Source organism: Cohnella sp. AR92, from assembly GCF_003990975.1.
Classification (GTDB): domain Bacteria; phylum Bacillota; class Bacilli; order Paenibacillales; family Paenibacillaceae; genus Cohnella.
Genome location: NZ_RZJR01000009.1, coordinates 57,672 through 286,597, shown reverse-complemented (window position 1 = coordinate 286,597; position 228,926 = coordinate 57,672). Strand labels below are relative to the sequence as shown.

At 55.7% G+C, this 228,926-nt stretch carries 223 protein-coding genes, 4 pseudogenes and 2 riboswitches (2 of these 229 cut by a window edge); of the genes and pseudogenes, 160 read left to right on the top strand and 67 right to left on the bottom strand.

Features of this window, described 5'->3' with window-relative positions:
* Window positions 1-219, top strand: the 3' end of a protein-coding gene (locus tag ELR57_RS16975) for an ABC transporter ATP-binding protein (RefSeq protein WP_126960278.1). The gene continues 1,218 nt to the left of window position 1, outside the view; the window shows 219 of its 1,437 coding nt (coding positions 1,219-1,437); its start codon lies beyond the left edge, outside the window; it ends in the stop codon at window positions 217-219.
* Window positions 197-991, top strand: coding sequence for an energy-coupling factor transporter transmembrane component T family protein (locus tag ELR57_RS16970; RefSeq protein ID WP_126960277.1), 795 nt, complete (start codon window positions 197-199; stop codon window positions 989-991). The genes ELR57_RS16975 and ELR57_RS16970 overlap by 23 nt, the downstream gene beginning before the upstream one ends.
* A 187-nt stretch (window positions 992-1,178) precedes the next feature.
* Here the strand turns inward: ELR57_RS16970 and nspC are convergent, their stop codons facing one another.
* Window positions 1,179-2,306, bottom strand: a complete 1,128-nt coding sequence (nspC, locus tag ELR57_RS16965) for a carboxynorspermidine decarboxylase (protein WP_126960276.1) — start codon at window positions 2,304-2,306, stop codon at window positions 1,179-1,181.
* Window position 2,307: 1 nt separating this feature from the next.
* Window positions 2,308-3,549 (bottom strand): saccharopine dehydrogenase family protein, encoded by a 1,242-nt coding sequence (locus ELR57_RS16960; RefSeq protein ID WP_126960275.1) that lies wholly within the window; start codon window positions 3,547-3,549, stop codon window positions 2,308-2,310.
* Window positions 3,550-4,210: 661 nt separating this feature from the next.
* Here ELR57_RS16960 and pnuC point away from each other — a divergent pair.
* The 11 genes from pnuC to ELR57_RS16905 all read left to right on the top strand — a co-directional run bounded on the left by pnuC (window position 4,211) and on the right by ELR57_RS16905 (window position 15,365).
* Entirely contained in the window at window positions 4,211-4,888 is a 678-nt protein-coding gene (pnuC, locus tag ELR57_RS16955) for a nicotinamide riboside transporter PnuC (RefSeq protein ID WP_126960274.1), read from the top strand.
* Window positions 4,885-5,898 carry an AAA family ATPase gene (locus ELR57_RS16950; protein WP_126960273.1) on the top strand — a complete coding sequence of 338 codons (1,014 nt, stop codon included), beginning with the start codon at window positions 4,885-4,887 and terminating at the stop codon, window positions 5,896-5,898. The genes pnuC and ELR57_RS16950 overlap by 4 nt, the downstream gene beginning before the upstream one ends.
* 32 nt (window positions 5,899-5,930) lie before the next feature.
* Window positions 5,931-6,818, top strand: coding sequence for an NUDIX hydrolase (locus ELR57_RS16945; protein ID WP_126960272.1), 888 nt, complete (start codon window positions 5,931-5,933; stop codon window positions 6,816-6,818).
* A gap of 3 nt (window positions 6,819-6,821) precedes the next feature.
* Window positions 6,822-7,373, top strand: coding sequence for a riboflavin biosynthesis intermediates N-glycosidase (locus ELR57_RS16940; protein ID WP_126960271.1), 552 nt, complete (start codon window positions 6,822-6,824; stop codon window positions 7,371-7,373).
* A 50-nt stretch (window positions 7,374-7,423) separates the two neighbouring features.
* Entirely contained in the window at window positions 7,424-8,251 is an 828-nt protein-coding gene (locus ELR57_RS16935) for a TIGR02452 family protein (RefSeq protein WP_126960270.1), read from the top strand.
* Window positions 8,252-8,371: 120 nt separating this feature from the next.
* Window positions 8,372-8,998 carry a YhbD family protein gene (locus ELR57_RS16930; protein ID WP_126960269.1) on the top strand — a complete coding sequence of 209 codons (627 nt, stop codon included), beginning with the start codon at window positions 8,372-8,374 and terminating at the stop codon, window positions 8,996-8,998.
* 12 nt (window positions 8,999-9,010) lie between these two features.
* Entirely contained in the window at window positions 9,011-9,694 is a 684-nt protein-coding gene (locus tag ELR57_RS16925) for a hypothetical protein (protein WP_126960268.1), read from the top strand.
* A gap of 33 nt (window positions 9,695-9,727) precedes the next feature.
* Window positions 9,728-10,405 (top strand): hypothetical protein, encoded by a 678-nt coding sequence (locus ELR57_RS16920; protein ID WP_126960267.1) that lies wholly within the window; start codon window positions 9,728-9,730, stop codon window positions 10,403-10,405.
* 45 nt (window positions 10,406-10,450) lie between these two features.
* Complete coding sequence (locus tag ELR57_RS16915; RefSeq protein ID WP_126960330.1) at window positions 10,451-12,001, top strand: MDR family MFS transporter; 1,551 nt, start codon at window positions 10,451-10,453, stop codon at window positions 11,999-12,001.
* A gap of 125 nt (window positions 12,002-12,126) precedes the next feature.
* Window positions 12,127-13,659 (top strand): MDR family MFS transporter, encoded by a 1,533-nt coding sequence (locus tag ELR57_RS16910; RefSeq protein ID WP_126960266.1) that lies wholly within the window; start codon window positions 12,127-12,129, stop codon window positions 13,657-13,659.
* Window positions 13,660-13,778: 119 nt separating this feature from the next.
* Entirely contained in the window at window positions 13,779-15,365 is a 1,587-nt protein-coding gene (locus ELR57_RS16905; protein ID WP_126960265.1) for a peptide chain release factor 3, read from the top strand.
* Between the two features lie 46 nt (window positions 15,366-15,411).
* Here ELR57_RS16905 and ELR57_RS16900 read toward each other — a convergent pair whose 3' ends face one another.
* Entirely contained in the window at window positions 15,412-15,777 is a 366-nt protein-coding gene (locus ELR57_RS16900) for an NINE protein (RefSeq protein ID WP_238162570.1), read from the bottom strand.
* Between the two features lie 37 nt (window positions 15,778-15,814).
* Window positions 15,815-16,150 carry a TM2 domain-containing protein gene (locus ELR57_RS16895; protein ID WP_126960263.1) on the bottom strand — a complete coding sequence of 112 codons (336 nt, stop codon included), beginning with the start codon at window positions 16,148-16,150 and terminating at the stop codon, window positions 15,815-15,817.
* A gap of 148 nt (window positions 16,151-16,298) precedes the next feature.
* Here ELR57_RS16895 and ELR57_RS16890 point away from each other — a divergent pair, with 148 nt between their 5' ends.
* Window positions 16,299-17,456 carry an alpha-D-ribose 1-methylphosphonate 5-triphosphate diphosphatase gene (locus tag ELR57_RS16890; RefSeq protein WP_126960262.1) on the top strand — a complete coding sequence of 386 codons (1,158 nt, stop codon included), beginning with the start codon at window positions 16,299-16,301 and terminating at the stop codon, window positions 17,454-17,456.
* A gap of 130 nt (window positions 17,457-17,586) precedes the next feature.
* Here the strand turns inward: ELR57_RS16890 and ELR57_RS16885 are convergent, their stop codons facing one another.
* From ELR57_RS16885 to ELR57_RS16875, 3 genes are read right to left on the bottom strand one after another with little or no spacing between them, the layout of a single operon-like run.
* Entirely contained in the window at window positions 17,587-18,393 is an 807-nt protein-coding gene (locus ELR57_RS16885; protein ID WP_126960261.1) for a carbohydrate ABC transporter permease, read from the bottom strand.
* Window positions 18,390-19,262, bottom strand: coding sequence for a carbohydrate ABC transporter permease (locus ELR57_RS16880; RefSeq protein ID WP_126960260.1), 873 nt, complete (start codon window positions 19,260-19,262; stop codon window positions 18,390-18,392). Before ELR57_RS16880 ends, ELR57_RS16885 begins: the two co-directional genes overlap by 4 nt.
* A gap of 25 nt (window positions 19,263-19,287) precedes the next feature.
* Entirely contained in the window at window positions 19,288-20,610 is a 1,323-nt protein-coding gene (locus tag ELR57_RS16875) for an ABC transporter substrate-binding protein (protein WP_126960259.1), read from the bottom strand.
* A gap of 260 nt (window positions 20,611-20,870) precedes the next feature.
* Between ELR57_RS16875 and ELR57_RS16870 the strand changes: the two genes are divergently transcribed.
* Together ELR57_RS16870 and ELR57_RS16865 are read left to right on the top strand one after the other, a co-directional pair.
* Window positions 20,871-22,433 (top strand): response regulator transcription factor, encoded by a 1,563-nt coding sequence (locus ELR57_RS16870; RefSeq protein ID WP_126960258.1) that lies wholly within the window; start codon window positions 20,871-20,873, stop codon window positions 22,431-22,433.
* A gap of 17 nt (window positions 22,434-22,450) precedes the next feature.
* Entirely contained in the window at window positions 22,451-24,211 is a 1,761-nt protein-coding gene (locus ELR57_RS16865) for a sensor histidine kinase (protein ID WP_126960257.1), read from the top strand.
* A 22-nt stretch (window positions 24,212-24,233) separates the two neighbouring features.
* Here the strand turns inward: ELR57_RS16865 and sspI are convergent, their stop codons facing one another.
* Complete coding sequence (sspI, locus tag ELR57_RS16860; protein ID WP_238162569.1) at window positions 24,234-24,455, bottom strand: small acid-soluble spore protein SspI; 222 nt, start codon at window positions 24,453-24,455, stop codon at window positions 24,234-24,236.
* 253 nt (window positions 24,456-24,708) lie between these two features.
* Between sspI and ELR57_RS16855 the strand changes: the two genes are divergently transcribed.
* The 3 genes from ELR57_RS16855 (at window position 24,709) to ELR57_RS16845 (ending at window position 27,706) form a co-directional block, all read left to right on the top strand.
* The gene (locus tag ELR57_RS16855) at window positions 24,709-26,124 is read left to right on the top strand and encodes an MFS transporter (protein ID WP_126960256.1); all 1,416 of its coding nucleotides are present in this window, start codon (window positions 24,709-24,711) and stop codon (window positions 26,122-26,124) included.
* Window positions 26,125-26,232: 108 nt separating this feature from the next.
* Window positions 26,233-26,904, top strand: coding sequence for a potassium channel family protein (locus tag ELR57_RS16850; RefSeq protein ID WP_126960255.1), 672 nt, complete (start codon window positions 26,233-26,235; stop codon window positions 26,902-26,904).
* A complete protein-coding gene (locus ELR57_RS16845) occupies window positions 26,891-27,706 on the top strand; it encodes a TrmH family RNA methyltransferase (RefSeq protein WP_126960254.1) in 816 nt (271 codons plus the stop codon). Before ELR57_RS16850 ends, ELR57_RS16845 begins: the two co-directional genes overlap by 14 nt.
* Window positions 27,707-27,974: 268 nt before the next feature.
* Here ELR57_RS16845 and ELR57_RS16840 read toward each other — a convergent pair whose 3' ends face one another.
* The 3 genes from ELR57_RS16840 to ELR57_RS16830 form a co-directional block, all read right to left on the bottom strand.
* The gene (locus ELR57_RS16840; protein ID WP_126960253.1) at window positions 27,975-29,162 is read right to left on the bottom strand and encodes an MFS transporter; all 1,188 of its coding nucleotides are present in this window, start codon (window positions 29,160-29,162) and stop codon (window positions 27,975-27,977) included.
* A 174-nt stretch (window positions 29,163-29,336) separates the two neighbouring features.
* Window positions 29,337-29,618 (bottom strand): ArsR/SmtB family transcription factor, encoded by a 282-nt coding sequence (locus ELR57_RS16835; protein ID WP_126960252.1) that lies wholly within the window; start codon window positions 29,616-29,618, stop codon window positions 29,337-29,339.
* A 141-nt stretch (window positions 29,619-29,759) separates the two neighbouring features.
* Entirely contained in the window at window positions 29,760-30,122 is a 363-nt protein-coding gene (locus tag ELR57_RS16830) for a winged helix-turn-helix transcriptional regulator (protein WP_126960251.1), read from the bottom strand.
* Between the two features lie 133 nt (window positions 30,123-30,255).
* Here ELR57_RS16830 and ELR57_RS16825 point away from each other — a divergent pair, with 133 nt between their 5' ends.
* Window positions 30,256-30,891 carry an FMN-dependent NADH-azoreductase gene (locus ELR57_RS16825; protein WP_126960250.1) on the top strand — a complete coding sequence of 212 codons (636 nt, stop codon included), beginning with the start codon at window positions 30,256-30,258 and terminating at the stop codon, window positions 30,889-30,891.
* Between the two features lie 87 nt (window positions 30,892-30,978).
* Here ELR57_RS16825 and ELR57_RS16820 read toward each other — a convergent pair whose 3' ends face one another.
* The gene (locus tag ELR57_RS16820; RefSeq protein ID WP_126960249.1) at window positions 30,979-32,436 is read right to left on the bottom strand and encodes an alpha-L-fucosidase; all 1,458 of its coding nucleotides are present in this window, start codon (window positions 32,434-32,436) and stop codon (window positions 30,979-30,981) included.
* Between the two features lie 186 nt (window positions 32,437-32,622).
* Here ELR57_RS16820 and ELR57_RS16815 point away from each other — a divergent pair, with 186 nt between their 5' ends.
* The 8 genes from ELR57_RS16815 (at window position 32,623) to ELR57_RS16780 (ending at window position 38,629) form a co-directional block, all read left to right on the top strand.
* The gene (locus ELR57_RS16815) at window positions 32,623-32,952 is read left to right on the top strand and encodes a PadR family transcriptional regulator (protein ID WP_126960248.1); all 330 of its coding nucleotides are present in this window, start codon (window positions 32,623-32,625) and stop codon (window positions 32,950-32,952) included.
* Between the two features lie 13 nt (window positions 32,953-32,965).
* Window positions 32,966-33,835, top strand: a complete 870-nt coding sequence (locus ELR57_RS16810; protein WP_126960247.1) for a pentapeptide repeat-containing protein — start codon at window positions 32,966-32,968, stop codon at window positions 33,833-33,835.
* Window positions 33,836-33,848: 13 nt separating this feature from the next.
* Window positions 33,849-34,619 (top strand): ABC transporter ATP-binding protein, encoded by a 771-nt coding sequence (locus ELR57_RS16805; RefSeq protein WP_126960246.1) that lies wholly within the window; start codon window positions 33,849-33,851, stop codon window positions 34,617-34,619.
* A 1-nt stretch (window position 34,620) separates the two neighbouring features.
* On the top strand, window positions 34,621-35,388 hold the full coding sequence (locus ELR57_RS16800) for an ABC transporter permease (RefSeq protein ID WP_126960245.1): 768 nt from the start codon (window positions 34,621-34,623) through the stop codon (window positions 35,386-35,388).
* Between the two features lie 249 nt (window positions 35,389-35,637).
* On the top strand, window positions 35,638-36,207 hold the full coding sequence (locus ELR57_RS16795; protein ID WP_126960244.1) for a dihydrofolate reductase family protein: 570 nt from the start codon (window positions 35,638-35,640) through the stop codon (window positions 36,205-36,207).
* A 113-nt stretch (window positions 36,208-36,320) separates the two neighbouring features.
* Window positions 36,321-37,841, top strand: a complete 1,521-nt coding sequence (adh, locus tag ELR57_RS16790) for an aldehyde dehydrogenase (protein ID WP_126960243.1) — start codon at window positions 36,321-36,323, stop codon at window positions 37,839-37,841.
* Between the two features lie 12 nt (window positions 37,842-37,853).
* The gene (locus tag ELR57_RS16785) at window positions 37,854-38,219 is read left to right on the top strand and encodes a DUF779 domain-containing protein (RefSeq protein WP_126960242.1); all 366 of its coding nucleotides are present in this window, start codon (window positions 37,854-37,856) and stop codon (window positions 38,217-38,219) included.
* 200 nt (window positions 38,220-38,419) lie between these two features.
* Window positions 38,420-38,629, top strand: a complete 210-nt coding sequence (locus tag ELR57_RS16780) for a glycine zipper domain-containing protein (RefSeq protein ID WP_126960328.1) — start codon at window positions 38,420-38,422, stop codon at window positions 38,627-38,629.
* Between the two features lie 284 nt (window positions 38,630-38,913).
* Here the strand turns inward: ELR57_RS16780 and ELR57_RS16775 are convergent, their stop codons facing one another.
* Window positions 38,914-39,288, bottom strand: coding sequence for a VOC family protein (locus ELR57_RS16775; RefSeq protein ID WP_158630050.1), 375 nt, complete (start codon window positions 39,286-39,288; stop codon window positions 38,914-38,916).
* A gap of 5 nt (window positions 39,289-39,293) precedes the next feature.
* Entirely contained in the window at window positions 39,294-40,421 is a 1,128-nt protein-coding gene (locus tag ELR57_RS16770; protein ID WP_158630049.1) for a serine hydrolase domain-containing protein, read from the bottom strand.
* Window positions 40,422-40,559: 138 nt separating this feature from the next.
* Here ELR57_RS16770 and ELR57_RS16765 point away from each other — a divergent pair, with 138 nt between their 5' ends.
* Window positions 40,560-41,504, top strand: a complete 945-nt coding sequence (locus tag ELR57_RS16765) for an AraC family transcriptional regulator (RefSeq protein WP_126960239.1) — start codon at window positions 40,560-40,562, stop codon at window positions 41,502-41,504.
* 118 nt (window positions 41,505-41,622) lie between these two features.
* On the opposite strand, the pseudogene ELR57_RS28645 reads toward ELR57_RS16765, so the two are convergent.
* Together ELR57_RS28645 and ELR57_RS16760 are read right to left on the bottom strand one after the other, a co-directional pair.
* Window positions 41,623-41,721: pseudogene (locus tag ELR57_RS28645) on the bottom strand (HPr(Ser) kinase/phosphatase); the annotation flags it as partial.
* Between the two features lie 21 nt (window positions 41,722-41,742).
* On the bottom strand, window positions 41,743-42,759 hold the full coding sequence (locus ELR57_RS16760; protein WP_126960238.1) for an aminoglycoside phosphotransferase family protein: 1,017 nt from the start codon (window positions 42,757-42,759) through the stop codon (window positions 41,743-41,745).
* Between the two features lie 499 nt (window positions 42,760-43,258).
* Between ELR57_RS16760 and ELR57_RS16755 the strand changes: the two genes are divergently transcribed.
* The 8 genes from ELR57_RS16755 (at window position 43,259) to ELR57_RS16720 (ending at window position 52,675) form a co-directional block, all read left to right on the top strand.
* The gene (locus ELR57_RS16755) at window positions 43,259-43,966 is read left to right on the top strand and encodes a response regulator transcription factor (RefSeq protein WP_126960237.1); all 708 of its coding nucleotides are present in this window, start codon (window positions 43,259-43,261) and stop codon (window positions 43,964-43,966) included.
* On the top strand, window positions 43,963-44,964 hold the full coding sequence (locus ELR57_RS16750; RefSeq protein ID WP_126960236.1) for a sensor histidine kinase: 1,002 nt from the start codon (window positions 43,963-43,965) through the stop codon (window positions 44,962-44,964). The genes ELR57_RS16755 and ELR57_RS16750 overlap by 4 nt, the downstream gene beginning before the upstream one ends.
* A gap of 87 nt (window positions 44,965-45,051) precedes the next feature.
* Complete coding sequence (locus ELR57_RS16745) at window positions 45,052-45,822, top strand: ABC transporter ATP-binding protein (protein WP_126960235.1); 771 nt, start codon at window positions 45,052-45,054, stop codon at window positions 45,820-45,822.
* Window positions 45,797-47,686 (top strand): FtsX-like permease family protein, encoded by a 1,890-nt coding sequence (locus tag ELR57_RS16740; protein WP_126960234.1) that lies wholly within the window; start codon window positions 45,797-45,799, stop codon window positions 47,684-47,686. Before ELR57_RS16745 ends, ELR57_RS16740 begins: the two co-directional genes overlap by 26 nt.
* A gap of 207 nt (window positions 47,687-47,893) precedes the next feature.
* Window positions 47,894-48,505 carry a YdeI/OmpD-associated family protein gene (locus ELR57_RS16735; protein WP_238162568.1) on the top strand — a complete coding sequence of 204 codons (612 nt, stop codon included), beginning with the start codon at window positions 47,894-47,896 and terminating at the stop codon, window positions 48,503-48,505.
* A 203-nt stretch (window positions 48,506-48,708) separates the two neighbouring features.
* Window positions 48,709-51,306, top strand: a complete 2,598-nt coding sequence (gene ppsA, locus ELR57_RS16730; protein WP_126960326.1) for a phosphoenolpyruvate synthase — start codon at window positions 48,709-48,711, stop codon at window positions 51,304-51,306.
* Window positions 51,307-51,428: 122 nt separating this feature from the next.
* Window positions 51,429-52,121, top strand: coding sequence for an SAM-dependent methyltransferase (locus tag ELR57_RS16725; protein WP_126960233.1), 693 nt, complete (start codon window positions 51,429-51,431; stop codon window positions 52,119-52,121).
* Between the two features lie 110 nt (window positions 52,122-52,231).
* The gene (locus tag ELR57_RS16720) at window positions 52,232-52,675 is read left to right on the top strand and encodes a cell wall hydrolase (protein WP_126960232.1); all 444 of its coding nucleotides are present in this window, start codon (window positions 52,232-52,234) and stop codon (window positions 52,673-52,675) included.
* Between the two features lie 68 nt (window positions 52,676-52,743).
* Here the strand turns inward: ELR57_RS16720 and ELR57_RS16715 are convergent, their stop codons facing one another.
* Window positions 52,744-53,568, bottom strand: coding sequence for an AraC family transcriptional regulator (locus ELR57_RS16715; protein ID WP_126960231.1), 825 nt, complete (start codon window positions 53,566-53,568; stop codon window positions 52,744-52,746).
* 176 nt (window positions 53,569-53,744) lie between these two features.
* On the opposite strand from ELR57_RS16715, the gene ELR57_RS16710 reads away from it, so the two are divergent.
* Window positions 53,745-55,937: an alpha-galactosidase gene (locus tag ELR57_RS16710; RefSeq protein WP_126960230.1), complete on the top strand. Its 2,193-nt coding sequence runs from the start codon at window positions 53,745-53,747 to the stop codon at window positions 55,935-55,937.
* Window positions 55,938-56,315: 378 nt separating this feature from the next.
* On the opposite strand, the gene ELR57_RS16705 is transcribed toward ELR57_RS16710, so the two are convergent.
* Together ELR57_RS16705 and ELR57_RS16700 are read right to left on the bottom strand one after the other, a co-directional pair.
* On the bottom strand, window positions 56,316-57,638 hold the full coding sequence (locus ELR57_RS16705; protein ID WP_126960229.1) for a hypothetical protein: 1,323 nt from the start codon (window positions 57,636-57,638) through the stop codon (window positions 56,316-56,318).
* A gap of 119 nt (window positions 57,639-57,757) precedes the next feature.
* Window positions 57,758-59,452: a M3 family oligoendopeptidase gene (locus tag ELR57_RS16700; protein ID WP_126960228.1), complete on the bottom strand. Its 1,695-nt coding sequence runs from the start codon at window positions 59,450-59,452 to the stop codon at window positions 57,758-57,760.
* A gap of 153 nt (window positions 59,453-59,605) precedes the next feature.
* Between ELR57_RS16700 and ELR57_RS16695 the strand changes: the two genes are divergently transcribed.
* Window positions 59,606-60,031, top strand: coding sequence for a hypothetical protein (locus ELR57_RS16695; protein WP_126960227.1), 426 nt, complete (start codon window positions 59,606-59,608; stop codon window positions 60,029-60,031).
* Window positions 60,032-60,144: 113 nt separating this feature from the next.
* On the opposite strand, the gene ELR57_RS16690 is transcribed toward ELR57_RS16695, so the two are convergent.
* Complete coding sequence (locus ELR57_RS16690; RefSeq protein ID WP_370452289.1) at window positions 60,145-61,155, bottom strand: aminotransferase-like domain-containing protein; 1,011 nt, start codon at window positions 61,153-61,155, stop codon at window positions 60,145-60,147.
* Here ELR57_RS16690 and ELR57_RS28330 point away from each other — a divergent pair.
* Both ELR57_RS28330 and ELR57_RS16685 read left to right on the top strand, forming a co-directional pair.
* Entirely contained in the window at window positions 61,060-61,305 is a 246-nt protein-coding gene (locus tag ELR57_RS28330) for a hypothetical protein (RefSeq protein ID WP_238162567.1), read from the top strand. The genes ELR57_RS16690 and ELR57_RS28330 overlap by 96 nt on opposite strands.
* An 8-nt stretch (window positions 61,306-61,313) precedes the next feature.
* Window positions 61,314-61,436 carry a hypothetical protein gene (locus ELR57_RS16685; protein ID WP_238162566.1) on the top strand — a complete coding sequence of 41 codons (123 nt, stop codon included), beginning with the start codon at window positions 61,314-61,316 and terminating at the stop codon, window positions 61,434-61,436.
* A 42-nt stretch (window positions 61,437-61,478) separates the two neighbouring features.
* On the opposite strand, the gene ELR57_RS16680 is transcribed toward ELR57_RS16685, so the two are convergent.
* Window positions 61,479-63,017: a glycoside hydrolase family 31 protein gene (locus ELR57_RS16680; protein ID WP_126960224.1), complete on the bottom strand. Its 1,539-nt coding sequence runs from the start codon at window positions 63,015-63,017 to the stop codon at window positions 61,479-61,481.
* A 244-nt stretch (window positions 63,018-63,261) separates the two neighbouring features.
* Here ELR57_RS16680 and ELR57_RS28730 point away from each other — a divergent pair, with 244 nt between their 5' ends.
* The 7 genes from ELR57_RS28730 (at window position 63,262) to ELR57_RS16640 (ending at window position 67,877) form a co-directional block, all read left to right on the top strand.
* Complete coding sequence (locus ELR57_RS28730) at window positions 63,262-64,176, top strand: LacI family DNA-binding transcriptional regulator (protein WP_158630048.1); 915 nt, start codon at window positions 63,262-63,264, stop codon at window positions 64,174-64,176.
* Window positions 64,170-64,994, top strand: coding sequence for a PPK2 family polyphosphate kinase (locus ELR57_RS16660; RefSeq protein WP_126960221.1), 825 nt, complete (start codon window positions 64,170-64,172; stop codon window positions 64,992-64,994). Before ELR57_RS28730 ends, ELR57_RS16660 begins: the two co-directional genes overlap by 7 nt.
* A gap of 19 nt (window positions 64,995-65,013) precedes the next feature.
* Window positions 65,014-65,433, top strand: coding sequence for a DUF3237 family protein (locus ELR57_RS16655; RefSeq protein WP_126960220.1), 420 nt, complete (start codon window positions 65,014-65,016; stop codon window positions 65,431-65,433).
* Window positions 65,434-65,528: 95 nt separating this feature from the next.
* Window positions 65,529-65,978, top strand: coding sequence for a MarR family winged helix-turn-helix transcriptional regulator (locus tag ELR57_RS16650; RefSeq protein WP_126960219.1), 450 nt, complete (start codon window positions 65,529-65,531; stop codon window positions 65,976-65,978).
* A gap of 90 nt (window positions 65,979-66,068) precedes the next feature.
* On the top strand, window positions 66,069-66,272 hold the full coding sequence (locus ELR57_RS28325) for a hypothetical protein (RefSeq protein WP_238162565.1): 204 nt from the start codon (window positions 66,069-66,071) through the stop codon (window positions 66,270-66,272).
* Window positions 66,239-66,955, top strand: coding sequence for an aldo/keto reductase (locus tag ELR57_RS16645; protein WP_238162564.1), 717 nt, complete (start codon window positions 66,239-66,241; stop codon window positions 66,953-66,955). Before ELR57_RS28325 ends, ELR57_RS16645 begins: the two co-directional genes overlap by 34 nt.
* Before the next feature lie 46 nt (window positions 66,956-67,001).
* Complete coding sequence (locus ELR57_RS16640) at window positions 67,002-67,877, top strand: SDR family oxidoreductase (RefSeq protein WP_126960218.1); 876 nt, start codon at window positions 67,002-67,004, stop codon at window positions 67,875-67,877.
* Window positions 67,878-67,944: 67 nt separating this feature from the next.
* On the opposite strand, the gene ELR57_RS16635 is transcribed toward ELR57_RS16640, so the two are convergent.
* A complete protein-coding gene (locus tag ELR57_RS16635; RefSeq protein WP_202866417.1) occupies window positions 67,945-68,289 on the bottom strand; it encodes an NAD(P)-binding domain-containing protein in 345 nt (114 codons plus the stop codon).
* A gap of 357 nt (window positions 68,290-68,646) precedes the next feature.
* Between ELR57_RS16635 and lepB the strand changes: the two genes are divergently transcribed.
* Window positions 68,647-69,240 (top strand): signal peptidase I, encoded by a 594-nt coding sequence (gene lepB, locus ELR57_RS16630; RefSeq protein WP_126960217.1) that lies wholly within the window; start codon window positions 68,647-68,649, stop codon window positions 69,238-69,240.
* A gap of 579 nt (window positions 69,241-69,819) precedes the next feature.
* Here the strand turns inward: lepB and ELR57_RS16620 are convergent.
* On the bottom strand, window positions 69,820-70,527 hold the full coding sequence (locus ELR57_RS16620; RefSeq protein ID WP_238162563.1) for a TetR/AcrR family transcriptional regulator: 708 nt from the start codon (window positions 70,525-70,527) through the stop codon (window positions 69,820-69,822).
* An 87-nt stretch (window positions 70,528-70,614) separates the two neighbouring features.
* Here ELR57_RS16620 and ELR57_RS16615 point away from each other — a divergent pair, with 87 nt between their 5' ends.
* Window positions 70,615-71,478, top strand: a complete 864-nt coding sequence (locus tag ELR57_RS16615) for an SDR family oxidoreductase (RefSeq protein WP_126960216.1) — start codon at window positions 70,615-70,617, stop codon at window positions 71,476-71,478.
* A gap of 71 nt (window positions 71,479-71,549) precedes the next feature.
* Here ELR57_RS16615 and ELR57_RS16610 read toward each other — a convergent pair whose 3' ends face one another.
* Window positions 71,550-74,582 carry an efflux RND transporter permease subunit gene (locus tag ELR57_RS16610; RefSeq protein WP_126960215.1) on the bottom strand — a complete coding sequence of 1,011 codons (3,033 nt, stop codon included), beginning with the start codon at window positions 74,580-74,582 and terminating at the stop codon, window positions 71,550-71,552.
* Between the two features lie 231 nt (window positions 74,583-74,813).
* Here ELR57_RS16610 and ELR57_RS16605 point away from each other — a divergent pair, with 231 nt between their 5' ends.
* The gene (locus tag ELR57_RS16605) at window positions 74,814-75,614 is read left to right on the top strand and encodes a phosphotransferase (protein ID WP_370452285.1); all 801 of its coding nucleotides are present in this window, start codon (window positions 74,814-74,816) and stop codon (window positions 75,612-75,614) included.
* A gap of 143 nt (window positions 75,615-75,757) precedes the next feature.
* On the opposite strand, the gene ELR57_RS16600 is transcribed toward ELR57_RS16605, so the two are convergent.
* On the bottom strand, window positions 75,758-76,405 hold the full coding sequence (locus ELR57_RS16600; protein WP_126960213.1) for an NADPH-dependent F420 reductase: 648 nt from the start codon (window positions 76,403-76,405) through the stop codon (window positions 75,758-75,760).
* A 107-nt stretch (window positions 76,406-76,512) separates the two neighbouring features.
* Between ELR57_RS16600 and ELR57_RS16595 the strand changes: the two genes are divergently transcribed.
* Window positions 76,513-77,094: a TetR/AcrR family transcriptional regulator gene (locus ELR57_RS16595; RefSeq protein ID WP_158630047.1), complete on the top strand. Its 582-nt coding sequence runs from the start codon at window positions 76,513-76,515 to the stop codon at window positions 77,092-77,094.
* 45 nt (window positions 77,095-77,139) lie between these two features.
* On the opposite strand, the gene ELR57_RS16590 is transcribed toward ELR57_RS16595, so the two are convergent.
* Complete coding sequence (locus tag ELR57_RS16590) at window positions 77,140-77,517, bottom strand: MerR family transcriptional regulator (protein ID WP_126960211.1); 378 nt, start codon at window positions 77,515-77,517, stop codon at window positions 77,140-77,142.
* 122 nt (window positions 77,518-77,639) lie between these two features.
* Here ELR57_RS16590 and ELR57_RS16585 point away from each other — a divergent pair, with 122 nt between their 5' ends.
* Window positions 77,640-78,569, top strand: a complete 930-nt coding sequence (locus tag ELR57_RS16585) for a zinc-binding dehydrogenase (RefSeq protein ID WP_126960210.1) — start codon at window positions 77,640-77,642, stop codon at window positions 78,567-78,569.
* Between the two features lie 99 nt (window positions 78,570-78,668).
* On the opposite strand, the gene ELR57_RS16580 is transcribed toward ELR57_RS16585, so the two are convergent.
* Both ELR57_RS16580 and ELR57_RS16575 read right to left on the bottom strand, forming a co-directional pair.
* Entirely contained in the window at window positions 78,669-79,640 is a 972-nt protein-coding gene (locus ELR57_RS16580; protein WP_126960209.1) for a proline dehydrogenase family protein, read from the bottom strand.
* 77 nt (window positions 79,641-79,717) lie between these two features.
* Window positions 79,718-80,524 (bottom strand): AraC family transcriptional regulator, encoded by an 807-nt coding sequence (locus tag ELR57_RS16575; protein ID WP_126960208.1) that lies wholly within the window; start codon window positions 80,522-80,524, stop codon window positions 79,718-79,720.
* Window positions 80,525-80,644: 120 nt separating this feature from the next.
* Here ELR57_RS16575 and ELR57_RS16565 point away from each other — a divergent pair.
* Window positions 80,645-81,019, top strand: a pseudogene (locus ELR57_RS16565) (DinB family protein); the annotation flags it as partial.
* Between the two features lie 152 nt (window positions 81,020-81,171).
* Here ELR57_RS16565 and ELR57_RS16560 read toward each other — a convergent pair.
* Together ELR57_RS16560 and ELR57_RS16555 are read right to left on the bottom strand one after the other, a co-directional pair.
* Window positions 81,172-82,392 carry an NAD(P)/FAD-dependent oxidoreductase gene (locus tag ELR57_RS16560; protein WP_126960324.1) on the bottom strand — a complete coding sequence of 407 codons (1,221 nt, stop codon included), beginning with the start codon at window positions 82,390-82,392 and terminating at the stop codon, window positions 81,172-81,174.
* A gap of 125 nt (window positions 82,393-82,517) precedes the next feature.
* Entirely contained in the window at window positions 82,518-82,991 is a 474-nt protein-coding gene (locus tag ELR57_RS16555; RefSeq protein ID WP_126960205.1) for an SRPBCC family protein, read from the bottom strand.
* A gap of 256 nt (window positions 82,992-83,247) precedes the next feature.
* Between ELR57_RS16555 and ELR57_RS16550 the strand changes: the two genes are divergently transcribed.
* Both ELR57_RS16550 and ELR57_RS16545 read left to right on the top strand, forming a co-directional pair.
* Window positions 83,248-83,784, top strand: coding sequence for a 5' nucleotidase, NT5C type (locus ELR57_RS16550; protein WP_126960204.1), 537 nt, complete (start codon window positions 83,248-83,250; stop codon window positions 83,782-83,784).
* A gap of 76 nt (window positions 83,785-83,860) precedes the next feature.
* Window positions 83,861-84,757 carry an AraC family transcriptional regulator gene (locus ELR57_RS16545; protein ID WP_126960203.1) on the top strand — a complete coding sequence of 299 codons (897 nt, stop codon included), beginning with the start codon at window positions 83,861-83,863 and terminating at the stop codon, window positions 84,755-84,757.
* A 71-nt stretch (window positions 84,758-84,828) separates the two neighbouring features.
* Here the strand turns inward: ELR57_RS16545 and ELR57_RS16540 are convergent, their stop codons facing one another.
* The gene (locus ELR57_RS16540; RefSeq protein ID WP_126960202.1) at window positions 84,829-85,707 is read right to left on the bottom strand and encodes an AraC family transcriptional regulator; all 879 of its coding nucleotides are present in this window, start codon (window positions 85,705-85,707) and stop codon (window positions 84,829-84,831) included.
* Window positions 85,708-86,000: 293 nt separating this feature from the next.
* On the opposite strand from ELR57_RS16540, the gene ELR57_RS16535 reads away from it, so the two are divergent.
* From ELR57_RS16535 to ELR57_RS16505, 7 genes are all read left to right on the top strand, one after another.
* A complete protein-coding gene (locus ELR57_RS16535) occupies window positions 86,001-87,809 on the top strand; it encodes a sensor histidine kinase (RefSeq protein WP_238162562.1) in 1,809 nt (602 codons plus the stop codon).
* Entirely contained in the window at window positions 87,802-89,397 is a 1,596-nt protein-coding gene (locus ELR57_RS16530) for a response regulator transcription factor (RefSeq protein WP_126960201.1), read from the top strand. Before ELR57_RS16535 ends, ELR57_RS16530 begins: the two co-directional genes overlap by 8 nt.
* A 208-nt stretch (window positions 89,398-89,605) precedes the next feature.
* Window positions 89,606-90,916 carry an ABC transporter substrate-binding protein gene (locus ELR57_RS16525; RefSeq protein ID WP_126960200.1) on the top strand — a complete coding sequence of 437 codons (1,311 nt, stop codon included), beginning with the start codon at window positions 89,606-89,608 and terminating at the stop codon, window positions 90,914-90,916.
* Between the two features lie 86 nt (window positions 90,917-91,002).
* Entirely contained in the window at window positions 91,003-91,914 is a 912-nt protein-coding gene (locus ELR57_RS16520; RefSeq protein ID WP_126960199.1) for a carbohydrate ABC transporter permease, read from the top strand.
* Between the two features lie 14 nt (window positions 91,915-91,928).
* Window positions 91,929-92,759, top strand: a complete 831-nt coding sequence (locus tag ELR57_RS16515; RefSeq protein ID WP_126960198.1) for a carbohydrate ABC transporter permease — start codon at window positions 91,929-91,931, stop codon at window positions 92,757-92,759.
* Window positions 92,760-92,795: 36 nt separating this feature from the next.
* A complete protein-coding gene (locus ELR57_RS16510; protein ID WP_126960197.1) occupies window positions 92,796-95,003 on the top strand; it encodes an alpha-galactosidase in 2,208 nt (735 codons plus the stop codon).
* A 42-nt stretch (window positions 95,004-95,045) separates the two neighbouring features.
* Window positions 95,046-96,368, top strand: a complete 1,323-nt coding sequence (locus ELR57_RS16505; RefSeq protein WP_238162561.1) for an ABC transporter substrate-binding protein — start codon at window positions 95,046-95,048, stop codon at window positions 96,366-96,368.
* 92 nt (window positions 96,369-96,460) lie between these two features.
* Here ELR57_RS16505 and ELR57_RS28320 read toward each other — a convergent pair.
* Window positions 96,461-96,595: pseudogene (locus ELR57_RS28320) on the bottom strand (arabinan endo-1,5-alpha-L-arabinosidase); the annotation flags it as partial.
* A gap of 94 nt (window positions 96,596-96,689) precedes the next feature.
* Between ELR57_RS28320 and ELR57_RS16495 the strand changes: the two are divergent.
* The 4 genes from ELR57_RS16495 (at window position 96,690) to ELR57_RS16480 (ending at window position 100,130) form a co-directional block, all read left to right on the top strand.
* The gene (locus tag ELR57_RS16495; RefSeq protein WP_126960196.1) at window positions 96,690-97,556 is read left to right on the top strand and encodes an alpha/beta hydrolase; all 867 of its coding nucleotides are present in this window, start codon (window positions 96,690-96,692) and stop codon (window positions 97,554-97,556) included.
* 68 nt (window positions 97,557-97,624) lie between these two features.
* Window positions 97,625-98,794: a hypothetical protein gene (locus tag ELR57_RS16490; RefSeq protein WP_126960195.1), complete on the top strand. Its 1,170-nt coding sequence runs from the start codon at window positions 97,625-97,627 to the stop codon at window positions 98,792-98,794.
* A gap of 89 nt (window positions 98,795-98,883) precedes the next feature.
* Complete coding sequence (locus ELR57_RS16485; protein WP_126960194.1) at window positions 98,884-99,327, top strand: hypothetical protein; 444 nt, start codon at window positions 98,884-98,886, stop codon at window positions 99,325-99,327.
* A gap of 158 nt (window positions 99,328-99,485) precedes the next feature.
* The gene (locus ELR57_RS16480) at window positions 99,486-100,130 is read left to right on the top strand and encodes a TVP38/TMEM64 family protein (RefSeq protein WP_126960193.1); all 645 of its coding nucleotides are present in this window, start codon (window positions 99,486-99,488) and stop codon (window positions 100,128-100,130) included.
* Window positions 100,131-100,155: 25 nt separating this feature from the next.
* Here the strand turns inward: ELR57_RS16480 and ELR57_RS16475 are convergent, their stop codons facing one another.
* Entirely contained in the window at window positions 100,156-101,424 is a 1,269-nt protein-coding gene (locus ELR57_RS16475) for an MFS transporter (protein WP_238162560.1), read from the bottom strand.
* Between the two features lie 187 nt (window positions 101,425-101,611).
* Between ELR57_RS16475 and ELR57_RS16470 the strand changes: the two genes are divergently transcribed.
* The 6 genes from ELR57_RS16470 to ELR57_RS16445 all read left to right on the top strand — a co-directional run bounded on the left by ELR57_RS16470 (window position 101,612) and on the right by ELR57_RS16445 (window position 106,341).
* Window positions 101,612-102,403: an ATP-grasp domain-containing protein gene (locus ELR57_RS16470; protein ID WP_126960191.1), complete on the top strand. Its 792-nt coding sequence runs from the start codon at window positions 101,612-101,614 to the stop codon at window positions 102,401-102,403.
* 34 nt (window positions 102,404-102,437) lie between these two features.
* Window positions 102,438-103,103 carry a hypothetical protein gene (locus ELR57_RS16465; RefSeq protein ID WP_126960190.1) on the top strand — a complete coding sequence of 222 codons (666 nt, stop codon included), beginning with the start codon at window positions 102,438-102,440 and terminating at the stop codon, window positions 103,101-103,103.
* Window positions 103,104-104,252: a hypothetical protein gene (locus ELR57_RS16460; protein WP_126960189.1), complete on the top strand. Its 1,149-nt coding sequence runs from the start codon at window positions 103,104-103,106 to the stop codon at window positions 104,250-104,252.
* Complete coding sequence (gene purU / locus ELR57_RS16455; RefSeq protein WP_126960188.1) at window positions 104,239-105,099, top strand: formyltetrahydrofolate deformylase; 861 nt, start codon at window positions 104,239-104,241, stop codon at window positions 105,097-105,099. Before ELR57_RS16460 ends, purU begins: the two co-directional genes overlap by 14 nt.
* 93 nt (window positions 105,100-105,192) lie before the next feature.
* The gene (locus ELR57_RS16450) at window positions 105,193-105,474 is read left to right on the top strand and encodes a HesB/YadR/YfhF family protein (RefSeq protein ID WP_126960187.1); all 282 of its coding nucleotides are present in this window, start codon (window positions 105,193-105,195) and stop codon (window positions 105,472-105,474) included.
* Window positions 105,475-105,810: 336 nt separating this feature from the next.
* A complete protein-coding gene (locus ELR57_RS16445) occupies window positions 105,811-106,341 on the top strand; it encodes a YceI family protein (protein ID WP_126960186.1) in 531 nt (176 codons plus the stop codon).
* Window positions 106,342-106,451: 110 nt separating this feature from the next.
* Here ELR57_RS16445 and ELR57_RS16440 read toward each other — a convergent pair whose 3' ends face one another.
* On the bottom strand, window positions 106,452-106,943 hold the full coding sequence (locus tag ELR57_RS16440) for a C40 family peptidase (RefSeq protein ID WP_238162559.1): 492 nt from the start codon (window positions 106,941-106,943) through the stop codon (window positions 106,452-106,454).
* Between the two features lie 476 nt (window positions 106,944-107,419).
* On the opposite strand from ELR57_RS16440, the gene yunB reads away from it, so the two are divergent.
* The 7 genes from yunB to ELR57_RS16405 all read left to right on the top strand — a co-directional run bounded on the left by yunB (window position 107,420) and on the right by ELR57_RS16405 (window position 115,197).
* Entirely contained in the window at window positions 107,420-108,340 is a 921-nt protein-coding gene (yunB, locus tag ELR57_RS16435) for a sporulation protein YunB (RefSeq protein ID WP_126960185.1), read from the top strand.
* Between the two features lie 342 nt (window positions 108,341-108,682).
* Complete coding sequence (locus ELR57_RS16430) at window positions 108,683-109,372, top strand: GntR family transcriptional regulator (protein ID WP_126960184.1); 690 nt, start codon at window positions 108,683-108,685, stop codon at window positions 109,370-109,372.
* 106 nt (window positions 109,373-109,478) lie between these two features.
* The gene (locus ELR57_RS16425; RefSeq protein WP_126960183.1) at window positions 109,479-110,219 is read left to right on the top strand and encodes an ABC transporter ATP-binding protein; all 741 of its coding nucleotides are present in this window, start codon (window positions 109,479-109,481) and stop codon (window positions 110,217-110,219) included.
* A 62-nt stretch (window positions 110,220-110,281) separates the two neighbouring features.
* Window positions 110,282-111,106 (top strand): ABC transporter permease, encoded by an 825-nt coding sequence (locus ELR57_RS16420; RefSeq protein WP_126960320.1) that lies wholly within the window; start codon window positions 110,282-110,284, stop codon window positions 111,104-111,106.
* 54 nt (window positions 111,107-111,160) lie between these two features.
* Window positions 111,161-112,261 (top strand): ABC transporter substrate-binding protein, encoded by a 1,101-nt coding sequence (locus ELR57_RS16415; protein ID WP_238162557.1) that lies wholly within the window; start codon window positions 111,161-111,163, stop codon window positions 112,259-112,261.
* A gap of 80 nt (window positions 112,262-112,341) precedes the next feature.
* Window positions 112,342-114,012, top strand: coding sequence for an allantoinase AllB (gene allB / locus ELR57_RS16410; protein WP_238162556.1), 1,671 nt, complete (start codon window positions 112,342-112,344; stop codon window positions 114,010-114,012).
* 72 nt (window positions 114,013-114,084) lie between these two features.
* A complete protein-coding gene (locus ELR57_RS16405; RefSeq protein WP_238162576.1) occupies window positions 114,085-115,197 on the top strand; it encodes an amidohydrolase family protein in 1,113 nt (370 codons plus the stop codon).
* A 439-nt stretch (window positions 115,198-115,636) separates the two neighbouring features.
* Here ELR57_RS16405 and ELR57_RS16400 read toward each other — a convergent pair whose 3' ends face one another.
* Window positions 115,637-116,188 carry a GNAT family N-acetyltransferase gene (locus ELR57_RS16400; RefSeq protein ID WP_126960181.1) on the bottom strand — a complete coding sequence of 184 codons (552 nt, stop codon included), beginning with the start codon at window positions 116,186-116,188 and terminating at the stop codon, window positions 115,637-115,639.
* A gap of 172 nt (window positions 116,189-116,360) precedes the next feature.
* Between ELR57_RS16400 and ELR57_RS16395 the strand changes: the two genes are divergently transcribed.
* From ELR57_RS16395 to rbsK, 6 genes are all read left to right on the top strand, one after another.
* Window positions 116,361-116,846, top strand: coding sequence for a hypothetical protein (locus ELR57_RS16395; protein WP_126960180.1), 486 nt, complete (start codon window positions 116,361-116,363; stop codon window positions 116,844-116,846).
* Between the two features lie 94 nt (window positions 116,847-116,940).
* Window positions 116,941-117,771, top strand: coding sequence for a 5-dehydro-4-deoxy-D-glucuronate isomerase (gene kduI, locus ELR57_RS16390; RefSeq protein WP_126960179.1), 831 nt, complete (start codon window positions 116,941-116,943; stop codon window positions 117,769-117,771).
* Window positions 117,772-117,805: 34 nt separating this feature from the next.
* Complete coding sequence (locus ELR57_RS16385; protein WP_126960178.1) at window positions 117,806-118,564, top strand: DeoR/GlpR family DNA-binding transcription regulator; 759 nt, start codon at window positions 117,806-117,808, stop codon at window positions 118,562-118,564.
* The gene (gene kduD / locus ELR57_RS16380) at window positions 118,548-119,306 is read left to right on the top strand and encodes a 2-dehydro-3-deoxy-D-gluconate 5-dehydrogenase KduD (RefSeq protein ID WP_126960177.1); all 759 of its coding nucleotides are present in this window, start codon (window positions 118,548-118,550) and stop codon (window positions 119,304-119,306) included. The genes ELR57_RS16385 and kduD overlap by 17 nt, the downstream gene beginning before the upstream one ends.
* A gap of 169 nt (window positions 119,307-119,475) precedes the next feature.
* Window positions 119,476-120,069, top strand: a complete 594-nt coding sequence (locus ELR57_RS16375; RefSeq protein ID WP_126960176.1) for a hypothetical protein — start codon at window positions 119,476-119,478, stop codon at window positions 120,067-120,069.
* A 79-nt stretch (window positions 120,070-120,148) separates the two neighbouring features.
* Window positions 120,149-121,066, top strand: a complete 918-nt coding sequence (rbsK, locus tag ELR57_RS16370; RefSeq protein ID WP_126960175.1) for a ribokinase — start codon at window positions 120,149-120,151, stop codon at window positions 121,064-121,066.
* Window positions 121,067-121,087: 21 nt separating this feature from the next.
* Here rbsK and ELR57_RS16365 read toward each other — a convergent pair whose 3' ends face one another.
* Window positions 121,088-122,137 carry a M23 family metallopeptidase gene (locus ELR57_RS16365; protein WP_126960174.1) on the bottom strand — a complete coding sequence of 350 codons (1,050 nt, stop codon included), beginning with the start codon at window positions 122,135-122,137 and terminating at the stop codon, window positions 121,088-121,090.
* Between the two features lie 82 nt (window positions 122,138-122,219).
* On the opposite strand from ELR57_RS16365, the gene lipA reads away from it, so the two are divergent.
* Together lipA and ELR57_RS16355 are read left to right on the top strand one after the other, a co-directional pair.
* Window positions 122,220-123,134 (top strand): lipoyl synthase, encoded by a 915-nt coding sequence (gene lipA / locus ELR57_RS16360; RefSeq protein WP_370452283.1) that lies wholly within the window; start codon window positions 122,220-122,222, stop codon window positions 123,132-123,134.
* Between the two features lie 103 nt (window positions 123,135-123,237).
* Window positions 123,238-124,293, top strand: a complete 1,056-nt coding sequence (locus tag ELR57_RS16355; RefSeq protein ID WP_126960318.1) for a YutD family protein — start codon at window positions 123,238-123,240, stop codon at window positions 124,291-124,293.
* 81 nt (window positions 124,294-124,374) lie between these two features.
* Here the strand turns inward: ELR57_RS16355 and ELR57_RS16350 are convergent, their stop codons facing one another.
* Together ELR57_RS16350 and ELR57_RS16345 are read right to left on the bottom strand one after the other, a co-directional pair.
* The gene (locus ELR57_RS16350; RefSeq protein ID WP_126960317.1) at window positions 124,375-125,205 is read right to left on the bottom strand and encodes an NAD kinase; all 831 of its coding nucleotides are present in this window, start codon (window positions 125,203-125,205) and stop codon (window positions 124,375-124,377) included.
* 172 nt (window positions 125,206-125,377) lie between these two features.
* Complete coding sequence (locus tag ELR57_RS16345; protein ID WP_126960172.1) at window positions 125,378-126,535, bottom strand: nucleoside recognition domain-containing protein; 1,158 nt, start codon at window positions 126,533-126,535, stop codon at window positions 125,378-125,380.
* A gap of 419 nt (window positions 126,536-126,954) precedes the next feature.
* On the opposite strand from ELR57_RS16345, the gene ELR57_RS16340 reads away from it, so the two are divergent.
* The 3 genes from ELR57_RS16340 to ELR57_RS16330 are packed head-to-tail and all read left to right on the top strand — an operon-like array spanning window position 126,955 to window position 129,144.
* Window positions 126,955-127,326, top strand: a complete 372-nt coding sequence (locus ELR57_RS16340) for a globin domain-containing protein (RefSeq protein ID WP_126960171.1) — start codon at window positions 126,955-126,957, stop codon at window positions 127,324-127,326.
* Window positions 127,327-127,375: 49 nt separating this feature from the next.
* Window positions 127,376-128,077 (top strand): DUF2225 domain-containing protein, encoded by a 702-nt coding sequence (locus ELR57_RS16335; protein ID WP_126960170.1) that lies wholly within the window; start codon window positions 127,376-127,378, stop codon window positions 128,075-128,077.
* Window positions 128,078-128,103: 26 nt separating this feature from the next.
* Entirely contained in the window at window positions 128,104-129,144 is a 1,041-nt protein-coding gene (locus ELR57_RS16330) for a glycoside hydrolase family 130 protein (RefSeq protein WP_126960169.1), read from the top strand.
* A gap of 515 nt (window positions 129,145-129,659) precedes the next feature.
* On the opposite strand, the gene ELR57_RS16325 is transcribed toward ELR57_RS16330, so the two are convergent.
* Window positions 129,660-129,902 (bottom strand): hypothetical protein, encoded by a 243-nt coding sequence (locus ELR57_RS16325; protein WP_126960168.1) that lies wholly within the window; start codon window positions 129,900-129,902, stop codon window positions 129,660-129,662.
* A 122-nt stretch (window positions 129,903-130,024) separates the two neighbouring features.
* Here ELR57_RS16325 and ELR57_RS16320 point away from each other — a divergent pair, with 122 nt between their 5' ends.
* Together ELR57_RS16320 and ELR57_RS16315 are read left to right on the top strand one after the other, a co-directional pair.
* Window positions 130,025-131,830, top strand: a complete 1,806-nt coding sequence (locus tag ELR57_RS16320) for a M3 family oligoendopeptidase (RefSeq protein ID WP_126960167.1) — start codon at window positions 130,025-130,027, stop codon at window positions 131,828-131,830.
* Window positions 131,831-132,083: 253 nt separating this feature from the next.
* Entirely contained in the window at window positions 132,084-132,491 is a 408-nt protein-coding gene (locus ELR57_RS16315) for an O-methyltransferase (protein ID WP_192896587.1), read from the top strand.
* Window positions 132,492-132,579: 88 nt separating this feature from the next.
* On the opposite strand, the gene ELR57_RS16310 is transcribed toward ELR57_RS16315, so the two are convergent.
* Both ELR57_RS16310 and ELR57_RS16305 read right to left on the bottom strand, forming a co-directional pair.
* On the bottom strand, window positions 132,580-132,804 hold the full coding sequence (locus ELR57_RS16310; protein WP_126960166.1) for an alpha/beta-type small acid-soluble spore protein: 225 nt from the start codon (window positions 132,802-132,804) through the stop codon (window positions 132,580-132,582).
* Window positions 132,805-132,888: 84 nt separating this feature from the next.
* Window positions 132,889-133,956, bottom strand: coding sequence for a permease (locus ELR57_RS16305; RefSeq protein ID WP_126960165.1), 1,068 nt, complete (start codon window positions 133,954-133,956; stop codon window positions 132,889-132,891).
* A gap of 497 nt (window positions 133,957-134,453) precedes the next feature.
* Here ELR57_RS16305 and trpS point away from each other — a divergent pair, with 497 nt between their 5' ends.
* The gene (gene trpS, locus ELR57_RS16300) at window positions 134,454-135,458 is read left to right on the top strand and encodes a tryptophan--tRNA ligase (RefSeq protein ID WP_126960164.1); all 1,005 of its coding nucleotides are present in this window, start codon (window positions 134,454-134,456) and stop codon (window positions 135,456-135,458) included.
* A 16-nt stretch (window positions 135,459-135,474) separates the two neighbouring features.
* On the opposite strand, the gene ELR57_RS28115 is transcribed toward trpS, so the two are convergent.
* Complete coding sequence (locus ELR57_RS28115; RefSeq protein ID WP_192896586.1) at window positions 135,475-135,648, bottom strand: DUF5325 family protein; 174 nt, start codon at window positions 135,646-135,648, stop codon at window positions 135,475-135,477.
* Between the two features lie 97 nt (window positions 135,649-135,745).
* Here ELR57_RS28115 and ELR57_RS16295 point away from each other — a divergent pair, with 97 nt between their 5' ends.
* Window positions 135,746-135,970: an alpha/beta-type small acid-soluble spore protein gene (locus ELR57_RS16295; protein ID WP_126960163.1), complete on the top strand. Its 225-nt coding sequence runs from the start codon at window positions 135,746-135,748 to the stop codon at window positions 135,968-135,970.
* 106 nt (window positions 135,971-136,076) lie between these two features.
* On the opposite strand, the gene ELR57_RS16290 is transcribed toward ELR57_RS16295, so the two are convergent.
* Entirely contained in the window at window positions 136,077-137,060 is a 984-nt protein-coding gene (locus tag ELR57_RS16290) for a metal-dependent hydrolase (protein ID WP_126960162.1), read from the bottom strand.
* Window positions 137,061-137,151: 91 nt separating this feature from the next.
* Between ELR57_RS16290 and ELR57_RS16285 the strand changes: the two genes are divergently transcribed.
* Window positions 137,152-137,436, top strand: a complete 285-nt coding sequence (locus tag ELR57_RS16285) for a hypothetical protein (RefSeq protein WP_126960161.1) — start codon at window positions 137,152-137,154, stop codon at window positions 137,434-137,436.
* Here the strand turns inward: ELR57_RS16285 and gerQ are convergent.
* The gene (gerQ, locus tag ELR57_RS16280; protein WP_370452287.1) at window positions 137,423-137,914 is read right to left on the bottom strand and encodes a spore coat protein GerQ; all 492 of its coding nucleotides are present in this window, start codon (window positions 137,912-137,914) and stop codon (window positions 137,423-137,425) included. The two genes, ELR57_RS16285 and gerQ, sit on opposite strands and share 14 nt — an antisense overlap.
* 262 nt (window positions 137,915-138,176) lie before the next feature.
* Here gerQ and cyoE point away from each other — a divergent pair, with 262 nt between their 5' ends.
* Both cyoE and ELR57_RS16270 read left to right on the top strand, forming a co-directional pair.
* Window positions 138,177-139,034: a heme o synthase gene (gene cyoE / locus ELR57_RS16275; protein WP_126960160.1), complete on the top strand. Its 858-nt coding sequence runs from the start codon at window positions 138,177-138,179 to the stop codon at window positions 139,032-139,034.
* Between the two features lie 55 nt (window positions 139,035-139,089).
* Window positions 139,090-139,818, top strand: a complete 729-nt coding sequence (locus ELR57_RS16270) for an SCO family protein (protein ID WP_238162555.1) — start codon at window positions 139,090-139,092, stop codon at window positions 139,816-139,818.
* A 125-nt stretch (window positions 139,819-139,943) separates the two neighbouring features.
* Here the strand turns inward: ELR57_RS16270 and ELR57_RS16265 are convergent, their stop codons facing one another.
* The 3 genes from ELR57_RS16265 to ELR57_RS16255 all read right to left on the bottom strand — a co-directional run bounded on the left by ELR57_RS16265 (window position 139,944) and on the right by ELR57_RS16255 (window position 142,929).
* Window positions 139,944-140,309 carry a ribonuclease M5 gene (locus ELR57_RS16265; RefSeq protein WP_126960159.1) on the bottom strand — a complete coding sequence of 122 codons (366 nt, stop codon included), beginning with the start codon at window positions 140,307-140,309 and terminating at the stop codon, window positions 139,944-139,946.
* A gap of 1,181 nt (window positions 140,310-141,490) precedes the next feature.
* Window positions 141,491-141,589 carry a sporulation protein YjcZ gene (locus tag ELR57_RS16260; RefSeq protein WP_126960158.1) on the bottom strand — a complete coding sequence of 33 codons (99 nt, stop codon included), beginning with the start codon at window positions 141,587-141,589 and terminating at the stop codon, window positions 141,491-141,493.
* A 110-nt stretch (window positions 141,590-141,699) separates the two neighbouring features.
* Complete coding sequence (locus ELR57_RS16255; protein WP_126960157.1) at window positions 141,700-142,929, bottom strand: MFS transporter; 1,230 nt, start codon at window positions 142,927-142,929, stop codon at window positions 141,700-141,702.
* A gap of 195 nt (window positions 142,930-143,124) precedes the next feature.
* On the opposite strand from ELR57_RS16255, the gene ELR57_RS16250 reads away from it, so the two are divergent.
* The 15 genes from ELR57_RS16250 (at window position 143,125) to ELR57_RS16180 (ending at window position 160,991) form a co-directional block, all read left to right on the top strand.
* Window positions 143,125-143,508 (top strand): GntR family transcriptional regulator, encoded by a 384-nt coding sequence (locus tag ELR57_RS16250; protein ID WP_126960156.1) that lies wholly within the window; start codon window positions 143,125-143,127, stop codon window positions 143,506-143,508.
* Window positions 143,509-143,515: 7 nt separating this feature from the next.
* Window positions 143,516-144,250, top strand: a complete 735-nt coding sequence (locus ELR57_RS16245; protein ID WP_238162554.1) for an ABC transporter ATP-binding protein — start codon at window positions 143,516-143,518, stop codon at window positions 144,248-144,250.
* Window positions 144,247-145,839 (top strand): hypothetical protein, encoded by a 1,593-nt coding sequence (locus ELR57_RS16240; protein ID WP_126960155.1) that lies wholly within the window; start codon window positions 144,247-144,249, stop codon window positions 145,837-145,839. Before ELR57_RS16245 ends, ELR57_RS16240 begins: the two co-directional genes overlap by 4 nt.
* Before the next feature lie 84 nt (window positions 145,840-145,923).
* Window positions 145,924-146,379, top strand: coding sequence for a hypothetical protein (locus tag ELR57_RS16235; protein ID WP_126960154.1), 456 nt, complete (start codon window positions 145,924-145,926; stop codon window positions 146,377-146,379).
* A complete protein-coding gene (locus ELR57_RS16230; RefSeq protein ID WP_126960153.1) occupies window positions 146,376-147,497 on the top strand; it encodes a transglutaminase domain-containing protein in 1,122 nt (373 codons plus the stop codon). Before ELR57_RS16235 ends, ELR57_RS16230 begins: the two co-directional genes overlap by 4 nt.
* 50 nt (window positions 147,498-147,547) lie before the next feature.
* Entirely contained in the window at window positions 147,548-149,635 is a 2,088-nt protein-coding gene (locus ELR57_RS16225; RefSeq protein ID WP_126960152.1) for a peptidoglycan D,D-transpeptidase FtsI family protein, read from the top strand.
* 157 nt (window positions 149,636-149,792) lie between these two features.
* Window positions 149,793-151,790 (top strand): peptidoglycan D,D-transpeptidase FtsI family protein, encoded by a 1,998-nt coding sequence (locus tag ELR57_RS16220; protein WP_126960151.1) that lies wholly within the window; start codon window positions 149,793-149,795, stop codon window positions 151,788-151,790.
* Between the two features lie 317 nt (window positions 151,791-152,107).
* Window positions 152,108-153,811 (top strand): peptide ABC transporter substrate-binding protein, encoded by a 1,704-nt coding sequence (locus tag ELR57_RS16215; RefSeq protein ID WP_126960150.1) that lies wholly within the window; start codon window positions 152,108-152,110, stop codon window positions 153,809-153,811.
* 83 nt (window positions 153,812-153,894) lie between these two features.
* On the top strand, window positions 153,895-154,830 hold the full coding sequence (locus ELR57_RS16210; RefSeq protein ID WP_126960149.1) for an ABC transporter permease: 936 nt from the start codon (window positions 153,895-153,897) through the stop codon (window positions 154,828-154,830).
* A 2-nt stretch (window positions 154,831-154,832) separates the two neighbouring features.
* Window positions 154,833-155,762: an ABC transporter permease gene (locus ELR57_RS16205; RefSeq protein ID WP_126960148.1), complete on the top strand. Its 930-nt coding sequence runs from the start codon at window positions 154,833-154,835 to the stop codon at window positions 155,760-155,762.
* Between the two features lie 31 nt (window positions 155,763-155,793).
* Complete coding sequence (locus ELR57_RS16200; RefSeq protein WP_126960147.1) at window positions 155,794-156,801, top strand: ABC transporter ATP-binding protein; 1,008 nt, start codon at window positions 155,794-155,796, stop codon at window positions 156,799-156,801.
* Window positions 156,798-157,754, top strand: a complete 957-nt coding sequence (locus tag ELR57_RS16195; protein ID WP_126960146.1) for an ABC transporter ATP-binding protein — start codon at window positions 156,798-156,800, stop codon at window positions 157,752-157,754. The genes ELR57_RS16200 and ELR57_RS16195 overlap by 4 nt, the downstream gene beginning before the upstream one ends.
* Window positions 157,755-158,000: 246 nt before the next feature.
* Window positions 158,001-158,747: a Cof-type HAD-IIB family hydrolase gene (locus ELR57_RS16190; protein WP_126960145.1), complete on the top strand. Its 747-nt coding sequence runs from the start codon at window positions 158,001-158,003 to the stop codon at window positions 158,745-158,747.
* 6 nt (window positions 158,748-158,753) lie between these two features.
* Window positions 158,754-159,239: a DUF456 domain-containing protein gene (locus ELR57_RS16185; RefSeq protein ID WP_126960144.1), complete on the top strand. Its 486-nt coding sequence runs from the start codon at window positions 158,754-158,756 to the stop codon at window positions 159,237-159,239.
* A gap of 93 nt (window positions 159,240-159,332) precedes the next feature.
* Window positions 159,333-160,991, top strand: a complete 1,659-nt coding sequence (locus ELR57_RS16180; RefSeq protein WP_126960143.1) for a putative polysaccharide biosynthesis protein — start codon at window positions 159,333-159,335, stop codon at window positions 160,989-160,991.
* Here the strand turns inward: ELR57_RS16180 and ELR57_RS16175 are convergent.
* Window positions 160,977-162,179 (bottom strand): DUF2515 family protein, encoded by a 1,203-nt coding sequence (locus tag ELR57_RS16175; protein ID WP_126960142.1) that lies wholly within the window; start codon window positions 162,177-162,179, stop codon window positions 160,977-160,979. The genes ELR57_RS16180 and ELR57_RS16175 overlap by 15 nt on opposite strands.
* Before the next feature lie 112 nt (window positions 162,180-162,291).
* Here ELR57_RS16175 and ELR57_RS16170 point away from each other — a divergent pair, with 112 nt between their 5' ends.
* The 3 genes from ELR57_RS16170 to ELR57_RS16160 all read left to right on the top strand — a co-directional run bounded on the left by ELR57_RS16170 (window position 162,292) and on the right by ELR57_RS16160 (window position 165,477).
* Window positions 162,292-163,881 (top strand): stalk domain-containing protein, encoded by a 1,590-nt coding sequence (locus tag ELR57_RS16170; protein WP_126960141.1) that lies wholly within the window; start codon window positions 162,292-162,294, stop codon window positions 163,879-163,881.
* An 80-nt stretch (window positions 163,882-163,961) separates the two neighbouring features.
* Complete coding sequence (locus tag ELR57_RS16165) at window positions 163,962-164,306, top strand: thioredoxin family protein (RefSeq protein WP_126960140.1); 345 nt, start codon at window positions 163,962-163,964, stop codon at window positions 164,304-164,306.
* A 220-nt stretch (window positions 164,307-164,526) separates the two neighbouring features.
* Window positions 164,527-165,477 (top strand): COX15/CtaA family protein, encoded by a 951-nt coding sequence (locus ELR57_RS16160; RefSeq protein WP_126960139.1) that lies wholly within the window; start codon window positions 164,527-164,529, stop codon window positions 165,475-165,477.
* A gap of 61 nt (window positions 165,478-165,538) precedes the next feature.
* On the opposite strand, the gene ELR57_RS16155 is transcribed toward ELR57_RS16160, so the two are convergent.
* The gene (locus ELR57_RS16155; protein ID WP_126960138.1) at window positions 165,539-166,867 is read right to left on the bottom strand and encodes an ABC transporter substrate-binding protein; all 1,329 of its coding nucleotides are present in this window, start codon (window positions 166,865-166,867) and stop codon (window positions 165,539-165,541) included.
* Entirely contained in the window at window positions 166,867-167,886 is a 1,020-nt protein-coding gene (locus ELR57_RS16150) for an ABC transporter substrate-binding protein (protein WP_158630046.1), read from the bottom strand. The genes ELR57_RS16155 and ELR57_RS16150 overlap by 1 nt, the downstream gene beginning before the upstream one ends.
* A gap of 406 nt (window positions 167,887-168,292) precedes the next feature.
* Between ELR57_RS16150 and ELR57_RS16145 the strand changes: the two genes are divergently transcribed.
* Window positions 168,293-169,003 carry a Cthe_2314 family HEPN domain-containing protein gene (locus ELR57_RS16145; RefSeq protein WP_126960136.1) on the top strand — a complete coding sequence of 237 codons (711 nt, stop codon included), beginning with the start codon at window positions 168,293-168,295 and terminating at the stop codon, window positions 169,001-169,003.
* Window positions 169,004-169,036: 33 nt separating this feature from the next.
* The gene (locus ELR57_RS16140; RefSeq protein ID WP_126960135.1) at window positions 169,037-169,831 is read left to right on the top strand and encodes an SDR family oxidoreductase; all 795 of its coding nucleotides are present in this window, start codon (window positions 169,037-169,039) and stop codon (window positions 169,829-169,831) included.
* 96 nt (window positions 169,832-169,927) lie between these two features.
* Here ELR57_RS16140 and ELR57_RS16135 read toward each other — a convergent pair whose 3' ends face one another.
* On the bottom strand, window positions 169,928-170,173 hold the full coding sequence (locus ELR57_RS16135; RefSeq protein WP_126960134.1) for a NifU family protein: 246 nt from the start codon (window positions 170,171-170,173) through the stop codon (window positions 169,928-169,930).
* An 86-nt stretch (window positions 170,174-170,259) separates the two neighbouring features.
* Here ELR57_RS16135 and ELR57_RS16130 point away from each other — a divergent pair, with 86 nt between their 5' ends.
* Window positions 170,260-170,526: a YuzB family protein gene (locus ELR57_RS16130; RefSeq protein ID WP_126960133.1), complete on the top strand. Its 267-nt coding sequence runs from the start codon at window positions 170,260-170,262 to the stop codon at window positions 170,524-170,526.
* 25 nt (window positions 170,527-170,551) lie between these two features.
* Here the strand turns inward: ELR57_RS16130 and ELR57_RS16125 are convergent, their stop codons facing one another.
* Both ELR57_RS16125 and mqnE read right to left on the bottom strand, forming a co-directional pair.
* Window positions 170,552-171,607 carry an NAD(P)/FAD-dependent oxidoreductase gene (locus ELR57_RS16125; protein ID WP_126960132.1) on the bottom strand — a complete coding sequence of 352 codons (1,056 nt, stop codon included), beginning with the start codon at window positions 171,605-171,607 and terminating at the stop codon, window positions 170,552-170,554.
* 115 nt (window positions 171,608-171,722) lie between these two features.
* Window positions 171,723-172,826, bottom strand: a complete 1,104-nt coding sequence (gene mqnE, locus ELR57_RS16120) for an aminofutalosine synthase MqnE (RefSeq protein ID WP_370452282.1) — start codon at window positions 172,824-172,826, stop codon at window positions 171,723-171,725.
* Between the two features lie 257 nt (window positions 172,827-173,083).
* Here mqnE and ELR57_RS16115 point away from each other — a divergent pair, with 257 nt between their 5' ends.
* From ELR57_RS16115 to sda, 4 genes are all read left to right on the top strand, one after another.
* On the top strand, window positions 173,084-173,542 hold the full coding sequence (locus ELR57_RS16115) for a hypothetical protein (protein WP_126960130.1): 459 nt from the start codon (window positions 173,084-173,086) through the stop codon (window positions 173,540-173,542).
* Between the two features lie 106 nt (window positions 173,543-173,648).
* Entirely contained in the window at window positions 173,649-174,005 is a 357-nt protein-coding gene (locus tag ELR57_RS16110) for a HesB/IscA family protein (RefSeq protein WP_126960129.1), read from the top strand.
* Window positions 174,006-174,183: 178 nt separating this feature from the next.
* Complete coding sequence (locus ELR57_RS16105) at window positions 174,184-174,864, top strand: YheC/YheD family protein (RefSeq protein WP_126960128.1); 681 nt, start codon at window positions 174,184-174,186, stop codon at window positions 174,862-174,864.
* A gap of 270 nt (window positions 174,865-175,134) precedes the next feature.
* A complete protein-coding gene (sda, locus tag ELR57_RS16100) occupies window positions 175,135-175,278 on the top strand; it encodes a sporulation histidine kinase inhibitor Sda (protein WP_126960127.1) in 144 nt (47 codons plus the stop codon).
* Between the two features lie 9 nt (window positions 175,279-175,287).
* Here the strand turns inward: sda and ELR57_RS16095 are convergent, their stop codons facing one another.
* Window positions 175,288-175,542: a hypothetical protein gene (locus ELR57_RS16095; RefSeq protein ID WP_126960126.1), complete on the bottom strand. Its 255-nt coding sequence runs from the start codon at window positions 175,540-175,542 to the stop codon at window positions 175,288-175,290.
* Window positions 175,543-175,667: 125 nt separating this feature from the next.
* Window positions 175,668-176,669: an NAD(P)/FAD-dependent oxidoreductase gene (locus ELR57_RS16090; RefSeq protein WP_126960125.1), complete on the bottom strand. Its 1,002-nt coding sequence runs from the start codon at window positions 176,667-176,669 to the stop codon at window positions 175,668-175,670.
* A 323-nt stretch (window positions 176,670-176,992) separates the two neighbouring features.
* Between ELR57_RS16090 and ELR57_RS16085 the strand changes: the two genes are divergently transcribed.
* The 3 genes from ELR57_RS16085 (at window position 176,993) to ELR57_RS16075 (ending at window position 179,387) form a co-directional block, all read left to right on the top strand.
* Window positions 176,993-178,186 (top strand): NAD(P)/FAD-dependent oxidoreductase, encoded by a 1,194-nt coding sequence (locus tag ELR57_RS16085; protein ID WP_126960124.1) that lies wholly within the window; start codon window positions 176,993-176,995, stop codon window positions 178,184-178,186.
* The gene (locus tag ELR57_RS16080) at window positions 178,186-178,467 is read left to right on the top strand and encodes a hypothetical protein (RefSeq protein WP_126960123.1); all 282 of its coding nucleotides are present in this window, start codon (window positions 178,186-178,188) and stop codon (window positions 178,465-178,467) included. Before ELR57_RS16085 ends, ELR57_RS16080 begins: the two co-directional genes overlap by 1 nt.
* A 215-nt stretch (window positions 178,468-178,682) precedes the next feature.
* Window positions 178,683-179,387: a hypothetical protein gene (locus ELR57_RS16075; protein WP_126960122.1), complete on the top strand. Its 705-nt coding sequence runs from the start codon at window positions 178,683-178,685 to the stop codon at window positions 179,385-179,387.
* Between the two features lie 217 nt (window positions 179,388-179,604).
* Here the strand turns inward: ELR57_RS16075 and hemQ are convergent, their stop codons facing one another.
* Window positions 179,605-180,351, bottom strand: coding sequence for a hydrogen peroxide-dependent heme synthase (gene hemQ, locus ELR57_RS16070; RefSeq protein ID WP_126960121.1), 747 nt, complete (start codon window positions 180,349-180,351; stop codon window positions 179,605-179,607).
* Window positions 180,352-180,509: 158 nt separating this feature from the next.
* Between hemQ and ELR57_RS16065 the strand changes: the two genes are divergently transcribed.
* Genes ELR57_RS16065 through ELR57_RS16055 form a run of 3 tightly spaced genes read left to right on the top strand, consistent with a single transcriptional unit; the run spans window position 180,510 to window position 182,173 of the window.
* Window positions 180,510-180,794, top strand: coding sequence for a YuiB family protein (locus ELR57_RS16065; RefSeq protein ID WP_126960120.1), 285 nt, complete (start codon window positions 180,510-180,512; stop codon window positions 180,792-180,794).
* Window positions 180,794-181,222 carry a GtrA family protein gene (locus ELR57_RS16060; RefSeq protein WP_126960119.1) on the top strand — a complete coding sequence of 143 codons (429 nt, stop codon included), beginning with the start codon at window positions 180,794-180,796 and terminating at the stop codon, window positions 181,220-181,222. Before ELR57_RS16065 ends, ELR57_RS16060 begins: the two co-directional genes overlap by 1 nt.
* A gap of 57 nt (window positions 181,223-181,279) precedes the next feature.
* Window positions 181,280-182,173 carry an alpha/beta fold hydrolase gene (locus ELR57_RS16055; protein ID WP_126960118.1) on the top strand — a complete coding sequence of 298 codons (894 nt, stop codon included), beginning with the start codon at window positions 181,280-181,282 and terminating at the stop codon, window positions 182,171-182,173.
* Here ELR57_RS16055 and ELR57_RS16050 read toward each other — a convergent pair.
* Window positions 182,164-182,646, bottom strand: coding sequence for a GAF domain-containing protein (locus ELR57_RS16050; protein WP_126960117.1), 483 nt, complete (start codon window positions 182,644-182,646; stop codon window positions 182,164-182,166). The genes ELR57_RS16055 and ELR57_RS16050 overlap by 10 nt on opposite strands.
* Window positions 182,647-182,824: 178 nt before the next feature.
* Here ELR57_RS16050 and ELR57_RS16045 point away from each other — a divergent pair, with 178 nt between their 5' ends.
* Together ELR57_RS16045 and dnaI are read left to right on the top strand one after the other, a co-directional pair.
* Window positions 182,825-184,369 (top strand): DnaD domain protein, encoded by a 1,545-nt coding sequence (locus ELR57_RS16045; protein WP_126960116.1) that lies wholly within the window; start codon window positions 182,825-182,827, stop codon window positions 184,367-184,369.
* Window positions 184,370-184,408: 39 nt separating this feature from the next.
* The gene (gene dnaI / locus ELR57_RS16040; protein WP_126960115.1) at window positions 184,409-185,359 is read left to right on the top strand and encodes a primosomal protein DnaI; all 951 of its coding nucleotides are present in this window, start codon (window positions 184,409-184,411) and stop codon (window positions 185,357-185,359) included.
* A gap of 54 nt (window positions 185,360-185,413) precedes the next feature.
* Here the strand turns inward: dnaI and ELR57_RS16035 are convergent, their stop codons facing one another.
* Window positions 185,414-186,016 (bottom strand): hypothetical protein, encoded by a 603-nt coding sequence (locus ELR57_RS16035; RefSeq protein ID WP_126960114.1) that lies wholly within the window; start codon window positions 186,014-186,016, stop codon window positions 185,414-185,416.
* Between the two features lie 310 nt (window positions 186,017-186,326).
* On the opposite strand from ELR57_RS16035, the gene ELR57_RS16030 reads away from it, so the two are divergent.
* The 10 genes from ELR57_RS16030 (at window position 186,327) to ELR57_RS15985 (ending at window position 195,347) form a co-directional block, all read left to right on the top strand.
* Complete coding sequence (locus tag ELR57_RS16030; RefSeq protein ID WP_126960113.1) at window positions 186,327-187,454, top strand: sulfate ABC transporter substrate-binding protein; 1,128 nt, start codon at window positions 186,327-186,329, stop codon at window positions 187,452-187,454.
* A 26-nt stretch (window positions 187,455-187,480) separates the two neighbouring features.
* Window positions 187,481-188,314, top strand: coding sequence for a sulfate ABC transporter permease subunit CysT (cysT, locus tag ELR57_RS16025; RefSeq protein ID WP_126960112.1), 834 nt, complete (start codon window positions 187,481-187,483; stop codon window positions 188,312-188,314).
* A 12-nt stretch (window positions 188,315-188,326) separates the two neighbouring features.
* Window positions 188,327-189,202 carry a sulfate ABC transporter permease subunit CysW gene (gene cysW, locus ELR57_RS16020; protein ID WP_126960111.1) on the top strand — a complete coding sequence of 292 codons (876 nt, stop codon included), beginning with the start codon at window positions 188,327-188,329 and terminating at the stop codon, window positions 189,200-189,202.
* Window positions 189,203-189,217: 15 nt separating this feature from the next.
* Window positions 189,218-189,409 carry a YezD family protein gene (locus tag ELR57_RS16015; protein WP_126960110.1) on the top strand — a complete coding sequence of 64 codons (192 nt, stop codon included), beginning with the start codon at window positions 189,218-189,220 and terminating at the stop codon, window positions 189,407-189,409.
* 198 nt (window positions 189,410-189,607) lie between these two features.
* A complete protein-coding gene (locus ELR57_RS16010) occupies window positions 189,608-190,264 on the top strand; it encodes a response regulator transcription factor (protein WP_126960109.1) in 657 nt (218 codons plus the stop codon).
* Between the two features lie 4 nt (window positions 190,265-190,268).
* Window positions 190,269-191,714: a sensor histidine kinase gene (locus ELR57_RS16005; protein WP_126960108.1), complete on the top strand. Its 1,446-nt coding sequence runs from the start codon at window positions 190,269-190,271 to the stop codon at window positions 191,712-191,714.
* Complete coding sequence (locus tag ELR57_RS16000) at window positions 191,711-192,487, top strand: hypothetical protein (protein ID WP_126960107.1); 777 nt, start codon at window positions 191,711-191,713, stop codon at window positions 192,485-192,487. The genes ELR57_RS16005 and ELR57_RS16000 overlap by 4 nt, the downstream gene beginning before the upstream one ends.
* 127 nt (window positions 192,488-192,614) lie before the next feature.
* Window positions 192,615-193,397 (top strand): M15 family metallopeptidase, encoded by a 783-nt coding sequence (locus ELR57_RS15995; protein ID WP_238162553.1) that lies wholly within the window; start codon window positions 192,615-192,617, stop codon window positions 193,395-193,397.
* Entirely contained in the window at window positions 193,394-194,638 is a 1,245-nt protein-coding gene (locus ELR57_RS15990) for a CapA family protein (RefSeq protein ID WP_126960106.1), read from the top strand. Before ELR57_RS15995 ends, ELR57_RS15990 begins: the two co-directional genes overlap by 4 nt.
* A complete protein-coding gene (locus tag ELR57_RS15985) occupies window positions 194,628-195,347 on the top strand; it encodes an N-acetylmuramoyl-L-alanine amidase family protein (RefSeq protein ID WP_126960105.1) in 720 nt (239 codons plus the stop codon). The genes ELR57_RS15990 and ELR57_RS15985 overlap by 11 nt, the downstream gene beginning before the upstream one ends.
* Window positions 195,348-195,478: 131 nt before the next feature.
* Here ELR57_RS15985 and ELR57_RS15980 read toward each other — a convergent pair whose 3' ends face one another.
* Window positions 195,479-195,631, bottom strand: coding sequence for a YqzM family protein (locus ELR57_RS15980; RefSeq protein ID WP_126960104.1), 153 nt, complete (start codon window positions 195,629-195,631; stop codon window positions 195,479-195,481).
* 190 nt (window positions 195,632-195,821) lie between these two features.
* On the opposite strand from ELR57_RS15980, the gene uvrC reads away from it, so the two are divergent.
* Window positions 195,822-197,822: an excinuclease ABC subunit UvrC gene (gene uvrC / locus ELR57_RS15975; RefSeq protein ID WP_126960103.1), complete on the top strand. Its 2,001-nt coding sequence runs from the start codon at window positions 195,822-195,824 to the stop codon at window positions 197,820-197,822.
* Between the two features lie 503 nt (window positions 197,823-198,325).
* Here the strand turns inward: uvrC and ELR57_RS15970 are convergent.
* On the bottom strand, window positions 198,326-200,017 hold the full coding sequence (locus tag ELR57_RS15970) for a CPBP family intramembrane glutamic endopeptidase (RefSeq protein WP_126960102.1): 1,692 nt from the start codon (window positions 200,015-200,017) through the stop codon (window positions 198,326-198,328).
* Between the two features lie 297 nt (window positions 200,018-200,314).
* A riboswitch (cyclic di-AMP (ydaO/yuaA leader) is annotated at window positions 200,315-200,483 on the top strand.
* A gap of 74 nt (window positions 200,484-200,557) precedes the next feature.
* Between ELR57_RS15970 and ELR57_RS15965 the strand changes: the two genes are divergently transcribed.
* From ELR57_RS15965 to ELR57_RS15950, 4 genes are all read left to right on the top strand, one after another.
* Complete coding sequence (locus ELR57_RS15965; protein WP_238162552.1) at window positions 200,558-201,922, top strand: TrkH family potassium uptake protein; 1,365 nt, start codon at window positions 200,558-200,560, stop codon at window positions 201,920-201,922.
* 17 nt (window positions 201,923-201,939) lie between these two features.
* Entirely contained in the window at window positions 201,940-203,283 is a 1,344-nt protein-coding gene (locus ELR57_RS15960) for a TrkH family potassium uptake protein (protein ID WP_126960101.1), read from the top strand.
* 17 nt (window positions 203,284-203,300) lie between these two features.
* Window positions 203,301-203,963, top strand: a complete 663-nt coding sequence (locus tag ELR57_RS15955) for a potassium channel family protein (protein WP_126960100.1) — start codon at window positions 203,301-203,303, stop codon at window positions 203,961-203,963.
* Between the two features lie 106 nt (window positions 203,964-204,069).
* Window positions 204,070-204,930, top strand: a complete 861-nt coding sequence (locus tag ELR57_RS15950; RefSeq protein ID WP_238162551.1) for a polysaccharide deacetylase family protein — start codon at window positions 204,070-204,072, stop codon at window positions 204,928-204,930.
* 69 nt (window positions 204,931-204,999) lie between these two features.
* Here the strand turns inward: ELR57_RS15950 and ELR57_RS15945 are convergent, their stop codons facing one another.
* Together ELR57_RS15945 and ELR57_RS15940 are read right to left on the bottom strand one after the other, a co-directional pair.
* Complete coding sequence (locus ELR57_RS15945) at window positions 205,000-205,647, bottom strand: 3D domain-containing protein (protein ID WP_126960098.1); 648 nt, start codon at window positions 205,645-205,647, stop codon at window positions 205,000-205,002.
* Between the two features lie 7 nt (window positions 205,648-205,654).
* Window positions 205,655-205,820, bottom strand: a riboswitch (cyclic di-AMP (ydaO/yuaA leader).
* A gap of 95 nt (window positions 205,821-205,915) precedes the next feature.
* Window positions 205,916-206,827 (bottom strand): LysR family transcriptional regulator, encoded by a 912-nt coding sequence (locus tag ELR57_RS15940; protein ID WP_126960097.1) that lies wholly within the window; start codon window positions 206,825-206,827, stop codon window positions 205,916-205,918.
* A gap of 195 nt (window positions 206,828-207,022) precedes the next feature.
* On the opposite strand from ELR57_RS15940, the gene ELR57_RS15935 reads away from it, so the two are divergent.
* From ELR57_RS15935 to ELR57_RS15895, 9 genes are all read left to right on the top strand, one after another.
* Window positions 207,023-207,697: a succinate dehydrogenase cytochrome b558 subunit gene (locus ELR57_RS15935; protein WP_126960096.1), complete on the top strand. Its 675-nt coding sequence runs from the start codon at window positions 207,023-207,025 to the stop codon at window positions 207,695-207,697.
* A gap of 14 nt (window positions 207,698-207,711) precedes the next feature.
* Window positions 207,712-209,460, top strand: a complete 1,749-nt coding sequence (sdhA, locus tag ELR57_RS15930) for a succinate dehydrogenase flavoprotein subunit (protein ID WP_126960095.1) — start codon at window positions 207,712-207,714, stop codon at window positions 209,458-209,460.
* A 13-nt stretch (window positions 209,461-209,473) separates the two neighbouring features.
* Window positions 209,474-210,244: a succinate dehydrogenase iron-sulfur subunit gene (gene sdhB, locus ELR57_RS15925; protein WP_126960094.1), complete on the top strand. Its 771-nt coding sequence runs from the start codon at window positions 209,474-209,476 to the stop codon at window positions 210,242-210,244.
* A gap of 475 nt (window positions 210,245-210,719) precedes the next feature.
* Window positions 210,720-211,307 carry a thymidine kinase gene (locus ELR57_RS15920; protein ID WP_126960093.1) on the top strand — a complete coding sequence of 196 codons (588 nt, stop codon included), beginning with the start codon at window positions 210,720-210,722 and terminating at the stop codon, window positions 211,305-211,307.
* 202 nt (window positions 211,308-211,509) lie between these two features.
* Window positions 211,510-214,374, top strand: a complete 2,865-nt coding sequence (locus tag ELR57_RS15915) for a 2-oxoglutarate dehydrogenase E1 component (protein ID WP_126960092.1) — start codon at window positions 211,510-211,512, stop codon at window positions 214,372-214,374.
* Between the two features lie 5 nt (window positions 214,375-214,379).
* Entirely contained in the window at window positions 214,380-215,612 is a 1,233-nt protein-coding gene (gene odhB, locus ELR57_RS15910) for a 2-oxoglutarate dehydrogenase complex dihydrolipoyllysine-residue succinyltransferase (RefSeq protein ID WP_126960091.1), read from the top strand.
* A gap of 127 nt (window positions 215,613-215,739) precedes the next feature.
* Window positions 215,740-216,237 (top strand): P-loop nucleotide/nucleoside kinase family protein, encoded by a 498-nt coding sequence (locus ELR57_RS15905; protein ID WP_238162550.1) that lies wholly within the window; start codon window positions 215,740-215,742, stop codon window positions 216,235-216,237.
* Window positions 216,238-216,332: 95 nt separating this feature from the next.
* Window positions 216,333-216,854: a sigma-70 family RNA polymerase sigma factor gene (locus ELR57_RS15900; RefSeq protein WP_126960089.1), complete on the top strand. Its 522-nt coding sequence runs from the start codon at window positions 216,333-216,335 to the stop codon at window positions 216,852-216,854.
* Window positions 216,847-218,304, top strand: a complete 1,458-nt coding sequence (locus tag ELR57_RS15895) for a DUF4179 domain-containing protein (protein ID WP_126960088.1) — start codon at window positions 216,847-216,849, stop codon at window positions 218,302-218,304. Before ELR57_RS15900 ends, ELR57_RS15895 begins: the two co-directional genes overlap by 8 nt.
* A 412-nt stretch (window positions 218,305-218,716) precedes the next feature.
* Here the strand turns inward: ELR57_RS15895 and ELR57_RS15890 are convergent.
* Window positions 218,717-219,382 (bottom strand): annotated as a pseudogene (locus ELR57_RS15890) (M15 family metallopeptidase); the annotation flags it as partial.
* A 522-nt stretch (window positions 219,383-219,904) separates the two neighbouring features.
* On the opposite strand from ELR57_RS15890, the gene ELR57_RS15885 reads away from it, so the two are divergent.
* Window positions 219,905-221,881 carry a methyl-accepting chemotaxis protein gene (locus ELR57_RS15885; RefSeq protein ID WP_126960087.1) on the top strand — a complete coding sequence of 659 codons (1,977 nt, stop codon included), beginning with the start codon at window positions 219,905-219,907 and terminating at the stop codon, window positions 221,879-221,881.
* Window positions 221,882-222,214: 333 nt separating this feature from the next.
* On the opposite strand, the gene ELR57_RS15880 is transcribed toward ELR57_RS15885, so the two are convergent.
* From ELR57_RS15880 to ELR57_RS15865, 4 genes are all read right to left on the bottom strand, one after another.
* The gene (locus ELR57_RS15880; protein WP_126960086.1) at window positions 222,215-222,523 is read right to left on the bottom strand and encodes a winged helix-turn-helix transcriptional regulator; all 309 of its coding nucleotides are present in this window, start codon (window positions 222,521-222,523) and stop codon (window positions 222,215-222,217) included.
* Window positions 222,524-222,650: 127 nt separating this feature from the next.
* A complete protein-coding gene (locus ELR57_RS15875; protein ID WP_238162548.1) occupies window positions 222,651-223,565 on the bottom strand; it encodes an EamA family transporter in 915 nt (304 codons plus the stop codon).
* A gap of 225 nt (window positions 223,566-223,790) precedes the next feature.
* Window positions 223,791-224,606, bottom strand: a complete 816-nt coding sequence (locus ELR57_RS15870; protein WP_126960085.1) for a histidinol-phosphatase — start codon at window positions 224,604-224,606, stop codon at window positions 223,791-223,793.
* 158 nt (window positions 224,607-224,764) lie between these two features.
* Entirely contained in the window at window positions 224,765-225,667 is a 903-nt protein-coding gene (locus ELR57_RS15865; RefSeq protein ID WP_126960084.1) for a LysR family transcriptional regulator, read from the bottom strand.
* Between the two features lie 188 nt (window positions 225,668-225,855).
* Here ELR57_RS15865 and ELR57_RS15860 point away from each other — a divergent pair, with 188 nt between their 5' ends.
* The 4 genes from ELR57_RS15860 to ELR57_RS15845 all read left to right on the top strand — a co-directional run.
* Window positions 225,856-227,415, top strand: coding sequence for an MDR family MFS transporter (locus ELR57_RS15860; protein WP_126960083.1), 1,560 nt, complete (start codon window positions 225,856-225,858; stop codon window positions 227,413-227,415).
* Between the two features lie 5 nt (window positions 227,416-227,420).
* Window positions 227,421-228,011, top strand: a complete 591-nt coding sequence (locus ELR57_RS15855) for a PadR family transcriptional regulator (protein WP_126960082.1) — start codon at window positions 227,421-227,423, stop codon at window positions 228,009-228,011.
* Window positions 228,012-228,204: 193 nt separating this feature from the next.
* A complete protein-coding gene (locus ELR57_RS15850; RefSeq protein ID WP_126960081.1) occupies window positions 228,205-228,663 on the top strand; it encodes a chemotaxis protein CheX in 459 nt (152 codons plus the stop codon).
* 125 nt (window positions 228,664-228,788) lie between these two features.
* Window positions 228,789-228,926, top strand: the 5' portion of a protein-coding gene (locus ELR57_RS15845; RefSeq protein ID WP_192896585.1) for a metallophosphoesterase family protein. Its footprint extends 648 nt past the window's final position; 138 of the gene's 786 nt are visible here — the first part of the coding sequence; its start codon is at window positions 228,789-228,791; its stop codon lies beyond the right edge, outside the window.

Here is a 228,926-nt window from a genome sequence, read left to right as displayed (position 1 = left end):
GTCATCGGCGGCCAGAGGCTGCTGCTGCTCGACGAACCGACGTTCGGGCTCGACGCGAGCAGCACGTTCGCTTTGTTGGACAAGCTGGAGCAGTTGCGGGCAGGAGGGGCCGCGATTCTCATGATCACTCACGACGAGAAGATCGCGGAGCATTACTGTACGAAGCGATGGCGCATAGAGAGGGGGCGACTGCGCGATGAAGCTGTCTTTTCCCCATAAAGAGACTTGGCTGCACAGGGTAAATCCGACGTTGAAGCTGGTCGTTTTCTCCATCTGGTTCGTCGCCGTCATCCTGATCCATAACTTTAACGTTATGGTTAACGTTGCCGTTCTGTCGCTGTTGTTGCTCGTATGGTCAGGTCACCCGTGGCGAAGGCTGCTGCTCTACGCGTCGCCTTTCCTGCTCGTATTCGTATCCACTTCGACGGGCATGATGTTCTTCGGCAAAGGAGAGACCGAGTGGTGGGATTGGGGACTTGTCCATATCACGAAGGAAAGTTTCTTTCGGGGGCTTCATCTCGGCTTTCGGGCGCTGAGCGTGGCTTCGGCCGGTCTGCTGTTCGGTCTGACGACAAGACCGGTCATGCTGTTCTACTCGCTCATGCAGCAGGCGAAGCTGCCTCCGAAGTATGCATATAGCTTCATGGCCGCGATCCGGATGGTACCGATTCTGGTCGAGGAATTCCAGACGCGCAGGCATGCGCTTAAGATCAGAGGCACGGTCCGGAAGGGGTGGGGCGGCAAGTTGTATCGAAGCATTAGCCGATATGCCGTTCCTTTGCTGGCGCAAAGCATCAGGCGCGCTCATCGCGTCGCGGTCGCCATGGAGGCGAAGCGATTTGCCGGTAGAGGCGGGCGGACCTATTATTATGTCATCGGTTATTCGTACCGGGACTTCCTGTTCGCGGCCGTTACGGCGGCATTATTCGTCATCGCGGCAATGGCTGGCGAGCTTTTTCCGTACGTGGTGGCCATCACCGACGTCCGATAAGCTTGGCGCATCGCACATACTCTACACAAAGCCCCCGGGATCGCTTATAGGCAATCCCGAGGGCTTTGTCTTAACGCTATGATATTACGACGTTCGTCAAGGTTGGCGAACCGCCTGGTGCGGACCCGCATGCTGGGCGGTGCGAGAGGACCGTGGCTAGCTGCCCCTTCATACTCGAATGGCTATTCTACGCCAGCCTTACCTTAAAGTCTTCGTATCCGAATTGGCGGACGACTCGGCAGTCCCCGTCCTTGCCTTGAACGGCGATCGCCGGAAGCGGCATGCCGTTGAAGGTGTTGGTCTTCACCATGGAGTAAATCGCCATGTCCCCGAACACCAAGCGATCGCCGCACTTCAGCGGCTGATCGAACGAATAGTCACCGATCACGTCTCCCGTCAGGCAGGTTTGGCCGCCGAGACGGTAAGTGAAAGGCTTCTCTCCGGGCTCGCCGGAATGAGCGAGCGGAGGACGGTACGGCATCTCCAGCACGTCCGGCATATGGCACGTGGCGGAGGTATCCAGAATCGCGATGTCGATTCCGTTCTTATGAAGGTCCAGCACGGAAGTGATGAGGTAGCCCGCATTCAGGGCCACGGCTTCACCCGGCTCCAGATAGACCTCGAGGCCGTACTTCTCTTGCATTCTCTTGATGCAAGCTTCGAGCGTGGCGATATCGTAATCTTCTCTCGTGATATGATGGCCGCCGCCGAAGTTGATCCATTCCATCTTCGGCAGGAATTCGCCGAACTTGGCTTCGACCGCGTTAAGCGTCGTCTCCAGGTCGTCGGAGTTCTGCTGGCAGAGGGTATGGAAGTGCAGGCCGGATACGCCTTCCAGCAATTCCGGGCGGAAGTCGTCCCGCTTGACTCCGAATCGGGAGCCGACGGAGCACGGATCATAGATCTCATGGCCGACCTGGGTCGAGCATTCCGGGTTGATTCGGAGACCGATTTTCCTCCCGGCGCGCAGCGCCTTGTCTTTAAACTTCTCCAACTGCGAGAAGGAGTTGAAGATAATGTGATCGCAGATGGAGATGATCTCGTCGATCTCGTCTTCCCGGTAAGCGGGGGCAAAGACGTGGTTTTCTTTGCCCATCTCTTCATGGCCCAGACGCGCTTCGAACAAGCCGCTGGCGGTCGTGCCGCTCAGGTACTCGCCGATAAGCGGGTACAGGGTCGTCATGGAGAAGGCTTTCTGCGCCAAGACGATCTTGGCTCCCGTTCTCTTCATGACTCCGTTCAGGATCTTAAGGTTCTTCTCGATAAGGGCCTCGTCTACGACGTAGCAAGGCGTCGGCAATTCGTCAAACCGCATGTTATCGAACCAGCTCCGGTTGCTTATTAGGCGTTTCTTGGCCGTCATCGACCAGAACGGGGTTGAAGTCCTCTACCCACGGAAGACCCCACTTATTGAGCTCTTCCATGAACGGATCCGGATCGAACTCTTCGACGTTGTAGACGCCGGGCTTATTCCACTTGCCGGTCAGAACCATCGCCGCGCCGATCATGGCCGGAACGCCGGTCGTGTAGGAGATCGCTTGCGAGCCGACTTCCTTGTAGCACTCTTGGTGATCGCAGACGTTGTACACGTAATACTTGACCGGTTTGCCGTCCTTTTTGCCTTGGAAAATGCATCCGATGTTCGTCTTGCCCACCGTGCGAGGTCCGAGCGAAGCCGGATCCGGCAGGACAGCCTTCAGGAATTGGAGCGGAATGATCTGCTTGCCTTCGAATTCGATCGGCTCGATCGAAGTCATTCCGACGTTCTCCAGCGCCTTGAGGTGAGTCAGGTAGCTTTGGCCGAAAGTCATGAAGAAGCGGATGCGCTTCAGTCCGGGCATGTTCTGGGCAAGGGATTCCAGCTCTTCATGGTACAGCAAGTACATATCCTTCTGGCCGACTTCCGCGAAGTCGTAGACGCGCTTGATCTCCATCGGCTTGGTCTCGATCCATTCGCCGTTCTCCCAGTAGCGGCCGTTGGCGGATACTTCGCGGATGTTGATCTCCGGGTTGAAGTTCGTCGCGAACGGATAGCCGTGGTCGCCGCCGTTGCAGTCCAGGATGTCGATGTATTCGATCTCGTCGAAGTAGTGCTTGAGAGCGTAAGCCGAGAAGACGCCGGTTACGCCCGGGTCGAAGCCGCTGCCCAGAAGGGCGGTAATGCCCGCCTTCTCGAAGCGCTCGCGGTATTCCCATTGCCACTTGTATTCGAACTTAGCCGTATCTTCCGGCTCGTAATTGGCGGTATCCATGTAATGAGTCTTGGTGGCGAGGCAAGCGTCCATGATCGTCAGATCCTGGTACGGGAGAGCCAGGTTCATGACGATGTCCGGCTTGAACTCGTTGATCAGGGCGATAAGTTCGTCCACGTTGTCCGCATCCACCTGCGCGGTCGAGATCTTCGTCTTGCCGCCGTCCAGCTTCGCTTTCAGATCGTCGCATTTGGATTTCGTGCGGCTTGCGATGCAGATTTCCTCGAAGACCTCACTGTTTTGAACACATTTGTGGATGGCAACCGAAGCCACTCCACCGGCACCGATAATTAGCGCTTTTCCCATTTTTCTCGCTCTCCCTTGCTCCTGTTTTGTTTTGGGGTCAAGATGGTTGCCGCCGTCTTTTATCGCACAAAAAAAACAAGTGTAATAAACGCTTCATCGCGTATCACACTTGTTTAGATAATCAGGAATATTAAATGCCGCCGAAAACATACTTCGGGACATAGCTCACTAAGGGGGCCGCTTAATATTCAAAATATATCGGTGACGTATCAGAGTCTATATAGCAAATAATCGCCTTTAATACTCTTATTGATCGTTTCACAAGTTAGATGTGCGATGCTAGGCATCGGTCGAAGTGCAACCAAACTTATAAAATTTGAGCTTTTAACTCAATCAATAAGGCAACAAAAGTTGCCGATCGGCATTTGACCCGGCTGTCCGTATGGCCTTAACTTCCTTGCGGATGTGGTCAAAAATTATCTGCTTGGAAAGACTCCCGAATATTTTTGAATATCAGCTTTCCAAATCGCAAGTTTCATATTATCACAAACTCTAGATTTAGCAACTAGAAATTTTTTAACCTTATCAGTCAACTTGGGTAATCCGCAAAAGTCAGGGATAAGAAACGTCTTGCAGACCCGCTCGATTTCTGTTATTTTGATATTAACAAAACGTTATTATCAAATTGTTACTAAGAAGAGCAGATGCGGAGGGGATGACCATGCAACGAGTTTGGGGCGGCTGGAATCGGTTCGAGATCGCATGGATGGCCTTATTCAGCGCAGTAGCGGTGTGTTTCACGATCCTTTCTAAGGATACCTTCTTCGGATTCACCGTATTTATTACCGGAGTGCTGTGCGTGGTACTCGCGGCCAAGGGCAGCTTAAGCAGCTACGTCTTCGGAATGTACAACACGTTCGGTTATGCGTATTTGGCTTACGTGAACGGATTGTTCGGAGAAGTCATGCTGAATTTGCTCTTCTTCGTCCCCATGAATGTCATCGGGTTTATCCTGTGGAGAAACAATCGCCGCGATGGCAAATTAACGATGCTTAAGCTGGAAAATAGGGCGCTTCTGCTAGTGGGAGCGGTCTGCGCGGTCGGCAGCTTGCTGCTGGGATTCGGGCTCTCGTTCATTCCGGGACAGAACTCTCCTTATATTGATGCCGTAACGACTGTTTTATCCATCGTGGCGACCTTCCTGATGGTCCGAAGATTCAAGGAGCAGTGGCTGTTGTATATCGTTCTGAACATGTTCACGGTGCTGCTGTGGGTGATCCGGACGATGGAAGGCAGCGGCGAAGGCGCGCTGATGATCGTCATGTGGAGCGCCTATCTCGTTAACGCGGGATACGGCTACTACAATTGGAACAAAGGAACGAAGGAGGCCGCGGCATGAAGAAGCTTGGCTTGACGCTGGGAAAGTTCGCCCCGCTGCACAAAGGACATCAATTCATGATCGAGACGGCCCTGGGGGAGGTCGACGAGCTGATCGCGGTGATCTACGACACGACGGTGACCCCGATTCCGCTCCACGTCCGGGCGAACTGGATTCGCAAGCTGTATCCGACCGTCCGGGTCATCGAAGCATGGGACGGTCCGGACGGGTATTCGAACGACCGGGAGCATGAGGTCCGTGAAGAACAATATATTCTCGGGCTTCTGAAAGGTGAGCAAGTGACGCACTTCTACTCCAGCGAGTTTTACGGCGAGCATATGAGCATCGCTCTGGGCGCCGAGGATCGTCGGGTGGACGAAGCCCGCGAGCGAGTGCCGATCTCGGCCACCATGGTCCGTTCCGATCCGTACAAGTACCGCGAATTCGTCTGCGATCTTGTCTACCGGGATCTGATCACGAAGGTCGTCTTTGTGGGAGCGATGTCGACGGGCAAATCGACGATAGCCGAGGCGTTGGCGAAGCGTTACGGCACTGCCTTCGCAAGCGAATACGGACGCGATTATTGGACCGAGCATCAGGTGGATCGCCGAATCGGCTTCGAAGCCTTCGACGAGATCGCGGTTGGCCATCTGGAGCGGGAAGAGCGAGCCTTGCTGGAAGCGAACCGGTACCTCTTCGTGGACACGAATGCGATCACGACCTATATGTTCGCGCTCGACTACCATGGCAAGGCGCCGGAGAAGCTGACGCGCATCGCGTTGGAGAACGCGCAGCGGTACGATCTGTTCTTCCTGTGCGACGACGATATTCCTTACGACGACACCTGGGACCGGAGCGGGGATCAGAAGCGCCACGTGTTCCATAAGCAGATCATCGCGGACTTGAAGGAGCGCCGGATTCCCTATATTACGCTGAGGGGAAGCTTGGAAGAGCGAATGCGCAAGGTAGACGAGGTGCTGGCGAAGTTCGTGCCGTACGGGAACTACTTCGGAGAACGGGAAGTCGACTAAAGATCGGGGATTGCGGAAGGAGTCGAGGAGCATTGGATTTGTTGGATAAGGACGGCCTTACGGAGAAGGAATACCTGGAGAGATACCGGGCGGGGGATTACGAGCGGCCGTCGGTGACGGCGGACATGGTTATTTTCACCGTGACGAATACCGAAGCCGACAGCTACCGCAAGCTTCCGGAGAAAGAATTGCGCGTTCTGCTCATTCGTCGCGGGGCGCATCCGTACTTGGGCAGATGGGCGCTTCCGGGCGGCTTCGTCCGGCCGGGCGAGACGACGGAGCAGGCCGCCGCGAGGGAACTGCGCGAGGAAACCGGGGTCGATGACGTTTATCTGGAGCAGCTGTACACCTTCAGCGACAGCGGGCGGGATCCGCGCACCTGGGTCATCAGCTGCAGCTATCTCGCTTTGATCGATGGCGATCAGGTCGAGTTGAACGCGGGGGACGATGCGGAGGCCGCAGCCTGGTTCAAGGCGACCTACCGGCTGCTGCGGGAGCGGAAGGAGCATCTCGAGAACGGGTACGTGCGGACGCAGGAATACGAACTCAAGCTCAGCAGCGAAGAGAAGGAGCTCACGGCCGTCGTGGAGCGGACGGTGACGGCTAAGCCGACCTCGAAGTTGACCTCCTATTCCATCGTATCGAACAACGGGCTGGCTTTCGATCATGCGAAAATGATTGCCTGCGCCATCGAGCGTTTGCGGGGGAAAGTCGACGATACCGATATCGCGCTGAATTTGATGCCGCCTCTGTTTACTTTGACCGAGCTCCAGCAGGTTTATGAGGTCATTCTGGACAAAGAGCTGCTGAAAGCCGCCTTCCGGCGCAAAGTGGCCGAGCTTGTGGCGGAGACGGACCATTACACGGAGAACGCGGGGCATCGCCCTTCCCGCTTGTACAGGAGAAGGCTGGAGGAGTAGAGGATGACGTATACGATAGAGGAGTTAAGAAAGGCCCATAACGCGGGCGAGAGATTCAAGTTCCTATTCTTCTGGGGCCACACGCCGGCCAAGATCGGCAGCGTCGACAAGAGCTGCTTCAGTCAATGGTGGAGGAGCCCATTCGAAGTAGAGGGGACGGCTTACTCGTGCGCCGAACAGTTCATGATGGCCGAGAAGGCAAGGTTGTTCGGAGACGGAGAAATGCTGGAGTCGATCCTCAAAGCCAATCACCCCAAGGAGATGAAAGCTTACGGGCGAGCGGTCCGGAACTTCGACAACGACGTCTGGGAGCGGGAATGTTACGGGATCGTTCGAAGAGGCAGCTTGGCCAAGTTCTCGCAGAATTCGGAGCTTGGCGAGTTTCTCAAGTCGACCGGCAGCCGAATTCTTGTCGAAGCAAGTCCACTGGATCGAATCTGGGGGATCGGCATGGAACAGTCCCATCCGGATATCGAGAATCCAACGAAATGGAGAGGCAGGAACCTGCTCGGATTCGCGTTGACCGATGTTCGGGATGAACTCCTTAGAGGCTGACGGACTCCTAAGCATCGGTTCGAATAGTAGGAAGGAAGAAGGGGAGAACAATGAATCGCAAAGAGATTGCAGAGGAAACCGTGCGGATTCAGCGGCAGGGGTTCTATGAATGCGGAGGCCGCCGGGTCGAGATCGGCGCGGCCCAGAAGCATTCGGAGGAGAGCGCCGAGCTGATAACGCCGGAGCAAGGAAAGGCGCTGGCAAGGGAAGCTTCCGATTTGCCTAAGCTGCCGCGGAGAGCGGCGTATTCGGTCGCCAACGAGGCATCCGTGAAGGCAATCGCGGATCTGTCCAAGGCAGGCAAGGGACAAGTCGGCGTGCTCAACTTCGCCAGCGCCAAGAACCCCGGAGGGGGATTCCTCAACGGGGCGATGGCGCAGGAAGAGAGCTTGGCGGCCTCTAGCGGCTTGTATGAGACGCTGCTGCGGAACGAAAGCTACTACGCGGCGAATCGGGCTTGCCCGTCGATGATGTACACCGACCATGCCATCTATTCGCCGGACGTTGTGTTTTTCCGCGATCATCGCTTTAGCCTAGTGGAAGAGCCGATGACCGCTTCGGTGCTGACGCTGCCCGCCGTGAACCATGGGCAGGTCTTGCTTAAGGGAGAGGACGCCGGCAAGGCGGAGCGGGCGATGAAGGATCGGATGCGGCTTGCTCTGGCGATCTTCGCCTGCCGCGGCGACAAACGCCTCATCCTTGGCGCCTATGGCTGCGGAGTCTTTCGCAACGATCCATCGAAGGTCGCCGCATGGTGGAGGGAGCTTCTGGAGGAGGAGGGCTTCGGCTTCTTATTCGAAGAGATCCGCTTTGCCGTCTTGGATACTTCCCGCGACGGAAGAACCATTCAGGCCTTCGCCAAAGAGTTTAACGGCTGATTCTCATATAGTGAATATCTAAAGCGGCCCGATTCTGCGACTAAGTTGCAAATCGGGCTCATTGTTTTATTTACAACGTAACAGTGTTATGTTACATTAACTTCAAGGAGCGTGACGACGATGTCGGAGAGAGAACTGATCTCGAAGAAGGATTTGCTGGAGATGACGGGAATCTCATATGGACAGCTGTATCGCTGGAAGCGCAAGCAGCTTATTCCCGAAGATTGGTTTATTCGCAAGTCAACGTTTACGGGGCAAGAGACGTTTTTTCCCAAGGAGCTCATTCTTCCCCGAATCGATAAAATCGTGAACATGAAGGATGACCTGTCCCTCGATGAGCTGGCGGATAAGCTTTCTCCGTTCGTGTTCGACCATCCGATGCGCAAGGATGAGTTGATAAAACGAAACATTGTTTCGCGAGTGGTGCTCCAGCGCTTCGGAGAGAACGACCCGGATAACACGGTGTACTCATTCGAGCAGATTCTGGCGTTCTACACGGTCGACCGGCTGCTGCAATCGGGCTCCATGAGCCTGGACGAAGGGGAACTGCTGCTTCTTACGCTCAAGGAGCACGGAGAGAAGTTCGACGGCCGGGCGTGCGAGCTGATCTTCATTCGCAAGATGGGCGTACCGGTGTTCGCGCTGGCGGCATCTCCCGTGGAATTATACTTCGAGAGCGGAACGAAGGTCGTTTTCCAGGCGTCCATGACGGATTATATCCAGCAGCTCAAGCTGAAGCTGACTTAAGGAGGAATAACGATGGAACGAGTGATGACCTATCCGGACCTGACGATTAACGGAATCGGTCAGGCATCGGGCGGAACCTATCGCGAGGTTCGGATCGACGGAGTCAGCAAGCTGAAGGGCGACATCGAATGCGAGAGGCTTTGTTTGAACGGAATCGCAACGTCTCATGGGACGGTTCGCGCCAAGGTGCTGGAATGCGACGGCAAGTTGAATGCCGGAAGCCTGCTGGATGCCGGCAATGCCCGAATCAACGGCATGATAAAGGTAAAAGGCGTATTTCGCGGGGAAGAAGTCGAGCTTAACGGCTATCTTAACGTCGAAGGCGATCTGTCGGCGGAGAAATTGCAGCTTCGGGGCGCCCTGACGGTAAAAGGCTTGCTGAACGCAGGCGACGTGGAGATCACGGCGGAAGGGCGCTGCGTCGCACGCGAGATCGGAGGCGAGACCATTCGCACGAGAAGAGTCAAGACCGGCCCGTGGCGCGCGATGTGGAGCTGGGCGATTCCGAAGCTGGTCGCCGTTATCGAAGCGGATACCATCGAAGGGGATCTTATCGAGCTCGAGCATACGGTCGCTTCGGTCGTTAGAGGTTCCAGGGTGACGATCGGGAAGGGCTGCCGAATCGGCCGCGTCGAATATGCCGAAGAGCTGAAGGTGCATCCGGAAGCGAAGATAGAGAATCCGGTCAAAGTATAAGCAGAACGCTAAAGGAGGAAGGAGGAGATGGCCATGTCGATACCGTCTAAAGGAAATTTGAGGTTGGTCGGCGAAACAACGATGAACGGCGGCGTGTTCGGCCGAGTCTCGATCATAGGCGATAGCAGGCTGATCGGGCGCACGCAGTGCGACAGCTTCAGCTGCACCGGCAACTCGCAGGTGGAAGGGGAACTGGCGGCAGGGAGTATGAAAGTCATTGGCGAGCTAATCGTAGAAGGCGACTTGAAGGCTCATACCGCCAAGCTGACGGGCGAGATCCGAGTGCAAGGCAGCTCCCAAGGCGACCGCCTGAACGTCACGGGCGGCATGTTCCACGTCGAAGGGAACTGCGAATACGAGCAGATCCTCGTCAGGGGGATGATCGTGGCTAAGGGACTGTTAAGCGCGGACCGGATCGATCTGAGGCTGTTCGGAGGGTCGACGGCATCGGAGATCGGCGGAGGACATATTCTTGTTAAGCAGAGCAAAGCGATGTCGCTCAAGAAGCTGTTCGTTTCCCATGACTTCGGAACCCTCAGAGCGGGGACGATCGAAGGCGATGTCATCGAGCTGGAGCATACGATCGCGGATGTCGTGCGGGGCAACCGCGTCACGATCGGGCCGGGATGCGAGATCGGCCGGGTGGAATATCGGGACGATCTGAGGCTGAGCAAGAAGGCGAAGGCGGCCAAGCAAGTCCGGATCGATTAGGAAAAGAAAACGAAGAAACGAAACGGGAGTGGAGCGCAATTGGCTATGGTCAGAAGGAATCGGATCGGCCTCATCCTGGCGGGACTCATGCTGGGGATTTTTGTCGCCGCGATCGACAACACCGTGGTCGGAACGGCGATGGCGACCATCGTCTCCGATCTGGGCGATTATGACAAGATCGTATGGGTAACCTCGGCGTATCTGGTTACGGAGATGGCGGGGATGCCGATCTTCGGCAAACTGTCGGATATGTACGGGCGCAAGAGATTTTTTATATTCGGCATTGCCGTCTTCCTGCTGGGATCGATCCTGTGCGGAACGGCTAACGGCATCGTCGAACTAAGCATTTATCGGGCGATTCAAGGAATCGGGGGCGGCGCGCTCATGCCGATCGCCTTCACGATTCTGTTCGACGTCGTCCCGGTGGAGAAACGCGGCAGCATGTCGGGCATCTTCGGAGCGGTATTCGGCACCTCAAGCCTGATCGGTCCGCTGCTCGGCGCCTATATTACGGATCACATCGATTGGCGCTGGATTTTCTACATCAACCTTCCGATCGGCATCGTATCGCTCATCTTCATCATCTTCTTCTATCACGAGTCGCGTCATCACGAGAAGCAGCGGATCGACTGGTGGGGGGCCTCGACTCTGGTAGGCGCCGTCGTCTGCCTGATGTTCGCGCTTGAATTCGGCGGCCAGCAGTACGCTTGGGATTCGACGTTCATTACCGCGCTCTTCGCGGGAGCCGGGCTGCTTCTCGCTGCCTTCCTCTATGCGGAGACGAAGGCTTCGGATCCGATCATCTCCTACGATATGTTCAAGAAGAGACTCTTCGCATCGAGCACGCTGGCTGCGTTGTTCTACGGAGCCGCGTTCATCACGTTCGCGATGTACATTCCGATCTTCGTTCAAGGGGTGAACGGAGGTTCCGCGACGAATTCGGGCCTTGTTCTCCTGCCGTTAACGCTGGGCTCCGTCGTCTCGGCTCAGTTCGGAGCGGTCCTGTCGATGAAGACCTCGTACCGGAACGTCATGATCGTCTCGGCCGTCATCCTGACGACAGGCGCCTACCTCCTGTCTACCATTGAACCGGATACTTCCCGCGCTCTGCTCGTCACGTACCTCGTCATTACCGGCGTTGGCGTCGGCTTCTCCTTCTCCGTGCTCGGCATGTCGAGCATGCACGGGTTCAGCGAGAGGCAGCGCGGCTCCGCGAGCGCGACGATGTCGTTCATCCGTTCGCTGGGCATGACGGTCGGCTTGACCGTCTTCGGCATCCTTCAGCGGAACACGCTGGGGACGAAGATGTCGGACGCCTTTGCCGGCGGAGAGGGAGCGGGGGCAGTCGGCGGTTCGTTCAGCAACCTGAGAGAGTCCCTGACGCCGGAGAAGCGCGCTCAGCTTCCGCCGGACGTGCTGAATAAGATCATAGACGCCATGTCGTCCTCCATCACGCACATGTTCAAGTGGGCTATCGTTCCGGCCGCGCTGGCGCTGGTCGTCGTCTTCTTCATGGGCCGATCGAGGCTGGAACTGCCCGAGAGAGCCGCAGGCAAGAAGCCCGGAAGAGCGGTCGCGAGCGAGAAGACGAAGTAGGCATTGCCTTTATCTTCCGGTTCATATTCAGTTCATGTAAGGCGATTACGATGATCTCCGCAAAGGGGGAACTCCTTCAAGGCGATGAAGGGTTCTCGTAATCGATATAAGGCAGAGGTGTCAAAATGGTTCAAGCTAAAAGCAACAACAAAGCTCTCGTGCTCACGGGTCTGCTGATCGGACTCATCTTCGCGGAGCTTGACGAGACGGTTGTCTCGACCGCGATGCCGACGGTCATCCGCGATCTTCATGGCTTGTCGCTATATGGATGGGTAGCCGGCATTTATATGCTGGCAATGACGATGTTCATGCCGATTCTCGGCAAGCTGGCCGATTTGTTCGGGCGCAAGCGCGTCTACTTGATGAGCATCGCACTATTTATCGGCGGCTCTATCGTCGGCGGTCTCGCCGTCTCGATGCCGATGCTGCTCGTCGGTCGAGGGATTCAAGGGATCGGCGCCGGCGGCCTTATGCCGCTTGCCATGGTCATCCTAGGCGATACGTATCCGGTCGAGCAGAGAGCCAAGATTCAGGCGATGATCGGCCCGGTCATGTTCCTGCCGCAACTGTTAGGTCCGACCGTCGGCGGCTACATCGTCGACCATATCAACTGGCATTGGGTGTTCCTGATCAATATTCCGGTTGGTCTGCTAGCCGCGCTGATCATGAGCCTCGGCTTGAAGGAGACGAGAGGGGAAGAGAGACGGACGATCGACTGGGCAGGCGCCTTCACGATGATGCTGGGACTGCTGTCGCTGCTGCTCGCTCCCGTGCTGGTCGACAACCGCGGTCTTGCCTGGTCGTCTCCGTGGGTGATCGGATTGTTCGTTCTGTCGGCCCTGCTCTTCGCGCTGCTCGTGCGAATCGAGAAGAAAGCCAAGGAGCCGCTCGTGCCGCTGCATCTGTTCAAGAATCGCACGGTCGTCGTTCTATCGCTGTTCGTCTTCGTCTTGATGCTGGGCCTCATGGGCGGCTTCGCGTCGTTCCCGTTCTTCGCGCAGCACGTCATGGGACTGACGCCGACCGCTTCGGGATACCTGAACATGGCGTTAATGGCAGGCGCGATTCCCGTCAGCATCCTGATCGGATTCCTGATTACTCGCGTCCCTTATCGTAATATTTTTATCGTTGCGTTCATTCTTCCGATCATCGGCATGTACCTGATGACGCAGATCGGGGTCGGAACGACTGTCCTCTATATTATCGTTGCGTTCTTTATCTTGGGCCTTGGAATCGGGGCGTTGTTCGGCGGAGACAATCTGATCGTACAAGAATCGGTCGACAAGAAGGACAGCGGGATCGCGCTTTCGACCGTCCAGCTGTTCCAGTCCATCGGCACCACCATCGGCATGAGCGTGTTCGGCAGCCTGCTCGCGAAGAATATCAAGAGCGGCGTTATGGAACTGAGCGATCAGCTTCCGAATGGCGCGGCGGATTCAATCGCGAAGGGAGATATTCCGGCGGGGCTGTCTGCGGACGTGATCGGGAAGGTGAACGCGGCATTCTCGGATGCGTTCCAGAACATTTTCGCCATCGGCTTCGGCTTTGCGATTGCGGCATTCGTGATCGTCTGGTTCTTGAAGAAGGAGGTACTCTCCAAGAGGGACGAAGAAGGACCAGGGGGAGCTATCGGGGAAGCCAAGGCGCTCGAGGCGTAATCGCCGCATATAGCGTGCACCTGAACGAACCGCCCATTGGCGGTTCGTTTTTCCCTTTCCTGCGGGACATTGTGCTATAATGATAATTGCCATTTTTTTAGGGAAGGGAACTTCAGACAATGAGCCAAACGCTGCGCGAAGAATTGAAACAAGAGGTGGCCAAGCGCCGCACCTTCGCGATTATCTCTCACCCCGACGCGGGGAAAACAACCCTTACCGAGAAGCTGCTCCTGTTCGGAGGAGCCATTCATATCGCCGGTTCCGTCAAAGCGCGCAAAGCGGCCCGCCATGCGACGAGCGACTGGATGGAGATCGAGAAGCAGCGCGGAATCTCGGTTACTTCTTCGGTTATGCAATTCGAATATGCCGGCAAGCACGTCAACATTCTGGATACGCCGGGTCACCAGGACTTCAGCGAAGACACGTACCGCACGTTGACGGCCGCCGACAGCGCGGTCATGCTGATCGACGTCGCCAAGGGCGTCGAGGCGCAGACGATCAAGCTGTTCCAGGTGTGCGCGAAGCGCGGCATTCCGATCTTCACGTTCATCAACAAGCTGGACCGAGAAGGCCAGAATCCGTTCGAGCTGCTGGAAGAGATCGAGCGCGTGCTGGGCATCCGTTCGGTCCCGATGAACTGGCCGATCGGCATGGGCCGCGAGCTGAGCGGCGTCTACGACCGGATGAAGAACCAGGTCGAGCTGTTCCAAGGCACCGACCATTCCACGATCGAGGTTCGCCCGGTAGCGGACTACAACGATCCGCGCATCCGCGAGATGGCGGGCGATTATCTTGCCGACCAGCTGGCGCAAGACCTTGAGCTGCTCGACGTCGCCGGCGATCCGTTCGACTACGAGAAGGTGCTGGCCGGTCAATTGACTCCGGTCTTCTTCGGCAGCGCGGTCAACAACTTCGGCGTGCAGACGTTCCTCGAGAACTTCCTGCAGTTGGCTCCGGAACCGACCTCCCGCCAGAGCACCTCCGGACCGGTCGAGCCGGATCAGGAGAAGTTCTCCGGCTATATCTTCAAGATCCAAGCGAACATGAACCCGGCGCACCGCGACCGCTTGGCGTTCCTGCGGATCTGTTCCGGCAAGTTCCAACGCGGCATGAGCGTTCGCCACGTCCGCGCGGGCAAGGATATCAAGCTGGCGCAGCCGCAGCAATTCCTGGCGCAGGACCGCGAGATCATCGATACCGCGTATCCCGGCGACATTATCGGCTTGTTCGACCCGGGCATCTTCCGTATCGGCGACTCCTTGAGCGAAGGAAGCAGCATCGTGTTCGACGAGCTGCCGACGTTCTCCCCGGAGATATTCTCCAAGGTATCGGTTAAGAACGCGCTGAAGCAGAAGCAATACCTGAAGGGGCTGGACCAGCTGACGGAAGAAGGCATGGTTCAGGTGTTCACCTCCGTCGGCGTGTTCGAGGATACTTACCTCGGCGTCGTCGGCCAGCTCCAATTCGACGTGTTCGAGTATCGGATGAAGAACGAATACGGCGTCGACATTCAGCTCGCGCGCACGACGTTCCAATTCGCGCGCTGGATCGTCGCCGATAAGGTCGACCCGACCAAATTCCGCATCAACTCGACGCTCGTCAAGGACAAGAACGACAACTACGTCGCGCTGTTCGAGAACGAATACGCGATGCGCACGGCGATGGAGCGCATGCCGGAAGTGAAATTCCTGGAGACGGCACCGTAATTCACAAACAACAAGCCTCTTGCGGACCGACCGCAAGAGGCTTGTTTTACCTAAAGGATTGAAGATTTCTATATTCGAGCAGCTGTTTGACAATCTCCTGTTCTTTCTCCTCGTTCAGCCGCTTGACCATCTTGGGGATCAGGAATAGATCCACGATGACCCAGACGAAGACCGCGGCAGCGCAGAGAAGACACAAAACGAATGCCCACCATTCGCCATAATCTTCCGCTTCCGCCGTCGTCAAGGCGAAGATGAAGTAGAAGATCGTGGCCAGAACGGACAGCGCCAATTGGATAGATCCGGATAACGGCTTCTTCAGGTAGAAGCGGTGAATGCCCAGGTGACCGCCCAGAAGCAGGATGTAGACCAGAGCAATGGACTTCTCGCGCAGCCGCATCTCGGAATTAAGCAATAGCAGCTCGTTTATCGTGAGAGATTGCTTGTCCATGTCAGAAGGAATACGGAGCCGGGGGCTGCTTCGGCGCAGAAATCAATTGGTTGACGATCTTAGCCTCTACCTGGCGATTGTGCTCCTTTACCCAATTGTGAAGAAGGAAGGCATCGACGATCCACCAGATGAAAGTAGCGATCATGCCGATAAGGGTAATCGACAGAATCAACATGGCGATGGCGGAGCCCGTCTTCTTCATGTAGAAGCGATGGCCGCCGAAATAGCCGAGGAAATACCATAAAATATAAGCCACAACCATGTTCTTGCCTTGACTCTTCGTTTCGGATTCCAGAAGCAGCAGCTCCTTGGTATCCAACTGGGACTTCAGTCTCATTGTGTCCAGAGTGTACAACCACCTTTTATGGGAGATGTAGGAAATCATAAGTAATCTTATCATTTACGATATATTTCGACAATATTATTCTTGATAAAGCAGGGAAATAGGATGAGAGAAGCAAATCGGAGGGCAGGGTGAGCGATAGATGATTATTCAAGGAGGAAGCGTCGTCGTTCCGGGCGGCGTGATCCAGGCGGACTTATTGATTCGGAACGGGAGAGTGAAAGCGATCGAGGCGGGGGCCGCGGACCGGTGGATTCGAGAAGGCGATGAAGTGGTCGACGCCCAAGGCGCGTTCGTTCTCCCCGGCCTTATCGACTTGCATTGCGACGCCATCGAGAAGGAAGTCGAGCCTCGGCCGAATACGATTTTCCCATTCGGGATGGCCTTCGTTCAATATGAACGCAAGCTGGCGCTGCATGGGATCACGACGATGTATCACTCGCTGTCTCTGGGGGTAGGCTTAAGCCTGCGAGGGGAACACGTTACGGCAGGCCTGATCAAGCACATCCTAAAGAGTCGCGAGCAGAGAGCGATGATCCGTCACCGCATTCATCTGAGATACGAAGTGTCCTACCTTGCGGGACTGCCTATGGCGGCGCAGCTTCTTGCGGACGGCAGCGTGAATTACCTGAGCTTCATGGACCATGCGCCGGGGATTGGCCAATACCATCGGCCGGGGGCTTTCGAACGGTACGTGATGAAGAACCAGGGAGTCGATATTCATGAAGCGGACGCGATCGTGAGGGAGCTTCAGGAACGACGGCAGAGGATCGATTGGGAAGAGCTGCGGAGGCTGGCCAGGCAGGCGGGCGAAGCGGGCGTCGCGATCGCTTCGCACGACGACGATTCGATCGGGCAAGTGAACCATTCTCTCTCGTTCGGAGCGAATGTCGTGGAGTTCCCGCTGAACCTGGAGACCGCGCAATACGCGACCGAGCAAGGGCTTCACGTATGCGTGGGAGCGCCGAACATCGTCCGGGGCGGCTCGCACGACAAGAACCTGTCCGCCATCGACGCGATCAAGGCGGGAGCCGCGAATATCGTATGCTCGGACTACCATCCTGCCTCGTTGCTTGAGTCTATCTTCCATATGGCCAAGGAGGGCGTTCCGTTGGCGCAAGCGGTTGCGATGGCCTCGCTCCATCCGGCACGAGCCATGGGAATCGAGGCGGAGGTCGGTTCGATCGAGGTCGGCAAGCTTGCGGATCTTCTGATCGTCCGCAAGGTGCAGGATTGCGCGGTCGTAGGCGCGACTATCGTGGGAGGAACCGTCGTTCAGCAGACGAACGATTACAGGTGACCGCAGGTACGCGGCTGTAACCCGACATCATCGGGTTAGAAAGCTCCATGGCGCCTCCCCGGCGCCAAAGCAGCCGCAAAAAAAGAGCCGTAACCCGACCGAATCGGGTTACGGCTCTTCTCCTGCTCGCTTACTTCACCGAGCCGAGCATGCCTTGGACGAACTGCTTCTGCAGGATAAAGAAGATAAGCAGCGTCGGCAGCGTCGTCAGAACGATCGCGACCATGACGATCCCGTAGTCGGGATTGTAGGAGGACGCGAGGGAGGAGACGACAAGCGGCAGCGTCTTCTTGTCTTGCGTCTGCAGCGCGATGAGCGGCCACAGGTAGCTGTTCCAGTAGTTCATGAACGTGATGATGGCGGCCGCCGCGTACGTCGGCTTCATCGTCGGCATGTAGATGCGGGAGAACAGCTGCCATTCGTTCAAGCCGTCCACCCGGCCGGCTTGAAGCAGCTCGCGCGGGAACGACTTCGTATTCTGCAGGAAGAAGAAGATCATGAACGCGGTCGTGATCGACGGCAGAATGACGGCGAACGGCGAGTTGAGCAGGCCGAAGCTGCTGAACATCCGGAAGAGCGGGATCATGACGGCCGCGAACGGGATCATCATGGACAGCAGCAGCACGTTGAACAGCAGGTTCTTCCCCTTGGAACGGTACACCTCGAAGCCGTAACCGGCCATCGAACTTAACAGCAGGGTACCGACCGTGCCAAGGATGGCAATCAAGAAGGAGTTGTAGAAGGCCGCTCCCAGATCCGCCGAATCGAGCAGCTTGTTCCAGTTGGCCGACAGATGGCCGCCGAAGCTGAACTTCCCCTTCACGATGTCGGAGGATGTGTTCGTCATGCCGATGATCATCCAAGCGAACGGGAAGAGCGAGAGGAAGGAAGCGGCGATGAGGAACAGATGAACGAAGGACATTCTGATGTTCTTCATCGTTTCTCACCTCCGACTTTCATCTGGATCAGGGACAGCACGGCCACGATGATGACGATCGCGTAGGACACGGTAGCCGCATAGCCGAAGTTAGGCGTATAGACGAAGGACAAGTTATAGATGTATTGCGAGATGGTCATCGTCGAATTGCCCGGGCCGCCGTTCGTAATGTTGACGACTTCGTCGAACAGCTGCAAGGTGCCGTTGGTCGAGATGATGGCCGTGAACAGAAGAATCGGCTTCAGCAGCGGTACGGTAATCCGGAAGAACTGGCGAGTCTTCGAAGCGCCGTCGATGGAGGCGGCCTCATAGACGCTCGGATCGATGTTCTGCATGGCCGACAGGTAGAAAATCATGTTGTAGCCCGTCCAGCGCCAGGTGATGGCCAGAATGATGACGATTCGCGCCCACACCGGATCCATTAGCCAAGCGATCGGCTCGTCGATCAAATGCAGGTTGAGCAGCATTTGGTTCGCGATCCCGTCGATCGAGAAGATGCTCTTGAACAGGATGGCGTATGAGACGAGGGAGGTGACGCACGGCAGAAAGATCGCCGTGCGATAGAATCCCTTGAAGCGCAGCTTCGGAATGTTCAGGAAGTTCGCGATGACCAGCCCCAGCAAGAGCATGATCGGAACCTGGATAATCAGGTACAGCAAGGTGTTCAGCAGCGCTTGCCGGAACACCGGGTCCGAGAACAGGCGAGTGTAGTTGGCGAACCCAACATACTCATAGACCGTACCTTTGCCGGATTGGAACGATAACAGCAACGATTGAACCATCGGGTAGAAGCTGAAAAGCAAAATGATCGCTGAAGGCAATGCAACAAATTGCCACCCGATGAGAGACGATTTCGTCTTGCCTCCCACGATTTACCACCTGCTATCTGATGAATTATTGAACTTGTTGTTCGAACAGCTTCTGAATGCTGGACAGGCTCTTCGTCAGGTCCGCGCCGTTCAGGATGTTAGGAAGCTCGTTCTTCAGAGCGTCCTTCGCTTCTTGCGTGTACATGCCGAGGGAGATGCCCGGAACCTCGGTCGACCACTGCGTGAAGTCCTTGTAGATCGCTTGGCCGCCGAAGAATTCGGACGTCTGGCCGTAAGCATCGCTAGAGAAGGCCGGAATGTAGGAGCCGACGCCGCCGTTCTCGGTCAGGAAGCGCTCGTAGAACGTGCTGTTGCCGCCGATCGTCTTCGCCAGGAAGTCGATCGCGAGGTCTTTATTGTTGGAGTTATCCAAGACGAACCAGCTGGATCCGCCTTCGTTGGAAGCATTCTTGCCGCCGTCGATGTTCAGGCGAGGAATCGGAGCGACGGCCCACTTGCCGCTTTGATCCTTGGCGTCCATGATGGACGCGATTTGCCATACCCCGGAGACGACCGTAGCGACGTCGCCCGCGTTGAAGCTGCCGACGAACTCGCTCCAGCCCGTAACCGGCTTCGCGATGCCGGAATCGGCGATCGCCTTGTACACGCGGAGAGTCTCCGCCATGACCGGATTGTTCGTGAAGTTGCCCTTGTTCTCGGGGGTGATGTACCAGGAGCCTGCGGATTGCAGCAGAATCGAGGTGAGAGCCTCGTCGTTCGGGTTGATCGTGGACATGTACTTGCCCGTCTTCTCCTTCACGGCCTTGCCGATCTCGATATAGCGGTCCCAAGTAATGTTCTCGAGGTCCTGCGGGGCGAAGCCCACTTGCTCGAGGTAATCCTTGCGGTAGAACATGCCGGTGACGCCGATGTCGAACGGAACGCCGTATACTTTGCCGTCAACCGTAAGCGCATCCACTTTGTACGGCGAGAATTGCGAGAAGTCGACTTTGTCGGTGAAGTCGGCGAACGTGTTCGGATAAGCCGTTACGTATTTCTGAATGTTAGGGTCATTGACGAGAATGATGTCAGGCAGCCCCGACTTGACGCCGGCTGCTAGATTCGTGTTCAGCTTCTGCTCCAGGTCGGTCTTGGACATGTCCACGATCTCGAGCTCGAAGCCCGGGTGATCTTGTTGATACAACTCTTCGGCGATCTTCAGCGCGGCGCCGTTGAAGGACGGATCCCACGCCCAGGCGACAACCTTCTGCTTGGCGCCGGCGGAACCGCCGGAGGAAGCGGAAGCTTCCGCGCTCGAATTCGCGTTCGAGCCGGAGTTCGAGCCGCAGCCGGCCAGCAGTCCGGCGGACAACGCCGCAACCATGGATACGGAGAGCATTTTCTTCATCGAGTACAACCCCTTATCTGTTAACGTAGTGAGAATCGGTACATGTCTAATGCTAAGAAAATAGGCCTGCGCTGTATAACAATATTTCCCCTTTCGATAGCACGTATTTTGGCTCTTGCCGTCGGCGAGGCAAAACTATAGTAAAAATTATGGATCCTTGATAATCCTTTTGCATGTTTGGCTGAAATGCCGCCGAATCTATGCAGGGAGACTCCAAATGCATTATTGTAGGTAACGAGTATAGTTAAGGTGGTGCACCTATGTTACCGCATACAGGGACGTATCGCGTCATGATCGTCGACGATGAAGCCATCCTGCGTACGGGAATCGTCCATTTGTGCAATTGGTCCGAATACGGCATCGAGATCGTGGCGCAAGCCGCCAACGGCGAAGAAGCGCTTCAATATATGGAGTCCGCCCGTCCGCACGTGGTCGTGACCGACATCGTCATGCCCGTCATGGACGGCGTCGAGTTCACGAAGGAGATGCGGAAGCGTTATCCCGAGGTGAAGATCGTCGTGCTCAGCAGCTACAGCGAGTACGAGTACGTTCGGGAAGTATTCAAGTTCGGAGTGACCGATTACCTGCTGAAGCCGAAGGTATCGGCGCCCGAGCTTATCGAGCTCATTCGGACGCTTGGAGGGGAAGGCGGCCCGGACCGGCAGGATCGCGGGAAGCAGGAAGCCGATCCGTCCCTTCTGTTAGCTGAGTGGCTTGGAGGAGGGAAGGAGAAGGGGGATGAAAAAGAGTACGTGCGGCGGTTAAGCCCTTTTTTTCGTTCTTCCCACTATCGGATCGTCAAAGCCTCGACCGGCCCCGCCCTTTCGAGGAGCAAGCAGACGCAGAGCCAGTTGGAACAGCAATTGCTAGGCTTGGCCAAGAAGCATATGAACGGATTCGACTATGCGTGCGCGTTCCCGGAGAATGAGATCCTGCTGCTTCTGAATTACCACCCGGACGAAGTCGTCCGAGCGATCACCGTCCTGCGCCAGTTCACGCAGGAGGCGAAGGAAGCGCTGGGATCCATCGTGTTCGTCCTCTCGGGAGCGTTCGAGCCGTTGGAGCAGATCGCCGCGACGAATGACCGCCTGACCCAGTGCCTGGGCAAACTGTTCTATTTTCCGAAGCAGCATTGCGTCACGGAGACGAAGATTCGCCTGGAGTCGGAACCGATCCCGTTCGATCACGCGCAGTTCACCGCTTCCCTGCGGGTCGTCGCCCTCGATAAGGCGTTCGCTCAATTGAAAGCGCTATTCGTCCGGATGCAGTCTCTTCAGGCTTATGACGAATACAGCTTAAAGCGTTTCTCGCAAAATATCGTGTATACCGCGTTGAGCAACCTGGAGCATCTGAAGCTGCCGATCACGGAGACGAGCCAGGCCCGGCTGAAGCTGTTCAAGACGATCGATCTCGCCTTGGACCTCGCCGAGCTGGAAGAGATTCTGACGCAGTTCTTCGCCGAGCTGGAGTCGGAAGCATTCCGTAGCCAGGATCAGCAGCAATCGTTCCTCTTGAACAAGATTTACGAATACGTGAACGAGAATTACTCGAACGACATCTCGCTGGCAGATCTGGCGGAGCAGCTTCATATGAACTACAGCTATCTATCCACTTACTTCAAGCAGCGGACGAACGAGAATCTAACCGCCTATATCAACCGGGTTCGAATCGAGAAGGCGAAGGAGCTGCTGCCTGTTTCGAATCTGACGATCTCCCAGATCAGCCGATTGACCGGCTTCTCCGAGCACAATTACTTCTCGAAGGTATTCAAGAAGATGACGGGGATGACGCCGGTCGAATTCCGCAATCAAATTCTACAATAAAAGTCGGGGGGAAGCCCGTGTTCCGGAAGAACAGCATCTTCGTGCGGATCGTCCTGTTGATCCTGTCGGGGATGGTCCTTATCTCCTTCATACTCACGATGGCGGCGACAAGCCTCTCGGAACGTATCCTGCTGCGGCAGGTCGTGAAGAGCGCCTCGGCCAATCTGCGGCTGATGACGGAGGACCTGTTGAAATACAACGACCAAGTCACGAATACGATGCTTCAGGTGAACGGCAGCAACGCTTTCCGCAATTATATTACGAAACCGGCCACTACCCCATTGGAGCAGCTTAACCTGGTTATCGCGCTCGGTCGTTACATGGATCTCTATAAGGACTATTTAAGCCCGGAGCATTCGCATATTATCGTGTCTGCCCTGCCCGGCAAGGGGGGGAGGCACTATTCGAGCAATGCGCTGAAGTGGGACAAGATCCCTCAGGACATTGTCTCCAAATACATGACCGTCAACGGCCAAATTCCGAACCTCATTCGCTACAACAGCAGCCCGGACTTGTTCGCCGATTCGGTTCCTTACGACAACTTTATTTTTGCCACGAAGCCTCTGGTCGATGGTCGGACGAACCTTATTTACGGCTATGCCGCCGTCGTCATCGACGAGCAGAATATCTACCAGAAGTACAGTCCCTATCTCTCGAAGGGGATCGATATCTCTCTCGTATCCTCCGCCGGAATGGTCATGTCGAGCAGCAAGCGGGAGTGGACGAGCCGGAACAACCCGGAGATGCTCGCCGTCGCGAAGGCAGCGGCCGGGGAGAAAGACGGCGTGTTGATGTTGAAGTCGGATAAGATTACCTATCTCGGCTTCTACTTGCCGGAATACGACGCGTACTTGCTGGAGGAGATCGAGCAGAAAACGGCGTTCGCGCCTCTGTACTCGATATCGGAGGAGATCAGCAAGCAGGTTGCTATCGTGCTCATCGCCAGTATCGCGTTCGTCTATCTGCTCAGCCGGCGGATCACCCGGCCTCTCTATCAGCTGGTCAAGACGATGCAGACGTCCAAAGGGGACAGTCTGGTCTTCCATCCCTTGCAGGAGAGCGGCAGCTACGAGACGAATGTGGTGGCGAACGCGTATAATCGGTTGATTAAGGAGATCGAGCAATACACCGATAAGCTCGTCATCGAGCAGCAGGAGCGGAGGAAGGCGGATCTGAACGCCCTGCAGATGCAGATCAATCCGCACTTTCTGTATAATACGCTCAGCACGATCAAATACTTGGCCAAGATGCATCGGACGGAGCAAGTCGACCAGACGATCGACAGCCTCATCTCGATGCTCCAGAGCACGCTCGGCCGAACGGAAGACCGGGTAACGGTAGAGACGGAGATCGAGACGCTGAAGCACTACGTCTTCATCAATCAGATCCGGTACGGGGAGAGGATCGACGTGCATTACGAGGTCGCCGACGATTGCCGGAACCTGTACGTGCCCAAGCTCATTCTGCAGCCATTCGTGGAGAATGCGTTCTTCCATGCCTTCCCGGGGCATCAGAACGGCAACATTCACCTGTTCGCCCGCAGGCAAGGAGACCGGCTCGTGCTGGAAGTGATGGACGATGGGATCGGCATGTCTGCCGAAGCGAGCCAAGCAAACGCGCGAAAGAGACATCATCTATCCGGCATCGGAATCGATAATGTCCACAGTCGCCTTCAATTGCTGTATGGCCCGGGTTACGGAGTTCGCATCGAGAGCGAGCCGGGTTATGGAACGGCGGTCAAGATTACGCTGCCGATCTCGGAGTCCGGGCAAGATTAGCTTACGGCCGCAGCCGGTCGGTTCAAGAGGGGGACGACTGGAGCTGGCCGTGCAGGATATTCACCATCTTCTGCTGATCTTCGGGAGCGCTGTGCTGCCAGATCATCTCGAACAGCACGCCAAGACCGGGGAGCGTCATCTCCGCATTGCCGATCGAATCCTCGATCACATCGCGAAGCTCCTCCTGCTTCTTGTCTTTGACCCGGTGCACAATGGCTTCGCGCAAGCTCATGGTAAGCGTCACGGGCGATCCTCCTTTGGGTATGAAGAGCCGCGATCGCGGCTTTGTGTAGAATTCCCTCGTCCGGACGGAGATATGCCGCGAAGCGGATGCCTTTCCGTCAAAGAATCGATCCATTGCAGTCGTATTATACCGGTAAACCGGGTCCCCCGCTTCGGCTTTACGCCGAAGTTTTTTTATTGTCGATGTAGAAATCGAATCCTTCCGGCCGACTTCCTTACGATCTCATCAATCGTAGAAAAGGGAGTCGAATGCAATGAAAAAAGGGAACGGATCGATTTCGAGCGTATGGTTGTTGCTTCTCTTATCTTTAGCTGCCTTCATGGTCGTCTTGGATACATCGGTCGTATCCACTTCGCTCAGCACGATTCAGAAGGAGTTCGGCGCTTCGCTTGCGGCGTTGGAATGGATCGTCAACTCTTATATTTTGACCTTCGCCGTTCTCTTAATGACCGCTTCGGCGATGGGCGACCGGTTCGGAAGGCGGCGGATGTTCGCGGCGGGCATCGGAATTTTTACGGCGGCTTCCGTCGCGTGCGCATTGGCCCATCGTCTGGAATGGCTGATTGCTTTCCGGGCGATTCAAGGGGTGGGAGCGGCCTTGATCATGCCGCTTGCCGTCGCGATTCTCAGCGCGTCGTTCCCGCCGGAGACGCGAGCGAAGATCATGGGGATCTTCAGCGGTATCATCGGTCTGGCCGTCATTGCAGGCCCGGTCGTAGGTGGCGCGGTCACCGAGGGGCTGTCCTGGCCATGGATATTCTGGCTGAACGCTCCGATCGGGGGATTGCTTCTTGGGGCTTTATGGAACCGCATCGACGAGAGCTATGGACCGAATCGCGAGCTTGATCTGCCGGGTATTCTCTTCGCGGCTTGCGGCGTACTGAGCCTGGTGTGGGGATTGATTCGAACCGACAGCGCAGCTTGGCTCAGCCTGGAGATCTTGCTGCCTATCGCGGGGGGAATCTTCTTCCTGCTGCTGTTTGTCTTCTGGGGAAGCCGCTCCCGTCATCCGATGCTGCCGATGCGAATGTTTCGGAATCGCGCCTTCTCCATGGGCAATACGGCAAACTTCTTGCTCTATTCGTCATTGATCAGCGCCTTATTCTTTATCAGCCAATATCTGCAGATCGCACATGGCTACAGTCCGTTCGAAGCGGGACTTCGTATGCTGCCTTGGACCGCCTCCATCTTTCTTGTCGCGCCCGCCGCCGGCAGCGTCGTGAAGCGGATCGGCGAGAAGCCTCTAATCGTTGTCGGGCACTTCATGCACGCGGCTGGCATGCTGTGGATCGGACTGATCGCAGCTCCCGATACTTCTTATACGCATTTCGTTGCCCCGATGCTCATCAGCGGATGCGGATTGTCCATGGCGCAGCCGTCCACGATGAGCGCGGTAATGGGATCGGTAGCGCCGTACGAGATCGGCAAAGCCTCCGGCGTATTCAATACGCTGCGGCAGCTCGGGAGCGTATTCGGCATCGCGATTCTCGCAACCGTGTTCCATGCCTGCGGAGGTTACGACAGCGCTCAATCGTTCACGGACGGATTCTCTCCGGCGATTATCGCTTCCAGCATCCTATCCTTCGCGGGAGGGATGGCAGCGCTGCGCTTGCCTAGCCGCAACCGGCAATTGGAGGCGAAGCAGGATGTCCTCGTTCGCGAAGGTTGACTTCGTTTCGAATCCTGCCTTCGGTCTTGATTTCATAGGCGGCGAAAGTTAAGTTATAATAAATTGATAAAGGTTGGCTAACGGATTGGGAGGAGGCAGGCTGCGGTTATGGCAAAGAACAAGAAACAATACGCGATTATCGGCATGGGACGCTTCGGCTCCAGCGTCGCCAAATTCTTATGCGATATGGGCTACGAGGTGCTGGCTATCGACGACAATGCGGAACGTGTACAGGATGTCGTCAACATCGTTACCCATGCCGTATCGGCGGACTCGACCGACGAAGAAGCGATGCGGGCGCTCGGGATCCGTAATTTCGACGTCGTCGTCGTCGCGATCGGCGAGGACATTCAAGCCAGCATTCTGACGACGCTTATCCTGAAGGACCTGGGCGTACAAAAGATCATCGTTAAAGCGCAGAATGAATTGCATGGCAAGGTATTGAACAAGATCGGCGCCGACAAGGTCGTCTTCCCGGAACGGGACATGGGCCTGCGCGTCGCCCACAACCTGATCTCGCCGAATATCATGGAGCACATCGATCTCTCCCACGATTACAGCATCGTGGAGCTGGCGGCGCCGACCGCCATGCGCGGCAAGAACCTGAGGGAGCTCGATATTCGGGCCGAATACCAGTGCAACGTCATGGCGGTCAAGCGCAACGACCAGATGAATATCTCCTTCCCGTCGGACGAGCCTCTGCTCAAGGGCGATATTCTGGTCATCGTCGGCCGCAACGAGCAGTTGACCCGATTGGAGCAAGCTTATGCCGAACCTTGAACCTGCGCTCGCGTCGCTCTCGAACCCCCGGGTGAAGGGGTGGGCGAAGCTGTCGGAACGCAAAGCCCGCGAGAAGGAAGGGCGCTTCAAGCTGGAGGGTGTCCATCTTGTCGGGGAGGCTCTCGCTTCCGGGTGGCCGCTGGAATGCATTGTCTTCGAGGAAGGAATGGGTATACCGGACGAGCTGATTCCTTACTTCGAGTCGGGAGAGAGCGGCGGGACGTCGCCTTCCTGGATTCCGGTGTCGCCGGATATCATCGAGAAGTGCGTCGAGACGGAGACCCCTCAGCCGATCTTCGCGGTTGCTTATAAGAGGAAAATAGAGCGGGACGTTCTGTTCGCGGACGGAGCGGGACCGGTCGTCGTCTTGGACGGCGTGCAGGATCCCGGCAACGTCGGAACGATCGTCCGCAGCGCCGCCGCCAGCGGTGCCGCCGCCGTCGTGCTCGGCAAAGGGACGGCCGATCTGTATAACGCGAAGACCCTCCGGTCCACGATGGGCACTCTTTTCTACATACCGGTTATGGAAGCCGACCTGATGGAGCTGCTGCCCGAAGCCCGGGAGCAGGGGAAGGTCTTGTACGGGACGAGCCTGCAGGCGACGAAGTCCTGCTACGAGGTCGATCTCGGCCGCGATGCTTGGCTGCTCTTCGGGAATGAAGGTAGCGGGCTGTCTCCTGCGGCGGAGGCGTTGGTCGATCAGCCGATCATCATCCCGATGACCGGCAAGGCGGAGTCGCTGAACGTGGCCATGGCGGCCACGGTGCTTCTGTTCGAGGCTCAACGCCAGCGGTTGAAGTGACCTGTAATTATTCCCACCCTGTGTGGGTTGCTATTATGCACGAATGCATTTGTCCGGTGGAAAATAGGTTATAGCTCATGGTTTATGTTCGGAATATTTCTTCGCTGGACGAGACGGTTCCATAGATACTGCTAAGTGATACAAAACAAATTAAAAGCTTGTGATTAGAAGCCTGCAGCCTGCTTGTCAAAGCGGTAGCTGCGGGCTTCTTCTTGAGATGATGGGTCAGGCGCGTTCGGTGCTGCCCTGTTGGAGCAATTGCGGTTTATTACGAGCTGGACCTTCTTGCGCCTGCCCGGGAAGCCGCGACGACGCGGAAGTAACCGAAGGCCGCTGCCGACAGGAGCGCGGCGAGGGCGACGACGGCAGCGCCAATCCAGGTGACGTCGGTCAACGAAGCGCCTTCCACGATGCCACCGCCGATACCCGCGCCGGCAGCCATGGCCAACTGCAGGACGGAACTGTTTAGGCTAAGCATAATGCTGGTCGCATCGGGCGCGAGCGAGATCAGGTGATACTGTTGCGTTGGGCCAGACGACCAAGCGGAGAGGGACCAGAGCATGAGCAGCGGGAACATCAGCAAAGGCGAATGTGCGGCAAACGAAATCACGACTAGCCATGCTGAATGGAACAGCATTCCGGTCACGAGAGTACGCTTGAATCCCCAACGGTCGGTACTAAAGCCGCCCAGCTTGGAGCCGATCAGACTGGCGATTCCGAACGCAAGCAGTGCGATGCTTACGAATTTCTCGCTCATTCCAGTAATATCAAGCAGAAAGGGGGAAATATACGTATAGGTGATGGAGTAGCCGCCTAGCCAGAAAAATGTAATGCCGAGCGCAACGGCGATTTTCGGATTCTTGAGCAGCTTGAGTTGGTCGCGCAGCGGTACCGGCTGCTCACCATCCGTCCTCGGAATCGCAAAGGCGATGAGCAGCATCGCGAACAGTCCGAGAAATCCGATGCCGCCGAAAACCAGTTTCCAGTCATAAGCAGAAGCGACTAGCCTGCCGAGGGGTACCCCGACGATCAGCGCGGCACTGAAGCCCATGACGAGCGTGGCGATGGCACTGCCCTGCTTCTCCGCCGGTGCGAGCTTCGCAGCGACCGTGAGTGCCGTGACAACGAATACGCCGCTGCTGAGCGCTACAATAACGCGGGAAACAATGAGGGCGGCGAAGCCGGAGAAAAAGTAAGCCGCGACGTTACCAACGATAAATACCGAGAGCGCGTATAACATCAGCTTTTTGCGGTCGACTTTGGCGGCGGCTGCCATTAGGAATGGCGTCCCGAACCCATAAGCGAGGGAGAAGACGGTGATTAGCTGTCCGGCCGCAGCAACCGAGACACCAATATCGACGGATACTTTATCCAGAATGCCGGCAATGATGAATTCGGATGTGCCGACGAGAAAGCTGACTAAAGCCAGCATATATATTTTCAAATTGTAAGACAAACGCTCCATCTCCTTATTCGTATCTCTCTATATGATAGTTTTATATTTCTAAATATATAGAATTATAAAGCGAACGATAAACGCATATAGCAAAAGACTACGGATTCTTATCCGTACTTCTCTTTAATTGATTCCATACTTCTAAATACATAGAAATATTGAATAAAAAAACCACTACTTCAGGAGATACGGGGCATACTTCAGAGCGACTTCTTTATTGACACTGTAATAAATGTACGTGCCGTCTTTTCGCAGCGAGAGCAGGCCGCTTTCTGTGAGCTGCTTCAAGTGATGAGACAGCGTTGAATTTGGAACGGAATCAAGCTTATTACCGATGTCGGAACAACAGAGACTCGTTTCTTCCTTAAGAAGCATCGCTATTTTGATCCGGGTCGGCTCTCCGAGTGCTTTGTACACTTTCACTGCTTGTTTGACTTCCTCGTTGTCCTCGACCATGGATTCTCACCGCCTTTGCCAATATATTTCGAAAACTTTGGAAACAGGATAACATACCTCGGCAGCCATTGTAAATAGATGATACGAATCCTGCCAATCCATGCCTCGAAGGCCGAGTATCCACTGCTCACGGTTCATTTTTCAATCGGCTGAGTCGCTAGTTATGATTCGTTCCTTCGTGCGCTTCATTCGCTCAACATGGGCCGCTCCCCATTGGTGTAAGGTTTCCATCACCGGAGACAGGCTCATGCCGTATTCCGTGATGGAGTATTCCACTTTCGGCGGAACTTGCGGATAAACGACTCGTTTAACGATCTCATCCTCCTCCAATTCGCGCAGAGAGAGCGTAAGCATCCGTTGAGTGATATCGGGCAGCAGTCTTCTTAACTCATTGAACCGCAAGGGTTCGCCTTTGAGCAGAAGATAAATGATTAACGGCTTCCATTTGCCGACGATCGTTTCCAATGTTCCGACGAACTGACATTGGGGAGAATTCTTTTGCATGCGTTGGCCTCCCGTTACAGTACCTTTTTTTATGTTATACCACATCAATGTGCTTACTTACAATAATTAAGTTCATATTATATGATCAGTACAGGAAGCGAATCAATCCAATTACAGAAGGGAAGTTTGAATCATGGCAACTGTCCTGTACATCACCGCACATCCCCTTAGTCTCGAGGAATCTTATAGCCTCGCCGTGGGCCAAGAATTCGTTGAAGCGTACCGTGAAGCCCATCCGAGAGATGAAGTGGTTCATTTGGATCTGTACAAAGAGAATATTCCGCATATCGATGCGGACGTTCTAAGGGGGTGGGGAAAACTTCAGTCGGGTTCCTCTTTCGATCAACTGTCGGATGCCGAGAAATCGAAAGTAGCTCGTCTCGGAGAGCTTGTTGATCAATTCGTAGCTGCGGATAAGTACGTATTCGTGTCTCCGATGTGGAATTTTACGGTCCCGCCGGTTCTGAAAGCATACACGGATGCGACCTCCGTTCCGGGCAAGACTTTCCGAACGACCAAAGAGGGATATGTAGGTCTGTTGCCCGGCAAGAAAGCCTTGCACATTCAAGCTAGCGGTTCCGTTTATTCGGAAGGACCTTTAGCTCCGATTGAGATGGGACACAACTATATGAAAAAGATTTTGCAGTTTTATGGGATTCCGACTGTTGAGGCCATTTTTGTTGAAGGAACGGCAGCAAGATCAGAGCAAGCTCCGGTTATTAAAGCAAAAGCAATCGCACAAGCAAAAGAAGTCGCTAAACGTTTCTAATAGAGGCTGTTCAAAAAGCAACACAAAAGGAGGTCGACCATCTCGTTGGTCGGCCTCTCATTATTTTATTGCAACGGGGCGAGGGATTTATTCCAACTCGATCCGGAACACAACCGGCGTAGAGCTCTTGACTGCAGCCGTTCGGATCGTTAAAGCTTCCTTGTCCCGATCCCAAGCCGGTTGCTCGTCGAAGCCTAGCACGCGAATCTCTCGAACGACTCCGTGATAGTGGGGAGAATGCTCTCTGAGCGAGCGCACGCGCACGATGCCGTCTTCCGGATATGACAGAACCGTAGCATAAAGATAGCTTCCTTTGGCGGTGAATCGGATGTCCTCGCTTGTGAAGGAAGTGGCCGTTCCGTCCGTAAATTGGCCTTCTTGGATGGCCGTCGGGCCTTCGCCGGACGTTCTCCAATACTTCGTGCCGTATATCGCCTCCCCGTTGATCCGCAGCCATTCGCCGACGGCAAGCAGAATATCCCGGTCTTCGTCGGGAATCGTTCCGTCCGCTTTGGGGCCAATATTGAGCAGCAAGCTGCCGTTCTTGCTGACGATATCCACTAGGCTCTGAATGATCTCTACCGGCGATTTGTAATCATTATTAGGGGTATAACACCAGGAATTTCTCGCAACGGCTGTATCGGTCTGCCAGAAGTACGGCTTCAGCTCCGCGAACTGGCCTCTTTCCACGTCGGGAACGGCGGTGCCGAACAGGTAAGCGTCGTGTTTGTAATTGATGGCGACGGGGTACCCCCATTCTTCTCCCTTGTTGTAGTAATAAGCCGCGAATTTCTTCAGGTACGGCTTGAAAGCGGTCGTCTGAATCCACCAGTCGAAATAAAATACTTTGGGACGGTAACGGTCCACGAGCTCGCAGCAGCGGAGCAGCCAGTCCTCCAGAAACTCCCGGTTCGGAGGCGAACCCGCGAGATCCTGATGATCGGGCTCCGGCATCGAGGGCCAATAGAAGTCGCCGCATGCCAGCGGTTCATGGACATCCGAATCGAATTCCTTGCCGTGGGACAGGAAGAACCAGTGTTCCGCGCGGTGGGAGGATACGCACAGCTCCAGGCCCTTGCTCTCGAACGCGATTTTCATCTCGGCTAGAAGATCCCGGCGAGGTCCCATCTCGTAGGCATTAAACCGGGAGAGTTCGCTCTTGTACATTTGGAACCCGTCATGGTGCTCGGCAACCGGCATGATGTATTTGGCTCCGCTGCGGCTGAACAGATCCGCCCACTCTTCCGCATCGAACCGTTCGGCCTGGAACATCGGAATAAAATCTTTGTAGCCGAACTGTCTGTGATCCCCGTAAGCGCGAATGTGATGCTCGTATTCCTTGGAGCCTTGGATGTACATATTGCGCGGATACCATTCGTTTGAGTAAGCGGGTACGGAATAGACGCCCCAATGAACGAAGATGCCGAACTTGGCGTCTCTATACCATTCGGGAACTCGAAAAGAAGCGAGAGAGCCCCAATCGTCCTTGAATCGTCCTCGCGCAATCGTATCCTCGATGGCTTGCAGCCTTTCCGTTCTATCCATCAGCCCATGACCTCCTTATCGGTGTTCGCTCAGCTAATAGCATAAGACATGCCGAAGGAAATGGATACCAAATTATTGATTGACGGTTAGAGAGGCACCTTTTGTTCCAGACAGAGTATTATGTTTACAGAAGTACCTTGACAGTCACAGTAATATGATTTATCATGCAGTCATGGAGGTGATTGCATGAGCGAGAACAAAATCACATCCGACCTGCTGCGAGGACATACGGATACGATGATTTTACGGCTCTTGTCGGAAGCGGATCGTTACGGGTACGAGATCGTCAAGCTGATTGCCGAGCGTTCGGACGGCGAATATGAACTGAAGGAAGCGACGATGTACTCCAGCTTCCGGCGGCTAGAAGCGGACGGCGACATCGAGTGGTACTGGGGCGACGAATCGCAGGGCGGACGGCGCAAGTATTTTCGAATTACGGGGAAGGGCAAGGAGACTTACTCCCGCAACAAGAGCAATTGGGAGTATGCCAAGCGCGTGTTAGAAAATTTATTATAAGGAGATTGAGACTATGAATCAGAGAGTAACGGATTACTTGAACGGCGTCTTCACGCCATACGACGGGGTCAAGAGCGTTGCCGAATTAAAGGCCGATCTGCTCGCCGATTTGCAGGAGAGGTACGGCGAACTCCGGGCGGAGGGCAAGGACGACGAGATCGCCTTTAAGATGACGATCGAGAGCATCGGCGATATCGAGCAAACGATCCTGGAGGTCTCCAACCTCTCCCGTTCGCTGGAGCGGCAGGTGCGGATCAACCTTCGCGCGGTCGATCTTAAAGAGAGCGACTTCGCGGGCGTTACGCTGCACAAAGGAGAATTCAAAGCGGCCTCGTTGCGCGGAGCCGACTTTCGCGGCGCAGACCTGACCGGCAGCTCGTTCGCGTCCAGCGACGCGCGCGATGCCAACTTCGACGGAGCCAATCTGACCGACTGCAGCCTATCCGTCCTTGATCTTACGAATGCGAGCTTCAACAAAGCAACCCTCGTTCGCACCAGCTTTAACGCCTCCGGGATGGACGGGGCAACATTCGCCGATACGAAACTGACCGATGTCACGATCAACAAGACCGACCTTAGAAAAGCATCCTTCGAGAACTGCAGCTTTAACGGAGTCGACTTTAAATATTCCGATCTCCGGGGGCTTCGGTTTGACGGGCAGACCTTCATCGGCGTCAAGTTCGACAAATCCGCCATGAACGACGTTTCGTTCCGGGGAGCGACGCTCAAGAACGTCTCCTTCCGCCTGCCGTTCTCCGTGACGAACAAATCTTACCTTGCCTTCAAGACCGTCAGCTTCGACGGCGCGATGATGGATAAGGTGACTTATGCGGCGCTCAAAGGCCTTTGGGTCGTCGATCTGTCGAAAGTGACCGTTATCTAAGGGAGGGAACCCTATGCAATTCGTGCTAACTAAGCCCATTCAAGTCAGAGGCCTTCAGAAATCCTATAAGCAGCTGCAGGTGCTGAAGGGCGTCGATTTCGAAGTGGAGAAGGGCAGTATTTTCGCTCTTCTCGGTTCCAATGGAGCAGGCAAAACAACGGTTGTCAAAATCCTCACCACGCTGCTCCGACCGGACGGCGGATCCGCGGCCGTTAACGGATTCGATGTCTCGACGCAGTCCGATCACGTGCGGCAGACGATCAGCCTGACCGGGCAGTTCGCCGCCGTGGACGAAATCTTGACCGGACGGGAGAATCTGGTCATGATCGCCAAGCTGAGATACCTCAAGAATCCGCGCCAGGTGGCGGACGACATGCTAACGCGCTTCGGTCTGACGGAAGCCGCCGACCGCAGAGTGTCTACGTACTCCGGGGGGATGCGCCGCAGGCTCGACATCGCCTTGAGTCTCGTGGGCAAGCCGCCGATCATTTTCCTGGATGAACCGACCACGGGGCTTGATCCCGAAGCGCGGATCGAGGTCTGGAAGGTGGTCAAGGAGCTTGCCGACGGCGGGACGACGGTCCTTCTCACCACGCAGTATCTGGAGGAAGCCGAGCAGTTGGCCGACCGGATCGCCATTCTGCACGAAGGGCGGATTATCGCAAGCGGCACGCTCGCGGAGCTCAAAAGCATGTTCCCGACCGCCAAAGTGGAGTATGTCGAGAAACAACCGACGTTAGAGGAGATCTTCCTCGCCATCATCGGCAAGAAGGAGGGAAAGTAAGATGGAGACGGCAAAGAAACACTTTTTCATCGATGTCAGCGTGATGCTCGGACGTTCCATGAGACATATTTTCCGCAGCATGGATACCATCATCACGGTTACGATCATGCCGATCGCGATGATGCTGCTGTTCGTCTATGTATTCGGAGGCGCTATTCAGGCCGGAACGGATAACTACGTGAATTACCTGCTGCCCGGAATCCTTCTCATGGCCATTGCCAGCGGAATCTCCTACACGGCTTACCGGTTGTTCACCGATGTGCAGAAAGGAATCTTCGAACGGTTCCACACCATGCCGATCTCCCGTTCCGCCTTGCTCTGGGGACATGTGCTCACTTCGATCGTGTCCAACGCCCTGTCGGTGGTCGTCATTATTCTCGTCGCGTTGGCGATGGGGTTCCGTTCCTCCGCGGGAGTGCTGCCATGGCTTGCCGTTGCGGGAATCCTCGTACTGTTTACGCTTGCCTTAACCTGGGTCGCCGCTATAGCCGGATTGTCTGCCCGAACGATCGATGGCGCTAGTGCCTTTTCCTACCCGTTAATCTTCCTGCCATTTATCAGTTCGGCCTTCGTGCCGACCGACTCGATGCCGACCGTCGTTCGAGCCTTTGCCGAGAACCAGCCGGTAACCTCGATCGTCGAATCCATTCGCTCCTTGCTGTCCGGCGGAACGCCCGGCAACGACATCTGGATCGCTCTCGCTTGGTGCGTCGGAATTATGCTCGTGGCTTACTTCTTCGCGATGAGAGCATACAAAAAGAGGGTATAAAAGCATTAGCCGCCGTATGGCGGTTTTTTTGCGTTATTAGAACTCCTGAGCAAGACCGCATCCAATAACTGTATAATAGAGTGGGAGTGAGAATACACGCATGGAAGTCTGGGATACGGATCATTCTTTCCGATTCCCCCTTGAACCTTACGTAACGTAATGATTTATAGTGAACGTAACAGCAGGACAACCAAAGGACAACGGCTTAAATCGCACAGGATAAATTCCAAAACCGAAGGAGAACCGGACATGAGAAAACTCGTATTGTTCATGCATGTGTCGTTGGATGGGTATGCGTTAGATTCGAACGGAGGACTGGAATGGATTCCGTACAACGAGGAATTAGAGAAATACGCCGAGGAGGTCGTAGCCGAAGTCGGCTCTCCCGTATACGGACGTACGACGTATCAGATGATGGAGAGCTACTGGCCCACGGTGCTGGATGATCCGAATGCGACGAAGCACGAGTTGGAACATGCCGATTGGGTGCAGCATGTTAAGAAGATCGTCATTTCCGGCACGATGGACAAGGCGGAATGGAACAATACCGTGCTGATCAAGAACAATATCGCCGAGCAAATCAAGGCGCTCAAGGAACAGCCTGGCAAAAATCTCGTAATCTTCGGCAGCCCCGGGGCGGCGAAGACGCTGCTTGAGCTCGGCTTGATCGACGAATTCCTACTGACGATTTGTCCGGTCGTCCTAGGGAGCGGAAAATCGGTGTTCGACGGCGGCGTCGAGAAGATCAAGCTCAAGCTGCTGTCCAGCCGAACGTTCAAATCGGGCATTATCGCGACCCGCTATGAGTTGGAGAGATAGTCGCGCCGTATTTAGCTCTAGCATATATTCTGCGTTGTCCGCGTAGAAATCGTATTGATGAACAAATTCGCGTAAGCGCTTGCAATCCGTGCGAATACAAAGGAGGATAAAAAATGATCTACGCTCAGCCTGGTACTAGCGGATCGGTTATCAGCTTTAAGAAACGTTATGAGAACTACATAGGCGGAAGGTGGGTCGCACCCGTTAGAGGAGAGTATTTCGAGAACGTATCTCCCGTCGATGGAAAAGCATTCTGCGAGGTGCCGAGATCCACTGCCGAGGATATCGAGCTCGCGCTCGACGCGGCGCATGAAGCCAAAGAAGCGTGGGGACGTACCTCCGCAACCGAGAGGGCCCTGTTGCTCAATCGGATCGCGGACCGAATGGAAGCCAATCTGGAGATGCTCGCCGTCGCCGAATCCTGGGATAACGGGAAGCCCGTCAGGGAGACGCTTGCGGCCGACATGCCGCTGGCAATCGACCATTTCCGGTATTTCGCGGGTTGCCTGAGATCCCAAGAAGGCACGATGAGCGAGATCGATAACGATACAATCGCTTACCATTACCATGAACCGCTTGGCGTCGTCGGGCAAATTATTCCGTGGAATTTCCCTATTCTGATGGCGACGTGGAAGCTTGCTCCAGCACTAGCGGCAGGTAACTGCGTCGTCTTGAAGCCCGCGGAGCAGACGCCGGCGTCCATTCTCGTGCTGCTCGAATTGATCGAAGATTTGCTGATACCCGGAACGGTTAACGTCGTTAACGGTTTTGGACTGGAAGCCGGCAAACCGCTCGCCTCAAGCAGTCGCGTCGCCAAGATCGCTTTCACGGGGGAAACGACGACCGGCCGTTTGATCATGCAGTATGCTTCGCAGAATCTGATCCCGGTTACGCTCGAGCTAGGCGGCAAATCTCCCAATCTATTTTTCGAAGACGTATTCGCGCAGGATGATGAATTCGCCGACAAAGCAATCGAAGGATTCGTCATGTTCGCTCTCAATCAAGGCGAGGTATGCACTTGTCCATCGCGCGCGCTGATCCAAGAATCGATCTACGACCGGTTCATGGAGAAAGCGCTCGCTCGAGTCTCCGCGATCAAGCAAGGCAATCCGCTCGACACGAGCACGATGATCGGCGCGCAGGCTTCGATGGAGCAGGTGGAGAAGATCCTCTCTTATTTCGATATCGGCCGGCAAGAAGGCGCGGAATGCTTGATCGGCGGCAGCAGAGCTTCGCTGGAAGGCGACCTTTCGGATGGGTTCTACATTCAGCCGACCGTGTTCAATGGCCATAATAAGATGCGCATTTTCCAAGAAGAAATCTTCGGACCTGTCGTCTCCGTGACGACGTTCCAAAACCCCGCGGAGGCGCTGGAGCTCGCAAACGACACGTTGTACGGCCTCGGCGCCGGCGTTTGGACGCGGGACATGAATCTCTCTTACCGAATCGGAAGGGGCATTCAGGCCGGACGCGTCTGGACGAACTGCTACCACGCCTATCCCGCGCACGCCGCATTCGGAGGATATAAGGGATCGGGCATCGGCAGGGAAACGCACAAGATGATGCTCTCCCATTATCAACAGACGAAAAACCTGCTCGTCAGCTACAGCCCGCGCGCGCTCGGCTTCTTCTAAAGGAGCGGACGAATGGATGCCGTGCGGAAAGTGACGGCTACGGATGCGGCGCTGGCACTTATCGAGCAGCTTCAGGCGAGGCACGGTCCCGTCATGTTCCATCAGTCGGGAGGCTGCTGCGATGGAAGCTCTCCGATGTGCTTTCCGGAAGGCGAGCTAATCGTCGGGGATGCTGACATCCTGATGGGAGAGATTGGCGGGGCCAAGTTCTACATGACCAAAGCGCAGTACGATTACTGGAAGTACACGCAGCTGATCATTGACGTCGTCGAGGGGCGCGGCGGCATGTTCTCGCTCGAAGGCCCGACGGGGCGGCGATTTCTAACGCGATCGCGCATGTTCAGCGAGGAGGAGTTGTCGCAGCTGGGAATCAGTTGATATCGATAAAACGCCAACCGATCGTTAGAATCGGTTGGCGTTTTGTACGAATAGAAGGAGTCCGGTCCTATTTAAATAAAAGAAAATGGGCAAGATATGTTTCGGGACAAACGCTGGAAAGATGCGGCTTCCCTATAACAAACAAGGGAGTGATACAGTTGACGGAAAACAGCAAGCAAAATCAGAATGAAGAACACAACATGACCAACATAGCTGATGTGAACGCAGGCGAAGCTGTAGGAACCGTTGGCGGCGCTGCTGCAGGGGCTGCCTTGGGATCTATTTTTGGACCGCTCGGCACCATTGCAGGTGCCGTCGCTGGTGGCGCGTTAGGTAATAAGGTGGGAGATGGCGTTACGAATGCCGATAGTGGTAACGCTGGCGCCGAGGACCGTAGTCGAACCGAATAAATAGCGCCAAGGCCAGCCATTAGTAAAATCCATTAGAAGCCACGCTCAGCGTGGTTTTTTATTTTATGATGCAAGTTCTTCTCATAAGCACATGACAAGACTTTCAAGATTTCACCATAGAAGTTCCCAAGGGTTGCAAACTAGCCTTGTTTTTGTTTTTGGTGCGTGGTCGAAGTATTGCTGATTGGCTTCCAGAGCCAATTCTGCAATTGGAGTGATTGGATCTCTTATAGTGAGAATCCATTAGCGACCGGTGACGAAGAGAATTGAAAATAAGAATAGCGTTAACCCAGCGGGAATCCTCCCCATAGATGAAGACGATTTCCGTCCAAGTCGTATACTTTGAAGTTATATCCGCAATTGCCGTCATTCGTACACTCGCCAACCTCAACCCCGTGTTCCTTCATTTTGCTATGAAGAGCTTGAGCATCATCCACTTTAAAAGTCACAGCAAACATTTCATAGCCTTCCTTGTTGATAAAATTAAGTGTTCGCCTCTCATTCGTCTCGATAAACATGAGGCTTTGGCCTCTCGGGAGCACTAGTGCGGAATAGCTGCCTTCTCTTCTTTGTTGTAGTCCAAAATGCTTTGCATACCAGTGACCTGCCGCTTCTGCATCTGAAACGGGAATATAAAGGGTCTCTACATAATCTATCATTTCATTCATCCTTTCACTGCTTGGATAATTTCTCTCATAATCGGCTGCGGTAGTGTAGAGTCTTCCGGCGAATCGGAGCTGAAGACGACGACGAGATTCCGCCTCGGTACGACGTAGATATATTGACCGCCGTATCCCATCGCGTCGTACAGACGCTCTCCCGCTAATGAGCCGACCCACCAGTGGTACCCGTATTCGCCAAAGAGCGAGACGCCGTCGGCATGAACGCTTGTCGAACCGGTCACCCAATCCGCCGGCACGATCTGTTTGTCCTCCCACTTTCCGCCATGCAGGTAGAGAAAGCCGAAACGAGCTTGATCCCTGGAGCTCATTTTGAGCCCAAAGCCGCCCGTGTTAGAGCCGTCTGGACTGCCGTACCAGAACAAATCGCGGGTGATGCCAATAGGCTCGAACAGTTTGTTCTTGGCATACTCATATTCGCTAAGTCCGGTCGTTGTCTTCAGAATCGTCGCCAGCACCTGCGAGCCGCCGGTGTTGTAATTAAACGCATCTCCTGGCTTGCGTTCCATCGACCGTTGAAGCACGAACGCCGGCCAGTCCTTCGAATTTAGCATTGGCTCGACGAAGTAATTCCACTCCGTCCACTCCGGCCAGTCCAAGCCCGATGTCATCGACAGCAGGTGTGCAATTGTAATGGACTTTTTGTCCGCGTCCGTCTCTTCGGCGGCGAGCTTCGGAAAATAGTTCAGCACTGGATCGTCGATGTCGCCAATCTTTCCTTCCTCGATCGCGATGCCGACGAGCGCCGACGTGATACTCTTCGTAACGGAGTTGATCTCGTACTCCTTCTCTGGATTGCCTTCTTTGTAATATTCGCCGACAATGTAGCCGTCCTTGACAACGACCATCGATCGAATAGGCTTCAGCGGGAGCCCGTCTAGGATCTTTGTCAGCTTCTTCCCGTCCATGCCCCGCTCGTCCGGCTTCGCGGTGCGCCATGCCTCGGTCGGCCAGTAATCCGGCTCGGGCACAAGCTTCTCCTGCTGTTTCGCGGCTTCCGACCCGTCCGCCAGTACACTCGAACCCTCCGAGCATCCTGCCAATGCGAAGCTGATTATAGCAATCCATGCGACCGTAGCCGACTTCAGTATATTACTGCGTAACGCGAACATCCGATATCCCTCTTTTACCGACAAATATCCTTCGACTACGATTGTACCCAAAGCAGCATGGGATTTCTTTCCGTTTTCTGCCTTTCGTTTAACGTTTTTTGCTATGATGGACAAAAGAGTTTCTTCTCGGAGGGGAACATGCAGCCAACTCATACCCAGTCCGCTCAGGGCAAAGAATACGCACACCGCATCAACCGCGTCGTTCGTTATATAGAGAGCCATCTCGGCGACCCGCTCCCGATGGAGACGCTGGCCGACATTGCGGCGTTCTCCGTCCATCATTTTCATCGGATATTCAAACGGACGATGAATGAGAACGTGCACGCGTTCGTCAACCGGCTCCGCGTGGAAAAAGCGGCGAAGTTGCTGCTCTTCCAGCCGGAGCGTCCCTTGATAGATATCGCGCTGGCATGCGGGTTGCAGTCATCCGCCCATTTCGCCAGGGTATTCAAGCAACATACGGGTTTGTCGGCAACTGAATATCGCTCCCGCTTTCGGCTTGACGCCGTCTTGGCGAACTTCCTCCGGCATACCGGCGCGCAAACGGAAGCCGCCGATGAGCGGCGGCGGATGCTCGAAGAGAAATATGATCGGCTGGCTATAAAGGTGATGTCGCTGCCCGAACGGCAAGCGGTCTGCTGCACCTACTATGGACCGATTCTTACGGACGATGTTGGTCCCAGCACTGGCGCTGTGTTCGCTAAGGTGGAAGGGTGGATGAAGGCTCGGGATTTGCTCACTTGCGACAGTCAGTACATCGGTCTAATCCCGGACGACCCGTATATCACTCCGCCCGACAAACATCGCTACATGGCCTGCATTACGACCGATTTGCCGTTTGATCCAATTCACGACATCGAGCGCGTGACTATTCTGGGCGGCAAATACGCCGTGATCTATATGGAGGGTCAATCCGACGTCATCCGTGATTTAGCCCACCTCGTCAGCATCCAGTGGCTGCCGCTAAGCCCCTATCTCTGGGACACGTCGCGCAACCATATTCAAATCTTTCATAACAATCCTCAGCTCGATCCGGAACGCATCGTCCGCGTGGAATTCTGCATTCCGGTTATCGCCAAATAACTGGTCATTGGTTTGTTTCTTTTAGTGATTTATGTTCAAATCCTCTACTCCTGAATAGCGATACTTTGGGCAGAAGCGGAACCTGGTTCAGGACGTTTGTGTGCCGCTTTAAAAGCATCGCTGTTTCTCCAAGCCGCTTCAGATACCAATTGTTCGCTGCTGCTTCGATCAGTTCGGCGACATCGCGCCCAGGCTGCAGTTGAAGTGATCCGTCTGGTTCTGGATTTTCTTTTTAGAGTCATCCCTGCACAGAGTTGGTCTTCATTTCGTGGATTTTTTGAAGCGTCTGTACACACTTCATCTTCTCTCCATCGTCCTCCGTATGGAGGTACCGCTCTACAAGCCTGTACCCGAATACGAGAAGGATCATCTCGTAGACGCAAGTATCGGCAATAGGGGATATTTCCGCATACTCCGAGAAGCCTTTGTAATAGGCGGGAACGCATCGCTGGTAGTATTCGACCATGCGATCGATATCCGCTTCATCCGCAATCAGGCTTGCGAGGTCCTCGCCCAGGTAACCCCATCCGCTGGTATCCCAGTCGATGAGCACGATTTTCCCGTCCGTATAGATCAGGTTGGCAACCCAGAAGTCCCGGTGGCATAGTACGAGGGGCAAATTTGCGATGCGGGCGAATATCTCGTCTGCGTGCTCATCGATGTCGATGAGCATTTGCCCCGCGTGCTGAGGGAATTCGCAGTCCGCCGAGCGTATATAATCGTAGACGACCGGCCATGACCGGTAATGTAAATACGTATTCTTCATGAGCTCTGCATGGCTTAGATTGGTCAGTCTCCGCAGTACGGCGGGCTGCTCCGTATACAGTTTTCCTTGATAGCGCCCTAATTCCAACGCGGCTTGTTCATACATGTCGCCGGTCAAATTTAAACCAGTGACTCCCTCGATATACTCCAGCCACAGCTCGAATTCATTTTCTTCAGCATTGATCTCGGCGTGGTAACATGTCGGCCAGCGGAAGGCATCCGAGAACGTCGCTCCCAAGTCAGACGTATAGAGATCATATTCCCGGCGCCATGAACCCGGATCTCCGTAACGTTCCCATTTCTTCTGGATTTTTAGCACGATACGGTACGGCGATTTTTCGCCATCCGCGGATTCGGCGATTCCCGTTGCCAGGTACACATTTCCCACCGTTCCGCCCTGTAACGGCATGGTTTGGCAGTCGGCGGAGATGATATCCGTCTTGAATCGTTGGCTTAAAACATAGATCAGCGTTTCGTATTTCATATTCATTTCTTCCACCCTCGCTCCTGTAAAGTTGTTTTTGCACGCAAAAATGCCACGGACAAGCAGCCTCTAAGAAGCTGCTGTCGCGCGGCATTAGGACGCAAAATAATACGATCTTCATCGTACCCTGCAAACAGCAATATTCACGAAAGGTTACTTTGGATTGGCATAACAAATAATACGGGCGTTTTCCCGCTTTATTTGCATATGCCTGCTATTCAGTTTAAGACCGAACCACCCTATAAGTAGTTGCCATTCAAACACATCCCCTTTCGTGTCAGGAACTTGCTTATCGCTAAGCTGTCTATAAAATACTCTATTTTGGAAAAAAGATCAACGTATTACAGATGGAGCGGGCAGAGGACAAAGCTAAACCCGCAACCGTCCGGGTTGTGGGTTTTCTGATGCGGAAGCGGTATGGACGCGGGAAGGACCTTGGCTTAATCTAGTACGAGAGGCAAGCTAGCTTTCTAACTATTTGCTGCTGCCGAGGAGGAAGGCTGAATTGTATCGAATTCTAATCTGCGAAGACGACCCCAAGCTGGCCGAGCTAATGGGGAATCACATAGAGAAATACGGTTTTCAAGCGGTAACCGCGACCGATTTCGGTCAAATTCTGCAGCTGTTTAAGAAGACGAATCCCCATCTTGTGATCATGGACGTGAATCTGCCCCAATACGATGGGTTCTACTGGTGCCGGCAGATCCGGAGCGTGTCCACCTGTCCGATCCTCTTCATCTCGGCGAGAGCCGGGGAGATGGATCAAGTGATGGCGCTGGAATACGGGGCGGACGATTACATGACGAAGCCGCTTCAAGCCGAGGTTATGGTCGCCAAGATCCGCAGCCAGCTGCGCCGCGTTTACGGAGAATATGCCGCGCAGGCGGAGGAACGGGTCGTTCGCGAAGCGGGAATGACGCTTTACCCGGAGCGGATGGAGCTTCATTACGGCAACGCCTCCGTGGTCTTGACGAAGAAGGAAGCGCTGCTCGCGGAAGCGATGCTTGAACGCTATCCCCGGGTTGTCGCCCGGGAGGAATTGCTGGAGCTTCTATGGGATGACCAGACTTACGTAGACGAGAATACGCTCAACGTCAATGTGACCCGGCTGCGGAAGAAATTGCAGGAGGCCGGAGTTCTCGGGGGAATCGAAACGATTCGCGGAGCCGGATACCGGATCAAGCCGACGGAGGAGGGCGGGGAGCCGAGATGAAGCTGTTTCTGCGCGAGCATGCGTTGCTCATTGTCCTCCAATTTGCGCAATTGGTGCTCGTCTTATCCGTCTACTTCTTGGATGGATACCGCGACTGGCGAACAGGCTCTTACGCCGTCTTCATCGGAATGTTCGTACTCTTGGGATATCTCGTTTATCGTTATTTCCGCCATGCGAAAATGTACAAGCTGCTGTCCGCCACCGAGTTGTCGTTGGAGGAATCGATTACGCAGCTTGGCGAAGCCCCCGTCCCCGCCGCGCTTCATGAGCTGCTGCAGAGCCAATATCGGCAATACCAGAATCAAGCGAACGCATGGGAGCACCATAGAAGGGACCATTTGTCGTTCATGAACCAATGGGTACATCAGATGAAGACGCCGCTCTCCGTTATTCACCTGACCGTTCAGAACCGGGAGGAGCCATCCTTCGCCAGCATCGGCGAGGAGGCGGAACGTCTTGAGCAAGGGTTGGAAAAGGTGCTGTACGCCGCCCGATTGGAAGCCTTCGAGCAGGACTTTCAGGCGGAGCGGGTCAACTTGCGGGAGCTGGCGGCGGGGGCCATCAACGAGCATAAAAGGCTGTTTATCCGCAGCGAGGTGTATCCCGACAACCAGGTTGATCCGGAGCTTTGGGTCGAGACCGACGCCAAGTGGATGCGGTTTGCCCTGAACCAGATCGTGAGCAATGCCATTAAATATTCGGCCGGCAGCCGGTCGAAGGTGAGTTTTGAGTCGAAGGCAGATGGAGATAGCATTACGCTGGAGATCCGGGATCGGGGCGTCGGCATTCCGCTCTCCGACCGGAAGCGGGTGTTCCAGCCCTTCTTCACCGGTGAGAACGGACGGCAGTTCAGGGAATCCACGGGCATGGGACTTTATCTGGCGAAGAAGATTTGCGATCAGCTGCAGCATCCGATCGAGCTGGAATCGACCGTAGGCGAGGGAACCCTCCTGAAGATCGACTTCCGGCAAGTCCAACCTTACACGGATGTAAGATAACTGAAAGCCTAATCGATAGGACGGATCTCCCTTCTCCGGTAGACTGATATCAAGAGTTCTTCTTTCATGGAAAGGGAGTAAGACGCGATGGACATTCTTAATGTGGACCAAGTAAGCAAAATTTACGGCGAAGGCGTCCAATATCGGGCGCTGAACAATATTTCGTTCGCGATAGAGAAGGGAGAATTCGTCGGCGTCATGGGACCGTCCGGCAGCGGCAAAACGACGCTGCTGAACCTGGTGGCGACCATCGACCAGCCGTCCAGCGGGGAAATATCCATCAATGGGCAAGTTCCGCATCGGTTGAAGAAGAACAAGCTGGCGAAGTTCCGGCGCAAGGAGCTCGGATTCGTCTTTCAGGACTTCAATCTGCTGCATACGCTAACAGTCGAGGAGAACATCGTCCTGCCGCTCGTCCTGGAGGGCGAACGAGTATCGGTCATGGAGCAGAAGGCTCGCAGGCTCGCGGAGAGATTGGGGATCGAGCATATCCTCGGCAAGAGAACTTACGAGATCTCCGGAGGACAAGCGCAGCGGGCGGCGATCGCGCGGGCGATCATCCATACGCCCAGTCTGCTGCTTGCGGACGAGCCGACAGGGAACTTGGATTCCAAAGCGGCGAAGGACGTCATGCTGACCTTATCGGAGATCAACCAGACCGAAGGGACGACGACGCTTCTGGTCACCCACGATGCCTTGGCGGCCAGCTACTGCCACCGGGTGATCTTCATCAAGGACGGCCAGCTGTACAACGAGATTCATCGGGGCGATAATCGTCAGGCGTTCTTCCAGAAAATTATCGATATGCTGTCGTTGATGGGAGGGCATGCGCATGACCTTGCGTCGGTTCGCGTTTAACAACGTCCTCCGCAACAGCCGGATCTATGCCGCTTACTTCTTGAGCAGCGCCTTCTCGGTCATGGTCTTCTTCGTCTATTCCATGTTCGCGTTCCACCCCGGACTTAAGGGGGAGGCGATTCATTCGAACGTTTCCATGGCCATGCATTTCGCCGAGGCGATCATCTATGCGTTCTCGTTCTTCTTCGTGCTGTATTCGATGGGCGCGTTCCTGAAGACTCGCAAGAAAGAGTTCGGTATTCTCGTCATGCACGGCATGTCCAATATGCAGCTTCGCGGTCTGGTGTTCATGGAAAATATGATCATCGGCTTCGCGGCCACCGTGACCGGAATTGGGATCGGGCTTGTGTTCGCCAAGCTCATCTTGTTGGTTGCGCAGAACGCGCTGAGGTTGGATCAGACGTTGTCGTTCTACTTTCCTATTTCTGCGTTAGGGCTGACATTCGGAGCTTTTATGGTGTTGTTCTTCGCCATCTCGCTGTTTACCGTCGTGATTCTGCGGGGTCATAAGCTGATCGATTTGCTTAAGGGATCGACAAAGCCCAAGCCTGCGCCTTTTGCTTCCGCTTTCCTGTCTTTGTCGGCGGTATTCCTGCTTGCCGGGGGTTACGCGATCGCTTTGGTGGTGAAAGGGACGCTCGTCGTTTACGCCATGATTCCCGTGACGATTATCGTGATCGCCGGCACTTATTTGTTGTTCACTCAGCTAAGCGTCTATCTTATTAATCGAAGCAGGGGGAACCGATCGTTCTTCTGGCGTCGAACCAATCTGGTGCTCTTCTCGGACCTTGCTTACCGCATGAAAGACAACGCTCGTACATTCTTTATGGTGGCGATCCTGTCTACCGTCGCGTTCAGCGCGATCGGCTCGCTGATCGGTTTCAAGTCGATGTATACGTCCATCATGAAGGACGAGAATCCCTTCGCGATCGAGTACACGTCGCAGGCAAACAACCCTCAGGAACTCTCGGCCTCGCATCTTGATCTCATCGAGCGGACTCTAGCGGGATCAGGCGCGGATTATCGAAAGTATGAGGCGGACATAAAGTACGCGAAGCTTCAATCGGGGCAAGCGGTTGCCGTCGTGCGGGCGTCTTCCTTCAATTCGATTGCGGAGGCTGCCGGCGAGAAGCTTGCCGCGGTTCAGGGGAACGAAGCAGCGGTCGTGTACTACAACAATTCATTGTATAAGAAGAAATCGGATATGGCCGATGTTGCGCTCGCGGATTCGAAGCTGACGCTTCATCCGGTGCAAGCGATCCGGTCGGTGACGCTTCCGATCTTCGAGAACTATTACGTGGTTCCGGATCCGTTATACGATCGTCTAGGCGAAGGGGAGAAGGTCGACCGCTTCTATGCGTTCGACGCTCGGAAAGACTCGGCGGATCTGGTCGCGATAGGGAAAGAGCTTGAGGGACGGTTGGACCAAGACGGGGCGAACGGTCACTTCAAGTACTTCAGTTTGGATTACCAGCTTTATTTACTGGATCAGCAATACGGGACGGTCTTGTTCATCGGTTTGTTTATCGGCATTGTCTTCTTCGTGGGAGCGGGCAGCTTCCTTTACTTCAGACTGTACACGGATCTGGAGGAGGACAAGCGCAAGTTCAACGCGATTCGGAAGCTGGGGTTGAGCGACCGGGAGCTATCCGGGATTCTGACCAAGCAAATCCTGCTGCTGTTCTTCGTTCCCATTCTGGTAGCGGTCATTCACGGAGCCGTCGCCCTGACAGCCCTGCAGCATATGTTCGATTACGGGCTGTTTCGTCAATCCGCGTTGGTGCTCGGAATATTCGTCTTCATTCAGATCGTTTATTTCGCTCTGATCCGAACGAGATATATCGCTAAAGTGAAGCAAGCATGACGCATTCGATCATTTGCTATGGAAGAAGCGTTAATCGCCATGCTGACGTCAAGCCCAACACTTGCCGTTTGCGTCGTGTTTTTACAATACCGGTATTCGTGATTTTGCTAGGCTTAACTTAAGCCAATTCTTGTTCACAGGGAGAGGGAATTCGCTTTTGACGCGAATAATGGACTAGATTTGCATGATTAGGAGGCGATTCTGGTTTTGAAAAAAACGAGCGAGCTGCCGATTGTTTCCTTTGCCGATCCGTTGTCCTTTGAGAGCTGGATGGATAATAATTGCGATAGCTCACCCGGAATCCGATTACAGATTGCGAAAAAGAATTCCGGCATCCTAACGATTTCCTATAAAGAAGCGCTCGATGTTGCCTTATGTTACGGATGGGTTGACAGTCAGAAGGAAGCATTCGATGAGAAAACCTGGCTGCAGCGGTTCACTCCGCGCGGACCCAAGAGCATCTGGTCGAAAGTCAATAAAGACAAAGCGGAACAACTGATCGCGAACGGCCGAATGAAGAATTCCGGATATAAGTCCATTGAAGAAGCCCAAAAGAACGGAAACTGGGATAAGGCCTACGAATCACAGCGCATTGCCTCTCTGCCAGAGGATTTCGCAATTGAGTTGGAACGAAATTCGGAGGCTAAGGCATTCTACGATACGCTCGACAAACAAAATAAATACGCGATCGTGTTTCGAATTAATACGGCCAAGAAACAAGAAACTCGAGATAAGCGGATCCGTCAGTTCATCCAAATGCTGGAGGAAGGCAAGAAAATTTATCCTTCACCGAGAACCAGAACGATCACAGAGCGATAAACCAATCAAAAAAGAACCTCGGCAATCGCCGGGTTCTTTTGCTTTGCAAGGAAAAAGTCCTGGTGATATAATCAATAAAGGACTTTGTTTCATTTTAATAAGACATAATTATATCCATCTTACACTTTAATCGTAACATGCGGATAATCTTCTGTCAACTGTTTTTCTCAAACTAATGGTTAGGAGAGATGGGAATGACTTCTTTGAATTCTTTGGTGCTCGGTCTTGAGGAATTGGACAGCTCGAAGCTCTCGCTCGTTGGCGGTAAAGGGCTGAATTTAGGAGAACTCTCCCGAATGGATGGCCTTCAAGTGCCGGAAGGATTCTGCGTGACGACGGCGGGCTATCGGAAAGCCACGGAACAAAACGAAACGTACCATGCTTTATTGGACCGGCTAACGATGCTGAGAGCAGATGACCGCGAACAAATTGCGGCAATCAGCGGGAAGATCCGGCAGCTTCTTACGGAGACGGAGATTCCTGCCGATGTCGCGAAAGAAGTCGCTCGTTATCTCTCCCGTTATGGGAATGATCAGGCTTATGCCGTGCGTTCCAGCGCGACTGCGGAGGATTTGCCTCATGCCTCTTTTGCCGGCCAACAAGACACCTACCTGAATATCATCGGACAGGAAGCCATCCAACGGCATATCCGCCAATGCTGGGCGTCCCTCTTCACGGACCGCGCGGTCATCTACCGGATCCGGAACGGGTTCGACCACCGGCAGGTTTATCTATCCGTTATCGTTCAGAAGATGGTGTTCCCGCAAGCGTCGGGGATTCTATTCACCGCCGATCCGGTGACTTCCAACCGGAAGGTGCTGTCCATCGACGCGGGGTTCGGACTCGGGGAAGCGCTGGTCTCCGGCCTGGTCGCTCCGGATGGTTATCAAGTGCGGGAAGGACAGATCGTCGGCAAGAGGATAGCGGCCAAGAAGCTGGCGATCTATGGTCGTAAAGAAGGGGGAACGGAGACCAAGCCGATCGATCCCGGACAGCAGCTGGCTCAAACGCTTACGGATCGGCAAATTCTACGGTTGGCAGACATCGGGAGGCGGATTGAAGCCTATATGGGTCGCCCCCAGGACATCGAATGGTGCTTGGCGGACGATTCCTTCTATATTCTGCAGAGCCGCCCGATTACGACTTTGTTCCCGATTCCCGAAGCGGGCGACCAGGCCAATCGCGTTTACATCTCGGTCGGCCACCAACAGATGATGACGGACCCGATGAAGCCTCTGGGATTGTCCTTCTACCTGATGACGACTTCCGCCCCCATGCGCACAGCCGGAGGACGATTGTTCGTCGATGTCACGGCAAGACTGGCATCTCCCGCAGCTCGCTCTATTTTCTTAAATACCATGGGACAGTCCGATCCGCTCCTCAAAGACGCCCTTACGACCGTAATCGAACGTGATTTTATCCCGGTGCTGCCCGACCCTGCTAACGGCACGATGAAGTCGCCCGCGGGCCCCCAAGCTCCGGTCGAACCCGATCCGGCTATCGTCGCCGAGCTGATGAAGAACGGCGAGAACTCGATAGATGAGCTGAAGCAAGCGATCCGAACGAAATCCGGACAGGAATTGATGGCCTTTATTCAGGAAGACATCCAGGAGTTAAGGAGGAGTCTATTCGATCCGAGAACCCTGCCTGTCATTCTGGCTGCCATGGACGCTTCCGCTTGGATCAATGAGAAGATGTACGACTGGTTAGGCGAAAAGAACGCAGCGGATCCTCTATCCCAATCCGTGCCGAATAACATCACGTCTCAGATGGGGCTGGCATTATTGGACGTCGCGGACGCGATTCGTCCTTATCCGGAAGTCGTAGAATTTCTGCAGCAGATCAATGGCGATCTTGTGCTGGATGATCTGGCTAAGGTACATGGCGGGGAGGAAGCCAGGGCGGCTATCGAAGGCTTCCTCCGCAAGTACGGAATGCGATGCGCAGGGGAGATCGACATCAGCCGGACACGTTGGAGCGAGAAACCGTCGATGCTGATTCCCATGATCCTGAGCAATATCCGAAACTCGGAGCCGAATGCCGGAGAGCGGAAGTTCAAGCAGGGCCAGCAGGAAGCGCGGAAGAAAGAGCAAGAGCTGTTGGAGCGATTGAAGGCATTGCCGGATGGAGAACAAAAAGCTAAGGAGACCAAGCGGCGGATCGACCTTATACGGAATCTCAGCGGGTACCGGGAATACCCCAAATACGGCATGGTGAGCCGTTACTTCGTCTACAAGCTGGCGCTGCTTAAGGAGGCCGAACAGCTCGTGCAAGCCGGCGTGATTCAAGCCAAAGAAGACATCTTCTACCTCACCTTCGAGGAGCTTCGCGATGCCGTACGCACCCGTCAATTGGATAACGGGATCATCGACGAACGCAAGGACGAGTACCGCTTCTACGAGAAGCTGAGCCCGCCGCGCGTGATCACGTCCGATGGCGAGATCATCACGGGAGAGTATCGGCGGGATAATCTCCCGGCCGATGCGATTGCCGGTCTTGCGGTCTCTTCCGGAGTCATAGAAGGACGGGCGAGAGTCATCTTGAACATGGAAGAAGCGGAACTCGAAGAAGGAGATATCTTGGTCACCGCCTTTACGGACCCTAGCTGGACCCCGTTGTTCGTATCCGTTAAAGGCTTAGTCACAGAAGTAGGCGGTCTGATGACCCACGGTGCCGTGATCGCGCGCGAATATGGGCTTCCCGCCGTTGTCGGCGTCGAGAATGCTACCAAACGGATCGTGGACGGACAACGGATTCGCGTGAACGGAACGGAAGGGTATATCGAAGTGTTGTCTTCCTGACGCGAGGAGGAAAGCGGATCGGGCTAGCGAATACCTAAAGCATGCGGAAGGGAGGGGATCTTCTGAGCATCAGACCGGTACTCTATGAGAGTGATAGCAGAGCAGAGGAGAGGCGAGCCGAGATGAGCGAAGAGGTTAAATTGGATTTAAGCCGTATCGTTTTTATAGGCAGAACATTCGATGAGTATATGTCCATGTTCAAGCTAACGGAGACGGAATTGAGGGGACGGTCCATACTGGATTGCCCCGCCGGGGCATGCTCGTTCACGGCGCATGCGAACGAACTCGGCGCGGACGTAACGGCGGCGGATATTGCCTATTATCACGGCGCTGAGGATCTTCAGAGAAAAGGCCTCCAAGATCTGGATCACACCATGGCTCAAATGGGAAAGGTCCAAACAAACTACGTGTGGGAATATTTCCGATCGGTCGATGACTTGAAGAATCACCGTTACCAGGCTTTAACGGATTGTTCGAACGACAGGAGAAAGCATCCCGAACGCTATGTCGCCGCGACGCTGCCCGTCCTTCCTTTCGAGAACAAGCAGTTCGATCTGACCTTGTCCGCCCACTTCTTGTTCATGTATTCCGATAGGCTGGACTATGAGTTCCATAGGCGAACGATCCAAGAGCTGCTTCGGGTAACCAAGAAGGAAATTCGGATCTTCCCCTTAACGAATCTCTCGGCGGAGAAATATCACCTATTGGATAAGATAATCGCCTATCTGCACGAACAAGGATGCACGACTGAGGAAGTCATGGTGGATTACGAGTTCCAGAAGGGAGCAAACCGCATGCTGAAAATTACGATATAGCCAGCCATGAAGCCCAGGTCGCCGAATTCGGTTCGGGCGTTCCTCTGCCGAAGGAACATATCCGCTTCGCCTACAATATGATGAGTCTAGAAATCCTAAGAGGTGAGCCAATGGCAGTCGTAAAAGCCAGAAGTCAGGATATCAACATGTTGGCAAGGTTGCTTCGGGCGGAAGCGGAGACCGAAGGCGAGATGGGCATGCTCCTGGTCGGGAATGTCGGCATTAACCGAGTAAGGGCGAACTGCTCCGATTTTAAAGGAATTCGGACCATTCCCCAGATGATCGAGCAGCCGCATGCGTTCGAAGCGTTGCAGCATAGCTTGTATTATCAAGGCGCAAGAGATCGGGAACGCCGCCTGGCGCAGCGGGCCGTGAACGGAGAGCGCAATTGGCCGGCCGAATTCTCCTTATGGTATTTCCGTCCGGGGACGTTCGAGAATCCGGGGCCCTGTCCGGATACCTGGTACAATCAGCCGCTTGTCGGACGATGGAAGAAGCACTGTTTTTATCAACCGACCGTACAGGAATGCGAAAATATATTTAACACGTTTTAACTTTTGTCGGGAAGAGCGCCGCGTAAATCGCGGCTTTTTTTTGTGCCCAACCGAAAGGGGAATTTGAATTATCGTCCATCCCTTTCGGACCTGTAAGCTCTAGGAGATTGGCCCATGCTCTTCTTGAAGATCTTGGAGAAGAGCAGAGGGTCGCTGTAGCCGACCGAACGAGCGATGTCGCCTACGGACAGTTCCGGGTTCTCCAGCATCTCGCACGCTTTATTCATCCGGTAGCGGATCAGATAATCCTGAATGCTGACGTTCATCGTCCGTTTGAACAACGAGCACAAGTAGCTTCGGTTAAGTCCGATATAATGGGCGATGTCGGCAATGGTCACTTTCTGATCGTAATTCAGGTCGATAAAATCCTTCACTTTATCCACGTAAATCTCCGAGCGGCTTGCGATCGGAAGATCGGAGGAGGCCGGCCCCGATTCCGCGAACTCGGCCAGGAGCAGGGCAAGAAGCCCGTTCAATCGGGTCTCGCGGGCGTTGGAGTATTCCTTCGACTCGGACATCAGCTGCAAATACCGCATCATCCGATCGTCCCGATCGAAGTCGAGAATCGGAGACGATACCGTTAAATCCGCCTTCTTCAGGAGCCATTCGGCTAACGTTCCGTTAAAGCCAAACCAGCAATAGGACCAAGGGTTCGCGGAGTCAGCCCGGTAGTACGTCACGACTTCGGGGCAAATCAGGAAGCCTTGTCCTTTCCGCAGCCGGTACCTCGTTCCGCCCACTTCGAAAATTCCTTCTCCGCTCCATATGTAATGAAGCAAATAGTGGTTCCGTACGGCCGGCCCGAAGTCGTGGCCGGGTATGCATTCCTCCGTACCGAATTGAGTAAGATGCAGCTCCATGTGGTGTTTGCTTCTAGGCAAATACTCGATCATGACAAGCTCTCCTTGCGATAAATTTCTAGCATTATAACATAAACAGTTAGTTTCATGACATGTACTTTCTAGTCCCCATTCATATATCATTTCCGTATAATCAGCGGTTTTATAGCAATTGCATTCACTCGCATTATGCCATATGACCAATTTTTCCGAGGAAAAGGGGACAAGTGATGAGCGTCATCGTCGAATCGCAAGCCAAACTATTCCATCTGCAATCGTCCGGCATGAGCTACATGCTTCAGATCGTGGACGGCTATCCCGTCCATGTCTATTGGGGAAGCAAGCTGAAGCATCGGGAACCCATGGGCGATCTCTTGATCAATACCCCCGAGAAGGCCGGATTGGATCGGCTGCCCCAAGAATACCCTCAATACGGGAGCGGAGACTTCCGGAACCCGGCCTACCAAGTCGAACTCGAGGACGGGACGCGGATTACGGAGCTGCAATATGTCGGGTACCGGATCCAGGCGGGGAAGCCTCCCTTGGCTGGCCTTCCGGCCGTCTACACCGAGGACGATGCGGAAGCGGATACGTTGGAGCTGGAGCTGCTGGACGCCTATTCCGGGCTTAAAGTCTATCTCCTCTATACCGTCTTCGCGGAACGCAACGTCATCGTTCGTTCCGTCCGCTTCTGCAACGAGGGAGAGGCGAAGCTGCGGCTGCGCCGCGTCGCCAGCGCTTGCGTAGACTTCTCCAGCAATCGCGAGAGGGAGATCGTCTATCTATCCGGAGCTTGGGCGCGGGAAGGGAACGTGACGCGCAAGCCGCTGGCGCAGGGCGAGGTCCGAATCGACAGCAAACGCGGCATGAGCAGCCATCAGTTCAACCCTTTCGCGGCATTGGTCGATCCGGACACGACGGAGTCCCGGGGAGAAGCATACGGCTTCAGCCTCGTATACAGCGGCAGCTTCGAAGCGAGCGCGGAGGTGGATTCCTTCGGTTCCGCGCGGGTTAACATCGGGGTGAATTCCTTCGACTTCGCCTGGCTGCTGAACCCGGGGGAGAGCTTCCAATCGCCGGAGACCGTCATGGTCTACTCCGGTCAAGGGTTGGGCGAGATGTCGCGGACGTATCATCGCCTGTATCGGACGCGGCTGTGCCGGGGGAGATACCGGGACGAAGAACGGCCCATTCTGGTCAACAACTGGGAAGCGACTTATTTTAACTTCAATACGGATAAGCTGGCGGCGATCGCGGAGGAGGGGGCCAAGCTAGGCATCGAACTGTTTGTTCTGGACGACGGCTGGTTCGGGAAGCGGGATTCCGACAACTCCTCTCTCGGCGATTGGTTCGAGGACCGCCGGAAGCTGCCGGGAGGACTGAAGGAAGTCGCGGACCGGATCAACGGGTTCGGCTTGAAGTTCGGACTCTGGTTCGAGCCCGAGATGATCTCGCCGGACAGCGATCTGTACCGGAAACATCCCGACTGGTGCCTTCACGTGCCGGGACGGAGACGCAGCGAAGCCAGGTGGCAGCTCGTTCTGGATTATACCCGCAAGGAAGTGCGGGATTACGTCTACGATTCGCTGTCCGCCATTTTCTCCACGGTTCCCGTCTCTTACGTTAAGTGGGACATGAATCGCGGCTTGACGGAGATCGGGTCCGCCGATCTGCCTCCGGAACGCCAATCCGAGACTGCGCACCGCTATGTATTGGGATTGTACGAGCTGCTGGAGCGAATCACGGCCGATTATCCGCACATTCTGTTCGAGAGCTGCTCGAGCGGGGGAGGGCGCTTCGATCCGGGCATGCTCTACTATATGCCCCAAACCTGGACAAGCGATAATACCGACGCGGTAGAACGGCTCAAGATTCAGTACGGAACCAGCCTTGTTTATCCGGTCAGTTCGATCGGAGCCCATGTGTCGGCCGTGCCGAACCATCAGGTCGGAAGGATCACGCCGCTTGAATTCCGAGGGGACGTCGCCATGTCCGGCAACTTCGGCTACGAGCTTGATCTTACGAGATTGACCGAGGAGGAGAAGGCTACGGTCAAACGCCAAGTAGCGGCCTACAAGCAAATTCGCGGGTTGGTTCAGACGGGCGACCTGTACCGCTTGAAGAGTCCGTTCGAAGGCAACGAATCGTCTTGGATGTTCGTCTCGGAGAACAAAGAGGAAGCTCTCGTTTATCATTTCCAAGAGAAGGCCGTACCGCACCCGCCCCGGAGAAGCTTGCGGCTGGCAGGACTTGATCCTGAGCTCGAATACGAGGTTCATTCGGGAACAGATGGAACGGCAGCGGCTATCCATGGGGGCGACCGGCTGATGGGGCTGGGACTGCCTTTGATCTACGAGCAAAAAGATTATACGAGCGGATGGTTCAGGCTTCAGGCTGTCAAGTCGAGCAAGAACGAAGCATAAAGCTCTATGCCGATAACAAAAGGCCCCTTGAAGGGGCCTTTTGCCGTTGAGAAATTTCGATCATCAATTTAAAACGAGAATAAGCATAGGGTTGCGGTTCTTTTATGGAGCATCCGTCATCCGTCTACCCATGCCCTCTTTACCATAAATATGATTTTTCGTGTTTAATTGCCGCAGGATAACCAAAATCACGAATTGTATTCGAAAAATCATATATAAACAAGCTGCTTTTCCAAAAAGTCCGTAATTGTATATGGAATTTCATATACAATAGTCCAATTTGCTGATTTCCCATAGAATTGTATGCGAAAATTCGAATACATTAGGCGACGCAGCCGTCTTCGAACGGCGAGATCAAGCCAGCCGCGCTTACGAGCATTACTGGTTGTATTCGATGCCTTCGCTGGCGCCTGTGAGGGCGTTTATGTATACGTGAGAGACGCCTTCGATTCCCGTAACGGCAAATGCGTATACAAGATTGTCATCGTGGATTTCCAGCTTTGGTGCGCCTGAGGTGTTTACGTTCGGACCGAGTCTTGCAGAGGCCTGCGCTTCCGTCAGCTTCGGATGAAGCGGAAAGCTTTTATTGTAACAGTAGAAATAATTATACGCATCGAAGCTCTTCAGCGCACCGGTAAGGCGATCAAACTGCCATTCGACCTGCATCTGCGGAATCGAAACCTGCTCCCGAACCGGAATATAATCGAGGGTAATGGAGGTATCCGTTTGCTCTTTCGCTGCGAGGGTCAAGCGTTCGTCAGACCAGCGTGCCATCCAGGCGTCCGCATGCGCGATGGCCCGGTTTACGTCCATAGGCTTCTGCGCGGCTGATTCTTCAGAGATCGAACCGTGGCGCGTCACCCGGAGCACATGTCCGCTTTTACTCAACGTCGCAATGTAAGAACGAGCCTTTTTTCCATCGGTGTCCCATAACTTGAAATCCGTGAATTCTCCGAGTTGAGGGCTGCTCCCGCCGGAGATGCTGACGATCTTTATGCCTGCGTCTTTATTCCAGGCGTCACGCATAAAGGTTTGCGCTATAGTTGCAAGCTCCGTAGCCGTATAAGAGGGCTCGCCGGCGAACACGGTTCCCGGCTTAGTAGGTACATATGGATTCTGATTGTACAGGAACTCGTTAAAGGCTTTATTGCCGTACGTGGAGATCGAGTCGAGCTGAGACAAGGCCGCTTCCATCCCGGTCGAGATCCGCTGTATATCCTCTATAGATGCATCGTAACTATTCTCTCTCATCTGATCGAGATACGGCAGAGCCGTCCTCGCGAACTTTCGCATACGCTGAATTTGTTCCAATTGATCCGGGTTGAGCGATGGTCCCTTCTCGCTGGCGGGATAGGCCAAGTAGCGGCTGCCGTTCATGAGAAACGACTCGTACGCGGACCAAGATGGAAGGTTCGTCGTAGCTGATGCGCTCGTTTCTAATTGCAGGATGAGATTGGCAGTCTCCATCGCGGATTGTAGCGCCGCTTGCCGAATGGCAGATGTAGGTGCCGCAAGCGACTCCGCGAGTGCATGGTCGAAATCGCGTAAGTAGTACGATTGAATGTGCGACCAATATTGGGCGTTCCGCTGCTGTTGCTGCTCCCATTGCCGATTGTGCTGATGTTCCTTATAAGCGTAATATGCGCCTGCGATCGTAGTCGCGCAAAGCAGGCCGATGATGGATTTGGACAGAACGTTCATGTCTATTAAAGCTCCCGTCTTCGTCTTCGCGAGTCTTATCTACTTTAACAAAGACGGGTAAACAGTTTAATGCGTAAATGTTGTCAATGCCCGGAACACTCAATCGCGAACAGAGTGACTTACAGAGCTTTATCGTCCACGCCGTCCAACCAAGCCTCGATGGTGCCGATGACGGAGGCCACGCAGCCGTCTTCGAACGGCGAGATCAAGCCGGCCGCGCTTACGAGCTCCGTGAACGAGAGGCTTCCGCCGAGACGGCAGAGTCCGAGGTAATCGTTCCAGGCGGCTTCGCGGTCTTCGCGGGACTTCTTCCAGAATTGGAACGCGCAGAGCTGCGCCAGCGTGTAATCGATGTAATAGAACGGCGAGTTGAAAATATGCCCCTGCTTGTGCCAGAAGCCGCCGGCTTCCAAGTACGAATTGTCCGCGTAATCGCGATGAGGGAGGTACTTCTTCTCGATGTCGCGCCATGCTTGCTTCCGCTCGGCCGGAGTCGCGTCCGGATTCGCATACACGTAATGCTGGAATTCGTCCACGGCTACGCCGTACGGAATGAAGATCAGCGAGCCGGCCAGGTGATTAAACCGGTATTTGTCCACGTCCTCCTTGAAGAACAGCTCCATCCACGGCCAAGTGATGAACTCCATGCTCATGGAATGGATCTCGCAGGCCTCGTAGGTCGGGAACGCGTATTCCGGCACCGCGTAGCCGCGGCTCTCGAACACCTGGAACGCATGCCCGGCCTCGTGCGTCAGCACGTCGATATCGCCGGCGGTGCCGTTGAAGTTGGAGAAAATATAAGGCGCCTTGTGCTCGCTAATATACGTGCAGTAACCTCCGCCTTGCTTGCCCTTCTTGGCGACGAGGTCCATCAGCTCGTTCTCCTGCATGAATCGGAAGAACGCATCCGTCTCCGGCGACAGCTCCGCATACATCTTAGCGCCTCCGGCTACGATCCAATCCGGGTCGCCCTTCGGCGTCGCGTTGCCGGTCAGGAAGGCAAGGTTCTCGTCGTAATAGAGCAATCGGTCCACTTGGATGCGGCTCCGCTGACGTTCCTTAAGCTTCGTAGCGGCAGGCACGATATGGTCCAGAACTTGCTTGCGGAAGTTCGCGACCATTCCCGCGTCGTAGTCGGTCCGGCTCATGCGGGCGTAACCAAGCTCGACGAAGTCTTCGAAGCCGAGCTTCTTCGCGATCCGGGTGCGGACCTTGACCAGATCGTCATAGATGCGGTCGAGGGTCGCCTCGTTCTCGGCCATGAAGCCGGAGGATGCTTCGGCGGCGCGCCGGCGCATCTCCCGGTCGGTCGATTGCTGGAACGGACCGAGCTGAGCGAGAGTGCGCTCTTCGCCTTCGAACGGAATTTTCGCGGAAGCGATCAGCTTCGTGTATTCCGTCGTTAACTTGTTCTCTTGCTGGAGATCCTCGATCACCTCCGGGCTGAACGTCTTCAGCGACAGCTCGGCGAGCCGGAACAGCTGCCGTCCCCATTTGGCCTCCAGCTCGGGACGGAACTTCGAGCCGATAAGCGCCCGATAATAATCCGTCACGAATTCCTGGACGACCGGGCCGTTCTCGTCGAAGAAGTCCTGCTCGGCCTTGTAGAATTCGTCGTTCGTATCGATAGAGTGACGTATGCTTGCGATCGTCTGCATCGTGTCGAACTCGCTGCGGAGCTTGTTCATTCCCTCCATCGCCGCATCCTGCTTCCCGTAGCTGTCGGCGTCGACAAATAATTCAAGAAGCTCCTTGAAGCTCGCCTCGAACGTCTTTACGTCCGGCCTCTCGTATGTATATTCGCTAAATCTCATGGACCATGCACCCCTTCCGGTTTTTCAGACTGAGTCCTGATTCCATTATACCCCATTCCCCACAAGGTTGGAGGAATGGCGGGATTGCGCAACAAAAATCGGTAAAGCTCGTCTTTATAGACACCCGATTAAACGTTAGGGGCTGAGGCTGGGATGAGCAAAGACGATTTCGATAAACGGAAAGCACGCAGGCTTAAACGAAGGTTCGCCCTCCGAGAAAAGGGACTGCCTGTCGGTTACGGCTACGAAATGAACCCCGAAGATGCGCGACCCCTGTTGGACGCTTTGTTATCCTATATCAACGATCATCGGCACGAGCCGCGTATGAAGATATGTGCGGTCAGCCGGAATCAAGGGGAGACTTGGACAGAAGAGTTAATTAACGTAGCGATAACCGACCCTGATTTATCCGCTTTAAAGGTTGGAGATTGGGTTAGAAAGCCGGGAGAAGAAACGACCTTGGTCGTTGTCGCTAACGAAGGCGAGAATAAGATCATCGGTGCCTTTCAAGACGATCCCGACTCTCCTTTTTTCCTTCCGGAGGGGCACTTGTATTGGAGCGCTTTGCCTTTTGAATAAATTGGAACCGTTATGCGGGCGTTTCTTGCGAAGTCGATGTTCGTTCTGGAGGCCTATCATCGGGTAATACGGCAGCCGACTAATGATCGGCTGCCGTCTCCATCGAACATAAACTAAATCCATGTGATGGCGGAGCGGCCGGATGGGTTTGTTCTGCTGCGGCTCATTAGCTCGTCGGCCGTCTCTCTCAGCATCCGGATGCCGTCCCCGATCTCTTGCTCATTCGCGCGAATAATGCTAAGGCGCAGGCCGTTCGCGATCTCCACGCTAGGAAGGTAGCATGGCGCCGTAGGAAAAACATGCACATCCTTCTGGAACAAGGCGGCGGCCAGCTCTTCTGCCCCCAGATGATCGGGGAGCTCGAGCCGGGCGAATATGCCGCCGGCCGATCGGCTTAGACGGAAGCCCTCGTTTAAATATCGGCCGCAGGCTTCCTGCAGGGCCTTCATTCGAACTCCGTAGCGTTCCCTCATGATGGCGGCGTGGCGCTGAAACAATCCGCTGCCTAGGTGAATCTCTAGCGCGGCTTGCGAGAGAGCGGAGGTGCTTAAATCGCTGGACGATTTGTACATTCGGAACGAATGGATGAAGGCTTCGGGAAGGACGGCCGCTCCGAGCCGCAGGCCGGGCAGCATGATTTTGGAGAAGCTTCGGAGGTAGATGACGCGGCCGGAACGATCATAGCTGCAGATGGGATCGGATCTGCCGTCCGTCTCCAGGTCCGCGAGATAGTCGTCCTCCACGATATACACGTCATACTTCTCCGCCATGGCCGCGATCGCTTCCTTCTCCTGACGCGACAAGCTGGTTCCGAGCGGGTTGTGGAACCGGGGTACCGTATAGAAGAACTTAATGGAATTGTTGCGAAAATGCCGTTCCAGCTCGTCGAGATCGAGCCCGAATTCCGTTCGGGCGATTCCGATTGCGGTAATCCCGAGGAGATTGAGCAGCTTCAGCATTCCGGCATAACAGGGCTGCTCGACCAAGACCGCCGATTTGCCATTCGGGAACGGCATGGAAGCCAGCAAGTGAAGAGCTTGCTGGGCGCCGGATACCACGCCGATCCGTTGGGGACCCGCGAAAATTTGAGAGACCGCCAGGTGTTGAGAGATCGCTTCGCGCAGAGACGGAAGGCCGAGCGGGTCGCCGTATGCAAAAAGACGATCCCCGTAGAGCTGTACCGCCCGGCTGAGCCCGTGCTGGAGGTCTTCATAGGGGATAATGCCCGGGTCCGGATTCCGAACATCGCGGCAAAGGTCTCGGCAAATGGATGATGGCCGTTATGGTCGACCATCCTCGCATTCGCCATACGAATATCGGTCTCAATACGAGAGATGCGCATGGCCTTTATGAGCAGTATGGCTTCGTGCGGCAGGAGATGATGTTCCGCCGCGCGGCACGATAGTCCCGGACAAAGAGCCATCCCGTAAGGATGGCTCTACAGAACTCAATCGATCTTGCGGAACCACGGCAAGCGGGAAAGCGGCGCTTCTACGACCGCCTCGGCGGGGCCGACGGTGACGGTTCCGTCGTCTCCTTCCCAGCGCCCTTCGGGGAATCGCACGAGGCGAGAGGTTTGTCCCTTCTGCAATACCGGAGCGACCAGGATCCGTTCTCCCAGCAGGAATTGATCCTGAAGCTTCTCATAGCCTTGCTGCGGATAAGAGAACTCCAAGCTTCTCAGGATAGGCAAGCCGTCCTCCGCCGATTGACGGGCAAGAGCCAGAATCTCCGGTCCGAGCGCCGTGCGCAGGCGGACGGCATTCAGGCACCATTCGAGTTCGTCGCCGCGCAAGACTCGCCAAGGCGCCATGGAGAACTGCATGACGGGGAACAAGGCCGAGCATTGGACGTAGCGAACGAACAGCTCGCTGTCGAAGCGGAAGTCGGGCGAGTTGATATCCCCGTCCATTCCTCCGCCGACCATGTCCGGGCAATTGAAGGCGTAGCCGAGCAATCCCTGGGCAATGGCGTTCGGAATGAGGCCGGCTAATCCGTACCGGTCCCAGGAGTGGTGCTTGTCACGCTGACGCTGTATCAGCGGCTGACCGCCGAGCTTCCAGCACATTCTAAGCTCGCTTAGCGGATAGCCGATGCCGAGGCGAGCGTAAGCCTCGCAATCTTCCATCACGCTTAACGGACGGCACCAGGCGACCTGCCCCAGAACATCGTCCGCCCCGGGAAGGATCGGTTCGCCCGCATCCAGCTTGAAGCCGTCTACCCCGTATTGTTCGATAAGCCGATCCAACCGTCCCCTGAACCAAGAGGCTCCGGACTCCTTGGTATAATCCATGACCGCGCTATAGCCATTCCACCACCGTCGAAGGATCGGGCTGCCGTCCGCGTTTTTCATCAGAAGGTCATTCGCGAGCAGCTTCTTGTACTCGGTGCAATCGGCGCTCACATACGGACAAACCCAAAGCATGACTTTAAATCCCATCCCGTGGAGCTTCTCGACCATCGCCTTCGGGTCGGGGAATCGATGCTTATCGAAGTCCCACATGCCGTAATCGTTCATCCAGTTGTCGTCGATGATCAGGATTCCGGAAGGCATGCCGTTCGCTAGGATCGATTCGGCATAGCGCAGGATCTTCTCTTGCGTCGGTTCATAGAACATCTCGACCCAAGTGCAGTATTGCGGCGCTAGAAAAGCGAGAGGGTCGGGCATGAGGCCCGATGGAGGGAAGCAGGCGGCACCGGCATGGCGATAAGCGCCTTGAAGCGTGCCATGGCCTTCCACGACCTTGACTTCGCCGTCCGCCCGGAAGAACGTCAACTCGACCTCGTCTACGCGGAACGCGAAAGGTTCGTCGCTCCAGACGTAGCGTCCCCGGTTGGACAACAATAACGGCGAGGCTTGGTTGTCGTCCGTATGGCGAAGATCCCGAACGTATTCGGCATCCCCATAAGGCATGCGGACGCCTTCGTTAATGACGCCGCCCCACCAGTATTCACCCGGTAATCTCTTCAGTTGGATCGATTGCATGAGCGTACCTCTCCTTATGCGTGTTGAACCTTCCAAGAAGGAATTCGTACTGGTTACCATTATGCAGAGTCGTTCGGGCCTTGAGAATACGATCTTAAGTATGGGGCCGCTATCTTTAAAATGGGGCATGCTTATCGGCGTTGGCGTCATGGTTTGGCGTTGTCTGGGAAAACGTTTGACTCTTTTTTGCGCAAATTTTACAATTATAGCATGTAGGTTTGGCGCAGGAAGGGAGCAAACGCTCTTGAAATTAAAGGAAATCGCCGCCAAGGCGAACGTCTCGATCAGCACCGTCTCCCGGATTATCAACAACCAAGGGAATTTCAGCGAGGAGACGCGGCGCAAGGTGATGGAGATCGCCAAGGAATATTTGAAGCCGGGGGTTACTCCTTCCAAGATCGGCGGAGCCTTCTATACCATTGCCGTATTCGTGCCGGAGGTTCACGACTTCGTCGATAACGATCCTGCTTCCTCGGCGGATTTAAGCCATCTGAAGGAAGAGTTCGAAGCGTCCGGGCATCGCTTCCTGCTGGCGACCCATTCGCGCGGAGCTCAGACATCCGGTTCTTCCTATCGGATGCTGAGAGAAAATCAAGTGGACGCCGCGGTCGTGTTCGATTCCTTCGTCGACGATCGGCTGGTCGACGAGCTGATCGGCCAAGGGATCCCGTACTTGGTGACGAACGGCAGAAGGTACGATCGCGTTCAGAACTTTATCGATTACGATAACCGCAAGGGCGCTTACGAGGTTATTCGGTACTTGCACCGCCTCGGTCACCGCAAGATCGGCCTGATCGCGGGACCGGAGGATCACTTGGTCAGCCGGAACCGGCTTGTTCGCCTTCAACGACATGATGGCCTTCGGGGCGATGAAGGCCTTGTCCGAATCGAAGCTGAAGATTCCCAAGGACATCTCCCTGGTCGGGTTCGACGACCTGAAGCTGTCCGAATATATGACGCCGCCCCTGACGACCGTAAGGCGATTCCGTTACGACATCAGCGGACTCATCGTCAAGATGCTGACGGAGCTCATCACGAACAAGACGATAGCGGAAGTCCACATCAGCTTGAAGACGGAGCTGATCGAGCGCGAGTCTTGCGCTCCGGCGCATTCCAAAGGTTCTTGAGCGTACAAGGAGGAGGCATGTTCCCATGTTGAAGAACTATCGATTGGACAAAGCGGACAAGCGAGGGCTAAGCTCCTTCGATCCTAACGATACGGGCGGCTTCGCGAGCAAAGAAGAGATTCAGGATGAGTTCGAACGCATGGAACGGAAGCTTCGCAAGCTGCAGGACAAGCTGTTTGCCTCGAAGACGAACGGCGTGCTCGTCCTGTTCCAAGGGATGGATTGCAGCGGGAAGGACGGCGTCATCAAGAAGGTGCTGTCCAACCTGAATCCACAGGGCTTCCGAGCGGAGAGCTTTAAGCAGCCGACGCCCGAAGAGTCGGCTCACGACTTCTTGTGGAGGACGCATAAGGTTGTTCCTGCCAAGGGCTATATTACCGCTTTTAACCGCTCTTACTATGAGGATGTGCTCGTTACCCGGGTGCACGGCAGGATTCAGGACGAGGAAGCGGCGGCTCGGCTGAAGCATATCCGGCATTTCGAGAGGCTTCTAACGAACAATGGCGTGCTGTTGATCAAAATTTTCCTGCATATTTCGCCCGATTTTCAGCTCGAGAAAATTCGCGAACGGCTGAGCAACCCGGAGAAGCTCTGGAAGTTCGATCCGAGCGATCTCAAGGAACGGCAATATTGGGATTCCTACGTGGACGCCTACGAGGATGCCTTCCGGCACACGTCGACCCATCGCGCCCCATGGCATATCGTCCCGGCCAATAAGCGATGGTTCCGCGACTACTTGGCGCTCCGGATTATTCTAAGCTCCTTGGAGAAGCTGAACCTTGCTTACCCGGAACCGGACATCGAGACTCGTAAGCTTCTGGAACAGCTTGAGGGACAGAGGAACGCATAGTACGAATAGGGGGAGTACCATGCAATTCGAAGAAATACTCACGGTTCATGTGAAAATAGGCAAGACGACGGAGTTGCGCAATAGTGACGGGGATTCCGTCGTCATGATTTTATTCACGGGTCATGCGACCGGTAACTATTTCGAAGGCATTGTGCTCGATGGAGGGGTAGATACGCAAGTCATCGGAAAAGGCGGCGATAGGCATACCTTATCCGCAAGGTACATTCTTCAGGGAAGGGACCATACCGGTCAACCCTGCGAGATCTACGTCGAAAATAACGGCAACTTCAACAAGGACCTAAGAAACGCGCTGTTCCGAACCTCGCCCAAGATCATTACGAATAGCCAGGCATTGTCTTTCTTGCATCATGCGCTGCTAGTTGGGGAAGGACTGCCAACGGAATCCGGAGTAGACATTAAGATTTTCATGGCCGTTTGATTAAGGCGCAATTCGAGATGCTGGTTGCCCATCATTGACAAATCGAAAAACCGGACCTATAGTGTAGACATCTACATGATTTAAGGAGAAACCCTATGCCAAGCGTTTTCGACAAGTACCCCTATAGTCTATACATTAAAGTCATCGCGCAAAGGGTTCGGGAAATCATCGACCAACTTCTGAAGGAACATGGCTTAAATAGCTCGCAAGCGATTCTTCTGTCGCATATTCATCAATCCCTAGAAGAGCATATCGAGATTAACCGCAAGTATCTTGAACAAACAATGGCTCTAAGCGGTCCGTCCGTGACTAACTTGCTGAACGGTCTGGAGAAGTCCGGGTTTATCACGCGTAGCAGCAATCATGCCGACGGACGCAACCTCCGCATTGATATCACGGCCAAAGCCAAACAATTTTTTGATGGGAGGAGCGATGCATTCGCGAAATCGGAAGAATTGATCACTCAAGGGATGTCGGATGCCGAGAAAGCAATGTTCTCCTCTCTGCTGATCCGCGCATTTGAGAATGTTGAAAAGTCGCTTTAGAAGCAGTGAAATTGCCATTCTAATGGCCTATTTTTTTAATCAATTATGTAGACGGCTACATATTATGAGAAAAGAATTCAGGAGGTTGTCATGATCAATAGCGGACAAAACAAGCTGGAGCTATCTCGAATCGGACTTGGCTGCGGCCATATGTCGAATGCCAATGAGGCTGCCCAAGCGGCTGGCATTGCCGCTATTCACGCCGCATTCGAGGGTGGTATCAATCATCTCAACACGGCGGATATACGCTCGATGGCTCCTTGTACGGACTGGATGTCTCCCCCCATCATGTAAAGAACTATCTTGCTCATTCGCTCAAACGACTCAATCTCGACTATATCGACCTATATCAGCCCGCAAGAATCGATCTGGGTATTCCTGTTGAAGAAACGATCGGGGCCATCTCCGAATTGGTTCAGGCCGGTTATGTCAAGCAGATCGGAATCAGCCAGGTCGATGCGGAGACGTTGAGAAGGGCGCATGCCACGCATCCGATCAGCTTGGCGGAATTCGAATACTCGCTTTTTAACCGAAGCATTGAAACCGAGATTTTGCCGACTGCAAGGGAACTGGGGATCGGCGTCATTGCTTTCGGGGCGGTGGCTCATGGGCTTCTTGCCGGCAACTGGACAGAGGAGCGGATCCAAAAAAACAAAGGCGGCTACATCCCGTTATTTTCTGAAGGGAATATAGAGAAAAATGTGGCTCTGGCTAAGAAACTGGGTGAGATCGCCGCTAAAAAACAAATGACATTATCCCAACTGGCGTTTGCCTGGATCTTATCCAAAGGCGAAGACTTCATTCCGCTCATCGGTACCGTATCGCCGGCTCATCTTCAAGAAGCGATGAGGTCGCTTGATATTCATCTGACGGATGATGAAGTCAGGGAGATTGAAGAGGCGATACCGGAACAGGAGATCGCCGGCGCTTCCTTTCCCAATATGCAATTCAGAAACGGTAAGACTGTTCGCGGATAAAGAATACTGGCAATGGATTATCTCAAAATGAAGGGATGTTATTGTCATGATTATCGTAACCGGAGCCAACGGGAAATTAGGCCGGGCCGTGGTGAAGCAGTTGCTTAAGCGAGTACCCGCCGGGCAGATCGGTGTCAGCGTCCGCGATCCGCATCAGGCGCAAGAGCTTCAGGAGTGCGGGGTCCGTGTTCGTCGGGGCGATTACGACGAGGCCGAGAGTCTGCAACATGCCTTTGAGGGGGCCTCGCAGGTTCTTATCGTTTCGACCGGCATCATGGGCGAGGCCGGTATCCCGCATGGCATTCGGCAGCATCAAGCAGCGATTGACGCGGCCAAGAAGGCAGGGGCTAGCAGAGTGCTTTACACAAGTCATATGGGCTCGTCCTCAACGTCGCCCTTCGCCCCCATGATTCATCACGCGGCTACCGAAGAACGGTTGAAAGCTTCAGGTGTTTCTTTCACGTCGCTCCGTAATGGCTATTACGCCGCATCGGCACTCCTGTTGATAGGCGGAGCCATAAAAACGGGGGAATTGATCGCCCCCGAAGACGGCCCGATCGCCTGGACAGACCACTCCGACTTGGCCGAAGCCGCGGCGGCGATCATTAGCGAGCAGAAATTCGATGGCTTGACCCCCAGTCTTACGGGGTCCGAAGCCATTGATATGGAAGGGATTGCGACAATCGCTTCCGACATCTTGGGGAGGACCATCCGCCGAATCGTCGTGTCGGACGAAGAGTTTCGGGACCGCATGCTGTCTCAAGGCGTACCGGAGGCTAGCGTGAACATGCGTATGGGGATGTTTCTAGCCAGCCGTCGGGGCGATTTCGTGCAAATCGATCCCGCTCTAGCTCATTTAATCGGTCGGCCTCCGGTGAGTATTAGAGAGGTACTGAAGGAATCGATTTCTAACGGAATATAATAGATAAAGCGGCTTCTTAAACAGGAGCCGCTTTATCTTGTCAGCAGTAGGGTAAACGCCCTGCGACTCAGGCCATGATAATCCGACGCGCCTTGGCGAGATTAACTATCAGCTGAGCACGGGGTTGGTGCTCATGCGCAGCCCAAGCAGGCAGACCGGGACCGCTGCGCCATGACTCGCTCAGCGGATTGTTGTCGACTGTATCGAAACCAGCCGGTCTGCTAGAAAGGAAGAGGCGGGGGGCTTGGATGTGGGTGAAGGCCTTCGCCACCTTCGAGGCAGGAAGTTGCTTCTGCCGGAGCTCATGAACGGTCATCTCGCCAGAGTCGATCATGGGGAAATGGCCATCGCGCCAAGGCATGTAGTTATTCGTGTCGAGCACGATTTTGCCCGCGAGCTGCTCTACAGGCATGTCGTTGACCAGCTTGAGGGGGACACTATGATGACGAAGTCACCAGCCTAGTCAGCGCAGGCCGTAGTCGCGGCGCGCGCTGACGGGCCGAGCGATGTTATTTACTTTAAGTAACAGCGTTACGAATATATGTTCAGAAAACCCTTGTTAAATTGGCAAGGGTTATACGCTTTTTATTATTTTCAGGAAAAATCCCTGTTTAATGGTATGATTTGGATGTAAGTCTGTATCTGATATCCGCTACGCGGATGAATACTCGTGATACTTGAATGACTGTCATTATGGGAGGAAAGTTTAATTTTCTTTGCGAATACATTAGTTACGAAGCTCTGTGAAAAACGAAATAGGGGAAAACAAATGAATATTCGTATGTTTGTTATATTCTTTTTCCTAATCAGCATGATACTTATAAGCGGTTGTACGGATACCCTAAATGACACCACAACAGATAAGAAAATTATGGTGATTCCAACCCCCAACCCCTCATTGTCCAAAGTAAAAGTACAAACGGATGGAATGCTAGCGGAGCTCGGCTATGAAGGCAACCATCCATTTGGCTTGGGTCGTGAAGTGTTAGTTGATATGAGTTACTACGAAAAACATAATGTCTCTCGAGGAGATATTGTGTTATTTAAAATCAAAAAGACAACTGAATATCAAGACACAGATATCGCGAGAGTTGTTGGACTACCTGGAGAAACAGTACAGTTAAAAAAGGGGCAAGTCTACATTGACGGAAAAAAACTGGTTGCTTTTTACGGCGATGATCCCACATCTAAAGAAAACTATTTAATGAAAAAAACACTGACGTTGAATGAAAATGAATACGTTATCTTGGCTGATGTACGTTGGAGAGGCTTCAACGACAGCCAATCAGAAGGTGCATTTACTAAGGAAGAAATCTTAGGGAAAGTTGTCGGTTATGAAGAAAATGAGACAACTCATTCTTGAACGATTACTACGTTGCTAACGGGAACGACAGCTCGGACTACCGCTAGTTCAGTATTCTAAGGTGAATATAAAAGCGAAAGGGGTGGCAATAGCCACCCCTTTTTGTTATAGAAACTTGTCATATGAGTTGTCAATTCATATGTCATTTCAACCTTGTGCACCTCAATAAACTTGCCGTATCAAGTCAAATTTTTATAGTAGTCCGTTCAATCTGAGATTCTAATACATCATATAGAGCAAAGAACTCGGTCACCGCGGTGAAACCGACTTTCTAGGCGGTGCTGTACGCGACACTCCTGCTTACAATGATGCATTTGCCGCGATGGTGGCCCTTGGTCGAGTCGGCGTACCCGACGACATCGGTCCCGCAGTCGCCAGCTTGCTCGGTTCCGATAATCGCTGGGTTAATGCGCAGAGAATCGAGGTCTCGGGCGGTCAGAACATCTGATCTGTATTCCGAGACTGGAAACAACATATGGATTAGTTTAGTCAATGAGGATAAACAAAACTTGGAGGGATACTTTGATCAAGTGATTCTGAGCAGCCATGGCAATTGAAAAGTCGGATGATCTCTCGATCCTACAGGATAGCTTCCGATTCGGATGGCTCCCAAAAAGCGCTCAAATTAACGTTTACGACCCTGATAACCTCTTCCACCATCGGCTCCAGCGCGCGGTCTTGAACCTCCCTGCTCCACTGCATGGCCGATCCGAATAGGCCCCAACTGACCACAAGGGCCGTAGTTTCCAGCTTTTCTTGCGGGAATCTTTGCTTAGGCCCCGATTTAAGCCATTGGAGCAGGAGACGATACAGTTCCTTCTGCATGGCGTTCTCCAGCAACGGCTCAAACTGCTTGTCTCCCGGCGTGAGGTACTGTCGAAATCGTATTAGAAATTGAAAGATGGACTGAACAAGGACATGCAGATTGTCCGGGCTGAAGGCTGAATCCTCCGGCAGTCTTTTTCTGAGAATGAGCTGAAACTTCTCTGTCATCCAATAGGCGAGAAATGCGAACTTGTCTTCAAAATGCGCATAGAAGGTTGCGCGGTTGACGGCTGCTCGATTCGCAATGTCGTGAACGGAAATCGAATAAATGTTTTTCTTTTCGTCGAGCAGATCGTTAAAGGCTTGCATAAACAACTGACGAGTTCTCTTTACGCGGGGGTCGCTGGGATTTACCGGCATGCTAAAACCACGCTTTCTTCGGATCTCAAAAACAAACAAAACGGCGATTTTGTCGGGAACGCAACGAAACCGGCTTTTTGCTGATTGTTTGCCGGGCTCCAACCCTTTATCTTTTGCTTATGCGATATATGGTTACACAAAACCGTATTGTAAGCAAATTTTTTAAAGAGTGGAAAGGGTGAAAGCAACATGATTATCGTTACTGGAGCGAATGGGAAGTTAGGCAGAGGCGTGGTAGAGCAATTGCTTAAGCGAATCCCGGCTGAACAGATCGGAGTCAGCGTTCGGGAACCGAGTAAGGCGCAGGATTTAAAGGATCGCGGGATCCGAGTGCGACGTGGCGATTTCAATGAGTCGGAGAGCTTGCTTGATGCTTTTGAAGGCGCGTCGCAGGTTCTTCTTGTTTCGTCCGGTATTCTGGGAGAGGCGGGGATCCGCCAGCATCAAACCGCGATTGACGCGGCAAAGAAAGCCGGCGTCGAACGGGTGCTGTACACGAGTCATATGGGCTCCTCTTCGACGTCGTATTTTCCGCCAATGGTTCACCATGCGGAGACAGAGGATTTGCTTAAAGAGTCGGGCATGCGATACGCGTCTCTTCGCAACGGTTTCTACGCCTCCTCTTTGGTAGGTTTTATCGGCGATGCGATCCATTCGGGCGAATGGATTGTTCCCGAGGACGGTCCGGTTGCCTGGACAACGCATTCTGATTTGGCCGAAGCTGCTGCAGCGATTATTACCGGAAAAAATGGGGATGGCCCATCCCCGAATCTTACGGCTTCCGAAGCGATTGATACGAAGGGGGTTGCGGCAATGCTATCGGATATCGTCGGCCGGCCCATCAACCGCAAAGTCGTAACGGACGATGAGTATCGGACGTATCTGACCGCACAAGGAATTCCGGAGGGGCGCATCGCCATCACCTTGGGTTTGTTCCGTGCCAGCCGCAAAGGAGACTTCGCGCATACGAGCAACGTCTTGGCTGATTTAATCGGTAGACCCCCGAAGAGTATTAGGGAGGTACTGAAAGAATCGATTTCTTATCGGGGGTAAATAAGACAGCCCCTAATCCCGGAGTCCTCTCGGATTTGGAGATTAAGGGCCCTTTCAACGCAGGCGATACGTTACGCCGCCGCTTCCTTCGCCGATTGCGACACCAGTGCGGCGCGTTGTTTGCGGGAGCGTCGGAAGTAAAGCATCTCGTACATCACCGGCACGACGACGAGCGTCAGCAAGGTGGAGCTCGCAAGCCCGCCGATGACGACGACGGCCAATCCGCTGGAGATGATGCTTCCGCCGCCGACACCGATCGCAAGCGGAATGAGCGCGCAGATCGTCGCGATCGCCGTCATGAGAATCGGACGAAGCCTCGTGCCTCCCGCTTCGATAAGCGCTTCGCGGATCGTCTGGCCGTGTTCGATCTGCTGCTGCACCCGCTCGATCAAGACGATCGCGTTCGTGACGACGATGCCGATCAGCATCAGGAATCCGATCATGCTGGAGACGGACAGCGGGTCGCCCGATACGAGCGTTCCCGTCAAGCCCCCGATCAGCGCGAACGGAAGCGAGAACAATACCGCGAGCGGCGCGCGTCCCTCCCGGAATGCGACGACCATGACGATATATACCATGCCGACGGCTACCAGCATCGCCATGAGCATGTCGCTCATCATCTGGCTGACATCTTCCTCGCTTCCTCCGAACGAATAGGTAACCCCTTCCGGCAGCTTCAACCCTTTCAGCGTATCTACTAATTTCGCGTTCACCTTGCTCGCGTTTTTGTCCGTAATCTGACCGGTAACCGTCGCGAATTCGGCGCCGTTCTTATATTGCAGCGTGCTTGGAAGTTTGGTGAGTTTCACGTCCGCGATATCTTTGACCTGTACGGTCTTGCCGGCAGGCGTACTCAGCTTCAGTTTGCCGATCTCGTCTACCGAGGAGAGGGAGACGCCGTTCAACGACAAGTAAAGATCGCTTGCGCTTGCGCCGTCGTCGATTCTGCCCAGATTCGTCTCCGCCAGGAAAGGACGAAGCAGCTGGGCCGCTTGCAGCGCGGATAGTCCGACTTTTGTCGCGTCTTGCTGCCGCACCGCGATCTGAATGCCATTCGTACCGTCCTGCAGGTTATTGCCGACGTGTTCGACGCCCTGAAGACCCGCGACAACCGACGTGATTTGCTCCGTCGCCGCCCGAATGTCAGCCGAGGACGAACCGGTCACCGTCACTTCGATTTGACCTCCGCCGCTCATGTCGTCCTTCTGCAGCGAGAACTCCGAACCTTCCGGTACTTTCACTTGGGGCGAGATTTCGTCCATAAACCGGTCCAGGTCCGCCGACGAACGCAAGCCGATGAACCATTGCGCCCCGCTCGTGTCCCCGCCTCCGACCATGCTTCCGCCGATCGTCACGTTCGTATTCTCGACGTCGGGATTATTGCGAATGATCGCGTCCAGACGGTCCGCTTCTTTGCGAATCGTCTCGACGGTCGTTCCTTTCGGCATGGACAGGTCCGCGAACATATATTTGTAATCGGATTGCGGAAGCAGCACGACGCCGATTTTGCCCGCGAAGATCGGGACTAGGCTGCCCGCGAACAACAGCAGCGCGGCGATGATGACGATGGCCTTATGCCGAAGCGACCAGCGCAGCGCGCGCTTGTAGCCGCGGTTTATCGCGGAAGGCTTCGCTTCCTTCAGCTTCGCGTTTCTCATGAGCGCCCACGCCATGAGCGGAACGACGGTCAACGAGACTAGCAAGGACGAGACGAGCGCGAAGCCGACCGTCAAGGCGAATGGACGGAAGTAACCGCCGATCATGCCTTGCAGCATGCCGAGAGGCGCGAATACGGCAACCGTCGTCAACGTGGAAGAAGTAATCGCGCGGGCCACTTCCATCGTGCCGGACTGCACGAGCTCCTTGTCGGTCTTCTCCCCTCGCATTCTTCGGACGATGTTCTCGATGACGACGATGCTGTCGTCCACGACTCGGCCGGTCGCGACCGCCAAGCCGCCTAGCGTCATAATGTTAAGAGTGACGTCGGTGAACGTCTTCAAACAAATCATCGCGATCAGCATCGACAACGGAATGGAGACGATTGCGATGATCGTCGCGCGAATGTTGCGAAGGAAGAACAGGATCAATATCGAAGCGAACAACGCTCCCAACGCGCCTTCTCGAGCAAGCGAATTGACCGATTCCTTGACGTCCGTCGCGCGGTTATACATGACCAGCGCTTTGGCCAGCCCGTCTTTCTCCGCGTCTTCGTACGCCTTCAGCACTTCGTCGGAGATTTCGACCGTGTTGGCGTTGCTCGCCTTCACGATATTAAGCGAAATGCTCGGCTTGCCGTTCGTCAAACTGATGACGTTCAGCTCTTTGCCCTTCTCGATCTGCGCGATATCCCCCAGCTTCAAGCCCGGGGCGAGCTCCCAACCTCTCAGCTGATCGATCGTCGTCAAATCGCCTTGCACGAATACCGGAAGCTTCTGCTCGCCGAGCGTTGCTTCGCCTAGCGGCACGCTCAGGTTGTTCGCTTGCAGCAAACCGACGACTTGCTCGTAGGAGACGCCTTTGGCCGTCATCTTCGCGGCGTCGAGCCTCAGGTACACCCCGTCGTCCTTCAAGCCGAACGACTGCACCTCCGTCACGCCTTCGATCGCTTCCAGCTTCGGAATGAGCTTCGTCTTCACGATCTCGCCGAATTGCTCATCCGTCGCGCTTCCGATCGAGGAGACGGACGTGTACATGATCGGCTGGCTCGTCGTAGAGAAATATTGAACGTCCGGGTTCTTGACGCCTTCCGGCAGTTCCACGTCGCCGATCGCTTGCTTGACGAGCTCCTGCTTCTTCTTCATGTCGTCGCTATAGTTGAACTCGAGCTGAATCATCGACACGCTATTCGCGGATTGGGAAGTTACGTTCTTCACGCCCTCCACATTACGCAACACATTCTCGAGCGGCAACGTGATTTGGTTCATGACCTCGTTCGGGGCCGCCCCCGGGTACGTCGCCTGGACGAAGATGCCCGGGAACGCGATCTCCGGCTGCTGCTCCTGCTTGAACTGCGTAGCCGAGTAAACGCCTCCGACAGCCACCAACAAAACGAGCAGCACGATCGCCAATGGATTCCTTAAAGAAAAATTCGTGAAAAACTTCATTCGGATCTCTCCACTCCATTCGGAATTGCGGCCTCGCTTCTCGGCCGCTCTCTGCATCTGATCTTATACCAATTTCACCCAGCTCTTACACGGTCTCGGGCACGTTTTCCACCTAGACCTAAGTCTGAGTCCGTATAAGCCTTAGTTGATATCGGCATTCCTTACGGTACGAGGATTTGGTATATAATGTATAGAATTCGAATATCGCCGAAACGAGAAGGGTGAGGCATAGTGACTCAGGAAGAAGTTCTAACAGGCGGAAATGTTAATTACGTTGTCCGTAAGGAAAATACGGTTCGTCGCCCCGCTGGCTATTGGAGTCCGAGCGTTCATGAGCTGCTTAAACATCTAGAGAAGCAAGGCTTCGAGGGAGCGCCCCAATTTCTCGGAATCGATGACTCCGGCCGTGAAATATTGACGTTCATCCCAGGGGAAGTGCCGGGAAACGATTACCCTGAACTTGAACCTTACATGTGGTCGGATAAAACGCTTGCGGGTTTAGCGCGTCTTTTACGCCGTTTTCATGATGCGACGGAAGGATCTGCGCTTCTGACGAAGGGCAAATGGCAGCTTAGTTATGTGGATGATCGCGAGCACGAAGTGATCTGCCATAATGACGCTGCGTTGTACAATGTGGTCTTTCAAGAGGAGACTCCTGCTGCGCTTATTGATTTTGACATGGCGGGGCCCGGCCCGCGCATGTGGGACATTGCGTATTCTCTCTATACATCGGTTCCGCTCGCGAGCTTCTCTCCTGACCATACTTCGGGAAAAACGGTAGAGTACCGATCGAATTTACATGCTGCGGAGCGACGTCGGCGAACTCATTTGTTTTTTGAATCGTATGGAATTCCCGTCGCTAATGAACTGCGTCAGTGGATTATTCAACGGTTGACGACAATGTGCGATACGTTGAGAAACGGTGCTGCCGATGGAAATCCCGCTTTTCAAAAAATGGTGGATGAGGGCCACCTGGCTCATTATGAGAGCGAAATTCGATTTGTAACCGATCATTTCAACGATTGGATCTAAACGAAAGGCCATCCGTAAAAGGATGGCCCAAAACTATCTTTTGGAGGTTTCTTGTCTAGCTGACGGTCCTTGATTGCTTCGCAGAGCTGCCAGATGACGGACCGATGGGGAGGGCGAGTCTGTTCGATCCTTCATGTCAGGCCTTAATGGACGACCTTCAGATTGAAGTTCGAGTGACCGAAGGCGCCATATATTCTGGAAGACAGCAGCAGAAGGCCCTCCGTTGCCCGTGCCGACGAGATGTCGCCTAGATCGACAATATTTCTCCAGCCGAACCATTGCCGCAAGTACGCAGCGACCTCATTTTTGGCATCCGCATCATTGCCTCCGATGAACATATCATGCTGGCCCTCCGCTAGATGGAGCGGATTGACCATGAGAGCGGACGTTACGGTGTTTAGCGTTTTGACGACTTTCGTCTCCGGGAAGGCGTGCTGGATTTGCTCTCCGAGAGAGCCGTTGGGAGGGGAGGACAATCTCAGTTCTCCGTTCTCGAATGCAAGAGGCAGCGCAACGTCGATGAGAATCTTGCCGGCAAGCGCCTCCCGACCAACCGACTGCAGCACTTCAAGCGAGACGACTCCCGGCGTTGCGTTAATCACGAGCTCGCCATGTTCGGCTGCTTCCCGATACGTCCCAACGCTTGCAAGTTCGCTATTCCCGAGCGATTGCTTCCAATTCGTCAGCTTGGCCGGTTCCCTAGCGCCAAGTTTAACCTCATGACCCTTCTCGATCAGAACGCGTCCCAACGTTTGCCCCACATTGCCCGAACCGATGAATCCGATTTTCATGTCTCTTCTCCTCCTCGTTTGTATACATACAAGTCTGTATACTATTGGATTTCATTGACAGTATACATACCGATCTGTATACTGTCAACTATAGAGGTGAAATGAACATGAGCATGGCAAACGACCGGAAGTCTGCCGCCCGGGAGCAATTGTTGTTGACCGGAAGCCAGCTGTTTTTCGCTAATGGCTTCCATGCCATCGGTGTCGACCGCATCGCTGCCGAAGCTGGCGTTACCAAGATGACGCTATACAAACATTTTCCGTCCAAGGATCATTTGATCGTTGCCATTCTGGAGCGTTCTGGCGAGATGTATTGGGCATGGTTCGAGGAGACGGTCGAGGGGGAGGCCGAACCGAGGGGCCAGCTGATCGCGCTTTTTCAAGCGATCGCAAGCCAACATTCGAAGTCGCCGCAATCGAGCTTCTGTTTGTACCAAGCGGTCGCCGTGGAATATCCATTCCCCGACCATATGGTGAATCAGGCGGCAAGTCGCCACAAGCAATCCGTCGCGCGCCGGCTGGAAGACTTGTGCAGGCAAGCAGGCCTTCGGACTCCCGAAGCCCTGTCGCGGCAGCTCTTCGTGCTGATGGAAGGATTCTGCATGATCGCGCGGCTGATCGGCCCCGACGCTCCTCCGGCCGACATCGTGCAAGCCGCCATGACGCTGATCGATTCGCATGGCAAGTAAGACATTGAACTCATTGAAGGCTAGAAGGGACCCGTCCGATTTGGATCAGGTCCCTTTTTCCGTGGAGTCCAACAACGCCATCTTGTTTGCCAGCATCCGTGCCAGATGCTCTTGAGCTTGTTCCAGTTCCTCTTTTTTTCTTTCGATCTCCTGCATCTTTTGACTAAGAAGTTCAATTTTCTTTGAGAGGGGAAGATCGTTTACCTCGTTTGCCTGGGTCACTTCTTTGAGTTCCGCTAACGTAAAGCCTACGGCTTGAAGCTTTTTGATCATCAGAAGATGATCGACTGCTTCTTCGCCATAGTCCCGATAGTTGTTTTCTCCCCGTTGAACATGGCGGGCATCCAGAAGTTCTTCTTTCTCATAAAAGCGAATGGCAGATGGGGTTAACCCGGTCTTCTGTGCCAATACATGGATTTTCATTGAAATCTCCTCAAAATGGTCTTGACCTTCAAGTATGCTTTATAGTTTACACTCTATTCGTCGAGCGGCACACTGTCAAAGCATAAAGATCAAGACAAAAACTCGGAAAGAAGGAGAGCATGATGAGTACGATTCAAGCCATTGTTGTTGATCCCGCCGTAAGAGGACGTCTAAAGATCGATGCGGTAGAGGCTCCCCGTCCGGCCTCGTCGGAGGCATTGGTTCGCGTTCATGCGATCTCGCTTAATCTCGGCGAGGTGCGTACGACAACAAGAGCAAATGCAGGGTGGCGGCCAGGATGGGATCTATCCGGTGTGGTAGAACAGCCGGCTGCCGATGGGTCGGGGCGTCCGGCCGGGGCCAGAGTGTTCGGAATGGTTCATTCCGGTTCATGGGCGGAACTTGTCGCCGTTCCAACGAATTTCTTATCGGAAATTCCCGAGAAGGTCTCTTTCGCCCAGGCTGCGACGTTGCCTGTGGCAGGACTCACTGCTTTATTTGCATTGGAGAAAGGCGGATTCCTGCTTAATCGAAAGGTGCTGGTTACCGGAGCTTCCGGCGGCGTGGGCCATTTTGCCTGTCAGTTGGCCAAGCAAGCGGGCGCTATCGTTACTGCTCTTGTGCGACGGGAAGAGCGCGCGGCTTGTCTTCAAGGGACAGGGGTACACAGGGTAGTTGTGGGAGAAGAAGTTGCTGCAGCCCAACCATTCGGTCCCTATGACGTAATCGTCGACACGTTGGGCGGCAAATCGTTGAGCATCGTTTCGACATTTCTGGAAGACGGCGGCAGGTGCATTAACGTTGGAGCTGCAACAGAACCGGGGATGACTCTCCAGGCTAGACTTGAATCGGTACCGGATGGAGTGCTCGTTCTTGACGGAATGCCGCCGGGAGGGGTGTCAAAAGATCTTGGGCGATTAGCTCGGATGGTTGCCGAGGGATGCTTGCATCCGCAAATCGCTACGGAGGCATCATGGACAGAAATCGCGGAAGTTGCCCAGAGCCTCTTGAACCGAGGCATTGCCGGCAAAGCGGTGTTGTCCGTTTCCTGATGGAAGGGGGGGAGGAGCTGTTTCCGCCAGCTCCTTTCGCATTTTCGCCGATCCCTTAAGCTCCGCTTGCTCTTAATATACGGCGTTTTCTATAAGCATTTATTCGTAATCCATAACAGAGTCAACGGGTCTATCGGCTGCGATGTCGATAACCGCTTGATATAAATTCGGCGGATACTCGGCAATCCTGTGGCATAAATACAAATACCATTCATGGCCATAGGTGAGATAGATGCGGACGGGATAACCCGCTCTCTTCAGCTTGCTGCTCAAGTCGGGCCGAATCCCGTATAACATCTCGAATTCGACGCCCGGCTTCAGGGCCCATCCCCGAGCAATCGCTTCATCGACGATGCGCTCATCATGGGTGGCGATGGATACGCGATGCCCACGATCGAAAGCTTGCTCCAAGAGATGCAAGTAGCGTTGATTCAGAGCGTCCGAACGGGAGATCGCCAGCTGTTCCGGCTCTTGATAGGCTCCCTTCACAAGGCGCAATCTTCTAGAATCCGCCTGCAAGGCATTCAAATGCTGAGTCGTGCTGTGCAACTGCGCTTGCAAGGTGATGCCGATATTCGGATAGAGGGCTGCCGCACGCTCGTAGATCGCGAGAATCGCTTCGGTCTTGGCCGATTCCTCCATACTGATGAATAATTCGATCCCCGTCTGCCGGGTCTGTTCCGCCAGGGCCGCCAACTGCTTAAACGCGAAAGCGTCATCTATCGATAAACCGATGTGGGAAAGGTCGAACGACACACGAGCCGCTATCCCGAGTTCAATCAGAGCCTGAATGAGCTGCTCCATTTCCAGCGCCGCCGCTTCGCAAGATCGGATATCCTCCGTATTTTCCCCAATGTATTCCAAAGAAATCGCATACCCCTTATTAACCAGCATCCTTCCGGCTTCCAAGCCGGCTGCTCGATCGTCTCCCGTCACATACCTCGCCGCAGCGCGTTGCAGCAAATGGTAAAGGGAAGGCGTCCGCTCGACATAAGCCTTCAAGTCTGACCGCCGAGCAATGGATTTCATCGTTTCCGTCAATTGCTTCTCCAAATCGATTGTTGTCGCCATACAGCAGTCCTCCTCTTGTCTTCTCAGCTCAGTGTACTATCGAGACATAGAAGAGGATTGTATAAAATTGCTCTATTCTAGACGGATACCGCGTAAGTTTGGGGCGTCGCGCCTACTATCCTGGCAAAGGCTTTCGTAAAATGACTTTGATCGTAGTAACCGGCGTCGACGGCTATTTCGGCAATGGGCCGGCGTTTTCTCAGCTCTATCTTGGCGTGATTGATGCGCAGCAGATTCTGATAGGCATGGGGAGGCAAATGCGTGCTTTTCTTAAATGATCGGATCAGATGATAACGGGTTGCGCCGGTCTCCTGCTCCAATTGTTCGAGCGTGATCCGATCCTTGTAATGGGCATGAATGTATTCCTTAACCCGATTGACGTACTTCCGTTCCGACGCGCCATGCGGTTCATGCGCTTGGTCGGATTCATGCTTCATGATGAGCATGTGCACCAGTTCGATTAACGCCGTCTCAATCTCCAAGGAAGATTCATTACGCACAAGGGAGTCCATGGTTCGATTGAATCGTTTGCGGCAAGCTTCGTTCTTACCGTCCTCTAGCAAAAACGGAATTTGAAGCTTATTGAGACGAGGCAATTCCATTCGTTCCAACCATTCCGGCTTAATGAACAGCATTCGGTATTTCCAGTCGGCATTCTCGGCAGGCTGACAAGCATGGAGCATGTGCGGCGGAAAGTTGATCATTCTTCCCGACTCTACGCGCCATAACATCCCTTCGCACCACGCCTGCGTCTCGCCTTCATCTATTAATCCGAGAGAGTGTTCCTCGTGAAAATGTTTCTGATAAGCTAAGTCGCTCTTCGAGCATCGCTTCGCTTCCAAGAAGGGCAATGCCTCGTCTCGATAAAATGCGACGTCGGCCATAGTAAAGGTAACCCTCCAATCGTGAATGAACGTTGTACCTTTGCGGCTTGCCCCATAAACTTGTCCTTCCGGTACATGATGCAGATATCCTGACTAGGCGTAGGATGAAGCAGTCCGGACCAACCGGAAGGCTTCAACAACACGATCCGCTGGAATGCCGGTCACATGATCTATTGGATGGATAAATACGCCACCCTCTCTTTCGGGTCCAAGTCTGCCGTTCCTTCGCATTATGAGGCGTTGTTCAACTCGGGAACGAAGCCCTCGGATTGGACGATCGTTCCGCCATCCAAGGATGAGCTGATCCAACTGTCGGGAGCTCAGCTTTCCACTCTCTCCGAGCTTGCCCCCGACTGGCTAGACAGGACGCTGCAATCGCCGTATGCTATGGGTCCGTTTCAATTCGCGACCGCCGGCGAATTGTTTAACTTCGCTCTGATGCACGAAGCCATTCATCTTGGGGTCATATCGAGCCAGATGAAATTACTTCGCTAATACTTCGAAACCGGGAGAACTCCCTGCCAAGTTTAACACAATCCCTGCTTGGTAATTAAGAGGGGGAATCGAACAAGGCCGTACCCAGGCAAGGGGGACGGCCTTGTTTGCATGTTATCTTTCATTTAGCCAGCGAGAATGGTTAACCCTTTTTAATCCTTGTTTAGCAAAGGACGCTCTTGCAGATAGAGAGCTAAGTCCGGACTATTCCCTTCCGCGATCTCCTTCGCGATAAGCTTAGACAGCAACTGGCTGTAGACGGTCCCATTATCCCCGAAGGCAAATAGGAAATAGCAATGGGGATATTCCTCGTATCGGCCGACGAGAGGAAGCCCATCCACCGTACCGCCATAGAAGGCGGCTGAATAGTATTCGGCCTTTACGTGTATATCGGGGAATAAATGATTAAATTCCTCGATGAGTTTGTCCTTCTTGTGCACTAGCTTGCTATCCCTGTCATGGGGGTAATTCGTATTGTCATCAAGTCCGCCAATGATCACCCTGTTGTCTCTCGTCGTACGCAGGAATAAATAGGGGCGCGCGGTTTCCCAGAGGAGCGTCCGGTTATGCCATGCGGATAGATCCTCGACGGGGTTGGTCGTTACGGTATAGGTACTGACAAAGGACGCTTGTTTTTCCTTTCGGATCTCCATCCCTTCATACCCTGCCGCAAAAATAACGTAACGCGCTCGTATCGAACGGCCTTTCTTCGTGGACACGATCATCCTGCCTTCTTCGTGGCGGTGCCCATTCATCTCTGTATTTTCAAAGATGCGAATGCCTTTTTTGGCCGCGTTATCGAATAGGGCATGGGTCAATCGAAAGGGATTGACTTCCGCATCGTTGCAGGAGTATATCGCCGCCTCTCTGCTAAAAGGATACTTGGCTTCGATCTCCTCTTTGTCCCAAAAGGCAAGCTCGCACTGGTGCCTTTTTAGCCATTCATATTCTATTCTCAGCTTCTCCACGTCTTCCGCGCAGCTGGCGGAATACAAGGTGTCTCTTCTGTTGAACTCGCAATCGATGGAGACGCGGGTTGAAGCGACTTCAATCTCATCAATGGCTTCCTTAAGCAATTGCAGATGTCTTGTGATATAAGCTTCGCCGAAGGTGTGGACGAGATTGGTAAACATTTTCTCGCCGGAATATTGAAGGAGGGCTGTATTCGTGCTTGTACTGCCGCTTCCTATTCTTGCTTTCTCGATGACCATTACGTTCAATCGGGCATCGGCCAGGTAATAGGCGCATTGAGCTCCGGAGCTGCCTCCTCCAACGATGAGTACATCGCAGCTTAGGTCTTCATCCAGGGCCGGGTAAGCCGGAGCATCGGGAAACGTCGCGGGCCAGTAATAGGTTCCGGATTGTAAATTCATTGAAGATCCCCCAATGGCAAAAGAATAAGGGTATTCTTCCCGATTCCATTTTTTGTATTCTTTTATCGAGCTGCTTCCGAGGCCGGTCAGCGCCAAGAAGCGGCCGAACCAATAAAAGTAATTTCCTAAGAATTCTCTAAGCCGTGTTCGCTTACAATTCGTTCGCTCTGGTTGGGGTGACCCTTCCCCTCCGTAATCAAGCTGCGCAGGCTGCCGTTGATATAGGTGCCCCAGGAGTCCGAGCAGACGTCGTAGCATTCGTACGAGGGGACAAGGCCTACATGCGTAAAGCGAACCTCCGTTTGCTCGCCCTTCTTGGCGATTTCAAAGACAATGTCGGTATCCTTCCACTCGCTCTTGTCGTTTACGAAGTTGAAGTAGTTGTCCGTCACGTGCCAGACAACCTTCTCCCCCGGAACGAGCTCGGTGATTTGGATGGTGCAGCGATGAATGTCTTGGTAGCTATGCTTAAATTCGCCAAGCTGGTCGGTTCTGCCTACGAGATCTTCCGACCACCACCCGCGGGCATTATTGATGGCGGCGAAGACTTCTTCGGGACTTTGGTCTACGGTAAAAGAAGTGCTGTAGTTCGAACTCATTCAGGCAACACCTTCCCAATTTTTGTTAACTCCACTTGAGAGTATAGGCGATTTACTTTCAATATGCAAGTACAAGAATTGCAAAATGCAAGTACAGGTTGTGTAATCATACTCATGAAAAAGCGATATTACCTCAAAAACAACCGCATCGCATTTCCTGCGTTAGGCCCGGGCACTCCAGCGAGTGTCCTTGTTTTATTTGGCAAACTAAATTATGGTAAAACGTGAGGCTTTCAAAGAGAGAAGGAGTGGTAGAATGCAAAGAATCGCAATCGATATGGACGAGGTTATAGCGGATTTTGCCCCGAAGCATCTACGACTGTTTAATCGTGACTACAAGGAGAATCTCACTGCGAAAGACTTGATGGGAACGCGTCTTAGGGAATTGCGTCCCCAGCTCGAGAAAGAGATCGTCGCTTATTTAGAGGACCCCGCATTCTTCCGCGATTTAGAAGTCATGAAGGACAGTCAAAGGGTCATTCGGGAATTGAGCGAACAATATGAAATTTTCATTACCACGGCGGCGATGGAGTTCCCGACGTCTTTTAATGCGAAATACGAGTGGCTAAAGCAGCATTTCCCCTTTTTGAACGAGATGAATTTTGTTTTTTGCGGAGATAAGAGCATTATCCATGCGGATTATTTGATCGATGATAATGCACGGCATTTCCAACGCTTCAAAGGCCAAGGGATTTTGTTTACGGCGCCGCACAATATAAACGAAACAGGATACCATAGAGTCAACAATTGGTTAGAAATACGGGAGCATTTCCTAAGAGCTTCCGAGGAATAGCAACTTCTTCTGGCACGAAACGTTGCGCAGCCTTTTTTAGCCCCGCCTATACTAAAACTTGAAAGGAGGGATCGAGATGGAATGGCTTGAGAGAATGAATCGGGCGATCGATTATATTGAGACGAATTTGACCGAGGAGATCGAGCTGGAGGAAGCGGCCCGCATGGCTTGCTGTTCGTCCTATTCGTTCCAACGCATGTTCTCGTTCATTACGGACGTGACTTTAGCAGAGTACATCAGGCGGAGAAGGCTGACGCTGGCTGCGCTAGAGCTGCAGAATGGCGGTTCCGAGAAGGTTATCGATGTCGCGCTAAAGTACGGTTACGGGTCGCCGGTTTCGTTTGCAAGGGCCTTCCATGCGTTGCATGGGATCACGCCAGCCATGGCTCGTCAAGAGGGCGCCGCTCTCAAAGCCTATCCTCGTCTGTCCTTTCTTATCACGATCAAAGGGGCAGAGGCGATGAATTACCGCATCGAAACAAAAGAAAGCTTCGAAGTGTTCGGCATTGAAGGGGTATTCCGGGTCGACGGGAGCGGGGAGGCGCCGCAGACTCCGGCGAAGCTGTGGGAGCAGAGCCTTGCGAACGGCGAAGTGAAACGGCTTGAAGGGCATGCGGGTCATTTGCCATCGTTCGTCAGCCGGGATTTGCATTCCGTACATGCAGTATGCAGTTACCGCAACACAGGACCGGACACGTTCCCTTATATGCTGTTCGCCTTCAAAGAAGAAGACACTAATACGGACGGATATGCGACGATGACTATTCCGGCTCATACGTGGGCGATCTTCCCGTCCGAGCCGCATCCCTGGGATCGGTTCGACGAGACGATTGAGAAGCTGTACAAACGCTTTTACACCGAATGGCTGCCGACGGCCGGGTATGAGCAAGTGGAAGGTGTAGAATTCGAAATGTACGGCACGAAATCCGGCCTCAATTATATCGAACTCTGGTTCGCGGTTCGTAAACCTTGATCGTTCACGAGGAACGATCGGGGGATACTAGTAAAGCCATCCTGTAAGGGATGGCTTTACTGTTTTTTCTATTAAGCGGACTTCTTAACAATAGGAATCCAGACTTCCATCTCATACATGCCGTTGCCGCGATCGTAAGTCATCTCAAACTCGGGACCGTTCGCGAATTCGTAATTGGAGCTTGGAAACCACTCTCCCCAAATACGTCTCCACAATTCATGGATACCGCTCTGTCCGTCAGGATAGATGCCGGTTGAGAAGATCGCGTAGGTCTGAGGAGGGATTTGAAGTTTCTCAAAGCCTTCCGGCAAACCGCCTTGGGGCAGAAAGTAACCAATCATGTAGGCAAACTTATCGCCTTGATGGTTGTACAACACGGAATGAAGTTGGCCGTTCTCGCCCAAACCCGCGGCGGCGCGAATTCGGTCTACGGTCCCATCGGATACCGCCTTGGTCCAAAATGCCGGTATTTCAACAAAAGGTTGTTCCAATGGAACTCCCGCATCATTGATTACAGACGAAACGCCAAACATCTCGAAAGCTTGTTTTTCCTCGATTCTATAGTTCATTTCCGCATCTCCCCTTATCGAAATATGAAAGGTTAACCGAGGATAGGCTTTGAGTGAGACGCCTTTGTCGCGCGCTGACATGGGCATCACACCGTGCATTTTTTTGAACGCTCTGGAAAATGCCTCAGGCGATTCGTAACCGTACTTCAAAGCGATGTCGATGACTCTTGTCCCTTTTTGTTGTAGTTCGAATGCGGCTAGGGACAAACGTCTGCGCCTAATGTATTCTCCAAGCGGCACATTGGTTATGAACGAGAACATCCGCTGAAAATGGTACGTTGAACAGCAAGCAATTCTAGCTACTTGGTCGTAATCAATAGCGTCAGACAAGTGTGTTTCGACATATTCCATTGCGCTATTCATGCGGTCCAGCCAATCCATTCAGGCTCCTCCTTTCACTTTCGATTATAGGGGAAGGCGGTAATTCGAACCTTGCAATCCTTGCACAGAAATATCATGTTCGATGATACTATAAGATTAGAACTTTGCACATAAAAAGAGCCTGACGCTTGCAGTTGCTATGTACGATTTTTACTACATGCATTTCTTTTTTTACCTGTTGCCGCTTCCTTGGAGGAAGACAAGAAGATAACCAGAATTAACGAGTAGCCACTCTTTAACGATAGGGATTATCATAGAGACAAGGCATTCCATAGGCAGCGGAGGATCGTCCCTTGTTCCGAAAATTTCAATTCATCAGCATCAAGAACAAAATGGTTGTCCTATTCGTCTTATCCATCCTAATTCCCATCCTTATCATGTTCATTAATTCCTATATCTCCTCCCGGCAGATGCTGGAGAGCAAATACACCGATCTGTTGGAGGATATCACCCGGCAATCGAACATCCGAATCGAGGAGTTCCTCGACGATACGGAGCAGATCTCCCTCATCTCCAGCTATGGGATCAACAGCTATGTTTCCGCCGTCTCCCAGGAGAATTACCCGGTACAGAATTACTTGAGGAACGCCTCGCAGAGCAACGAGAACCAGGCGACGCAGCTGCTGATGAACTACATAACGATGAAGGAACGGGCGTTCTCGGTCTATATTTACAATTTGAACGGCGGACAGGATCTGCTGATCAGCACGAACAAGCCGGTCGATTACACCTATCATCCCCGGAATGAGAAGTGGTTCCGCGATTTCCTGGCTTCCGAGGACATTACCCGGGATCTGCCCACCCGTATCGATCTGCAGACGAAGCAGGACAACAATTGGGCGATTTATCACCTGAGGAAAATTTTCGATCTCGAGAATGGCAAGCTGCTAGGCGTTATGGTAATCAGCATCGATATCGACTTCATTAATAAGGTGAACAAGCGGCTTCAAGAGAACAGCCGTTCCGCTTTCACGATCGTAGACGAGAACGACCGGGTCATCTTCAATAGCGACTATTCGAGAATCGACCATCCGTTCGGCGAGGTATTCCCTCTAAAGGCGAAGATCGATAAGGATACGGCTAGGGAAGTCGTAAAGTCCGGCGGCAAAAGCTATATTCTCATTCACTCGGCTTTCGAAGCTCATCCTTGGATGACTTACATCTACATGCCCGTGGAAGAGCTGGCCGTGGAGGGCAACATCCTTCTGCGCAATCTATGGATGATCGTTACCGCGCTTGTGCTGTTCGCGATTATCAGCTCATTCTACTTGTCCAACCTGATCACTAGGCCGATCAAGCGGTTGATGAAGAATATGACGCTAGTCGAGCAAGGAAAATTCGATAACCTGCCCGCCGTCCGGTCCAATGACGAGATCGGATTGCTCGCCAAGCGCTTCGAGCAGATGTCGTCCGAGCTGAAGCAGCTTGTGGAACGGATCTATCACGAGCAGGAAGAGAAAGCGGAGGCGGAGATCCGGGCGCTTCAAGCGCAGATCAACCCTCACTTTCTCTATAACACGTTGAATTCGGTGAAGTGGATCGCTTCGATGCAGAGGGCGGACAAGATCGTAGAGATGACGGAGGCGCTCATCTCCATCCTGAGGTATTCCTCGAAGGTCGAGAACCGAATGGTACCGATTCGCGAAGAGTTGGACAACATTGCGCACTATTTAACGATTCAGAAGGTTCGGTACTTCAATCGAATCTCGGTCAGCTATGAAGTGGATGAGCGGCTTCTGGATGACGAAATTCTGAAACTGAGCATCCAGCCGATCGTCGAGAACGCGATCTTCCACGGAATCGCCGATCAGGAGGACGGTACCATGACGATATCGGTAACAGCCAGCGGAGAAGAGAGCATCGCGATTCAGGTGCGGGATAACGGAGCGGGGATGGATGAAGCCGCGGTATCGGCCTTAAGGGCAAGATTGAAGGAGTCGGACGGAATTCCGGGAAGCATCGGCGTCTTCAACGTGCACAGCCGCATACGCAGGGTGTTCGGCGAGAATTACGGAATTACTTTCGACAGCAGGAGGGGGAAGGGAACGACGTTCACGATCACGATTCCCAGAACCCGGAGAGGGGAGAACGGGCATGAATAAGGCGCTTATCGTCGATGACGAGCTGCTTATGCGAATCGGATTGAAATCGATGATCGACTGGGAGGAGCAGGGCTTCCGGATCGTCGGGGAAGCGGCGAACGGCAAGGAAGCGCTGGAGCTCGCGGAGATCCACAAGCCGGAACTCATCGTCACGGATATCAAGATGCCCGTCATGGACGGACTTGAGCTTATTAGAGAGAATTCTCGCAGGCAATCGGGCTGCCAATATATCATTCTCAGTTGCTTGGACGAATTCCAATATGCGCAAGAAGCGGTCAGGCTTGGGGCCGCGGACTACTTGATCAAGAGCGACATCAAGCCGCAGCAGCTCAAAGACGCGCTAGGAACGATCAAGAAGCGCATCGTCATGGATTCCATTCAAGAAGAGGCGGCCGCTCTCAAGGAACAGGTGAAGGAAGGGATCGGCTACCTGAAGGAGACCCTGTTCAAGGAATTGATCAGCGGGTTCCGCGATGAGCGGGAGATTCTGGAGAAGACCGAAGCGCTCGGCATCGCTCTGATTCAAGGCCCGATGATCCTGGCGAAGCTAAGAGTGGATCGCTTCGAACGAATTCGCAGGAAGTACGTGGAGCAGGACGAGAAGCTGCTGAGATACTCCGTCGTTAATATCATGGAAGAGGTCGTTTCGCGCAGAAGAAGACGCGAAGTCATCGTGGAGAATTCTTCGGAATATCTGCTTATCCTCAACACGGAGGGGGAGGCGATCCATGAGGAGGAGATCGCCTCTTACAATCGGCTGTTCGCCAAGATCCAAGCTTCGCTAAAGGACTTCCTTAACATTACCGTAGCGATAGGAGTCAGCTCGGTCGCTTCCGGCTTCAGGGGTCTAAAGAAAGCGTATTGGGAAGCCGACGCGGCGATAAAGAGCTTATTCTTCGAAGACCGCAGCCGAATGGCTTATTACGATAGCATTCCCCTAAAGACTCGAGACTCGGACGTTTACCCGATCGAGCCGGAGGACGAACGGAAATTCCGGCTGGAGGTGGAGACGTCCAGGGAGGGGGCTGCCCGCTTCATGCTTATGATGAGAGCGAAGCTTCGTCAGGAGGGGTATTCGGAACAAGCGGCCCGCAAGGCTTATATCTCCATCTTGTCGTTGATCTCCTCCTGCTTCCCCAGCCTGCCGGCCTCGGGCGGCGATGGCCGCACCATCTACGAGAAGCTCCTTCTAGAGGAGACCTTGGACGGAATGCACGGTCTGGCCCTTGACTACTTGGATGAATGCGAGGCGCACAACCGGAGCCGATCCGATCGGCCTCAGAGTTATGCGGAGCAGGCGAGCGCCATCCTCCTGTCGCAGTATGCGGATGATATCTCGCTGCAGTCCGTCGCGGATCAGATCAATGTGAATTCGTCCTATTTAAGCCGTGTTTTCAAACAAGAAACCGGAGAGAATTTCGTGAATTGCCTAACCCGGATAAGGATCGAGAAGGCTCAATCGCTTCTGAAGGACAAGGGCATTCGAATCTACGAGGTTGCGAGTCAGGTCGGATACCCGAACACGCCGTATTTCAGCAAGCTGTTCAAGAAGATGACGGGGCTTAGTCCGGAAGAATATCGGGGTTAGCGCCGAATGAAGCGCGAAAGTAAAAAATAGAATAGCTAATGTCAAAAAAGCGCATAGGGAGCTATGCGCTTTTTGTTATCCGCCGCGAGGAAGTAAAGAAAGGAAATACGACGGTAAAGAACCTTGATTTAGCTCCTGCCGGGCATCGACTAAGATGAAGCATGTACCACGGTTCTTTAATCATCTATCGATCTAGGGGGTTCTTTCGGTGAAGAAAAGTTTATCCGTAGCACTGACTCTTGGACTTGCCGCATCCGCTCTGGCGGCCTGCGGAAGCAACAACAATTCCGGCTCGTCCGCGAGCCCGTCGGCAGCGCCATCCGCCTCGCCTTCCTCTTCCGCGAGCCAAGCGGCAAGCGGGGATAAGGTCACGTTGACGTACGCGATCTGGGATTCCAATCAGGAGAAGGGGCTGCGCACGATCGCGGACGAGTTCGAAGCCGCGAATCCGAACATCAAGGTCAACATCGAGGTAACGGGCTGGACCGATTACTGGACGATGCTTGAAGCGGGAGCGACAGGAGGCTCGCTGCCGGACGTCTTCTGGATGCACTCCAACGAGATCTATCGCTACGCATCCAACGGAATGCTGCTCGACCTGAACGACAGAATCGCAAGCAGCCAGTCGGTCAAGCTGGAGAATTTCCCGGAAGGCTTGAATCAAATCTACAACTTCCAAGGCAAGCAGTTCGCGGTTCCGAAGGACTTCGACACGATCGGCCTATGGTACAACAAGACGATGTTCGACGCGGCGGGCGTGAAGTATCCGGACGAGTCCTGGACTTGGGACGACCTGTACAGCGCGGCGAAGGCGCTGACGAAGGACGGCGTCTACGGGTTCCTAGCGCCGATGCACAATCAAGAAGGCTATTATAACTTCGTTTATCAGAACGGCGGCACGATCATTACGGACGACAAGAAGTCCGGCTATGATGATCCGAAGACGATCGAGGCGCTGAAGTTCTACATCAACTTCGTCAAAGAAGGACTTTCTCCTGCCGTGTTCGACGACGCTGCACGCGCCGAGCTGATCAAGAACGGCAAGGTGGCGATGGGTTACTTCGGCTCGTGGAACCTGTCCGGCTTCACCGAGAACGAATACATGGCGAAGAACTTCGACGTCGCCGTTCTTCCTAAGAAGGAGAAGCAGGCTTCGATCTATAACGGATTGGGCAACGCGATCGCCTACAACACCAAGCATCCGGATGAAGCCTGGAAGTTCGTCGAGTATCTCAGCTCCAAGCAAGGCCAGGAACGCCAAGCCGAGCTCGGCGTCGCCATCTCCGCCTACAAGGGCGCGGCGGATCTGTGGGTATCCTCGAACAAGACGTTTAACATCAAGGCGTTCGTCGACATGGTCGACTACGGCGTCATCCGTCCATACTCGAACACGACGGCCGTATGGGAAGACAAGGCTTATGAAGCTCTCGGACCGGCCTTCACGGGCAAGGTTACGGTGGAAGAAGCAGCCAAGAACGCGGCTAAGGTCATGAACGAGAGCCTGGCCCAGGAGAAGTAAGACAAGCTCTATCCAACCGGCGATATGAAGCCACACCTCATTGCGGCAACCTTCCGGTTGCCGCAATTTGATAGGAGAGGGAGAACATGAACAAAGAGAGATCCAGAAAAATCTCCAAGCAAACATGGGGCGAGTGGTCCTGGGGCTGGTTCTTGATCGCTCCGACGATTATTGGACTTGTCGTGCTGAACATCATTCCTATAATTCAAACCGCTTACTTAAGCCTCTTCAAGAGCGGGGATTTCGGCCGCGGCAACATCTATGTCGGCTTGGAGAACTACCGCAAGATGTTCTCGGATGCGCAAGTCTGGCATGCGGTCGGCAACACGCTGCTCTACGCTTTGCTTGTCGTTCCGCTTAGCATCGCCATCTCGCTTGTTGTCGCCGTGTTCCTGAACGGGAACATTCGAGGCAAGACGATTTACCGGACCATCTACTTCATCCCGATGGTCGCGGCTCCGGCTGCGGTCACGATGGTGTGGAGATGGCTTTATAATGAGCATTTCGGTTTGATCAACTATGTTCTGTCGCGAATCGGCATCGATGCCGTCGATTGGGTCGGCAGTCCGAAGCTTTCCCTGATCTCGATCGCGATCATCGGAATCTGGAGCGTCATCGGCTACAACATGGTCTTGCTTCTCGCGGGCTTGCAGGAGATTCCCAAGGACTTCTATGAAGCGTCCGACATCGACGGTGCCAGCCGAATCCGGCAATTCTTCGTCATCACGCTCCCGCTGCTGTCGCCGACGCTATTCTTCGTTGTCGTAACTTCGATCATTCAGGCCATGCAGGTGTTCGACGTCATCTACATGATGATTGACGTGATGAGCCCGGCCTATGAACATACCGTCTCGCTCGTGTACCTCTTCTACAACAATTCCTTCAAGTATTCGAACAAAGGGTACGGATCCGCGATCGTCATGCTGCTGCTCGCCATTATCATGGTCATTACGTTCATCCAGATGAGAGCGCAGAAAAAATGGGTCAACTACATGTAAGGAGGCCGATTCCTATGGTCAGAACAAAACGAATGTCCCGTTACGTTGTTCATCTTCTGCTCTTCATTGGCGCCGGGCTCATGATTCTTCCTTTCTTCTGGATGCTGCTCACCTCGCTCAAGTCGGTCACGGAATCGACCTCCATGAATCCGTTCGTCTTCTTCCCTTCCGTGTGGAAGTGGGAGAATTATTCCGAGGTGCTGCGACAGAATAATTTTCCGAGGCTCTATTGGAATACGTTCGCCATGGTTGCTCTGCGGGTGATCTGCTCCATCGTGTTCAGCGCGATGGCCGCTTATGCGTTCGCTCGGCTGAGGTTCCCCGGACGCAACTTCTTCTTCGGGCTTGTCCTCTTCCAGATGATGGTTCCGACGCAGATCTTCATCATTCCGCAATACCTGATGGTCGACTCGCTCGGCATGCGCAATACGATCTTCGCGCTGCTGTTCCCCGGCCTCGTGAGCGCGTTCGGCACCTTCCTGCTCCGCCAGTTCTTCATGGGACTGCCGAAGGAGCTGGAAGAGGCGGCGAAGCTGGACGGCTGCAACATCGGACAGACGTTCGTCCGGATCATGCTTCCTCTCGTCCGTTCGGGAATGGTCGCGCTTGGCATTTTCACCGCGTTGTTCGCCTTTAAGGACCTCATGTGGCCGATGATCGTCAACACGAATTCGAAAGCGGCGACTCTGTCGTCCGCGCTGGCGAAGATCCAAGGAGCGTACTCGGTCGATTATCCCGAACTGATGGCGGCATCCGTGCTTGCGATTCTTCCGATGCTGATCCTGTACATGATCTTCCAGAAGCAATTCATCCAAGGGGTCGCGACATCCGGCGGCAAGCTGTAGGCAAGTCGACGTTCCCGGCTTAACAGGAGGCAAAAGATGACTATTCTATTCAAAGAAGATTGCAAGGAATTCCACCTCTATAACGACAGCGTCAGTTATGTCATTCAGATTCTGCGGAACGGACAGCTTGGCAATCTCTATTGCGGCAAGAAGCTGAAGGACCGGGAATCGTTCGGGCATCTCTATCAGGGAGAGCTGAGATCGCTTGCCGCCTATGTGTTCGAGAACGACTACGAGCTGTCCCTTCAGCATACGAGGCAGGAATATCCCTCCTATGGAACGACGGATTTCCGATATCCGGCCTTCGAGGTCAAGCAAGAGAACGGCAGCCGGATTACCCAATTCGAGTACCGTTCCCATGAGATCTTCTCCGGCAAAAGAAAGCTGGAGGGGCTGCCGGCGACTTACGCGGAGGAACCGGAGGAAGCGGAGACGCTCGAGATTACTCTATATGACGCCTTGATCGATGCGGAGCTCATCCTGAGCTATACGATCTTCCGGGACGGACCGATTCTCGCGCGGCATGCGAGATTCGTCAACCGCGGCAGCCAGAAGCTCGTCCTGACGAGGGCGCTTAGCCTATGCGTCGATCTCCCGGACGACGACTTCGAGATGGTGAATCTGGCCGGAGCCTGGAGCCGGGAACGGCATGTCGTCACCCGCAGCCTGAAGCAAGGGGTGCAAGGGATCTACAGCCTTCGGGGAGCGAGCAGCGCGGAGCACAATCCGTTCCTGGCGCTGAAGCGCCCTCATGCGGACGAGAATTCGGGCGAAGTATACGGCTTCAGCTTCGTCTATAGCGGCAACTTCCTTGCCCAGGCGGAAGCGGATACCCATCGTTCGACGCGGGTGCTGATGGGGATCCATCCCGACGGGTTCGAATGGCCGCTTGCTTCGGGAGAGGAATTCCAGACCCCCGAAGCGGTCATGGTCTACTCGGATTCCGGTCTGAACGGAATGAGCCAGACCTTCCATCGCTTGTACCGAACCAGACTGGCGAGAGGCCGTTGGAGAGACCGGGTGCGTCCCATTCTGATCAACAATTGGGAAGCGACCTCCTTCGACTTCGACGAGGCGAAGATTCTCGGCATTGCCCGTACGGCGAAGGAGCTTGGGATCGAGCTGTTCGTTCTCGATGACGGATGGTTCGGAGAACGCAATAACGATCGGGCGGGCCTTGGCGACTGGACCGTGAATCGGGCCAAGCTGCCGGATGGCCTTCAAGGACTGGCCGCCAAGATCGAAGCGATGGGAATGAGCTTCGGTCTCTGGTTCGAGCCGGAGATGGCGAACAAGGACAGCGACTTGTTCCGGGCGCATCCGGATTGGATCATTCAGACGCCGGGCCGCGCCGCTTCTCCTTCCCGCAATCAGCACGTTCTCGATTTCTCGCGCCGCGAAGTCGTGGACGAGATCCATCGGCAGATGTCCGGCGTACTGAGAGAAGCGTCGATCAGCTATGTGAAGTGGGACATGAACCGTTATATCACCGAATGCTATTCGGCAGCTATGCATGCGGCCGATCAAGGGACGGTCTTCCACAAATACATTCTTGGGGTGTATGATTTATACGAACGCTTAACGACGGAATTCCCGGACATCCTGTTTGAATCCTGCTCGAGCGGAGGAGCGCGCTTCGACCCGGGCATCCTCTATTACGCTCCTCAGACGTGGACGAGCGACGACACGGATGCCATCGAGCGGTTAAAGATTCAGTACGGCACTTCCTTCGTCTATCCATTGAGCAGCATGGGAGCCCACGTATCCGAGGTGCCCAATCAGCAATTGGGCCGGATAACCCCTCTTGAGACAAGGGCGAATGTGGCCTCCTTCGGAGCCTTCGGATACGAGCTGGACCTGAATCACCTCTCCGAAGAGGAGAGAGAAGTCGTCCGGAAGCAGATCGAGTTCGTCAAGCGGCACCGGATGCTCATTCAGCAAGGCACCTTCTACCGGATAAGGAGTCCGTTCGAGCACAATGAGACCGGCTGGATGGTCGTCTCCGAGGACCGAAGCGAGGCGCTCGTCGGCTATTATCAAGTGCTTAACGGCGTCAACGAAGGCTGGAAGAGACTGAAGCTGACCGGTCTCGCCGAAGAGTATCGTTATCGGATCAACGATAATTCCGAGCGAGTGCATTACGGCGACGAATTAATGAATGCGGGAATCGTCATTCGTAAGGAAGAACTGTGCGGCGGCGGGGGCGATTTCTCTTCTGCCCTCTATTATTTGAAGAAGCAGTAACGGGGATAGGAAGAGAAGAATGGCCAAAGGGGACTTCGCATCATGAACGCTAGAAGCTGGGGACGACTCGCAAGCATGGCCGCGATAACGATTGGTTTGGCTGGTTGCAGCAATACGGGCGGGAATATCGATACTTCGATGCTCGGAGCCGACCATGACGGATCGTCGGGCGAACAGGTCACTCTGCGCTATTCGAGCTACCTGCTGGATACGGCACAAGCCGGTAAAGTCTACTACGACGCGATCAAACAATTCGAAGAGCAGAATCCGAACATCAAGATCGAAGCCGACTTTATCCAGAACAACAATTACACGGCCGGCATCAAGATCCGCTTGCTCGGCGGCGAGCAGATAGACGTGTTCGATACCTGGTCCCCCAGCTTGTTCGAGGAATTCAGGGCGCTCCGCGGCGACTTGTATTTGGACCTTACGGGCTCCGCGTTCCTGGATGATTTCTTCCCCAACTCCTTGAAGCCCGTTACGATAGACGGCAAAGTCTACGGAGCCCCCGAAGTCATGCACAGCGACGGGCTGCTCTATAACAAGACCTTGTTCGATAGGCTGGGCCTTGAGATTCCGCGGACCTGGGACGAGTTCCTGCTTGTCTGCCAGAAGCTCAAGCAAGAGGGAATCATTCCGGTCGCCACGGACTCGGAATGGTCGACCGCCCAGTTCTTCTGGGGCTCCATCATGTCCAATAACGGCGCGGACGAGGAATGGACCCGGAAGCTGGAGAGCGGAGAGATTCCCGCCTCGGATCCGGTCTTCGTGAACGCTATCAAGATGCATAAGGACATCATCGACCGAGGCTACGTTCCCTCGGATTGGCAAAGCTTGAAGCACGAGCAGTCCAAGGATCTGATCGGCCAAGGGCAAGCGGCGATGATCATGACGGGAACCTGGGACATCCCGAGCATCCGGGATCGCAACCCCGGCAACGATATCCGCTTCATGATGGTTCCGGGACAGGAGAAGACCGTCCCCAATATAAACGTAGGCACCTATCGGGTCATCAACTCCAAGACGAAGCATCCCGAGGAAGCGAAGAAGTTCGTCGCCTTCATGACCGGAAGAGCCACCCAGGAGAAGCTGGCGGCGGGGGCTTCGGCCGTTCCCTCCGTTGCATCGGCGAAGATAGACAACCCGGTCGCGGCGCAGATTGCGGAGGCGGTTACCCGCGATGACGCCACCCTCTACTGGCCTCATACGGTTTCCACGGAGACGCTTCAGACGCAGATTCAAGAAGCCGTGAATCGATACTTGGCCGGACAAAGCCTCGAGGCGACGGTGCAGGAGATCCAACGAATCATCGACAGCGCAGCCAGCAAGCGTCTGGCTGCGTCGGACAGGCAAGCAAGCCGCTGAGCAGGTTGCTTGCCTGTCCCATATCCCATAGCAGCAAAGACCTTCTTTAAGCTTCCGCTTAGAGAAGGTCTTTGCTTCGTTGTAGATCCCGATCAAGTGTAGTACGGCCAGCCGGCGGAATCCCAATACAGATCGCTGATTAGCAGCTTAGGATTCCCGTTGTCGGCTACGCTGTAAGCATGCCTCACGATAAGGCCGGTGTTGGGAACATCCTGCCCGCCGGGTCCATTTTCGCCTTTCCCATTCCTCGGGTTCCTATTCTGTTATTTTCTGCTAATATTTAAATTGCATAGTGGAAAAAAAGGCGAGGCAGGTGCAAGCATGAAGAAGGAGACTCGAGTCTACAAGGTCACCGATCAGCTCTCGTTAGAGGCGGATGTCTATTATCGAGGAAGCCGTTCCCCGGTTCTTCTCTATATTCACAGCGGGGCGCTGATCTTCGGATCGCGAAGGTGGTTTCCCGCGGAACAGATCGAATATTACTTCCGGGCCGGGTTCAGCATCGTGAATATCGATTACCGGCTGGCGCCGGAAACAGGCTTCGAACACGTCGTAGAGGACGTCAGAGACGCATTGGAATGGGTGCGAACGGCAGCAATCGAGCGGTACGACTTCGATACGGGCCGTATTGCGGTCATGGGCAGCTCCGCAGGCGGCTATCTTAGCTTGCTATTAGGAACGATGGATTGGAAGCCGAGGGCGATCGTTTCTTTCTACGGCTACGGAGACATTCTGGGAGAGTGGTACGCGGCGCCGAGCGAGCATTACCGGAAGAGAAACATCGTGAGCAAGGAAGAGGCTTATCGCAGCGTCGGGGATAGAGAGTTGACGGACGGCCAAATGGGACGGCTCCCCTTCTATATCTACTGTCGGCAGCATGGCGTCTGGGTGAGGGAAGTAACCGGCTGCGAGCCAGTCGTCGATCGGCAGCGGCTGCTGCCTTACAACCCTATCGACCAAGTTACCTCGGCTTTCCCGCCAACGTTGTTCCTGCACGGGGACCGGGATACGGATGTTCCCTTCGAGCAGTCGGTTCTCATGCATGATCGGCTCAAGGCACATGGGGTGCCAACGGAGCTGATTCGAATGGAAGGCGCGGATCATGTGTTCGATGAGCGCTTTGACGATCCTGCGGTTCAGGAGGCGCTTCATTCCGTCGTTCGATTTCTACAGGTTTATTTGCGGTAGAATCATAATTTCATCTGATCGCTTGGAGCGAATGCGGAACGAATTCACTAAAGCGGGTGAATAATCGAATGATCAGGCATGTAGGCTTCGTCCTTCTAGCGGCGGTCGCGGTTCTCTCAGGCTGCAGGGACCATTCGTCCAATCAGGCTGCGGTCGCCGTTTCCCCCGTTCCATCCCTAACGGACCATTCGGCGGCCGTTACGGTGGCGCCGGAGAGCCGTCCTTCTCCTTCGCCCGTCCAAGCTCTGCCCGATTCGGCCGTCGTAGGAGCTTGGCAAGTAGGCGGGACGGTGGTGGCATCGGGTTACAATGACGTTTATATTCTGCGCGAGGATCATTCCTTCGACTTCCTGTACAATTCGATGGATTGCTCCAAGGAAGTATTAGGGGTATCGGGGACGTGGGATATCTCCGGAGCAAGCGTCACTTTGACTCCCAAATGGAAGGCCATCCTGGTCGGAGGGACCAAGGAGATCGCGATGGGCTCTTGCGCTTCCGATTACGAGATTCAGAATGCCAAGGCGGAGGTTGTAGACGATCACGGCGCTCCGGCCATCGTTCTGAACGCGGTAACGGCCCAAGGTTCCGATGGCCATGCCCAAGACGTATTGGAATCGGGCACCGGAGTCAAATACTGGAAGATAGGCGACTCCTTTGACTCCTCTGAAACTCTGAAGGAGATGGTTGCGGCGCATAATGCCGCCCCGGGCGATGAGGAGGAAGAATCAAGCATCGAGTATTACGATGTCCGCACGATGTTTCCGCAGGAGCAGCTTCTCGATTATGCCGACTACGACTTCAATGGAGACGGAGGGATGGACCGCGTCGCTCTCTTGAAGAGCCATAAGCTTATCTTCATTTCTTCGGTCTCCGAACAAGACGGTTACGTGATGGACGGCGACCTGGATTTCGATGAGGACTTCGACAACCCGGAGACGCTTAAGGTTATCCATCCGGATGACAAGACGATTCTGCTATACGTGGATCGCACTTTTTTCCCGGGAGTGACGGTCGGAACGTTTTATAAGTGGGGGGAGGGCTTCCAGCCTATTCAGGACGAATTGATGGGAGACTTGGGTTTGCAGATCGAGGACGATAAGGCGATAACCGCGAATAACAAAGTCTATCGCAGCGAAGGAGGCTGGGATATCCAGTCCGATACGTATACATGGGATAGCGCGTCCGGCACCTATGCGATCGATCCGGGCAAGAGCAGGTTCGTTAAACGCAAGGATTGATCTGGATCGCGATCGGAATGAATCCCCGCCAGTCGGGCGATTCTATGTCTTGGCTAGCTTCCATCATGACGAACAGAAGGGGAATATCCGTGAGAAAAACAACCCGACTGCCGATCCTCATCGCTTGCATAATCCTCCTCTTCCCCTCCCTGCCGGCTTATGCGGAACCGGAGCCTTCCTCGCGGGAAGTCTTGCTGGAGGAGGCGATGCTTCAGGAGCTCCATCCCGTCGTTGAGAGGTTCTTGAACCGGATTTACCGGGAGAAGTATTCCCAATTCGGCTGCGAGAGAATCTCGTCCATCAACGAGCGCGTGACGGCGAAGCGGCAGAAGGAACAGGCGCATCCGGTCGACGCGCTGCACGGGGCGAAGTACTTCGAGATGACCGTGGAGCTGTGCAGGCCGGACGGCGAGCGGGTCGAGCTGTATCTGAGCAACGAATCCGGCGCTTCCCGTTATCTCGTCAACGGCTATAAGTTGACCCCGGCTGCCTCCTCCGGAGTTCGGCGGACTTCCGCCTTCTCTCCGGAATAAGCAATAACCGATAAAATCAACGCCCGCCTTCACGTCTCCCTCCGGGAGCGGCCAGGCGGGTTTCTTTATTGCCGCGAGCTTGCGAATGGAATGTTGAAGTTCGTCTCAGGAAGATGTGGTAAGATAATAAACAATCGAAGACGCGAAGGAGTACCGGGATGTCATCCCTAATCGATACGTTAAATTCGTTGACCGAAGAAGACTTGAAGAGCTGGTTGAACCGATATCGGGAGCTCGGCCCGCTGCCGGGTATCGCCCTGACCTTCTTGAAGTCGTTCGTTCCGCCCCTGCCGACTATTATCATCGTCGGCGTGAACGCGGCGGTTTACGGCTTGTGGCAAGGCTTTTTCTACTCTTGGCTGGGAATGATTCTCGGCTGTCTGACCACCTTCCTGATCTTCCGCAAGCTGGGAAGGCATCCTTATGCGCTCAAGTGGGCGAACAAGCCCAGCGTGCGCAAGGCGATGGTCTGGATCCGGCGGAATGCGTTCAGCTATGTGTTCTTGCTCAGCCTGTTCCCGGTCGGGCCGTTCGTCATTATCAATGTCGCGGCGGCGCTTGCGCGAATGCCGCTTCGTTCTTTCCTGATCGCCATTCTGTTCGGCAAGGCCGTGATGGTGCTCTCGGTGTCCTATATCGGTTACGATCTTCATCGGTTCGCCGAAGAGCCCGTCCGTTTGCTCTACGTGTTGCTCTTCGTGCTCGCCTCTTATTTCGTCAGCAAGAAGCTGGAATCGTTCTTCACTCGCCCCGGGAACGCGGAAGAGCCGCCGCTGGATGCGGCTGCTCGAAGCGAGCGCTGAACAATACGCTATCCGGTTAGACGAGTTAGACAAGCTCTCCCTTGGACCTTAGCTTCTTGTACAGCAGGATGCAGAAGACCGAGCAGAGAAGAGCCATCGCCGCGATGAAGCCGTATCCGGCCTGCAGGCCCAGGATGCGGCTTTGTTCCGTTCCTTCGCTGCCTTCGAATAGGGCTCGGGCCCAATCGATGATCGCCCCGATCAGGAGGTTGCCGACTACGCTGGCGATCCCCATCAGCGTGACGGTGAACGTAATCGCCGAGTCCGTCCCGGATCGGTAACGTTTGGCGAGCAGCGCCATCACCGTCGGATAGATCGGCGCGATGCCGATGCCGGCGATCGCGAACAGGATCGCGCCGCTCTCCCCGGCCAGGATCGCGGCGAAGCTGCACAGGCCGGAGAAGGCGCTGAAGATCATGATCGACAGCGTATAGCCGATGCGGTCGGTGATCGGGCCGAGGAACAGCCGCGCCAGCATGAAGAAGAGGAAAAATAGCGACAGCATGCCGGAAGCCGATTCCGTCGTCCAGCCGTAGGCCTTCTCCAGGTAGTTGACGAGCCAACTGCCGACCGCCATCTCCGAGACGACTCCGCAAGACAGCACGAGCACGATCAGCCAAGCGATCGGATCCTTCGCGATCCCCGACAGAGGAACCCTCTCCTCCGCATGGGCCTCATGCTCGTCCGGGAACTTCGCGACAAGCGAAGGGATGATCGGCAGCAGCGACAGCGCGAGCATCGCGACGTACATGCCTCTCCACCCGAATTCCCCTCCGAACAGATGCCAGCCCATCATCGAAGAAGCGATGATCGGGGCGACGGTCGAGCTAAGCCCGTAGAAGAAGTGGGACAGGTTCATCATCGTTCCCGTGTTGCGGGTGAAGATTCGCGCCGCCATGATCGCGAGTCCGATCTCCAGCATTCCGTTCCCTATGTACATGAGGAAGTAGGAGCCGGAGAGGAGCGTATAGTTAGCCGACAAGTACATGAGAATGCCCGACAGGAACATCGAGCCGAATGCCGCGATGCCGGTCCAGCGGATGCCGATCTTCCGGGTGAGGTACCCGGTGAAGGAACAGGCGATCAGGTAACCTAGCGAGTTGAGCGAGAGAAGCAGGCCGAGCTGGAATTCGTCGAGACCGAATTCGGCTTGCATGCGCGGAATTGCCGGACCTTTGATGTTCTCCGAGAAGCCGAAGATCAGGAAACCGCCGAAGACGACCGCGAGCAGCAGGGCATAATTAAGGGAGTTCGGGCGGCCGTTCGACAGCGGTAATTCGTCTTGTCTTTCCAAAATAAATATCCTCCATGATGCCGATAAGCCCGGCGAATCGTCTTCCCATCGTATCATAGGGGGAGTTTCCATTGGAACGAAGAATTCTGTGCATTTTCTATTGAATATTGCTCTGTTAACGCCTCCCTCAATTATTGTATAATTAGATATTAAGCCAATCCGCATAGCGGACGGAGGATTGAATGCAATGACCGCCATTAGGCCTTATCTGCGAATGGTTCAGAGCGCGGGAGCAAGCGTGGGGGTCTCGTTCCGGGAGATCGAAGCCAATCAGATCTATTATGCTTCTAAGGAAGACAAGCGGTTCGCGATGTACAACGTCGATTTAGGTCTAAACGACAGCTCCTCGTTTAATATAGCCAAGAGCAAAGCCTCAACCCATTCCGTGCTCTCCGCCGCGGGAGTCCCTTCCATCGAGCATCGGTTCCTTCTGAACGCGAATTCGAAGTATACGTCGGAGGACGTCTTCGACAAAGCCGAGCATATCCTAGGGCAATACGGCTCAGATGCCGTGGTGAAGCGGGATGACGGCGCCCAAGGGGAGAACGTGTTCCGCGTCGGGAGCAAGGAAGAGCTTAGAGACCGCTTGAAGCACATTTTCGGCCTCGAGCTGAACGCCGCGATCTCTCCTTATCGTTCTTCCGATCTGGAGTACCGCGTCGTGGTGCTGAATGGCGAAGCCAGGCTGGCTTTCTCCAAGAGCAAGACAGGCTCCTGGAAGCACAATCTGTCCCATGGCGCCTCCGTCGGCGAGGTAGAGCCTTCCCTTGAAGCTCCCCTGTTCAAGCTTGCGGTCCAAGCCGCCGGCAGCATCGGCCTTGTCTTCTGCAGCGTCGATGTCCTGAATACGGCAGACGGGCTTCAGGTTCTAGAGGTGAACAGCTCCGTCTTCCTAAGCGAATTCATCAAGGACAACGCACAGAGAGAGGAGCAGGCGTTCCGGCTGTTCCAGGATGCGTTCAGACTGAAGTTCCAATAGGGGGAAAAGGAAGATCGCGAGAGGGTGCGGGAGAATGGCGGAACGGCAAGCCGCGGAGTGGGCCGAGATTCTGGAGCCTCCTTTCTCCGCTGACGGATATAACGGTCTATCCTGGACGGCCAGACCATTCTCTTATCACGGCGGGAGCAGTCCCGTTCTGCTGTCGTCTCCTCATGCTACCAATCACCGGAGAGACGGGAGAGTCAAATACGCCGATCTGTTCACCGGCTCGATCGGCCGAATTCTGAATCTTGCGTCCGATTGCCCGCTTATTTACGCCAACCGGCTGGCGGACGAGGATCCGAATCATACGGAAGGCGGAGAGTACAAAAGTTACATTCGAAGCCTTGCCGAAGAGCGGGAGATTCGCTGCGTCCTGGATCTTCACGGGGCTTCCTTGGAAAGGGAATTCGATATCGATCTGGGCGTTACCGACGGGCGTTCCCTCAAGATGGAACAGGTGAAGCGGATTCAGGCCATCTTCCGTCGCCATGGCATTCGGGACGTTCGCATGAACGATACCTTCATGGCATCCGGAGCGAGGACCGTTACCGGCTTCTGTCATCTGGAGCTGGGGCTGCCCGCGGTGCAGATCGAGATCCATAAGCGTTATCGGGAGCCGCGCGAGGCGCCGGACAAGTTCGGGAAGCTTCTGCACTCGCTTCAAGAAGTTATTCGGTTCATCGGAGATGAGAAGTAATTGGCGGAGCGAACAGTATTTCGGCTGCATAAAGAGCATCATATGCCCTACACCGAGATTATGATGAACGCGGAAGACTTCGATCGACTCGGCTATCGCGATTATTTGGCCGCGGAGCTGACAGGTTCGGAGAGTCCGCCCGTATACGGGGTGCTGAAGCGGGATGCCGCCGGCAACTTGGAGAGGGGCGTTCTGAAGATCTCCAAGCGGTACAAGAAACAACTGGGGGAACCTGCCGAAACGGAGCTGAAGGTGCCCAACTTCCTTGAGCTGCTGATCAGACGCCCGAATCTGGAGACCGTCCGGCGGGCGAACGGGATCGAAGCGAGCGGGGAACTCATCGAGAAGCTTGGAACTCGGATAGAGTTGTTTAATCCGGACAAGGGCTATCGGCTTCAAGTGCCCTTGATTGAATCCGGCGAGCTGTCTGGCAACGAAATCTTCTTGAATCGATATGAACGCTTGCTTCTCGGTCTCGAAGAAGGAGAGAGCCGGACTCTTATCGCGGCTTCCCTGATGAGAGGCAAGACGACCGTACCCGGGTTCTTCTCTCGGTTGCGCTCGTTCCCCCTCTGGGAAGGGATAGGCCGGCTGTTCGTCGGCTCGAGATCCGTTCAGCTTCGGGCAGGACATCTTTATCCGTTCGACGAGCCTTACGATATCGCGCGGATGCATCCGAATACGCGCATTCTTCTCGGGCTGTCGACGAACGATAGGGTCGTGATCCGCTTCCGGAACGGAAGCGCCAAGCTGAATGTCATGGATCTAGACAAGGACTTCCTTGACCAGGTGGCGAAGTTCGATTCGGAGGACACGCGGGAGAAGTTCCATCAAATGCATATGTACGTCGGGCTGTCCGCTTCGACCAGGGCGAAGCTGGGCGTGATGAACATCGGAACCGTCGTTAGCTGCCGCAGAAGCATGTCGTTCCAGTTCGCGAAGCATATCAACAAGATGGTGCTTCCCGTTCTGGGCTTGTGGTTTACGTTGATCAATTTTCTAAGGGGCATCTCCTGGGGGCCGGTCTGGGCCCAGATCGCGATTCCCTTGATCGCAACTCCCATCGTCATATACCTATCGCTCTCCGACGAGAGAGCCAAGGTGAAATCTACCAAGAGAGAGGTTAGCTTCCAACATGTCGAACGATAAAGCCGTTCTGCTTATTTCCTGCACGGACAAGCCCGGAATCGTGGCCGCCGTGTCTACATATCTCTATGAGAAGGGCGCCAATATCATCTCTTCCGACCAGTACAGCACCAACTACCAAGAGGGCCTGTTCTTCATGCGGGTCGAGTTCTCGATTCCGTCCCTAGAGCAGAAGTTCGCCGAGCTTCAAGGCGATTTCCAGCCGATCACGGACAAGTACGAGATGAAGTGGAATCTCTTCCTCAATTCCCGGAAGAAGCGGGTCGCGATCTTCGTCTCCAAGGAGGACCATTGCCTCGTCGAGCTTCTCTGGCAGTGGAAGGCCGGCGACTTCGATTGCGATATCGTGATGGTCGTCAGCAACCATGAGGATCTTCGCCCGACGGCAACGAGCTTTGGCCTGCCGTTCTACCACTTCCCGGTGACCAAGGAGAACAAGCTGGAGGTCGAACAGCAGCACATCAAGCTGTTGAAGGAGAACGACATCGACGTCATCGTTCTCGCCAAGTACATGCAGATCGTCTCGCCGAATTTTATCGCGCCGTTCAAGAACAAGATCATCAATATCCACCATTCGTTCCTTCCGGCGTTCGTCGGAGCGAAGCCGTACGACCGCGCTTACGAGCGCGGAGTCAAGATCATCGGAGCGACCGCGCACTTCGTCACCGAAGAGCTGGACGCCGGCCCGATTATCGAGCAGGATATCATTCGGGTCAGCCACGATTATTCCGCGGCCGAGCTGAAGAGAGTCGGACGCATGGTGGAGAGATCCGTCATCGCCCGCGCGCTCCAATGGTACCTTCAGAACCGGGTCATCATTTTCGATAACAAGACGATTGTTTTCAAATAACGACAAACGCCTCTTCTTGTGGGGAGAGGCGATTCGGGCATATAATGGGGATGGAATCGCTTCCATTATGTGGAATGAGAGGGTGTAACTTCGATGGAACTTGTCATTTCGCCTACCGCGGTATCCTGCTTCAAGAACGATTGGGGCTATAACAACGGAGACAACGTGCGGATCTTCGTCCGGTACGTCAGCGGCGGCACCGAGCCCTACGGCTTCGGCATCATGAAGGACGATCCGATGGATCCCGCTGCGCTCGTCGAAGCCGAGAGAGTCACCTTCTACATGGAGAACAAGGATGTCTGGTTCTTGGACTCGAAGCAGCTCAAGATCGATTGCATCAACGGGGATATCGTTTTTCTGGTCGGGGAAGCCTAACCCTCAACCGTTCTATCTTATACGGGCTCCAAGGCACGGGCTTTAAGGCATTGTCGCGAACCTAAGCAGCTGTTCCTCTTACGAGGGAAGCTGCTTTTTTTCGTTTGGCGTCCTTCGTCGGCGGGAGTCATGGACGAGGCGCAAGGCGGTCTCGAAGAGATTAGATGCGCATATGTTCAGTTAGGCTGCGGATATGGCTTGAATTTAAATAGTTTAAAATTAAGGGATTGACACTGACGATAATGTGGTTTATATTATGGACATAGCAAATTTCAAAAAGTTATTCAATTAATTTAAGTAAGTAAATTAGCAAGCAAATTCGAGGAGGAATTATCCATGGCAAAGTCCAACTGGAACGTAGACGTATCCCACAGCGCAATTGAATTCTCGGTAAAGCACATGATGATCGCGAAGGTGAAGGGCTCCTTCCACAGCTTTGAAGCGCAGATCGAGGCGGACCCTAACGATCTGACGACGGCAAGCATCGCGGTTCAGATCGACCTGGATTCGGTAGACACCCGCAACAAGGATCGCGACGCTCACCTTCGTTCGGCCGACTTCTTCAACGTAGAAAGCCATCCGAAGCTGGAGTTCAAGGCAACCAAGATCGTCAGCAACGGCGACGGCGAGTATGTCGTGACCGGCGACGTATCCCTGCACGGCGTGACCCGTTCCGAGACGTTTTATGTCTCCTACGAAGGCTCCGGCAAGGATCCTTGGGGCAACCAGAAGGTCGGCTTCAGCGCGACGGGCAGCCTGAAGCGCAGCGATTACGGCTTGACGTACAACGCGGCGCTGGAGACGGGCGGCGTCCTGATCGGCGACGAAGTGAAGATCAGCATCGAGCTCGAAGCGGCGACGGCCTAATCGGTTAACCGAACAGCCAACGTTCAACGGCCATTAAGAAACGGCACTCCCTGTCCTTGAGGACGGAGAGTGCCGTTATTATTTTGCCTTATTTGATAACCGTATATCCCTTAATAATGGCGTCCCATAATGAAGCGGCTGCCCCAGTAGCCCGATGTCAGGCTGGAGATCGTCACTCCCGAGCTCTTCGTGTTGCTGATAAACTTGCCGCCTCCGACGTAGATGCCGACGTGGTTGATCACGCCCGGAGTGCCGACGCTGAACATGACCAGATCGCCGACCGCAAGCCTGGACTTGCTGCTGACCTTCGTGCCGAATTTCGCTTGCGCTTTGGAGCCCCAAGGCAGCGAGACGCCATTCTTGGCGAAGACGAGCTTGGTGAAGGCCGAGCAATCGAGGATCAGCCTCGAAGGATTGTTGGTTCCGAATTGATAGGTTACCTTGCCGATATAAGATTTTGCCGTGTTTACGTATTTGTGGCCGTTAGTGGCGTACATCTCAGCCGCGGAAGCGGGAGCGGCCGGGAGGGCGACCGTGGAGACGGCGGTAAGAACCGATAGGGCGATAGCCGATGCTGCAAGAAGTTTTTTCAGAGCAATCACACATCCTTATGTATTATTCGGACTCGAATGCCCGTTTACAAAACTTAATTTACAATAAATTTTGGGCATGTTCGTTAGTGGATAATTGGTAAGGAAGTAAACAAATGCCCAGTTTCTGAGCACATTAGGATTCTCTTAGAAATCAGGGACTAAATACCCATTGCAAGCGTCAGAGGTGCATTTCCGGCACTTTGTTCCCTGGAAATTCACCTAGCGGCTGTCAGAAAAAGCGCTCTTAAGGGAGGATCTTCTTTAAGTTTTTTTAATAATTGAGGAAGATTGCGGAGACGGAGGCTTTCTGAACCTATTCGGGCTTCGCAAGTTTCCATTGACAACGAAGAAGCCTTAGGCTTTAGAGCCGAGAGGCGAAGCGGGTTTCTTCTTTTTTGGGGACAGCTTGCATATGGATGAGAAATGAGAATGGAGACAAGAGCTTGCCGAGGCGAGAGCCGATCCGAAGCCAAGGGGGAGAGAGCATGCGAAGACGATGGGGGAGGCCGTTCGCCGCGCGCTGGAAGTGGCCGCAGCCCGTCCGCAGCCGCGGGTTCCGCGCCTCGCCGCGCAGGTGGAATTCGGGGAGCTACGCTCCCGTCTCTCGCGGCAAGGGATGGCGAAGCCGGAGGAGAAGGGGCTCGTACCGCCCGCCTGCGGAAGCGGGGCCGACCGGTTGGGTAACGAAGCCGAGAAAAAGAATGAGGCGAAGGACCTTCTGGCTTCTGATGCTGACGATCTTCGTGCTTCTCGCGTTCCAGTCGCTGGCGCTGCTGGACCGGTATTTGCGGGATCCGCTCATGTTTCTCGCCAAGGTTCGCATCATGCAAAGCGCGACCGAAGCGGTTAATCAAGCGATGCTGGACAATCTGGCGGACGGCGCGGACAGCAGCAAAATGATTCAATGGAAGACGAATGACGCCGGCAAGATCACCGGGTTCCTTATCGATTACAAGGAACAGATGCGAATTACCTCCGAGACGATCCGCATCGTCGAGTCTGCCTTGAAGGAGCAGGAAGGCCTTCAGGAACGAATTCCTCTCGGGCATGCCCTGCACAGTCCGCTGCTATCCTCGCTCGGACCGAGCGTCTCGGTTCGGCTTCATCCGGCCAGCGCCGTGCAGGCCGAGGTTCGCACGAGGCAGACGAGCGCGGGAATCAACATGCTGCAGGTAGAGGTCTATGTCCATGTGAAGACTCAGATCGCGATCGTCATCCCGTTCGATCAGGAGCCCAGCGTACTGGAGACGGATATTCCTCTTTCTTATATGATGGTGGTGGGCGACGTCCCGACTTACTATTACGACGGCAAGGGCAACCCGGTCGGCAACGGAGCGGCCCAGGCGCCCGCGCTGACCCTTCCGAATGCTTCGAGCCCGGCTTCTTCCGAGGCGGACGACTCCTGAGGTAGGCGGGCAAGAGCGGTTCGTATAGGCGGAGTATCGAAAGCAGACGAAAATCGGAATGGGGCGCGATCCGCACCGTCATTCGCGAAGATGCATTCCCTCGTTGAGACGAGGGAGGCGTCTTCTTTTTTTGCTTTATAAACGAATTTCTCGTGTCATGTGTGTGTTAGTTACCTGAGTGTATTTGTGCTTGGTGACGAATGATATCGCTTCACGATGGTTAATTTTCCAATGTTCGAATCAATTAACGTTAGATATGTTGACGCACATACGGCCGTAAATTACGATCAAGGTGTCAATCGGGCGGAAGCCGCCCCAGAATCCAATAGGAGATCTAACATCATGCCTCTTGAGATCGAGAACGAAATCTATAAGTCGATTAAGCAGGCGATCATGGAGCAGAAGCTTCGCCCGAACATGCAGCTCGTCGAGGAAGTCATCGCCGAATCGTTCGGAGTCAGCCGGACTCCCGTGCGGAACGTCGTGCGGAGGCTGGCGGGCGAGAAGCTGGTGACGATCATTCCCTACCGGGGAGCCTTCGTCTCCTGCCCGAGCATTCAGGAAGCCAAGGAAGTATTCGAGACGAGGCGGGTAATCGAGGAAGCGGCCATCCGCAAAGCATGCCTCTATATGAACGAAGAAAGGTACGGTCGCCTGAAGGAGCTGCTGGACGACGAGGATAAAGCCCAGCACGAGGGAGATATTCTCGGAGCGATTCGGGTTACGGGAGATTTCCATCTGCTGCTGGCCGAGGTCTCCGGCAATTCCTATTACGCGAGGTACCTGGAAGAGCTGGTCTCTCTGACCTACGTCGTCATCGCCTTGTACGGGGAGCAGAAGCACAAAAGCTGCAAGGACCATCGCGACATCCTCGAGGCGATCCGCGAAGGAGACGCGGAGGAAGCCGTGAGGCTCATGATGGAGCATCTGGGAGAGATCGAGGCTGCGCTGAGATTCGATCAGACGGAAGACAGGTCGCTCTCGCTGGCGGATATCTTTCGTTCGGACCGGCTGGTCGCGAACAGGCGATAAGGGAAGCCGCTTTTTTATACCCAAGATTGTATACAATCTCGTATTTCAATTCGGCGGAAAATGGATGCAATTTTGCGCTTATCCACAAATGAAGGAGCGGGAGTCCATGAAACTGGCAGTGGAGCGGGTAGGCAAGAGCTTCGGGGAGAGGACCATCCTGAAGGACGTCAGCCTCACCGTAAAGGAGCATGAATTCGTCTGCATTCTGGGCCACAGCGGCTGCGGCAAGTCCACGCTGCTCAACATGGTCGCGGGCTACATGTTCCCGGACGAGGGCGAGATCAAGGTGGACGGCAAGCCGATCCAAGGGCCGTCGAAAGCGCGGGGGATGGTGTTCCAGGACCATGCGCTGTTCCCTTGGTACAGCGTGCTCGAGAACGTCTCGTTCGGACCGGAGGTTCAGGGAATGCCCAAGAAGAAGGCGCGGGAGATCGCCAAGGAATTCCTCGCCCTCGTCGGGCTCGAAAAACACGCGTCGCACTACCCGGCGGAGCTGTCGGGCGGCATGAAGCAGCGCGTCGGCATCGCCAGGGCGCTTGCGAGCAGCCCCGACATCCTGCTGATGGATGAGCCGTTCGGCGCGCTCGACATCCTCACTAGGGACATGATGCAGCGCGAGCTGCGGCGGATCTACGAGAAGCTGAAGCCGACGATCCTATTCGTCACGCACAGCATCAGCGAAGCCGTCTATCTGGCGGACCGCGTGGTCGTCATGAAACGCGGGGCGATCGCCGATATCTTCGAGGTCGATATTGCCCATCCTCGCAGCTACGAGTCTCCCGGCTTCGGCGAAGCGATGGCCCGCATCGAGAGGCTGCTCATGGAAGACGAGGAGGTGCCGGCATGAGCGACATTCAAGCAACGGGAATCGCCGACGCGAACGCCCATGCCGGGACTGATCCGGCCGCGATGGCGCCGCACCGCGTCGTCCGCAAGAAGAAGCGCAAGTCCGGCTACGCGCCGATCTGGAACGTGCTGCCGTACCTGCTGTTCTTCGTTGTCTGGGAGGCCTTCTCCCGCATCAACGAGAGCGCGGCGCTATTCAATCCCTTGTTCCTCCCGGCTCCGACGACTTTGCTCTCCGAAGGCTGGGACTTGGCGAAGACGGGGCTTATCTGGGACAGCGTCCTGGCGAGCTCGATCCGCATCCTGATCGGATTCGCTTACGGGGCCGGAACGGCAATCGCGCTCGCGGTGCTGATGGTGAAGTTCCGGCAAGTGGAGCGTTGGCTGAATCCCGTGCTGTCCCTGGTCAGCCCCATTCCTTCGCTCGCGCTGCTGCCGCTGTTCATCATCTGGTTCGGCATCGGCGAGTTCCCGAAGGTGCTGCTGATCGCCTGGACGACGATGATTCCGGTGCTCGTCAATACGGTGGAGGGCTTCAAGTCCGTGCCGTCGACGCTCATCCGCTCGGCTCTAAGCCTTGGCGCGTCCCAACGGCAGATTTTCACCCGCATCATGATTCCGTCCGCCGTCCCCAATCTTCTGATCGGCGCGCAGATCGCCCTCGGATTGTCGTTCGGGGCTCTGATCGTGGCGGAGATGATGGGCGCGGATTCCGGGCTCGGCTACATGATCGTCGACGCCCGCAACTACTTCAAGATCACCAATATATTCGTTGCCATCATCCTGATCGGCATTGAATACAGCTTGTTCTCCGTCATCCTGAAACTCCTGGAGAGGAGGGTGCTCGCCTGGCGCAAGGGCGGCCTTAACGACGCCGTAGAGAAGTAACGGGAATCGGGTACGACGCAAGATCAAAGAAAAAGAAAAGTGGAGGGAAACCAGATGAAAACAAAAAAAATTCGCTTGTCCGCCTTGGTTCTTACCGGTGTCATGACGCTTGTGCTGTCCGCATGCGGCGGCAACGGCAATTCCTCGAACGCTTCCGAATCTCCTTCGGCCGCGCCAAGCTCGAGCGCCGCCGCCGCTCCGGCGGCTGAGCTCGAAGCGAAGGACGTGACGCTGATCGGCGTTCGCGACGCCCAGATCTCCTCGCAGCAGATCATCGCCGACAAGCTCGGCTACTTCAAGGAAGCCGGCCTTAACGTCACGAGCAAGCTGATCGAGAGCGGACCGGATATCGGACCGATGGTCTCCGGCGGAAGCGCGCCGGTGAGCATTCAGACGAACTTCATGGATATCATCCTCAAGTCGAACGGAATCGGGGTCAAGGTCGTCGCTCCTCTCGCCCAGATCGCGGGAACGCAAGCGGTCGTCGGCGCGAAGAACCTGGAGCTGAAGAGCGCGAAGGATCTGGAAGGCAAGACGATCGGCATCCCGAACGGCGCCGACGTGAAGATAGCCATCGACAACATGGGCAAGGAGCTCGGTGTCGACATCGGCAAGATCAAGTTCGTCAACCTGGCGCCGAGCGACGCCGTCGTCGCGCTGCAGAAGGGCGACATCGACGCGATGGCGGCTTGGGAGCCGTTCATCACGAAAGCGATCCAAGGCGGGGGCAAGTTCCTGTTCAGCGGAACGAAGAGCGAGCTTCCGGAGAAGCAGGGAGCGGTCAACTGGATGAGCGTGCATACGACGATGCAGGTCACCGACGATTATCTCGCGAAGCACCCGAATACGATCAAGGCGCTGTTGGGAGCTCTGGAGAAGGCGACGCAATACATCAACGACAACCGCGACGAGGCGATCAAGATTCTGGCTCCGGAGCTGCACCTGAGCGAAGCCGAGCTGAAGGAGATCATGAGCCGCAACGTCTACTCGATGGACGTGGACGATACTTACGTGAACGGAAGCAACGGCAACCCGGTCGGGGAGTACCTGAAGGACGTCGGCAATATCAAGTCGATCCCGGCGCCGACTACGTACCATAACCTGGATCTGCTCAAGGAAGTCGATTCCTCGCTGATCAAGGCCCAGTTCAAATAAGCAAGAAGCCATGCCGGGTCCGACGCTTGCCGACGGCCCGGCATCGTTCTATCCAAATCCGAATCGAAGGAGGAAATTTTATGAATTCCAAGGAGATGGATCTTGCGATCATCGGTGGAGAAGTCGTGCTTCGCGGCGAGACCGTCCCCGCGGACATCGGAATCAAGGACGGACGGATCGCGCGAATCGGCCGGATCCGCCCCGATGAAGCGACGAGCAGCATGGATGCGAGAGGCTTGCACGTCATGGCCGGCGCGATCGACGTCCACGTGCACCTGAACGAGCCGGGCTTCGGCCATTGGGAGGGCTTCGAGACCGGCTCTTCCGCGCTCGCGGCCGGCGGGTGCACGACGTACTTCGATATGCCGCTGAACGGCGTTCCCCCGACGGTGACCGTTGAAGCGCTAAGGATGAAAAGAGAAGCGGGAATCGGGGCGTCGAAGGTCGATTTTGCCTGCTGGGGCGGCCTAGTGCCGAAGCATCTGGACGATCTGGAGGCGCTAAGCGAAGCCGGGGTCATCGGTTTCAAAGCGTTTATGTCGGCGCCCGGCGATCCGGACGAGGAAGCGTTCCGCGAGGTCGACGACCGCACGCTGCTCGAAGGCATGAGGCGGATCGCCAAGCTGGGCCGCGTGCTGGCGCTCCACGCCGAGAGCGAGCCGCTCGTCGCGCGACTGACCGCGGAGAGCCGAGCCGCCGGCGGCTGGACGGCGGCCGACTATACGGCGACCCGTCCCGTCCAAGCGGAGGTCGAGGCGGTGGAGAGGGCGATCGGCTACGCTCGGGAGACGGGCTGCGCGCTGCACTTCGTGCACATCAGCAGCGGCGCGGCGGTCGCCGTCATCCAGGCGGCGAAGGAGGAAGGGATGGACGTCACGCTGGAGACGTGCCCGCATTACCTGACGCTGACCGACGCCGATCTGGAGAGGATCGGTCCGGCGGCGAAGTGCGCTCCTCCCCTGCGCGGGGAGGAGGACCGGGAGGCGTTGTGGCAGGCGATCCGCGAAGGAAGGATCGACATGATCTCGTCCGACCACTCCCCATGCCCGACCTCGATGAAGGAGGCGTCGAGCAACCTGTTCGATTGCTGGGGAGGCATCGCTGGCGCTCAGAGCACCCTAGAGCTTATGATTGACGAAGGGCATCTTCGGCGGGGAATTCCTCTTGCCGAGATCAGCCGGCTGCTCTCCTATGAACCGGCAAGGCGCTTCGGCCTGGAGGGCGGGAAGGGAGAGATCCGGGTCGGCGCGTCGGCGGATCTGGCGCTTGTCGACCTGAACGAGGGCTATCGCCTGCGGCAAGAGGATCTCTTGCATCGCCATCCTCACAGCCCGTATATCGGCAGGGAATTCGGCTGCCGCGTCACGGCCACGCTATTAGGAGGGCGAGTCGTCTATGACCGGACGGCAGGAGTAACGAAGTCGGCGCCGGGACGGTCGCTTGAGGTCCGGGGCGGGAAGATGTCTATGGCGTCGGGAGCGGATACGGCTGCGGGATCGCGTGTGAATCTGGCGGATACGAGTGTGGATTCGAGCGCGGATCTGGCTGCGGGTTCGCTTGAGGATTCGAGTGCGGATCTGGCTGCGGGTTCGCTTGAGGATTCGAGTGCGGATCTGGCTGCGGGTTCGCTTGAGGATTCGAGTGCGGATCTGGCTGCGGATACACTAGCGGATATGTCCGCGTATAAGACTGCGGATTCTTCATCGGCTCTGACCCCGGCTCAGGTTCGGTCCTCGGCATCAAATCGGTAGAAGGAAGTGGTTCGGTTGCGTTTCGCAACGTTCGTTAATGTAAGAATAGGAAACGAGTTGTTTGATTTGAGCGTGGACTCGGAGAAAGGCACGATCTTGTCGATCTCCCCCTCCCTCGCTGAAGGAAGGGAAGAGGCTGCCGGCGTGTACGACGCCAATGGGCTTCTCTATCTGTCGACTCTGTTCGACCATCATACCCATCTCGACAAGCACTTTCTCGGCGAGCCGTGGAAGCCGCTTCAGCCGTTCGTCACCTTGCCGGGCCAGCTGGCATTCGAGAAGAAAATGCTCTCCGAGCTGCCGACGACGGCCGCGGAGCGAGCGAGACGGCTGCTTGACCTCATGTTGAGCCAAGGAACGACCCGGATCCGGACGCATATCGACGTCGATCCGCAGCTTGGCCTGCGGCATCTGGAAGACGCTCTGCGAATCCGGGAGGAATACGCAGACCGGATGGAGATCGAGATCGTCGCCTTCCCGCAGCAGGGCTTGCTGCGGTCGGGTTCGATTCCGATCATGAAGGAGGCGATGCGGGCGGGCGCCGACCTGGTCGGAGGAGTCGATCCCGCGGGTCTCGACCGGCGTCCGGAGCGCGTACTGGAAGCGACCTTCGAGCTCGCTGCCGAATTCGACGCGGGAGTCGATCTGCACCTGCACGATCCCGGCCATCTTGGCCTCTTCACGATCAGCCTGTTCGCAGAGTTCACGCGGCAGGCGGCCAAGCAGGGGAGAACGGCCGTCAGCCATGCATACTGCTTGGGGCAAGCAAGCGAAGGGGAAGCGCTGGATACGGCGCATCAGTTGAAGGAGCAGGGCGTCGCCATTCTAACGAGCGTGCCGATCGACCGGCCGATGCCTCGCGTGGGCCAATTGCTTGCCGCAGGGGTCGCCGTCGGCGTAGGAACGGACAATATCCGGGATTCCTGGAGCCCCTTCGGCGACGGCGACATGCTGGCGCGAGGCTCCCGCCTGGCGGAGAGAATGGGCTGGATCACGGAGGAGGAGCTCGCGAAGACGTATCCGCTGATCGCGACGGGAGCGCTGGAGCCTTCCGTGGGCGATCCGGCCACGTTCCTCCTCGCGGATGCGCAGAATCCGCTGCACGCGCTGGCCGCCGCGGCGCCGCGCGAGGCCGTCTTCGTTCGCGGGAGGCTGGTCGGAGGCAGGCTGGCCGGCTCGATATAAGCGGCAAGGCGGCGTAAGGGATGATCCCTGACGCGCCGCCTAGGCTGCTCTTCATTCTAACGGAATTCTGAGACCCTTAGAGACGCGGATCGGCGCCTTTTGGATTTTAACGGAAGCCACAGCCCTTATTTTGGCAATAACCCCTTCATTGAGGCTAAATGACAAAACTAAGCGTCGCTCACTTCCGTTAGAATTCAAAACCGCTCTTTTCTGGCGTCTAAGCGTCTGTCACTTCCGTTAGCCGTTGGTCAAGGTCGAGTAGCTGTAACCGCCAACCGCCAACCGCCATACGCCAGCCATATCGCCCATAGCCATGCCCCAGTCTATCTCCCTTCGCCATGCCCCACCCTATCTCCATTCGCTGCCACTCCAGCTTTATCTCCCTTAGCCGCACCCCAACCTATCTCCCTTCGTCACCCCCAACTTTTTCGACAACGGTTCACCCGCCGCCATGGAGTCTCCCCATCACAATCGTGTTGTAGGGCTTGCCGTCGGAGAGGATTTTATCGTTCCTTAGGATGCCTTCGATCTCGAAGCCAAGCTTCTGATACAGGCCAATGGCTTTCGAGTTGGTCTCCAGGACGTTCAGGCCCATCTTCTTGATCCCGTTGGAGTCGGCCCATTCGATTGATTTTCTCAGTAGGTTGGTTCCGATCCCGTATCCCCAATAGTCTTGAAGCACGCATACGCCGAATTCGACTTTGTGGGACAATCTCTTGAGAGGAGAGCCTTCGCATCTCGAGAAGCCCACGATCCGTTGATCGGCGACGGCAACCAAGAATAAATGTCTCGGACTGCCCGAATCCTCGCGGATGATCCGTTCGAACCCGGATGCGTCTAGGTAAGCCTCTCCGCGTTCCCTGTCCATGTTCTCCGTCTCTCCGTCGATTCGCAGCCTTAATTCGGACAATTCTCTCGCGTCGGCATCGGCGGACGATCGGATGAGGTAGGCCATTCCGTTCGCATGATATTCCGTTTGGCTGATGATCACCTTGTTTCCTCCTATTACAGGCCGTATCGCTCAAAAGGATAACACACCTTTTCGAATAGATGCACGCCCCCTGCCTGGACCGCCGATTTCCCCTTCTACCGTCAACCTAGGAACCTTTTCCCGATAATCGCGTCTAGGAGGAATAAGGATCGATCCAAAGGAGTGGAAGGGGATGAAAAGAAAGCGGTTGGCGCTCGTCTGCCTGCTGTTAGCGGTTGGAGTAACCTCAGCGTGCGAGCAAACGCAGAGCGGAGCGAAGCCCCGGGCGATGTCCCCTATAACGGATGAAGAGGCGGCCCAAGTTCAAGCTCCGTCTCCGACCGGGTACGAGGCGAATGACGATGTCCGAGTCCGAATTCGGCCGGCGAAGGGGGACGACAGGGTCATCGAAGACCGAGAGGAAACGAGAAGGATAGCGGAGACGTTGATGAACGCTCCGTTCGCGAACGCGAAGGTGTCCATGGTTCGTCCGCCTGATTATGCCATTGAAGTCGGGACGGAGAACGGAAGAGACGGGTTTGCTATCGAGGCGGATTTTCAGGTGTGGATTACCCCATCGTTAGATCAACTGGAGATCGTGAGAGAGACGTCCCAGTATGCGAAGCTGACGCCGGAAGCCAGCGAAGAGGCTCTTCGGATCCTTCTTTTCGCCAAATAAAACGAACCCCAAATAATTTCCCCTTTCGTTCACAAATGTTCGTAAATGTGTGTTATAATAAAAACGAACGAAACCAAACGAGGGGGACTCATTCATGGAAATCCGCCATTCTTCGCATCCGTCCGATGCCAAGCGCTACGATACCGAGCAACTCCGCAAGCATTTTCTGATCGAGAAGCTGTTTGAAGCCGATCAAGTTCATATGGTATATACTCATGAAGACAGAATGGTCATCGGCGGCGCGCAGCCCGTCAAGGAAGCTCTGTCGATCGAAGCTCCCGACACGCTGAAGACCGAATACTTCCTGGAGCGCCGCGAGATCGGCTTCGTCAACATCGCGGGCGACGCGGTCATAACGGTCGACGGAGAGCGCCACGAGCTCGGCAAGCTCGACACCCTGTATGTGGGCAAGGGCAACCGCGACATCAAGCTGGAGAGCAAGGATGCCGCCGATCCGGCCAAGCTCTACTTCTGCTCCGCCCTGGCCCACGCCGTTTATCCGACGCGCAAGATGGCGATCGGGGACGCGGACACCCGCTATCTCGGCTCCCAGCTGACGTCCAACGAACGCGAGCTGAACCGCATTCTTCACGCGGACGGCATCCAGACTTGCCAGCTGATGATGGGCATCACGGTATTGAAGCCGGGCAGCGTCTGGAACACGATGCCTTCGCATACGCACGACCGCCGCATGGAGGCTTACCTGTACTTCGACCTGAACGAAGACGCCCGCGTTTTCCACATGATGGGCGAGCCGCAGGAGACCCGCCACCTGGTCGTGGCGAACGAACAAGCGATCATCTCTCCGCCGTGGTCCGTCCACTCCGGCGTCGGCACGAGCAACTATACGTTCATCTGGTCGATGGCCGGGGAAAATTATACGTTCGACGACATGGACGAGGTTCCGGCGAGAGCCTTCAAGTAATCGATTAACAAGCTAGACGGAAGGGGTTCCATGCATGCTGGCAGCCGCAAGACATCAAGCTATCCTGGATCTTCTCCTGGCCGACGGGGCCGTGCAAGTCTCCCAGCTGAGCGAGCGTTTCGGCGTCACGCCGAAGACGGTTCGAGAGGATCTGGAGAAGCTGGAGGAGAAGGGACTTCTTCGGAGGACGCACGGTGGAGCGGTATCCGCCGGGGATGAAGCGGAGTCGATGCTTCCACTGCAGATTCCGGACACGAAGCGGCTGACGGAGAAGGAAGCGATCGCCGAGCGCGCGCTTCGCTACATCGCCCCGGACGACATCATCGCCCTCGACGCGGGCAGCACCACCCTGGAGATCGCCAAGCGTCTGCCGAACGAGCCGCTGACGGTGCTGACGAACGACCTCCTGATCATGAGGGAGCTGATCGGCAAGGACCGGATTCGCCTCGTCGTGCCGGGAGGCTATCGGCAGCGCAACGTGCTGATCGGCAACGAGGCGATCGATTGGATCGGACGGCTGAACGTGCAGAAGCTGTTCCTGTCGACGACGGGCATTCACGAGAAATTCGGGCTGACCGTGTTCACGGGCGAGCTTATCGAGCTTAAGAAAGCCTATATGGAGAACGCCAAGGAGATCTATTGCGTGGCCGACCATGCCAAGTTCGATCGCGCCGCTCTCTTGACCTTCGCCGCTCTAGAGGACATTCATACGATTATTACAGACGCCGGGCTGGACGAAGATACCTTGCGTCGATACGAGAGGAGCTCGTTGACCATTGAAAGGGCTATTTGATCTGACTGGACGCACGGCGATCGTGACGGGAGCTGGCCGCGGCTTGGGACAAGCAATCGCGGTCGGCTTCGCGGAAGCGGGAGCGGACGTGGTGCTGGTGACGAACCGGACCCCGGCGGAAGAGACGAAGAAGGCGGTCGAAGCCGCGGGGCGACGCGCCCTGATCGTGACGGCCGACGTCGGAGACCGCGCGCAGCTGCAGGGGATTGTCGACGGCGCCATTGCCGAATTCGGCCGCATCGACATTCTCGTCAACAACGCGGGCATTATCCGCCGGACGCCTGCCGCCGACCACTCGTACGCCGATTGGCAGGAAGTGCTGGACGTCAACCTGAACTCCGTCTTCCTTCTCAGCCAGCTCGCGGGCCGCAAGATGCTCGAGCAAGGCTCGGGCAAAATCATCAACATCGCGTCGCTGCTCTCGTTCCAGGGAGGCATCAACGTTCCCGGCTATACGGCGAGCAAGCATGCCGTCGCCGGCCTGACGAAGGCGCTGGCCAACGAATGGGCGGCCAAGGGCGTGCAGGTGAACGCCATCGCGCCGGGCTACATGGCGACCGACAACACGGAGGCGCTCCGCAACGACGAGAACCGCAGCCGCCAGATCCTGGAGCGGATCCCGGCGGGCCGCTGGGGGCTGAACACGGACCTGATCGGTCCGGCCGTATTCCTCGCTTCCTCCGCTTCCGACTACATGTCCGGTCACGTCCTCTGCGTGGACGGCGGCTGGATGGCCCGTTAATCGCAAACACGCTCAAGCTTTTAGGCAAGCTCGAATTCTTATGCTTCCGCATTCCAAGCAGCACTCCCTGCCGTCGTCGGCCGCGGAGTGCTGTTTTTTTGCGCGAAGTCTGTTAATGTTGATTTATTGGGTTAACTAATTTTTCCATTATGGAGAGGGATGAGCAAGGATGCAGGTCCGGGAGCTTGAGCATTTTCCGTTATTGTCGGATAACTTAGTCGAAATCCTCTCGTACCCGTCCGCTTACCCGCCTCATGCGACTCAGGCGGATAGGGAATTCTGGGAGGAGGATCGCGATAACCGGGATCCCTTCTACGAGAATACGGTTCTGCTCCATTACCCCACCGTCCGCAACCGCATGGGATATGATCTCTCGAACGGCAACGGAGATGCATTCGCGGCGGAAGACGTTTCGGCGCAGCTTCAAAAGGAAGGGCTGTTCCGCTATCCCGCGGATTTTTATCGCCAGTACCATTATCATTATTTCGAAGCGATCGCCCGCTTATGGGCTTGGCGCTTTACGAGCGAGAAGCCGACCAAGGCCAAGCTGAACAAGTGTAACGCCTTTGCCAGCGCGTTGTATGACGGAATTACCGGCTTTGTCGACGGGGACTTCCCGGATTTCTTGGGTAAAGCGCACAAAGAAGCTTACTTTGCGCTGCTTCTCCAGCTAGAGAAGGAAGGTGCGGCTTCGCCTTATCGCAGCCTTCAAATCCTGTATTCGCTTCTGGAGTTCTGCGGCCTTACGAGAATAGTCGACTAAGAGCTCCGGATCCGGCTTTCTGGTTCTTTCTTGGACGGTTATGGTAACATGAAGAAAAACGATGGGGAGAAGAGCCCGCATGAGTCAAATCGTCGTAATTGGCAGCATCAATATGGATATCGTGAATCAAGTGGAACAGTTCCCTTTGCCGGGCGAGACCATTCACGGCAAGGGCGTCAGCTATCTGCCGGGAGGCAAGGGAGCAAATCAAGCGGTGGCCGCGGCGCTTGCGGGCGGTCAGGTGGAGATGGTCGGAGCGGTCGGGACGGATTCGTTCGGGCCCGTTCTGCGCGAGTCGCTCGGCGGCTACGGCGTCGGCACGAAGCACGTCGGCGCGAAGCCGGGCAGCTCCGGCCTCGCCTTTATCACCGTTTCCGACAGCGGAGAGAATCAGATCATTCTGGCGGAAGGCAGCAACGGCCAGGTGCTTCCGGGCGACGTGGACAAGGAGCTGTTGGCCGGCGCCAAGGCGGTCATGCTGCAGAACGAGATTCCTTGGGAGACGAACCTGCAGGCGATGAGAATGTGCCGCGAGATCGGCCATGTCCGTCTGGTTTACAATCCCGCGCCCGTTCGCCCTATTCCACAGGAAGCTTACGAGTTAATTGACCTGCTCGTCGTGAACGAGACGGAGGCGGAAGGGCTGACCGGCCTCGCGGTCGTCTCGCAAGAAGACGCCGCCGCCGCGGCGGCGGAGCTCATCCGAAGAGGGGCGGGCAGCGCGCTGGTCACGCTCGGCAGCAAAGGGGCGTATTACGCCGGAGCGGACGGCGAGAGACTCTTCGCCCCCGCTCGCAAGGTTCGCGCCATCGACACGACGGCGGCGGGCGACACCTTCATCGGGGCGCTTGTCGCCGCCGGAACGAACGGTCTGCCCATGGAAGAAGCGTTGAGTTACGCCGCTGCCGCCGCGGCCATCGCCGTGACCCGCCCTGGCGCTCAAGCTTCGATTCCGACGCGCGAGGAGATCGAACAAGCCTTGGCTTCGGACGCCTGACCCTTTTCAACCGGTTATTCCTTAATCTTTATGAACCCTCAGCGAACGCTGCTCGGCGCGTTCCCAGCGGCGGAGCATCGGATAGGGATCGAAGGCCCATTCGACCAAGCCCCGATCCCGATAGACGCCGTAGTGAAGATGAGGCGGGAACTTGCCTTGGGTTCCGGGCCTTCCGTAGCCGGAGTTGCCGACCCAGCCGATGATCTGTCCGGGCGTCACGACCTCGCCGATCTTCAGGTTCTTCTCGAACCCGTTTAGATGCGCGTAGTAGTGATACAGGTTGTCCAGATCGCGAATGCCCACGCGCCAGCCTCCGAACGGATTCCAGCCCTTGACCTCGACGATTCCGAACGAGGTGCTGCGCACTGGAACGCCGTATCTCGCGAAGATATCGGTACCTTCGTGAATTCGGACTCCGCCCCAGCCGCGGCTGTTGCCCCAGGTGCTGCGATAGGCGTATATGGAGTTGTGCGGAAGCGGGAACACGTGCCGGGAGAGATCCAGCTTGCCGAAGGTCGAATAGATCTTGTTAAATTGCAGGATCCGTTGAACCGCCCGGGTGTTCTGGTAGTATTCCCACAGCCCGATGGCGAAGTCGTCGCCGGCGCTGCCGTAGGTGCGAATATGATGCGCGACCGTATAGAGCCGGTCCACGTCGTTCTCCCGCTCGGCGCGGTTGTCTCCCGTGCCGTCCAAGCCGATGCCTCCGAATACCCGAATGGAATCCGGGTTCGTATCGGCCGAATCGGGATTCAGATAGCCGGCCCACCGTTCCGGAGAGACGTAAATTCCCGACAGCGAATGCTCGCCAAGGGGCCTTGTCTTCGGATGAGTGCGGGAGAGCGTCCGCTCGTAGCGGTCGATCGCGGCCACGGATTGCCAGGTCAGGCCCGTCAGAACCGAGATATGGTCGTATAGCTCTTGCAGCTTGCGATAATCCGTTTCGGAATCCGAAGGAGCCGCCTGAGCCGTGGCGGCGGGCGACAGCGTCGATGCAGCGATGCATCCGGCGACGGCCAGCGCCCATAACTTTGTATGGCGATTTCTTCTCCAACGAAGCCATTGCAACATCTACACGAGCCTCCCCATCTGGTGCGTATAAGGTTTAGAGTTAGCAGATCATTGGTTTTTATGTGAAACCTGCTATAATAAGGTGACAGAAAACAGGGGGTTTCTTACGATGACTTCGAGCTCCAAACCGAAGAAGCCGGATTGGCTTCGGATCAAGCTGACTACCGGAGAGAACTACCAAGAGATCAAGGATATGATGCGGAACAAGACTCTTCACACGGTGTGCGAAGAAGCTCGCTGTCCGAATATATACGAATGCTGGGCTAACCGTACGGCGACCTTCATGATTCTCGGCGACATCTGCACCCGGGCATGCCGCTTCTGCGCGGTCAAGACCGGCCTTCCGACCGAGCTGGACCTGGGCGAACCGGAACGCGTAGCCGATGCGGCGGTTCAGATGAACCTGCAGCATTGCGTCGTGACCTCGGTCGCCCGCGACGACCTGAAAGACGGCGGCGCTTCCATCTTCGCCGAGACGATCCGGGCGATTCGCCGCAAGCTTCCTTTGTGCAGCGTTGAGGTTCTGATTCCCGACTTCATGGGCAACTGGGACGCGCTCAAGGTCGTCATGGACGCCAAGCCGGATATCCTGAACCACAATATCGAGACGGTCGAGAGATTGTCCAACCGCGTTCGCGCCAAAGCGAAGTATTCCCGTACGCTGGAGCTGCTGCGCCGAGCCAAGGAACTGCAGCCGAACATCCCGACCAAGTCCAGCATCATGCTCGGACTCGGCGAGACGATCGAGGAAGTCCATCGGACGATGGACGATCTGCGCGCGGTGGATTGCAATATCCTGACACTGGGCCAATACCTGCAGCCGTCCTCCTCCCACATCAAGATCGAACGTTACGTTCATCCGGACGAGTTCAAGCAACTTAAGGTCGACGGCCTTGCGAAGGGCTTCTCCCACGTCGAATCCGCTCCGCTCGTCAGAAGTTCGTATCACGCTCATGAGCAGGTGCAATCGGCGGCGGCCAACGCCGTTCATTCCTAATCCGTTTCTAATCGATAACCCGATGCTTGGTCGGGATGATCCGGCACTAATACACCGTTATTCTTAAAGCGGGCATTCGAGAGGAGTACCATTCGTGATCTATATGGCAGGCGGTATCGCGTATACGCTCGTGCACGACTACAAAAACGGGTGGAACCCCGAAGCGTTCCGCGAACGGTTCAGCGAGGTGCTGGAACGATACGACTACGTCGTCGGAGATTGGGGTTATAATCAACTGCGGCTCAAGGGTTTCTTCCGGGAGGCTCAACCCAAGGCGTCAAGGGATGCCGTCATTAACGGCTTGATCGATTATATCAACGAATACTGCAACTTCGGCTGCGCTTACTTCGTGCTGGAGAAGCTGGATCCGAGCGCGATTCCCGAGGATGCCGTCATCTTCTCGAGTCCGGCGGCGGCGGAACCGGCTTCCGCGGATACGCCGGCGGAGGAGGGCTCGGAAGCTCCGGCGGCAGACCCTGCCGCCGCGGCAACGAACGCAGCGGCAGCCGCCAATTCGTCGGCTCCGCTTCTGCGCTGGCCTCTGAAGGAGAGGCCCGGCGGCCGCGTACCGGGGACAAGCCCGTCCGCGGTCGCGCGCGCGGTATCCGAAGGCGCCGAACGCCGCGCCGCGGCGGCTGCGCAAGCGAACGGAGGTTCGAGATCGGATTCTCCGTTCGGAAGAGGGTATCCCGACGGAGGGGGGAGCCGATCCAAGGGCGGTTCGGATTCCTCAGGCCGCGAACGCCGGAACAACGGCAATCAAGGCCATCATAATAGCCATGGCGGTTCCCGCCAAGGACACGGGAATTCCTCTTCCGGAGGAGGCTCGGAGCGCCGGCATAACGGACAAGACCGCAAGGGAGGCGGCGGCGGTCATCCCCGCGGCAGCTCCAACCAACACGCGGGGAATTCCTCCGCGAAGGATCACCACGACCGAAGCGGCGGAACGGGCGGGGACGCCCGGGCGAGCATCGCCGCGGGGGCAGAAGGAGATCAACCTTCTCGCCAGTCCGGAGGCGGAGGTCGTTGGGCGGGCAAGAATAGGCGCCGCGGCGGCTTCCATGGCAAGCCGAACCGGCCGCGCCCGGATGGCGCGCCTCGCGCCGGGGGCGGGAACGGACCTCGTTCCGAGGCCGGCAACACCGGCGGCGAACGCTAGGAATCGCGCAACAAAAAAACAGGATGGAAGCGGTTGTTCGTCAACCGGTCCATCCTGTTTTTTTTGCTTTAATAAGCGGCTTTAGCGGGGACGCTTGCGGGCGCGTCCGGAATCGCCGTTCTCGTCGTAGCCGATGAACGCGTCGCGAACCCGATTCCAGAACGGGAACGGACGATATCGGGCGAAATGCACCTTATCCTCGGCGACGGAGCAGATGATCGAGCGTACCTCGCGGAATTGCAGCACGAGGTGATCGATGCCGACGGACAGCAGCTCCTCGGGGTCCGTAACGATATCGCAGTGATGGTGTTTCGGCAATATGAAGGAGGAGCCGAGCGTCCGGTAAACCCGATTGTTGATCGACGCGATCTCGGCGATCTGCATCGCTTCCAGGTAAGGGTGGATGATGGCGCCGTTGACGCTCTTATTATAGCCGGTGCTTCCGGACGGGGTCGAGACGACGATGCCGTCCCCCCGGAACATCTCGAACGGCTCGTCGTTGATGTTCAGCTGGGCGACAAGCGTTCCTTCCACGCTTTTCAACGTAAATTCATTCAGTGCCAGATAAGCGGAGGTGCCTCCGTCCGTCACGATCTCTACCTTGAGCAGAGGGTAGCTGACCGTCGTCGGTTCCGTCGTGGCCATGAGGTCGACCAGCTCGGTCAGTTCTCCAACCTTCCAATCGGCGTAGAAGCCCAAATGCCCCGTGTGCACCCCCACGAAGCCGACCTTGCCGACTTGATCCCGATACCGGTGGAACGCTTGCAGCAGGGTGCCGTCTCCGCCGATCGAGACGACGATCCGAGGGGCTTTGTCGTCGCGGACAAGGCCTCTGGCCTCCGCCAGCTTATGAAACTGATCCGCGAGCTCCCGGCTTAACTGGTCTCCGCGGTCGAGAAGCGCGTATTTCAAGGACTCCAAGAGATTGCTCCTTCCCCATCTCTGAGTGAATCGCCGCTGCCTGCCGACGGATCATGCGTTTCCGAGGGCGTCGCGGCTTGCTAGTACGATCATAAACAATATGGAGATGGAACACAATGCTCGAGGGCTCCGGTCCGCAACCTTATGCGCTTCCAATTCGAAATCAGGCGTTATACAGATAGGGCCATAGGAGATAGACGAGCAGAACGGCCATGACGGCATGGATCAGCCGAGCTCTCAGGAACGGGAAGTACCTCCAGCTCGTGCGGCTCATCAAGCCGGCAACCTGGGCATGGACCGATAGCCCGGCCCATGAGAGGACGAACGCGGCGGCCGCGACTTGATCGACGAGCGGCGGGTTAGGAACCCCTGCATGGGCGGCCGTTCCGGCATCGGCCGCGGCGTTCGCGCCGAGCGTAACCTCGAACGTGCCTCGGACGAGGGAATCCGCCAGATACGGAGAGAGGCCGACGGACCGCAGCAGCCAAGCCAGCGCGTCTCGCAGACCGGAGAGCAGGCCGCTGTGAAGCAGCAATTCAAGCGTTGCGGAGAAGAATACGACCAATCCCCCTACGACGATCATGAGCTGAATGGAGGATCGAAGCGATTGCTGCAGCATATCGGAGAAGGGACGGCCGTCCGCCGCCCGCGCTTGCTTCATGGCCGAGAATGCTCGGGCGAAGATGCCGCCGCGCGCGTCCTCCGGGTTGGATGGAGAGAAGCCGTCTAGAGCGGCGCTCTTGCTGCCCTTGCCGCCTTGCTTGGAGGAGCCCGTCCACCGAAGCAGCAGCCCCAGCAGCATGGCCCCGCCGTAGTGGGCGGTCGCCAATACCGGAACGATGTCCGAGCGTCCGAAGAAGCCGATGCAGACCGCCCCGATAAGGAAAATAGGGTCGGAGGAGGTGGTCATGGCGACCAGCCGCTCTCCTTCCTCGCGATTCACGAGCTTCTGCTCCATGAGACGGGAAGTGAGCTTGGCTCCGACCGGGTAGCCGGACGCGAAGCCCATGGCGACGACGAAGCCCCCAACCCCGGGAATGCGGAAGAGCGGACGCATGAGCGGATCCAGCAGGGTGCCGGTCAGATGCACGACTCCGAGCCCCAGCAGGAGCTCGGACAGCACGAAGAAGGGGAACAGAGCGGGAAAGAGCACGTCCCACCATACCTTCAATCCTTTCAAAGATGCCGTCAGCGCGACATGCGGCATGGATAGCGTCAGCATGCCGAGCAGAAGAAGCGTTGCCGCGACCAGCATGGCAGCCAGCAAGCCGTTCAGCCGGTTAGGCCGCGTGGCAAGATCGGGAGGGTCCGAGATCGACATGCTTGCCGCCTCCTTTAAGGAATTCGTACCGCGAAGGGTTCTTGTCCTATATATGCGGCGGGCAAGCGGGTTATTTCCAATAAATAAATGTAACCGATTACAGAAAGAGCCATGCTTTCGTCCGGGATTTATGTTAGAATATTCTCAGAATCATCGAGTCATAAGCTCCTAAGGAACACACAGAAGCGGAGTGATGAGGATGGCGGGAATAGTGGCCGGATTTTTGGTTTGCGCTTTTGTTTTTGTCATACGCGAATCGCTGACCCCTTCGGAGAGAGAAGATTACTGAGACTTTCTACATCGTCCTTTCGGGCGATTTTTTGTTTTTCCTGGACATAAGTTCCTAATTAATTATGCTATAATGGGTTGAAAATATGGCTGTTAGTCCTGCGACAATATACACAAGGAGGAGTCCGTTCATGAGCTATACGACTATCTACGAAGCAGCCGGAGGAGCTCCTGCCATTCGGGCCATTGTCGAACGGTTCTATCCGAAGGTTCAAGAGCACCCGCTGCTCTCCCCGTTATTCCCGGAGGATATCGACCCGGTGATGGAGAAGCAGTACGAATTCCTGACCCAATTCTTCGGCGGGCCCAGCCTATATTCGGACAAGCACGGGCATCCGATGATGAGAGGCCGCCATCTGCGCTTTCCGATCACGAACGAGCATGCCGAGGCTTGGCTGGATTGCATGCGCAGGGCGCTCGGCGAGACCGATCTGGAGCCGGAATTGCAGGAGATCATCCTGGAACGGCTTTCGGGTCCCGCCCATCATTTCGTGAATTCTTGATAGGGCCTACATACTGCTGTCCGTCCGCGGACAGTCCGGAGGGAACACATTGGAACCCTTATACACCATTAAGATCAATTGCCCTTGCTGCGAATCGACGTTCGAGACGTCCAGGGTTCGGCCGAGCCTGAAGAAGGCGATCAACACGGACACGGACTTCTGCTCCTACTTCGCAACCATCAATCCGGATTATTATGTGGTTAGAGTGTGTCCGTATTGCGGCTTCGCGTCGACCGAGAATTTCAGGGACAAGCTCATGGATCGCGAGAAAAGGGCATACTTGGACAAGATCGGCGTTCACTGGTCGAATCGGGAATACGGCGGAGAGAGAACGGCGGAGACGGCCATGGAGACCTACAAGCTGGCTTTGCTGTCCGCCCAGACGGTCAAGGAGAGCGATCGCCTGATCGCGGGTCTTCTTCATCATATCGCTTGGCTCTACCGTTACGACGGCAACCAGGACATGGAGAACAAATTCCTCGGGTTCGCCCTGGAGTCTTATGTCGAAGTTTATAAGAACGAGAGGAACGGGGACAGCAACGCCCGCCTGCTTTACCTGATCGGGGAGTTGAACCGCAGGCTGGGCCATTTCTACGAAGCCGTCAAGTGGTTCTCCAAAGTCATTCACGACAAGCGGATTACGGACAGCTCCATGATTCGGGCTTCCCGGGAGCAATGGACGGCCATCCGCGAAGAGATGACGAACAAGGGGCAGGAGCTTCCGGAAGAGATGAAACAAAGCGGCGCTTGATCAATTTCGGGAAAAGGGGTTGAATGATGAACATCCGCCGAGCGGAGGGCAATCCGATTGTGGTTCCAAGCGATGTCGTTCCGTCCTCTCCAGCCATGGAGGTCATCGGAGTATTCAATGCCGGCGTCGCCAGGCTCGGCGAAGAGATTATTCTCCTTCTTCGGGTGGCCGAGCGGCCCATTCAGCAGGAGAAGGATTCCTGTCTGATTCCGCTTTACGATCCGGAGAAGGGCGAGACCGTCCTGCGTTCCATTCCGTTCGGCCCGGAGAACGACTTCTCCGACCCGCGCGTCATCCGAACGCCCGGACAGATTTATCTGACTTCCCTCTCGCATCTTCGCGTCGCCCGAAGCCGCGACGGGCTTCGCTTCGATATCGACAAGAGCCCGTCGATCTATCCGGCGACAAGCTACGAGACATTCGGGATCGAGGATCCTCGCATCACGATGCTGGAGGACGGTTATTACATTGCCTGTACGGGCGTTTCTCCTCGGGGCGTTGTCGTTCCGCTGCTGTTCACCGAGGACTTCCGTTCGTTCCGGAGGATCGGCAATATCTTCCACCCGGACAACAAGGACGTGGTCCTCTTCCCGGAGAAGATCGGCGGCAAATACTACGCTCTGCATCGGCCGTCCGGGTCCCATTTTGCGAAGCCCGACATCTGGATCGCGGAATCGAACGACCTGCTAACCTGGGGGAACCACCGTTACCTGATGGGAGTTCGCGAAGAAGAGTGGGACGGGGGGCGGATCGGAGCGAGCGCGGTGCCGATTCGCACGGATCGCGGCTGGCTCGAGCTCTACCATGGCGCGGACAGAGACAATCGGTATTGCCTCGGAGCGGTCCTGCTCGATCTGGAGGAGCCTTGGCGAGTGCTTGCTCGCTGCAGGAAGCCCTTCTTAGAGCCGGAGGAGCCTTTCGAGACGGAAGGCTTCTTCGGGAACGTCGTCTTCTCCTGCGGGGCGCTGGAGGAGGACGGGATCGTGAAAATTTATTACGGAGCCGGCGATACCAGCATGGGCTATGCGGAAACGACGCTGGAATCGGTCCTGCAGAGTCTCCAATAGTAAGGTAGAAAGCAGCCTGCCGCGAGATGCGGCAGGCTGCTTTTCTTGCGAGGGATGCTTATCGCCATGTAGGCGTCCGACCCTGAACCGTAACGGAAATCTGAGACCTTTACAGGGGGAAATTGCGGGTTTATGAATTTTAACGGAAATGACGAACCCTTATATGGTTATTTCCCCTCTCGAAAGGGCTAAATTCAACTTTAAGCGTCGCTTATATCCGTAAGAATCAAAAACGTCTTATATTCCAGCTCTTAAGGTCTAAAATTTCCGTTAGCCGCGAGTCCATATAACCATCCGTAATCCGCAATCCGATACGTAAGACGGAAGCGGCAAGCCGCGAGCCGATAGCTGATTAACGAGCAACTGCAATAGGAAAGTAATCGCCCGATTTACGGGGAATTGGGAAAAGCACCTATTCAGGGCAGCCCGGGACAACGCGAGATTGGCCAATTTTCTGTAAGCTGCTGCTATATTTACGCTCTTTTGATGCGATTTGGAGGCGCTTCTGGTTATGCCTATCTGCGCGGACTTAGCCGCTGATCCGCAAGAAGGTAATCTCCGTCGGCGTCGATGAATTGCACCCGGGTCCGGCAGCACGGGAAGACGATCGCCTGTTTGCGCCGCCCGTCCCGAAGATCCCGGACGTCTTCCGGCTTAAGCGGAAGCGGTACGTGCTCTTGCCCGCAGAAGGGGCAGTGAGCGGCGAATACTTCGTTCATCTGGATATCATAAGGCAAGCTGTTCTGCAAGGGAATCAAGATTTAAGACCTCCGTTCTTCTCCATGCCTTTAACGATACAACAGTTGTTCCCGCCTTCGCAATGTTGTAGCATTAATCCTGCATGGCTTATCATTCCTATATAACGAAAGGTTGGATATAAATGAGTCAATCATTATCGTTGACCTGGGACCTTGATGCTCTGTTCCCGGGCGGTTCCGATTCCAAGGAATTCGCTTCCTTCATGGAGGAGAGCGACAAGCTGGTGAAGGGGTTGTACCAAGAACTGAAGGCGTCTTCCGGCGATGTCGGCGAAGCGAAGCTGTCGGCATGGACCGCCAGGCTGCAGGAAGCGAACCTGCGTCTTCGCCAGGCGAGATCGTTCGCGGATTGCCTGACCTCGCAACGGACCGACGACAAGCGAGCGGCCGCCTGGACGGAGAAGGTTCAGACGCTCGGCTCCCTTTACTCCCAAGCGTCTGACTTGTTCGACGTGAAGCTGTCCGAGCTTCCGGACGACCGCTGGGCGAAGTGGGTAGAAGCCGAGGGCCAGAAGGAGATCGCGTATCTCCTTAACGAGCGCAGGGACGCGGTTCGAGAGAAGCTGTCTCCCGAGCTGGAGGGACTCGCCAGCGAGCTGGCTATCAACGGCTATCACGGATGGGGAGAGCATTATTCGCTTATCGTCAGCCGGATCGGCATCCCATGGGAGGAGAATGGCGAGACGAAGAAGCTGTCCGTGGGACAGGCGGCCAACAAGTTCAGCAATCCCAACCAACAAGTGCGCGATCGAATGGCTTCCCTATGGGAAGAGGCTTGGTCCGAGCAGGAGGATCTTGCGGCGGACGTGTTGAACCGCTTGGCGGGCTTCCGGCTCAACTTGTACGGCAAGCGAGGCTGGGACAGCGTTCTTCATGAACCGCTTCGTATCAATCGAATGAGCCCGGAAACGCTCGAAGCCATGTGGGGAGCGGTAGAAGGAAGCATCGAACCGCTCAAGAAATACTTATCCGCCAAAGCGGGCTTGCTCGGCAAGGAGAAGCTCGGCTGGCACGATGTCGGCGCTCCGATCGGCCAAGAAGGCCCGTCCGTGGGATATGGAGAAGCAGCCGAGCTTATCCGGGAAGCGTTCGCCCAGTTCTCTCCTTCGATGGCGGCGCTGGCGGATCGCGCTTTCTCCGAGAGATGGATCGAGGTGGAAGACCGCGCCGGGAAGCGTCCGGGCGGCTTCTGCACGGACTTCCCGATCAACGGCCAGACCCGGATCTTCATGACCTATTCGGGTACGATGGACAATGTCTCGACCCTCGCCCACGAGTTGGGCCACGCTTACCATAGCTCTCTGGTGGACGGCTTGGCGCCATTCGCCCAGGACTACGCGATGAACGTGGCGGAGACCGCTTCTACTTTCGCGGAGGCGATCGTCAGCGATGCGCTGCTGCGCAAGGCGGACAGCGCCGAAGCGAAGCTGGCGCTGTTGGACGTCCGTCTGGAGAGCGCGGTCGCGTTCTGCATGAATATCCGAGCGCGCTTCCTGTTCGAGACTCGCTTCTACGACAAGCGCAAGGCCGGCATGCTGTCCGCCGAGGAGATCAAGGAGCTGATGGTGGAAGCCCAGAAGGAAGCGTATGGGGATTCGCTTGAATCCTGGCATCCGATGTTCTGGGGCTCCAAGCTTCACTTCTACATCACGGACGTTCCGTTCTACAACTTCCCCTATAGCTTCGGCTATCTCTTCAGCACCGGCATCCTCGCCGCGGCGGAGAAAGAAGGTCCTTCGTTCAGCGCGCGCTATGATGCTCTTCTGAAGGATACGGCGGTCATGTCGGTCGAGGACTTGGCCAAGAAGCATCTTGGGGTGGATTTGAAGAAGCGCGGCTTCTGGGATTCGGCCGTGGCCAAGGCGGTGTCCGATGTCGAGCTGTACGTGAAGACGGCAGCGGAAGTCTCCCGATCGTCCAACCGATAAATTTCCAATTGTCGGAAATGGACGGGCGAGATATAATAATAGCAAATAGGTCGTGAAGAACACGCCGCTTTCCTGCTTGGAGGGCCCGATCAATGGATCGGGGCTTCGGCAGGGAGCGGTTTTTTTATGGCCTGAACTCCTCAAGCGACAAATTTAGACAATAGTCATTGCTATTATTAAATAATTGACATATAATCCAATTAAAGTATTATATAGGTAAAAATAATCATTTTATTAGGAGAGGGGAATGTTGATGTCGCTAGAGTTGGTTCCATTGGCCCGCCAGGTAGATGTTGCTCTTCGCAAGCTGGAGGATGAATTGCGCGGACTATCCGCGGGAACGATCGTGCTGCAGATACGCAACGACGTGATCGGCAAGTTCGGCATTCGGCATCTCCCGCTCGATTGCGAGGATCGGGGGACAGCGGGAGAGAAGCAGGCCGGGATGACGGCAGCCCAAGTCGAATCGCTGCGCCGAATGGCAATCGAAGCGCTGAACCACAAGCGAAGCTGGACGCACGGCGAAATCTCGTACGACTTCGTGCTTCGCCAGGGCAAGGTCTATCTGAGCGTCCAATTCGAGTCCAACTACAACATGGCGAATCTCATGTTCCGGTTGCATCCGAAGGGCAGGGACCGGCGTGACGCGGTGAACGAATAGGCTACATAAAATGAAGGGGACGGCTCTGGATTGTTGATCCGAGCCGTCCCCTTCGTTGTTGACGCTATCCGTTATGGAAGCGGTTCGATTAGAAAGCTCTTCCCGCGAGTTGTTGTTCAGCGATCTGAACGAGCTTGCGAGTGATATGACCACCGATGGAGCCGGTGTCGCGAGTAACCATGTTGCCGTAGTAGCCGTCTTGCGGAATCGTGATTCCAAGCTCTTGCGCAGCTTCGTACTTCAGTTGGTCCAGTGCTTGGCGAGCTTGGGGGATGACGAGCTGATTGCTGTTGCTGTTGTTGTTGGATGCCAATGTGCTCACCTCCTTTGAAGGATAGTATGGACGAAATAGGAGGGGCTATGCATGCAAAGAAATCGTTTCCATGAAGCTCTTGTTTCAAAGCCAATTCATGCGTTCGAAGATATGGGATCCGAGCAGGACCAGCCACGCGGTCAGCAGCGCGAACACGAGGACAAACCGGGTACGGAAGACGGACAGCATCATTAGAGTGCCCTTCAGGTCGATCATCGGACCGAAGACAAGGAAGGACAGCAGCGCCCCATGTGGGAATAGGTTCACGAAGGGGGCGGCGACGAAGGCATCGGCCGTAGAGCATAAGCACAGCACGAAGGCGAAGCCCATCATGAACAAATGGGATACGAGATCGTTGCCGGCGATGGCGGCGAAAGCTTCCTGATCGATCGTCGTCTGCATGATCGCGGCGATCAAGGAACCCGCCAGGAAGTACTTGCCCATGTCCCAGAGATCCTCGGCCGCGTGAGCGGGAACGCCCGCAAGCTTCGTCCTCCAAGTTCCCCCGGCCGCCTCGTGGTCATGATCGTGGTGATGGTGGTGATGGCCGTGTTTGCGGGAATGGCCGGCATGGCTGTGTCCGTGAGAATGATCATGTCCGTGCCCGTGCTCATGCTCGCGGGTATCGTCATTCGTCCGGTCGGTCCGGAGCGGGCTGCCGCGGACGATCAAGGTGAGCATGAGGCCCAGCGCAACGGTAACTGCGAGAGCCAGCAGGAACCGGGCGGTCGCAAGCTTCGGATCGTTCGGGAAGGCGGAGAAGGTCGAAGCGATGACGATCGGATTCAGGATCGGACCGGCGACAAGATAGACCAGCCCGATATAGGCGGGCAGCCCTTTGCGGATTAGCCTTCGCACGACGGGAACCATTCCGCATTCGCAGAGCGGGACGGCAAGGCCAAGAAGGCTCCCGAAGAGAACGCCATAGAGCTTGTTGCGGGGCGCGAACCTTCGCACATGTTCGTCCTTCAGGAAAGTGTGAAGCAGCGCCGATACGAACGAACCGGCTAGCAGATAAGGGAGAGCATCGAACAAGATGGAAGCGAACGCTTCGGTCAGCTTTCGCGCATAATGGCTCTCCATGATGAAGAAGAGAACAAGGAAAAGAACTCCCGATGCGGTCAGGAGCCATTTGAAAAATCTGCCTGCCAATTCGACCCACCTCCAAGCTGCGCTTCTCTAGACTATGCTTGGCCTTATCGGACAAGAACGCGAGGAGGGAAGTTCGAAGCGGGGGGCTGCGCGGTTGACTTGTCGTCTCCCGGGAGTATAATGAGAAGCAACATGCTGCATCAGATCGGCTGTGAAGAGAACAAGTACGTTTAGCGGGGTGCTCCCAGAGAGCCGGCGATTGCTGAGAGCCGGTACTCCTTGCTAAGCCGAATGGAGCTCGGAGCCGGGAGCGAAACGATCGAGCTGTCTCCGCGGGGGACGGCCTATCCCATTCTCCCCGAATGTTCCCCGTTACGGAACCCAAGGCTGGATCCGAGAGCGCGCCTAAGATGCTTTGTCCAGCGAATAAGGGTGGCACCACGACCTCTTCGTCCCTTGAGACGAAGGGGTCTTTTTGTTTTTCTCCGTCTCCTGGGGACAGTCGATCTTTAGCGGCACGACACTATTGCTTGGGAAAAGAAAGGCGGAATCCAATCATGAGCAAGCCACTAAGAGTTCTATCGGGGATTCAACCGAGCGGCAAGCTGACGCTAGGGAACTATATCGGAGCGATGAAAAATTTCGTGGAGCTGCAGAAGGATTACGAGTGCTTCTTCATGATCGTCGATCTGCACGCGATTACGGTTCCGCAAGAGCCGGCGGCCTTGCGCGAACAAACGGAATCGGTTGCCGCCCTGTTTATCGCCGCCGGGATCGATCCGGCGCAAGCGGCCGTCTTCGTGCAGTCGCACGTGCCGCAGCACGCGGAGCTGGGCTGGATCATGACGACGCTGTCGTATATGGGCGAGCTGGAGAGAATGACCCAGTTCAAGGATAAGTCGGAAGGCAAGGATGCGGTGGGAGCCGGCCTGTTCGTCTATCCTTCGCTGATGGCCGCGGACATTTTGCTGTATCAAGCCAATCTGGTGCCGGTCGGCGACGACCAGAAGCAGCATCTGGAGCTGACGCGCGATCTCGCGGGACGCTTCAACTTCAAGTTCGGCGAGACGCTGACGGTTCCGGAGCCATACATCCCGAAGGTCGGAGCAAGAATCATGTCGCTGGACGACGCGAGCAAGAAGATGAGCAAGAGCAACCCTAACGCGGGAAGCTTCATCGCCCTTCTCGATTCTCCGGACGACATCCGCAAAAAAATCTCCCGAGCCAAGACGGACTTGGGACGGGAGATCGTATTCGATCCGAAGGAGAAGCCCGAGATCAGCAACCTGATGACGATCTATTCGAATTGCGCGGGCATCTCGCTTGAGGAAGTTCAAGCCAGATACGAAGGACAAGGCTACGGGGCGTTCAAGAAGGATCTGGCCGAGCAAGTGGTCGCGACCCTTGAGCCGCTGCAGCAGCGTTACCGCGAAATCCGCGAATCCGGCGAGATTCACGAGATCCTTAGGGCCGGTGCGGAGAAGGCGAGGGCGGTCGCCGAAGTGACGACCCGCCAAGTCAAGGAAGCGATGGGCTTCCTGCTGCCTTCCTCGAAGCGATAAGCCGCCGGACCATCGCCTAGGCTCGGCTTCTGCGCAGCCGGGCCTTCACGATGAATCCTGCGCCGATATTCAGGATGCACAGGACGAAGAACAGCGCGGCCAGCCAGCCGTTGTAGTCGAGGGAGATGGCGGTAGCGGTCATCCAAGCGACGGAAGTGATGGCAAACAATAATCCGAGAGGTTTGTTCATGGTTTTGAACTCCTTAAGCATATTTTTCTCCCGCCTTTGCATACTAGAGAAGCAAGCTTGCAAACCCATTAAAGCAAGGCGAAAGGAGCATTGAAGCATGGCAGACAACAATTCCGGATCCCGTAATCAGGTGTTGGTTCCCCAAGCGAAAGCAGCTCTTCAAAGCATGAAGACGGAGGCTGCTCAATCGTTGGGCGTTCAAATCCCGTCCGACGGCTACTACGGCAACGTAACTTCCCGCGATGCTGGATCGCTCGGAGGCTATATCACCAAGAAGCTGGTTCAAATCGCTGAGCAACAACTTTCCGGCGGCGGCCGCTAAGCGAACTTAGCGTCCCGACCGAAAGCCCGAGGGTCGCCCTCGGGCTTTTAATATTGTCCAATAATAAAAGCCCCCAAGTCAATAGGGGGCTTTCTTCCGGCAATCTTTAGTAAGAATTCATCCGGAGGCGCTTCTGCAGCCGATCGTCGCTGAGCCAGCCCACGTAGGATTGAAGCGTCTCGTAGTTCCGGTCCATCATCACGACGGCGACGAACGGGTATTGCTTGCGATGCCGATAACGGATGTCGAGCCAGCGGACCTCATAGCCCCACGAATGGGATGTCACCTGTCCGCAGGGGAATGGAGTCAAGGCGAGGAACGATTGCGCATCTTTGTTCTTCTTGGATGCCTCTACGGCCGGGTGCTGCGCGCATGTGGTTGTTTCCAGCCAGACCAGCTTCCCATTTTCCCATTCGCCGATCCCGTACTTGCAATCCTTCGATTCGCGAATCACGTTCCAACGATGAAGGGACAGCGTCGGCAGCAGGAAGTAGCGATCGCCGGGGCGATAAAACTCGTCCTTGCCCGGAAGCTTGGAGGAGAGACGGTAATGAACCCAGCTCCTCCAGGCGTAATAGACGACGAGAACGGCATACAAGACGGGGAAAATCGCTCTAGGCTCCGCCCAACCGCTCGCCCACAGCACGATAGCGGCGAGATGGGACAGGAAGATAAACGGATCGAAGATGTGAATGATGTTCCAAGCGATCCATCGGTTGGAGATCGGCCTTGCCGCCTGCGTGCCGTAAGAGTTGAACAGATCGGAGACGACGTGCAGCACGACGGCCAGCAGAACCCATGCGCCGATATGAAGCCAAGAGACGCTGGGGAAGACTAGGGCGATCGCCAAGGTGATCAAGAGGGTCCAGATGAGCACCGCCGGAATCGAGTGAGACAAGCCGCGGTGATTCTTGATATAATCGGCATTGCTCTTGAAGCGAAGCAGCATGTCGAAATCCGGCGCTTGCGAACCGATTACGGTGCCGATCAAGACGGCTAACGGGCCTTGCGGATGAGAAGCGATAACCGGATCGGTCAGGGCCAAGCCCGCGAGACCGAGTCCGAAGACGAGATGGGTGCCTGAGTCCAAAATAATCCCCCCAGTTTGCTCAGAATCGTGATCGTTTGTCAGTATGGGCGGGGGATGAGGAAATTATGAGGAGAAGGGGGCTGCGGACAGGATGATCGTGTTCTGCGAATATGCGATTCCGGAAGAGCACAGGGAGCCGTTCCTTCGGTGGGTTCGATCCCAGCCGGAGCGATGGCGCAAGGTGGAGCTGGCGGAGAATACCGTTCAACCGGGAGTCTTCGTCGAGTGGCAGAGGGCCGAAAGCGAGGAAGAGGCGGCGTCTATAGAAAAAGAACGCCGCGAGGGGCGTTCGGGGTGGTCGGAGATGGAACGATGGGTGAAGAACGGACCCGCGGGAGTACGGGTATGGACGTTCCGTCCGGTTATCTTCGAGTAGCTAATCCTTGCGTGCCGAACGGCAGGTTGTAATTGAGCGGCTCGTCGAACGTGATGTAATCGAGGTTCAGCATCAGCAGCAGATATCTTTTGCCGGTGACGGGATCGCTGATGACGATATGATCTCGGCCTGCGGCTTCAAGTACGCCTTTGAAGATCTTGGCGTTCCATTCGCTGTTGTTCTCGTAAGTCATGTACAGCGTGGCGACTTTGCCCAGATTCATGCGCAGGATGTTCTCGACGTACGATTCCTCGCGTTGGGGAACCGGAATAACCGCTCCGCCCTGAGTGATGAACCCTCCCGTGCTGACGGGCAGGGGAGCCTGCGTTGCCGGCAGAGTCGTCGGAACGGCGGGCATTGCCGTTGGAACGTTCGCAGGCAGGGTCTGGGGGAAAGCGCCCATCATGTTTACGTTGGCGGGGGAGACGGCTTGCTGGGCAACCGGAGCGGCGGATGTCGAAGTCGGGGGCCAAGGCATTTTGGTATACAAGGAAATCCTCCTTAATAGATGGCTTACGCCAAATTAATCTCTCTCCATGGATGACAGAGCCTTTGCGCCCACCCTCGGTCGGGAGGTGCTGGGCAATTGTCGCAATACAGTCTATTGCGGAGGCGCCTATTGTGTGACTGTAGAATGGCGAAGAACGATGGCGCACGTTGTCAACATTCTAATAATTGGAGTATGATTAAGGGATGACAGCGCGTCTTACTCGCGGCTTTATGTTTAAAGGAGGAGCTTTGTGTTCAAAGATCTTGTTACTTTAACCAAGCCGGGCATCATTCGATTGAATTTGTTCGCGGCATTCGGTGGCTTCTGGGTCGCTTCCCAGTGGGACATCGATGGGCTGCTTCTCATTTGGGTGTTGGTCGGTACGGCGTTCACGATGGCTTCGGCCTGCGTCTTTAACAACTACTTGGACCGCGAGATGGATACCAAGATGGCCCGAACGAAGGAACGGGCGCTGCCGATGGGCAGACTGAAGCCTTCCTTCGTGCTCGGATATGCGATCGTCCTGGGATTGATCGGCTTGACCGTTCTTTTCGCCGGGGTTAATGTATTGTGCGGATTCCTTGGCTTGCTTGGCATCTTCGTTTATGTAGTCGTTTACACCATGTGGCTCAAGCGCCATTCGACCTGGAGCACCTCGATCGGCGGCGTATCCGGCGCCATGCCGCCCGTTATCGGATATTGCGCGGTAGCGAATACGGTAGACGCAGGAGCATGGCTGCTGTTCGCGATCCTGTTCCTGTGGCAGCCCCCGCACTTCTGGTCGCTTGCGATCCGCCGCGTGGAAGAGTACCGCGCAGCCGGGTTCCCCGTCCTGCCGGTGGTCAAAGGCGTGCTTAGGACGAAGATCCAGATGATTCCGTACATAGCTTTGCTGCTCGCCGCTTCGATCCTGCTCTATTCTTACGAATACGTCGGAATTGTTTTCCTCATTCTGAATGTCGTGATTCTGGCTTGCTGGCTCCTGCACGCGCTATCCGGCTTCCGGGCCAAAGATACGGTCAAGTGGGCGAAGACGGACTTCCTGTTCTCCGTGAATTATTTGCTGGTCATGTTTATCGCGATGATCCTTAACACGAATGGATTCTAAACGCGAACGGATGCAGACGCTATTAGATTCTAAATGACGAATGGAGTGTATTCCCTTGGCAGACGAGAAGAACATAAATGAGAATTCAACGAATCAAACGGACGTGACCGAAACCCCAGCGGTTTCGAACGATCAAGGAGTCATCGCTCCGCCGGTGGCGGCCGGGAAGAAGTCCTTTGGGCAACGATATGCTTTTCCGATGATCTTGTTCGGCTTGTGCATTATCCTCGCGGTGTTCCTGCTGGTAAATAACAACAAGGACAAGAATGACACGCTGACCGATAAAGGGGCTGCCGCCGATTTTACTTATAACGACATCGATGGCAATCCGTTCACCATGAGCGAGCAGAACGGCAAGGTTCGACTGGTTTATTTCTTCTATTCCAATTGCCCGGACGTATGTCCGCCGACGACATTCATGATGTCCCAGGTCCAGAATATGCTGAAGGATGAGGGCAAGTTCGGCGACAAGGTCGAATTCGTCTCCATAACGATCGATCCGGAGCGGGATACGCCGGAGGCTCTTAAGAAGTTCTTCGACAAGTTCAATGCGGATTACAACGGGTGGAAAATCCTGCGGGGGGATGAGAAGGAGACTGCCGAACTTGCGAGGAAGTACCAGCTCTTGGTGAGCAAGGACGAAGAAGGTAACTTCGGGCACATGAACCTGATCGTACTCGTGGACAAGAAGGGACGTATGCGCGACTTCATCTCGCCGCAAGCGAACAACCCGAGCGATACGTCGCCTGAGCAGCTGTATGACGAGATCAAGAGCTTGATGTAACCAATATGGAAAAAGAAGAACCTCCGGTGCCATTCGCAGCAATGGCCGGAGGTTCTTTTGGTATAGGGACGGATAGTTGGGTTGGGAGTCGGAAAATGGGAGCAGCGCGGTCGGTTGGCAGCGTCTTATTTAGGAGCGTCGGGCCACGCGGCAGTCGGCTCGGGATAGACGATATACGCTTCCAAGCCGGCTTTCTCCAGCTGTTGGATGAGGTATTCCTCGGGAGTCCCTTCGACTCCGTTATAGCCTCTCCGGGTATAGATGTTCTCGGCATCCGGGAACACGTCATGCAGAATGCCGCGGATACGCCTTCCGGACGAATCGGGGTCGGTGAACAAGTACACCTGGCAGTCTCCGACCGCTTTGCGCAGCGACTCGATCTTCGCCGTGTTCAAGGTGCCGAAGGTGCAATGGATAGGGACCTCGGGCGAGAGTACGCGGGACAGGCGGCTTTTGTCGTTCTTGCCTTCGACGATGATGGCAATGTCCATGGTAGAAGCACCCCCTAGAGCGAATGGTCGCGGATGGCTTTATTGTAACATAATGCCCGAAGGATAAAACAAGTCTTGGCGCGGCGGAGGTTGCGAGTCGAATGAGGCATAGGCCGGTTCGTTCGGCGGCGGAACGGAGTAACCAGATCGGACGAACGGCGCACAAGGCGCTGGACGGAAAAAGGCAGCCAGACTGCGTACATTGGCGGGAATGCGCGACGGATGGCGGAAGAAGGTAGTTAGACTGCGTACATTGGCGGGAATGCGCGATGGATGGCGGAAGTAGGTAGTCAGACTGCGTACATGGGCGGGAATGCGCGACGGATGGCGGAAGTAGGTAGTCAGACTGCGTACATGGGTGGGAATGCGCGACGGATGGCGGAAGAAGGTAGTTAGACTGCGTACATGGGCGTAATTTCGCGACGGATGGCGGAAGTAGGTAGTCAGACTGCGTACATTGGTGGGAATGCGCGACGGATGGCGGAAGAAGGTAGTTAGACTGCGTACATTGGCGGGAATGCGCGATGGATGGCGGAAGTAGGTAGTCAGACTGCGTACATGGGCGTAATTTCGCGACGGATGGCGGAAGAGAGTAACCAGATTACTCTCATTGGCGTGAGCGGCAAAAGGGAAGAGTAGTGGAGCGCATGATGGGATTGCGGTGCATGTGGCCAAATGAGTACTGGTTACTCAACTGACCGGACAACCGCCGAAAGAAGCCGCCAAATGAGTACTGGTTACTCAACTGACGGGCCAACCGTCGCAAGAAGTCTCCAAATGGATTCTGGTTACTCAAATGAACGGCCAACCGAGCAAAGAAGAAGCCAAATGAGTACTAGTTACTCAACTGACGGGCCAACCGCCGCAAGAAGCCTCCAAATGGGTACTGGTTACTCAACTGACCGGACAACCGCCGAAAGAAGCCGCCAAATGAGTACGGGTTACTCAACTGACGGGCCAACCGCCGCAAGAAGCCTCCCAATGGGTACTGGTTACTCAAATGAACGGCCATCCGCACTTGCGCGAATCCCTTTTCCGCATATCCGGATTTTACCCGCCATTTCCCCCCTCCCCCGCAAAAAAAACAAATAGACCTTCCATAGCGAAGGTCTAAACTCTCGGCTGGCCTGCCGCGCAGAGCGGACGAACGGCCTGGTATCTCTCGAAGCGGCTGCATGCGCTCAAGGGATCTTCATGACGATGACAAGAAGGATGAACAGAACGATGACGATGGTGGTCGACGCTCCGTATCCATAGACGGCTCCATTCGGCTGTGACATGCGGATTAAGCCTCCTTCAGGTTCCGATAGCTGGCTGCTCCCTTGGGATAGCGCCTACCTTATCCTATGCAGCAGCCCTTGCCGGCGCGGTTGTCCAACGCATAGTTGGGCTAATGTCCGGCATGAGGCGGCGGTTCCGCGCGCCCGTTCCAGCCGATGGAGTACTGCGGACGCGGCATGAGAACGATCAGGGACAGCATGATGACGAAGAAGGAGATGAAGAACGGCGAGATCGATCCGCGGACCGTACCGGCGAGCACGGGACCGAGGAACGAACCGATCGACAGCGCGATCGACATGAACGAGAAGGTTCTTCCATACCGGGCAGCCCCGCTCAATTGCAGCATGAAGGAGGTCATCGCCGGGAAAACCACCCCTTTGGCCATGCCTACAACGAAGAGGAGGGCGATCATCGGAACCGGCCAGTCGGCAGCCAGACCGAAGTACGCGAGCGCCATCAGCAGCAGTCCGGCGACGCTCCGGGCATACGGCAGGTAGCGCTGCAGGAAGAGCAATCCAAGCGTAGACAGGGCGCCTAAGCTCACAATGGAGAAAAGAATGCCGGTCGTCAGCACGTCTTCGGCGGAGTCCGCCTGAAGCGGGAGCTCGAAGGAGAGGATTCCTTGGGAGCAGCTGACGGCAATGGGAAGCAGAAAAACGATCCAAGGGAAACGGCCGTTCTCCGCCGTTCCTTTCTTGGCCGAGGTCTTAGGCATAGCCGAAGCGGACGAAGACGGCGGCGTAGACGCAGGATCGACCGATGGCGAGAGAGAAGAATCCTTCAACCGGGGTTCTAGAGGTTCGCGAATGAACGCGAGAGATCCGATCCCGGTAGCCAGGAGGATCCATCCCAGAATCGCGAACGACTGGGTAAAGCCGACCTTGGCGGCCAGCCAGGCACCGGCAGCGGGAGAGACGACGGAAGCGAGGGTATGAACGAGCCCGTTGCCGGCCATCAGCCTTCCTTGCTGGATGTGATCGCGAGCGAGACGAGCCAGCAGGGACAAGCAGGCCGGGGACAGGAAAGCGAGCACGAAGCCGCTCGCCGAGCGAATATAAAGCAGATGCCAGGGATCGGTCACGCGGGATTGCAGGAGCAGCAAGATCCCGGCTCCCGAGAGGCTGGCGGCGATAAAAAGCCGGCTGCCGAAACGGTCGACCCCGTATCCGGCGAGAAGGTTGCCGGGAAGATGGGTGAGCGAATACATCCCCATGACGAGTCCGATGAAGGATGGAGCGGCTCCGAGCGAGACGGCGAACGGAGTCAGCATCGGATATTGGGCATGAAGATCGAAGAACGCGACGAACAGGAACAGATACAGCCACACGGCCATTCTCAAAGCAACATCGCCTCCGGAGCAGTCGGCTGAACGGGGTTCTAAGTCGCCGGCTTGGTCTATCCTACTTGTACGTTGGACGGACCCTCAATATGCCCCTTGAAGTGTGTGGTGGCGTGTGGTACACTGTTTCCAGATTCAGGTGTATGGTGTGTAGCCACACAGATGGCACATTAGAAAGAAAGACGGGTGGAACCGATGCCGCCGATACGATTGTGGACGATCGAGGATTTTGCGATCGATCCTTCAAGACCGCTTTACGAGCAATTCGTGGAGCAGATCCGGGCGATGATCGCCAGAGGCGAGCTGGAGCCGGGAACGCGCTTGCCTTCCGTACGGGAGACGGCGGCGAGCCTGAGAGTCAATCCGACGACGGTCATGAAGACGTACCAGGAGCTGGAGCGGCTGGAGCTGATCGTGACGTTCCGGGGGCAGGGAACGTTCGTGACCCAGTCGGAGACGGCCATTCGCTCCTCGCGCAGGCAGATGGCGAGAGAAGCCGTGAATCGGCTGGAAGAGACGGCCCGATCGCTGGGGCTGACGCTGGAACAATTATGGGAACTATCTCGGGAGAAGGAGTGACGGCTTCATGATTAAACAAGAGTCCATGCCCTTCGGCGGCCGCGCGGATCGGATCGCCGTGCGCTGCGAAGACGTTCAGATTGCCATTAAGAAGAAACCGATCTTAAACCGGGTCAGCTTCGATATTCCGGTAGGAAGCCTAACGGGATTGCTCGGACCGAACGGCGCGGGGAAGTCTACGTTAATGAGGCTGTTGACCGGCCTATTGGAACCGGATAGCGGCCGGATCGATCTGTACGGACGTCCGGCGGGAGCGGAACGGCTCGCCGAACTTAGCTTTCTACCAGATCGCGGGCAGTTGCCGGCTCATCTGACGGCGGGAGAGTGGCTGGATCTGGCGTCGGGCCTCTATCCCGACTGGAGCCGGGTCCGGGAAGCGGAATTGGAACGGGAGCTCGGCGTGCATCGCGAGAAGAGAATCGGCGCGTTGTCCAGAGGCGAAGAAGCGCGCCTGCAGCTGCTCACTTGCTTGTCGCGGGAAGCTCCGCTCATCATTCTCGACGAGCCGTTCGCGGGCGTCGACATGATCTCGCGGGAGCGAATCGCCTCCGCGGTCGTCGCCGAGATGGCGGACGGCCGTAGAACCTTCTTGATCGCGACCCATGATATCCGCGAGCTGGAGCAGTTGTTCGATCGGATCGTACTGATCGGAGACGGGGAGATACTTGGCGTTCACGACGTTGAGGAGCTGCGGACGAACGGCCGTTCCGTTGAGTCCTGCTATCGCGAGGTGTTCTCATGAAACGCGCCCGGGACAGCTTGTTCCAACTGGAGTGGAGCTTCCATCGGCACCTGCTGCCTCTTGATGCGAGGGGGAGGCTCCTATGGGTTGGAGTGCCCATCCTATTAATCGTTGCTAGCCTGATTTTCCTGGACGGGACGACGACGGCGCGCACGGTGTTCGCGATCGGGGTATCGCTCTCCGCCCTGCTGGCGTTATTTCTAGGCACGAAGCCGGTTCTGACCCTGTGGGAGAATCCGTATAAGGATTGGTGGCTCACGATTCCCGTGAAGAGAGAAGAACTGATGAGAGCGAAGCTGAACGCCGCCATCCGGTTCCAGGCATATGCTTCTCTTGCGATCTGGGCGACTTGCGCGGCGAGCAGCCTCATTCGGCTCGCTTCCGGAAGCCTCGATTCCGACACGTTCTCGGCCGGATCGTTCCTTCTGGACGCGTTTGCCTACCTGGTCTTCTGCATCCCGGTAACCGTCCTGTTCGTATGCGCGGGCTTCTCGTTCGTGGGCATGTATGGCGGGCGCCGAGTCTGGCTGAACATTCCGTTCGTGCTCGTCTACGTCGTTCTGTTCTCCGTCCTGCCCGCCATCGGGGACCACTCTCTTCGGCTCGACCGTTGGCTGGGGGGAGATCTAGTCTTCGCCTATTCACTGGCCGGCGTTCTTCTGGCGGCAACCGTTTACCGCTCGACGCTTCGCTTCACGGCCCGATACGGGCCTAAGGATCTGGCCTCCTACCGGATGGGCGGAGCCAACGCGGGGAAGAAGGATGCGTTAACGGGACGCGGTTCCCGGACCCAAGTCAAACCGCGCCGTGCGGGCTTCGCGTCCGTTTACGCTCTCGAGTGGTCCAGGTACCGATACTTCCTTTCGCTCTTATCGGTTCGGATTATCGTAGCGGCGCTTTTCGCCGCCATGATTGCAGGGGGGTTCTTCGCTTCTAACAGTCACGATACTTTTCTCGACGTCTTCCATGCCATCCTGCTGCCGATCTGCATCGCGCCTTCACTCATTTTGGTGATTCTGAACCAGCATGAAGCGAATAAGAAACGGATGGCGTGGTGGCTTTGTTTGCCCTACGACCGCCGCGCGCTGCTGCTATCCCGATTGCTTGCCTCTTGGGGCGTTGCCCTGCGGATCCTGGCGACCCTGGTCGGCGCTTTCTTGACAGGGGTTATCGCAAGGGTGCTCGTCATCGGCTTGCCTTACTCTATCGAGAGAACCGACGTGTACGAATCGGCCTATACGGTGTTCTTCTATTTCGTTGCAGGACTGGTGATGAGCAGCGTGGTGCTCGCGCAGCCTTATTCTTTCCGCCGCCCGCTTTTCTCCTGGATCTATGGGCCGATATCAAGCGCGATGTATCTGATTCCGGCGTTGATCGAGAATAAGCTTCTCCCTGAAGCTTCCTCGGATCTCGGAATCGGGACGGGGCGGTGGCTTGCGCTCCTGGCGATTGCCGTTCTCGTCGTGCCGCTAGGTATCTTCAGCTTGAGGATAGGGGCGAGATGGGCTCATCTCTATCTGCTGAATACGCAGGATGCGGCCGGAAGAAGAAGACATCTGGAAGCAGACGGGAAAATAATAGGAAAATAATAATCTCTCTACGCGTTTTACTCGGGGCAAATAGGTAAAGTATAATAGAGTAGGATAAATGCAATCTCGCATGGAGGATACCGAATGAATCTCGATATCGAGGCCTGGAAGCAGTTTGCCATTGACCACTGGATTGTCATTGTCATCGCGCTGATCGCGCTGGTCGTCGTCGTGAACGTGGTGAAGACCGTAGCGAAGTGGGCGCTTGCCGCGCTTATCGTCATCGCCGTGCTCGTCTACGGAGGCTACTCGGTCAACGACCTGAAGGAAGTCGGCACCAAGGTGTCGGAGGCCGGAAGCAAAGCGACGGCCGCCCTGCTGGACGAGGCGATCACCTCGATGGCAGGCGAAGCGAAGGACGCCACGTATACGCTTAACGAAGACGGCAGCTATACGGTCAAGACGAAGAGCATTACCTTGTCCGGAATCGCGAATTCCGGTAAGGTCAAAGTGACTTATAAGGGCGTCACCTTCCCTGAGGTGCCGCTGGACGGCGCGGTTCGCGAATTCGTTGTCGCCGCAAGGGAAGCATCGAAATGAAGCCGCTGGACACCAACCTCGTCACCTTGGCGCTCTTGGCCGTCGTGGTTGTGTCCTTGCTTCAAGGCGTATGGAGAGGCGCTTCCGGCTCTGCGAAGCGCCTCTTCCTGTTCGTCGCGGGGACCGCGATGACGCTGGCCTCCGTCGTTCTGGCGGCTTGGTCGGCTTCGGCGGCGTCCCTGCCCGTCCAGAGCTGGTTGATCAAGCGGGGCTGGGAGCAGCCGAAGCCGGATTCTTCGGGTCTTGTCCAGTTCGGCTATACGGTGTTCTCCGGCGTCCGGGATCTGCCTCTCCTTCGATTCGCCGTGCTGTTTCTGCTATCCTACCTGGCGATACGGTTCGTTATCGGATCGGTCGGCAACCTGCTTGCCAAAGCGGGAGCCCTGCCGTTCTCGATCGTTCCGAGCGGGGGAGCGGTCAGCCGCGCTTTCGGAGGGATCATCGGAGCCGCTCTCGGCTGCGGGCGGGCGATCTTGCTGACGGCCATTCTTTTTGCCTATTGCTCGCTGTTGCCGCAAGGCCCTTATGCGGACTATGTCGGCCAGTCCAGCCTCTATCGGGAAGCGGCCGCCCAGATCATCGAGCCTGCCGCGGGGAACCTGCTTGAAGCGCAATTCCCCGTCTTCGCGAAGAAGATGCAGGGCGAGCTGGACCAGCTGTGGCAGAAGCGTTACGATGTCATCGACGCGGATCTGCCCGCGGAGATCGTGCAAGCGGCTCAGCAGATCGTCGAAGGACAGACGACCGCGAACGGGAAAGCCCGCGCGTTGTATGAATGGGTGGGGACCCGGATCGCGTATGATTACGATAAGGTAGATGCCTACGAGCAGAGAGGCGAATGGCGGGAGCAGACTCCGGAGGATACGTTCCGGACCCGGCGCGGCGTCTGCATCGACTATTCCCGCTTGTTCGCGGCGATGGCTCGTTCCGTCGGGCTTGAAGTGCGTGTGGTGACCGGTTTGGGTTATGACGGCCTCGGCGGCTACGGTCCTCACGCCTGGAACGAAGTCTATCTGCCGGAAGAAAGCAGGTGGCTGCCGCTCGATACCACGTGGGCCAAGGCCGGCGATTGGTACGACGCGCCCCGGTTTCAAGATACTCATGTCAGGCAAGCATAGAGGAAGATTACATGCGTTTATATGATTGAAGCATCAGGAGGATTACGCAAGTGAGCAATGAACGTACGGAAGAGGCCCAGAAAAGAGAGCTTCGCAACCGCCGCAACTTCAGCTTTCGGCTGAATCTGTTTTTTTTCGTCACCTTTTTTGTTTTCTCTACGTTGATCGTTCGTCTTGCGTACCTTCAGTTCGTCGAAGGCGCCTCCTTGAAGGAGAGGGAACATCAGATCGGAACCCGGAACGTCTATATCCCGCCGATCCGGGGCAATATCTACGATTCGACCGGCGTGCCGATCGCTTATTCCACCTCGACCCAATCGCTCTATTACACGCTGGAGCAGGGCACGAAGGAAGAAGCGGGAAGAGCGCTGGCGAGCAAGCTGGTCGAAGTGTTCGATAAGTATGGCGACAAGGTATCGAAGCCACTGACTGCGGACGACGTCTTCGAAGACATGGACTTCGGAGGCAAGGTTCACCTTCCGTACCAGCAGCGCCGGATCAAGTCGGGGCTGACGGAGAAGGAGATTGCCTACTTCAGCGAGCATAAGAGCGAATACAAAGGCGTCGAAGTCGTGGAAGAGAGCATCCGGCAGTACAGCTCCGAGCATGTCGCCGCGCAGCTGGTCGGGTACATGAAGCAGCTTCAGGGCGCGACCTCTCTAAGCTATTATAAGGACATCAACAAGGACCAGACCGATCCGACGCTCAAATACTTGGATACCGAGGATGTCGGCTTCGACGGCATCGAGCTGATGTACCAGGAGGAGCTGCGCGGCCGCAACGGCTTGAAGACGTACCCGGTCAACAGCGAGAGCCGCATCATCGGGCCGATGGAGCTGACGAAGCCGGTCAAGGGGAACAATCTGTTCCTGACCATCAACAAGGACGTGCAGCTGGCGACGCAGAACGCGATCACGACCCACCTGGAGAAGATCCGCACCTCGACGCTCAAGGCAGAACGCGCTCCTAACGCCAAGACGGGCTACGCGGTCGCCATGGAAGTGAAGACGGGCAAGGTCGTCGCGATGGCGAGCATGCCCGACTACGACACGAACCTGTGGCAGGGAGGCATCAGCTCGAAGGATTACGACGCGGTCAAGTATTATATGGGCAACGGAGCGATTCGCGAGGTTCAAGCGCCGTACGAGGACGACAAGGAGAGGCTCAAGCATCCTTCCTCGCTCGTCAACCTCGGTTCGACGCAGAAGCCTCTGACCATTCTGCTTGGCCTTAACGAACACCTGATTACGCCGAATTCCACGTTCAACGATCCGGGCTACTTCCAATTCGGCCGCAAAGGCTACGAGACGAAGGTGCGCAACTCGAAGAGCGAGGCGAACGGACTCCTGACTCCTTGGAAGGCGATCGCAAAGTCCTCCAACGCTTTCATGTCCGCCATGGTGGGCAATGCCCTGTACCTTCGGGACGGCTCCGACGCCTTGGACGTCTGGGACAGCTACATGAAGCAGTTCGGCCTCGGCGTAACGACCGGGAGCGGCCTGCCCGGCGAGTCCAAGGGTTCGGTCAACTACTACGAAGAAGCGAAGCGGGGCAGCGCCCAGTCCGCCTTGATCTACGCCTCCTTCGGTCAGCAAGGCCGCTATACGGCCCTCCAGCTAGCGCAATACGCGACGACGCTGGCGAGCCATGGAACGAGGCTGAAGCCGCAATTCGTCGATCGGATCGAAGACGCCGACGGCAATCTGGTTCAGCCTTATCAGAAGGAAGTCCTGAACACGGTCAGCTTCCCCGACGAGTATTGGAATACGATCGAAAAGGGCATGGGCCAGGTTAAAGTCCAAGGCTTCGACGGATTCCCGTACAACTTCTACCGGAAGACGGGGACCTCGCAGCAGGAGGTCGGCGGCGGACTCGTCGAGAACGCCGTATTCATCGCCTACGCGCCGGCCGAGGATCCGGTGCTCGCCGTCGCGGTCGTCGTGCCGGAAGGCGGCTTCGGCGGCTGGGGGGCGGCTCCGATCGCGCGCAAGATCTTCGATGCCTACGATCAAGCTGTCGGCCTGACGGGGACGCCGCGCAAGGCGGCCAATCCCTCCGCAGCCGATTCCTCGGCGGATGGAGCTGCGGCCGCCAACGCGAATGCCGACGCTCCGGATTCGACCAATAACGAGCAATAAATCCATCGATTCACACTAGAGTCCGTACCTTAAGATCCACTCGTTGGGTCCGAGGCACGGACTCTCTTTTTTTGCTCCGCTAACAAGAAAATAATGGTAGAATATCCATAGTGGAATGAACTTTGCAGCTTAGGAAACGAGGAGTGAGCACGGCCGCATGAGCGAGCAGAAAGTGGAAGAAGCGCAGAAGCGCATGCTGAGAAACCGCCGCAATTTCAGTTTTCGTCTGAACCTATTCTTTTTCACCACATTCGGATTATTCTCCCTGCTCATCGTAAGACTGGCGTTCCTCCAATTCGTCGAGGCGGACGCGATGAAGGACCGCAAGTCGAGCCAAGGCACGGCGGGCAACTCTATCCCACCGATCCGGGGGAACATCTACGACTCGAACGGCAAGCCGATCGCTTATTCGACTTCGACGCAGTCGCTTTATTACACGATCGGGAAGAAGGGAGAAGATGAGGGCAGGGATATCGCGGTACGGCTAAGCGAGCTGCTGGACCGGCTCGGAGACGCTTCGTCTCCCAGGATGACGGCGGAAGAGCTGATCGAGAAGATGGACTTCAAAGCGAGAAAGAACTTTGCCTCTCAGCAGCGCCGCTTGTTGTCCGGGTTAAACAAAGAAGAAATCGCGTACTTAAGCGAGCATCGCGACGAATTCCCCGGAATCGAGATCATGGAAGAAAGCATCCGTCACTACACCAGCGATAAAGTCGCCGTGCAGCTCGTCGGTTACATGAACAAGATGACGGGCGCAAGGGAGAATCTTGATTTCTACAAGCAGATGAGCGGCAAAAAGACGGATCGAGAGCATACCTATCTGGATACCGAATATGTCGGCTATGACGGACTCGAGCTCATGTACCAGAACGAGCTTCGGGGACTGAACGGCTACAAGGCCTATCAGGTGGACAATCAGAACTATATCATCGGCGACGCGAAGCTGACGAAGCCCGTCAAGGGACAGAATCTGTATCTGACGATCAACCGCGAGGTCCAATTGGTCGCCCAGCAGGCGATCATGGATCAGATCCAGAGCATCCGGCAATCGACGTCCAAGATGGAGAAGGACGCGCAGCCGACGACCGGCTATGCGGTGGCGATGGAGGTGGATACCGGCAAGGTGATCGCGATGGCCAGCATGCCGGATTACGACCCGAACGTCTGGGAGGGGGGCATCAGCTCCGCCGAGCTAAAGCAGATCATGCCTTTTATGGAAAATGGGACAATCAAAGAGGTATTTCCGCCATACGAGGATAAGACGGAGCGCGCCCAGCATCCGACTTCCCTTGTCCCGCTCGGATCGACGCAGAAGCCGCTGTCGATCCTGGTCGGGCTGTCCGAGAAGCTGATCACGCCGAAGACCAAATGGAACGATCCCGGCTACTTCCCCTTCGGCGCGAAAGGGCACGAGACGGAAGTTCAGAACGCAAGCCGGGCGGCGAACGGACAGCTTAACCCGACTACCGCGATCTCTCAATCTTCGAACGCCTTCATGGCCGCGAATATCGGCAACGCCCTTTATATGAGGGACGGCAAGAAAGGGGTCGAGATCTGGGATTCCTACATGAAGCAATTCGGGCTTGGCGCGAAGACCGGCAGCGGCTTGCCCAAGGAGAGCGCGGGGTTTATCGAATATTTTAATGAGATGAAGACGGGCAGCGCCCAATCCGCCCTTATTTATGCATCCTTCGGGCAGCAAGGGAAGTATACGACGCTGCAGCTGGCGCAGTATGCATCGATGCTTGCGACGAGAGGGCAGCGCATGAAGCCGCTCTTCGTCGATCGTATCACGGATTCCGAGGGGAACGTCGTGAGCGTAACCAAGCCCGAGGTTCTGAATAGCGTAGACCTGCCGGACGTCTATTGGGAGACGATCGAGAAGGGAATGGACGCGGTTAAAGTCCAAGGCTTCGACGACGTGGCCTATTCCTTCCGCCGTAAGACGGGGACTTCCCAGCAGAAGGGAGTAGGAAAGAGGAAATTTGTCGAAAATGCCGTTTTTATCGCGTATGCCCCAGCCGACAAGCCGAAGCTCGCCGTCGCCGTGGTCGTCCCGGACGGGGGGTACGGCGGGTGGGGAGCGGCCCCGATCGCCCGCAAAATCTTCGATGCCTATGACCGGACAGTAGGGCTTGAGGACAAGGGGCAGTAGGATGAAAACGGTACCAAACTCCCAGAAAATCTCAACGACGACCCTATTTACGCAAAAAAATAGCAATGAATATTATTACATTTGTATTGATATATATGCACAAATGTTCATGTACCGCCGGTCAGAATCCGCGGCATTACGCCGATTTTTTTGAACCGGAAAATGTTGACTATGAGTTAAAGTTGTATATCGGTTTTTCTGATGAAATTTTTAGATTTTACTCCCTAAATGAGGTCATTGACTATTGAAATTTTCGATGTTATAAATGTTTACATCCGTTCGGATGTCATTTTTTATCATGAGAGGGAGATGATTCTGTGAAGGTAGACAAAAAGAAGGGGTTACTGCTTCCGCTGGCTGTTGTCATGATGCTGGCAGCCGTATTGTCGGCTTGCGGCAACAACAACAAGAACTCCAGCAACGAACCAAGCAGCTCTGCATCCAGTTCCGCTTCTTCCAGCGCGTCGGCAAGCCCGGCTGCTGTTAAGAAGGGCGGAGAATTCCGTTTCACCCTGGCAAGCGAACCGCCTAGCCTTGACCCGGCTCTGATGACGGACGCGCAATCGTCCATCGTTGCAGCTGGCCTTTATGAAGGTCTTATGCGTCTGAACTCCGCTGGCGAACCGCAACCTGCGATCGCTAAGGAATACTCGGTTTCCGACGACGGAACGGTATATACGTTCAAGCTCCGTGACGACGCTGTTTGGAGCAACGGCGACAAGATTACCGCTAATGACTTCGTATACTCCTGGAAGCGCGCACTCAACCCAGAGACGGCTTCCGAATATGCATATATGCTGTTCTACATCAAGGGCGGCGAAGAGTACAACTCCGGCAAGGGCTCCGCGGACGACGTAGGCGTCAAGGCAATTGACGACACGACCCTCGAAGTTACGCTGAAGTCCTCGACTCCGTACTTCCCGAGCCTGGTCGCCCACTACACGTACCTGCCGGTACACCAAGCGACGGTTGAAGCCAACAAGGCATGGGCAGCTGAAGCGTCCACGATCGTCTCCAACGGACCGTTCCTTCTGAAGGAATGGAAGCATGAAGACCGTCTCGTTCTTGAACCGAACCCGAACTACTTCGACAAGGACAAGGTTAACTTCAGCAAGGTAACGATCAGCCTGGTAGAAGACGAGAACACGGTTTACAGCCTGTTCGAGACCGGCGACATCGACTGGATCGGCGCTCAAGCCGGTTCCGTTCCGACCGACCGCACGAAACAAGTTATCGATGACGGCAGCGCGAAGGTTCAAGCGATCGCTTCGACCTACTACTACGTGTTCAACACGAAGAAAGCTCCGTTCGACAACGTTAAGATCCGCAAGGCGTTCTCGATGGCGATCGATCGTCAATCCATCATCGACAACGTAACGCAAGCGAACCAAACCCCGGCATACGCTCTCATCCCGCCGAGCATCGCGGGTACCGACGGCAAGCTGTTCCGCGAACTGTATCCGGACACGAACTACTTCTCCGAGAACGTTGACGACGCTAAGAAGCTGCTTGCAGACGGCTTGGCGGAAGAGAAGCTCACTAAGCTTCCTGCAATCACCCTGCTCTACAACACGAGCGAAGGCCACAAGAAGATTGCCGAAGCCATCGCCGACATGTGGAGAAAGAACCTTGGCGTAGAAGTAAACCTTCAAAACCAAGAATGGGGTACGTTCCTCGAGACTCGCGACGCCGGCCAATTCGACGTTGCGCGCGCAGGCTGGGGAGCCGACTTCAACCACGCGATCAACTTCTCGTACGACCTGATCAACTCCAAGTCCGGCAACAACGACGGCAAGTATGCCAATGCTGATGTCGACAAGTGGCTGGATGAGTCCCTCACCGCTCCTGACGAGAAGTCCCGTCTTGACCTGATCGCCAAGGCCGAGAAGCAAGCGATCGACGATATGGCTGTATTGCCGATCTACTACTACACGACCGTAACGATGATCAAAGACGGCTTCGAAGGCGTAACGTCCGACTATTCCGGTCACATCGATTGGGTATTCGGAAGCAAGAAGTAAGAAGCAGTCAAGAGAACTAATAGTTCAAGGGTATATATAGATTCCCTATATATACCCTTGTTTTTGAGAGGCGGGTATTAACAGTGGTAGGTTACGTGCTTCGAAAAGTCTCTTTTATGGTTGTCACACTGTTTCTCTTGGCTAGCTTGACCTTCGTGCTTATGAATGTCATCCCGGGAAGCCCGCTGCAATCAGAGAAGGCGACTAGCGAACAAGTCCAGAAGAATCTGAAGGCTTATTACGGCTTGGACAAGCCGATGTATGAGCGTTATTTGAAGTACATGAACAACCTGATTCATGGCGATCTTGGTACGTCCATGAAGAAGAAGTTCCAAACGGTCGAGCGTATGATCTCCAGCTCCTTTAAATATTCGTTGCGACTGGGTATCGTATCGATCATCACATCCGTAATCGGAGGTATTGTGCTCGGCGTTCTGGCCGCTCTCTACCACCGTAAGTTCCTCGATAATTCTGCAATGGTAGTGGCGGTTATCGGCTTGGCGATTCCAAGCTTGATATTAGGGCCGATATTGCAGTATATATTTGCCGTCAAGCTAGGATGGTTCTCCGTAGCCGGCCTCAAGAAGCCGCTTGATTTCGTGCTGCCCTGCATTGCGTTGTCGGCATCGTCTATCGCGGTTATCGCACGGCTTATTCGTTCGACAATGATTGAAGTCATGAACGGCGACTTCATTAAGACGGCGAAGGCCAAGGGCCTTGCCGGCCATATGATCGTTTGGCGTCACGCGCTGCGCAATTCGATGCTGCCTGTCGTCACTTATTTGGGCTTTATGATTGCAAACGTCATTACGGGTTCGGTAGTCATCGAAAAGATTTTCGCTATTCCCGGATTGGGCAAGTTCTTCGTTAATAGTATCGTTGACCGAGACTATCCTTTGATTATGGGAACGACAATTTTCTATGCGGTTATTTTGCTGATCGGTCGATTTATTGCAGACATCGCTTATGTGCTTGTCGATCCGCGTATTCGCCTTAAAGGCGGAAAGGCAGGTGCCTGAGAATGAGCAATCCAGTAGTGACTAGAGATGACAATCCCTTCGCGCCTCTTCGCAAGGAAGCAAGTGCGGGCGAGAAGATTACACGCAAGAGTCTAACAGCTTGGCAGGATATCAGATATAGAATGAAAGGCAACAAGCTGGCCATGTTCGGCTTGTGGGTTATCGTTGCCGTTGTGCTGCTTGCGATATTGATTCCAATCTTATCTCCATACGATCACTTCTCGAACGAGCTGGCGAACAAGAACAAGGCTCCTTCCTGGAGCCACTGGTTCGGCACCGACGACTTAGGGCGAGACATGCTGGTCAGAACGATGAAGGGTGCTCAAATCTCCCTCTTCGTCGGCGTAATGGCAGCCATCATCGACTTCTTTATCGGAATCGTATACGGAGCGATCATGGGTTATTACGGGGGCAAGGTCGACGAGATCATGAACCGTTTCTCGGAGATTCTCTATGCGGTTCCGAATCTGCTCGTCACGATCCTGTTGCTCGTCGTCATGGAGCCTAGCTTGACGACCATTATCGTCGCGATGTCGATTACAGGCTGGATCAACATGGCCTGGATTGTAAGAGGACAGATGATTCAATTGAAGAACCAGGAATACGCTCTGGCTTCCCAAGCGCTTGGCGCCGGCCACATGCGCATTCTATTCCGTCACTTGATTCCGAACGCGATGGGTCCGATCATCGTCACCGTTACGCTTACCGTGCCGAGCGCGATCTTCACGGAAGCCTTCCTAAGCTTCCTTGGCTTGGGCGTTCAATCGCCGGCTGCATCTTGGGGAACGATGATCAACGACAGCGTCGGTTCGATGACGCTCTTCCCTTGGCGTCTCTTCTTCCCGGCCTTCTTCCTAAGCTTGACGATGTTCGCATTCAACGTATTCGGAGACGGCTTGCGTGACGCATTCGATCCGAAGCTTAAGAAATAATCACGACGCTAGGGAAGGGGAGTAGCCAGAGATGACAACGATGCTGGAAGTAAAAGACCTGTGCGTCTCCTTCGATGTATACGGAGGAGAGGTCCAAGCGGTCCGCAACGTCAACTTCGAAGTGAAGCACGGCGAAGCGGTCGCCATTGTCGGCGAGTCCGGCAGCGGGAAGAGCGTGACGGCTCAGACGGTCATGCGTCTGATCGCCATGCCTCCCGGCAAAATCAAGAGCGGCTCCATCGTGTTCGAAGGACAAGACCTGCTGAAGATCTCCGAGAAGGAGATGCAGAAGATCCGGGGCAACAAGATGGGGATGATTTTCCAAGACCCGATGACGTCCCTGAACCCGACGATGACCGTCGGCAAGCAGATCTCGGAAGGTCTCATCAAGCACCAGGGAATGTCGAAGTCGGAAGCGAAAGACCGCGCCATCGAGATGCTGAAGCTCGTCGGCATCCCGACTCCCGAGGCTCGTTACAAGCAATACCCGCACGAGTTCTCCGGCGGCATGCGCCAGCGCGTCATGATCGCGATCGCTCTCGCCTGCAATCCGGCCCTGCTGATTGCGGATGAACCGACGACGGCGCTCGACGTGACGATCCAAGCGCAGATCCTGCGGCTCATGAAGCAGCTCCAAGAGCAGCTCAATACGTCGATCATTCTGATCACGCACGACTTGGGCATCGTAGCGGACGTCTGCGACCGAGTCATGGTTATGTATGCGGGCCAGATCGTGGAGACCGGCACGACTCAAGAAATCTTCGCGAATCCGAGCCATCCGTACACCCGCGGCCTGCTCAACTCGCTGCCTAAGCTGTCGCAGCGCAAAGATGAGCCGTTGGTGCCGATCTACGGCACGCCGCCCGACCTGATCGCGCCGCCTGCAGGCTGCGGCTTCTGCGACCGCTGTCCGTCCGCAATGAAGATCTGCTCGACGACTCCTCCGGAGATTACGGATCTTGGCGGCAACCACAAGGTGAGATGCTGGCTTCAAGATCCGCGCGCTGCGTCCGCGGCACAACAGGGGGTTAGCGTATGAGCAAGACACTGCTGGATATTCAAGGCCTTAGCAAGCACTTCAACCTTGGCGGAGGCCGTGTCCTTAAAGCCGTACAGAACTTCAATCTCTCGATTCGCCAAGGCGAGACGGTCGGATTGGTAGGAGAATCCGGCTGCGGCAAGACGACCGCTGGGCGGACGATCATGCGTCTGTACGAGCCGACGACAGGCACGATGAGCTATGACGGCGTCGACATTACCAAACTGAGCAAGAAGCAGTTCAAGGCATACCGCCGCAGAATGCAGATGATCTTCCAGGATCCGTACGCTTCGCTTAACCCGCGTCTTACGGTTCTCGATATCATCGGCGAAGCGCTTGACATTCACGGACTCGTGCATAGCCGCGCGGAGAGAAAACGCCGCGTCGAGGAGCTGCTCGAGCTCGTCGGCTTGAATGCGGAGCATGCGTCGCGTTATCCGCACGAATTCTCCGGCGGACAACGTCAGCGGATCGGCATCACGAGAGCGCTCGCCGTGCAGCCGGAATTCGTCGTGTGCGACGAACCGATCTCGGCGCTGGACGTATCGATTCAGGCGCAGATCATTAACCAGCTGATCGATCTGCAGAAGCAGCTGGGCTTGACATATCTGTTCGTCGCCCATGACCTCTCGATGGTCAAGTACGTGAGCGATCGGGTTGCCGTCATGTATCTGGGCAAGATCGTTGAGCTTGCGACCAGCGAGGACCTCTACGATTACCCGCAGCACCCTTACACGCAAGCGCTGCTGTCGGCAATTCCGGTACCGGATCCGAGCAAGGAGCGCCAGAAGGAGAGAATCGTGCTCTCCGGCGATCTTCCGAGCCCGATCAACCCGCCAAGCGGCTGTCCTTTCCGGACCCGCTGCCCGGCGGCGACCGAGAAGTGCGCGTCCGAAGTGCCTGAGCTTAGAGAAACGCGGACCGGCCACTGGGCCGCCTGCCATTATGCTTAAATCATTCTAAATTGCAACAGCCCCGAAGGATCCCCAGCGGACCTTCGGGGCTGCTTTAATTTGGCTGGCAATTTTGGTCCGTCTGGATTGGCGGGAATGCGTGGCGATGGGCGCAAGAAGGCAGTCAGGCTGCCAACATTGCCGGCGTCAGGAAGCCGTCATCGTGCTCCAAGCCGATTTGTGATAAACTAGCGTTGAATGTTTAACGGCAAGGCCATATAGAGAGAAGGAGTGAAGAGACCGACGTTGGCAAACTATCGACTACTGACATTGGACTTGGACGGCACGACCTTGAACGACCGAAGCGAGATCAGCGAGGCGAATCGGGAATGGATTGCCAGAGCGAGCGAAGCCGGCGTGACGGTGTGCGTATCGACGGGAAGAGGTTATGACAGCGCGCTGCCCTTCGCCGAGCTGCTCGGGTTGCACGAATCTCCACTGATCGTCGTGAACGGCGGAGAGATCTGGAGCAAGCCGAACGAGTTGCATCGAAGAGTGACGCTGCCGGCGGAGAAGATCATGAAGCTTCACCGATTGGCTGTGCAGCACGGGGACACCTGGTTCTGGGCGTATTCCACCCAGGGCATCTACAACAAAGAGCGGTGGGCAGGCGATACATACAGCCTGGAGTGGCTTAAATTCGGTTACTACAACGAGGACATGAAAGTGCTCGCTTCCATTCTTCAAGAGCTTAAGGGCTGGGAGGGGCTGGAGCTCAGCAATTCCTCGCCCTACAACATCGAAGTGAATCCGGCGGGCGTCTCGAAAGCAACGGCGATCGAGGAAGTGTGCCGGATGCTCGGCTGCGAACTGTCCGAAGCGGTGGCTGTCGGCGACAGCTTGAACGACCTGGCCGCGATCAAGGCAGTCGGATTAGGCGTCGCGATGGGCAATGCGCAGGATGAGGTCAAAGCGGGCGCGGATGTCGTCACGGGAACGAACCTGGAAGACGGCGTCGCCCAAGTCATTCGAGAATACGTATTGAAGGCGTGATGGAGAATGGATATTCTGGGATGGGTTCTCATTATCGTTCTATTCGCCGTGGGCTTGGCCGGAGCGATCTATCCGGTGCTCCCCGGCGCTCTCGCGATCTATGCGGCTTTCTTCGTTTACGGTTTGTTTTTCTCCTTCGAGCCGTTCGGCTTCTGGTTCTGGACCGTCCAGACGATCATCGTCATCGTGCTCTTCGTCTCGGATTACGCGGTTAGCGCCTGGGGCGTCAAGAAATACGGGGGATCCAAAGCGTCCGTCTGGGGGAGCACGATCGGCGTCATTCTCGGTCCGTTCCTCCTTCCGGCCTTCGGCTTGATTATCGGACCGTTCGCGGGCGCGCTGCTGGGAGAGCTCATTCATGGCTCTTCGTTCGACCGGGCGCTTAAGGTCGGCTGGGGATCGCTGCTAGGGTTATTCGCCAGCACGGTCATGAAGGTGATCCTGCAGATCGCCATGGTTGTCCTGTTCTTCATCTGGTTGATCTGGGACTAAGCATTAGTCGCACTAACTTTAGTTCTATCCGGACGCGGTCACGCCGGTCCGAAGCCATTATAAACCGTAACATCGTAGGGATGAGAAGCTAATATGGTAAAGAAAGATTCACTGATCAAAGGAACGATCATTCTGGCAGGCGCGGCGCTCGTCGCCCGGGTTCTCGGCATCTTCCAGCGGGTTCCGCTGGAGTATGCGATGGATAACAATGGGCAGAATGCCTTCGGCCTTGCCAATAACGTCTACTTGCTTCTGCTGGTATTCGCCACGGCCGGCATTCCGAGCGCCATCTCCAAGATGGTGTCGGAGAGATTGGAGCTCGGCCGCCATGCCGAAGTGAAAAGGATTTATCGGGCCGCTCTGCGCTTCGGCATCCTGATGGGGATTGTCATGACGCTTCTGCTGCTTCTTTTTGCTCCCTTATATGCAAGGTTCGCGGAAGTGCCGGATGCCACGTTGGCGATTCGGGCGATCGCCCCGGCTTTGCTCCTCTTCCCCGTCATCGCGATGATGAGAGGTTATTTCCAGGGGCATCAGTTCATGATGGCAGGCGGAGTCTCGCAGGTCATCGAACAAATTGCCCGGGTAATAACGGCGGTCGGACTCGTCTTCTTGTTAGAAGGACTCGGCTACGATAACCGCATCATGGCGGCGGGCGGCGCGTTGGGAAGCGTGGTGGGCGGAATCGCCGCGCTCGGCGTCATGATCGGGTACGGCCGCAAGCTGGAGAAGGGCGAACGCCATGCTCCTTCAAGAGCGGAGAAGGTTACGGCTGCGGCGGATGCCGGCGGTCCTCCGGTTCTCGCGCAGACGAAGGAGATTTATAAAGCGATTCTGCGCATCTCCATCCCGATTCTGTTGACGGCGATGACCGTACAGTTGATCTACTTCATCGACTCGTCGCTTCTCGGCCCTCTGTCCAAGTGGAATTTCGACAAGGAGACCGTCGAATCGTGGCTCGCCGCGCTGGTAACGAACGCGCAATCCATCGCCGGCATTCCGCCGGTTCTGGCTATCGCGCTCAGCACCTCGATCCTGCCCGTGCTTGCGGCAGCCTATGCGGCCCGGGATCATGAGAAGGTTCGCGCTCAGGGCATGCTGGCGATGCGGATCGCGATCTTCACCGGCATGCCGATCGTGCTCGTTCTGACGGTTGGCGCCCATGCGGTCAACGGGCTGCTGTTCAGCAAGCCGTCGGAGAGCGCTGTCGTTGCCATGCTGGCTGGAGGGACCATCTTCCAAATTACGATGATGACCTCGAACTCGATCCTGAACGGACTCAGCAGACAGCGCTCCGCGATGGTGCATACGCTGACCGGCATCGCTATCAAGCTGGCCCTTAGCCTCATCCTGACTCCGTTCTTCGGGGTGTATGGCCTCGTCGCCGCGACGAGCGTATGCTTCCTCTTCGTGACGGCTTGGAACATGATCTCTATCCGCAAGCTGACGGGCATCAAGGCGCTGGGAGACCGCTGGGCCGGCTTCGCTTCTACGGTGTTGGTCATCGCGGCGATCGGCTCTGCGATCGTCTATTACGGATTGGATTGGCTGGAGCCTCTCGGAGGCAAGTGGCCGTACCTGATCGTGACGGCGGTTCTCGGTCTATTCATCTGCGCGGCTTATCTGGTGCTGCTCGTTCTGTTCCGCGTCATTCGCGCGGAAGACCTGAGCGGCTATCCGGCGAGAATCCGCAAGGTGCTCAGTCCTGTCGTGCGTTTGTTGGGACGCTCCCAGCGTTCAACGGCCGTTTAGATGGAACGGTTTGGCTAAGCGGACGGCTGCTTGCAGCTTGCGCTGGCCGAAGAGATGCTCGCGCGTCATATCGATAACGAATGGCCGGCGCATTCTCTTCAAGTAATCCAGGACGGACCGGTCTTGGAACCAATCGCCCTCGGAGACGGGCCCCAATGGCTGATCGGCCCAAGCGTCGGTCAATCGGGGGCTGTACCAGAGAGGGCTGCCCGAAGCGGCATCATTCCCGGAGAAACCGGGAGCGATGCCGTTTCTCTGCGTTCGGGGAGATGCGGGCCTCTCCGGCGTAAACATATGCGGCCAATAATCCGCGCGGGAGCCGGTATGTTTAACGGATCCGGCGAAGGCGAGCGCTCGCGCCAGAACCTTCGGGTATCCGAACAGGATCGAATAGAGGTCCTTGCCGAACTCGATTCGCTCCTCCAGCCGGTCGAACCTCTCCAGCACTCTGCCGGCCAGCAGCCTCGTTTTCTTCTCCCGATGAAGGGGGAAGAGCAGTTGGTTGAGCTGTAGAAGCGGCTGTAGGCGGAAAGCGAACGAATGAAGGACTTCCTCTCGGTAGAGAGGATCCTGAACGGCACGCTTCTCGATGACGTTCTGCTCGTTCACGACAAGAGAGACCGTCAGCGGAATGGGGTTGGAATTCTTCCAGAAGAGCTCCCAGAACGGTCTCATGAAGGCCGTCACTCCCAGATGGGGGAGAAGCCCGAAGAGCGGGCGTCCAAGTCTTCTGCTCTCTTCATACAACAGCAATTGCGGATAAGCGTCGTGGAAAATCAAGGCGTTGCAGGTCTCCAGCATGCGGAAGATCAAATCGGCATCGCTCGGAGCGAGCAGGTTCGGAAGCCATTCGCCGCGCAGGTCCGTCATGCTCCAGCCTCCGTTGCGCGAGACGAGATGGGCTAACAGCGCCCAATGGAGCTCCGGCAGCCGGGAATACATCTCGAAGTAAGCCGCCGTGCGGGTTACATTGTTGCGGTTAAGACGAGCGGTCTCCAGCCGAATCCGATCGCGCAGAAGCCTTCCGTCGTCGTCAAGCTTCGAGAGGGAACCGGCTGGCTCGCCCAGCATGGAGGCCGCTTCCTCGATCTCCGCCTGGCTGGGGCTTATGGCCGCTTGCTTCGAACGGAGGGGAATCGATCTCCACCAGCTTGTTGATTTGGCCGTCAGCCCTTCCCAGAGTGTCACCGTTTCCGCTCCCCCCTCTAAAGAACCATTATAAAATACTCCTTAAGTGGAAGGTTTTCCAATTGAATTGTCGAAATATCCATATCAACCAAAAACGAATGGAGAGTCGATGATGGGCAAGAGGTTAAAGAGATGGCTGGTGCCTTCCGTTGCGGCGCTGCTGGCGGTCGTTCCGGCAGGTTGCGAGGCCGTTAACGGATTGGATATGAACAAGGTGCTCGTGGAGAGGACGGTCGATTCCAACGCCGCGAATCCGAACGCTTCGATCTCCATGTCAATCGGGTTAGACCTGCAATGGAACGATGCGCTTCTGAATGTCGAAGGCGAGGATGAAGCCGATGTCGCCATGCAGAAGAAATGGCTCGACTGGTTCAGCAAGACGACCTTCAAGCTGAATGAATTGAGAACGGACGAAGAAGGCCGGATTCTGGCCAATGGCGTTTTCTCGTTCGGCAAGGGGAACATTTCGTTCCAACTGCATGCCGATGAGTCGCATCTCCTGTTTGAGGTGGAAGGGGCGAAGCGGCCGCTCGTTATCGACCTGGATGAGCCGCTGAAAGGCTCGATGGCGGGAGAATCGCCTTTGCTTGCCCTGCAGCGATCCAAAGAGGGCGAATCCCTCATCCGTACGGTCGCCTCCTACTTCGTCGGAAATCTGCCGAATCCGCCTAAGATCGACGCCAAGAGCGCGAGCGTCGAGATACACGGAACGAAGACGGACGTTACCCAGGTGCATGCGGAGCTGAACGGCAAGCAGCTCGGAGAGCTCATACCCGCTTACCTCGATGCCTTGGTGAAGGATGAGTCGGGGCTGCGGAAGATGGTCGGAGAAGTGACGGATTGGTTCGCGGCGCTGCCGCCGGAGATGAAGGAATCGCTTGAGCTCGATGACCTCGAGCTGCCAAGCAAGGACGAGTTCGAGGAGACGGTTCAGGAGATGGCGGACAGCTTCAAGGAAGCCAAGAAGGAGCTGGATTCCGAGCGGGCGGACAACGAGGACGAGTGGAACGCGTTCTTCAATGAGAAGACGACTCTGAGCGCGGATCTCTACGTAGACTCTGACCTGAAGGTTCGCAAGCTGGCCGCCGATCTCCATTACTCGATGCCAACCGTTGAAGAAGAGGAAATGGCGCTTCCTCTGACCGGCTTTACGATTCGACTCGAGCAAGAGAATTGGACGGACCCGAACGCGTCGCCGATCTCCAACGTGGTCCTGCCGCCTCGCGTTTTGAACGTTGATGATCTAATGGAGATGACGTCGCTTCGCGGGCTTAGGCTGTTCGAGAACGACTCCGTGATCTATGATCTGCTGAAAAACGACTTCTCGGTCGACGATGCGAGCTTCGAGGTGTATCCAAAGAGCGAGGAATGGGCTTCGAACTGGGGGCTGCCTTCTTACCGCGAGGACAAGAATGGGAAGATCCTGATTTCGCTTCGAGGAACCTTGAACGAATTCGAGGACAACGTCGTTTACCGGGGAGGCCATCTCGTCTTCTATGACGAGGGTACTTATCAAGAAGTAGCCCTGACCGTCGGCAGCAACAAGATTAAGGTGAATGGCGTCGACAAGACCTGGAGCCAGCCGGTCGTGACGATCGACGGAACCGCCTACGCTTATGCGGACGATCTCCTTGGGCTTCTCGGGGCCAAGTACTCGCTTGACGACGAAACAAGCAGGCTTCTCATCGAGAGGGATTTGTAAGGCCGCAGAGGAAGTCGTATAATAATCGTTAATCATTCTATTGGCGAAGCGACTTCGTTGGCTTCCGAGGAGGAATCAGGATGCGCAAGATTACGGAAGAGGCGGCTTTCCGCGAGCAGACGGGCAAATCCGAGCTGACGGTGGCCGTATTCAAGACAACCTGGTGCGGGGACTGCCATTTTATCGAGCCTTTCATGCCGGACGTGGAACAGAAGTATGCCGGGCGCATCACGTTCATCGAGATCGACCGCGACGATCTGGCGGATCTGTGCAGCGAGCTTAACATTCTGGGGATCCCAAGCTTCATCGCTTTCCGCGAGGGACGCGAGCTCGTTCGCTACGTGAACAAGCTGCGCAAATCCCGCGAGGAGATCGAGCAGTTCCTCGACCGGGCGCTTGAAGTGTCCGACGCGCTGCCATCATAAGATCGATAAGAACCGAATAGCGATTGGGGGGAGGCTGTTCCATAAGCGCGCTTATGGGGCAGCCTCCCGCTGCGTTGCGTAAGACGCGCTGGCACGGATCAACCAAGACATAAATAGCTTGCCAAACCGTCACACTTTGAACATGGTTTTGGCAAGAGGGGTTGGTTATAATGAAGTTGGCCGTCTTGAGCTTACTTTCACAAAGAAATCGGGGATGGGCATGACTTCCAAAAGATATCGAATCCTGGCCTTATTGAGCTGCATCGGCATGTTCTTGGTTCTGGTCGCCGGCGTTATCGTAACGAATACCCAATCGGGACGCGGCTGCGGCACCGATTGGCCTCTATGCAACGGCAAGTTCGTTCCCGCTTATACGCTTGAGTCGATGATTGAATACTCCCACCGCGCCGTCAGCGGCTTGGAGGGCATTCTGGTATTCGCGACTTTCGTAGCCGCTTTCAAGCTTAAGCCTAATGCGAGGGACAAAGAAGCGTTGATTTATTCGGGCGGGGCGCTCGCATTTACGATCGCGCAAGCGATCCTCGGCATGATGGCGGTCATTTGGCCGACATCGGACGCCGTGCTCGCCATTCATTTCGGCATCTCGATGATTGCCTTCACGTTCACTTGGCTGCTTAGCGCATGGTCGAGAAGAAGAGTGAAGGAACTCGAAACCGGCGTAGCGGCGAAGAAGGAGAAGGGCGCGCTAGTCCTAATTCCCTCTTCGATCTTCCGCGCAACGGTTGCCGTCATCCTATACTGCTATGCCGTCGTCTACCTCGGCGCTTACGTCCGCCACACGGATTCGGCCGGCGGCTGCATCGGCTGGCCTCTGTGCAACGGAGAATTCGTGCCCGAGATCAACGGAGCGACGGGCATTGTATTCCTTCACCGGCTGGCGGGCGTTGTTCTCTTCATCTGCATTCTTCTTCTTCTGCTCTACGTGAGGAAGAAGCTGGGAAGCGATCACGAGATCGCCAAGGTGTCGCTTGTCTCCTTCCTGCTGGTGCTTGCTCAAGTGCTGAGCGGCTGGCTGCTGACGGCAACGCTGGATAATGAGGACGCCTATGTGTTCACCAGCCTGCTTCATACGATCATCGTAACGGCCATGTTCAGCTCGCTCTGTCTCGGAATGATTCGGGCGTGGCAGCTGTCGCGCAAATCCAAATAAAGATAGCGGCATTAAACAAATGGCGGCGTAAGGGAGATAACCCCTTGCTCCGCCATTTGCTTTATCTAACCTCCGATAACCGATTCTTCGCGTCGTCAATAGCCCGTTGGCCTTCCGATTCAACCTCCGCGAGGGCTTGTTTAATCGTTAAATCTCCAGAGACTGCCTGATCAAGTACGTTCTGGGCCGATTCGGTAAAAGCCTCGAGGATGGAACCATCGACGGACGAATAGGGGTTCTCCGGTTCTGGCGCCGGATTAAGCCGATACAAGGGCGACAGATCGTGCTCCGGGATCGGCTGGATATACTCGAGATTCGAGGGAAGGCCAAGATTCGGGTTCGCCTTGGCCAGATAGGATTGGTTGGCGGAGTCGTCCACGATGAACTTTATGAGCTTCCAAGCCGCATCCCTATGCTCGGTGGAGGAAGATATTCCGTAGATCTCATAAACCGAGTAGGAGCGCGATTGATCGGGAGATCGAGGATCCACAGGGGCCGTAACCATTCCCCAATCGATCAAGCGTCCGTTCGGGAAGGCTGCCAATTGTTCGAACTGGTAAGCCGTCATGAATGAAGCTACCGTCATGGCCGCCTGCTCGCTGTTGAAAGGCGGAATCCTCACCCGATCTGCGTTCTCCCCCTTCTTCGGATCATAGATGGCTCCCGACTGAAAAGCGCCGACGGCAGCCGTCCAAATTTTCTCCCAACTAGCCGTATTCATCGTTATTTGCATCGAATCCGGATCCATGTAAACAAGTCCTTCCGTGGCTCCCATGTCCAATATGGAACGAATCGCCGCGTTCTCGTCGTCATGCAATTGCAAACCGTATAAAGGTTTTCCGTCCTGCGTTTGCTTGGGAAACCGTTCAGCCAGCAGCAGCACCTCTTCCCAGGTCATTTGATTCCGAGGCAGAGGGATCTGGTATTGCTCGAACAGCTTCTTATTGTAGAATAGTGCGTCGCTTTGAAAGTGGGCTGTTAAGCCGTAAAGCTCGCCTTCCGTTGCCCCTTTGAGCATGGAGAGGACGATAGGCGTTAAAGATTCCACTTCATATTTGCCCTTCCGTATGATAGGAGTTAGAGCAAGCAGATCGCCTCGTTCTGCCCTCTGCTTCAAGAGAGAGAGACTATTCATCACGACAACGTCTGTCGTCGGCATGGTGGCGCTATTGATCGCAGGCTCCGGCATGACTTGTACGGTGATTCCCGGATTCGCTTTCTCGAAGGCATATCCGTATAGCTTATAGAATTGCTGGGCCGATGGGTAGTTCACCGTGATCGTGACCTGTTCGGAAGGGCTTTCGCTGCTGCACCCGAATAGTGGGGCCATCAGGAGAACGAGAACGGCATTGACGGTTATCCTAAGTCGTGAACGGCTGCCATTCTGCATTAGATATTCTCCTTTGCTTGTTGGGAGACGAGGTCCTGTAATTTTTTCAAGCCGGATTCAACCGATTCGGAGCCCGACAGAATGTCGCCGAATACGCCGTTTACGAGATCGGGAAGGAAATCCGGCCAAGGCAGAGTTTCTGGAACAAGGGGTTGAAGTTCGTAAAAGGCGCCAAGCTCGTCTTTATCTACCGAGCTAATCGAGAATTGCTGCGAGAGCGACGAGAATCCGTAGTCCGAGCGATAGTTCCATTTGGCGACGTTATCGCTCATCAGGAAGGCGACTAGTTTCCAAGCGTCGTCCGGGTTGGCGGAAGCTGCGGGAATCGCCCAGAACCCGTCTGGCGAGAGCGAAGTCGTCATACCGAGCAGCGTGCCGTCCATGGGGACCGGAAGAAGCGACCATCGAAAATCGGGCTTTGTCAGTTCCAGGAGCTTGTAATCGTAGTAGGAAAGGAGCGCCGCAGCCCGATCTCCGGTCAGAAAAGGATTATCGTTGATCGGATCAAGCCTTATGTTCTCGTTCTGAACGGCGGCTGTCGCGAGCTCCCATATCTGCTTCCAAGCGGGGGTATCGATAGTCGCTTCCCGGGTGTTCTCGTCGAACATCTGCAATCGCGAGGATTGTCCCATGCGCATCAACAGAAGAAACGGTGAATCTTTGTGCACCGACAATCCTCCATCCGCTTGCCTAACGGCATCCATCAGCCCGGACCATGTCGTTTGACCCTCCGGAATCCGCATGTTGTTGCTATCGAACAGATCCCGATTTATGGCTACCGCTTCGCTATAGAAGCTGGGAGGAAGTCCGTAGATGCTCCCTTCTCCGTATTGCCTTGTTAACTCCATCAGACTAGGAATGATGGATTCTAAGGGGAAAGAATTTCGTTTTATATGCGGTTGCAGATCGATTAGGTCATTATGGTCGATAAGCTCCGCAAACTGGGAAGATCGCAGGTAGATCAGATCGATCGGATTCGATCGAAGCCAATCGTGAATGGGCTGTCGCTGTTTGATCATTTCCTTCATCGGAACAATCTCGATGCGATAGCCGGGATACTCCAATTGCAATAGATTGGCATATCGCTTGGTGAAATGTTCCTCGGATATATAGCCGATTCGTAATATTTTAAGCTGGTCAGAAGAGGGAGAGGGTTCCCCGCCGCCTCCGAAAGAACAACCGCTTAAAAAGAGGGCTGTCGAAACAAAGGCGGGAATGAGAATGGTAGGTTTGAGAAAGCGCATCGAATCCTCCTTAAAATTTTGTCTAATTATGTAAGTAAAATACCTAAAAATACACTTATTGTAAATGGCGCGGATCCTAAAGTTTTACGAAAGTTTGCTTTGCCGGCAACTCCGCATCAGTTGAGCCGACAGCCGATGTTGCGTTACAATACAAGAATGGATCTCTTGCAGGAGGAATCGCATGCTTCGATCGATATTCGGCGAGCCGCCCAGGCAATGGGAAGGGCCGCCTCTAGAGGCGGTACAAGCCGTCGAGAAGTTCGTCAGACAGCTTCAAGAGCATGAATCGATGGACCGTGAGCGGGTCGTTAAGCTTCGTACCTATGCGGTCTGGGCGGAAGGGCTGCTCCGTTCCTTGGATGAACTGGAGCAGAGCGTCTATGCCGCAAGGCAATTCGGCAGCCGAGTGCGGGGTAGCTCGATCGAAGAGATGTCCGCCGAGGAGAGGCTCGATTATTACCGCCATGTATATTTTGATAAGAATGCTTTTATCCGGGTGTTCTCGCTGCTGGATAAGCTCGGAACTTTGCTGAACGATCTGCTTGGCTTGCATACCGAAAGGGTCAAATCGCGGTTCTCGTACTTTACGGTATTGAGGGCGATGAGGCAGTCGGGGCGGCACGGCGATCTCGCCGAAAGGCTGAACGAGCTCAAGGAGCGGCACGGCGAAGCCATGAATAGGCTGCGCAAGCGGCGTAACCTGGAGATTCATCATATGAATTCGGAGCTTCAGGACGATCTGTTCCAGAGCCTTCATTCGGAGCAGCAGAAGATTCGTCCCTACTTGGAGAACATCACGCTGAATCTTCATGATCTGGAGGAAGGCTGGGAGATGGTTCATCGTTCCTTGGCGTTGTCTTTCCGCTATGCGCTCCGGATGATCCGATCGTGACATATCAGCTCTTAGGGGAAGGAGCGACCGCTCATGAAGCTTAGCGGGAGAACGGCTTTGGTAACGGGAAGCGCGAAGGGACTTGGGAGAAGAACGGCGCTGGAGCTGGCGCGCCTTGGCTGCAACGTAGCGATCAATTACGTGAACAGCCGCGCGGAAGCGGAGGAGCTTGCCGAAGAGATCATCGGCATGGGACGGCATGCCATCGCCGTTCAAGGGGATATCGCTTATGAGGAGCAAGCCGGGCGTCTGGTCGCCGCAACGGAAGAGCGTCTGGGCGGCATCGATATTCTAGTGAACAACGCGGGTCCGTTCATTCGGGAGCGCAAGCTGTTCGCCGATTATCGGGTCAGCGACATCCATTATCTGATGAACGGCAACCTGGTCGGGACCATGCTTCTCGATCATTCCGTCCTTCCGGGAATGAGAGCAAGGCAGTGGGGGCGAATCATTCACTTCGGCTTCGGTCATGCGGCCGAGGCGAGGTCTTGGCCGCATCGGGCGGTTTATGCTGCCGCCAAGGTCGGCCTTGTCTCGTTCACGAAGACGTTGGCCGAAGAAGAAGCTTTCCATGGGATCACGGTGAACATGATTTGCCCTGGGGACATTCGCGGGTCGTTCAAGGAGAAGGGGATCGACGACGCGCAAGGAATTCAGGACGGGGAATCCCCGCGCGGCAGGCCGGGCACCGGAGAGGATGTGGCCCGGGTGATCGGCTTCCTCTGCCTCCCGGAATCGGACTTCGTGACCGGCAACGCGATCGAAGTGTCCGGAGGCTTCGATCCGATCGTGCGTCTGGCGAAGGCGGCGGACACGTATCGCCCGTAAAGCGGACAAAAAAACCTTGCCGAACGTATCGTCCGGCAAGGCTGGCTGCAGCGCCGGCTTGCCCAGGCGCTGCGATTGTATGGCCATCGTGAAGCATTAGAATACTTGCACGACTTCTTCAATACCTTCTACTTCTTCCAGCAACGCGCGTTCGATGCCGGCCTTCAGCGTGATCGTCGAGCTAGGGCAGCTGCCGCACGCTCCCATCAAGCGAAGCTTAACGATGCCGTCTTCAACGTCAACCAATTCAACGTCGCCGCCGTCGCGCTGCAGGAACGGACGAAGTTTGTCGAGCACCTCGAGCACTTCATCATAAATCGTGTCTTGTGCGGTTTCACTCATCGCCATCCCCTCCTTTCATAACCCTATTATAGTACACAATCGTCCGAATTAAAACGGACGTTCGGCAAAAGAAAGGACGATTCCTCATGAACATCGTGGAATTCTGCGTTAGCAATATGCACCATGGTACCGATAAGGTACTGGAGAAGCTGGAACTGGAGGACGGCATCGAAGTCATCGAATACGGATGCCTCGGCAATTGCGGAGAATGCTATCTCTCCCCGTACGCGCTGGTCAACGGAGAGAGCGTAGTCGCGGAACAGGCCGACCAGCTGTACGAATTGATAAAGGCCGCCTTGAAGGAGCAAGAGGCGGATCGCTCCGCTCTCGACAAACTTCTAGACGACCTTTAAATTCGTTTATGAACGGTTTCCCATCTTATCCGAAGTGGCGGCGGCTCTTCCAGAGCACGCCGCTCTTCAGCATGCGCGGAATTCGTCCCATCAGCGATGTCTTGCCCATGACGGCGAAGCCGGATTTCTTCCCGAGGGAGCCGACGGTTCCCTTCAGCTGGATGCGAGGCAGCTTGATGGTCTTGTTGTTCCATCGCGCTTGAAGCACTTGAACGACTTGATGAGCCTGCGCTTGGGCCAATTGACCGCTAGGCGAGAACGGCTGGCTGGAGCAATCGCCGATGACGTAGACGTCCGGAGCGTCCGGCAGCTCATGGAACTCGTTCACGATCAGGCGTCCCTGATTGTCCTTCGGCAGGATAAGATCCTGTACCAGCTTCACCGGTTGGATCCCGGCCGTCCAGACGGCAACGTCGGTGTGGATCTCTTCGTTGCCGTTATGGATGATTCCTTGTTCGATCCGAGTCGTATGAATGCCGGAACGAAGCTCGACGTCGTGCTCCATGAACCAGGAGGCGACGAACTTCTGCAGCTTCGTCGGGAAGGCGGACATCAGGCTGCTGCGGTCCAGAATCCGGATGTTCAAGTCCGGACGGCTCTCGCGGAGCTCGGACGCGACTTCGACCCCGCTCAGGCCGCCGCCGATGATCGAGACTTGTCCGTAGGGACGAACGTCGTTCAGCATCTGGTACGTCTTGCGGGTGGCCGACAACGATTGAACGCTGACGGTGAACTCCGCCGCCCCTTCGATGCCATGATAGTTGTCCGTACAGCCGAGCGCGACGATCAGGGAGTCATAGAACAGAGGATCGCTGTTCAGAAGATGCACGCATTTGTCTTCGAACGAGACTCCCAGGACTTCTCCGTAAACGATCTGAAGCTGAGGATGAGAAGGGAAGGAGACTCGAATGTCCTTCTCCGAGGCGGTGCCGGCGGCCAGAGAGTAAAACTCTGTCTTAAGGCTGCCGAAAGGCATTCGGTCCACCAAGGTGACTCTAACGTCTGCTGGAATGTTGGACAGAAGCTCCTGCACGGCCGTCAAGCCGCCGTAGCCTCCGCCAAGAACGATGATGTTCTTCACTTTGTCACTTCTCCTTATAGCTGAACTGCGCCATTCCGTATTTCGACTAATTCGTGTCCGTCCAAGCAAAACAAAAAGCGGCTGAGGGGCAGCCGCTAATGTTTGGTTTCACACTTTAGCCATAAACCTTCACTTCATTATACAACGTATCGCGTTCAACCGGAATACGTCCGGCCCCCTTAATTAGCCATACCAGATCTTCCCGCGTAATGCCGGCCGGGGTAAGGGCGCCGGCGGCGTGGCTGATTCGTTCGCGCACGATTGTACCGTGGGCATCGGAAGCTCCCATCGTCAAGGCTACCTGCGTCAGCTGCGTGCCGATATTGATAAAGTATGCCTTCACGTGCTGGAAGTTATCCAGCATCAAGCGGCCGATCGCGATCGCGCGAAGATCGTCGAACGCCGAGTTGCGGCGGCGAATGCCTGCTTTCGGGCTCGAAGGCTGCATGGAGAGGGGAATGAACACCTGGAAGCCGTTCGTCTCGTCCTGCAGCTCCCGAAGCTGAATGAGATGCTGCACGCGTTCTTCGATCGTTTCGACGGGACCGTAGAGCATGGTCGTCGGAGTCTTCATGCCCAATTGATGCGCCGTGCGGTGAACCTCCAGATACTGCTTAATGCCGGCCTTCTCCACCTTCATTTTGTCCCGGTACTGGTCCGACAGAATCTCGGCTCCGCCTCCGGTCAGAGACTCGACTCCGGCCGCCATCAAGGTCTCCAGGACTTCGCGGTAGCTGAGACCCGAGATTCGGGAATAGAAGTCGATCTCCGCCGCGGTATAAGCCTTGATCGTGACGTTCGGGTAACGCTCCTTAAGCGCGCGAATCGATTCCACGTAATAATCGAACGTTACATGAGGATTGTGGCCGCCGACAATATGGAATTCTCGAGCCGTAGGGGTAATGTGCTCGTCGACATAAGCGAACATCTCTTCCGGAGTCAGCGTATACGCCCCTTCTTCGCCTTGATCTCTCCGGAAGCTGCAGAACGCGCAGTGGGATTCGCATACGTTCGTGAAATAGAGGCTCATCGTTTCCGTAAAATAAACCTTCTTGCCGTTCTTGCGCAGGTTTACCTCGTTCGCCAGCTGCCCGATCGTCAGCAGGTCCTCCGTCTTATACAGGTAAACGCCGTCCTCGAAAGAAAGCCGTTCGCCAGCCCTTACTTTATCGGCAATCTCCGCCATTTTCTTATCCGAGATGGTAGAGAGAAGCGTCATGATCGATGACCTCCTAATAAGGTTATGTAGTGGTTAATAGACGATATTGTGAAAAAGAGAACTTTCTAGCCTTACAAAAAAATGCACTCCGAAGTTACGCCTCAACAGTTGTTAGTATAAACTTCTAAATAAAACACATCAACTTAAATGTTTGACGGGTATAAATTCCCTTAAAAACGGGAATCAACTTGAATAATAAACAATTTATGGTTATCTTTATGGTAACATTAATTCCAATTAAAGAGGAAGGTGTTCATTTGAAGCCCGACATTCTCCCGTTAGCGGAGCTGGAACAGATGGAGCAATCCGACAAAGTCGCCACCTTGCAGAAGTACCGAGCTGCTTACACCATAAAAGATCTTAGCAACGCCTGGGGCTTGACCAACCCGATCCAGTATTACATGTGGCTGAAGAAGCAGCATATCTACGAGCAGCTCGTCCGCAAAGCGGACAAGTTCGAGCCGACGAAGGAATGGCGCCGGATCAAAGAGTCGGAGAACCGCGAGGAAGAGCGCTTCCAGACGCGGGGCTTGCCGGCGGATCAATTCCGCTACGGCATCGACACGGACTCGACCGGACCCGAGCTGGCCCAGGTGTTCCGACGGCTGTCGGAATTCCTTCTGAACGAGAACGGACGCTTCCGCTGCCGGATCGAGCTCAAAGCTTTGCCGCATCAAGCCAACTCGGAATGGAAAGAAGAAGAGCCCGGCGCTTAAGGCGTCGGGTTTTCTTCGTTAATCGACCCTTGAGAGGGATTGACGTCGGGAGTATACTTAGGATATGGACGATCGAATATCGTCAGCTCGAAGGAGGGAATCAGAGATGATCTCAATCAGCGAAACAGCGGGAGAGAAGATTCACGAGATGCTTGCGGCCGAGGAGTTGCCGAACCTGTTCTTGCGCATCGGCGTACAGGAAGGCGGCTGCAGCGGATTATCATACGGAATGGGCTTCGACGACGAACAGCACGAGGATGACAACGTGTTGGACGTTCGCGGGCTCAAAGTCGTCGTCGATTCGGAGAGCATGCGTTATCTGCAAGGCCTCGAGATCGACTTCAAGGAATCCGCCATGGGCGGGGGCTTCACGATGAACAACCCGAACGCGACGCGCACCTGCGGCTGCGGCTCCAGCTTCAGAACCGCAACCGAAGCGGGCAAGCCGGACAGCGACTGCTGATCGTCGATTTCGGAGAAGGGCCGGGGGAGTGGTTCCCCCGGCTCTTTTTTGTTGCCGCAGTTGGACGCGCCTATCGGCAATTGCCGCATTTCGGGCGTATCTCCGGCGTCATTCATCCAAGAACCTGTCCTTTTGTCCGAGTATGTATAAGTATACTCTGTGAAAGGAGACCATGCGGATGGATGTTGTTAAGATTGCGTCTGGGCGGCAGTTGGCCAGCAAGTGGTTGAAGACCAACACGCTGCTGACGAATCCCTACATTGCCCGGCATATCCCGCCATCGCGCCTGTTCTCGGCTTCGAACCTGCGGGCGATGCTAGCCAGCCACGGCACGGTCGTCATCAAGCCGGTTCGCGGGGGAGGCGGCATCGGCGTGATGAAGATCAGCGGCAGCGGCGGCGCCTACCGGAGCACGTACATGACCAAGACCCATTCCTTCCATTCCTTCTCCGGATTGCTGGCGCACGTCAATCGCGCGCGCAAGGGAAGGAGATACTTGATCCAGAAAGGCATTCAATTGGCAACGGTGTCAGGAAGGCCGATCGATTACCGAGTCAAGTTCGTGAAGGAGAACGGGGTATGGACCTTCCGTTCCATGGTTGGAAGGGTGGCGCGAAGAGGCTTGTTCGTCACGAATCTGTGCCGCGGGGGCATGCAGCTGACGGCCGCGCAAGGCATTCGCCGCTCTTTGTCTTCCCGGGCCGTCATCTCCAAGAAGAATGAGATGCGGAATTTGACGCGGGTGGCGACCCAGCTCCTGGAGAGCCGTTTCCCCGGAGTCGGGCAGCTCGGGTACGACTACGGAATCGACCGGGATGGACGAATATGGATACTGGAAGTCAATACTCGACCTCAATAGACGCCGGGAGTTAACAGGATTTTCTATAAACGGAACCAATCATTGAGAAAATATCCATCATTTTTTTTTATAATCCATGGGAATTAACGCGCTGTGTATAATTCCATCCACAATATCCACCCGAAAAAACGGGGGGGCGGGTATCTTGCCCACATTCTGCCCACATGTTATTCACGGGCTCTTGTTGATAGCGACTGCCCTTGTCCCCCTTAGCGGCGCATGCTATGATTCCATCAGCCTATCAATCGCAGGGATGAAAGAGGGATCGAGATGCTTCCGCTGTTGTCAGACGAAATCTTGTTGGAAGCTTATCATCATGCCACTCGGCTTCAGTTGGATCGGGAATTTCTGAATCTGCTGCTGGCCGAGATCGAGAGAAGAAAGCTCAAATTGCCGGACGACCTCGCGGTATAGCCAAGCTGGCTAATCTTTCTCCATGCTCCACAAAGAGACCGGGTAGGTGAACGTGGCGGCGCACTGCGGACAGCAAGCGATGTGAAGACAAGCCTCCGCCGCATCTTGCCGGAATGTCGAACTTGCGAGCGGAATGTCCGCCGGAGAGTACGGGGAGTAGGGACCGTTCCAGTCCTCGGTTCTTCCCTCGTCGCTTGCGGCGGAGCCGCACGCCGGACAGGTTGGATTTGGCGAGCCGAGAGCATTGCAAGCGGGACATATCATGAAGGGCATCCTCCTTGGAGCCGGATCTTCGATCCGGATTCGTTCCAAGTTAGGATGCCCTTATTGTTTCAATATATGGGATGGCTTTATCGCTTTACGAGTACATCAAGTCCGTCATTCGGCGATCACATCTTCAAGTTGCTGCTGTGGCCGGGAGACAGCTTCGCGTTCGGATCGACGTACACCTTCGCGTTGTTGATGGCGGTAGGCGCTTCGCCGAAGCCGACGGCGATCAGCTTGAGCTTGCCCGGGTAAGTCGTGATATCGCCGGCGGCGAAGATGCCTTCGATGTTCGTCCCCATGCGCGTGTCGACGACGATCGAGCCGCTCTCGATGTTCAGGCCCCATTCGCCGATCGGACCAAGGGAGCTGATGAAACCGAAGGTGACGATGACCGAATCGACATCGAGCTTCGTTTCTTCTTTGGTCTTCACGTCGGCTAGAGTAACGCTCTCGATTCGATCTTCTCCGTGCAAGGCGACGATCTCGGACGGAACGACGACCTTGACGGACGATTGCTGCAGCAGCTCGACGCTATGCTCATGGGCGCGGAATTTATCGCGGCGGTGTACGAGCGTAACGGACTCGGCGATCGGCTCCAGCATGAGGGCCCAATCCAACGCGGAATCCCCGCCTCCGCTGATCAAGACCTTCTGGCCCCGATACCGCTCGAGATCCTGGACGAAGTAATGAAGGTTGACGCCTTCGTACTTCGGCGCCTCCGGAAGCTCAAGCCGACGAGGCTCGAAGGCTCCGACTCCGGCCGTGATGATCACGGACTTCGCCTCGTAAGCGCCTTTGTCCGTGGTTACTTTGAAGTGGCGATCGGCCAGCTTGCTTACGGACTGTACTTTCTCGTTCAAGACGATGTTGGTCTCGAAACGGCTCATCTGCTGCTGGAGATTATCCACCAGCTCCTGGGCTTTCACTTTCGGGAAGCCCGCGACGTCGTAAATATATTTCTCGGGGTACAGGGCAGCCAACTGGCCTCCGAGCTGAGGCATGCTCTCGATCAAGGTGACCGACATCTGTCTCATGCCGCCGTAGAAAGCGGCGAACATTCCGGCGGGTCCCCCGCCGATAATAATCACGTCGGCCAATGCGGCCGATTCGTTCGTCGTGCTCATGTATGACAACCTCCGTTTATATGCATTTTCCGCCGAGACATGAAATAACCTTCGGAGAATCTTTCTCAATTATAAACTCGATTGGGGGAGAGCGGAATAGCCGAGCCCGTTTTGTCGACATTTGTTGGAATTTGAAGCAAAAGAGAGCCTGCATTTTTGTGGAGTTGTCCAAACAATTTCGTAGGATGTAAACTTGAAAACAGATTGCAAAGCCGATATTATTCAGTATGAAGAGGCATACGTACAGATAGGGTACAGAGGAGTTGTGTCTTTTTTCACATAATATAGATATAAACACAACCTCGGATTGGATGGGATTAACCATGAGCAGCATTCCAAAAATCGTGATTTTGGGCGCGGGATATGGCGGTATCCTGACCTCCCTTCGATTGCAGAAAGAGTTGAACTACAACGAAGCGGACGTCACCTTGGTGAACAAACACGATTATCATTATATTACGACGCATCTTCACATGCCGGCGGCCGGAACGGATCACCCCGACAACGCCCGTGTGAACATCTCCAAGCTGATCGACGAGTTCAAGATCGACTTCGTCAAGTCGACCGTCGTGCAGATTCGGCCCCAAGATCGCAAGGTGATTCTGGAAGACGGAACTCTGTCCTACGATTATCTGGTTATCGGGCTTGGCGGGGAATCCGAGACGTTCGGCATTCCCGGGCTTGCGGACAATGCGTTCACGATTCGAAGCATTAACTCGGTGCGCCTGATCCGAGAACATATCGAATACCAATTCGCCCGCTACAAGCGGGAGCCTCACCGCACGGATTACCTGACGTTCGTCGTCGGCGGCGCCGGCTTCACCGGGATCGAATTCATCGGCGAGCTAGCCGACCGGATCCCGGACCTGTGCAAGCAGTTCGACGTCGATCCGTCGCTCGTGAAGATTATTAATGTAGAAGCAGCTCCGACGGCACTGCCGGGCTTCGATCCGGAGCTGGTCGAATACGCGATGCAAGTCCTTCAGAAGAAGGGCGTTACCTTCCGCATCGGAACGGCGATCAAGGAGTGCACGCCGGACGGGGTCGTTGTCGGCGACGGGGAAGAGATCAAGTCTCAGACCGTCATCTGGACGGGCGGGGTGAGAGGCAATCGCTTGATCGAGGACGCCGGCTTCGAGACGATGCGAGGACGCGTCAAGGTAGACGAATTCTTGCGTGCGCCCGGACACGAGAACGTGTACGTGCTTGGCGACAACTCGCTGATGTTCAACGACCAGGGACGTCCGTATCCTCCGACGGCGCAGATCGCGATGCAGCAAGGCGTGAATTGCGCCCACAACCTGGTGGCCGCCATTCGCAGCCAATCGCCGAAGCCGTTCGCCTTCGCGAACAAGGGCACGGTCGCTTCCCTCGGCAAGGGCGAAGCCATCGGCATCGCATTCGGCAAGAAGTACAAGGGGCGCGTCGCCGCATGGCTCAAGAAGATGATCGATCTGCGCTACCTGTTCATCATCGGCGGAATTCCGCTCGTGCTTCGCAAAGGCAAGTTCCTGTAATGCGTCATTGCAGCGTTCAGGTCAGAGGCTTGCTCACCCGGGCCGAGCTTGATCGATACAACGCGCTGATGGAAGTCGGAAGCTACCTGGAGTCCCAGAGCCGTTACGATCTGTCCGCTATCGTGCAGGCGGAGGTCGATCTGCTGATTCAGCCGGGCATCGAGAGGCTGAAGGAGAAAGGCCGCGAGCGGGACCGGATGTCCCAGGAATTCATGGAGGAGCTTCGCCGCGCCGAATGGGAAGCCCAGATGAAGAAGCTTCAAGAGGAAGATGACGAATAGATCGAGCGTGATCTAACGAGATCTTGCGAGATCTAATGAGTTCAAGAGCTGTTTCTCAGGTCGGAAGACGATCTGGGAAACGGCTTTTTTGTTTTCATTATTCGCGTCGGTTCTTGGCTTCGGATGGCAGGAACAGCATTTTGCATTTTGCTACGCGGCTAGGTGGAAACTTTTGTTAAATGGGATGCGTCTATGTTCAAAAGGGGGGATCGTTCATGACACGTTTTTTATTCTGGGGTTTGATTTTGGCGCTTCTTGCGGGATGCGGGAAAGCTCCGTTTGGCAGCGGAGGATGCGGCGCCGATATCGATTGGATCGATTTTGTGAAGCTAAATGATATTACATACAACCAACTCAGCGTAAACTCCGACAAAGCGGACGATAGCCAGCTCGGCAAGAAAATCGGCGAAGTTCGGTATACGCTGAACAATCATGCCTGCACCGACCACAAAAGCAAAAACGGCGATGCCTCCTACCTTGCGGTTGGTACTCCTATATACGAGGCAAAAGGGTATGCGGCTACGTTTCGGGTCGTCGCGGACCACAAGGTGTATCAGGCCAATGGAAATCCCCATGCCAAAACCGTTGCCGATCTCTGGGACATCCGGAGCCGAGTCGATCGTGTCAGCTTAGAGAGCGGGTACGACGGCAGCCCGATTGGCGACTTTAAGCCCGAGGCGGCATCTTCTCTCATCGATGCGGTGCTCGAGCTCCAGTACGTTGGATTCGAGGAGGTCTATCCTAAGATTCAGCATGAGTCGGGGGTATTCCTGCGGATCCACTTAAAGGACGGAACATCGTTCCGCGCAGTCTACTATCCGAAGGCCCAGGCCTTTTCGGCAGGCTTCTTTGTTCCCGCCGTTACCGGCGACCTCATCATGTCGGAGCGAAGCCGCATCAAAGCCGCCGCAGGTCTGTAACTTATCGTAATGGTAGAGGGTTTGGACAAGGGGAGAGTGAGTTATTGCGAAAAAAGCAACAACGGCTCCAAACAACATCGTAACCAATCAACAGGTCAACTAAGTAACCAATCCACCGAGCAAATCCTAGCAGGCCTTACTTCCTGATAAACAAATAAACCCGCCCAAGGGAGCCGGCCAACAGCGGGTCTGCCCAAGAGCGGGTTTTCTCTTTTCCTTACGCCTTAAGAAGCTCGTTCAACGAATCGTGCGTCAGGCGATTGCCCACGAAGAAGGCGCCGAACTCGCCGTAGCGGGCGCTCACTTCGTCGAAGCGCATCTCGTAGACGAGCTTCTTGAATTGCAGCGCGTCGTCCGCGAACAGGGTAACGCCCCATTCCCAGTCGTCGAAGCCGACCGAGCCGCTGATGATCTGCTTGACCTTGCCGGCATAGCTGCGGCCGATCATGCCATGGCTGCGCATCATCGCCTTGCGGTCTTCCATCGGCAGCATGTACCAGTTGTCGCCGAGCAGGCGGCGCTTGTTCATCGGATAGAAGCAGATGTGCTCGGACTTCGGCAGGATCGGCTTCAAGCGAGCGACGACCTCCGGAATCTGCATCGGGTCGACGCCCGGCTGCCCCATGTAGTTGCTAAGCTCCACGATGCTCACGTAAGAATGGACAGGCTTCGTGAAACGGGCGAACGTCGATTTATTGAAGGCGTTCTCGACGGCGTTCAGCTCCTGGAGCGTCTCCCGCAGGTGCATGAAGACGAAATCCGCCTTCTGGCCGACTATGCTGTACAGCGCGAGGCTTCCTTCCTTGCGGGCTTCGGTCTCTTCCCATTCGTTGATCAGAGCGAATAATTCCTTGGACGCCTTGGCGCGATCGGCTTCCGACGCATCCTGCCATGCGGCCCAATCCATCGTGCGAAAATCATGAAGGACGTACCATCCGTCCAGTGTCTGTGCGGCTTCACTCATCTGTTCGATTCTCTCCTCGCCATAGCGGATTTCCAACATTTCTACTGCTTTATTGTAGCGGATAAGCCCCTCGCGGAGCAAACGGAGATGGAGAACATTGACTATAGAGAAAACGATCTTGTAAACTGGAAGAGATATGATGCCGGGAGGAAGCAGTCATGACGGAATTGATCCAAGAAATCGTCGGTACCTTGCTGTTCTACGTGTTGTTCTTCGGGATCGGCTTTATTCTCAATATGCTTATTAAGACAACCTGGCTGCCAACGTGGCTCTACATCATCATCGTGCTGCCGCTTGGCGTCTGGCACTTCTGGAATCCGGAGCTGAGCTGGCTGGCGTTCATCGGCGTCTTCCTGTGGCCGTTCATTGCCGGCATCGGCGGCGCGCTGTCGAGCGGCTGGGCAATTCGGTCCCTGCGCAAGAACGGGTACCGGATGTTCTAATGACGGAACATTCGAAGGAAGCGGCGCAAGCCCGGGGGAAAATAAAGCAAGCAGCGAAGTTCGCGACGGTGGGAGCGATGAATACGGCGGTCGATTTCGTCGTATTCGCCGTCCTGGTGTACGGGGTGGACGCCGTTACGGCTCTGGCCCAGACGATCTCTTATCTGTGCGGCTTCCTGAACAGCTACCTGTGGAACCGCAAGTGGACGTTCCGGTCCGAGAAGCGCGCGAGCGCCAAGGAGATCGGCCAATTCGCCGCCGTGAACGCCTTCTCGTTCCTGCTGTCCATGGCCGTCCTGCTCGGGCTGGAGAAGGGGCTCGGATGGAATCCGCTGGCGGGCAAGCTGGCGTCGATCGTCGCTTCGCTTGCGGTCAATTACGCGGGGAGCAAGCTGTGGGTTTTTCGGGAGACGAAATCCCAGACATAGGTATGAAAAGAAACGGGGTACGGGAACGCTAACGGTGACATCACCGGAGGTGAGACCGTGCCCTTATTGCATATCAACGGAGTGGAGACGCATTATCACCTGCAAGGGCGAGGCCGTACGATTATTTTCCTGCATCCGCCTTGCATGGGAAGCCGTGTATTTACTTACCTGCGCAACGATCTGGCCCAGGACCATCGAGTATTGGCTTTCGACTTCAGGGGGCACGGCCGAAGCGCTTCCTCGAAGGACCGCCTGTCGATCGCCATGCTTGCGGAGGACGTCATCCGGCTTATGAACGAGCTGGATATCGGGCAGGCTTATCTGTGCTCGTACGCGCTGGCATCCATGGTAGCCCTTCAAGCGTTGGATGCTTACCCGGACCGGGTTCGAGGGGCCGCCTTGCTGTCGGGGGCTGCCGAGTTGAAGGAGAGAAGGCCGAAGCTGGAAGCCAAGCTGTCGCAGATCGCCTCCGCGTTCGGAGCCAAGGGATTGGTCTCCTTCTCCAGAAGCTGGAGACATGCGGATAACGCCGAGGCGTTCTACCGGATGAGGTCCGAGATGCGGGCCGGAGATCCGAACAAGTGGAAGGAATACTTGGATGCTTGCCTCGCTTTTAAGGGGACGGAGCGGCTGCCCCGCATCGAGAAGCCGGTGCTGCTCCTCTACGGGGAGAATGACAAGAGATTCGCACCTCAAGCCAGAGAGCTCCAGAAGGGCTTGCCGGAGGTGTCTACCGCGTGGATTCCTCGCGCGGACGACCGCCTTCCGATCCATTCGGCCGACGCTTCCGCGCAAATCATCCGGGGCTGGATCGCCGCCTTGGAGGAAGGACCGCGAGCCTCCGCGCGAATGCGGGAGGCCGAGTATCCGTCCGAGACGTACGGGTTCGATCCAAGCGAGCTGAATCCGGCCGAGGATGGAGCGGATTCGGCTTACAAGGATTATAGGTAATCGCCTAGGAGTTGCGTGAATCTCTCCAGCAGCAGTTGGTCTTCCTCGCTGAACCGAGACTTAAGCGGGCTGTCGATATCGAGGACGCCGATCAGCTCGCCCTTCGCATACAGGGGAATGACGATCTCCGAGTTGGAAGCGGCGTCACAGGCGATGTGCCCGGGGAATTGATGGACGTCCTCCACCCGGATCGTATCGCGCTTCGCGGCGGCCGTGCCGCAGACTCCGCGGCCCAAGGCAATGCGGACGCAGGCGGGAAGCCCTTGGAACGGGCCGAGCACGAGCTCGCCTTCCTCCAGCAGGTAGAAGCCAACCCAGTTGATGTCGGTCAGGTAAACGTTCAGAAGAGCGGAAGCATTCGCCAGATTGGCGATGCGGCTAGGTTCGTCTTCGATCAGGCTCTTCAGCTGGGAGAGCAGGATTCTCTCGTTCTCTTCCCGGGAGCCGCTAAGGGTTTGACGCTCAAAGGACATGATTCTCACACGCTTTCCTGTATAGGTTGAACATGCTTATTATATCGCTATCCGGGCCGAATGGCACCATTGCCTGTTAGAGACTCCCATCGCGGGAGCCTCTTTTTCATATCCAGAAACGAATGGCTTTGTGCTACAATAGAGAGACCATTTCTATGAAAAGAGTGTTATAGACAAGATGCGAGTGTCGAATCGCCTGGAATTCACGGAGAACCACCGTTACGTGGCCTGTCGCGACTTCGCGCTTAGCGGCCTGGACCGGACGATTCTCTCCAATCTCTATCAACCGATGGTCGGAGCTTTCGCCGTTGGCCTTTATATGATGCTGTATCATCATCTCGAAGACGAGCGCGTCGGCTACACCGTGCCGGAGCCGCAGAGAAGGCTGCTTCTGGGACTCGGCCTGGAGCTGAACGATGCGGGGCGCAAGCAGCTCGTGGAGAATGCCTCGAAGCTGGAGGCCGTCGGGCTGCTGCAGGTATTCCGCCAATACGATCCGGCCCACGAAGAGACGCTGTACGAATACGTTCTATTGAAGCCGCTGTCCGCAGCGGAGTTCTTCACGAACCTTCACCTGACGCTGCTTCTAAGGGATAAGGTCGGCAAAGATCCTCTTCTGGACCTGAAGAATCGGTTCTCTCCCGAGAGGCCGGTCGGCCTTGCGAGGTTCATGAACCGCGAAGAGATTACCGTTCCTTTCTACGAGCTGTTCCAGCTGAACGCGGGTCCCGTCGATCCCGAGCTGGAAGCGGTCATGGAGGAGAGCGCTTCGGCGACGGAAGCGGCCGCATCGCCATGGGACAAGCAACCGGAGAAAATCAGGCACAGCGATATGCTGTTTCATTTTCCCCGGTCGTCCGCGAACCGTTCCTTCGTCGAACGCTTGCACCTGCAGACGGAGTCGATGGCGCAGATCAATTATCTGGCATACAAGTTCGACTTGGACGTGGCGCAGATCAACCGGCTGCTGGACGAGAACGGAATCTTCGAGACGGACGGCACGCTGAGGTGGGACGAGCTTCAATACCGCGCCAATCTGACGTACCGGCAGAGCCGGAAGCGGGAGGAACAGGCGGAGCGCTATTTGTCCCGGCTGCATTCCTCCGAGCCTGGCGCAAGCGCCGCGCCGGAAGCGGCAGACGAGCGAACGGATCCGGCCGTCTACGTGGAAGTGCCGAGCCGCTTCGTCGGAAAGGTAACCGTCGCGCATTACAATCGCCTGCTGCGGACCGAGCCGTATACGAGAATGATGGAGAGGTATTTTCCTTCGTCCGTTCCGGTTTACTTCAAGAATATCTTCGAGCGGATCAACCAGAACTACAAGCTGTCCGATCCCGTCGTGAACGTGCTCTTCCATTACCTGATCGGGATGGAGGACGACCAGCGCCTCACGTCAAGCTTCATAGACTCGATCGCCTCGAACATGCTGGTCAGGGGGATCGACACGTTCGAGAAGGCGGTCGCTTACGTCCGCAGCCAGGAGAAGCTGAACGAGACGCTGGAGCGCAGGCGCAAAGGGCAGGACTCCGAGTCCGGCGGCAAGGCACAGGGCTATGGCGCCGGCGGCAGAGGACGCAGGGGAGTCGGCAGCGGAGGCGGCAGCGGCTCTCGCAAGCCGTCCATGCCGGTTGTCGGCAACGACGTTCCCGCGGAAGAGGTATCCGCGGAGGAGCGGGAGAAGATGCGCGAGCTGGCTCGCAAGTTGCAGGATAAGAATAAATAGATCGATAGATAGAGTCATTGAAGGGGAGGAGGAGAAGAGATGGAATCGTTGGGCGAAGCTCTTAGAAGCTGGAAGCAAGTCGCCGGAGGACAAGACCCGCAAGCGATCGGAGACCGCGTGCTGAACGACCCGCTCGTGAGAAAGTTCAGGGAGCGGTATCCGGAGCTGACCGAGCATACGCTGCGGATCAACATGAACAAGCTGTACCAGATGACGGTCGAGTACCGGAACTGCAAGGAATGCCCGGGACTCGCGAATTGCCCGAACGATATGCAGGGCCACTCCACTCGAATCTCCTGCGAGGAGCAGAACGGAGAATGGCAGCTGTTCGACAGCAAGACGCCATGCTCCAAGTGGACCGCCCATGATCAGCAGGAGCGCATTCGGCGCCAGATTACGAGCTACTATGCCGATGTGGAAGTGTCCGACGATCGCTACAAAGAGATGCAGATGCTCGAGCGGGATCCGGATCGCGAGGTAGCCGTCACGAAAGTGATGCAATACGTGCAGGCGACCGAAACGGTCGGCCTCGGAACGAAGGGCCTCTACTTGATGGGCAGCTTCGGCACGGGCAAGACGTTCCTGGCCGGCTACCTGCTGCACAAGCTTGCCAAGGAAGGCTATTCCGGCGTCATCGTCTACATGCCGGAGTTCGTCGAAGATGCGAAAGGCCTCATGATGGAGCCGCAGAAGCTGAAGGAGACCGTCACCCTGATGAAGGAATGCGACCTGCTCGTGTTCGACGACATCGGAGCGGAGAACCTGAGCCCTTGGGTGCGAGACCACGTGCTGGGCGCGATCCTGAACTACCGGATGAACCGGAAGCCGACTTTCTACACCTCGAACCATGACTTGGACTCGCTGGAGAAGCACTTCAGCTTCACGCACAAGGAAGGCGAGGAGCTGCACAAAGGGCAGCGGCTCATGGATCGGATCCGGCCCTTCGTCGACGTCGTCCATGTAAGGGGAAGGAATCAACGAGGGCAATAAGCTAATCGCAAGACAAAGAAATGCCCGGCGTTTTGAACAGCGCCGGGCATTTCTTTATTTTGTGCTCCAAACGTTCTTATAAAGGTTCGTTACAGTAAGTTTAACGATGCCCGTCTCATTCAAGCTAACTTCGTTAGACTCATAGGCGGATGAGGGGAACAGGTAGAAGCCAAATTCATCTCCGTCCTTGTAATTTAATCCTCCTGTACTGAATTCCGAACATGCATATCGTTTGCCCTTGTACTCGGCGGTCATCTTGGCGGACATATTCATCGTAAAAGTATGATCATCAATCGTTCGATGCTCGATCCCCGAGACCAAAGTGGCTCCTTTTATGGAATATCGTCCGCTGGAGCGAAAGCCGATTCGATAGCCTCCCGTACCGTAGTTGCCGGTATTATCGATCCATGACACGTAGATACGGTGAACTCCGTCGTTATACAACTCTTTGCCGATATTGCCGGATAAGTTCGAGAGGTCGATCGTAACCGAATACTCGCCTTCGACGAGCTCGCCGTTCGCTTGATATTCTGTCGTCTTATTGGCGATAGAAGCCATTCCTTCCGTCCAAATGCCTGCCAATCCGGATGACCATATGGCGGCCAAAGCGATTGCGAGTACGGGCAACGCGATCCATAATCCCTTCTTGACTCCCAATTCCGAGAAAACCTCCTTAAGATGCTAAGCTGCATGTTTCTAATATATTCCCCATAATATTCCTAAACTCCTTGCCGGAAGAAGCTGCCCGATACGGCATAAGCGAAGAGACGAAGCCCCTTTTCGATCGGAGCTCGACAAAAGCTTCTTGTACCTTTCCGCCCACAATATCAATTATTTTTATCGAATACAAAAATAGAACTTATTGACATTAACCCTATCCGCCTGCTATGATTTCTCCAATACCAACCAATCGGGTAGGAATAATAAGCGAGGTTGTCCCGAGAAAAAGGAATAGGGGTGCATCAAGATGAACCAATGGAAAAAGAGAAAGTCATCGTCATCGTTTATTCTTCTGATCGTTGCCGCACTTATGATTACCGTCTTGTCCGCATGCGGATCCAACAACAAAAACAGCAGCAACGGAGGCAACAGCTCCGCTTCTCCATCGGCGAGCGGCGCCGCTGCCGAGAGCGCAAGCCCGAGCTCGACGCCGAAGAAGGGATCGGTCGAGCTGCTGAACGTCTCCTACGACCCGACTCGCGAGCTGTATGTCGCCTTCAACGAGAGCTTCGCGAAGTACTGGAAGGAACAAACGGGCCAAACGGTCAAGATCAATCAGTCTCACGGCGGATCGGGATCGCAGGGACGCAAGGTGCTTGACGGCTTGGAAGCCGACGTCGTCACTCTGGCGCTCGCCTATGACATCGACGCACTGGCGGACGGCGGATTGCTGAAGGAAGATTGGCAGAAGCAATTCGAGAACAACAGCTCTCCGTACACGTCAACGATCGTCTTCCTCGTACGCAAGGGCAATCCCAAGAACATCAAGGATTGGAACGATCTGATCCGGGACGACGTCAAGGTCATCACGCCGAATCCGAAGACGTCCGGAGGAGCCCGCTGGAATTACCTCGCCGCTTGGGGCTATGCATCCCAGCAATTCGGCGGAGACGAGGCGAAGATCAAGGATTTCCTCAAGAAGCTGTTCGCCAACGTGCCGGTGCTGGATTCGGGCGCCCGCGGTTCGACGACGACGTTCGTCGAGCGCAAGATCGGCGACGTGCTGCTGGCTTGGGAGAACGAAGCTTACCTCGCGAAGAAAGAATACGGCGACGATTACGAGATCGTCACTCCTTCGCTCAGCATTCTGGCCGAACCTCCGGTTGCGATCGTCGATAAGGTTGTCGATAAGAGAGGAACCCGCGAGGTGGCCGAGGCTTATCTGAAGTATCTGTATACGCCGGAGGGGCAAGAGATCGCCGCCCAGAACTTCTACCGTCCGAGACTGCCGGAGGTAGCGGAGAAGTACAAGGATCAATTCCCGCAGCTCAACCTGCTGACGATCGACGGAGACTTCGGCGGCTGGAGAGAAGCCCAGAAGAAACACTTTGCCGACGGCGGCACGTTCGACGAGATTTATACGCCAGGATCCTAAACGAGTAGAAGAGGGAAGGGCAGAATATGGCCAGCATTCGGACCAAGAGCGTTCTACCGGGCTACCGGCTTACGCTAGGCTTCACCATTCTGTATCTTAGCTTGATTGTGCTAATCCCACTGGCCGGGCTGGTCGTCAAAACCGCCGGCCTCACCCTCCCGCAGCTGTGGGATACGGTCACGAGCCCCCGGGTCGTCGCGTCTTACCGGGTCAGCCTGTTGACCGCCTTCTACGCCGCGCTGGTCAATGTCGTCTTCGGCCTCATCGTCGCATGGGTACTGGTTCGCTACCGGTTCCCGGGGAAGAAGATCGTGGACGGTCTGATCGACATCCCGTTCGCGCTTCCGACGGCGGTGGCGGGCATCGCGCTTACTTCGATCTATGCGCCGAACGGTTGGATCGGCAAGCTGGTTGAGCCTCTTGGACTAAAGATCGCTTATACGCCGCTCGGCATCACGGTCGCGCTGATCTTCATCGGAGTTCCGTTCGTCGTGAGAACCGTTCAACCCGTGCTGCAGGATCTGGAGAGCGACATGGAGGAGGCGGCGGTCCTGCTGGGAGCCTACCGATGGAGAACGTTCCGGAAGGTCATTCTGCCGGAGCTCGTTCCTCCGCTCTTAACCGGCTTCGCGCTGGCGTTCGCAAGAGGAATCGGCGAATACGGTTCCGTCGTCTTCATCTCCGGCAACATGCCGCTCAAGACGGAGATCACGCCGCTCCTGATCATCACCAAGCTGGAGCAATACGAGTACAGCCAAGCGACGGCAATCGCTCTGGTGCTGCTGGTTCTCTCGTTCGGCCTGCTTCTCATCATCAATTCGCTGCAACGGTGGAGCAACCGCCGTCTGCGGTCGAGCTAGGGAGGGATGCGCATGGCTGGAGCCCTTCCTTCCGTTGCTCCCGTCTCCCGCGAGACGAAGTCGAAGCACTTGACCGAATCGACAAGGGTCAAGTGGACGCTGATCGGCATCTCCATTCTGTTCGTCGGAGTCGTCGTTCTGCTTCCCTTGATTACCGTTCTGCTCGAAGCCTTCCGCAAGGGCTGGAGCGCCTACGTCGAAGCCTTGAAGGATCCGGATGCGATCGCGGCTTTGAAGCTGACTCTCACGACCGCGCTGGTCGCCGTTCCTCTCAATACGATTTTCGGCGTGGCGGCGGCCTGGGCGATCACGAAGTTCCGGTTCCGCGGGAAGAACCTGCTCATCACCTTGATCGACCTGCCTTATGCGGTTTCTCCGGTCATCTCCGGGTTAGTCTACATTCTGTTGTTCGGCGCGCAAGGGTTCCTTGGGCCTTGGCTTATCGACCACAATGTCAAGATCGTGTTCGCGACGCCGGGAATCATTCTGGCTACGATGTTCGTCACTTTCCCGTTCGTGGCCAGAGAGCTCATCCCTCTCATGGAATCGCAAGGCATACAGGACGAGGAAGCGGCGGTCAGCCTCGGCTCTCGCGGATGGCGGACCTTCTTCAAGGTGACGCTTCCGAACATCAAGTGGGGCTTGCTGTATGGAATCATCCTCTGTAACGCCAGGGCGATGGGAGAATTCGGCGCCGTGTCGGTCGTCTCCGGCCACATCCGGGGAGAGACCAATACGCTGCCGTTGCATATCGAGATTCTCTATAACGAATATCAGTACACGGCCGCTTTCGCGGTAGCTTCCCTGTTGATGCTGATGGCAATCGTTACTTTAATCATCAAGAGCTTCATCGAGAGCAGAATGGTTAGCAGCAAGCACGGAGAGTAAAAGGAGGAGTAGGAGATGGCGAAGCCGTTGGAGTTGAACGAGAGCTGGGTGGAACGCATCTCGGATGCGGTAACCGGCTTGCAGTACGGGACGGTGCAGATCGTCGTGCATGACGGACGTATCGTGCAGATCGAGAGAACGGAGCGTCGACGCTTCGACGAGGTCAGCGAACGCCGCGAGAAAGCGGCCAAGGTCATCGAGAAATAGAAGCGGAACAGAAACAAGGAACGCCAGGCCTCCCCGAATTCGGGGCAGGCTGGCGTTTTTTTGGGCTGAATCCGCGTCCGAAAGGCGCCGAAGGCGTTGCTGCCTGGCTAGCATAATTTGCTGATGCAAGCGCTGCTGATGATGATATACAATGAATAGATTGTACGCATTACCGGAGAGCGGAGGTAGGAAGCCGAGATGAACAGGCGAATATTGATTGTCGAAGACGATGTCTCCATATCGAACATCATCAAGTTGAATCTGACTATCGTCGGTTACGAGACCGTGCAGATAAACGATGGGATGGAAGCCCTGGAAGAGTTGAAGAGAGAGAAATACGATTTGGTCCTGCTCGATGTGATGATCCCGAGGCTGGACGGCTTCGAGCTGATGGAGAGGATTCGGCCGATGAACATCCCCGTTATTTTCCTGACGGCCAAGAACACGGTCTTCGATAAAGTCAACGGACTGAAGCTCGGCGCGGACGACTATATGGTCAAGCCGTTCGAAGCGATCGAGCTTCTGGCTCGAATCGAAACCGTATTGAGGCGGTATGGCAAGGGGGAATCCGTGCTATCCTTCCAGCATATTGAAGTGAACCTGGACAAGCGGGAAGCGACGGCGGCTCGGGAAGTGGTCGAACTGACGCCCAAGGAGTTCGATCTTCTCGTTCTTCTTCTCAAGAATAAGAACATAGCCTTGTCGCGAGAGCAGTTTATCGAGAGGGTGTGGGGCGGGGATTACTACGGGGAGACCCGAACGGTGGACATGCACATCAAGTCCCTTCGCAAGAAGCTGGGCTTGCAGGAGCACATAAAGACGATCTATAAGATCGGCTACCGGCTGGAGGACTGATCCCATGAAGTTCTGGCAGAAAATCAGCCTTTTCTCCCTCCTGACCTTCGCCGTTATCTTCAATGCTTCTTCGATCATGGTGATCGAACGCAACCATCGGAATATGCTCCGCCAGGAGATCGATAACGCATTAAGCATTAATATGAACATCCGCTCCAGCGTCGACGCCGTCGTTCCGCTCCTTCGCATTTATAATTCCATCGATTATGAGAAAACGGTGCTGACCAACATCGCTTCCGAGTTCGTCAGCAAGAACAGCGGCCGGGGGAGTTACTTGGAGATCGTGGCGGACGACCATCGATCGATCTACAGCAACCTTGATTTCGAGTACGCCGGCAGCCGGGACGAACTCGAGCAGCTGAAGCCGGACGAGATCAAATACATCCTGAGGGATATCGGGGACCGGACCTTGCTGTTCACGTCCAACGTCGCCGACATCAATCAGAAGGGCTATATCTTCACCTATGTCAAAGACTTGACGCCCTTATACGCGGAGCGGGTCGACCAATACCGGTTCTTCATCCAAGTCGACCTGGCGGCATGCCTCCTCTACGTCCTTGTTATGTTCGCGGTAAGCAAAGGACTGACGAGACCGATCGATAAGATGGTTCGAACGGCGCAAGGCATCTCGCAGGGCAATTTCTCGGAACGGGTGAGCGTGAGGTCCGGCGACGAGATCGGCCTGCTGGCGGCGAACTTCAACCGGATGACGGACGTCGTGGAATCGAAGATCCTGGAGCTGGAGCGCAATAACGCCGAGAAACAGAGATTCATCGATAACATTACGCATGAGCTGAAGACCCCGCTTACCTCGATCATCGGGTATGCCCATTATTTAAAGGCGACCAAATACGACGAACGCCTTTTCCTCGAAGGCTTGAACGTGATTCATTCGGAGGGCAAGCGGCTCGAGTCGCTGTCCGCCAAGCTGATGGATCTGATTCTGGTCAAAGACCATCTGTTCGAGAGGAAAGCCGAGAACGTGAAGTCCGTCGTCGAGGAGCTGGCGCCTTCGCTTGAGCTGAGGGCCGCAGCCAAAAGGATTTCTCTGGACTTCCAATGCCGGGATGCCTTCTGCTTGATGGACAAGGACTTGATCAAGATCGTCTTGTACAACTTGGTGGACAATGCGGTGAAAGCATCGGCCGAGGACGGACGCATCGCGATCCGGACTTTCGCGGAAGGGCCTTCGGTCCTGCTGGAGGTTGCCGACGAAGGCAGCGGCATCCCCGCAGAGCATATCGAGCATATCTTCGAGCCTTTCTACGTCGCGGACAAAGCGAGGACGAGAAGCCATCATGGAGCGGGACTCGGGCTGGCGATCTGCCGCAGCATCGCGGACATCCACCAAGCGTCCATCGAAGCGGCCAGCGGCAACCGGCAGGGAACGACGATCCGCATGACCCTTCAGGCGCTTAGCCGGGAAAACGAGGTGAAGGACAAGCCATGAGACTCATACGGACCGGAATCATTTTGTTCCTCTTTAGCCTGCTCCTATCCGGGTGCGGCTTCTACTCCGGGGTCGAGAAGGATAAGGTCATGGTGAAGAAAATCGAAACGTCCGCCTCTTCTCCGCCCGTCCAATACGAAGGAACTTTATCCGAGGGAGCCTACGAGACGCTCGGCCTCAACGCCATCAATTCGTTCTACGGCCATAACTTGACTTCGGAGGATATCTTGATGGAGGGCTCCGGCCTCGATCTGCAGCAGATCAAAGCCATCATTGCCTCGACGCAGGCTAGCTCGGACCCGGGCAACAGCTTTCTCGTGCAGTACAAAGATCAATTAAGCCGCGTAGAGCAAGGCGTATACCTCGCGAACATCGTCAATAAGTACGAACGGGAGGATGCCTACGGCGTCGTGTTCAATGCCAAGAACGGGGAGGTGCTCGGGTTATACCGGCTCCGAAGCTCCTCTACAACGCTCGATAAGACCAAGACGGTCCTCGGGATGGAAGAACTCAAGGAGAAAGCCGGGCAAAGCTTGCCGAGCGTATCCGACGCCGCCGCCGGCGAGCTCGAGCTGGTTGACGAGTCCATCGTCTCGGACGATCGAATCACGGAATTCGACTACCGATCGAAGGAATCGGGAAGCGTCGTGCTCAGCTTGCTGCTTGATCGTTCGACCGGCGAGCTTGACGGCTATTACAAAGATATCATGAGCGTCATTCAATATCTCATTGCCCGTACGAAGTACGCGACCAGCGTGATAGAAGCCCGTTAACGGGCTTCTTTTTTTCTCCTTCCGCATTCGTTCGCAAGATTTACAACTTCTTTACAAGTCGATCTCAGTTCTCTTATTTGGCCGCGATAAACTATCGAATATCGCAGCGAGAGAAGGAGATTGAGAGATGAAGAGGAATAAACGAGTAATGCGAAGGAGCTTGATCGCTATCGCGGCGATCTCTCTGACGCTGGCAACGGCTTGCTCGAAGCCGTCCGCGGGCGAAGTCGAGAAGGAGCGCCCGGCGGCATTGGGAGGAGCTGCGCAGGAAACGCAAGCATCGGCGGAGTCGAAAGGCCATTCGGATCCGGAGGGTGAATTAGGCGAAGGGCAGGCTGCCGACGATACGCTGGTCTCCTTGGTCAACAAAAAGCACCCGTTGGATAAGGCCTATGTCCCGGAAGACTTGGTGCCCGTAGACGTACCTACCGTACTGGACAATCCGGAAGTGAATCAGCTTCGGAAGGAAGCGGCGGCGGCACTGAGCAAGATGTTCGATGCCGCCTCGGAAGACGGCGTGAAGCTGTATGCGAGGTCGGGGTATCGCTCCTACAAGACGCAAGAAGCGTTGTTCGCGAGCTATTCCGCCAGAGAAGGCGAGGAAGCGGCGAACCGATACAGCGCGCGAGCGGGCCAGAGTGAGCATCAGACGGGGCTGGCGATGGACGTGACGAGCGAGAGCGTCTCCTTTCAGCTAGACGAGGCTTTCGGAGAGACGACGGAAGGTCGATGGCTGGCCGAACATGCCCACGAATACGGCTTTATTATCCGGTACCCGCAAGGCAAGGAAGACATAACCGGATATATTTACGAGCCTTGGCACGTTCGCTTCCTAGGAGTCCGGCTGGCAGCCTCGGTTTATGAGAGCGGCTTGACGTACGAGGAATTCGTTGGCGAGGGCATCGAATGAGGAGCGTCATACGGGGAAAAGGCGGCAAATCGTTGATTGCCGGGGCGTTGGCCCTGGTTATCCTATCGGCAAGCGGCTGCGTCGGAGGCCTAGGCCAAGGACAAGGAAATGGGAATGGAAATGGGAAAACCGCTATCTCGGCTGTCGGCAGCGATCCGAGCGGAACGTCATCCGCGTCGGCGGCGGCCGGAGAATCGGCGCTTCAGCTGGCGGCTGTCGGAGACATCATGTTCCACAACGCCCAATTGGACAGCGCCCGCAAGGAAACGGGGGGCTATGATTTTAATCCCGTATTCGAACAGGTGAAGCCGATCCTGGAGGCGGCGGACATCGCGATGGCTAATTTCGAGACGACAACGGCGGGAGACGCCGAATACCCTTATTCCGGTTACCCGCGCTTCAATTCGCCGGACGAATCGCTGGACGCGTTGAAGGCTGCCGGTCTCGATGTCCTGACCACGGCCAATAACCACAGCCTGGATACGGGGAGAGCCGGAGTGCTCCGGACGCTGAAGACCATTCGGGAACGGGGGATGGACAGCGTCGGAACCTATGCGAGCCGGCCGGAATCAAGGGTTCTGCTGAAGGAGGCGAACGGCATCAAGCTTGCTTTTCTCTCTTATACGGAAAGCCTGAACGGCTTGGAAAATCTTCTTACGGCGGAAGAATTGGATACGATGGTCAACAAAGCGGACGAGCGGAAGATCCGGGAGGATGTAACGTACGCCGCCGAGCATGGGGCCGATCTTATCGTAGCGGCCATGCATTGGGGCAACGAGTACGAACGCGATGCATCGGAAGGACAGCGTCAACTGGCGAAGCGTCTTGCCGACATGGGCATCGATCTCATCATCGGCAGCCATCCTCATGTCATTCAACCGTCGGAATGGCTGGAGCGCAAGGACGGGAAGAAGACCTTCGTCATTTATTCCATGGGCAATTTTATCTCCAATCAGCGCTTAGAGACTTTAGATAATGCGTATACGGAGGATGGCGTCATCGCGAGATTCGATATTCGCAAGGACAAGCAGACCGGCGAAACGGCCATTCGGAAGGTCGACTTCATTCCGACCTGGGTTTACCGGGACAAGGAGAGGGGACAGAACGAATTCACGTACCGAATCCTGCCGGCGAAGGAATATCGGGACAGCGCGGAGCTATCGAAGGAATTTCAAGCAAGGGCGAATCGGTCCTATCGGGATACGATGGCGCAGTTAGGCGAGAGCCCGGATGAGGAATAGACAAGCCGCTCGCAGCCGGAAGCCTCGCAGGTTCGTCCCCTTGCTGGTCCTGTTCCTTCTGATAGCAGCCGTTCGGATTCTCATGCTTAACGGCGCGGATGATCCGCCGGCCGGCAGTCCGTCCGATAAAACGGAGCAAGCCGGGAACAGACCTGGCGGGGATGCCCGCGGCGGACCGTTCCGGATCCTGATCGATGCAGGTCACGGGGGGATCGACCCCGGAGCGGAAGGAGCCAGCGGCGCGGAGGAGAAAGACATGACCTTGTCCGTTGCTAGGAAGGTTTATGAGCTTCTGCGTAATGACCCGCTGTACGAGGTCCACATGACCCGGGAGGACGATTCCTTTATCGAATTGGAGGACCGCGCGGACATCAGCAACGATCTGGAAGCCGACGCCTTCTTGTCCATTCACGGCAACAAATACGACGATCCTTCCGTGTCGGGAATCGAGACTTATTACGACTCATCGGACAGCCTTCTACTGGCGCAGGCGATTCACGACAAGCTGATCCGGGAGACCGGCTTTAACGACCGCGGAATCAAGCGGGAGGATTGGACGGTGCTTGCTTTGAACGAGCGGCCTTCCATTCTGATGGAGCTCGGGTTCCTGTCCAATCCGGAGGAGGAGTCGAGAATGCGGGATCCGCAATGGCAGGACCGCGTTGCCGAAGCGATCGTGGACGGTCTTAACCGGTACTTCGGGGGTTAAGTCGAAGGTTAGATGGAACGTTATATAGAAGGTTAAGTTAAAAGGAAAAAGCAGCGGAAACAAAACATCCCGGCTTCCTCGAGAGAGGGACCGGGATGTTCTGCGTTAGCGGCAGCTTGTCTGCCGTACGATTAGGTGTTTACGAACTTGACGATGACCGCAATCGCGAATACGACGAACATGAAACCGAACATGCCGCCGAAGCCGACCATCAGATCATGCAGATCGTCGCGAGGTTCTTCATTCACGTGCAAGCGTGGATCCTGAGCTTGGATGTTCTCCATAAGGCGCCTCCTGAAGCGATCGATATTCCTAGTATAACCAACTTCTCTTTTCCTTGTAAAGCATGGAGTTAACAAGTTGTGGAAGCGAGCGAATTGTTGAGAGGGAACACCCATTCCCCTTGCGGCTGTGCTACAATAGAAGCGGAAGCGGCGATCGGCCGCGCAATACATGCACAAGGAGGTCTCCGGGATGGAGATATCGAAGCCGGCTGCGGCTCCCGTCAGCGCGGAGCAAGCGGCAGAGAACATTCGCAACAAGCTTGCGCTTCTTCCCGATCGGCCTGGCTGTTACCTGATGAAGAACGCGGAAGGGACGATCATCTACGTCGGCAAAGCGAAGGTGCTGAAGAACCGGGTCCGCTCTTACTTCACGGGCAGCCATAATGCGAAGACGCAGCATCTCGTCGCGGAGATCCGCGATTTCGAATACATCGTTACGAAGAGCAACATCGAAGCCCTTATTCTGGAATGCAACCTGATCAAGCAGCATTTTCCGAGGTACAACGTTCTGCTCAAGGACGACAAGTCCTTCCCTTATATCAAGATCACCAACGAGCAGCACCCGAAGCTGGAGGTTACCCGGCGCATCGTCAAGGACAAGGCGAAGTACTTCGGTCCTTATCCGAACGCGTTCGCGGCCCAGCAGACGAAGAAGCTCCTGGACCGGCTGTACCCGCTGCGCAAGTGCAAGACGCTCCCGGACAAGGTATGCCTCTATTATCATCTCGGCCAATGCCTGGCTCCATGCGAGTATACCGTCGAGAAGTCCGAGTACGAGCGGATGGTCGGCGAGATCTCGAAGTTCCTGAACGGAGGGCATGCCGAGATCAAGAAGGACCTCCAGAGGAAAATGGAATCGGCTGCGGAAGAGCTGGCGTTCGAGAGGGCGCGGGAATACCGGGACCAGATCGCGGCGATCGAAGCGACCATGGAGAAGCAGACGATCACGATGCACGACACGCTGGACCGCGACGTGTTCGGCTATGCCGTCGACAAGGGCTGGATGTGCGTGCAGATCCTCTACATGCGCCAGGGGAAAATGATCCAAAGGCACGTGTCCCTCTTCCCGTTCTACGGGGAGGCTCACGAGGACTTCCTCACTTATGTCGCGCAGTATTACAGCGACAATCCCGCTCTGCCTCGCGAGATGCTGCTGCCGGATGCTCCGGCGGCCGTCGAGGCGAAGGCTAACGCGACGTCGGATCTCGCTGCGGCGAAGCTTGCCCGCGAGGGCGAAGCGGAGGAGGACGAAGCCGACGGCTCGCAAGCGGATGCCGGCGCATCCGATCAAGGGGCGGCCGCTTCGGACCGGGAGGGCGATGCGGAGAGCGCGGACTTCGCGGAGTCGCTTCGCTCGTGGCTGAACATCAAGGTGCTGGTCCCCAAGCGCGGCACGAAGCGCCAGCTCGTGACGATGGCCTGCGGCAACGCCAAGGTCGCGCTGGAGGAGAAGTTCCGCTTGATCGAGCGCGATCAAGTGCGCAGCGTCGGCGCCGCCGAGGGGCTGGCCCGTTACATCGGAATACCGTCCGCTCACCGGATCGAAGCGTTCGACAACTCGAACATCCAAGGCTCAAACCCGGTGTCGGCGATGGTCGTGTTCACCGACGGGAAGCCGGACCGGAAGGAATACCGCAAGTACAACATCCGCACCGTTCAGGGGCCGGACGATTACGAGACGATGCGCGAGGTCATTCGCCGGCGGTATGAGCGCGTGCTGAAGGAAGGCTTGACGATGCCGGACCTCATCGTCATCGACGGCGGCAAGGGACAGATCGCTTCGGCGATCGACGTGCTCGAGAACGAGCTCGGGCTGGACATTCCTGTCTGCGGCCTCGCGAAGGACGAGAAGCACCGCACCTCGCAACTGCTCGTCGGAGACCCGCCCGAGGAGATCCCGCTGCCGCGCGACAGCCAGGAATTCTACCTGCTTCAGCGCATCCAGGACGAGGTTCACCGCTTCGCGATCACCTTCCACCGAGAGAAGCGCGCGAAGTCGATGATCGCGTCCAAGCTCGACGCGATCCCCGGCATCGGCGAGAAGCGCCGCAAGCAGCTGCTCAAGCACTTCGGCTCGCTGAAGGCGATCCGCGAAGCGAAGGTCGAGGACTTCCGCGCCGTCTCGATCGGCGAAGCGCTCGCCCGGCGCATCCTCGATTCCCTGAGCGAAGGGGAACCTTCCAACACTTAATAATTCAGATTTGGCTGCCCGGGATGCGGGCAGCCTTCTTTATGGGCGCTAAGGTGACTGGAATTGCAAGCCAAGCGTCGCATGATGCCCTCAAATGAGTAATAATTACTCGAATTCCCCGCCAAGCGTCGCATGATGCCATCAAATGAGTAGTGGTTACTCAAATGGCCCGCCAACAGTCGCATGAGGCCACCAAATGAGTAATGGTTACCCAAATTGCCCGCCACCCGTCGCATGATGCCGTCAAATGAGTAATAGTTACTCAAATTGCAGGGGGAGAGAGCGGATTAGTGGTACGTGGTGCAACAAATCGGCGGGATTGCAGGGGAGAGCGCGGATTAGTGGTACGTGGTGCAACAAATCGGCGGGATGGCGGGGAAGAGAGCAGATTAGTGGTACGTGGTGCAACAAATCGGCGGGATTGCAGGGGCGAGCACGGATTAGTGGACAGCAGCCAAAGAGCCGAGAACGCCATGAGGCGCAATCGGCTCTTTTTGCTCCTGCTATGCCGTTCGCCGCTTCGAGTACAATCCGTGCAGCTTCCAGATGGCGACGCCGACGATGGCGGGCAGAAGGATGCTGACGATGCCGCTGACGGGATCATAGGGCAGCCCGTCGAAGAAGAGCTGCACGCTCATGAGGATCGCGTCGAGAGTCACATGGGCGAAGATGACGGCCATCAAGCCGAAGCGAAGCATGAGCCAGCCGAACAGGACGCCGATGATCACGAGCTCGATCACGCGCGACTGGACGGGATAGATCGGGTAGCCGACATGCCCGAACGCCCAGAACAGCGAGGGCGGCAGCATGGCGAGGAAGGTGAGCGCGTTCGCCGTTCGCCGGCTCGGCTCGCGCCCCGTGATCCCCCGCGCGAGACCTAGCAGCCACCAACGGAACAGCGCGATGCCGAACAATCGATACACGAGTTCCTCGGAGATACCGGCGCACCATGCGAGCGCGGGAAGCAGCCAAGGGTAAGTCATGTTGTAAGACGATTGCGAAGCGTCCGAACCGGTGAACGAGCCGAGCCACAGCTCCAAACCGACGTAGATGACGGATTGCACGCCAAGGATAAGGAGGCCAAGCGCGTAGCCTTGCTTCATGCTGCGCAGCACCTCGTCTCCGAAGCCGCGCTCCTTCCATCGAGGCCATAGCGAATGGCCCATGGCCTTCCACAGGCCGTCGCCCCCGACGGCGGAGAAGTAGGCCAAACCGGCGGTGGCTGCCAGAATAAGGGCGTTCACGATCAGCAGTCCTTCCACTGTGCCTTCGGAATAGGGGGCGGAGAAGCTGCCGGAGCGGGAACGGAAGCCGGCGATCATATTCAGGGTGAAGCACGCGTACAACCCGAAGTAAATGAGAGACAGCAGCCATCCCCTGCGCATCGAGGTCCTTTTTCGTTGCTGAACGGCGTACGCAATCGCCAGCACGAACAGGATTAACTGGGGAAGCAGGAAGCCTAGCATGGACAGCCGGGTTGCCCGATCTTCATGCTTGGTCAGATAGTCGGCGAACGAAGCAGGCGGCTCGAGCCGGTACATGACCATTTCGTTCGGCTTCACGATCAGCTCGAGCCTCGCTTCCCCGATAGGGGCTTTCCTCGATTGGAAGATGTAGTCCCCGCCCGCTGTCATCTCCCCCGTGCTTTCCCATTCGTCGGGATCGTAGCCCCATTGGGCAAGGAATTGCGTAAGCTCCTTCCTGTCAACGCTCCGGTCATCGCCGGAAGCCGTATTCTTCTGTTCGCCCCCGGATGCCGGCAGGCGACCTTCGCTCCGGTCGTCCGACGGGGCTTCCCCGTCTCCCAGCCTCATCCAGCCGACCAGCTTCCCGGTCTCCATATGCAGCATCAGCCGAAGCCATCCGCCGTCCCTCAGCTTCAGGTCGGCGCGGTACGAATCCGTCGGGAACCGATCGTCCCAGGCTTTGCCGTAATCCTCGGAAAGCCGCTCGCTCTCCAGGTAGGCGACGGCTTCGCTGTCGCTCACATGGGCAAGCTGCGTCTGGCTTACCTCATCCGGGGCGATTCCCCAGCGGTCCTGCGCGATCCGGAAAGCCTGGGCCTCCGCTTCGGCCCTCGTGAGCACGTTCAATTCCCCGTCCGTGAACAAGGTGCGGATTCCAGGCGCAATCTGAATCCAGAGGAAGGCGAACAATCCTATAATAGATGCAAGAAGCCAGCGTCTCGAGACCAACGATCCCCACTCCGTTCAGCCCGCCTTCAAGTAAACGCATACACCAAGGCCGGACCCTTTATTTTCTACCGATAGCGTTCATTATCTGCTTAAATTGGTGCATGGCCGAGAGAATACCGCAGAATCGCCGTCTTCCTCCGGTTTTATCGCTGCATAATCGCGGAATAAGGCTGTAGAGAGCGAAATTTGCCTAATTTCGGGCTTGTTCCTTTGATGCTGGCAGACTATAATTCGTTGAGGCAGCTTGGCTCGCGAATCCGGCGTCCATAACCTGCCATCTTCAAGGTCTCTTATCATCATACTCTCCAGCCGAATTTCTGCAAGAAAACGGGGGAACCAACTTTGCACGCGCTGCTTCCGCACGCGGCACCCGGGGTGAATTCCAAGCGCCATGCGCCATAGGATAGGGCTTTCTGTTCAGGCCCGAACCCGTCAGCTAACCTCGTAGGCTGTTATGGAACAGGACTCGTGCCGCAAGCACTGGAGCGTCCAGTGCTTTTTGTTTTGTTCTTTTCTCCCCCGGGGAGATTATAGGCAACGTTGATAATCGAGGTGGCGGGTTTGTTCAAAAAAGTGAGGGGATGGTTCGTTGCTTCCCCGCCGCGAGCGTTAACCATCGGCTTGTTCGTCATAATCGTGATCGGAACCGTCCTGCTGAAGCTTCCCGTCTCGCTGAAGGAAGGCCAGTCGATCCGTTGGATCGATGCTTTCTTCACTTCCGCGTCCGCGACGTGCGTCACCGGACTGGTCGTCGTCGACACGGGCACGTTCTTCTCGGCGTTCGGGCATTGGGTTATTCTCGTTCTGGTGCAGATCGGCGGCCTCGGCTTCATGACGATGGGCACGCTGTTCGCGATCTTCCTGCGGCGCAAGGTCTCGCTGAAGGAACGGCTGATCCTGCAGGAGTCGCTTAACCAGAACAACCTCGAAGGAATCATCAAGCTCGTGCTTCGCGTTATTTATTACGCGCTGACGATCGAGCTCATCGGTTCGGTGCTGTTCACCCTTCGTTTCATGGCGGACATGAATCCGGGCAAGGCGCTGTACTATGGCATTTTCCATGGCGTCTCGATCTTCAACAATGCGGGCTTCGATCTGTTCGGCGATTACCGAAGCATGTCGGATTACATATCGGATCCCTTCGTCAATATTCTGTCCATCCTTCTTATCATTCTCGGCGGCTTAGGCTTCGTGGTGTTGGCCGATCTGGTAGAGTTCCGGCACAAGCGAAGGCTGTCGCTGCATTCGAAGGTGGCCATCTATACCACTCTGCTGCTGTTCGTCGGGGGCGCCGCCGTCATTCTTCTTTTCGAATACACGAACGAGAATACGTTAGGTCCGCTCGGCCTGGGGGACAAGATCATCGCTTCGTTCCTTCACTCCATGACGCCGCGCTCCGCGGGCATCAGCACGATCGACGTGTCCTCGCTCCGGCAGGCGACCCAATTCCTGCTCGTCATCCTGATGTTCATCGGCGTCTCCCCGGGGTCCACCGGCGGCGGCATCAAGACGACGACCTTCGCGGTGCTGATCGTCTCGGTTATTGCGGTCATCCGAGGCCGGGAGGATGTCGTCCTGCTCCGGTATCGTCTGGAACGGGAACGCGTCTATAAGGCCATTACCGTTACTCTCTTCTCCTTCATTATCGTCGTTATCGGCACGATGCTGCTCTCCGTCACCGAGAACCATACGTTCATGGTCGTCCTGTTCGAAGCGACTTCGGCATTCGCGACGGTCGGCTTGTCCGCCGGCTTGACGCAGGAATTGACCGACATCGGCAAGCTCATCGTGATCTTTCTGATGTTCATGGGGCGCCTAGGGCCGTTTACCCTGTTCTATGCGGTCGGACCGAAGAAGGGCAGAAGCCTGTATCGCCATGCGGAAGGCAAAATCATCATTGGATAATCGAAGGAGTGGGAGACATGCTCGCCAAGCCCGTTAAATGGATATTCACGTCTCCGCCAAGGCTTCTCATGACGGGATTCGCCTTCATCATCGCGCTGGGGATGCTGCTGCTCAAGCTGCCCGCCGCTACGGTCGCAGGGGAGACGACCAGCTGGCTCGACGCGCTGTTTACCGCGACTTCCGCCACTTGTGTAACGGGTCTTGTCACGGTGGACACGGGCACTCATTACACGACCTTCGGGCAGATCGTCATTTTATCGCTTATTCAAGTCGGCGGCCTCGGCTTCATGACGATGGCGACGCTGTTCGCCTTCTTCCTCAAACGCAGAATTTCTCTAAGAGAGAGGCTGGTCCTGCAGGAGGCGCTGAATCAGTCCAGCATGGAGGGCATTGTCCGCCTTGTCAGACGAGTCATTCTGTACGCCGTCAGCATCGAGCTCGTCGGCGCGGTTCTCTTGTCCGCCCGCTTCTTATTTGATATGAGTCCGGGACGCGCGATATACTACGGGATTTTCCACTCGGTCTCCTTCTTTAACAATGCCGGCTTCGACATCATGGGGCACTACAAGAGCTTGACGGACTACGTCGGAGATCCGCTCGTCAACCTCGTGACGATGCTGCTCATCATTCTCGGCGGCCTCGGATTTATCGTGCTCTCCGACTTGATCGATTGGCGCAGCAGCCGCAAGCTGACGCTTCATTCCAAGGTCGTGCTCAGCATGACGGGCTTCCTGATCGTGTTCGGCGCCTTCGTGATCTTCCTCTTCGAATTCACGAATTCGGCAACCATGGAACCTCTTAACTTCGGGGAAAAGGTTCTGGCGGCGTTCCTGCAGTCGGTGTCGCCTAGAACGGCCGGCGTCAACTCGCTCGATCTCGCTTCGCTTCGCCAGGCTACGCAATTCTTTATCGTCCTTCTTATGTTCATCGGGGCATCCCCCGGCTCCACGGGGGGCGGGATCAAGACCACGACCTTCGCCACGCTGATCGGAGCGGTGTATGCCATGATCCGGGGCCGGGAGGACGTCGTCATGTTCCGCTATCGCTTGGGGCAGGAACGGGTCTACAAGGCGCTGACGGTCACGCTTCTGTCGCTTACCTTGATCATCGTGGCGACGATGATCCTCACGACGACGGAAGACCATCATTTTCTCCAGATCCTGTTCGAGGTGACTTCGGCGTTCAGCACGGTCGGGCTGACGATGGGACTGACCGCGGATCTGACGACCGTCGGCAAGATCATCATCATCCTCATGATGTTCATCGGACGGGTTGGCCCGCTGACGATGGGGTACGCGCTCGGGCCTAAGCCGGGCCGGGTGCTATATCGGTACGCGGAAGGCAAGATCATCATCGGGTAAGGGAAGAGATTACGCTCATGAAAATGAATCAGTTCGTCATCATCGGATTAGGCAGATTCGGATCCAGCATCGGCCGGGAGTTGATCCAGCTCGGTTACGAGGTGTTAGGCGTCGACAGCGACGAGGATACCGTTCAGGAGCTAAGCTCGGTGCTTACTCACGCGGTAGTGGCGGATGCGACGGACGAAGAAGTGCTTCGTTCGCTCGGCGCCCGCAACTTCGATTGCGGAGTCGTCGCGATCGGCGACGATATCCAGGCGAGCATCCTGGCCACCATCCTGCTGAAGGAGCTGGGCGTGAAGAAGGTCGTCGCGAAGGCGGTATCCGAGCTTCATGGCCGGGTTCTGGAGCGTATCGGGGTGGACCGCGTCATCTATCCGGAACGGGACATGGGCATTCGGGTAGCTCATCAGCTCGTATCTCCCAATCTGCTCGATTATATCGAGCTTTCCAAGAAATATACGATCGCCGAGCTTGCGGTCCCGAAGTGCCTGACGGGCAAGTCGCTGTCGGAAGTCAATCCGCGCGCCAAGTTCGGCTGCAGCATCGTCGCGATCAACAAGCCGAACGGAATCATCATTGCCCCTAACGCGGAAGACGTCCTGGTCGAGAACGACGTCATGGTCGTCATCGGAACGAACGAATCGATCGAAGAATTCCAGGAAGCGACCGGCTCCTGATCCCCGAATCAATAGCAGGATATGAATGAGATGCCGCCTCTTCGCTCACGATAAGGACATGGCCTGATCCAGATCCAAGTGGGAAAAGGGGATAGCGATGCGACGGATGTGGAGACGAAGCTTGCTGGCGGCGATATGCGTATGGCTCCTGTCGGGCGGCGCGGCAAGCGCCCAAGCGATTGCGCAGGCGGGAACGGGTCAACGGCAGGCAGCGGCGCCGAATGGCGAGAGGCCGCAGGAGAAGACGGAGGCGGAAACCGCCGGCGATAGCAGAGACGTGGCGGCCACCCAATCCGACAGGCCATCCGGCGCCAACTGGGCGGAGATGCAGAGGCGGTACAAAGGCGCCTTCGTCTTGTCGGGTCCCAAGCCGTCCCGACAGGTCGCGTTGACTTTCGACGATGTGCCGGATTCCCGGTATACTCCCCTTGTCTTGAACGTGCTCAAGCAGCAGAAGGTGAAGGCGACGTTCTTCGTGGTCGGGAGCCGCGCGCTGAAAGCGCCTGCCCTCGTTCGCCGGATCCATGACGAAGGACACGCGATCGGGAACCACTCCTTCAATCACCCCGACTTCTCCAAGATGGGAATCGGCGGCATGAGCGAACAGATCCGATCGACGGAAGCCGCGCTTCAGCGCTCGGTCGGCTTCGTCCCCCGGCTGATCCGGCCGCCTTACGGGGAGATCAAGAACTCCCAGCTGGACTGGGCTCAGAAGCAGGGATACACGGTCGTCAATTGGGACGTGGATTCCTCGGATTGGAGACAGCTTGGGGCGCAGACCGTCTTCCTCAACGTCACGAGATCGGTCCGCCCGGGCTCGATCATCCTTCTTCACGCCGGAGGGGGAACGGGCCAGAATCTATACGGAACGGTTCAGGCTCTGCCTAAGCTGATCGCATGGCTTCGCTCTCATCATTACGAGCCGGTGACCTTGCCGGAGCTGCTTCAGCTTCCGGAAAGCAAGTAGAACGGCAAACAGCCCTCCCCTGGAGTGAACCAGGGAAGGGCTGTTTGTTGGCTTAAATGTAGGTAAGGATTATTTCAGCACATACAGCTTGACGTACTGGAAGCCGAACTTCGATACGTTCGAGCGGGTGTCGGGAACGAAGATATCGATTCGGTTGCCGACAATCGCGCTGCCGGCGTCGGTCGCGGTGGCGACCATGCCTCCCGTCGGAAGCCCGGCGAAGTTATAGCCGGTGATGTAAACCTTCGTTCCGAGAGGGATGACCTTCGGGTCGACGGCGATCGTGCCCAGCTTCAGCGGGTTGCCGAAGTAGTCGACCGCTCCCCAAGCATTCTCTTCGATAGAGGCGGAATAAGCGCTGGCCTTCATGTCAATAACCTTGGTATAGCCCAGTACGGAGCCGCTTGCGGTCGTAACCGACTTCGCCGTGATCGAAGCCGCCGCTTTCGAATTCGTGGTGGAAGCAGCCTTCACCGTGTTGCCGCTGCCGGCCGGAATCGTGAGCTTGAGCCCTTGGTAGATGTTCTGGGGATCAACCTTCGGATTCGCGTTCATCAGCGTTTGCAGGGGGACATTGAACTTCTTGGACAGCGTCCAGAAAGTATCGTTGTCGGTGGCCGTGTAGGTCGTAGCCGCGAAGGCGTTCATGGCGGGAAGCATCAAAGCGCCGCCGAGAGCGAGCGCCGCCGCTCGTCTTCCAAGCTTGCGAAACAGCATAAGGTAAGTATCCTCCTTGGATTGCCGGCGAGGTTAGTTGTCGGGTTCGGACTGGGAGATCAGTCCTACGCGGATCGAGCATCGGCGATTCACCCCAAGCGCGAGCGTCTTCGGACGGTTCGCACGGTCGTTCGGGTCCCCCGCACCTTTGCAGGTTTTGGCAGATTAGGCATGCCTGTCCGAAGTTGCAAGCGGCAGGCAGCATTTATCCAAGGGTAACACAGGCTTTCAAAGCGGGGGAACAGGGAACTATGCCCATTAGAAGACTTTAATCTGGAGAAGATTCTTGCCTTCGGAAGAAAGCGATCGTTTCTTCGATCAGGAACTTCGTCGAGGCCGTCATCCACATCGGCTGGCTATAGATAAGAGAGGTCGTTCTCTTCGTCAGCTCGAATTCCCGGATCGGGATGACGTAGAGATCGTTGTCTTCGAGAAGCTGCGGACGAATGTAGGATTTCGGAAGCAGCGTTCCCGCGCGAAGCGGCGTCAGCAGACGGATGATCGCTTCGAAGGAGTCGATCTCCATGCGTACGTCGGGCTTCAGCGAGAAACGCCGCAGCAGCTCGTCTGTCATCGTCCGGTACCAGGTGCCCGGCGCGAACAGGATCATCGGCAGGCCGTTCATGTTATCCAGGTTGAACAGCGTCTTTTCTAATATATAATACGTCTTCGGCAGAACGAGCATCAGAGTATCGTCAAATAAGGGAATGCTGGTAATGGCGGGATCGTCCTCCACCGAGGAAGCGACGATTCCGAAGTCGACCTTGCCTTCCTTGACGAGCGTCGCGATCTCGTGGGACTTGCCGGTGACGGCCTTGATCTCGATGTTCGGATGCTTCTCGGTCATGGCGGTGATGATCCCGGGAAGAGTCGTCTGCAGCGTCGTCAGGCTGGCGCCGATCGTGGCGAGCGTCGTATCGACCGAGCGGTAAGCATTGAGCTTCTGAAGGAATTCTCCGTGGAAGTGCCGCAGCTCGACCGCGAATTCATAGGTAATCTGGCCGGCCGGAGTCAGCTCCAGCCTCTTGCCGACCCGGCGGAACAGATCCACGCCAAGCTCGCGTTCCATCCGCGCGATTCGGCGGGACAGGGCGGGTTGAGTCACATTGAGCTTCTCCGCCGCGCGATTCAGGCTCGTATTCTCGACCACGGTCGCGAACAGCTTCATATCCTCCAACATTGTTTTCATCCCTCTGCATATAAGCATTAGTTATAAGAATTAATAAGGAATTAGCAGTTCCATTATAAGCGAAAATAGGTTAACCTAGAAAGCGTGACGAAATGGTGACGGTTGGACGCTTCATGCCTCAAAACGTTCATTTAAGCGATCCAATGACGTCAACCGTACGGATTTGAAAGGAGAAAGCATAACGACATGAGTGGAAATTCGTACTTTACCCGCAAGCTTCACTCTCTGCTCGGAGTTATTCCGCTCGGGCTGTTCCTGATCGAACACGCGCTGACGAACTACTCCGCGTTTGAGGGTGGCCCCGAAGGATTCCAGGACAGCGTTAACGGGCTGCACGACCTGCCGCTGATTTTCTTCCTGGAGCTGTTCTTCATCTGGCTTCCGATTCTGTTCCACGGCGTTTATGGCCTGTATCTAGCCTTCACGTCGAACCTGAACACTAGTCGATTCCAATATGGACGCAACTGGGCGTTCGCCTTCCAGCGGATTACCGGGGTCATTACGTTCATCTTCATCATCTGGCACATGTGGCAGATCCGTGTACAGGTAGAGCTGGGCAATATCACGACGGATGAATTGGGGACGAAAATGCACGAGATCGTCGATAATCCGGCGTACTTCGTGCTGTACATGATCGGGGTTATTGCGGCCGTCTTCCACTTCTCTAACGGTCTGTGGGCATTTCTCGTCAGCTGGGGCATCACGATCGGTCCGCGCGCGCAGCGCGTGTCTTCGCGAATTTGCATGGGCATCTTCGTCATCATGGCCGTCCTGTTTATCTTGTCCCTCTTCGCATTCCGCGGAGATGATTTCGCTTCGGCATCCGCGGCGATCGACACGATAACGGCGCGGTTGGGTTAAGAGGAGGAGTAGCAATGGCTAAAGGTAAAATCATCGTAGTTGGCGGCGGCCTCGCCGGATTGATGGCGACCGTCAAGGCAGCGGAAGCAGGCATGAGCGTCGACCTGTTCTCCCTGGTACCGGTTAAACGTTCCCACTCCGTCTGCGCGCAAGGCGGCATCAACGGAGCTGTAAATACGAAAGGCGAAGGGGACTCCCCTTGGGAGCACTTCGACGATACCGTCTACGGCGGCGACTTCCTCGCGAATCAGCCTCCGGTTAAGGCGATGTGCGAAGCGGCGCCCGGCATCATTCACCTGATGGACCGGATGGGCGTTATGTTCAGCCGTACCCCGGAAGGCTTGCTCGACTTCCGCCGTTTCGGCGGCACGCAGTATCACCGCACCGCGTTCGCGGGCGCGACGACCGGCCAACAGCTGCTTTACGCGCTGGACGAGCAAGTTCGCCGCTGGGAAGCGGCAGGTCTCGTGCAGAAGTTCGAGCATTGGGAATTCACCTCGGTCGTTATCGATGACGACGGCGTTTGCCGCGGCATCGCGACGCAGGACCTGCGTTCGATGGAAGTAAAGACGTTCCGCGGCGACGCGGTTATTCTGGCAACGGGCGGCCCCGGCATCATCTTCGGGAAGACGACGAACTCCGTCATCAACACGGGTACGGCGGCCAGCGCGGTTTACCAGCAGGGCGTTTATTACGCGAACGGCGAGATGATCCAGATCCACCCGACCGCGATCCCGGGCGACGACAAGAACCGCCTGATGAGCGAATCCGCCCGCGGCGAAGGCGGACGCATCTGGACATACAAGGACGGCAAGCCTTGGTACTTCCTCGAAGAGAAGTATCCGGCTTACGGTAACCTCGTGCCGCGCGACATCGCGACCCGCGAGATCTTCGACGTCTGCGTCAACCAGAAGCTCGGCATCGACGGCGAGAACAAGGTGTTCCTCGACCTTTCTCACAAGGATCCGAAGGAGCTGGAGGTTAAGCTCGGCGGCATCATCGAGATTTACGAGAAGTTCACGGGCGATGACCCTCGCAAGATTCCGATGAAGATCTTCCCGGCCGTTCACTATTCGATGGGCGGCCTGTGGGTCGACTATAACCAAATGACCAACATTCCGGGTCTGTTCGCCTGCGGCGAATGCGACTACCAATACCACGGCGCGAACCGTCTCGGCGCGAACTCGCTGCTCTCCGCGATCTACGGCGGCATGATTACCGGGCCGAAGGCGATCGAATACATCAAGGGCCTCAAGAAGTCCGCCGAGGACGTATCCGAGAGCGTATTCGCCGCCGAAGGCAAGAAGCAAGCGGACAAGTACGAGTCTATCCTCAAGATGGACGGCACGGAGAACGCGTACGTTCTTCACAAGGAGCTCGGCGAGTGGATGACGGCGAACATGACCGTCGTGCGCTTCAACGACAAGCTGGAGCAAACCCTCGACAAGATCAAGGAGCTCAAGCAGCGCTACACGAAGATCAATATCAACGATACCGCCCAATGGAACAACGCGGGCGTCGCTTTCACGCGCCAGCTGTGGAACATGCTCGAGCTGTCCGAGGCGATGACCAAGGGCGCCCTGCTGCGCGACGAGAGCCGCGGAGCCCACTACAAGCCGGAGTTCCCGGAACGCAACGACGAGGACTTCCTGAAGACCACGAAGGCGAAGTGGACGAAGGATGGGGTGGAGATCTCCTACGAAGACGTAGACGTCTCCCTGATCAAGCCTCGTAAGCGCGACTACACGACCGACAAACACTAAGGAGGGATAATCGATGGCTGAAACGGCTACGGCAACTGCGAAACGTACGGTTAAGTTTATCATCACCCGCCGGGCGACTCCGGATTCCACTCCTTACAACGAGGAGTTCGACATTCCCTACCGCCCGAATATGAACGTCATCAGCGCCCTGATGGAGATTCAACGCAATCCCGTCAAGGCGGACGGATCCAAGACGACTCCGGTCGTCTGGGAATCCAACTGTTTGGAGGAAGTGTGCGGCGCCTGCTCGATGGTCATCAACGGCAAGCCTCGCCAAGCTTGCTCCGCGCTGATCGACCAGCTGGAGCAGCCGATCCGCGTCGCTCCGATGACGACCTTCCCGGTCGTCCGCGACCTCGTGGTCAACCGCCAGCGCATGTTCAACGCCCTGAAGCGCGTGAAGGCATGGATTCCGATCGACGGCACCTACGACCTCGGTCCGGGCCCGCGCATGGCGGAGTCGAAGCGCCAATGGGCTTACGAGCTGTCCAAGTGCATGACGTGCGGCGTCTGCCTGGAAGCATGCCCGAACGTCAACGACCGTTCGAGCTTCATCGGACCGGCTCCGATCTCCCAGGTCCGCCTGTTCAACGCCCATCCGACGGGCGAGATGAACGCTCACGAGCGTCTGGAAGCCCTGATGACCGACGGAGGCATCGAAGGCTGCGGCAACTCGCAGAACTGCGTGCGCTCCTGTCCGAAGGGAATTCCGCTGACGACTTCGATCGCGGCGATGAACAAGGACACGACCAAGCACATGTTCAAGAAATGGCTTGGCATGTAAGCTGATAAGCTGCAAGCCCGCTCGGCGATATGGCCGGGCGGGCTTTTTGTCGGGGCGAATGGGCAGCGGCGGGGAAGAGGGCAGAGGGGAGCGAGATCGTCGAAGAGATCGACTAGCATCCAGCCGTGGCGTTCAAAAGCGACGGAGATAGCCGAAGAAATCGACTTACGGCGAGCCAATATGGTCAAAAGCGGGAGAGATAGCCGAAGAAATCGACTAACGGCGAGCCAATATGGCCAAAAGCGATGGAGATCGTCGAAGAAATCGACTAACGGCGAGCCAATATGGTCAAAAGCGGGAGAGATAGCCGAAGAAATCGACTAACGGACGGCCGAAGTATCATCTATCCCCAAAGTGCCGGCTCAGGAAGGAAACGGACAAAAGACGATCAAGCATGGAGACAAGTGCGTCTATTGCAACTGTCGAAAATTCTGTATAATAATGGCGGACATGAACTGGGGTTGGAGGGACACGATTGGCACAGCTCTATTACAAATACGGAACGATGAACAGCGGCAAGTCGTTCGAGATCATCAAGGTCGCTCACAACTACGAAGAACAGGGCAAGCCGGTGCTTATCTATTCGCCCGCTATCGACACGAGAGACGGCGCCGATCAGATCGGTTCGCGCGTCGGGATGACGAGGAAGGCGATCCCGGTCGACGCTTCCACCAATATTTTCGAAGACGTCAAGCAGCATATCGGACCGAACCGGAGAATTTACTGCGTACTGATAGACGAAGCCCAATTCCTCACGAAGCAGCACGTGGTGGAGCTGACGCAGATCGTCGACGAGCTGGGCATTCCCGTCATGGCGTTCGGCTTGAAGAACGACTTCCAGAACAATCTGTTCGAGGGCAGCTACAACCTGCTCGTCTATGCGGACAAGATCGAAGAAGTGAAGACCATCTGCTGGTACTGCGACCGCAAAGCGACGATGGTCATCCGCTACAAGGACGGCATCCCGATGAATGAAGGGGATCAAATCCAAATCGGCGGCAATGAAGATTACAAGCCCGTCTGCAGGCGCTGCTACCAAGCCGCCTTCAAGAAGAAGCTCTGACCGCGCGGTCAGGGCTTTTTTCGGGCGTCGGGCTCGATTCATATCGGAACGCTGGGGCACCCCTTATTCAATCTATCTCGTTTTGAGATGATATTGATAGGAATTGATTATTTTTATCATGGCGCAGGATATACTATAATTTCAGATGATATGTACGACACCTTTATGCTATTAACTAATTAGTTTACCGAGGGGTAGGACAATGCCAACTGAAGAGCGTGACATGCCGTTTAACTGGCAAACGTATTATGGGCAGAATTTGGGCTACATCCAAGAGCAATATGAGCTTTACCAATCTAACCCGGAATCCGTGTCCCAAGAGTACCGTGAGCTGTTCGCCACAAGAGGAGCGCCTCCTCTTCTTGAGCATGTTTCCGGTTCCGTATCGGCCGCTCCGGCGACCGGTCTGGATGCAAGACAGCTGAAGCATGCCGTTGACGCGGGCAAGCTTGTCTGGAATATCCGCACTTATGGACATTTGGCCGCCGACATCGATCCGCTCGGCATCGATGCGAAGCCGAACGCGAAGACGCTCGATCCGGCAACGTACGGATTGAAGCAGGAAGATCTGGCGGCACTGCCGGCCAGCCTCGTCTGGGAAGGGGCTCCGGAAGGCCTGAAGAACGGCTGGGAAGCGATTCAGAAGCTCCGCGAGGTCTACTCCGGAACGATCGCCTACGAATTCGGCCACGTGCACGACGAAGCCGAGAGAAAGTGGTTGAACGATTACGCCGAGAAGCTCGTTCCCGCTCAATCCCTTAACCGGGAAGAACGCGCGAAGCTGGTTAAGCGCCTGCTTGAAGCCGAGCAGTTCGAGGACTTCCTGCAGCGCACGTTCGTCGGCGCGAAACGCTTCTCTGTCGAAGGCAACGACGCGCTTGTCGCCCTTGTCGACGAGATCGTGCACGAGCTGACGAACGCGGGCGTCGGCCAGATTACGATGGGCATGGCACACCGCGGCCGCCTCAACGTTCTGGCGCACGTGCTCGAGAAGCCTTACACGAAGATCTTCTCCGAGTTCCATCATTCGACGAACAAAGCCGTCGTTCCGGCGGAAGGCTCCATCGGAATGAATTACGGCTGGTCCGGCGACGTTAAATATCACCTGGGCGCCAATCGCTCGATCAAGACCGGCGAGACGGTCGAGACGCGCGTAACGCTCGCGAACAACCCGAGCCACCTGGAATACGTCAATCCGGTCGTGCAAGGATTCGCGAGAGCCGCTCAAGAGGATCGCAACAAGGCCGGCTATCCGGTGCGCAACGAAGATGCCGCAGCATCGATCGTCATCCATGGCGACGCGGCGTTCCCTGGCGAAGGCATCGTTACCGAGACGATGAACCTGAGCCAACTGAACGGCTACCGCATCGGCGGTACGATCCATATTATCGCCAACAACAAGATCGGCTTCACGACGGAGAGCTTCGACTCCCGTTCGACTCATTACTCCAGCGACCCGGCCAAGGGCTACGAGATTCCGATTATCCACGTGAACGCGGACGATCCGGAAGCCTGCATCGCCGCGGCTCGCATGGCCAGCGAATACAGAAGGCTGTTCAAGAAGGACTTCCTGATCGACCTGATCGGCTATCGCCGTTACGGCCATAACGAGACGGACGATCCGGAATCGACCCAGCCGCTGATCTACAAGAAGGTTAAGGCTCATCCGACGGTCAGCCGCCTGTATGCCGACAAGCTCATCGCGAAGAACGTCTTCAGCGAAGAAGAGTACAATCGCATCAAGACGGAAGTCGTCGATCGCCTGAAAGCCGCTTATGAGGAAATGAAGCAGAACGAGAGCCAAGAAGCGGTTCACCAGACCCCGGCGCCGGCTCGCCCGGCGAAGAAGGCTTCCACCGGCGTCTCGCTCAAGAAGCTCCGCGAGATCAACAAGGACCTGCTGAGCTGGCCGAAGGGCTTCACGGTTTATCCGAAGCTTCAGCGGATCCTAGAGCGCCGCGCGAACGCTCTTAACGACGGCGAGAAGCTCGATTGGGGCCATGCGGAGACGCTGGCGTTCGCTTCGATCCTGTCCGACGGCACGCCGATCCGCATTACGGGCCAAGACGCGGAACGCGCGACGTTCGCCTTCCGGAACCTGGTCCTGCACGATCCGGAGACGGGCGAGACGTACAGCCCGCTGCACAACATTCCGCAAGCGAAGGCATCGTTCGCCATCCATAACAGCGCGTTGTCCGAATCCGCGGTCCTCGGCTTCGAATACGGTTATAACGTATTCGCTCCGGAGACGATGGTCATCTGGGAAGCGCAATACGGCGACTTCGCCAACGTCGCGCAAGTGCTGATCGATCAATTCGTCTCCTCCGGCCGCTCCAAGTGGTCCGAGAAGTCCGGCCTGATCATGCTCCTGCCGCACGGTTACGAAGGCGCGGGTCCGGAGCACTCCAGTGCTCGCCTGGAGAGATACCTGCAGCTGTCGGCGGAAGAGAACTGGACGGTCGCTAACCTGTCCAGCTCCGCTCAGTACTTCCACCTGCTGCGCCGCCAAGCAAGCCTGCTCGGCACGGAAGACGCGCGTCCGTTGGTCGTCGTCACGCCGAAGAGCCTGGTCCGCAATCCTCGCGCCGCTTCTTCTCCGGAAGAGCTCGAGAAGGGTTCGTTCCAGCTGATCGTCGAGCAGCCGGGACTGGGCGCCAAGACGGATCGCGTCGAGCGCTTGATCCTCTGCTCCGGCAAGGTGGCCATCGATCTGGAAGAAGCGATCGAGAAGGAGAAAGACAAGGATACGGATTGGCTGCACATCGTGCGCGTCGAGCAGCTCTATCCGTTCCCGGCTCAAGAGATCGCCGCTGTCATCGCAAGATTCCCGAACCTCAAGGAGATCGCTTGGGTTCAGGAAGAACCGCGCAACATGGGTTCCTGGGGCTTCGCCGAGCCGCGCGTTCGCGAGATCGCGCCGGCAGGGGTAGAGGTACGTTACGTAGGACGTCCGGACCGTTCGAGTCCGGCTACCGGCTTCCAACAAATCCACGCTCTTGAGCAGCAATTCGTCCTACATCATTCGCTAAAGCCGAGTCCGACGTTGACTCATAACCTGGGGAGGTAACAGCAGTGCAAGATATTATTGTGCCAGCAATGGGCGAGTCGATCACAGAAGGAACGATCGCAAGATGGGCCGTTAAAGTCGGGGATTCGGTGAAGCAGGGCGACCTGCTTCTCGAGCTCGAGACCGATAAAGTCAACCTGGAGATCAGCGCCGAGTCCGACGGCACGATCGCAGAGATCGTCAGCCAAGAAGGCGACACGGTTCGCATCGGCGAAGTTGTCGGCCGAATCGGCGAAGGCGGCGCAGCCGCCGCGGCAGCTCCTGCTGCAGCCGCGCCTGCTCCAGCAGCTGCTCCAGCAGCTGCACCGGCAGCTCCTGCACCGGCAGCGGCTCCTGCGCCTGCTGCAGCCGCTCCCGCGCAGCCGTCCAACCCGGCTACGCTCGGCTCGCCTTCCGCTCGCAAGAACGCTCGCGAGCAAGGCATCGAACTGAGCGCCGCTCCGGCTCCAGCAGCGGCTCCAGCGGCCGCTCCAGCGGCCGCTCCTGCGCCAGCGGCAGCACCGGCTCCAGCAGCTCCGGCGTTCACCTCTAACAAGCCGTACGAGCGCAAGAAGATGTCCCGCCGCCGCGCGACGATCGCGAACCGCCTCGTGCAAGCTCAGCACACGGCAGCCATGCTGACGACGTTCAACGAAGTCGACATGACCGCGATCATGGACGTGCGCAAGCGCCGCAAAGACTCCTTCAAGGAGAAGAACGAAGTCAACCTCGGCTTCATGTCCTTCTTCACGAAGGCGGTTGTCGGAGCGCTGAAGAAGTTCCCTCTGCTGAACGCGGAGATCGAAGGCGAAGACATCATCGCCAAGAAGTACTACGACATCGGCATTGCCGTATCCGCTAAGGAAGGCCTCGTCGTTCCGGTCGTGCGCGACGCGGACAAGCTGGGCTTCGCCGAGATCGAGCGCTCCATCGTCGACCTCGCTTCCAAAGCTCGTTCCAACACGCTGGCTCTCTCCGACCTGCAAGGCGGAACGTTCACGATCACGAACGGCGGAACGTTCGGCTCCTTGCTGTCGACGCCGATCCTGAACGCGCCGCAAGTCGGCATTCTGGGCATGCACAAGATCCAATACCGTCCGGTCGCGATCAACAACAACACGGAAGTCGCGATCCGTCCGATGATGTACATCGCGCTTTCCTACGATCACCGGATCGTCGACGGCGCGGAAGCCGTACAGTTCCTCGTTAAGGTCAAGGAGCTTCTGGAAGATCCGGAAACGCTGCTTCTGGAAGGCTGATCGACGCCATAGCAACACCGATCCAACACCGACATTCGAGCTGTCTCCGCGGGCTAAGTCCTGCGGGGCGGCTCTTTTTTTGTGTTATAATTGGCAAATATGTATATTGGACCGAGGGGATGTTCCATTGGAGAATCCGTTGCCATTATTCATCGTAACGGGCGCAAGCGGGTCCGGCAAAACCTACGTCGTCAATGATTTGCGCCAAATCATGCCGGATTACGAAGTATTCGATACCGATAGCCTTATCGAGGTGATGGGACACGATTGGGAGAAAATCCGGATGACTTGGCTTCGGATTGCCCGCGAGATCGCCCGGAACGGACGCATGACGATCCTATGCGGAACCCAGATGCCTTGGGATATCGAGAAATGCGCGGACTATCCCGCCTTTCGGCATGTCTATTATCTCAATCTTCACTGCAAGGAAGAAGCTCGCGAGAAGCGTCTGCGCGAGAGGAATTGGACGGACGAGATGATCCGTAACCACCTTGATTTCGCCAACGCCTTGCTTGAGATTGCCGCTAAGGAATTCGATCCGCCTATGCCGACAATCGATACAACGGAGCTGGATGCGTCCGCTGTCGCCTCGCGAATTAAAGACTGGGTCCTTCGCCATGCCTGAACGAAGCCGCCGAACAGGCGGATTTTTTATTTTCCAAGCTAACCAAAACCGTTTCGGCCTCTCGGCTGTCTAATGGATAAGAGGGGAGTGCCAGAATGTCGATCGAGGAGCAAGTGAAGGCCGCGCAAGGCGGCGACGAACAGGCTTTCTATGGATTGATCCACTCCGAGAGGATGCGGCTCTTCCGGATCGCCCGCTCTTACCTGAAGAACGAAGAAGACGCCGTCGAAGCGGTTCAGGAGACCACCTATCGCGCTTATCTGAAGCTCCGCAAGCTGCGGGAGCCGCGTTATTTTCACACTTGGCTTATTCGGATCCTTATCCATTACTGCTTGGACGAACGGAAGCGCAAGCAGCGGACGACTCCGATGAACGAGGTGCCGGAGCCGCTGTCGAGGGAGCTCGACCTGGACGACCGAATCCACCTGAGCATGATCATCGACAACCTGAAGCCGAAGCACAAGCACGTCATCATTCTGAAGTATTACGAGGACATGACGCTCTCCGAAATCTCGCGCCTGCTGGAGAAGCCGGAGGGGACGGTCAAGACGTGGCTGAATCAGGCTCTGAAGCAGCTAAGACTGGTCAGCGGAAAAGGAGGCGGAGAACATGCTTGAGGAGGAGAAGGAGGAGCTCGAGCGGATGGTGGCGGAGCAATCGGAGGGGGAGCAGCAACGCACAGTGGAGCCGTCCTTGGAGGAGTCCCCCTTGGACGCGAAGTTGAGCGAAGCGATTCGGGCCGGCATTCGCGCAGGTAAAGGTGAGCAGCGGCGACGCCGGAGAAGCTCGGCCAAGCGTTGGATCTCGATAGCGTCGGCCGGTGTGATCGTGTTGGCCTCTCTGCTCTCCATTCGGGTCTCGCCGGTATTCGCCGCGATGGTGAGGGACATCCCGGGGCTGGAGCGATTCGTCGAGCTGATCGAGAACGGGGATCGGGGCGTTCGATACGCGATAGAGAACGAATATTATCAGCCGCTGGGCCTTTCGCAAGAGATAGACGGGAGGACCTTCACGGTTCAAGGTATGGTCGTGGATGAAGCCAGAATGGTTGTGTTCTATGAGCTTCGGAACAGCGATAAAGAGAAGCCGTTAGAGCTCATAAGCGAGAGACTAAGGGATCAATCGGGGAAAGAAATTCGAGGGATGTACGGGGGGCATCAGCCCGACATCACCCAAGAGAAGGGACAGAACGTGGTTACAGGCACCATCGACATTTGGCAGGAGATGAACCGGAACGGATGGCCGGAGGAGGTCGAACTGGAAGTCAAGACCTTGGCCGTCCAATCGGCGGAATCGGCGGGAACGCAATCGTTTATCCCCGCCCGGCATCCCGAATTGCCATCCGCCGAAGCATCCTTGCCGCCCCAAGATGACGGTCCGAGTTTCCGCGTTGCATTCTCCATCGATCCCGACAGTTACAAGGACAAGAAACAGGAGATTCCGATCGGCCAAGCGATCGAGGCGGAAGGGCAGCGCATCGAGTTCGAGAAGGCGGTGCTTTCTCCGCTTCGGGTGACGATCTATCTGTCTTATGACGAGAACAATTCGAAACAAGTGCTCGATTCGGGAGACCTGAAGCTCGTAGACGATACGGGAGAGGTATGGGGGGGATGGATCGATAAGACGCATCAGGTTTATTATTTCGAGAACAATTACTTTAATCGGCCGAAAAAGCTCAGCTTGGAAGGAAGCTGGTTCCGAGCTATTGACAAGGATAAGATGACGGTGACGGTGGATTTGGATAAGCAGAAGCTTCTCGAGGCTCCTGACGACAGGTTGAAGCTGTCCAGCGTCGGAGGGCGGGGCAGCGGAACAAGGCGGCTTACATTCTCTCTGAGCGGCGTTGCTCCGGATGATGCCATGTCTTACAGCATCATGAACGAATTCACCGATGCGACGGGAACCGAAAATACGACCAAAGGCTCGGGGACTTGGCATCAATCGGGAGTCGGAGAACAATCCAGTTATTACGACATCGAAGATAAGCCTTACGTTCAGCCTCTGACGTTTAAGGTATTCAGTTACCCGTCCTATATACGTCAGGAATATCGTATCCCTCTTTGGTAAAAGAAAAGAGGCTGTCTCAAAAGCAAGTTCTAGCTCGCTTTGAGAACAGCCCATTTAACTGCTCCGCCATTGTTCGTTCTCCTTCAGATCGGTTCATTGTGCTCTAACGGAACGTAGAGACGTTATGCCGGCTCAAAAGCTGAATAATAAATTCTAACGGAACAGGGAGACGTTATTTTTGGGGAAATGATAGAATTCAGGACGTTTTAAGCAAATTAAGGGCGCTGTGTTCCGTTAGATTTTCGAATACCCGTTTTTCGGACGAATAAGGGCTGCTGGTTCCGTTAGAGCGGTGTAAAGCGGTGAAGGCAGCATTCGGTTGACCAATAGGTCAGTCTCTAAGCTAAAGACAAAGGCCGTCCATAAGTCTATGACTTATGGGACGGCCTCTTTTACATGCAGGAGGTGGATCTTACGACTTCGCTTTGCCCGAAGCTTCCCTCGCTTGCTGGTCGTAAGACTCCATGAATTCTTCAAGGGTCTTGCTGCCGGAATCGAGGACGGCTTTAGCGACATCCTTGCCTACGTAGCGGACGTGCCAAGGCTCGTACGTGTAGCCGGTAATATCCTGCATGTCCTTCGGATAGCGAATGATAAATCCGTACTCGTAAGCGTGCTTGGCGAGCCACTTGCCTTCCTTCGTATCGCCGAAGGTGGTCTCAAGCTCGAAGTTCGCGCTTGCGCTCGAGACATCCATCGCAAGGCCGGTCTGATGCTCGCTCTGGCCCGGATGAGCGCTCGTCCGGTTGGCGACTTCGGCGCCCTTCAGTTCGGCATTGCGGTCGAAGATCGATTTCTGCGTGGCATAAGAGCGGTAACCGGATACGGCCTTCAACGTGACGCCGTCATCCTTGGCGGCATTGAACAGCTCTTCGAGCGCGTCCGCGGCGGCCTTGCGAAGCTTCTTCTTGGGCGAATCGCCGGAGAACGAGAATTCCACGTCCGGGACGACAAGATCTTCCGGAATGTAAGAGGAAGACAAGTTTCTCTTCTTGTTGACGAGCACGAGCAAGCTGTCCGAATTCGTAATGACGGCAAGGCCGTCCGAGTTCTTCTTGACCGTCATGGCCGGAGCGTTCTGGATGAGCATCGCCGTTACCGCTTCGGGTTCCTCGACAGGCTTGCTGCCGGTCTCGAACGAGCTTGTCCCGTCCGGAGTCTCGGAAGGGGAAGCCGAAGGAGATTCGGCGGGCTTGTCCGACGGAGCTTGCGATGAGGCCGAAGATCCGGCCGGATCTATGGGTTCCGAAGCGGAAGCGCTGGGCGCGGCAGGCTCGGACGCGCCTTTCTGGGCCCATACGTCCCAATCGCCGATTCGGGTAAATCCCCAGACGAGGACGACCGCGGCGACGAGGGTGACTACTATTTTTGTTCTAGCTCGCAATGATATCGAACTCCTCTCTACACAAATAAGACGACAAAGAACGGGAAGAAGTTTCGAAGATGATGTCGAATCATTGTGGAAGTATAGGTATTATAACGCAATTGCGAGGGGAATAATCGAAAAAAATGTCGTAAATAGAGGAGTTTACGGAAGGGAAATAGCCTGCATCTGTCAAATTTATAGGTCTAGCGGTTTAGGAAAGGTGGAAAATCCCCGTTGAATAGGCAGAGTCGCCTCCGTTCTCTTCGTTCCCAAGTGCTTGCCCTCATGTTTGTCGTTCTTATGCTTCCGTTAGGCGGCCTTGGCCTGTATTACTATTCGACGCTGAGCTCGGATCTCGGGCAGATCGAGCAATCCAGAGCTCTTGAGATCAGCGAGTCCGCTCATAAGCTGTTGGATCAGCTTGGCGATCGGCTGTCGGGCAGCGTCATTACGAACGCCAACTGGGAGGAAGCCCGGGTCGCCTTCCAGGCGAAGGATAGCGCTTGGCTCGCGGATAATATGGACGTATCCGTCGACATCGTACCGAATGTCGACTTTCTGGCGGACCTGGATCTGAACGGCGAGGTCATCAGCTATGCCGGAGAAACGACGGAATTCAAAGAGAAGCTGGCGGACGCCGATCTTCTCGCCAAGGTGAAGGAGCAATCCGACATCCATGGAATGGTGAACACCTCCAAAGGATTGGCGGTCGTTGCCTTATCGCTTGTAACCGACGAGGATCGCGCGAAGCCTCCGACCGGCATCCTGATGTTCGGCCGGCTGCTCGACGGCAAGGCTCTCTCCGGAATCGGCGAATTGATCAACGGAGAGCTATCGCTTCGGTCCAAGGACGGACAGTTCTTGTCCACCAACGAAGCGCTGCTTGTCGATTCCGGCTCGGAGTTCACCGCTTCGAAGCCAAGGTTCCGCTCCTTCGAGCAAGCAGGCGAGGGCTATAGCGAGGTCGTCTCCCAGCATGCCGGCTTGAACGGACAACCGTTAGCCGATCTGTCCGTCGCGTTGACGGCCGAAGCCAACGCGACCGTCCGCTCGGAGATGATCCGCCTTAGCTTGGTCGCCGGAGTCGGGGCGATCCTGCTTATCGTGCTGATCTCGTATATTCTGCGCAGGAGAATGATCGTGCCGCTTAATCGGTTCGAACGTTTCCTAGGCGACGTGACGGAGGGCAATCTTCAAGGGCAGCTCAGACCCGGCGATCTTGGCCGGCGCGACGAGATCGGCTCTATCGCGCGCTCTCTGCGAGAGATGGTGACGCAGCTGAAGGAGATCGTATCCGGCATTCGCAAGACGGCCTCCATCACCTCCGCGGCGGCGGATACGCTGTCGGCGGAAGCGGAGCGAGCCGCGGAAGGCGCGAACCGGATCGCCGAATCGATGCAGGAGGTCGCGGCGGGAGCCGAGTCTCAGAAGGAAGGCATGTCCCGGGGAGCGGAGGCGACCCGAGGCATTCTGGACGGCATTATAACGATCAGCGAGCGCACGGTGTCGATCTCCGAGACCGCCGAGACGGCGAAGCAGCGGGCGGATGTCGGCAACCGGACGATCGCCGGGGCGATCGGTCAGATGGACAAGATCGCGGACACGGTGGAATCGTCGGTGGAGGAAGTGCGGCTGCTAGTCGATCAGTCCGCGGATATCGGCAAGATGGCGGAAGCGATCTCCCAGATCGCGTCAAGGACCAACATTCTGGCGCTGAACGCGAATATCGAAGCGAGCCGCGCGGGCGAGCAGGGACGAGGGTTCTCCGTCGTTGCGGAAGAGATCCGCAAGCTCGCTCAGCAGTCGGACGCGACCGCGGCCGACATCGCCGCCAAGGTCGACCAGATCCGCGAGCGGATCGAGAAGGTCATGAGCCGCATCGACGCGGGCAACCAGGAAGTGCAGGGCGGCCTTCATCTGGTGAAGGAAGCCGGCCAAGCCTTCGAGGGCATCCGTTCCGGCATCTCCGGAATCGGGGACGAATTGAAGGAGATGGCTTCCGCGGGACAGGAGATCGGCGCGAGGACGGAGGAACTGGCCGCGTTGGTGGAGCAGACGGAAGCGATCTCGGAATCGAGCGCGGACCGTTCTCAGGATGTCGCCGAGATCGCGGACTTCCAGGTGAACGCGGTAAGGCGCGTCGCGGACGAGATGGGAGTGCTTTCTTCGCGGGTGCACGAGCTGGAGAAAGCGGTCAATCGCTTCAAGTGACCGCCAATGGTTCGCAGCTTCCCGCAAACAGAGCAAAGACCGGGCAGAATGTTTCTGCCCGGTCTTTGTGCGATGAGGAACCCCCAGTCGATGGTACGACTAGGGGTTCGGGAGAGAAGCTATGTCGTAAGTCATCCGCTTACGGGGGAGCCGGCGAGATAAGGGGAAGCAAAAGAGCCCCTAATGAGGGGCGGCTCAAGACAACGCGCGGTTGGCGGACTAACCGTGTGCCTTATTGCGGCGCTTGTTGGCAACGTGTCCGTTAAGTCCGGCAAAAGCCGCCGGCTAGCTGTGAAATGACTTACACGGTTCTTAGCCGCTACTAGCCAGGTTCTACAGCCACTTCTCGCCCCAGGCTTGAATGGAATTGGTGACGCCTTCAAGATCGCGGCCTTTATCGGTCAATTCATATTCGATACGCACCGGCATCTCGGGATAAACCGTGCGTTTGACAACGCCGTGGGATTCCAATTCCTTCATTCGGTCGGTCAGCATCTTGTCGCTCATGTCGGGGATTTGCTCCTTGATCTCCTTGAAGCGCTTCGGACCGCCCATCATCACTCGAATGATCAGCCCTGTCCACTTCTTGCCCAGCAATTCGGCTGCAGATTCATACTTGGAGCACATTTTCGTATAGTCCATAGGACTCCCCCCTTTCTGAACTATCATATCACAATTGTGTCGGAAAAGAAAGAAGGTACAATATTAAATATAATTACTATAAAAAATATAGTCAGTTATCAGGCCCGTTCAAAAATCCGGAGCCCGATCAAATCCGAACCAGGACCAACCCCAACATCAAGAAAGCGAAGGCTCCCCACTGGAGGATCGACAGCTTCTCGCGGAACAGAAGGACGGATCCCAGCGCCACGACGAGGCCGTTGGTCGCGAAGATAGGAGCGACGAGATGGGATGGCCCTTCGCCGAGCGCAGCCGAGTACAGCTGGAGGCCCCCGTACGAGCAGATTCCCGCGGCTAGCCCCCATAAATAGCCGATGCGGAGGGAGGACTTGGCGATTTTGCCGGGTTTGCTAGCCTTGTCAGTCCTCTCGCCAGGTTCAGCCTTTCCGGCTTCAGGACCCGATGCCTCCTTGCGGGAAGCGACCGCGAACCAGATCCAGGATAATAGATAGCCTGACCAGAGAACGCTGGTATTATCAAGGTCCATGGCCTCCGTCACCTTCAGCCCGCCGTTGCGGAAGAAGAACAGTAGCATCGCGAAGAAGACGAAGGCATACCACCGATTGTCTTTGACGGAGAAGGTACTGCCGCGACGTACGGTCAGCAGCAGGACGGCGATCAGCAGGCACGAGACTCCTAGGATGGCGACGGGGTGAAGCGGCTCGTCGAACCAGAGGGCTCCCATCAGGATGACGAGCAGGATATTGGCGTTCGTGAGCGGCGAAGTCAAGCTGGCCGGTCCGTAATCGAGGGCCTTCATGAAAAGAAGATTGCCCCAGGCGGAGCCGAGGCCGATGATCGCCCCGGCGACCCAGACGCGAACGTCCAGCGGGTCCCAGCTATGAGCCAGCAGGGCTTGTCCCCAGAAGCCGCAAGTTCCCGCCGCATAGAGTCCCAGGAGAAGGGAATTCGATGCGCCGCCTCGCATCTGGCTGATCTTCATAAACAGGCCGGCAAGTCCGAACACGAGGGCGCTGCTTATCGCGGAGAGAAACCATATCAAAGGGAAAACACTCTCCTCATTAATCCTCTTCCAATAGGTTGAATTTGTTACACAATTGAAATATCGCTGTCATTCCGTTGTCGCACTCCTTGGCTAGAATAGAAACCAAGACCCCCTTTTCATATTATTGAAGGACCCTTCAGCGGTGAAGGGTCCTCTTTTTTTGGCTTCATAAGCACGGGGGAAAAGCTCAAGTCCGCCGAAGCCGGCGGACTTGTTTGGCCTTTATAGAGGAACAACGACCTTCTGCTTCTGCTTGAAGTAGACCCACCGCGTGAAGCCGATCTCCTTCAGTCTCTTGCTTACCTCTTCCCACTCGTCGCCGACTCGGGCAGGGAGGTGGGCATCGGAGCCGAAAGTAACGTCCGCGTTGAAGTGGAGCGCCCGTTCCAGAATCTCGTCCGACGGATACCAGCCGCCGACGTATTTGGTCTTGCCGCTCGTGTTGATCTCCAGCGAGATGTCATTGGCGGCGACGGCCTTAAGCGCTTCGTCGACCTCGGCCTCGGCCCCCTTGATGTCCGAGAAGGCCGGATAGTAACCCTTCATGGCGTCGATGTGGCCGAGCACCTGGAACACGCCGGAGTTCGCGGAGTCTCGGATCAACTCGTAGTAGTGCTTTTTCTCCTCGGTCTGCACGTCGTCCGCCAGGCCTTTCCAACGATTGCGATTGAAGATGCTGACCCCTCTCGTCTGATGGACGGAGCCGATGACGTAATCGAACGGATACTTGGCATAGATCGAACGGTACAGCTCGATATGATCGGGGAAGTAATCGGATTCCACGCCCAACAGCACGTCGATCTTGCCCTTATAGCGCTCTTTAAGCTCAAGTACCTGGGCGATATAGTTCGGGAATTCGCTTCGGGCCATCGCGATGCCCGGGAACGGCTGATCCGCTTCGTGCGCGAAGTACGGCGAATGGTCGGAGATGCCGATGACGGCGAGTCCCGCGTCGATCGCCGAGCGGATGTAGTCCTCGATAACGCCGTCCGCGTGACCGCAGCGGTCGTGGTGAGTGTGAAGATCGAATTTAGCCATGATTCATTCCTCCTAGCCGGTCTCCCGATGATGATGTGGTTGAGCGATAAGCAGATACAACTTTCTCTAACCCGACAATATCGGGTTAGGGCAGGCATAAGCTCAAGATCCGGCACTGTAACCCATCATAACCGCTTACCCTCATTCAACCTGTATCGTTACTCGCTTCCGATGAACTGATCCTCCGGCATTCCCTTGAGGTCGTTCAGGAATTGGCGCATCGCGCTGTTCTTGTAACGGCCGGCCTTCGTGATGACCCCGACCGGATGCGTGACTTCCAGCTCCGTCACGGGAATCATCTTGAGCGTTCCGTTCCGAACCTCGTTCGAGATCGAAAGCTTGGATACGATGGCGGCTCCCAGATTCAGCTCCGCCATTCTCTTCACCTCTTCGCTGCTTCCAAGCTCCATCGCGATGTTCGGCTGCAGCTGATGCTGCAGGAAAACGCGGTCCGCGAAGCGCCTGCCCTGCGTGTCCGGCGAGAGGAGGATCAACGGCACATCCTTCAGCATGTCGATCGTGACGTGTTGGAACTTGGCGAGCGGATGCTTGGGAGAGACGACCAGCTCGAACGTGTCGTAATACAGCACCGAGGTCTCGATCTGCGGATGCTTCTCATTCAGGTAGCCGATGCCGATGTCCACGGACCCGTTCTCGACGCTGACCATGACCTGCGAGGAAGACATGGACTGAATGGAAGTCTTGATAAGCGGGAACTGGTTCTGAAAATAAGACAAGACCCGCGGGAGAATCTGAATGGCGATGGAAGTCGTGGTTCCGAGGACGATATGCCCTTGCGGGATCTGCTCGAGGTCGGACAGCTTCTGTTTGAGCTCTTCGACGATCGTCAGCATGCGTTCGGCATGCTCGAGAAATACCTTGCCCCGATCCGTCAGGGTCACGGGATGGTTGCGGTCGACGAGCGTGACGCGGAATTCATCCTCCAGGCTCTTGATCTGGGCAGATACGGCAGGCTGTGTCAGATTGAGCAGCTCGCCGGCTTTGCGGAAACTTAGCGTCTTGGAGATCGTAAGCAGTGTTTCCAGCTGACTGATGTTCAATGAACCGCCTCCTTCTACCAAAATAAATTTATCGTTACCGTCCGTGCAATAAAAAACGTTTTTGCGCTCATGTACATTATAGGCGATTTGGGGAAGGGGAGCAAAAAAATATTCGTTGCAGCCTTCCAGAAAATAGCTATAATAGCAGGGGAATCATTCAAATTTGAGTAAAATGGGGCGGATAAAGGATGGATAAGAAACAAAGCAGCACGAAGCTCGTCATCGCCGGGCTGCTGCTTGGATTGTTCATGTCGGCGCTTGACCAGACGATCGTCTCCACGGCCATGAAGGTGATCATCGGCAAGCTCGGCGGGCTCGACAAGTTCACCTGGGTGTACTCCGCTTACATGATCGCGATGGTCGTCTCGACCCCGATCCTCGGGAAGATGTCCGACATGTACGGAAGGAAGCGGTTCTTCCTCTCGGGAATCGCATTGTTCATTCTCGGCTCCATCCTGTGCGGCACGGCCACGAACATGGAGGAACTGATTATTTACCGGGCGATTCAGGGGATTGGCGCCGGCTCGCTGACCCCGATCGTGTTCACCATTATTTTCGACCTGTTCTCGCAGGAGAAGCGCGGCAAGATGATGGGGCTGTTCGGCGCCGTCTTCGGCTTATCCAGCGTATTCGGCCCGATTCTGGGCGCCCTGATTACCGACAATATCAGCTGGCGGTGGATCTTCTACATTAACGTGCCGATCGGGCTTCTGTCGTTCTTGTTCATCCTCAAAGGCTACAAGGAGACGAAGAATACCCGGAAGGTCAGCATCGACTGGCCCGGCGCCGTTCTGCTCGCGGGTTCCGTCCTGTTCCTTATGTTCGCTCTCGAGCTGGGCTCGGACAGCTGGGGATGGGGTTCTTGGAGAACGATCGCGTTCTTCGTCGCCTCCGGCATTCTTCTGATCGCGTTCCTGGGAGTGGAACGGGCGGCGAAGGAGCCGATTATCGCCCTCCGCTTGTTCAAGGGGCGCGTATTCACCAGCAGCATGATGATCAGCATGCTCTACGGGGGCGTGATGATCGCGGCGGCTACTTATATTCCGCTGTTCTATCAAGGCGTCTTCCACAAGACGGCAACCGAGACGAGCTCCCTTCTTACCCCGATGATGCTGGGGGTCGTCGCGAGCAGCCAGATCGGCGGCCGGGTCGCCTCCAAGTTCCCTTACCGCAATTCCATGCTGGCGTCGGCGCTTACCCTGCTGATCGGGTGCTCGCTGCTCGGCTACGCCATGAACCTGGATTCGTCCCGACTCGAGATCATCCTGTACATGATCGTGGTCGGTCTCGGCATCGGCATCTCGTTCTCTCTCTTGAACATCTCGACGCTTAACTCGATTCCGCCGCAATACAAGGGCTCCGCCTCCTCGCTCATCACCTTCTTCCGAACGATCGGTTCGGCGCTTGGGGTGACGGTGTTCGGCGCCATGCAGAAGCAGTATTTCCATTCCAGCGTCAGCGAGCTTCCGGGCGCTTCGCAGATGGCGGATAAGATCAAAGGAGGCCAAGCGCTGCTGGATCCGGAGACTCAGGCGAGAATGAAGATTCCGGCCGACGTGCTGCAGTCTCTGCTCGATAAGCTGGGCCACTCGATCCTGTTTATTTTCCAATGGTCGATCGTACTGCCCGCAGCGGCTCTGCTGTTCGCCTTGCTCATGGGCAACGCTCGTCTGACCTTCGCGGCTAAGCCGGACGGCGAACCCGCGGAACGGAAAGCGCCGGGCGAAGCGTCCGCGCATAGAGGCTAGGAAGAATGTCGATGAAGCTGATGGTGCTGGGGCTTCTGATGGAGAAGCCCAGGCATCCCTACGACATTCGCCAGACGATGAAGCAGCGCAATTGGAACAACGCGTTCCGGCTGCAGGACGGCTCCCTCTATTATGCGGTGGACCAGCTTCGCGAGAGCGGCATGATCGAGACGATCGATGCCGTTCCAAGCGAAGGGGAGCCTCGTCACGACAAGACGGTCTATCAAATTACCGCAGAGGGCAAGGACGAGCTTCTGGCGCTTCTCTACCCCCAATTGGAGAAGACGGCGTATCCCAAGCACCCGATGATGATGGCGATGCCCTTCCTTCGCCACGCGGATCCGGACAAAGTCATCGGGATCGTCGAGCTTCAATTGGAAGAGTGCCGGAAGCGGGTCGAGCGTCTGGAGCAGGTTCTGGCCGTCAAAGGGACGGCCATCCCGAGAAGCTCCGCGAGGATGATCCAAGGAATGATCGATTTCGGTCGGACGGAGGAGAAGTGGCTGCTCGATACGCTGGCGGACGCCAGGGAAGGGCGGTTCTGGGAGCCGTCGTTCGAAGGGGGAGAGCACGGCTGGAAGGGGGCTTCGGAATAGTTCGGATCGGCTTCTGGCGTCGCTTCTAGAAGGATGGGTATCAAGAACTATTTTGAAGGCAAAAACCGCTAATTATCGACATGTTTCCCTGCTGGCAGTCCCTTTTACTAGAAAAAGAAGTGTACTTGTTCCTCACCTTTAAGTATAATAAAGGAAATTCATGGTCGGAATATGGCAAGGGGGCGAGCAAGCTTTGAAGGCAGAGTTCATCAACCCGTTCTTGGAATCCGCGCGCAATGTCATCGAACAGATGGTCCAGATCCGGCCCAGCACAGGACAGCTCACCGTGAAGGATATTCAATTCGTCGATCACCACGTTTGGATACAGATAGGGCTAACCGGGCAAATGAGCGGCAACATTGTCTTCGGCTTAAGCGAATCCGTCGCGCTTAAGATCATCTCCGCCATGATGGGCGGTTTCGCGATTACGGAGATCGACGAGATGGGCAAGAGCGCGATCTCGGAGCTGAGCAACATGATCAGCGGCAACGCCAGCACGATGCTGTTCAATCAAGGCGTCAAGGTCGACATCACTCCGCCTCGTATTTTCCACTCGGAACGGTTCGATTCGCTGGCCGCCAGCCGCGCGTTAGCCGTGCCTCTCATCATGGACGGAATCGGAGAGCTGGAGATCCAGGTCATGATCGCTTAAAGATCGGATTCGAGTTTGCGCAATGCCCCTGCCTAATCGTATACTTAGATTTTAGAGCCCCGTTAAGGGGCTTTTGTTGCCCTTATGGAATGTTATCGACTTCTTGTCGACGGGGGTTGAGGAAGATGGGGAATCGGAGCGGCGCCATCGCCGTGATATCGGACGTGCATGGCAATCGCTTGGCGCTTGAAGCCGTGCTGAAGGATATCGAAGCGCGCGGCATTCCGAGAATCGTCAATCTGGGAGACAGCCTCTTCGGTCCA

Excerpts from the sequence above, each read along its gene's own strand:
- ELR57_RS16135 (WP_126960134.1), bottom strand. The coding sequence starts at position 170,173 with ATGAGTGAAACCGCACAAGACACGATTTATGATGAAGTGCTCGAGGTG.
- ELR57_RS16465 (WP_126960190.1), top strand. The coding sequence starts at position 102,438 with ATGGCGGAACGGCAAGCCGCGGAGTGGGCCGAGATTCTGGAGCCTCCT.
- ELR57_RS16075 (WP_126960122.1), top strand. The coding sequence starts at position 178,683 with ATGACACGTTTTTTATTCTGGGGTTTGATTTTGGCGCTTCTTGCGGGA.
- ELR57_RS16060 (WP_126960119.1), top strand. The coding sequence starts at position 180,794 with ATGACGGAACATTCGAAGGAAGCGGCGCAAGCCCGGGGGAAAATAAAG.
- ELR57_RS16640 (WP_126960218.1), top strand. The coding sequence starts at position 67,002 with ATGATTATCGTAACCGGAGCCAACGGGAAATTAGGCCGGGCCGTGGTG.
- ELR57_RS16375 (WP_126960176.1), top strand. The coding sequence starts at position 119,476 with ATGCAGGTCCGGGAGCTTGAGCATTTTCCGTTATTGTCGGATAACTTA.
- ELR57_RS15900 (WP_126960089.1), top strand. The coding sequence starts at position 216,333 with ATGTCGATCGAGGAGCAAGTGAAGGCCGCGCAAGGCGGCGACGAACAG.
- ELR57_RS15915 (WP_126960092.1), top strand. The coding sequence starts at position 211,510 with ATGCCAACTGAAGAGCGTGACATGCCGTTTAACTGGCAAACGTATTAT.
- sdhA (WP_126960095.1), top strand. The coding sequence starts at position 207,712 with ATGGCTAAAGGTAAAATCATCGTAGTTGGCGGCGGCCTCGCCGGATTG.
- ELR57_RS16330 (WP_126960169.1), top strand. The coding sequence starts at position 128,104 with ATGAACATCCGCCGAGCGGAGGGCAATCCGATTGTGGTTCCAAGCGAT.
- ELR57_RS16785 (WP_126960242.1), top strand. The coding sequence starts at position 37,854 with ATGGATGCCGTGCGGAAAGTGACGGCTACGGATGCGGCGCTGGCACTT.
- ELR57_RS16285 (WP_126960161.1), top strand. The coding sequence starts at position 137,152 with ATGATCGTGTTCTGCGAATATGCGATTCCGGAAGAGCACAGGGAGCCG.
- ELR57_RS16080 (WP_126960123.1), top strand. The coding sequence starts at position 178,186 with ATGCGTCATTGCAGCGTTCAGGTCAGAGGCTTGCTCACCCGGGCCGAG.
- ELR57_RS16800 (WP_126960245.1), top strand. The coding sequence starts at position 34,621 with ATGGAGACGGCAAAGAAACACTTTTTCATCGATGTCAGCGTGATGCTC.
- ELR57_RS16260 (WP_126960158.1), bottom strand. The coding sequence starts at position 141,589 with ATGTCACAGCCGAATGGAGCCGTCTATGGATACGGAGCGTCGACCACC.
- ELR57_RS16140 (WP_126960135.1), top strand. The coding sequence starts at position 169,037 with ATGAAGCTTAGCGGGAGAACGGCTTTGGTAACGGGAAGCGCGAAGGGA.
- ELR57_RS16595 (WP_158630047.1), top strand. The coding sequence starts at position 76,513 with ATGAGCATGGCAAACGACCGGAAGTCTGCCGCCCGGGAGCAATTGTTG.
- ELR57_RS16105 (WP_126960128.1), top strand. The coding sequence starts at position 174,184 with ATGGATGTTGTTAAGATTGCGTCTGGGCGGCAGTTGGCCAGCAAGTGG.
- ELR57_RS16540 (WP_126960202.1), bottom strand. The coding sequence starts at position 85,707 with ATGGATTGGCTGGACCGCATGAATAGCGCAATGGAATATGTCGAAACA.
- ELR57_RS16005 (WP_126960108.1), top strand. The coding sequence starts at position 190,269 with ATGAAGTTCTGGCAGAAAATCAGCCTTTTCTCCCTCCTGACCTTCGCC.
- ELR57_RS16030 (WP_126960113.1), top strand. The coding sequence starts at position 186,327 with ATGAACCAATGGAAAAAGAGAAAGTCATCGTCATCGTTTATTCTTCTG.
- ELR57_RS15960 (WP_126960101.1), top strand. The coding sequence starts at position 201,940 with ATGCTCGCCAAGCCCGTTAAATGGATATTCACGTCTCCGCCAAGGCTT.
- ELR57_RS15940 (WP_126960097.1), bottom strand. The coding sequence starts at position 206,827 with ATGTTGGAGGATATGAAGCTGTTCGCGACCGTGGTCGAGAATACGAGC.
- sdhB (WP_126960094.1), top strand. The coding sequence starts at position 209,474 with ATGGCTGAAACGGCTACGGCAACTGCGAAACGTACGGTTAAGTTTATC.
- ELR57_RS16000 (WP_126960107.1), top strand. The coding sequence starts at position 191,711 with ATGAGACTCATACGGACCGGAATCATTTTGTTCCTCTTTAGCCTGCTC.
- ELR57_RS16340 (WP_126960171.1), top strand. The coding sequence starts at position 126,955 with ATGAGCTATACGACTATCTACGAAGCAGCCGGAGGAGCTCCTGCCATT.
- ELR57_RS16150 (WP_158630046.1), bottom strand. The coding sequence starts at position 167,886 with ATGATCAAACAGCGACAGCCCATTCACGATTGGCTTCGATCGAATCCG.
- ELR57_RS16870 (WP_126960258.1), top strand. The coding sequence starts at position 20,871 with ATGTTACCGCATACAGGGACGTATCGCGTCATGATCGTCGACGATGAA.
- ELR57_RS16950 (WP_126960273.1), top strand. The coding sequence starts at position 4,885 with ATGAAGAAGCTTGGCTTGACGCTGGGAAAGTTCGCCCCGCTGCACAAA.
- ELR57_RS15945 (WP_126960098.1), bottom strand. The coding sequence starts at position 205,647 with ATGCTGTTTCGCAAGCTTGGAAGACGAGCGGCGGCGCTCGCTCTCGGC.
- ELR57_RS16715 (WP_126960231.1), bottom strand. The coding sequence starts at position 53,568 with ATGATCGAGTATTTGCCTAGAAGCAAACACCACATGGAGCTGCATCTT.
- ELR57_RS16695 (WP_126960227.1), top strand. The coding sequence starts at position 59,606 with ATGAGCAAAGACGATTTCGATAAACGGAAAGCACGCAGGCTTAAACGA.
- ELR57_RS16505 (WP_238162561.1), top strand. The coding sequence starts at position 95,046 with ATGAACGCTAGAAGCTGGGGACGACTCGCAAGCATGGCCGCGATAACG.
- ELR57_RS16710 (WP_126960230.1), top strand. The coding sequence starts at position 53,745 with ATGAGCGTCATCGTCGAATCGCAAGCCAAACTATTCCATCTGCAATCG.
- ELR57_RS15950 (WP_238162551.1), top strand. The coding sequence starts at position 204,070 with ATGTGGAGACGAAGCTTGCTGGCGGCGATATGCGTATGGCTCCTGTCG.
- ELR57_RS16490 (WP_126960195.1), top strand. The coding sequence starts at position 97,625 with ATGATCAGGCATGTAGGCTTCGTCCTTCTAGCGGCGGTCGCGGTTCTC.
- ELR57_RS16085 (WP_126960124.1), top strand. The coding sequence starts at position 176,993 with ATGAGCAGCATTCCAAAAATCGTGATTTTGGGCGCGGGATATGGCGGT.
- ELR57_RS15895 (WP_126960088.1), top strand. The coding sequence starts at position 216,847 with ATGCTTGAGGAGGAGAAGGAGGAGCTCGAGCGGATGGTGGCGGAGCAA.
- ELR57_RS15870 (WP_126960085.1), bottom strand. The coding sequence starts at position 224,606 with ATGGCTAAATTCGATCTTCACACTCACCACGACCGCTGCGGTCACGCG.
- ELR57_RS16655 (WP_126960220.1), top strand. The coding sequence starts at position 65,014 with ATGCAATTCGAAGAAATACTCACGGTTCATGTGAAAATAGGCAAGACG.
- purU (WP_126960188.1), top strand. The coding sequence starts at position 104,239 with ATGTCGAACGATAAAGCCGTTCTGCTTATTTCCTGCACGGACAAGCCC.
- ELR57_RS16610 (WP_126960215.1), bottom strand. The coding sequence starts at position 74,582 with ATGAAGTTTTTCACGAATTTTTCTTTAAGGAATCCATTGGCGATCGTG.
- cysW (WP_126960111.1), top strand. The coding sequence starts at position 188,327 with ATGGCTGGAGCCCTTCCTTCCGTTGCTCCCGTCTCCCGCGAGACGAAG.
- ELR57_RS16235 (WP_126960154.1), top strand. The coding sequence starts at position 145,924 with ATGAATCTCGATATCGAGGCCTGGAAGCAGTTTGCCATTGACCACTGG.
- ELR57_RS16855 (WP_126960256.1), top strand. The coding sequence starts at position 24,709 with ATGAAAAAAGGGAACGGATCGATTTCGAGCGTATGGTTGTTGCTTCTC.
- ELR57_RS16765 (WP_126960239.1), top strand. The coding sequence starts at position 40,560 with ATGCAGCCAACTCATACCCAGTCCGCTCAGGGCAAAGAATACGCACAC.
- ELR57_RS16745 (WP_126960235.1), top strand. The coding sequence starts at position 45,052 with ATGGACATTCTTAATGTGGACCAAGTAAGCAAAATTTACGGCGAAGGC.
- ELR57_RS15935 (WP_126960096.1), top strand. The coding sequence starts at position 207,023 with ATGAGTGGAAATTCGTACTTTACCCGCAAGCTTCACTCTCTGCTCGGA.
- ELR57_RS16450 (WP_126960187.1), top strand. The coding sequence starts at position 105,193 with ATGGAACTTGTCATTTCGCCTACCGCGGTATCCTGCTTCAAGAACGAT.
- yunB (WP_126960185.1), top strand. The coding sequence starts at position 107,420 with ATGCGAAGACGATGGGGGAGGCCGTTCGCCGCGCGCTGGAAGTGGCCG.
- ELR57_RS16145 (WP_126960136.1), top strand. The coding sequence starts at position 168,293 with ATGCTTCGATCGATATTCGGCGAGCCGCCCAGGCAATGGGAAGGGCCG.
- ELR57_RS16170 (WP_126960141.1), top strand. The coding sequence starts at position 162,292 with ATGGGCAAGAGGTTAAAGAGATGGCTGGTGCCTTCCGTTGCGGCGCTG.
- cysT (WP_126960112.1), top strand. The coding sequence starts at position 187,481 with ATGGCCAGCATTCGGACCAAGAGCGTTCTACCGGGCTACCGGCTTACG.
- ELR57_RS16445 (WP_126960186.1), top strand. The coding sequence starts at position 105,811 with ATGGCAAAGTCCAACTGGAACGTAGACGTATCCCACAGCGCAATTGAA.
- ELR57_RS16875 (WP_126960259.1), bottom strand. The coding sequence starts at position 20,610 with ATGAAGAAAATGCTCTCCGTATCCATGGTTGCGGCGTTGTCCGCCGGA.
- ELR57_RS16820 (WP_126960249.1), bottom strand. The coding sequence starts at position 32,436 with ATGGATAGAACGGAAAGGCTGCAAGCCATCGAGGATACGATTGCGCGA.
- ELR57_RS16095 (WP_126960126.1), bottom strand. The coding sequence starts at position 175,542 with ATGATATGTCCCGCTTGCAATGCTCTCGGCTCGCCAAATCCAACCTGT.
- ELR57_RS16685 (WP_238162566.1), top strand. The coding sequence starts at position 61,314 with ATGGTCGACCATCCTCGCATTCGCCATACGAATATCGGTCTCAATACG.
- ELR57_RS16395 (WP_126960180.1), top strand. The coding sequence starts at position 116,361 with ATGAAAAGAAAGCGGTTGGCGCTCGTCTGCCTGCTGTTAGCGGTTGGA.
- ELR57_RS16470 (WP_126960191.1), top strand. The coding sequence starts at position 101,612 with ATGACCGCCATTAGGCCTTATCTGCGAATGGTTCAGAGCGCGGGAGCA.
- ELR57_RS16545 (WP_126960203.1), top strand. The coding sequence starts at position 83,861 with ATGGAATGGCTTGAGAGAATGAATCGGGCGATCGATTATATTGAGACG.
- lepB (WP_126960217.1), top strand. The coding sequence starts at position 68,647 with ATGAATATTCGTATGTTTGTTATATTCTTTTTCCTAATCAGCATGATA.
- ELR57_RS16010 (WP_126960109.1), top strand. The coding sequence starts at position 189,608 with ATGAACAGGCGAATATTGATTGTCGAAGACGATGTCTCCATATCGAAC.
- ELR57_RS16935 (WP_126960270.1), top strand. The coding sequence starts at position 7,424 with ATGAATCGCAAAGAGATTGCAGAGGAAACCGTGCGGATTCAGCGGCAG.
- ELR57_RS16850 (WP_126960255.1), top strand. The coding sequence starts at position 26,233 with ATGGCAAAGAACAAGAAACAATACGCGATTATCGGCATGGGACGCTTC.
- ELR57_RS16245 (WP_238162554.1), top strand. The coding sequence starts at position 143,516 with ATGATTAAACAAGAGTCCATGCCCTTCGGCGGCCGCGCGGATCGGATC.
- ELR57_RS16720 (WP_126960232.1), top strand. The coding sequence starts at position 52,232 with ATGGCAGTCGTAAAAGCCAGAAGTCAGGATATCAACATGTTGGCAAGG.
- ELR57_RS16895 (WP_126960263.1), bottom strand. The coding sequence starts at position 16,150 with ATGAGACTGAAGTCCCAGTTGGATACCAAGGAGCTGCTGCTTCTGGAA.
- kduI (WP_126960179.1), top strand. The coding sequence starts at position 116,941 with ATGGAAATCCGCCATTCTTCGCATCCGTCCGATGCCAAGCGCTACGAT.
- ELR57_RS16220 (WP_126960151.1), top strand. The coding sequence starts at position 149,793 with ATGAGCGAGCAGAAAGTGGAAGAAGCGCAGAAGCGCATGCTGAGAAAC.
- sda (WP_126960127.1), top strand. The coding sequence starts at position 175,135 with ATGCTTCCGCTGTTGTCAGACGAAATCTTGTTGGAAGCTTATCATCAT.
- ELR57_RS15860 (WP_126960083.1), top strand. The coding sequence starts at position 225,856 with ATGGATAAGAAACAAAGCAGCACGAAGCTCGTCATCGCCGGGCTGCTG.
- ELR57_RS16240 (WP_126960155.1), top strand. The coding sequence starts at position 144,247 with ATGAAACGCGCCCGGGACAGCTTGTTCCAACTGGAGTGGAGCTTCCAT.
- ELR57_RS16130 (WP_126960133.1), top strand. The coding sequence starts at position 170,260 with ATGAACATCGTGGAATTCTGCGTTAGCAATATGCACCATGGTACCGAT.
- ELR57_RS16805 (WP_126960246.1), top strand. The coding sequence starts at position 33,849 with ATGCAATTCGTGCTAACTAAGCCCATTCAAGTCAGAGGCCTTCAGAAA.
- ELR57_RS16795 (WP_126960244.1), top strand. The coding sequence starts at position 35,638 with ATGAGAAAACTCGTATTGTTCATGCATGTGTCGTTGGATGGGTATGCG.
- ELR57_RS16905 (WP_126960265.1), top strand. The coding sequence starts at position 13,779 with ATGAGCCAAACGCTGCGCGAAGAATTGAAACAAGAGGTGGCCAAGCGC.
- ELR57_RS16550 (WP_126960204.1), top strand. The coding sequence starts at position 83,248 with ATGCAAAGAATCGCAATCGATATGGACGAGGTTATAGCGGATTTTGCC.
- ELR57_RS16660 (WP_126960221.1), top strand. The coding sequence starts at position 64,170 with ATGTTGAAGAACTATCGATTGGACAAAGCGGACAAGCGAGGGCTAAGC.
- ELR57_RS16385 (WP_126960178.1), top strand. The coding sequence starts at position 117,806 with ATGCTGGCAGCCGCAAGACATCAAGCTATCCTGGATCTTCTCCTGGCC.
- ELR57_RS16200 (WP_126960147.1), top strand. The coding sequence starts at position 155,794 with ATGACAACGATGCTGGAAGTAAAAGACCTGTGCGTCTCCTTCGATGTA.
- ELR57_RS15995 (WP_238162553.1), top strand. The coding sequence starts at position 192,615 with ATGAAGAGGAATAAACGAGTAATGCGAAGGAGCTTGATCGCTATCGCG.
- ELR57_RS16265 (WP_126960159.1), bottom strand. The coding sequence starts at position 140,309 with ATGGACATTGCCATCATCGTCGAAGGCAAGAACGACAAAAGCCGCCTG.
- ELR57_RS28325 (WP_238162565.1), top strand. The coding sequence starts at position 66,069 with ATGATCAATAGCGGACAAAACAAGCTGGAGCTATCTCGAATCGGACTT.
- ELR57_RS28115 (WP_192896586.1), bottom strand. The coding sequence starts at position 135,648 with ATGAACAAACCTCTCGGATTATTGTTTGCCATCACTTCCGTCGCTTGG.
- ELR57_RS16930 (WP_126960269.1), top strand. The coding sequence starts at position 8,372 with ATGTCGGAGAGAGAACTGATCTCGAAGAAGGATTTGCTGGAGATGACG.
- ELR57_RS16810 (WP_126960247.1), top strand. The coding sequence starts at position 32,966 with ATGAATCAGAGAGTAACGGATTACTTGAACGGCGTCTTCACGCCATAC.
- ELR57_RS16110 (WP_126960129.1), top strand. The coding sequence starts at position 173,649 with ATGATCTCAATCAGCGAAACAGCGGGAGAGAAGATTCACGAGATGCTT.
- ELR57_RS16345 (WP_126960172.1), bottom strand. The coding sequence starts at position 126,535 with ATGTCGATCTCGGACCCTCCCGATCTTGCCACGCGGCCTAACCGGCTG.
- ELR57_RS16885 (WP_126960261.1), bottom strand. The coding sequence starts at position 18,393 with ATGAAGAACATCAGAATGTCCTTCGTTCATCTGTTCCTCATCGCCGCT.
- ELR57_RS16295 (WP_126960163.1), top strand. The coding sequence starts at position 135,746 with ATGGCAGACAACAATTCCGGATCCCGTAATCAGGTGTTGGTTCCCCAA.
- ELR57_RS16650 (WP_126960219.1), top strand. The coding sequence starts at position 65,529 with ATGCCAAGCGTTTTCGACAAGTACCCCTATAGTCTATACATTAAAGTC.
- ELR57_RS16510 (WP_126960197.1), top strand. The coding sequence starts at position 92,796 with ATGACTATTCTATTCAAAGAAGATTGCAAGGAATTCCACCTCTATAAC.
- ELR57_RS16555 (WP_126960205.1), bottom strand. The coding sequence starts at position 82,991 with ATGAGTTCGAACTACAGCACTTCTTTTACCGTAGACCAAAGTCCCGAA.
- ELR57_RS16740 (WP_126960234.1), top strand. The coding sequence starts at position 45,797 with ATGACCTTGCGTCGGTTCGCGTTTAACAACGTCCTCCGCAACAGCCGG.
- ELR57_RS16050 (WP_126960117.1), bottom strand. The coding sequence starts at position 182,646 with ATGTCCTTTGAGCGTCAAACCCTTAGCGGCTCCCGGGAAGAGAACGAG.
- rbsK (WP_126960175.1), top strand. The coding sequence starts at position 120,149 with ATGAGTCAAATCGTCGTAATTGGCAGCATCAATATGGATATCGTGAAT.
- ELR57_RS16515 (WP_126960198.1), top strand. The coding sequence starts at position 91,929 with ATGGTCAGAACAAAACGAATGTCCCGTTACGTTGTTCATCTTCTGCTC.
- ELR57_RS16230 (WP_126960153.1), top strand. The coding sequence starts at position 146,376 with ATGAAGCCGCTGGACACCAACCTCGTCACCTTGGCGCTCTTGGCCGTC.
- ELR57_RS16365 (WP_126960174.1), bottom strand. The coding sequence starts at position 122,137 with ATGTTGCAATGGCTTCGTTGGAGAAGAAATCGCCATACAAAGTTATGG.
- ELR57_RS16415 (WP_238162557.1), top strand. The coding sequence starts at position 111,161 with ATGAAAACAAAAAAAATTCGCTTGTCCGCCTTGGTTCTTACCGGTGTC.
- ELR57_RS15985 (WP_126960105.1), top strand. The coding sequence starts at position 194,628 with ATGAGGAATAGACAAGCCGCTCGCAGCCGGAAGCCTCGCAGGTTCGTC.
- ELR57_RS16045 (WP_126960116.1), top strand. The coding sequence starts at position 182,825 with ATGCGAGTGTCGAATCGCCTGGAATTCACGGAGAACCACCGTTACGTG.
- ELR57_RS15990 (WP_126960106.1), top strand. The coding sequence starts at position 193,394 with ATGAGGAGCGTCATACGGGGAAAAGGCGGCAAATCGTTGATTGCCGGG.
- ELR57_RS16480 (WP_126960193.1), top strand. The coding sequence starts at position 99,486 with ATGTCATCCCTAATCGATACGTTAAATTCGTTGACCGAAGAAGACTTG.
- ELR57_RS16890 (WP_126960262.1), top strand. The coding sequence starts at position 16,299 with ATGATTATTCAAGGAGGAAGCGTCGTCGTTCCGGGCGGCGTGATCCAG.
- ELR57_RS16835 (WP_126960252.1), bottom strand. The coding sequence starts at position 29,618 with ATGGTCGAGGACAACGAGGAAGTCAAACAAGCAGTGAAAGTGTACAAA.
- allB (WP_238162556.1), top strand. The coding sequence starts at position 112,342 with ATGAATTCCAAGGAGATGGATCTTGCGATCATCGGTGGAGAAGTCGTG.
- ELR57_RS16575 (WP_126960208.1), bottom strand. The coding sequence starts at position 80,524 with ATGGCCGACGTCGCATTTTATCGAGACGAGGCATTGCCCTTCTTGGAA.
- ELR57_RS16155 (WP_126960138.1), bottom strand. The coding sequence starts at position 166,867 with ATGCAGAATGGCAGCCGTTCACGACTTAGGATAACCGTCAATGCCGTT.
- ELR57_RS16760 (WP_126960238.1), bottom strand. The coding sequence starts at position 42,759 with ATGAATATGAAATACGAAACGCTGATCTATGTTTTAAGCCAACGATTC.
- ELR57_RS16780 (WP_126960328.1), top strand. The coding sequence starts at position 38,420 with ATGACCAACATAGCTGATGTGAACGCAGGCGAAGCTGTAGGAACCGTT.
- ELR57_RS16165 (WP_126960140.1), top strand. The coding sequence starts at position 163,962 with ATGCGCAAGATTACGGAAGAGGCGGCTTTCCGCGAGCAGACGGGCAAA.
- gerQ (WP_370452287.1), bottom strand. The coding sequence starts at position 137,914 with ATGCCTTGGCCCCCGACTTCGACATCCGCCGCTCCGGTTGCCCAGCAA.
- ELR57_RS15955 (WP_126960100.1), top strand. The coding sequence starts at position 203,301 with ATGAAAATGAATCAGTTCGTCATCATCGGATTAGGCAGATTCGGATCC.
- ELR57_RS15980 (WP_126960104.1), bottom strand. The coding sequence starts at position 195,631 with ATGGAGAACATCCAAGCTCAGGATCCACGCTTGCACGTGAATGAAGAA.
- ELR57_RS16180 (WP_126960143.1), top strand. The coding sequence starts at position 159,333 with ATGGTAAAGAAAGATTCACTGATCAAAGGAACGATCATTCTGGCAGGC.
- ELR57_RS16580 (WP_126960209.1), bottom strand. The coding sequence starts at position 79,640 with ATGGCGACAACAATCGATTTGGAGAAGCAATTGACGGAAACGATGAAA.
- ELR57_RS16915 (WP_126960330.1), top strand. The coding sequence starts at position 10,451 with ATGGTCAGAAGGAATCGGATCGGCCTCATCCTGGCGGGACTCATGCTG.
- ELR57_RS16250 (WP_126960156.1), top strand. The coding sequence starts at position 143,125 with ATGCCGCCGATACGATTGTGGACGATCGAGGATTTTGCGATCGATCCT.
- ELR57_RS16600 (WP_126960213.1), bottom strand. The coding sequence starts at position 76,405 with ATGAAAATCGGATTCATCGGTTCGGGCAATGTGGGGCAAACGTTGGGA.
- ELR57_RS16615 (WP_126960216.1), top strand. The coding sequence starts at position 70,615 with ATGATTATCGTTACTGGAGCGAATGGGAAGTTAGGCAGAGGCGTGGTA.
- ELR57_RS16430 (WP_126960184.1), top strand. The coding sequence starts at position 108,683 with ATGCCTCTTGAGATCGAGAACGAAATCTATAAGTCGATTAAGCAGGCG.
- ELR57_RS16495 (WP_126960196.1), top strand. The coding sequence starts at position 96,690 with ATGAAGAAGGAGACTCGAGTCTACAAGGTCACCGATCAGCTCTCGTTA.
- ELR57_RS16815 (WP_126960248.1), top strand. The coding sequence starts at position 32,623 with ATGAGCGAGAACAAAATCACATCCGACCTGCTGCGAGGACATACGGAT.
- ELR57_RS16750 (WP_126960236.1), top strand. The coding sequence starts at position 43,963 with ATGAAGCTGTTTCTGCGCGAGCATGCGTTGCTCATTGTCCTCCAATTT.
- ELR57_RS16635 (WP_202866417.1), bottom strand. The coding sequence starts at position 68,289 with ATGCCTGTAGAGCAGCTCGCGGGCAAAATCGTGCTCGACACGAATAAC.
- ELR57_RS16315 (WP_192896587.1), top strand. The coding sequence starts at position 132,084 with ATGTCGCTAGAGTTGGTTCCATTGGCCCGCCAGGTAGATGTTGCTCTT.
- ELR57_RS16825 (WP_126960250.1), top strand. The coding sequence starts at position 30,256 with ATGGCAACTGTCCTGTACATCACCGCACATCCCCTTAGTCTCGAGGAA.
- pnuC (WP_126960274.1), top strand. The coding sequence starts at position 4,211 with ATGCAACGAGTTTGGGGCGGCTGGAATCGGTTCGAGATCGCATGGATG.
- ELR57_RS16705 (WP_126960229.1), bottom strand. The coding sequence starts at position 57,638 with ATGAACGTTCTGTCCAAATCCATCATCGGCCTGCTTTGCGCGACTACG.
- ELR57_RS16425 (WP_126960183.1), top strand. The coding sequence starts at position 109,479 with ATGAAACTGGCAGTGGAGCGGGTAGGCAAGAGCTTCGGGGAGAGGACC.
- ELR57_RS16925 (WP_126960268.1), top strand. The coding sequence starts at position 9,011 with ATGGAACGAGTGATGACCTATCCGGACCTGACGATTAACGGAATCGGT.
- ELR57_RS16015 (WP_126960110.1), top strand. The coding sequence starts at position 189,218 with ATGGCGAAGCCGTTGGAGTTGAACGAGAGCTGGGTGGAACGCATCTCG.
- ELR57_RS16830 (WP_126960251.1), bottom strand. The coding sequence starts at position 30,122 with ATGCAAAAGAATTCTCCCCAATGTCAGTTCGTCGGAACATTGGAAACG.
- ELR57_RS16940 (WP_126960271.1), top strand. The coding sequence starts at position 6,822 with ATGACGTATACGATAGAGGAGTTAAGAAAGGCCCATAACGCGGGCGAG.
- ELR57_RS16770 (WP_158630049.1), bottom strand. The coding sequence starts at position 40,421 with ATGTTCGCGTTACGCAGTAATATACTGAAGTCGGCTACGGTCGCATGG.
- mqnE (WP_370452282.1), bottom strand. The coding sequence starts at position 172,826 with ATGACGCTTCTCTCTACCATCTCGGATAAGAAAATGGCGGAGATTGCC.
- ELR57_RS16590 (WP_126960211.1), bottom strand. The coding sequence starts at position 77,517 with ATGAAAATCCATGTATTGGCACAGAAGACCGGGTTAACCCCATCTGCC.
- ELR57_RS16420 (WP_126960320.1), top strand. The coding sequence starts at position 110,282 with ATGGCGCCGCACCGCGTCGTCCGCAAGAAGAAGCGCAAGTCCGGCTAC.
- ELR57_RS16205 (WP_126960148.1), top strand. The coding sequence starts at position 154,833 with ATGAGCAATCCAGTAGTGACTAGAGATGACAATCCCTTCGCGCCTCTT.
- ELR57_RS16065 (WP_126960120.1), top strand. The coding sequence starts at position 180,510 with ATGACGGAATTGATCCAAGAAATCGTCGGTACCTTGCTGTTCTACGTG.
- hemQ (WP_126960121.1), bottom strand. The coding sequence starts at position 180,351 with ATGAGTGAAGCCGCACAGACACTGGACGGATGGTACGTCCTTCATGAT.
- uvrC (WP_126960103.1), top strand. The coding sequence starts at position 195,822 with ATGGAGATATCGAAGCCGGCTGCGGCTCCCGTCAGCGCGGAGCAAGCG.
- dnaI (WP_126960115.1), top strand. The coding sequence starts at position 184,409 with ATGGAATCGTTGGGCGAAGCTCTTAGAAGCTGGAAGCAAGTCGCCGGA.
- nspC (WP_126960276.1), bottom strand. The coding sequence starts at position 2,306 with ATGCGGTTTGACGAATTGCCGACGCCTTGCTACGTCGTAGACGAGGCC.
- trpS (WP_126960164.1), top strand. The coding sequence starts at position 134,454 with ATGAGCAAGCCACTAAGAGTTCTATCGGGGATTCAACCGAGCGGCAAG.
- ELR57_RS15855 (WP_126960082.1), top strand. The coding sequence starts at position 227,421 with ATGTCGATGAAGCTGATGGTGCTGGGGCTTCTGATGGAGAAGCCCAGG.
- ELR57_RS16090 (WP_126960125.1), bottom strand. The coding sequence starts at position 176,669 with ATGAGCACGACGAACGAATCGGCCGCATTGGCCGACGTGATTATTATC.
- ELR57_RS16700 (WP_126960228.1), bottom strand. The coding sequence starts at position 59,452 with ATGAGATTTAGCGAATATACATACGAGAGGCCGGACGTAAAGACGTTC.
- ELR57_RS16680 (WP_126960224.1), bottom strand. The coding sequence starts at position 63,017 with ATGCAATCGATCCAACTGAAGAGATTACCGGGTGAATACTGGTGGGGC.
- ELR57_RS16195 (WP_126960146.1), top strand. The coding sequence starts at position 156,798 with ATGAGCAAGACACTGCTGGATATTCAAGGCCTTAGCAAGCACTTCAAC.
- ELR57_RS16845 (WP_126960254.1), top strand. The coding sequence starts at position 26,891 with ATGCCGAACCTTGAACCTGCGCTCGCGTCGCTCTCGAACCCCCGGGTG.
- ELR57_RS16560 (WP_126960324.1), bottom strand. The coding sequence starts at position 82,392 with ATGAATTTACAATCCGGAACCTATTACTGGCCCGCGACGTTTCCCGAT.
- ELR57_RS16920 (WP_126960267.1), top strand. The coding sequence starts at position 9,728 with ATGTCGATACCGTCTAAAGGAAATTTGAGGTTGGTCGGCGAAACAACG.
- ELR57_RS16530 (WP_126960201.1), top strand. The coding sequence starts at position 87,802 with ATGAATAAGGCGCTTATCGTCGATGACGAGCTGCTTATGCGAATCGGA.
- ELR57_RS16910 (WP_126960266.1), top strand. The coding sequence starts at position 12,127 with ATGGTTCAAGCTAAAAGCAACAACAAAGCTCTCGTGCTCACGGGTCTG.
- ELR57_RS16585 (WP_126960210.1), top strand. The coding sequence starts at position 77,640 with ATGAGTACGATTCAAGCCATTGTTGTTGATCCCGCCGTAAGAGGACGT.
- ELR57_RS16775 (WP_158630050.1), bottom strand. The coding sequence starts at position 39,288 with ATGATAGATTATGTAGAGACCCTTTATATTCCCGTTTCAGATGCAGAA.
- ELR57_RS16960 (WP_126960275.1), bottom strand. The coding sequence starts at position 3,549 with ATGGGAAAAGCGCTAATTATCGGTGCCGGTGGAGTGGCTTCGGTTGCC.
- ELR57_RS16970 (WP_126960277.1), top strand. The coding sequence starts at position 197 with ATGAAGCTGTCTTTTCCCCATAAAGAGACTTGGCTGCACAGGGTAAAT.
- adh (WP_126960243.1), top strand. The coding sequence starts at position 36,321 with ATGATCTACGCTCAGCCTGGTACTAGCGGATCGGTTATCAGCTTTAAG.
- ELR57_RS16725 (WP_126960233.1), top strand. The coding sequence starts at position 51,429 with ATGAGCGAAGAGGTTAAATTGGATTTAAGCCGTATCGTTTTTATAGGC.
- ELR57_RS16520 (WP_126960199.1), top strand. The coding sequence starts at position 91,003 with ATGAACAAAGAGAGATCCAGAAAAATCTCCAAGCAAACATGGGGCGAG.
- ELR57_RS16160 (WP_126960139.1), top strand. The coding sequence starts at position 164,527 with ATGACTTCCAAAAGATATCGAATCCTGGCCTTATTGAGCTGCATCGGC.
- ELR57_RS16185 (WP_126960144.1), top strand. The coding sequence starts at position 158,754 with ATGGATATTCTGGGATGGGTTCTCATTATCGTTCTATTCGCCGTGGGC.
- ELR57_RS16355 (WP_126960318.1), top strand. The coding sequence starts at position 123,238 with ATGGCAGGCGGTATCGCGTATACGCTCGTGCACGACTACAAAAACGGG.
- ELR57_RS16320 (WP_126960167.1), top strand. The coding sequence starts at position 130,025 with ATGAGTCAATCATTATCGTTGACCTGGGACCTTGATGCTCTGTTCCCG.
- ELR57_RS15880 (WP_126960086.1), bottom strand. The coding sequence starts at position 222,523 with ATGGACTATACGAAAATGTGCTCCAAGTATGAATCTGCAGCCGAATTG.